The following is a 230,686-nucleotide window of genomic DNA, read 5'->3' as shown; positions in this document are numbered from 1 at the left end:
TCGAATTAATGATATTTAAAGTATATGAATCTTATTAGTGTTATTAAAATAAAACATAAGCTTTTAATTCTTATGTTTTTTTGTTAAGGTGAGGGTGCTTTTTGTCTATGACAAAAAATTAGTTTTGTGTTCAAATATGTATTCTAATGAAATTAATTAGGCTCTTTACCTTAATCATGTTGGTATGATCGTAAGTTTTTTTTTAAAAGTTATATTATCTGGATTAAAATGCATTCAATTTCCTATGCTGCATGGCTTTTGTATAGTAATTAAAGTACTTATCCGCTTTTAGGAACAATAACGCCGGTCGGCTGCTGTCTCAGGAAGGCGCGCAGCCGGGTAATGAGCAGTGGCGCTGGGATGGCGCAGGCAACCCGCTGGATCGCCATGCCGCTTCCCACATCATGCATAACCGCGTCACTGAACTGAACGGTATCCGCTGGCAGTACGACATTCATGGCCGCACCACCGAAAAGGATGACGGCCAGACCCGCTGGCGCGCTACCGTTACGATGGTGAGCACCGCCTGACGGATGTCATTAGCGAACCGCGGGACCGCAATAAGCCACGTACTAAAGTGAGCTTCCGCTACGATCCGCTGGGGCGACGCATCAGTAAAACCCGCCATCAACTGTTACAGGGGAGACCATCTGGCAACGCCGTCACAACGCGCTTTGTGTGGGAAGGCTACCGCCTGCTGCAGGAGATCCACGACGGCATTCCGCTGACCTACGTTTACAGCGACAGCCAGAGCTATGAGCCTCTGGCGCGTATTGATGGCGTGGAAAGCCCGGAGATATTCTGGTTTCACTGCGCCGCGAATGGTACGCCAGAGCTGCTGACCGACGTTGAAGGCCAGAAGACCTGGGAAGGTGTGAACAGCTCATGGGGCAAACTGCTGCGCGAGTCTAACCAGCGAATTCCGGTGGTGGAGCAGAACCTGCGTATGCAGGGCCAGTACCTGGATCGTGAAACCGGGCTGCACTATAATCTGTTTCGCTACTATGACCCGGACAGCGGCCGGTTTACCCAGCATGACCCGATAGGGCTGGCGGGCGGGATTAACCTTTACCAGTATGCGCCGAATGCGCTGGGCTGGGTGGATCCGTTGGGGTTAAAATGCAAAGGTGCTGGAGATGAGCCAGCATTAGGCCCTCATGGTAAATTAAAAAATGATCCTCGCCCTGGGCAATCTCATCACCTAAATCAGGATGCTGCTTACAGGGATTTGATCCCACGTGATAGTGGGGCTGCAATAAAATTACAAGGAAACGCTTTTACTGAGCCAGGAACACCCCATTACGAAGCACATAAGTCTCTTGAAAATTTCTGGAATCGATACAGGAAGGGAGGAGAACTTTACAGAGAGGTGCCTACTAATCTTCAATATACACAAGCTCTGAAGCACTCTTTAGAGTCTACGGGGATGTCTCCTGAACAAGTAAAGGCTGCGGTAAAATATAGTATTCAAAATCGAATTGAACACGGAGCGCTTGGTGGGCAGAATGTGCCAAGAATACCGGGAAGAATAAATCAGGTGAAACCATGAAGATATCCAGATTGGCTGTAAGTCGTTTACAAAAAGTAAAATGGTTCGTGAATGTGGGTAAAGCAACCAATTTGCAGAAGATAAAAAAGGTTACTAATGAATCAGATTTCGTCAAGCACATAACAAGTATTGATTGGGAAAATGCAACGATTGAGGCTGGTAATGAGATTACAGGTTATTTAGCAAAAAAACATAATAGAGAGTATCAGGAATGGAATTCCCTTGTGAGAGAAGCAAAAGATATCATTAATAAAGAAATCATTCCTCTTATAAAAATCGTTGATGGCATTGACGAAAATATTATTTTAGATAATGTTAAGTGGGATTTAGTTAACTATCTAATGGAAGATGCTTATAAAGAATATCTGAAAGGTGTTCTGTTTTTTGAATTTCTGCTTGAGGTTTATGAAGACGGTCACATTCCCTGTGGATGGGAAGGCAAATGGCCTTCAGGAAAACTTGTTATTTTTTAACTGAAAACGTTTATACATGAAATAAAACTAAATTGTGCATCACTCTATATGATGCTTTAAATTCTAGTGCTATACCAGTGATGAAGTGTTTAAATGGTTAATTACATTTTACTGTTATTTTTTATAATGAGCGTCTAATCATGGAGTGGTTAGATGATTATCTACATTTGAAAGATAATGTATTATGAAAGTTAGTAATGTTGATTGAAATTAGATCCTATAATCAGTGAAATGATATTCAAACAAAACTATAAGTTATGTTAAAAAATATTCATTTATGAAAGATGCTGCAACATTATCAATTTTTTATTTAGCCTCTCTGAAACACAGAATCGATGATAATGCAGGCTGGTGGAGTATTGATGAAGGTGGAATTAATAAATGTAATTTTTTTAAACATTTGTGAAGGTAGAAATTATAATATAGAAGTTTATCAGGTGATTCTGAGAATTTGTTACACATTCGCGTTGAATGTACCATCTGGAAAAGTATACATAGGTGCAGGAGAAGATACTAGAGGTGTTGTTTTTTTGCCTGACGATTCTGATTATATTTCAAGGGGTTTTTTAGATTTTAATTCCGAATATTATGATATCAATTGCGAAGAAGAGAGTGATGTAATAAAATGTATTTTTAATCTGCGTTAATAGTAAGAGTGATATAAAGGAGTTCATAAGGGCATAAGTTTGAGGTCATCAAAATTAAATTATTAATTATAATAGTGCGATTGGGGGCTAAGTTGCATTTTTCATGGATGTTCAACTAATGCGTAACCTACTATTTTATAGATACGAATAATGCGACCCGATTTTCTAAATGGCTGCGAGTTGGTGGTTAGATAAATGATTTGATGCTGCAATAATATATCATTACCTAGGGGTATTTAGAATTTAAGCTTTTTGTGTTTGATTCATCACGCTCTGATTAAGACTTTAATAAATCAAATTAAGCTATGTTTCATCGTTACTATAGATGCTGTTTAACACCAAAGTACCTTTTGACTTTTTAATATTTATGTTCGCCTTAATAACTTCTGTTTTTTCTTCACCGCCCACTTAGCATCATCGGAGCAAACGCTGATTATTTACACAAGCAATTTTTTTATTATAGGGATGCGTATGACTGTTTACAATTAATTTTCAGTTTTTTTGTCGAAACTTGAGCCCTGTTCACCATTGATTGTAAGACATTACGCCTCCTGAATGCTGCTCTGAAGTTGTGAATGAAATAATCGATACTGATCTGAGAACTTCATGTTTGCAGAACAATCAATCTTGTCATCCCGTTTTCCACCACCTCTATAATCCTAAGTTAAATAATAAATCCCCTGTTAAATAGTATCCACTTTCCTGAATCCTCCCTCACATACCCAAAAAATCACCTTTCAAACATTCCCAATCCATTCCCGCGTTACAAACACCTCTAAAACCTCTCCTTATTCCTCCACGTGATCCATATCTCAAAGAAAGTTATTATTTAGACCTGCCTCCCATTTCTGGCCCGCTCTGCCGCAGACATCTTCCGCCCCTTACCGGAAACCACTTGTGTTTACATACCTTAGGTTTCCGTTAGGATTTTCATCAAGGTACGGAACAATCCGGCAAGAGGGAAAACATGCTTATTGATCGCGAAAGCATATTCTTAAATAAAGCATTTACCAGCAAAGACGAGGTCTTTGATTTTATTGCTTCGCACGCGGTTGCACAGGGATGGGCGCTGAGTGCAGATGACATTAAAACGGATCTCTGGCAGCGCGAGCATGAATATTCCACGGGTTTTGAAAGTCAAATCGCCATGCCTCATGCCAAAACGGACAACGTAATAAAAGCCGGCGTGATTTTTATTCGGCTGAATGACGCAATTGAATGGCAAAGTCTGGATGGCGAACCCATCAAAATAATCTTCGCACTTTTGGTACCAAAATCTGGCGCCAGTCTTCTGCATTTAAAAATCATTAACGCGCTGGCAAGCCAGATTGTTGATGATGACTTCAGGCGAGCCTTATTTACGCTCGAAAACAGGGATGCCCTGTTCCAGTTTATGGTGCAACGAATCCAGTTTAAGGAGGAAGCATGAATATCGTAGGCGTCACGTCCTGTATTGCGGGCTTAGCCCATACGCCAATGGCAGCCAAATCGCTTGAGAAAGAGGGAAGAAAGCTGGGCCATCAGGTGCATATCGAACAGCAAGGGGCGATGGGGATGATCGATAAATTAACCCCGCAACATATTGCTGAAGCGGACTTTGTGCTGATTGCCGCCGATCGCTCGATTGAAGAAGAAGAGCGCTTTGCCGGTAAGACCGTCATTAGGGTGAAAATTAGTCAGTGCGTCGGACATGCAGCCGAGGTCATTGCAAAATGCGTGGCGGCTGTCGAGGCGCGCCGTAACCCGTGATATTGGTGACACTATGAAAAAAACTATGGTCAATATCAAAAACCATTTAATGACAGGGATCTCTTTTGCGCTGCCCGTCATTATTGCCGGCTCGTTAGTCGTCGCCGTGGCTAAGATTATCGGCATCATCTTGGGTGAACCCAATCTGGACAGCTTTGCCCACAGTAGCGGGCTGGAAAAATGGCTGTATCTTGCCCAGAATATCGGCTTCAAAATCATTGGATTAATGAATTACGTATTAGGTGCTTACGTTGCCTATTCAATAGCCGGGAAAAAAGGGCTGGCGCCAGGTTTTGCGGCGGGGCTGATTGCCTCTGTTACCGGATCCGGTTTTCTGGGAGCGATACTGGGCGGCTTACTGGCGGGTTATTCTGCGGAATGGGTATCACGAAAAATCCGCATCACCGGTTCTGCCGCTTCGTCCGTGCCCCTAATCATCCTGCCGTTTATTACCGTTGGGCTGCAGGTTGTCGTGATGCTGTTGCTGCTGGGCGATGTCCTGCACTGGCTCAACAGTTCGCTGATGGCCTGGGTGCAGCGCATGACCGAAGACGGCACCAATACCGTTGTGCTGGCTGCGGTACTGGGCGGCATGATCTGTTTTGACCTTGGTGGGCCGGTTAATAAAGCGGCATGGGGCACGGGAAATGTGTTGTTTATGAGTGGCGTTTATTTACCGGCTATTTTGGTCAATGTCGCGATTATTATTCCGCCATTAGGCTATGCCGCTGCCCGCTTTATCCGGCCAAGTAACTTCAGTGAAACCCTAAAAGAAGCCGGTAATGGCTCGGTGATTATGGGCATTCTGGGAATATCCGAAGGGGCAATACCGTTTACGTTAAAAAATCCCGCGCGATTAATTCCGTTAAACATACTGGCGGGCGCCATGGGTTCAATGACGGTGGCGCTGTTTAAAGCCTATCCCATTATGCCGCCGTTGGGGGGCTTGTACGGTGGTTTTACCGTCGGGAATCCGTGGGCCTATTTTCTTGGCGCGCTGGTGGGCACATTAGTGATCGCAATAGGCGCTAACGTTTTAGTGAATTTTAATGAGACGGATGCGAACAGCGAGAGCATCAATACTTCCCCGGACGATATTGAAATTAAATTCGACTAAAGCGGTTTTTAGTAAGGTTAATACTATGAAAAAGCGGACAGTTCATCTCTATACGCACACGCACTGGGATCAGGAGTGGTATTTTACGTCTTCACGCTCGCGGATTTACCTGTACAACCATATTAAAAATCTTATTCAGGTACTGGAAACCCATCCTGAGTTTCCCTGCTATTTATTAGACGCACAAAGCTCACTTATCGAAAGCTATCTTCAGTGGGCTCCTGAGGATCGAGCCAGACTCACGAAACTGATCGCCGATGAACGTTTGCTGACGGGGCCGTGGTTTACACAAACAGATCAGTTGGTGATTCATCAGGAGTCTGTTGTCAGGAATTTGTTTTACGGTATGGAAGTGGCTCAACGCCATGGCAACGTAATGAAGCTAGGCTATGTTCCGGACTGTTTTGGCCAGGGCGGCAATATGCCGCAACTCTATCGCCAGTTCGGTATCCATCACGCCTTATTCTGGCGCGGCATCGCCGACAATACGCTGCACGAAACAGAATTTTTCTGGCAGGGTGATAACGGTGACCGGGTTTTTGCCCTGCAGATGCCGTGGGGTTATCACTACGGCGGCTTGCTGGATGAAACGCCTGAAACCATGAAAGCCTTTCTTGATGAGAAGATGGCTGCAATAGAAGCGCGCAGTCATCGCCAGCACCTGCTGTTTCCTCATGGCTTCGACCAGGCTCCCGTGCGCCGCAATTTGCCAGAATTAGTCGAGCAGTTTAATGCCCGTGATGATAGTCGCGAGTACCTCATCAGCAATCCGCTGGCTGTCGTTAAGATGCTGGAACAGGAAGCCGGTACAGAGGCTCGAACGCTAAAGGGTGAACTGACCGAAGCTAAGCATTCGCGCGTGCACAAAACGATCTTCTCCTGTCGTGCCGACCTGAAACTGTTAAACAATGAAATTGAATCGCTGCTGGTGAATACGCTTGAGCCTGTGCTGGCGATAAGTCAGAGCCTGGGCAATGCCTATCCCAAACATATTGTCGCAACGATATGGAAACTGATGTTTTACAACGCCGCCCATGACAGCATCGGCGGGTGTAACAGCGATGATACCAATCAGGATGTCTTCTTCCGCTATAAAGAAGCCAAAGGGCTGGCGCAGAATTTACTGGAGTTACATACCCGACTGATCACACAGCGCATTCCGCGCCAGCATGATTTTACCTTCACCGCTTTTAATCCACTGCCGTGGAGTATTGCTCCAGACATAACCTTTGAGGCCTGGCTGCCGGGGCTGCCGTTTACCTTGCGTGACGGCAACGGCAAAGCAATCCCCTGTGTTATCGAGTCTGAAGAAGATCTGACGCAATACGTACTTAATCAGACGATTCGCCTCGATCCGGGTAAAGCCTGGCATAAACCTGAAAAAGTCTGCCGTACGCGTCTGACCGTTAAAAGCCCGGTATTACCGGCACTGGGCTACGACCGCTGGTACATTGATTTCAGCGAGGATAACGCCGCGAGGCCAGCGCTGAGCCAGGAGACAACGGCTGAAAATGACGTTTACCATATTCAGGCGGAAGCCGATGGCCTGTTAACCATTACCGATAAACGGAGCGGTAAACGCTATCCGCGGCAAATGCTGTTTGTGGAAAACGGTGATGATGGGGATTCATACAATTATTCGCCGCCTCGGGCCGACTGGATGATTACGTCTGAGGGCGCCATGACGACCGTTCAGAAACAAAAGAGTACCGTCAGTCAGGGCCTGATACTTCGCTACGCGCTCAAGGTCCCGGCTGATTTAGCCGAAAGGGCGGCAGGCACTGCCACGACAACCCTGAACCTCAAGGTAAAAGTCGTTCTGCAGAATGACGATCTTATTCGCTTTAATGTGGAAGTGGATAACAACGTTCTGAGTCATCGTCTTTGTGTGCACTTTGCCACTGATATTGCGGCCCGGGTTTCCTGTGCCGATCAGCTGTTTGGCGCGGTCACCCGACCGGTGCAACTTGGCAAGGCGCTGCAGTGCTGGGAAGAAGAGCGCTGGCAGGAAAAACCGATCTCGATTGAACCGATGCAAAGCTACGTCAATCTCCACGATGAGCAGCACGGCTTTACGCTGCACACCAATGGTGTGCGTGAATACGAAATCGTCGGGGATGATTTCAATACGCTCTCGCTGACGCTGTTCCGCACATTTGGCTTTATGGGTAAAGAAAATCTGCTTTATCGGCCGGGCCGCGCGTCAGGTGAAAGTATCGTAGAAACGCCCGATGCCCAGCTGTTGAAAACTATGACCTTCTCATTTGGCTGGCGAACTTACCTCGGCACATTCGATGAGGCCCAACATGCGCGCGTGTCGAAAACCTGGCTGACCGAGTTTCCCGTTTATCAGGACAGCGACTTCCTGAACGGACGACTGCGTTTTTGTCTGAATGACGAGGTGCGGGATTATCCCGAAACTTATAGCGCGCTAAGCCTGCCAGCAACACACCGCGATGCCCTGGTCAGTGCGGTGAAATGTGCGGAAGACCACAGCGGAATCATCGTCAGATTTTATAATCCCCATCTGGAAACCGATGTCGTGATTCCGCCTCTGCAGGACGCGCGCTGCGTAATGCTCGATGAGATGACGCCCATGCAGGCACGGCAGACGCTCAAGCCTAACGACGTGCAGACGGTGCTGATTAAACGGATATAACCATGAGACTGTTCACCAGCAAACGGGTCAGGGACATCTTCATGACACTCGCGCAGGGCGATATCACGCAGGCCGCCCTGGCAAAAGAGATGAAGGTGTCAACAAGAACCATCCGTACTGACCTCAAAGAAGTGGGTGACATCGTCAGCCAGTCTGGTAACCGTCTTATCTATTCGCGAAAAAACGGCTTCTCATTACAGATTAGCGAGCCTGAGGCTCTGCAGGTTTTACTGGATCAGTGCCAACGGCCATGGAATGAAACACGTTCGGGGGCACAACGTCGCGCTGCCATGCTGGAGGCACTGCTGTTTGATGAGCAGGGCGTGAGGCTTGCTGAGCGGGAAGCCGAGTGGTTTATCAGTATCTACAGCTTAAGAAATGATATTACGTTGCTGAAGCGTCACGTCTCTCTCTATCAATTGCGTATTGTGTCGGAGGGTGAGGACATCTTTACGCTTAAAGGTAGCGAAATTGCCTTTCGGCGTTGCATCTACGACCACCGACTGCGCCTGACTCAGGCCACTGACGAGGACAGTTATGTCGGCCCGGTTACGGCATACCCGGACTGTAAAAACGCATTGAGCCACTGCCTTGCAGAGAAAAGGGTCGCGATAAGTGACGCGAATCTTCGCTTTTTAAGCCTGATCACAGGGATTGCGCAAGAGAGGATGGCGCGAGGCAAATGGCTACGGGATTTTGAATTTTGCGATGCGGAACCTGGCTGGAAAACGCTGGCTGAAGCCGTACTCCAGTCTTTGTGCGCTAACCCGGCGATGCTGTTTTCGCAAAGTGAAATTGACTTCATGGCCATGAATCTTGTCGCCTTTTGTACCACAACCTCCAGCCACAATCTGGTCTCTGAACAATACTCTGTTGAACGCACGATAATGAATCACTTCCTGAGCTACGTGAGTACATCGTGGTTTATTCATGTCAATTATGACGCGCTGTCCCAGGCGACGCTGCTAAGCCATATCAGAGCCATGCGCATTCGCGTCAACAACGCGATTACCATTGTTAATCCCTTACTGGAACAAATAAAACGCCACTATCCGTTAATGTATGAATTAACGCTTAGTGCGCTCAGCGAACTGGATCAGTTCTTCAAGGCGACCGTCAGTGCCGATGAAATCGGTTATCTGGTCATGCATATTGGCGCCATTCTGGAAGACAGTATCAGCCATCAGAGTGGTCAGGGGATGCGGGCGCTGGTGGTTAGCGATCAGGGGATGGCCTCGACGCGAGTCGTCTGTCAAAAAATCCTTAGCATGTACCCGGGGTTAGATATCGTCAGGCAGATCTCCGTTGAGCAATATAGTCTGCTGCCTGAGGTTGACGAAGATATTGTCATCAGCCTGGTCAATATCGTTGAGAAGAATAAACGTATTATTTTATTGCCCCCGTTTCCAGAGAGAGTGCAGCTCGAAAATATAAAATATTATTTGGTGTCTGAAACACAGCCTGTCAACGCGATGCTAACGTATTTTTCTGCTGATAATTTTTTTGTATTAAATGCGGGAGATTATACCCGTTCATCATTAATTACGTTTCTTTGCGACAGGTTAACCGCGCAAGGGCGGGTTAACGATCATTTCTTATCGTCGGTATTAGATCGTGAAGCGCGGGCGTCAACGCTGCTGGATGATAAAATCGCCATCCCGCATCCGTTAGGGCCTGTTGCGGTACGCACCGCAGTCTCTGTCGCCATCTTTCCCGAGGGCATTGAGTGGGATAGCGGTAAACAGGTAAAACTTGTTTTTATGTTGGCCATCAGTGAGGACCAGTTCATTGACAGTATGCTGATATATGACTTCCTCACCAATATTCTGGATGACGATATTATAGAAAAAATAAGTCAGTGTAAAAATTATAACGAATTTATTACAGCCTCAAAAAAGTACTTCCTTTAAGAAATTTATTCACTCAGGGTTATTTAGCATAAGGAGTTGGTTATGAAATACCGGCATTATGTCTGGGGACTGGTTTTTATCTCTTCCGCTTCATTTTCCTCGATAACGTTTGATACAGAACAAGGCGCGCTGAAACTCTATGGTGATGTTGAGTTCAATCTCGATGGTGCAAGCAGAACGGGCCAAATTACCTCATTAAAAACCCGTGCTGATAAAAACTGGAAGGCAGGAGAAGCGGAACGCTGGGACGTCAATGGCCGAATTTTAATCGGGCTGGACGGTTACCGAAGCATGGCGGATCAATCCTTTGCTGGCTTTACCGTGCAACCGCTGGCCGATCTCTCTGGCGGACTTGAATTAGACGACGCGGCTTTCTTCTTTGGTCAGGAAAAAGACTGGAAAGTGCAAGTAGGCCGCTATGAAGCCTTCGATATGTTTCCGCTCAATCAGGACACGCTTATCGAATATTCCGGCAACACGGCCAACGATCTTCTACGAAGATGGCTATGGCTATATCTACATGATGAAAGAGGCGCGCGGACGGGGATCGGCGGGGGCTATTCAGCTAAGTAAAACATGGCAACGTTTTTATTTTGAATTAAATGCCATGGCGAATGACGGCACGAGGTTGTTCCAGAATGGGGAATACCATGGGAATACACTGGAGCATAAAAAGAATGTTATTTATTTGCGCCCGGTTATCGCCTGGCGCCATAGCGACGTCACGGCGGCTGTCGGCATGGAAAGCAACGTGGTGAACAATGCCTATGGTTATACCGATAACCGGGGGCAGTTTAAGGATCAGTCTAAGCGCAATGGATATGGCGCCACGCTGAGCTGGGACGGGCAACGTGCGAATCCAGATTCAGGGGCGGTCATCAATCTCAGCACGGCCTATATGGATGCGACGGAAGAACAAAACTTCAGTGCTGGGCTGAATGGACTATGGCGCGACTTTCAGCTTGGCTATATCTACGCGCGTAACGATGTGAAAGCCTTTACGATGCAGTATATCAGCGGGGCCAGCCTGAGTGACTTCATCTTAGGCAAGTATGATATCCATACCATCCACTCCTCTTACCGTTTTCGCAATGTCATGAAGATGCAAAATTTCGATATTTACCTTGGCGCTTACTGGTCGCAGATTAATGCCGAACGGCACAGTGGCGATAACGAACGTTACGGGGCACGCGTCCGGTTTAAATACCATTTCTGATAGGCAATAAGCCGCTCCCGGTTGAGATGACATGGCATCTTTACAGGGCGCGGCGCGTCACTCAACATCGTCAAAAAGGCACCAGGTTCTGGCCCGCCAGCAGCTAAAAAAATTTCATGTTCATCCCTTGAAATCATCCAAAAAGATCCTATAAATTTTTGTGAGCAACGGGGAGGGTCCCCACTCAGATGAGCTTTTGAATGAACGATTAATTCAGGAGGTTATCACCATGGCATTACGTAATTTTCCACTGTTTCCTTCTGTTGCAGATTCTGCATTCTCAGACCGGTTCAACCGTATCGATCGGCTTTTCAGCCAGTTGACCGGTGATGCGCCCGTGTCGGTTTCACCCTCTTATGACCTCAGACAAACGGATAATGAGCACTATGAGCTCACCGTCAGTGTCCCCGGCTGGCAAGAACACGAGCTGGAGATCGAGGTGGCGGGCGGTCGCCTGACGGTTACCGGCCAGAAAGAGGTGGTTACAGATAAAGAGGCGGACAAAGAAGGCCAGAACAGCGGCTGGCTGCATCGGGGCATCAGTCGTTCAGACTTCCGTCTGAGCTACAGCGTGCCTGAACATATGAAAGTCACCACCGCACGGCTTCAGGATGGACTGCTGCGTGTCGGTTTGCATCATGAGGTGCCAGAAAGCGAGAAACCTCGCCGCATTCCGATTGAACACCGCACCTCAGAGGCGATTGAACATCAGGCTTAATGGCAGTTTGACCCGACAGCGGGGAGCGTGAACAGCGCTCTCCGCACTATGTTATCAAGCGGAGAATCAGGAGGCTGTTATGAGAGTCATCAGCGTGCCCGAAGATCGTAGCCTGTATCCTAAACTGGTCGGCGAGACCGTCATGGCTGCCAAACTGCAGCTAGGCAGGACCCGCTTGTCGGTGAATTACAATAAAGTGCCAGGCGGAATTCTGCCTGTGCTGGTGGTGGATTTTTACAACGAGAAGGGCAAGCTCTACACCCTGCGCTACAACCTGCCACCGGATACCCCAGAGCGTACCGATCGCCGGGTATCGTTGCTGATGCGCTTGATTGAGAAAGAGGCCAACGAGGAAAAGTTGGCTGAGGCAGTGTGACCGCTCAGGACAGCGGTAAACGCGAGGAAGTCGTTATGTTGAATACATTGATGCTGCATAGCGCTCTGGGGGCAGGCATGTTAGCGATGACGGCCAGCCTGTTGCATAACCGATTTAAATAGCCTGTTCCGTCATTCGTTATCCCTGTCTTTAAGTGCCGCGTCGTCGGCACTTTTTTTATGTCACCTGAGCGCTTGTTATTCTACCTTGCCATTGTTATGTTATAACGTAACAAAAACAGGTGGGGTGATATGATGCAGCCAGAGACATTACATGCCAGTGAATCGATATTGCGGGTGAACATTGGGGCGCTGCACAAATCCGATGGCGGCTGCCTGCTCAATGACATCACATTCGGCATCGGGACAGGGGAGCGCCTGGCGATCATTGGGCCGAACGGCAGCGGCAAAACCTCATTGCTGCGGGCGATGAGCCGTGAGCTGGCGGTACAGAAGGATGAGATAACGCTAAACGGTCGCTGCATCAAAACTTACACACGGCAGGAGTTAGCCACATGTATCGCCGTCATGGCGCAAAACGACGTGCCTGACCTGAGGCTGTCGGTTGAGGATTACGTTGCACTGGGTCGTCTTCCTCATGTGCGCGCCTGTCCACATTCTGTCAATCAGCGCGTTGTGAGTGAGGTGCTAGAGGAAACAGGGCTGGCGGCGTTACGGCGACGTTCACTAGATGCGTTATCAGGCGGTGAACGGCAAAGAGCGGCCCTGGCGCGCGTTCTGGCCCAAAAGCCACAGCTGATTCTGCTGGATGAACCGACCAATCATCTTGATCCCCTTGGACGACATGCGCTGCTGACGTTAATCAAAAACAAAGGCATCACGGCCGTGGCGGTCTTGCACGATTTATCACTTATAGATACGTTTGCCGACCGCGTGCTGATTCTGTCACAGGGGGAGCAGGTAGTATGTGATGCGCCCGCTCGCGCCCTGTCATCCCGCTATCTCCGGCCGGTATTCGGTTTAAACAGTTTTACCGTATCGCATCCCGCGAACGGGAGTCATTTACGCATTTTCGAGGTGCCAGACTGTGCCTGATTCGTTGTTAAGGCTCTGCTGCGCGGCATGGCTGGCGAGCATTCCTGTTGGACAAACCCTCGCGGCCGATTTCCCGGTCACCATTGAAAGCTGCGGTCAGCCGGTTACCTTTAATGCACCGCCTGAGCGGGCGGTCATTAACGACCTCAATATGTCAGAAATGGCCTTTGCGCTTCATTTGCAGGATCGCATCGTCGGGCTGACGGGCATTAGTGGCTGGTACAAGATGACACCGGAATTTAAGCAGGCGATGGGGGCCATTCCTGAGCTGGCGCCTAAGTATCCCTCTCTGGAAACGCTGGTGGCGGTGAATCCTGACTTCTTTTTTGCCGGCTGGAATTATGGCATGAAGGTGGGCGGCGACGTGACGCCAGCCTCGTTAAGTCAGTACGGCATCAAGACGCTGGTGCTGAGTGAAAGCTGCGTTTTTACCCAAAAGGACAAGCATAAAGCCAGCATGGATCTGCTTTATCACGATGAGCTGACGTTAGGTAAAATCTTTGGCAAACAGGCTGAGGCGCAGGCTTTAGTTAATCACTGGAAGGAGCGCCTGAGAATGATTCCTCAACGGCCCAGCGCGGTCCGGCCGTTAAAGGTCTTTGTCTACGACTCCGGGGAAGATAAGCCGTTTACTAGCGGAAAATATGCCATGCCAACCGCCATCATTGAAGCCGCCGGCGCAACCAATGCGCTGGAGGGGCTGGATATCAGTTGGGGCACCACGTCATGGGAAAGTGTGGCGGCAACCGAACCTGATTTCATTATCTTGCTGGATTATCAAACCGGCGGCGGGGCGGATGCCCTTCGGCATTTCCTGGAAAGTCATCCGCTGATGAAACTCACGCCAGCCGTCAAACATCATCGTTATCTGAAGCTGCAGTATGCTGAGCTGACGCCAGGCCCGGCTAATATTGCCGCGGTGGAGAAACTGGCGCGCGCCCTGTATTCAGGAACCGCGCCGTGAATGCTACACCTTACCGTTTTTTTTGCATCTTGTGCTTTTGCGTCCTTCTGCTGGCAGTGCTGATGTTAATCAGCGTTGCCAAAGGTACGGTCGCATTATCCCTGACGCAGGTGTTGGGCGCACTGGAACTGATCGCCATGCCTCAGTCTGAAATGATCAGCCGGATTGTGATCGATCTCCGCCTGCCGCGCACGTTGCTTGCAGCCTTGACCGGTGCCGGGCTGGCGATGGTGGGAGCGCTGCTGCAAACCACCACCCGCAACGATCTGGCCGATCCTTTTCTTTTTGGTCTATCTTCCGGTGCTTCGGCAGGTGCGGTGCTGGTCATCACCCGTTTTGGTAACGGGTTAGGTGAGCTGACCTTGCCGGTTGCCGCCTTTGCGGGCGGGCTCTGTTCTGCCGCTGCGGTCATGTTGCTTTTCTACTTCAAAAAACTGCGCAGCCCAGCACACCTGATCATCTGTGGGCTGGCTGTGTCTTTTCTGTTTGGCGCGCTCACCAGCTATTTTATTTTCTCTGGCGATCAGCGAGCGGCCAGTTCGGTGATGTTCTGGTCGCTGGGTGGCCTGGGACTGGCCAGTTGGCAGAATCTGCCTGTTGCGCTTGCCGGTGTTGTCCTGCTGAGTGGCTTTGCTCTGATACGTCATCGCTCGCTGGACGGTCTGCTGGCGGGCGAACAAACGGCGCTGTCGCTGGGGATTAACGTCAGTCGTTTGCGGATTGAAGTCTTTCTTTGTTGCGCGCTGACGACCTCAATGCTGGTCGCCCTCACCGGGGTGATTGGTTTTGTCGGCCTGATGGTACCGCACCTGTGTCGACCGGTCACAGGGGTAAAGCACCGTCTGCTGTTACCGCTGTGTGGCCTGGGCGGCGCGGTTTTGCTCTGTGGCGGGGATATCATCAGCCGAACGCTGCTGGCACCGCAGGAGCTGCCGATCGGGATTATCACGGCAGGCATCGGGGGGATTTTTGTGATTCTGCTGCTGACCCGTGCATCGAACACCTGAAGCAAAACGAGGCCAGTTCAGCCCGGAATATACGGATGCTCACCGCCTGTCACTAAGTAGCAAAATTTCACTCTTCTCTCAGGCGTGACAATTGGCCTCTTTACGCTATTAAATGAATTAAAGGCTGTGAACCTCTTCGAATCAAAGATAACGAATACTGATATGTCTTATTCGAAAGTATCAGGAAGTATTAATAATAGTATTCTGACAAATGTAGACTTTGAAAACGCGTGTTTAGATAGCGCTCTTTTATGCAAAGCAGAAATAAAAAGATGCGATTTTCAAAAAGTAAACCAGTAATCAATGTGGATGATGCAGTGTGTGAAGCAAGTCATTTTGTCAAAGCAAAGCTTGTGGCTGGATCCTCCGGAATTGAGTACGGTGGTCGTCGCGTAAGATTTGTAGATTGTGATTTTACCGGCACTGTTTTTGATCGCGTTGAGTTTAGAGCAACGAAATATATTAATTGCACCTTTACTGATGCGAAATTAAAAAAATGTGACTTTCGTGGAGTTAAGTTTGAGGGTGGTATTTTACCAATAACAACCCAGTTTGAAAATATGTATATACCTTCTCAGTTTATTTTATTTCGCAAATAAAGCCGAGAAAGAGAACTCAGCCTTACTCGGTTTTATTATTTAGTGTGGTTGGATCCTTTGAATATACCTGCACTTAATCTACTTAATCATCTGCTTAGTAAAATTAAAATACTCGCGCACTTCGTTGTTATCTGTCACTACACAGTGTATCTGCTAATATTTTAGCCCTACTTGCGGTTGGGCTATAGCGATAAAGCCTGCAGCATTCAATGTTGCAGCCAGGCTTTGCCAGTCAATAAGCGCATTTCTCAGTGCTGCAGCCTTCAACATCGCAATCACCCCACCGTTTCATTCTCAAGCTTCTGCCTTTTGCGCAGATTCGGAAACAGCGTCATCCAGAGCCCGACCACTACCAGCGTCCCGACGCCGCCAATCACCGCGGCAGGCACCGCGCCCATCCATGCTGCTAACAGCCCCGACTCAAACTCACCCAACTGGTTTGAAGTATTGATAAAGATGGCGTTAACCGCATTGACGCGGCCGCGCATCGTATCCGGTGTATCCAACTGAACCAGAGCGCCGCGAATCACCATGCTCACCATATCGAAACCGCCCAGCGCCGCCAGCGCCAGCAGTGAAAGCCACAGTTTGGTGGAAAGGGCAAACAGCAGCGTCGCCAGGCCAAAACCCGCAACGGAGCCAAACATAATCATGCCGACGTGCTTTTCCAGCTTGTTGCGGCTCAGCCAGACGCCGACCAACAGCGCCCCTACCGACGGCGCACCCCGCAACAGGCCAAGGCCCCATGGCCCGGTGTGCAGAATATCCTGGGCGAAGATAGGGAGCAGTGCAGTAGCACCGCCCAGTAGCACGGCAAACAGGTCGAGCGATATCACGCCGAGCACGTCTTTGCGTTCGCGAATAAAGCGCACGCCCATAAACATGTTCGACAGGGTCATCGGCATACGTTCCTGAGGAGGACGTTCGTAACGTAGGCGACTGACTAAGATTAGCGACAGCAAATAAAAGAGCGCTGAAACCCCGTAAACAACCTCGGGACCGGCCACGTAAAGCAGTCCGCCTAACGTCGGCCCGACAATCACCGCGGCCTGACCGCCGACGGAACTGGCCGCCATGGCGCGCGCCAGAATCGATGGCGGGACCAGCGCAGGTAGCATTGAGGTAATAGCAGGCCACTCAAGTGCTTTAGCCAGGGCGATCAGGAAGACCAACCCCCAAATTTCAATCTTATCTGCCCAGTGCAGTAGCGTCAGCGCCACCAGGGCGAGCAGGGCGGCCCATTCAATGAGTTGCCCAATCACCACGATACGACGACGGTCGAATTGATCTGCCAGATGCCCTGCGGGCAAGGCTAACAGCACCGAAGGCAGAAACTGCATCAGGCCAATCATGCCCAGTGCCATGGCGCTGTGGGTAATCGCATAGATTTGCCAGCTGACGGCCACGGAAAACATCTGAAAGCCAAACGAAGAACAGGTACGGGCCAGCCAGAAGGCCACAAATGACCTGTGTTGCAGCAACGCATCTTCGCCTGTAGAAACCCCTTTATGCATAATGATTCCTGTCCCGAACCGCCTGTTGGCGAAAGTGGTTGCATCAGTCTGATTCATGACCGTATTCGGTCTTATTTTGTCCTGGCTGAAGCACAGTGAATGTGCTGCATGATCCGACTCGCTCGCCAGACCTTTCTGAACTTAAGCGGAATCGGGCAGCACGAGCATAGACGTCTAAATATTAGCATGCTCAATATTCACTTTGATAAATCGAAATATCGACAAGATGTGATAGTTCCCCCCTGAATAGTCAGGGGATTACCCGATCGTTTTGTCATCAGTTATGGCGATAAAAAGCACGAACCGGCCTGGAGGGCGACAGGACTTATCAGAGCTATTGGTCGTTTGCCAGCAGGGCGATGGTAAGATACGACCCACTGTTTTTGACTCCTCAGGCAACGCAGAGTTAAAAACTAAAAAAGGCGGTGTCGCTGCGCGTGGTGGTATTCACTGCCTGAAAATGTATTGAAGCGCGGCGAGCCAGATTTACTTTTTTGCAAACTGTCAGGTGCGCTTGCGTGTTTTCATTGATGGCCTGTACCGACAGCCCGGGGCATATGGCCGTGTCGGAGACAGCAAAGGGCGTTGAACGTTGACTCAGCGGTCGGTGCCGATCCGAAGGGTGAGTTAAGCTGGTTTTCGTTTCGCCTCCGCGCACGCCAGCGGCCAGGACGGAGGTGATGATGTCCTTGAGTGTGCTACAGTGTTCAGGCACTTTTTTTCCATGGGTTTTCAGAGGTCCCAGCTAATGACGAATAAACAGGGTGTTTTAATTGTTAACCTTGGAACACCAAAAGAACCCACAACTGCTGCGGTTAAAACGTTTTTATCTAAATTTTTGCACGACTACAGAGTGGTCGATTTACCCAGGATCCTGTGGTGCCCAATCCTGCATGGCGTGATTATTCCGCTGCGCGCCAAACGCGTGGCCAAACTGTACTCCTCTATCTGGATGGACGAAGGTTCACCGTTGATGGTTTACAGCGTTCGCCAGGCTCGCGCACTCGAAGCGCTGACGGGCATGCCTGTCGAGTTAGGAATGAGCTATGGCGAGCCCAGCATTGGCGGCGCCATTGACAAACTGCTGGCCAAAGGTGTCGATAAAATTATCGTCATCCCGTTGTATCCGCAGTTTTCCTCGTCCACCGTCTCTTCCGTCTGGGACAGCGTCAGCCGTCACCTGCAGACGATGAAAAACCGTTACACGCCGGCGATCAACTTCATAAACGATTATGCCGATCATCCTGCCTACATCGAGGCGTTAAAAGCCTCTGTGCTGGAATCATTCGAGGCCAATGGCGTGCCGGATACGCTACTGGTCTCCTACCATGGCATACCGGTCAGGTTTTCTAACGAAGGGGATAAGTACCAGGATCGCTGTGCGTTAACCACCAAATTGCTCACCGAAGCCCTTAACATGCCATCGTTGAAGATTGTGATGACCTTCCAGTCACGATTTGGCAGAGAGCCCTGGCTAACGCCGTACACCGATGAAACCATCAAAAATCTTCCTGCGGAAGGGGTAAAAAACCTGCAGGTGATTAGCCCGGGTTTTGCGGCAGACTGCCTGGAAACGCTGGAAGAACTGGATGAGCAGAACAGAGAAATCTTCATGCATGCAGGGGGAACGTCCTTTACCTATATCCCTGCGCTTAACGATAAGCCTGTTCACATTGAGATGCTGCGACAGCTGGCAGAGGGCGCGAAATAGCCTCCGGCGCGTGCTGACATCAGCCCTCCGGCTCATAACGCCAGCCGTGACGGGGCCAGAATGTGTGCATTCTGGCCCCGGCTTTTTAGACGCGCAATGCCAGGCGGATACAGTCCGCCGATTCGCGTCGGAAATGCAGTGCTGGACGGTTCGTAACAAACCAGAACTTGAGTTTAGTGCGTAACGTTTCTACCGGTATTTTTTGTATAAGTGTTTTATAACGCGTGGCAAAACCTTCGATGGTTTTTTGTAACTGGTTGAAAGCCTTACCGTTGACACTCTCCCTGCGACCACTCCCCGTTTCGAGCCTGAATGTACGGAGCTTTGTCGTTACTGCCTTGCTATCACGCAAACTCTGTCGGGGCTGGGATTTGCCTCTGAAACGGAGAAGCACCTTAGCTGCCTGCTGTATGAACTGATCAACTATTTCGCTGCCGAAATGGAAGCCCCGCGCTGGCTCCGCACAGCCGACGGCGTGAAGTTTATCGGCGAGGTGACGGCATGACACAACAGGACTGGCATCCCGCCGACATTATTGCGGCCCTGAAAAACGGGAAACGTCGCTGGCGGCGGTTTCCCGTCAGGCAGGGCTAGCGTCCTCCACACTGGCTAATGCGCTTACCCGCCGCTGGCCCAAAGGCGAAAGATTGATTGCTGAAACGTTAGACGTTGAGCCTGAAAAAATCTGGCCTTCGCGCTATCGCTGATGTTCCTCCGGCGCAGCCCGGATACGGAAGCTGCGCCGCATTTCGTTTTTCTGATCCGTCATAATCCTTTGAACCGCAAAAACAGTTTTCTATTATCGGCCTTCTTACCATGAACTAAGTTCCTGACTGCACGAAGTGCTTCATGATCTGAAAGAAGCACCTGATGTATCAGGATGGTCGCCGTTTTACCGGCAATGCCGCCTTTGAAAACTGCCGGATCTGTCCTCTGATGGATTAAGACTTTCTTCACGCTTTATTACGTTAAGGAAATCACAATGAATCTGATGAATAATTGTGCATCGCCTGCCGCAGATGTTATATTAAAATATAATATTCGGAGGTGCTCTATGTATACCACTCGTCTGAAAAAGGTTGGCGGATCTGTCATGCTGGCGGTCCCTCCCGCCGTGCTGAAAACGCTGGGGCTGTCGATGGACAGCGAAGTGGGCATGACCATTGATAGTGGCTGCCTCATAATTGAACCTCAAAAACGTCCCCGCTATTCACTCGAAGAACTACTGGCGCAGTGCGATCCGCACGCTGAAATTAGCGAAGAGGGTCGGGAATGGATTGATGCGCCTGCGGTGGGCAAGGAGCTCCTGTAGATGGAAAGAGGGGAAATCTGGCTCGTTTCACTAGATCCGAATGCCGGGCATGAACAAAGCGGAAGGCGTCCAGTACTGATTGTTTCTCCGGCGTCCTTTAATCAGTTTACGCGGCTACCTGTGGTTGTTCCCGTGACCAACGGCGGAAACTTTGCCCGCGCAGCGGGGTTTACTGTTTCACTGGATGGCGCAGGAACGAAAACAACGGGGGTAATTCGTTGTGACCAGCCCAGAACCATTGATATGGAAGCCCGGAACGGCAAATATCTTGAACGAATACCTGAAGTTATTGTGAATGAAGTGGTGGCCAGACTGGAGGCCATTCTGAGCTGAGATTTTAGATGTAAAAGGTAAACGCAGAAAAGCAAAAAACCTGCTCAGTTTCCTAAGCAGGCTTCTTAAATCTGGCTCCTCTGACTGGACTCGAACCAGTGACATACGGATTAACAGTCCGCCGTTCTACCGACTGAACTACAGAGGAATCGTGTGAACGAGGCGAATAGTAACGAGGTCGCCTCAAGGTGTCAACTGTAAAAAAGCGTTTAGCATTCAACTGGCTAGCTTTAATGCAAAGCGTTCGCGAAGTAAACAAATCACCGATCAGTCATCTGGATTCTGCTTAACGGATCCTGCTGGTAAAATTGCTGGAGATGCCCATACATCGCGGGAAAGCGTTCAGCTAACAGAACCGGCGCGGTAAAAAAATACTCGGATAACACCGCGAAGCATTCCGCAGGATCGCTGGCGGCATAAGGATCGATACTGGCGGCCTGTTCCCCGACCAGCTCAACCTCATTTTCAACCTCAGCCATGGCCTCACGCAGGTCTTTTTCCCACTGGGCGACGCCACGCAGAGGAATCAGTGGAACGCCGCTGGTGTAGCCGCTACCGCGGGCATCCAGCTTGTGTGCCACTTCATGAATGACCAGGTTATACCCTGACAGATCGAAGGAATCCTGAATATCCAGCCAGTTAAGGATCACCGGGCCCTGCGTCCAGCTCTGGCCCGCATGAACGGCAGGCGCGTGATGCACAAGGCCGTTTTCATCCTGCCACTCATCCGCCACATTAAAGGGCTCAGGATAGATGAGCACTTCATGAAAGCCATCCAGCCAGTCGAGACCCAGTTTCAACACGGGTAAGCAGAACAGCAGGGCAATACGCACGCTACGCAGCGCATCAAGTTGGCAGCCTTCAAGCGGAACCAGCTTTTTTTGCTGCAGAAAGCGCTGGGCCAGTTCTGTCAGCGACTGCTGTTCATCCTGTGTGAGAAGGGTAAAGATGGGCTGTGCCAGACCGGCCTGCCAGGGCAATTCGGTGACGGCGGTATCGCTATGCGTTTTCCATGGCCATTTTAACATCGTAAGTTCCGCACTGAATGCTGCTGTCGCAGAATCCTGAGAGACCAGACAGGAAAATGCCAGCATCGAAACGTCATGCTGGCATTGTCGGGCTTCAGGGATGAAGACGGTATATTCAACCCGTTAGCGAGGAGATTGTCTGTGATTTAGCCCGCAAAGCGCAGGCTAAATTTACTCACGCCCGGCGCGCTCAAACTCAATGACCCACACCCACGGGTTTACCTGCCAGCTGGTTGCACCGTACTGTTTCTGCCATGCCTTGCGATAGGCTTCTTTTGGCATTTCTGAATTCACATTCATGGTGAAAAAGTTATTCAGAAAGTGCGAGTCGGTTTGGACCCCTTCAGCCATGATGTCATCTTCACTGATATCCTGAATCTGCTCCACACGCACATCGGTAATGAGCAGATTGATACGGCTGGCCCAGCGCGGCATATGAATGGCCGTCTGCCAGCCAAACTGCTCGTCATCCGGGCCGCTCAGCGTATGCTGACCCAGTTCATTGCTGTCAGCACGGTACTGGCAAAATTCCGGCGTGCGGAACGGTACGGGATCGCGCTCGTAATCCGCCAGGGCATCCTGCGGCACAATCGGCCCACGCCAGGTTTCGCGCACCCAAAGCACGTCGCCCGGCATACCGTACGGGCAGTGATAGCGAATGTCATTCATCGACATCATTTTATCGCCATGCAGGTGGTTAGCCTGAACGTCAAAAGCATGAACCCCTTCGTGGTGATCCTGCCCCGGGCCAAAAGCCTGCGTTTTCATTATGCGCCGGGTTTGCGTTTGTTGGCCAACTAACAGGGCACGAACCCGCTGTTCGGAAAAAAGAATCGGCCGCTCTTTCATGGATTACCTCTTTTTATTAGTAGAACCCGGTTACTGCTAAAACAACAAGGGCATCTAAATGGTGGCAATATCATAAAAACTATAAATCATTACCCTTAACAATTTGCCGTCTCATAGTCATCTGAGCATTGGTGATTTTTGTCCCGAAAAACGGGGGCGGATAAAAAATCAACAATGCTGTTGTCAATGCGCGTTCCGGGACATCTGATAGTGAGAATACAGTACGTTATATCGGCAAAAATAGGAACCTTTTCAGATTTATCTGTGTGTAACTTTTGCCGATTTTAATGATAAGTGCGAACAGGTTATGTCATGTTTTTTGTTACTCCCCGAGAAAATGCCTATCATTAATCATTACATTTATTAAACTAATTAACCTGCCCGCAATTAAATCAGTCAAGGCTGAAAAAGCAGCAAACTGACGTTTTAATTACGGCAAAATGCTATAAAAATGATCAGCGTCGCATTTTTTTTCGAAATTATCCTGGGGCAAGGGCGATATTCCTCTGCTGTGTAAAGAAAATGTCATTAGCCATTCGCTATGATGGTCGGGCCTGAGCGCGTAATTCATCGTCAGTCAGGACGGACGTCAACCCAACAGGAAAGAGAATATGTCACTTACGGTTTGGCAGGCTCGCTATGAGACCTGGTTTGAAAACAACTGGATTCATGATGATGGCGCGCACGATATCGCACATTTACGCCGCGTATGGATGAGCGCTCAACGCATTATGGCCGGCACCCAAGCCGATCCGCTGGTGGTCCTGACCGCGTGTTATTTTCACGATGTGGTGAATTTACCGAAAAACCACCCTGAGCGTCACAAGGCATCCACCTATGCCGCCAGTGAAACGCAGCGCATTTTACAACAGGATTTCATCGATTTTCCTGAGGAATTGATGGAGCAGGTCATGCATGCGGTTCAGGCGCACAGCTTCAGTGCCGCCATTACGCCAAAAACGCTGGAGGCAAAAATTGTGCAGGATGCCGACAGGCTGGAATCGCTCGGTGCTATCGGTCTGGCGCGGGTGTTTTATACGGCAGGTTCCATGAATCGCCCCTTATTTAACAGCGAGGATCCGCTCGGTAAAGATCGGGAACTCAATGATGTTAAGTGGACGCTGGATCACTTTCAGACCAAGCTACTGCGGTTGCCAGAAACCATGCAAACCGAAGCAGGGCGCAGGCTGGCAGAACACAATGCTGACTTTCTGGTGCACTACATGGCCAAGCTGTGTGCCGAACTGCAAGGCAACTTAGTCAGTCTGGATGAGTCAGTACTCCACGACTTTAGCCCTATACACGCTGAATATTAAATTTTTATGACAGTATAGGAATCGATACAGTCATCCGGTAGCGTGGCAGTAATAACAATAAAGGAGTGATGAAATGACCGAAACTGTTAATTTAACGATTAAAATTGATCCTGCACTGAAAGAACACATCAAACAGTTGGCGCTGGAAAATCAGGTGTCGATGAGTCAGGAAATCGTGCAACGGCTTCAGTCCAGCCTCAATGCGCCTGCTCAGCCTGTCATTGACAGCCAGAATACAGAGGAAGACACATCGGATGCATTAAGCTCCAGCGAAATCAAGCAGCTGCGCACGCTGCTGAAGAAGCAGAGCAAGAAAAAGAAATCGTAAAATTCGGTGTTTGTCCCCGCAAAACGATTAAAAGCCGCCTTTAACACTGGCGGCTTTTTTACATCCCAAGCTTAACGGCTACAGGGTGATACGGAACTGCTGCACGCTTTCGGCCAGGCGCGCGGCCTGCTGCTGTAGCGTATCGACCGTGCGGCCCTGGCGGGCGGTGAGGCTTTCGTTCATCTGAAGCTGTTTATCCAGCGCCACCACTTCTGCAGCAATGCCCGTCACGCGGCGGCTTTGTGCGGTGGCGTTTTCCTGCAGCTCTTGCAACTGTGTCACAACGGCGCTGACCGACTGGCTTATCTGGTTAAACAGCGCCTCAAGCGATTTCACCTTATTGAAGCCCTCTGAAATGTGCAGTTGCGTATGATTAACGAGACCGTTGATCTGCTGCGCCGATTCGCCACTCTTGTTTGACAGGTTGCCCATCTCTTTCGCGACCACGCCAAAACTTCGTCCATACACGCCCGCATGAGCGGATTCGATGGCGGCATTGAGCGCCAGCAAACGCGTTTGCAGTGACAGGCCGTCCAGCATCTCAACGATACCCGCGATTTCGCCGGAGGAGGCGACGATATGGCGCATCTGAACCTCCATCTCATCCACCTGAAGCGTACATTGCTGCATCAGATCGTCGGCGAAATGCGCCTGTTCAGAGGCCTGCTGAGAAAACAGGGTGCTGTTTTCGACTTCTTCAGACACGCGATGCAGGCGCTGGGAAATATGGCTAAAGCTGCTGTTTTGCGCTTGATACTGTTCGCTGACCTGCTCATTAGTATGCTGCATTTCACGCGTACCTTCGGCCACGCTTGCCGCAATCGTGTTAATTTCAGCCACGATGGTGCGCAGCCCCTGGCGCATCTCCGCCACTGCGTTGAAGAGTCTGGACGTTTCCAGCGATTGCAAACGCGGTGGAACCGGGCAGTTGATTAAATCACCGGTTGCGATGTCCTGTAACTGTCGACTGGCCAGACGTAAGGGGACGATCACACCACGCAGCAGCAATATGCCGCCGGTCAGCAGCAGGACAAACAGCAGTCCTGTCACCATTAGCGCCAGGTTGCGGCTTTCCATGAGTGTCTGAAGGGTCAGGCTGTTAACCGCAGTGAGCTGTTTATTGGTCTGCGTAATCTCGTTAAACCAGGCGCTATTGAACTGCTGCTGGTAAGCCTGCATCGGTACCATAAAGAAGGCGTCAATGTTATTCCCCTCCAGACCTTTTAGCTGCTCCTCCAGTCCCTGTTTCAGCAACGTAAAGCCCTGCTGCAGTTCGCCGCCGGGTGCGGCGTGATAGCGAGCAAAAAGCTGTTCAGCATGAAGCAAAGACGATTTGGCTGTTTCTGCCAGACTTTTCCAGCTGTCAACCGATCCACTTTTCTGATCTTCCATTAAATACAGCCCGGCGCGGTGGCTGTTATCACTGGCCGTAAGCAGCTCGACGCGTGCGCGGTCCAGCAAGGCCAGCCGGTCACGCATGGCGCTGGCCTGGGTGAGGTTGACTTTGTTCTGGCTCACCTGAGCGGTCAGCAGAACAATCCCGATGGACTGCAGCAAACAAAACAGCACCACGAACAAAATAAAGTTCCCGCGCAGGCTGGTTAGCCAGGTGGGGATCGCCGGAAACCTAAAGCGGGAACGTCTTTTCAGCACGTGCCGCGACAACAAAGTGAGAGGTGACATCATTCTACCCATCCATTGAAAAAGCAGCAGTATTCTGGGCTTGCATGACGGCGTTGTGACAATCCCGCCGGACGGCAGGAAAAGAGAGGAATTGTTGCGCCTAAGCGCAACTTTTAGCGGGAATTATGCGTTCAACTGGCGGATATAGGGCGAAAGCAACTGCGCCACGGCGGCAAACACTGGTACCACCACCGAATTGCCAAACTGTTTATAGGCCTGCGTATCGGATACCGGGATGCGGAAGGGATGGCTGTCTGCACTATCAAATCCCATCAGTCGCGCGCATTCTCGCGGCGTTAACCGACGGGGGCGCCGCGCCATATTGGCGGCATCAAGAAAATCGGCTTCCCCTTTTTCCCGATCCCAACCGCGATCGATTAAAATTTCTGAGCCATCTTTATAGTATCGGGCTGACAGGGTGCGCACGCAGCAATGCACATTGTGTGGATCATTCAGGCCAAAGCCGAACCCGTTACCCCGTGCTTTATGCTTCTTAGCGTACTGGTAGAGGTAACGCCACAATACGGGCGACAGGATGTATTTGTCGTCGGGCTGCGGCTCCAGCAGGCTCTGTAGGCTGGGCACCTGGGCGGGGAAAAATTGGCGAATGTCGCGCAGGCTAAACTGCGCTGAGCCAGCAATATCCCGCCGGATGCCGACCAGAACGATACGTTCACGATGCTGCGGCAAAAAAAAGCGTGCATCAATCACCTTCGGATCGGGCGCGCCAGCCTGGGCATCCGCCACGTCATAGCCCAGCTCGTCCAGGGTTTCCATAATCACCGCAAACGTCCGGCCTTTATCATGGCTCTTGAGATTCTTCACGTTTTCCAGGACGAAGAATGGCGGTTTCTTTGCCGCCAGAATGCGGGCGACGTCAAAAAACAGTGTGCCCTGCGCCTGACATTCAAAGCCATGAGCCCGGCCCAGCGCATTTTTTTTACTGACGCCCGCCAGAGAAAAGGGCTGGCAGGGAAAGCCCGCCAGCAGCACCTGATGGTCGGGAATGGCCGCATCAATCGACTGATAGATCGCCTGTTCGTCAGTAAGGCCGGCTGGCTGCGTGACCTGGCGAATATCCGTATTAAAGTGGTGCTCTGCCGGATCGCTGTAGTGATTCGCCCGATAGGTGCGAATTGCCTCTTTATTCCACTCACTGGTAAATACACATTTACCGCCGATGCGCTCGAAGCCACGTCGAATACCGCCGATGCCGGCAAACAGATCGATAAAGCGGAAATCGGGAGAATCATAATGGGCAGGACGTTCAGGCAACAAATTCTGCAACAGCGACAGTTCTGCGGCGGCCAGCGAGGGTAACGCGCGCTTGCCCTGACGAATAGTGTTCAGCAGTGGCGGCGTCCAGTGCGGAAAGCCTGCCTGATGCAAACGTGCGACAACGTCCTTAACGGAATAGATCGACAGCACCTGTTGTAACATGTTCAGTTCATCGGAATGCAGAGCAGCAGGGAGAAGAGGTTCAGCGATTGCGACAGCGTGCATGCAAATATCCTTAACAGTGAAGCGCGTATGCTAACACTCCTTGCCCGAGGAGGAAATCTGCAGGCGCAGGTCAGGATGGTGTTTCAGTGTGCGCCAGCGTCAAAAAGGCACAATTGCCCGGGTCAGATCTAAACGGCGCGGTCTGGCGGTGAAAATATTTTCTCTGCTTTTATCTGGCCGACTTTCACTTTTCAGGGCGACGACTAAAGTTGAATAAGTCGCTATTAAGGAGGTGCTATGGCCGACGTTCACTCCAGCGAAACGCGCAGTAAAAATATGCGCGCAATTCGTCAACAGGACACTGCCATAGAGCAGCGAATCGCCTTGCTGCTCAAAGATCGTGGATTCAGCTATCGGGTACAGGACAAAAACCTGCCAGGCCGCCCTGACTTTGTCGTGACCTCGCATCAGGCGATTATCTTTGTGCATGGCTGCTTCTGGCACCGCCACCACTGTTATTTGTTTAAGATCCCCGCCACGCGCACCGAGTTCTGGACGGGCAAAATAAACAGTAATGTAGAACGGGATCGGCGTTATGTCCGGCAGCTGCGGGAGAATGGCTGGAAGGTGCTGATTATCTGGGAATGCGCGCTACGCGGTAAACTCAAACTGGACGATGAAGCCCTGCTTGAACGTCTCGAAGAGTGGCTGCTGGCGATGAATGACAGCGCTGAAATCGATCATCAGGGAATTCATCATTACCGAGAGGATGAATGATCCCACCTTGCTAATCAGTAACATAAAATGTTAGATAGACGCTTTTCCGTGACCGGGAGCCCGCAATGAGCAGCATAAAACTGACGGTTAAACGCCTGTATCAGATTCGTGATGAGCGCATGGTGAATACCAAAGCGACCGCCAGAATCTATGCTGGGGAAACGATGGTGGCCACGGAAGAGATAACCGGCATGACGGAAAGCCCGGTCAGTAAATATCTGCACATGGATGGACTTGCAGGACAAGCGGTGCGCGTCGAATGGGATTGTGAGGGCATCGCTGATATGACCGTGACAGAAATTGAACGATGCCCATGTTGTCAACATAACGAACCGGAATAGGCACGACGGGCTGCACTGTCACGCGCTTCGTCGAGGATGACGCGTTGCGGCTGATGCAGACATAACCCGTTGCTGATGACCGAATAAGGGAAATACTTTGGCAGGAACCAGTTTATTAACGTTGCTCGATGATATCGCCACGCTGCTGGACGATATCTCGGTAATGGGAAAAGTCGCCGCGAAGAAGACGGCAGGCGTGCTGGGTGACGATTTGTCACTGAATGCGCAGCAGGTGAGTGGCGTGAAAGCCAATCGCGAACTGCCGGTCGTATGGGGCGTAGCCAAAGGCTCGTTCCTCAACAAACTGATACTCGTGCCGCTGGCATTGATTATCTCTACGTTTGCCCCCTGGCTGATCATGCCACTGTTAATGATTGGCGGTGCGTACCTCTGTTATGAAGGGGTGGAAAAGGTCCTGCACAGTCTGCAGCATGATAAACAGCAGAACTCGCCAGAGGCGCGTCAGCAACGCCTGGATAAGCTGTCAAAACAGGACCCGCGCGATTTCGAAAAGAAAAAGATCAAAGGCGCAGTGCGCACCGATTTTATTCTGTCGGCTGAAATCGTGGCCATTACCCTCGGTATCGTCTCCGAAGCGCCCTTGCTGAATCAGGTGCTGATCCTGTCAGGTATTGCGATTCTGGTCACGATTGGCGTATACGGCATTGTCGCCGGCATCGTTAAAATCGATGATTTAGGGTTCTGGCTACGTGATAAATCGTCACGCGTGGCCCAGGCGCTGGGCGCAGTATTACTGGCCGCTGCTCCCGTATTGATGAAAGTGTTGACCGTTGTCGGTACGCTGGCCATGTTCCTGGTCGGGGGCGGCATTATCGTCCACGGCCTGACGCCGTTGCATCATCTGATTGAAAATGCGATCGCACCCTTCAGCGGCCTGGTTGCTGGCCTGCTGAGCAACGGCGCAAACCTGGTGATTGGTTTTATCATTGGGTCGATCGTGCTGTTAGTGGTTAACCTTATTGCCAAACTGCGTGAGTAATCGGTATAAAAGCGCATTCTTTAACGCGTTCAGGGGAGAAAACGATGAGCGATGACATGTTTGAATTTGATATTGATGCTCAGTTAGAGCAGGCCGAAGCGAAGGCAGAAAAAAAGGCGGGCGAAGTGCCAGAAGACCTGATTGATGATGCCGATTGTGAAGGCTGCAAAATCTAATCCACTCAGCGCCCCAGGCGGATAATTCTTATCCGCCTGATTTGTTTTCGACATATCTCTCTACGTTATTCTGAATTCGCCATTTTTATGCGCGTCTTAACAGCAGCAACTCTTTTACCATGCTATAAAGAAATGGTTTCAATGACAGTCATTTCTCAAAGAGGGCGCAACATGGTTTTTGCAATCAGTGATGAAGTACAGCATAAGGAAGGCGGGCAAACGATGGTGGTGACCGGACATGCCAGCGGCATGGTTGAATGTCGATGGTACGATGGTTATGCGGTCCGGAATGAGGCTTTTCGCACCGATGAGCTCAGCCATTCCAGCGAATCGCAGCCCCAGTTTACTTCCTGATTTCTGTCAGTCAGGCCGTTAACGACGGCGGCCTGACTGGATTTATCACACTCTCCATCCTCACTGGCGCGATGCCTGCAGCGTTAGACGTTGCCGTCGTTGTCCTCTTCTACCGCTTTATAAATACGCTGCAGGATATCCGGAAAAGCCGACTGAACCCGACTCCAGCTGGGAATAAACGGCTTGTCGTTCGGGCGCTCGATAAAGGACTGACCGGCATCCAGAATCGACTGGGTGAACATTTCGACGGCCGCTTCTTCAACATGCTGGTCGAATTTCAGGCCGTTCATTGCCGCCTCATGGTTATAGATTTCCATCATATCCAGCGCATTACGGTAATAGGTCGCTTTCAATACCCGGAATGAGTCACTGGTCAGCGGCACGCCCATGGTTGCCAGCTTACGCAGCAGCGACTGGACAATATCGTTGCTCATGCGCTTAAGGCCACCGGTGCCATCATCTTCTGCCAGCGGCTGATGCTTGTGATCATAGTGATCTGCAATCTCCACCTGACACGACTGGCGCGTGGTGTAGTTACGGTAAATTTCAGAGAGCACGCCAATTTCCAGTCCCCAGTCGCCGGGGATTTTAATGCCGTTGAGCACGTGCGTGCGCATCGCAAACTCGCCCGAGAGCGGGTAACGGAAGCTGGACAGGTAATCGAGGTATTCGGAGTGGCCATAGACTTTTTGTAACGAGCGCAGCAGCGGGCCTACCAGCAGGCGGCCCACGCGGCCATTGAGTTTACCGTCAGCGACGCGTGCGTAAAACCCTTTGCAGAATTCATACTGAAAAGCGGGGTTAGCCAGCGGATAAAGCAAGCGTGCCAGCATGCCGCGTTCGTAGGTAACAATATCGCAGTCGTGCAGTGCAACACAGCTGGTGCGATCCGAGGCCAGCGTATAACCGGTACAAAACCACACGTTGCGTCCTTTGCCCGGATGGGTGGGCGACAACCCCTCTTTATCCAGTTCCGCGTCAATGGCTTTGAGTCTGGGGCCGTCATTCCACAGGATGCGGTGCCGTTGCGGCAGTCGGGAAAAAAACTCGCGGGCATGCAGAAACTGGTCACGGTCAGCCCGATCTAACCCGATAACGATTTCATCCAGATAGGGGACCTTAGCCAGTTCATCAACAATTTTTGTCAACGCCGGACCTTCCAGCTCGGAAAAGAGGGAAGGCAGGATCAATCCCATTTTGCGCTTACGGGCAAAACGCACCATTTCTTTTTCCAGCGACTCAACGCTGCGGTGCGTAAGATTATGAAAGTTGGTAATTACGCCATTCTGAAAGAAATCACTCATTGCATCATCCTTATGGTTTTGCGAGAGGAACAACAGCCTTTCATGGCTGAGTCAAAAAATGGTCCAGCCCTTCACGCCAGCCTTCAGGGCCGTGATGTGTCGTGCGGAATACGTTGGCATCCTCCGCGCGCTGTAAGGTCACCGGTGTTTTACTGAAGCCTTTGATCACCACGGCATAGTCAACTGCATCCAGCATCGGGGCATCGTTCGGGCCATCGCCCAGGCCAAGGGTGGTAACGCCTTCCCGGTCGGTGTGAGACAGTAGCCAGCGCAAGGCTTCTCCTTTGCCGCTTCTGGCAGGCATGACATGCCAGAAGCGGCCGCCCTGTGTCAGGGAAAGATGATAGTCGGCCAGCGCCGTGCGAAAGCGGCCAAAGGCCTCATCGGTATCCCGCCAGACAATCACCTCTGAGGCATCACGCTGACGGGCGAGGGCGGCATCCGCTTCACTCAGGCCGGTCATGGCGGAAACATCGACATCGCTGAAGTCATGGAAGCCGGTAAAGCGAAACTGCTGTTGTAACGCTGCCAGCACCCGGCAGATTGCGGCATAGTTCATCTTGTCGTCCGGAATGCGCACGCTTTTACTGTCGTTGAGGTACAGCACGGCGCCGTTTTCAGCAATAAAGGCGGTGCCGGCAATACCGAGCTTACGCTGCAGTGGCAGAATCTCAGCGGCTGTTTTGCTGGAGCAAATAATTAAGGGAACGGCGTGCGCGTTGAGTGTATCAAGCCAGTCTGCTGCGGCATCCCAGTTATAGTCGTGGTGGTCAAGCAGCGATCCATCGAGGTCGGTCACTATCATTAGCGATTCATTCAGATTCGGCATCCTGATCTCCTTCACTCCAGTTCGACATTAGTTTTAGTGTAGTTGAGTCTACAGCAGGCTTAGCATTGCGCACCGTAACCCCTATAACCAGGAGGATTCCTAAAACCCGAAGGATAAAATCGGCGATGCCGTCATTTCGTGCAGCGAATATCGCTGAAATAACAAGGCTCAGGGTGAAAGTGGCCAGTTTGAGATAGGGCGAAATGAGTGAAACGCGCACGGGAAAGGCTTGTTTTGGCGAACGGGAAGCGTACTCTGAACGAGCAATATGAATTCCCTGGTGTAACGAATTGACTGCTTACCTGGCTCGCGCCGGGTATTTTTTTGCGCCGAATTCAGTGCGGCTGCGCTGCCTATCGGTTTATCTCTGTATAACGACAATCATGAATATCCATTTCACACTGCTCCGCAGGTTCACGGCACAGCCCTGGCCGAGAGGCATCCGCCCCCGTCACTGACTGCGAGTGTGGGGAAAAGTAGTCCTGCAGTTCACCGGTGCTACCGGGTTCAATAGCCTGCAGCAGGGCGTCCATTTCTTTATCCCGCTCATGCTTTTCGGCTGGGTGGGGAAGCGACATCGCAAACCTCCATCGGCTGGATTGGGTAATAAATATACAATTTAGCGGAAAATGAGAGGGCGGGACAGAAAAAAAAAGCCCGCGCTGCGCGGGCAAATGATCCTTGTTACTTTGGGTGTGTTGTATTTCCTGGGGAGGAAAGCAACGAAAAAAAGTTTACCTGTTGTTCCTGTTAAACGTCTCGCAGTGAAGTGTCAGGAAACTGAAAATGCGTATTACTCAGATTTACCTGACTTTCTCAGTAATCTGCTAAAAAGGGACTATATTTGATAACAAAACGGTTTTTTATCAATACCTAAAGGAATGGTTATGGACTTACTTCGAATTCTAATCGCAATCTTACTCCCCCCGCTTGGTGTTTTTATGCAGGTAGGTTTTGGGGGAGCATTCTGGCTTAACATCCTGCTGACCCTGTGTGGATACATTCCAGGCATCATTCACGCCGTGTGGGTCATCGCGCGTCGCTAACGCCTGCATTACCCAGGCTCTTCGATTAAACTGTTAACAGGAATGTATCGGGAGAGTGGTAAATGAAGGTAGACGATCGCGTCAGTGTGAAAACGGATGGTGGGCCCCGTCGTACAGGCACCATCCTGGCTGTTGAGCCATTTAGTGAAGGCACCATGTTTCTGGTGGCCCTGGAAGATTACCCGCAGGGCATCTGGTTCTTTAACGAGAGCGGTCATCAGGACGGTGTGTTTGTCGAGGCTTATCCTGCCGACTGACCTTCATATTTAACTGCCAGACCATCACAAAATCGCCCTCTGGCCTGTTTGGCTCAGAGGGCGAGTGTTATTGACAGCGCCGTCAGGCAATGCGCTTCAGCGACGTCGCTGGCTCACCGGTCTGCTTTGGCTAAAACGTTTCCCAGTTCTCATTGCCGCTTGTGGCGGCAGCGGGGCGCAAGACAGGCGCAGGCGCCTTAGGTGCGCTATCGGACTGATGAACAGGTTTTGCTGCTGGCGTATCCTGCAAACGGAAAGCCGCAACCGCCTTGGTCAACTTACCAGCCTGATCTTCCAGAGAGGCAGCCGCAGCCGAGGCTTCCTCAACCAGTGAGGCGTTTTGCTGCGTCACGTTATCCATCTCTGTAACGGCCTGGCTGACCTGCTGGATACCGCGGCTTTGTTCGTCGGACGCGGCGGCAATTTCCGACATGATATCGGTCACGCGACGCACGGCCTCAACAATTTCGCTCATGGTCGTCCCGGCTTCACCTACCTGATGTGAACCGCTGCTGACTAACTTCACTGATTCAGCAATCAGCGATTCAATTTCTTTTGCCGCCTGCGCACTGCGCTGAGCCAGGTTACGGACTTCGCTGGCGACCACGGCAAAACCGCGGCCCTGTTCGCCCGCGCGGGCAGCCTCGACGGCGGCATTCAGCGCCAGAATGTTCGTCTGGAAGGCAATACTGTTGATCACGTTAGTGATCTCAGCAATTTTCTTCGAACTACCGGAAATATCGTTCATGGTTTTCACCACGCCGCTTACCATATCGCCGCCGCTGCGCGCCTTGCCGGACGCATCTGCTGCCAGTTGGCTGGCGTGATGGGCGTTATCCGCGTTCTGTTTCACCGTCGCGGTGAGCTGTTCCATGCTGGCCGCCGTCTGCTCAAGCGCGGCTGCCTGTTGCTCGGTACGCGATGACAGGTCGGTGTTACCCGCAGAAATCTCACTTGATCCCTGGTAAATGGCGATAGCCCCTTCGCGGACGGTACCTACCGTTTTGATTAGCGACTGCTGCATACGTTGCAGGTTGTCGAGCAACAGACCTATTTCGTTACGGCCGTGCGGGACAGTGGGTGCCGTTAAATCCCCTTGAGCAATACGTTCTATGTGCGCCACTGAATTGCGCAGTGGGTTAATGACGACACGACGTAAAAACACAAAGGTGAGCAGCACCAGCACAAGAGCGGCAACAAACGCGGAGCCCATTGCGATAAATCCAATCCGTGACTGCTCTGCCGCCTGATCGTTGATCTGAGCGGAGCGAACATCACGAAGCTTAATCGCCTCCATCAGAACGGCTTTATAGGCGTTGTCCAGTTTGCGTGTCGTATCGGTTTCCTGAGCAATAATGCTTTCGAAGCTGCCCTGTTTACCCGATTCGATCATCGGCATCAAACCCTTCGTCACATACTCTTTGAAACGCGCCTGTAACTGCTCATCCAGCTTGATGCCTTCTGGTGTTTTGCTTTTACGATTCAGATAGATTTTAAGGCCGGCTTCAGCCTGCTTGATACGATCGGCCGTAGCCGCAAGATTGGCGTTGAATTCATCCATCTCACCGATACGCGCGGCGGCGCCTGCCTGAATGATATTCAAACGGGCAGAGCGCATGTGCGATGAGCTGTCGATAAGCCCGTTTCTAACCTGGATCTCATCGGTAGCATCTTTAAGAGACTGATTACTGAGAATAAGAAAGTAGCTTGAGATAGCAATACAGAGTGCGAACAGAAACAATATCCCGCCGAATATTAAACTAAACAGAGGAACGAGGCGGATGTTTTGCCAAAGACTAAGTTTGGAATGCCCTTCATTAACCAGCGTTGTGTTCATTTCCTTGCTCTCTTAGGAGGTTATTCTGTTGAACAAAACATCGGCAAAAGAAGAGAAAGGTTTACACCCGAAAGTGAGATCTGGATCGCTAATCCATAAAAAAACCGGCCTTTTGGGCCAGTTCTTAGAGGGGAGGAGGTTACCTTACGTTGACATAGATACCGGACGTCACGTTATCGGTTAAACGCACCACATGATAGATCACTTGCTTGTTATGCGTTTTAATTTTTCGCTTTATATTGCCTTTATGCGAAGAAACGGTTTTCGCTTTGATTTGCATTTTATCTGATATCTGGATGGTATCATGGCCTGACATCCACATTTTCAGCATATTTGACTCTGTCTGGCTTAGCGTAAGAGGGTGGACATCAAGACCCGAAGAAATACGCGGCGACATATTGAGTTTTTTCTGCAAATAAGTACTTAACAATGAATCCAGCGTCGAAGGCTTAATTGCTTTGGATGTAATAATCAAATTTTTCCGAACATACAAATATTCTTCAAAATGAATATTACTAATGGCCATAAAAATAAAAAACAATGTTTCGGGATGCTGGTTAATAACGCTGCGAATGCGCTCGCTGGAGTCGGTTTCATGAATGAAACAGTCTTCGTTAATAAAGACGACGCCAGGTTTTAACTGCTCACATCTTTGCTGTAATTGCTCAATGTCAGATACAGAAGTAATATTTTTCTTCTTAACTCCCTTAGAAGACATATAATCTGATAATCCCAGGCGTGTGTAGTTGCAGGAATCCATAATAATCGTTGGCATGTTAGCGACCCTCACCAATTTGTTATCCGTTTAAATCAACGATGAATTACGCGTTGCGGTACGAGAAGATTTCCAAAGCGCTTTTTTTTATTCTGCTGATGCAGCGTGGCAATGGGCAATAGCCCATAAAAGTCCTCTTCCCTGACCCGGTCTGCAAAAAATTTGTGTTGCTCTGACCTCACACCTGACCTGATATCAACATGATAAGTCGATACAAAGTCGGACTGAGCGAAATGCAGTTTTTTGGGAGCGCTGTCACTATCGCTGAAAACCCAGAGTTTTCTGATAGGACAAATCTTAAAAACATTTATTTCACGAAAGTGTGAAGTCGGTTAGCGAGTTGACAATGCCGGAAAAAACATTTTCTGACAAGAAAAATCACATAAAAATTTTTCTTTAGTAATTTCAACGCATTGCCGATTTTGTCACCAAAACAATCTTGTTGATGACTCGGTTAACCGCCTGACTAAAATACGCGAAGCGCGGTTTAATAAGAATAATTTTAAGACTTTCCGCACGTTTATCAGAATATCCTTAGTTGATTTCTGGGAAATGTGGTTTGAAAAATGTGCGGATAGTTATGCGTTTCTTAAGTATCAAATCAGGATAATAGTTAGATACTTAATGTTCAGACAGGGGACAGTTCTGTCAGGAACTGGGCCAGAAGATCGAATATTTCGCCGAACAGGTGCTCGCAGAAGGGGGCAAGGAGAGGCATCAGCAGGCTGATGGTCAGAATGCCTACTGATAAGGTAATCGGGAAGCCGATCGCGAAGATTGATAACTGTGGTGAAAGACGGTTTAACAAACCCAGGACCATATTTATCGTGAGTAGCAAAACGATCAACGGCAGCGCTAACATCATGCCATTAAGGAAAATCATGCTGCCGGATTTCACCAAAGCCATAAAGGCATTTGCCTGAAGAGGCTCGCCGCCGATAGGCAACGTATGAAAACTGTCCGACAGCAGGGAAATAAGCCACAGGTGACCGTTGAAAGTCAAAAATAAAAGCATCGCCAGCATGTCGAGAAAGCGCGCAAGAACGGGCATATTCAGTCGACTGGCGGGATCGAAAAAGGTGGCGAAAGACAGACCCATCTGCAATCCAATCAGTTCACCGGCGGTACGAACCGCGGCAAAGGCGAACTGCATGGTAAAACCAATGGCAATCCCAATCAGCATCTGCTGAATCAGCAGCATAAAGCCGGCAGGTGAAAACAGCGTCACGTTCACCGGGGGTAAATTTGGGATCAGTATCCAGGTGATCATGGCGGCAAGACCAATCTTCACGCGTTTACTCACCGCTTTTTCACTCAGTACCGGCGCGGTAGCAAGCAGTGCCAGAATACGCACCAGTGGCCAGAAAAACTGACTGACCCAGTGTACGAGTTGGCTACTGTCGAGAGTGATCATCAGCCGATGATATAAGGCAGATTAGAAAAGACGGTGCGGATGTAATCCAACAGCACGTTCAGCATCCAGGGGCCGGCAATGATACCCGTGGTGGCCACTGCAATAATTTTTGGAATGAAAGACAGCGTTTGTTCGTTAATCTGGGTCGCTGCTTGCAGCAAACTCACCAGTAAACCGCTGACCAGCGCGGCCAGAAGCATAGGGGCAGCCAGCAGCAGGGCAACGCGCATGGCTTCCTGTCCCATTACCATTACCGATTCAGGTGTCATGAATTTCTCCTGTGCAATAGAGAGGTCAGGAATAGAAACTTTGCGCCAGCGAGCCAACCAGCAATTGCCAGCCGTCCACCAGAACAAACAACATTAATTTGAACGGCAGCGCAATTGTTGCCGGGGGAACCATCATCATCCCGAGTGCCATTAACACGCTGGCAACCACCAGGTCGATAATTAAAAAAGGAATAAATACGGTAAAGCCAATCTGGAATGCGGTTTTTAATTCACTGGTCACGTAAGCCGGCAACAGAATACGCATAGGTACGGCTTCCGGACCCGCAATCGGCGCTGTATTTGCCAGGCGGGCAAATAACGCTAAGTCAGCCTCACGGGTTTGCCGCAGCATAAACTCCCGCAGCGGCTGTGCGCCTTTATCGATCGCCACATCCATGCTGATTTTATCCTGGCTAAATGGCAGGTAGGCATCCTGATAAATTTTATCGAAGGTCGGTGCCATAATAAAAAACGTTAAAAATAAGGTCAGGCCAAGTAATACCTGGTTAGGCGGCGCGGAAGGCGTGCCCAGCGCATTACGTAGCAGGCCGAAAACAATAATGATGCGGGTAAAGCTGGTCATCATTAACAGAATGGCTGGCAGGAATGTTAACGAAGTAATAAAGACCAGCGTTTGTACCGGCAGTGACCAGCTTTGGCCACCGTTAGCTAATGGCTGACTAACCAGGCCCGGCAACTGGGCATGGGCAACCGGTGCCAGCAACAGCAGCGGCAGAAGAGGGAGCAGTCGACGCATCATGGATTTTTTCCGGGACGTTTAACCAGATTTTGTAATAGCTGACGAAAATCCTGCGGCGCAGCTTTTACCGGTGCGGTTTCATCAGGTGCACCTGGCGGCAACGTATGCAGGTGAGTAATTTGTTGAGCTGTCACGCCCAGCACCAAACGCGCATCCGGCGTATCAACAATCACAACGCGTTCGCGCTGGCCGACCTGCACACTGGCCGTGAGTGTCAGCTCACGGCTGCCCACTTTCTTAGGGGCAAAACCCATGCGGCGTGCCAGCCAGGCACATGCCAGAATCAACAGAATAATGACGACCAATACGCCACTGACCTGGGTCAATACTGAACCTGCCGAAATGGGCGGTGCCTGAGGTGTGGCAGGTTGCAGCGTATGATTCTGGTTATTCATCTTAACGGCTCAGACGACGCATACGCTCTGACGGCGTAATGATATCGGTGATGCGAACGCCATATTTATCGTTGACCACGACGACTTCACCCTGTGCGATCAAATAACCGTTGATCAGGATGTCCAGCGGTTCACCCGCCAGCCCATCCAGGGAAACCACGGAGCCCTGCGTCAGACGCAGCAGTTCTTTAATGGTCATTTTGGTGCGGCCAAGCTCGACGGTGAGCTTCACCGGGATATCCATAATCAGGTCGATATCCTGCAACGAACCTGACGCATTACTCGTTTCAAAGCTTTTAAAAACGTCATCACTCTGTGAGGCAGTCGTAGCGGAGCCAACCTGCTCATTCATTGCTTCAGCCCACAGATCGTCCGCAGAGATAGTATCATCGGACGGTTTCTTGCTGTCAGTCATGGGGCTGTTCCTCGTTAAGCGAATTCAAAATCGGGTTAATCAAATGTTCAACACGCAGGGCATACTGGCCGTTAAGCGTGCCATACTGACTGGTTAAAACGGGCACACCGTCCACATGGGCAATAATGCGCTCTGGCTTTTCAATCGGCAGGACATCACCGGGTTTCAGCTGTAAAACGCGCGACAGGCGCAGCGACGTTTCGGCGAAATGGGCAATCAGTTCCAGCTCAGAGTGCTGAACCTGCTTCACCAGATTGTCGCGCCAGTGTGTATCTTCTGACCGCGAGTTTTCCAGCGGTGGATTCACCAGCATTTCACGCAGCGGTTCAATCATCGAAAACGGAATACAGATGTTGAACTCACCCACAAGGTTACCGATTTCAACCTGGAAAGGCGTATTCACAACAATATCGTTAGGTGATGTGGTGATGTTGGTGAATTTCACCTGCATTTCCGAACGCACATACTCCACATCCAACGGATAAATGGCTTTCCACGCATCGCTGTATCCGTCAAGCGCCAGCTTCAGCATGCGGCGAATGACACGTTGCTCGGTATGGGTAAACTCCCGTCCTTCAACTTTAGTCGGAAAGCGGCCATCACCGCCAAAAAGGTTATCGACCGCAATAAACACCAGGCTTGGCGAAAACACGACTAATGCCGTACCGCGCAGGGGCTTCAGGTGGATCAGGTTCAGGTTGGTTGGCACCGGCAGATTGCGTGCAAACTCATGGTAAGGCTGAATCTTGATCGCGCCTACGCTGATATCCGGGCTACGACGCAGCAGGTTAAACAGCGCCATACGGAAACTACGGGCAAAACGCTCGTTAATAATTTCCAGCGCCTGCAGACGCTCGCGCACCACGCGACGCTGGGTATTCGGATCATAAGGGCGAATATCGCCCTCAGGTCCGTTTTGTTTCTTTTCTTCTTCCGCGCTGCCGCTGTCGCCGTTAAGTAGCGCGTCAATTTCAGCCTGGGAGAGAATGCTGTCGCCCATTGATTCACCTCAAAATGAAGGCAGTAAACAGTACGTCGTCTACGACCTGCGGAGGTTGACCTTTTACCAGTGGTGGTGCCAGCGCCTGTTTGATTTGATCAACAAGCGCTTGCTTTCCTTGCTCCGTCGCCAGTGCAGCTGCGTTCTGACGAGACAGCAGCAGTAACAGACGACTGCGAACCTCAGGCAGGTAGTCACTCATCCGACGACGCGTTTCTTCATCCGGCAGACGTAGCGTAAAGCCTACGTACAGTACGCGGTCTGGGTCGTTGTCGGGATTGACCAGGTTAACCGTAAATGTATCAAGTGCAAAAAAGACCGGGGCGGGAGGCGGTTCAACTTTCGCGACCTCCGGCTTATCACCCTCATGTTTATTCATCATTCGCCAGACTGCATAGCCTGCCACGCTGCAAGCGGCCAGCGCGACAATCAGTAACACTGGTATTAAAAGTTTTCGTTTGCGGCCTTTGGCTTTCGCGTTATCAGACATTTTTGCAGTAACTTCCTGTGAATTATGGGCAAGCCTCTCGGCTTGCCTGAACAGATTATCGCGTGTCTTAAGTCAAACAATGGCAAGAAAAGACACGGGTTTTACGCTTACCTTCAGCGTTTGTCGCTGTCAGGCAAATGTGTCGACTGCGCCTTTGCCGGTTAACCGGGCCTGAAGAGACTGCGGTACGGCAATGGGTGTAATGTCGCTATCACTGTCCTGGGTGAGGGAGAAGCTGCCGTGCTGTCCTTCGCGACGCGCCTCCTGTTGCTGCTGGAAGCTCTGTCCCTGCGAGAAACTCTCACTGCTTACCTGACTCTCACCCAGGTTAATCCCGCTTTCCGCCAGGGCATGACGCAACTGGGGAAGCGCAGCTTCCAGCGCGGCCCTGACATGGCTATGGCTGGAAACCATATTTAACTGTGCCTGATCGTTATTCAGTTTCAGGCTGATCTGAATCGCTCCCAGGTCTTCAGGATGCAATCGCAGTTCTGCATTCTGCTGGCCATTACGGCTGAACATTACAATTTGCTGCCCCAGTGCCTGCTGCCATTCGTTGCTGCCCAGGTGGGCATTCAGCGTCGGCGTTGACGGTGAGTTCATCGTCGCTGAGGCGCCAGATGACTGCAGCAAGCTACTGGTACTGCTCACCGGCGCGCTGAGAATGGCCTGGTTATCGCTGGCTGCCGCTAACGGACGATCGTCCTGCTTACTGACGCTGCTCAGTATCTGCTGAAAACTGCCGTCGGTGGTCAGAGCCGCAGGCGTCACCGCGGTGTTATGACTTGTCGCGGCGGTTGGGCCGGTCACGCTCTGGCTAACCAGACTGGCTTTATTGGCCAGGTTGCCGTCCTGCACCTTCGTGTTTTGGCTCTCTTTGCCATCACCTGTTAGTGCCGTAGTGACCGCCTGCGTCAGCGCTGACAGTGCTGAACGGGGCGCATCCCCTTGCAAATCCGCACCACGGTTCGCTGCGTTGTCTTTCACCGCCTGCTGCAGTCCCGTCGCGGGTAGCATGGCAAAGAGCGCCTGTATATTCTGCATGTCGCTATTGTTAAGGACGGTGGCTGTCAGCTCATCTTTATCATCGGCTGATTTTGTGCCGGCTTTAATCTTTTCCGGTGTAAACAACGCACTAAGCGCAGTCGGCGTTTCCAGCGAAGAGAGTAATGCATTCAACGAGGTGGCCGTTTTATGCTCCGTCTCTGTCGTGACATTTTTATCTGTAGCCGCAGGGTTTTTACCGTGCAGCTTCGCCAGGGAAAGCAGCTGATTTCCCAGGGCGGTGATAAAGTCCTGTGGCAGCGTCTCACCACTGCCTGGCAGGTCTGTGGTGCCTGCTGTGTCAGCAGTGCCGATGGCTTTCGTCGTCAACGCGGTGTTTGGCAGCGTAATCATTCGCCTTTCCTCAGTGCGGCCCGTTGGGCAAATTCATCCATCCGTTTCTGGTCGAGACGGTTTTCTTGTCGTAATGCATTTTCCTCTGCCCGGGTGATCAGAGTTTGATAGGCGTTCAGGCGCTGCTGTTTCTCACGCCAGTTGACCAGCGCCTGTTCCAGCCGTTGGTTCCATTGCTGTAGCTGACTGCGGTGTTGCTCAATCGCCTTCTCCAGCGTCTGGATAAACTGGTGATAGTTGGTCCAGCGATTGCTGGCAATTCCGCTGGACATGTCACTGTTCAGCTTATTGCGGTACTCGTCCTGGTAATCGAGCAACATGGAGAGCTGCTCGTTAGCCGCCTGCTGACCCCGGCGCATATCGCCCAACAACACGGCGGCGCGCTCCAGGTCCTGCTCCGCTAAATCGCGAAGCGTGTCAATAGCATTGGCTGTTTTCATTACGATGTCCTCGTATCAAACGCGCTGACTAGCCAAACAAGGCGTGCAAATGCAGGCAGGCGTCGTCGTACTCACTGCGTTCAAAAATGCCTTGTTGCAGGAAGGCTTCCATCTGCGGGTAAAGCTGAATAGCTTTGTCCAGCATGGGATCGCTGCCTGCGGCATAGGCGCCGACGCTGACCAGGTCACGGTTGCGCTGAAAACTTGAAAGCAACTGCTTGAACTGGCGTACGCGTGCATAGTGATTTTCATCAATCAGTGATGTCATGGCACGACTGATTGACGCTTCAATATCAATAGCCGGATAGTGTCCGGCCTCCGCGAGGCGACGTGACAACACGATGTGTCCGTCGAGGATTGCGCGGGCAGAGTCTGCAATCGGATCCTGCTGGTCGTCGCCTTCGGTCAGAACGGTATAAAAAGCCGTAATGGAGCCGCCGCCATCGATACCGTTACCGGCGCGCTCAACCAGGGCCGGGAGCTTAGCGAAAACAGACGGTGGATAACCTTTAGTGGCCGGTGGCTCACCGATTGCCAGGGCAATCTCACGCTGGGCCATGGCGTAACGCGTCAGGGAGTCCATGATTAACAGGACGTGCTTACCGCGATCGCGGAAGTCTTCTGCAATACGTGTGGCATAGGCTGCGCCCTGAAGACGCAACAGCGGGGAGACATCGGCCGGCGCCGCAATCACCACGGAACGGGCACGGCCTTCCGCGCCTAAAATGTTTTCAATAAAGTCTTTAACTTCACGACCACGCTCACCGATTAACCCGACAACGATCACATCGGCCTGGGTGTAACGCGCCATCATGCCGAGCAGCACGCTTTTACCCACGCCTGAACCAGCAAACAGGCCCATACGTTGACCACGGCCAACGGTGAGCAGGGCGTTGATAGCCCGAACGCCCGTATCCAGGACATCAGTGATGGGCGTGCGCTGTAAGGGGTTAAACGGCGGAGTATTTAGCGCCGCACGGTAGCCAGTTTCCGGTGACGGTAAGCCATCGAGCGGCCGTCCGCTGCCGTCAAGGACACGGCCCAGCAGCTGCGGACCGAGTAAAAGCTGCTTTCCGGCCTGCGGGTTTTCACCGGTAGCCCGGGCATAAACGCGCGCCCCCGGCAGAATGCCGTCCACTTCTTCCAGCGGCATCATCAGCAGTTTCTGACCGTTGAAACCGACGACTTCACTTTCGATTTCGCTGATGCTCTTACCGTCGTTGCGCTCAATCACACAGGTTGAACCCAGGGGCAGCTGCAGGCCGGTCGCCTCCAGTACCAGGCCGGTGGCACGGGTCAAACGCCCATAACGACGAATCGGTTGTACCTGAGAAATACGACTCTCAAAGGCATCAAGCGAGCCAAGCCAGCGGTTCAGACGTGTGGTCATTAAAATTCTCCCGGCGCCGCCAGGCGACACAGTTCCTGCCAGCGAGTGGCGACGCTGGCGTCGAGATCGCCATCTTCGGCGCTGAGCTTGCAGCCGCCAGGGTGCAACGTGTTATCTGCCAGTAAACGCCAGCCGTGAAGATCGAGCGTCGGACCTAAGGTTTGTTCGATTCTCAGCAGATCGTCCGGATGAACGCGCAGTTGAGGTTTACCGCTAAACATCGGCTCCTGCTGAAGCAGGCCCTGGATCTGCCGAAGCAGGGCGCTGCCATCCACCGTTGTTGCCTGCCCAATGACTGAGCGTGCGGCTTCCAGCGCCAGCTGCATCAGACGGGCGGCGATCACGCTGTCCAAAGATTCCAGCGTGTTCTGGAATTCGGTGACCAACTGCTGCATGCGTGCCTGTAAAGGCGCCTGCTGCTGCTGTGCATCGGCCAGACCTTGCTGAAAGCCCGCGTCGTAACCGGCCTTCTGGCCTTCAGCAAACCCCTGCAGATGACCTTCGCTATAGCCTTGCCCGTGCGCCTCTTTACGCAACTGCTGCTGCATATGTTCAAACTGCTGCTGTTGCTCATCTTCTTCAGATTCAAAGATGGTAACCTCAGCTGGCTCTGCTGACATGGCAACGGGCTCTTCTGGACGCCCCAGCTCAACCGGCTGCCACAGCTGCCATGGACGGGCAGAAAATGCATCAGACATAGGTTTCCTCGCCACCACCGATTACCATCTCGCCGGACTCTGCCAGGCGACGAACCACCAGCAGGATCGCTTTCTGTTCGTTCTCGACCGCAGACATACGCACCGGGCCACGGTTGGCAAGATCGTCGCGCAGAATATCTGCTGCACGTGCCGACATGTTTTTGAGGAACTTCTCGCGCAGAGGCTGCTCTGCACCTTTCAGGGCGATCAGCAACTGCTCGGACTCCACTTCCTGCAACAGACGCTGGATACTGCGATCGTCCACTTCCACCAGATTTTCGAACAGGAACATCTCGTCGATGATTTTCTGTGCCAGCTCGCCGTCGAAGTCGCGAACCGCTTCGATGACCGCTTCTTCCTGCTGCGTTTTCATCAGGTTGATGATTTCTGCCGCCGTTCTTACGCCGCCCATCTTCGCGCGCTTGAGGTTGGTGCCGTCGAGCAGGCTGTTCAGCACTTCGGTCAGCTCTGCCAGTGCGGCAGGCTGTACGCCACCAAAGGTCGCAATACGCAGCATGACGTCATGACGCAGGCGTTCATCAAACAGCGCCAGGATATCTGCAGCCTGACCGCGTTTGAGGTGTACCAGAATGGTCGCGATAATCTGGGGATGCTCGTCGCGAATAAGGTCGGCAGCCGCCTGCGGCTCCATGAAGTTGAGCGTTTCCATCCCGCTGGTGGTATCACGGGTTTCAAGGATATCTTCCAGCAGGCTTGAAGCACGTTCTTCACCCAGCGCACGGGTCAACACGGAGCGCAGGTAGTCGTTGGAGTTCAGGCTCAGCGCCGCGAACTGCTCGGCATCGGCTTCGAACTCTCGCAGCACTTCAGTCAGCTGCTTATGGGATACCTGACGCATGCTGGCCATTGCCGAGCTCAGATGCTGCACTTCGCGTTGGTTCAGATGCTTAAACACTTCCGCCGCGCGTTCTTCGCCAATGGTCATCATCAGAATGGCGCTTTTTTCAGTACCGGTCAGACTCATAGTTCGTTACCCATCCATTCACGAATAACCAGCGCCACGACGCGCGGATCGTTTTCAGACATGTCGCGGATACGCTGGCTCATGACTTCAGCGCTCATGCGGTTATTAGTTTTGCGTTCCTGCTCCATCTCATCTTTGCTGAGCTGGACGCTGTAAGCTTCCTGATCGTTTTGCTGTGCAGCACGGGCAGCCATCGCTTCTGCAGCCGCTTTCTCAGCTTCTTTCTTACGCAGTACGTGTGGACGAACCGTTTTGCGGTACAGGATGAAGGCAACCAGTGCCACCAGCAGCCACTTACCTGCACTTATCAGCTGGTCAAAGAAGGACTGCTGTTGCCAGAAGGGCAGTTCGCTGACAGTAGGTTCGGTGGTATTGAACTGCGAGTTCACCACGTTGACGCTGTCACCACGTTGTTGTGAATAGCCCATGGCTTCACGCGTCAGGTCTTCAATCTGCTTCAACTGCTGCTCGTTAAGTGCAAGCGCTTTGCCTTTATCATCTTCGCGATAGTTCACCACCACGGCGACGGACAGACGCTGCACATCTCCCACATTCATTTTGGTATGGCGAATGGTGCGATCCAGCTCATAGTTCACCGTGTCATCGCGGCGAGAGTTGGTTGGCACGCTGCTGGCCGAGGCGGTACTGGTACGCTGTCCATTCGCGGCATTATTCTGGCCATTCGCATTCTGCCCGTTGGCCGCGTTGGTGTTCGGCGCATTGACCGGCGCAGTATTCGCGGGCGCTGGCTGATTAGACAGCGCGCCAGGCACGCCGCCAGGATAAGGGCTGCCAGACTGCTCGCTGGTGCTTGTCTGCTGTGAGCGGATTGACGCATTTTTGGGGTCGCCATTTGGCTGATACTTCTCGTCTGTCTGCTCGCTGGTATCAAAGTTAATCTGCGCGGTAACCTGTGCATGCACGTTGCCCTGGCCCAGAATCGGATTCAGGATAGCTTCAATGCGTTGCTGATAACGGGCTTCCACTTCGGCAGCATATTTAAGTTGTGCGTCATTCAGGTCACGACCCACCGCATCAGAACGCGTTAACAGATGACCGCTCTGATCCACGACGGTGACGTTGCCCGGAGGTAAACCCGCCACGCTGCTGGAAACCATGTGGGTAATCGCCTGAATCTGACCTTCGTCCAGTGCGCGACCCGGTTGCAGCGTTAAGGTTACGGACGCAGAAGGGGCCTTTTGCTCACGCACAAACAGGGTCGGTTTAGGCATGGCCAGATGCACGCGCGCGGTTTTAACCGGCCCCAGTGATTCGATGGTACGTGCCAGCTCGCCTTCGAGTGCGCGCTGGTAGTTAACCTGCTCACTGAACTGGCTGATACCGAACTTCTCTTTATCCAGCAGCTCAAAGCCGACGTTGCCACCCTTAGGCAGGCCCTGTTCAGCCAGACGCAGACGCAGTTCATGCACTTTGTCTTCAGGGACCATCAATGCGCCACCGTTATCGGCAAAACGATAAGGTACATTCATCTGCGTCAACTGCGTGACAATGGCGCCGCCATCCTCGTTTGAGAGATTGCTGAACAGCACGCTGTAGTTAGGTGTCTTGGCCCAGAGGACCAATGCAAACACCACTGCAATAGCAGCGGCGGCGGCGACGATTAAAGGTATGCGTGGATTAGCACGCAGGCGAGCGAGAAGGTCACCGAAGCCTTTCTTGTCTTGATCTTGTGTGGCGGCTGCACTCGCATTCATGACCGATTCCTGCCTGACGTAATTGACCGGGTTAGTTGTGATGGCAAAACAGACTCCCTGACCTGCATAAATAAAATTTCCACTTCAATGCCTGGCATTATTTGATGAAACGCAAAATTCGATGGGTGAATAAGCCACGGTTTTTAGCGCCATTTAGGGGCTTTGTCTTATTGACAATGTGTTAACTTCTCCGCACATCAAAAATCTTCATCTCTTTTCAGTGAGGTAACAGCCATGTCAGTGCAGGCAATCGAGGGTGTTTTACAGCAGTTACAAATGACGTCGCTCCAGGCCAACAACAAGAGTAACGACGTCACCAGCCATATCGACTTCGGTGCGACCATGAAGGCCGCGCTGGATAAAATCAGCGAAACGCAGACTTCTGCACGCACCCAGGCGCAGGATTTCGAAATGGGTAAGCCCGGGATCGCGCTGAATGATGTTATGGTCGATCTGCAGAAATCATCCATCTCAATGCAGATGGGGATTCAGGTCAGGAACAAGCTGGTTTCGGCTTATACCGACATCATGAATATGCAGGTGTAGTCACGTCACTGACGGGGGAATATCAGGTTCGTGCAAGGTGGACTTCGGGTTGTGGTAGAGCCAGGGCAGAGTGCGTGTCTGTGATAGGGCATCCAGCGCTGCTTTTTCTTATCCTTATTCCTTATCCACGCCGTCATACACCTGATAACCCCTCAGTGAAGGAGTTTGCCGCGGCTGACTGGCGAACAAATTCAAAAGTGTAAATCGATAAAAACAGACTGACCGACCCCTATACTGGCCACTAAGCCGGTTAACTCACGTCTGACAACCCGCCAAACGTACGCCTTAAAATTTATTGCCTCCGTAAGAGATAACCTTTATTTACATCACCCGTGTTATCGCAAAAAAAGAATTTTTATCCTGACTGGAATTAACGCGCCTGAGTGAAAATAATTATCCTTCACAGGGTTTTGTTTAATTTTCATTTAAGTTACAAGCTATTTTTCAAGAGTGTTTCCGCGGTGTCTCGAACAGCAATATAAGGTTTGCTTCAGTTTCAATCCGATGGCATCGCTGAGAACAGAAAGATATTTTTCGATAATAAATAAGAAGGGTCGCGGCGGTACGAATGAAAGATGGGCTTGGTTTATTTAAACTCCTTTCGATAAAAACGCCGTGTTAATGTGGGTGGCGCTATAGAGGTAAAGCTGTGAACATGTTGCCTCATCCCGCTGTGAAGGCAGCTCTGGCAGGGCGTGAGCAGTAAGCCAGGCACGGCCTGTCAGCATAAAGTGAGAATGAGCAGGTTTATAAGAAATAATATCTGATTAAAAGATTTAACTTTTTAAAAAAAGTGCTCCGCGTTAATGTAATATCCTTGTTCACCCATCCTTTGGTTAAAATGAAATACTTGATTCAAACTCTGCTCGCTAACTCAAATAGCGGGGGGCAGATTAAATATGAGATTTATTCTGACGTTCAAGGCTCTGACTCTTTAAGCAAGATCCCTGAAGGCACATGCAGGGTGATTTCATATAAGCTGGTCAAGGGCTCTATTCAGTTACTGGATGACGATCTGGATTTGCAGGCGTTATTTGATGCTAACCGACCGGCGCAGGGCGTGTTTTATCCAGATGGCCCTCACCGGGTTAATCTTGAAATGCTGGTGGACTACCTTCATAAACAATCCTGAGTGACGGCGAGCCGTATTTACTTAAAAAGGCGTGATGGCATGCTAACGGGATGCAAACACATCGTTGCGCTTTTTTTTGGCTTTGTAATCTAAATTGCATGCCTCACTCTTCATGCATTTCCTGGCGATAAGGATTACGTCAGGCGAAGTTAAAAATGATACAGGTCTGTTACTGCAGGGACGATACGGATGTAAATATAGGGTATTCGATGACGTGCTTTTTAATGATGAGGCATTGATTGAGCAGGTAAAAGCATGCCCCGGCGCGGAACATGCTCGCGATAAAACCACTCAGGACGCTTTAAAAGGGTCTTTTTTATCATCCTGACTGTCATCATTTTTTCTCGGGACTTCCCCGTGATCCTTAGGTGCATCCTTAGCGGGATGATCGTCTTCCTCATAGGCATTGCCTGCATTAGGTGCCGCTTCGGGTAAACCTTTGCTGACATCGCCCTCATGTTTACGCTGTTCGTTACTGTGATGTGTATGCATGCTTCGCTCCTTTTTGAGTCTGTTAAGTCTAGTCCAGCTAAACCAGACCGTCACAATTCCCCTCAATCAGTGGGGCTCGCTCAAAAATGGGCACCCTTAATGATAACGACTAAGCTTACGCATTGACGCTTTGCTTTTATGGTGCTTACTCATCCTACCGTCTTCCGCTCATGTCACTCACGCTAGTGAGTTCCGATTATTCCTAATGCAAAGTCGCTATATTGTTCTACCTTTAAATCTCCAGGCGACATTTTCATTGGATAAACAACCATAAGGAAACACAGCATGACTGATTCAATCGAAACCAAAAGCAAAACAGATTATCTGCGTGACGTGGCATCTCAGCTGAAAGAAATGCGTCACTATGCACAGACGAACACTGAGACGCTTTCTGCACATTGGTTAGCCTTTGACGCCGGCGAGTATAAAGATGAAGGAAACGCAGCCCGCATTGACGCGCTGCTGAACAAACAGGGTACGTTACTGGAAGATCTGGAGACGGCCATTCAGGATATCGAAATCGAAATTAACCACAGCGAGCAGGAGAGTTAAGCGATCCCCCGCTGACTGAGGCGGTGGCGATTAACGGATTAATCAGCCACCAGCCAGAATTCTGCTTCATCAAACATCTCTTCCACGAGGCGCGCTATTGTCGCCTTCTCGTTCTTACTGAGATCGGTCTCTATCGCATTCCGCTCCATAGGCTTGACCTTAACCTCGATGTCAGGGAACACGCGATGCACCCGTTTCTCTAATTCTGCTAAAATCATCTCACGCGCTCCTGGCAGGCCCGCGACATTACGTTTATCGTAAATTAACTCTACAAACATGTTAACAATCCCTTAAGGGCAAAATCGCCTCGCCATTTTACTGTAAATAAAAACAGTATCAAGCTGATGTTTATCTTAATTCGTTTTTTCCGCGTCGCGTAGAAAAGCACCGTCATCTGGTTTACTCTGAGTGCGTTCACAACACTAAGTGCGCTCACTCACCAGGAGAAGTGCAATGCGACAATTGGTTATAGATATTCTGCTCAAACTAGCAAAAATGGATGTCGACGCTAAGGAACTGACTGCGCAGATAGAAGCACAGTCATTGTTGGTGGCAGCTTTATTGGTCCAGGCGAAACAAGATAACGCATTAACCATCTCCGAAACGGTTCAGGATGCGATAGTGACGGCTTCACGTTCATCATCTGAATTCATGCAGTCGGATATTGATTTACTGCTTACTCACATTAACCGGCTGCTGGCCGTCGCTAAGTATGTTGAAGTGAGAGGCAAAATGGCGCAGGAAGAGTAATGGCAAACGCTGGCGATAAGTGTGTTGTCTGTCGCCAGCGACGCCGAAAAAAGGAGAGGCTCAGCGAACCCATCCTGATGGTTAACAGGGCGATGACATCAGCGGTATTTTCATTGTCCCGCTAAGACCTGCTCACTACAGTTCATTTTTAATACAGAATTCTTCCCAGCTCATTCCCAGTGATTCCGCATGCGATCTGAGATAACGTTCTATGGCCTCGGCAGCGACGGCTTTATCCGGCTCAGCCAGCTGGATCGAGAAAATCATACCATCAAGGTTCTTCTGGCGTAAAAAAGCCGCGTAGATGCGTTCAGCATGCCATTCACGTAGTTCACGCAGTGACATATTGGCGGCGCGGGCATCGCTCTCGGTGAGTTCGTCTAATGCTGCCTGGAAATCCGCGTGGGCGGTAAAAAACAGGGCGCGAGCCTCGGCGTAATAAGCTTCTGGAGTTTTCATTGCAGGTTTCCTGATAGGTAGTGCAGGGCGACAGTGTAGCCTGTTGCGTCTGGCTTGTCAGGCTAAGCGGGGCAGGATGAAAAACGGTCAGTTCGCGGTGCTGATATTGATAAATGTTGCCCGTGCGCGATGAAAGCGTCAGAAAATGCAGTTTTACGCTGAGGGCAGCATTCAGATAGCTTGCGCACCTTACCGTAAAAATTATAACGTAGCCGCCATTGACCGGATTTTAGGGATTAAAAAATGAAAAACTGGATGCTGATTGCCACTCTGGCGCTGAGTGGCTGCGCACAAATCAATAGTTATGAGAGTGCGGTGCAAACGCCTGCTCCGGCAAATTTGCAGGGTAACTGGCAGACAGTAGGGCCACAAAGCGATCTGATTAGCGATAAGGCGATTGCCAGTCTGATCGTCAATGCCGATGGCAGCACTCTGGATTGCCGCCAGTGGCAGCGTGTCATTGCAAAACCAGGCAAGCTGACCCAACTCAATGGCGATTATGTCAATGTGACGCGTCAGGTGCGGGTGATGACGCTGGACGTCGATAACGGTGAGCTGGAATACGATGGTCTTACCCTGCGCAAGGTCGAAAAGCCGACCGTTGAATGCCAGAAAGCAGAGCAGGAAGTGGCAAAACAGCCTAATGCCGACGTTATTCAAAATATCGAGCCTGAAATTATGCGGCCGGCATTAGCAAAATAATTGGCTGAATGCGGTCCAGAGACCGCACTCAGCATAGTCACACGGGTGAATCAGTCAATCTGGTGGCGTTGGCAACCTCTGTTTATGCTTCAACAACCCAGACGCTCACGCTGCCACCATTACAGCTAAACAGCGCGCTGCCATTATCATCGGTGGTAATGGTCTCTGACTTATGCCCAAGATAGTCACGCCACACTTTTCCGGCATAGCCTTCACCCATCGCAATATGTTTTTCTCCCGCCTCACCGTTTGACATGATCACCACGCAACCAGGCTTTTCCGCCGTGCCGCTTCGGCTAAAGGCTACACAGTTTGGATGATCGAAATAATCGGTTTGTGCGCCCCAGCCAAATAGCTGGCGGGCTCGGATCAGACCTTCGAGTTCAGGAATAACGGCCATATCGACCTGGTGAACGTCGCCATCACCGCCCTCATCCTGATAGCTGGCACCGAAAAGATCGGGATAGAACACTGTCGGTACACCTTGCTCACGTAACAGAATAAGCGCGTAAGCGAGCGGTTTAAACCAGGCTTCAACAGGGGCTTCCAGCGACTGTAACGGTTGCGTATCGTGGTTTGCGACGATGGTTACGGCATGCCAGGGATCGGCCAGAACCAGTGAGTTATCAAAGATTTTGCTCAAGTCGTAGGCGCTGCCTGCTTTGGAGGCCTGATGAAAGTTCATATGCAGGGGTGCATCAAAGAGCATCGTTTTGCCGTCAACCTGGTGGATATATTCCTGAAGTTTGTCGGTTTCAAAAGACCAGTATTCCGCCACGATAAATAAAGGTTCGTTGGCGACTTCCTGAACGTGGTCGATCCACGCTTTATAAAACCACGCCGGGATATGTTTTACGGCATCCAGTCGGAATCCGGTGCAGGGCACCTGTTCCATCACCCAGCGCGCCCAGTATTTAAGCTCTTCGCTCACAGCATTATTACGGAAGTCAATATTGGCACCCATCAGGTAATCGAAATTACCGAGCTCGCTGTCTACCTGGTCGTTCCAGCCCTCTGCGGTGTAATCGTTGATGATCTTAAAAACGCCATTTTCATCGGGGTTTTCAATATGATCGACACCGCTGAAACATTTATAGTCCCAGATGAATTTAGAATACTGTCCTGCCCGGGCAGGGAAGTTAAATCGTGTCCAGGCTTCACACTCTATAACATCAGGGTATATTTCATCGCGATTATCGGGATTAACCCGATTGACCCGAATCTGCTCTTTTTCGTCAGCGCCCATTTTATGGTTCACCACAACATCCAGCAGTACGCCGATATCGTGACTGCGTAACGCATTTACCGCATCCAGTAATTGCTGTTTATCACCGTATTTTGTGGCTTTACTGCCTTTTTGTTCGAACTCGCCTAAATCGAACAAATCATAGCTGTCATAACCCACCGAATAGCCACCGGATTCACCCTTATAACAGGGGGGGAGCCATACCATGTTGATGCCTATATCATTGAGCAGTGAGGCTTTTTCCGTAACTTCTGGCCACAGTTTGCTGCCATCGGGATAATACCAGTGGAAAAACTGCAATAGGGTTGGGTTGTGCATGACGCGTTTCCAGTCAGAGGAGAGGGAACTGGAAGTATGGGATAAGAGTGGAGAAATTACGCGGGTGAATTAAAAATATAGTTTCCACCCGCTAAAGCCGGGCTTTACTGCTCTTTAGGATAAAGAATATTGCCTGCCATATTACCGTAAGAGGTCATGATGTTCTGTTGCTGCGTCGACGTCGTGACCAGAGAGCGCAGCTCTTGCATGCGCTCACCTAATAAGGTTTTCAGCGTAGTTTCGTTATTGAGAATTTGCTCAAGTACGGGGCGAATCTGTGCCCGTTGTAACGCCGAAAGCACACCGGCATCGTTATCACGAGCCACACGCTCGACGCTGCTAACATAGGTGGATTCACAACTCAGTAATGCCTCCCATTGCCCTTGTCTGGCATTTTCCAGCATAGCATTACTGAGCGTGAGTAATTCCTGATACTCTTTTAGCAGCGCGAGTGGGTGACTCATTAAAACGTATCCTGCTGTGGCTGATAGTTAGGGCCAATCTGTTTCCAGGCATCGGCGATGTTATTCAGCAAGCCTTCGACTTCCGCAATGGCTTCAACGTCATTATTGAGGTTGGCCTGTAACAAACGGCGGGTCATATATTCATACAGGTTATCAAGGTTGGCAGAAATCTCACCGCCTACTTCATGATTCAGGCCTGCACGTAAGCCATTAGTGATGATATTAATGGCTTTAGATAAGGCGTTTCCTTTACCCGGGATATCGCCTTGCTCAATTAAGATAGCTGCTTTTTTCATGGCGCTCAGCGCGCCATCAAACAGCATCACAACCAGCTGGTGCGGGCTGGCGCTTAACACCGCGCTCTCCACGCCGACCTGGGCATAGGCCTGGGTACCGGACTTAGCGTACATGCTTACCACTCCTGTTATAGTTTAGCGAACTGCTGGGTCAGATAGTTGCCGGTCTGCGTCATAGAGCTGACGAGCGTTGACAGGCTGGTGAACTGCGTTTTATAACGCGCCATCGTTGCAGCGATTTGGCTGTTCACATTGTCATATTGATCCGACAGCTTTTTCAGTGACGTATTAATGCCGTTGGTGGCATTTTGTACCTGTCCGTCGCTGGCCAGAATTTGTGTCAGCTTGTTATTGGTTTGGGTTGCAAAACCGGTGGTTTTACCGTCACCCGTCAAAAAGTTCAGAACATCTGTTGGCTGATTGGTCAGGGCGTTGTTCAGCTTAGTGCTGTCTACGGTCAGCTTGCCGTTGACATCCTGCGTGATGCCCAGCTGTGACAGGGTGGTCAGGCTGCCGCCAGACTGTGCGCTGGATAACTGACTGCGCAGGCTGGTCTGAATATTACGCAGCGTGTTATCCCCTAACAAATCCCCATTGCCCGTACTCTGCGTCTCACCCGCTTTAACGGCAGTATATTTCGTTTGGTTACCGATCGTGGTCTGCAGCGAATTGTAAGCATCAACGTAGGCCTGAATCGCCGCGGTCATGGGCTGATTATCCGTGGCCACCGTTAAGGTTTCTGGCGTATTCGCTGCGGTGGTTTTCGTCAGGTTGAGCGTGACGCCTTCGGGGGCATCAGTAATGGTATTGCTGCTGCGTGTGATGGACACGCCATTAATCTTTAACTGTGCATCTTTTGCGGCAACCTGTTCGGTCATCGCGTTACTGCTGCCGCCCTGACTGTAATTAATATATTGCGACAGACTGCCATCATTTGAGCTTACCGTCATGGCATTCGCCGTGCCGCTGTCACGCGCAGTCAGGGACAGATAATAGGTATTATCATCGGCTTTAATGATGCTCGCGTTTACGCTGCCTTGCTGCTTATTAATCGCATCGCGAATATCAGCCAGGCTGGTTTGATCCTTCGTCAGTGTCACGGTTAGCGGTGATTTTTGACCGGACTGCGAGATGGTAATGGTGCGTGAAGCCAGGCTCTGATCGCCCAGATCGGTATCTTTACTGGTGGCAGCTTTAGACAGCAGGGACTGAGAAGAGGCCAACTGGCTCACTTCTACAGAATAGTTACCTGCGGAGGCTTTACTCGCCAGCGTGGCAGTAAACGCGGTGTTTGTGCTGGTCACTTTAGTGGCGGCAATAGTCGATGCATTTTGCAATGCCGCAGCAGCGGTCTGGAATTTTGACAGGCCTGTTTTCACCACGCCCCAGGCGGTAAGCTGGGCATTGTAAGAGGACTGTTGCTTAGTAATTGGCGTCAGCTTAGTCTGTTCAGCTGTTTCCAGACTATTGTACAGAGTATTGAGATCGAGGTTAGTACCAGCACCGAGTGAACTTATACTTGCCATGGGTTAATCCTTTACGGGTTATACGCTAAGTAGATTGGGTATCGGCAGCGAGTGGCAAAAGATTAGCCTGTTTTTGATAAATTTAATGCGCCAATAAAGAACGCTTCTTTAATTGTCTTCGCGGGTTTGCCTGCCAGAAAATTCCTGAAATTTTTCCCTAAAGGTTGCTCAGAGGCTGACGATAATCAGGTTGTCGGTGAGCAAACCGAATTCAGACGCCTTAATCTGGCTCAATTTTTAAAGGAAAAACATCATGGCAGTGATTAACACTAACACCCTGTCTCTGGTTACTCAGAACAACCTGAGCAAATCTCAGTCTTCACTGGGTACTGCGATTGAGCGCCTGTCTTCCGGCCTGCGCATCAACAGCGCGAAAGACGATGCAGCCGGTGAAGCGATCGCTAACCGCTTTACGTCTAACATCAACGGCCTGACCGTTGCTGCCCGCAACGCCAACGACGGTATCTCTCTGTCGCAGACCGCTGAAGGCGCGCTGACCGAAGTCAACAACAACCTGCAGCGCGTACGTGACCTGACCGTTCAGGCGCAGAACAGCTCTAACTCAGCGTCTGACATCGACTCGATTCAGGCTGAAGTTAACCAGCGTATGCAGGAAATCGACCGCGTCACCAAGCAGACCGACTTCAACGGCATCAAAGTGCTGAACACCGGTTCAGGCAGCAGCACCTACAACTTCCAGGTTGGTGCCAAAGACGGTGAAACCATCGGTATCACCATCAGCGCTAGCGACGGTTTTGACCTGGCCGCTGCCGGTCAGTCTGGTACTACTCAGAACACCAGCGTGACGACTGGCCAGACCGTAAACGGTAACGCGCGTACCACTTCAGCGATCGGTTTCGACGTGCTGAAAGGTGCTGTCACCGGTGGTACTGGTGGTACTGCAGCAGGCACCACGCCGCTGGCCGATATCGATAAAGCGATCAAAGCGGTCGACAACCAGCGCAGCCTGCTGGGTGCGTCTCAGAACCGTTTTGAGTCCACCATCAGCAACCTGAACAACACCGTAACCAACCTGACCGCGGCCCGCAGCCGTATCCAGGATGCGGATTACGCAACGGAAGTGTCGAACATGTCCCGCGCGCAGATCCTGCAGCAGGCAGGCTCTTCTGTACTGGCCCAGGCCAACCAGGTTCCACAGACCATGCTGTCTCTGCTGCGTTAATCGCCGCAAAACCTGTATTAATAAAAACGCCCTCAGCAATGAGGGCGTTTTTTTTATTGCCGCGGCAGGCTGATCACAACCTCAACGGATTTAGGCGCGCGGTAAGGTATTGAACAGCGTTTTGAGGCTCTTTTTGTACGAAGTGATGTCCGCTTTAGCAGCAAAGACTTAGGTTTTTACGGCAAAGTAATAAAAAAACGATACGAAGAATTAAAGTTTCAACCAGAGCGGGCGATAACAATATTGAAGGCGATAAAGCCGCAGGCCAAATACCTGACCCTGACTTTCTTATTAAAGGACATTCATCATGGCAGTCATTAATACCAATACCCTGTCTCTGGTTACTCAGAACAACCTGAGCAAATCTCAGTCATCACTGGGCACTGCCATTGAGCGTCTGTCTTCCGGCCTGCGCATCAACAGCGCGAAAGACGATGCAGCCGGTGAAGCGATCGCTAACCGCTTCAGCTCTAACATCAACGGTCTGACCGTTGCTGCCCGTAACGCCAACGACGGTATCTCTCTGTCACAGACCGCTGAAGGCGCGCTGACCGAAGTCAACAACAACCTGCAGCGCGTACGTGACCTGACCGTTCAGGCGCAGAACAGCTCTAACTCAGCGTCTGACATCGACTCGATTCAGGCTGAAGTTAACCAGCGTATGCAGGAAATCGACCGCGTCACCAAGCAGACCGACTTCAACGGCATCAAAGTGCTGAACACCGGTTCAGGCAGCAGCACCTACAACTTCCAGGTTGGCGCCAAAGACGGTGAAACCATCGGTATCACCATCAGCGCAAGCGACGGTTTTGACCTGGCCTCAGCCGGTCAGTCTGGTACCACCCAGAACACCCGCGCAATGACCACGGGCGACACTGTAAACGGCAACGCGCGTACCACTTCAGCAATCGGTTTCGACGTGCTGAAAGGTGCCGTCACCGGTGGCACCGGTGGTGCAGCAGCAGGCACCACGCCGCTGGCCGACATTGATAAAGCGATCAAAGCGGTCGACAACCAGCGCAGCCTGCTGGGTGCGTCTCAGAACCGTTTTGAGTCCACCATCAGCAACCTGAACAACACCGTAACCAACCTGACCGCGGCCCGCAGCCGTATCCAGGATGCGGATTACGCAACGGAAGTGTCGAACATGTCCCGCGCGCAGATCCTGCAGCAGGCCGGCTCTTCTGTACTGGCCCAGGCCAACCAGGTACCACAGACCATGCTGTCTCTGCTGCGTTAATCGCCGCAAAACCTGTATTAACAAAAACGCCTTCAGTTATGAAGGCGTTTTTCATTTGTGTCATATAAATATTCTTCTCAAACGTGTTTGCTCCCGTTTTGCTTTTCCCTCATCCATTGCTTTTTGTGTCGGGCATTCATAGCCCAATGCGAAACAGCGCAATGGCCTTTATGTTGCTGATGAGGTTATTCAGCTACGCCTGAGATTCCATCTCAACAGGTTTTCCAACAGACGATTAAAAAAAACCGTGTCCTGCGTAAAGTTTTGCTCATGACGGGCGATAACAATATTGAAGGTGATGAAGCCGCAGGCCGAATCCAAACCCTGTAATTTTTATATAAAGGATAATTATTATGGCAGTTATTAATACCAATACCCTGTCTCTGGTTACTCAGAACAACCTGAGCAAATCTCAGTCTTCACTGGGTACTGCGATTGAGCGCCTGTCTTCCGGCCTGCGCATCAACAGCGCAAAAGACGATGCAGCCGGCGAAGCGATCGCTAACCGCTTCAGCTCTAACATCAACGGCCTGACCGTTGCTGCCCGCAACGCCAACGACGGTATCTCTCTGTCGCAGACCGCTGAAGGCGCGCTGACCGAAGTCAACAACAACCTGCAGCGCGTACGTGACCTGACCGTTCAGGCGCAGAACAGCTCTAACTCAGCGTCTGACATCGACTCGATTCAGGCTGAAGTTAACCAGCGTATGCAGGAAATCGACCGCGTCACCAAGCAGACCGACTTCAACGGCATCAAAGTGCTGAACACCGGTTCAGGCAGCAGCACCTACAACTTCCAGGTTGGCGCCAAAGACGGTGAAACCATCGGTATCACCATCAGCGCAAGCGACGGTTTTGACCTGGCCTCAGCCGGTCAGTCTGGCACCACCCAGAACACCCGCGCAATGACCTCGGGCGACACTGTAAACGGCAACGCGCGTACCACTTCAGCGATCGGTTTCGACGTGCTGAAAGGTGCTGTCACCGGTGGTACCGGTGGTACTGCAGCAGGCACCACGCCGCTGGCCGATATCGATAAGGCGATCAAAGCGGTCGACAACCAGCGCAGCCTGCTGGGTGCGTCTCAGAACCGTTTTGAGTCCACCATCAGCAACCTGAACAACACCGTAACCAACCTGACCGCGGCCCGCAGCCGTATCCAGGATGCGGATTACGCAACGGAAGTGTCGAACATGTCCCGCGCGCAGATCCTGCAGCAGGCCGGTTCTTCTGTACTGGCCCAGGCCAACCAGGTTCCACAGACCATGCTGTCTCTGCTGCGTTAATCGCCGCAAAACCTGTATTAATAAAAACGCCCTCAGTGATGAGGGCGTTTTTTTATTGCCTGAAAACATGATGTCTTCATGGCTGTGGGTGAAAAAGTGAAACGCTTGCTTGAATGTTACAGGGATTCATACGGCATTTCACGTCGGTGAGTCTCTGGCAGGTCAGCTCACAGCGTTGAGTATCGAACGCTGACGTAAGGGAATAGACAGAAATATGCTGCGTTGAGGGCCTGGGCTAAAACAGGTGCATATCCTGATGCTGATTCGTTCCTGAAAGTGGTTCTGGCAGGCACGGCTATGACATCTTGCGTTATATCAGTTCATGTTCAGGCCGACTGGCTTTTAAAAGGGAAGCGGTTTGACATGAGATGATGAATAGCAATTATTAACGCAATGTTATTATCACGCCTTTCTGGGAGTTGATTATTGAAGATGGAATGCTGAAACAGGTTGCCCGAACAGGCACTGAGATATCACGATGTTTCTTTATTGCAGAAATAACATTTTGTCTCGGTGGTGGCATCATATTAAAGCGGAGACACTTTTCAATAAAACCAGTAAGTGAAAGGTTTTAATACGGAATAAATAGGCGAAAAAATATAACCGCCTATTTAATAACGTTTTTTAATACAGGGGAAAGTGAGCAGGGGAGCGCCTGCTGCCAGGAATACGGTAAGTTTACGCTTCAGTACGTCCCGACCTTGACCTGGGAAGCCTTTTGTAAACAAATTTCAGTTGTCCTCTTTGGTAAAAAAAAAGACTAAAGCATAAAGTTTTAAGCCAGGAGGGCGATAACAATATTGAAGGCGATGAAGCCGCAGGCCAAATCCGAACCCTATAATTCTTTTATGAAGGATAATTATTATGGCAGTTATTAATACCAATACCCTGTCTCTGGTTACGCAGAATAACCTGACCAAATCTCAGTCATCACTGGGTACTGCGATTGAGCGCCTGTCTTCCGGCCTGCGCATCAACAGTGCAAAAGATGACGCAGCGGGTCAGGCGATTGCCAACCGCTTCAGCTCTAACATCAACGGCCTGACCGTTGCTGCCCGTAACGCCAACGACGGTATCTCGCTGTCACAGACCGCTGAAGGCGCGCTGACCGAAGTCAACAACAACCTGCAGCGCGTACGTGACCTGACCGTTCAGGCACAGAACAGCTCTAACTCAGCGTCTGATATCGACTCAATCCAGGCTGAAGTTAACCAGCGTATGGAAGAGATCAACCGCGTTACCAAGCAGACCGACTTCAACGGCATCAAAGTGCTGAACACCGGTTCAGGCAGCAGCACCTACAACTTCCAGGTTGGCGCCAAAGACGGTGAAACCATCGGTATCACCATCAGCGCAAGTAACGGTTTCAACCTGTTCAATACCTCTGGTGCGACGTCTCAGACTACAGGTCAGACTATCAATGGCAACGCCCGTACTACCGCTGCAGAAGGCTTTGACGTACTGAGCGGTACCGTAACAAGCGGTGGCAGCACTGATGGTGCGCCGCTGGCCGATATTGATGCTGCCATTAAAGCAGTCGATAACCAGCGCAGCCTGCTGGGTGCGTCTCAGAACCGTTTTGAGTCCACCATCAGCAACCTGAACAACACCGTAACCAACCTGACCGCGGCCCGCAGCCGTATCCAGGATGCGGATTACGCAACGGAAGTGTCGAACATGTCCCGTGCGCAGATCCTGCAGCAGGCCGGTTCTTCTGTACTGGCCCAGGCCAACCAGGTACCACAGACCATGCTGTCTCTGCTGCGTTAATCGCCGCAAAACCTGTATTAATAAAAACGCCCTCATTTCTGAGGGCGTTTTTTTGCTTAATCGCTTTAATTAGCCCGGTTTACTGTAGCTAATGTCCCGCTAAGTTAGTCGCTTACACTTCTACAATAGTCTGATATGGGTGATCTATGTGCGTGCAGATTTTGCTGATGCACAACCAGAGGATATCAGATGAGCAGGCTTTTAATTAGCATCGACAGATTCGAGCACTTTTCCATTCACGTTAATGAAGCGCTCGATATCATTGATGTTTTTTTGTCCTTAGGATGGCAGGTTGACGTTGTTACCAGTACGTACGGTAAGACGGTGTCATTTGAACTGGAAAGGCTCAGACAGAATCCAGACTTTCGCATCATCAGCGAAAAGCTGGGCACTTTGGCCGATGAGTATGGGCTTATCCTGGTTTACAAAGGTTTTTTTAGCCAGAAACTCCTGTCTTCTGTTGCGTTATTTTCCAGAACCGCGCCCGTTATTTTCCGGCATTTTTACGACTATCACGATGTTTATATGCCATGGGGCGTTGAGCTTGAGAATCAGCTTGCTTCACTCTCTCTCAGCCTGTCGCCGGCGATCTCTGAGCGATTACTCCAGAACGGCCTTCTACCCGGTCAGGTAGAGGTTTTACCCTATACTTTCTCCCCTGCATTCAATGCATTCGGGCAGCGTAGGATTCGCACAGAATTGAAAAAGGTGCTTTATTTTGCGCCTGATATTTCTGCTGAAATGTATGAACTGCAGCAGCAGCTCAAAGCACAAGCAATTAGCCTGGAATGGTTTGATTGCAGCCAGCCTGTTAGCCGTATTGAGCCTGAGTGGCTCAATAATTATGATGCCGTTATCGGTAGTGATGAGATTGTGGCGAAATCACTCATCCTCGGTATTCCTGTGTTTCTCGCCTCTACAAATTATGTTGAAGGCTATTTAGGCGAGCATAATTTTAGTGAGTTCGATAAATCACATTTTACTGTCGTTAACCTGCAGTTTTGTCCTGATGCGGATGAATGGATTGAATTACTCAAACGTGGCTTCAAGGATGCACTGCAGTGGACGCTTGCAAATGAAGACCGCTTCCGGAATCAGTGGGACCTGTCTTGTGCCATCGACAAAATCATTAGCCTGCCACTTGTAGCCAAAAAATGGTCTATGGATGAACGCGCGCATCACGCTTTGCGTTTCCATGGCCAGTCAGTGTTGTCATGGGTAGACAAAAACTATTCTATAGAGCAGTGGCTTAAAGAGAGGCGTATTACGGACGCCCGTCGGTCAGCATTACTCTCGTTTATTGGAGCCGTTCCAGAAAATGGTCACATCGGCGTCGTCATCGTTAATGAAAAAGGCAACGCAGCTGACTGCAAACGTTCTCTGGCTGCGGTCAGGGAGCAAACACTGCCGCCCTCGACAATAAGCTTATTAAGCGATGATGATGTCGTTTTAGATGAAGGAACTTTTGCGCGATGTGAAAAGGGCTGGCTGGCTGAACTTAACCAATTGCTCAAAGACACAAGCGCCCCTTCCGCATTTATTGTTGTCATGGCAGGAGATGAGCTTTTACCGGATGCCTTGTTGCTCATGGCTGAACACCGTTTGCGCTATCCTGATACCGCCTTCTGGTATTGCGATGAGAGCTTTAACGATGAAAACAATGAACCCGGCGTCATACTGCGACCCGCGCCTAATATCGATCTGTTAAGAAGCACGCCTTACGTGGGCCGCACGCTGATGTTTGACAAACATAAGGCGCAGGCAGCAGGGGGGATCACCGATGAAATGAATCCCCTCGGACTTTATCAACTGCTTTGGCAATGCATTGAACAGCAAGGGCCGGGTGCACTTGGTCATCTGTCAGAAGTGGTGGTAAAGAGCAGTCAAGATAACGGCCGCTGGTTCGAGGAAAGCCATTACAGCGCAGCCTATCAGGACGTTGTTAAAGCACATTTACAACGTTTAGGGATCACGGCATCACTTGACGCCGGGATGAATCTGGGCACGATGCGGGTGCGTTATCACTGGGATGCTAAACCGCTGGTTTCAATTATTATTCCCACCCGCGACCACGCCGCCTTATTACGTACCTGTATTGATACGTTGATGGAGAAAACGCGCTATCCCTATTATGAATTGCTGATTGTTGATAACCAGTCAGTGGACGAACAGGCGTGTGCATTTCTTAACGATCTTGAAAAATTAAATATTGAACAAATCAAGGTCCTACGCTACGACGCGCCGTTCAACTTTGCAGCCATAAATAATCGTGCTGCGGAACAGGCACGAGGCGACATACTGCTGTTTCTCAATAACGACTGCCAAATTACCCATCCGGACTGGCTTGATGCACTGCTCGAACATGCCTTGCGTCCGGAAATTGCCTTGGCGGGCGCTCGTCTGGAGTATCAGGATGGCCGGATACAGCATGGCGGCTATCTGCTCGGCGTACAGAATGGTGTAGACAGCCCCTGGGATGGGGTTGATGGTGAAGCCAGAGGCTTCCAGCGTTATCTGCAAACTGAGCACAACCTGGCCGCGGTAAGCGCATCTTGCATGATGGTTCGCAAATCGGTCTTTTTTAGTCTGGGTGGATTTGCTGAACAAGAGTATCCCCTGTATTTCGCGGATGTTGATCTGGGCCTACGCGCTTTACAGCAAGGTTACCTGAACGTCTGGACACCATGGTCGCGCGTTCGTCATATGGGCGGAGCAACCCGACTGATGACGGAAAAATTCCATGTGCAGGAAAGACCTTTTCTTCACGATTACAGCAAGCTTCGCAGCCAATGGCGATCGATGCTCTTGCGGGATCCCAGCAATAATCAACAAATGCAGCGGGCAGGTAAAGCGTTCACGCTTGGCGCAGGAACGGCGCGTTTCCAGCAGCCGTTACCGGGGCGCCCCTTGCCGGTTGTGTTAGCGCATCACGTTGACTGGCAGGGATGTGGCAATCACCGTATCGTCCAGCCATTTAAAGCGCTGGAAAGTAATCTGCTGTTAGAAGGCGGTATGACCCAGCAGATTCCCGGCGTCATGGAAGTGGCGCTTCTGCAACCAGACATCATTTTGCTGGAGTCATTAAGTGGAAGCCGCTTCCCTTCAATTATGAAGCAGTATCGGGACGTCAGCGACGCGAAGATCGTGGTGGAATATGATGATTTCCTGCTGAACGTGCCGTTAAAAAATGGCAACCGCAACCACTTTCCCCAGCAGATCGTCAAAAATCTTCGCAAAGTGATGGAGTCCGCAGACTGGGTTGTCGTTTCCACGGCGCCACTGGCTGAGGCTTACAGCCGCTTTCACGCCGATATACGGATCGCGCAAAACCGACTGGCGGAAGCACAGTGGGGGCACTTATTGAGTCAACGTGGTGTCGGGCGTAAGGTGCGTATCGGCTGGGCAGGCGGCAGCACGCACACGGGCGATCTGCAAATTTTATTGCCAATTATCAAGGAGCTGGAAGATAAGGTTGAATGGGTGTTCATGGGGATGAAGCCCCGGGGCGTTCACTGCGAATTCCATCCAGGCGTGCCTTTTGAGATGTATCCAGAAAAACTCGCCAGCCTCAACCTGGATCTGGCGCTGGTTCCTCTTGAAATCAACCAGTTTAATGAATGCAAAAGTAACCTTAGGCTGCTGGAGATTGGCACCTGCGGCGTGCCCATTATCGCGACCAGTATCGAGCCTTATCGCTGTGGATTGCCTGTGACCCTGGTTGAAAACCGGTTTAAAGACTGGATGGGCGCTATCCGCTCGCACTTAGGCGACATGGAGGCCACTTATCATCTGGGCGATCAACTTCGCGCGGCGGTCCATCAGGACTGGTATCTGCGAGAGCATGGACTGAATGAATGGCAAAAGGGTTGGTTAACGCAGTAGCGTTTTAACATCCGAATAAACAGGCACCGCGTTATCGCCAATGACAGAGTCAGCAAGCGTCATTGTGCTTTAGGTGCCTTCAATATCGTTAACAGTGTTACCGCGCCGTACAGGTTGAAACCAGAATGGATAAATTTACCTACCCTTACTTGTTATTGTCCCCTGATTATCGTGAATCTTCACTGGGTATTCAGGTCATGCATCGACTCTGTCATATGATAAATGAGCAAGGCGGTAAAGCCTGGATGGTGAACTGTGAAGTTAATCCTGAATGGAATACGCCGCGCCTGGACGAAAAACAATGGAATGATATTCAGAATAGTGGCCAACCCTGGATAGCCGTTTATCCAGAAGTTACCTCCGGAAATCCGTTATCTGCCCCAGTTAGTGTTCGTTATATGCTGAACAGGGAAGGGATCATCATGAAAAACAGGCTGGAAGCCGGCCCAGACGATCTTTTTTTCTGGTATCGCAGTGAATTTGCAGAGAAAGCCGTTAATCCTGAAATTCTGTGTCTTGAAGCTTACGATCTTGATGTGTTCCGTGACGATAATCCGCATAAAGATTTGCACGTTCTTTATTTGAATCGCATCCCGAAATCGGCTGTTGATTTCAGCCAGCTTCCAGCAGACATACAGATTTTGTCAATGGAAAATCCGCTCACCCTGTCGGAACTTGCACAGTTACTAAAACGGACCAACGTTCTCTACTCTTATGAGTCGTCTGGAACCTGTGCGCTGGCGATTTTGTGCGGAAGCCCTGTTGTAGCACTGAGGGCTGCAGGCTATGAGCACCTTGCTATCAATACGATCACGATACGTGATAATGATGGTGCTGGTATCACGCTAGAAAACTCAGCGGAAGGGATTGCCCGTGCGCGTCAAACCCTCGGCAAAATGCGGGAAAATATATTGGCGCGCCGGGAGACGGGGCAGCGTCAGTTTGAGCGTTTCGTCGCATTGACGCAACAGCAGGCCGCGCAAAAGGATGCAGAAAAACAGCAACACAGTTTGACCCACTGGTTACAGCATCGCAGCGTGCCGCAAACATTATGGCCGGCAACACCTGAGAACATCCCCCGCTTACTGATTGTTATACAGCAGCATGAGGGCGGTGACATACAGCAAACACTTAATACTTTGCTGCCTCAATTTGAACACGCTATTGGCAGTCAGATAGTGATAGTTTCCTCTGATTCAGCTAATACTAAACCGAACTCGCCCTTAAATTATTGCCCTCCTGAACGTTTACTGTCCGTCGTTAACAGCCTGGCAGAGCAAAACGCATTTGACTGGGTTCAGTTCATTCCCGCGGGATGTGATTACAGTGCTCAGGGTATAAGACTGGCTATTGATGCATTACAGGATATCCATCATCTGGCCCTGGTCTATGCCGACGAAGCGATTAAAGAAGTCAATGGTGTGCTGAGCCCGCACTTTAAACCTGCTTTCAATCTGGATCTTTTTTTAAGCGCCCCACATCTCTATTTGCAACGCGGCTTCTTTCATCGTGAAGCCCTTATGGCCATTGGCGGTCTGGACACCGACTATCAGCGTTGTTTTGAACTTGATGCGATTTTAAAGCTACTCATTCGGTTTGATATTGGCGCTATCGGACATTTATCGGATGTCATAGCGCTGATACCGAAAGAGGTCTGCACTGCTACTGCGTCTCAAGAGCAACAGCAACTGCTTCAGCGTTACCTTTTGCAGAGAGGATTTGATCAGGGAAGTGCTACTGCTCAGCCAGGCAAACCGTGGCAGATACAATATGGTAGGAACATCACGCTCTCACTGTCAGTGATTTTGGTAGCGGGAGATAATTTGCCCGCTCTCCAGCGCTGCTTCACTACACTTTATCAGCAAATGCCAACCCAGGCATTTGAGATGCGCGTTGTCGTTCAACCGCACACGTCTGACGAGATTCGAGCCTGGCTCGACTGGCTGGTAAAAAACAATACGGCCGTAATCCACATTGTTGAAAGCCATGAAAGGTCAGACATGATGGCGATTAACAGGGCGAGTCAGCATGCAACGAGTGAATACCTGCTCTTGCTCAATGCCAATACCGCCTTCGTCAGCAGTACCTGGTTTACGGCACTGGTAAACCACGCTCTTCGTCCAGAAGTCGGTTGCGTGGCGCCACAACTGATCAATTTTGATAATCAGATAGTCTGTGCGGGTTATCTTTTAGGGATAAATGGCCTTGCTTTTCCGATGGGATATGGTGAGAACTGGGGCCGTGCAGGTAACCTTTCCCGGCTGCTCAGCGATTGCGATTATTCGGCACTGAGTAAAGATTGTTTACTGATCCGCAACAGCCTGTGGCAACAAACTGGCGGATTTGACACACAGTTTACTCAGCCCTTGTTAGCCAGTCTTGACTTAGGGCTGCGCATTCGCGAAACCGGGCATCTATCGATCTGTACGCCTTACAGTGTGGTAGCAAAAGATCATGTCATCACAGGCTATCCGTCCGAGTGTTTGCCTCAACCTTCATCAGAACTCACTCTTTTTTACCAACGCTGGTTGGCGGTTATTGCCCAAGATCCCGTTTACAGCCTTGGGTACAGCTTGAGTCAACGGCTCTTTCAGCCAGATACAACGTTGAGTGCCAGCTGGAATCCGTTGCATCACCACGGCGTACCTAATGTGGTCTTGATTGTCGGTGGGCAACAAGATGCTACTGTGCAACGTCTGATTTTAACGCTGGAAATGCTTGCGTCAGCGTGCGTACTTCATTTATTACTGCTTGAACGTGTTCCAACGGCACCTGAGTTGTACAGATTAAAGCCCGATGTGCTGCTGATCGCGGGAGAAGTGAATAACGATCTTTGCCAGTGCGTAAAACAGTTCAAACAGCATAGCGCCTGCCAGATAAGCTATGCCCTCAGTGATGACATCAACAGATTTAATCTCAAAATTCTATTTGAAAATGAACTCATCAGCACCTGGCTGACGTCAAGTAGCGCTTATGTCAATTGGCTCAAAAAGCGGCATAAAATGGCCGTTATTCTGCCTAATATTCTTTCAGAGCAATGTCATGATAGAGAAAACCAGCAACATAGCGCAAAACCGCGTGTGCTTTGTATCACCCATTATCTGGAAGAAAAAGATTGCCAGCTGCTTGATGCTGCGATTGTAAGTTATTCAGACCAACTTGACTGGATAATACTGGGCGACTCGCCCAAGGCGTGGTTGCCCTATATTGCTGAAACACATCGTTATTTTGATGAGCGTCGTCTGGTTAAGCAACTGGCATCGCTTTCAATTGATTTCGCTGTCGTACCGCGAAGTAGCATTGATGAAAACCGTTTTAAAGATAATTTTTGCCTGATGCAGTTAGCCGCGTGCTCAATTCCAGCTGTAAGCAGTGATGTGCCTTCTTTAGCGTGTGCACTACCGGGCTGGAAAGTTAAAAACAATGCAGATGCCTGGAAAAAGGCGATTCATTTGCGATGTGAGGCGCCAGACGAAACCATACAGACTGCAAGCCAGTTACAGGCCTCACTTTCTGCGCTTATCGACAGCGAGGACGCTAAAGCGTGCTGGTTTAAAGCATTAGGGTTGAGCAAAAAATAACGGATAACAAGAACCTGTGCCACAGCGGTAAGTCAGCGAGGCGGGTTCTTTATATGAAGCAAAATTAACAGCGGGTGCTTACAGTATGCAAAATAATGGCCAATCGAAAAATGTACTCGTAACAAGCCCGCTTTTGCCGCCGCTTGAAGAGTTTTTACCCTATCTGGAACAAATTTGGCAGAGCAAACAGCTAACGAATGGGGGGCCTTACCATCAGGAGTTAGAAAAAGCGCTCGCCGAGTATCTGGGTGTTGAACATATTTGCCTGTTTGCTAACGGTACACTTGCGCTGGTCACCGCCTTACAGGCGTTACGTGTGACGGGGGAAGTGATTACGACACCCTATTCGTTTGTTGCGACATCACACTCGCTTTTGTGGAACGGCATTAAGCCCATTTTTGTCGATATTGATCCTGTCACCTGCAACATGGACCCGGCAAAAATTGAGGCCGCCATTACACCTAATACCAGTGCGATTCTTCCCGTTCACTGCTATGGCATTCCTTGCGATGTAGAGGGTATTCAGCGTATCGCGGACAATTATGGCTTGAAGGTGATCTACGATGCTGCTCACTGTTTTGGCGTTAAGCAGGATGGAGTAAGCGTTCTGAATCATGGTGATTTATCTATCCTTAGTTTCCATGCCACTAAAGTATTTAACACATTTGAAGGTGGGGCGATCGTTTGCCCTAATGCAAGTGTTAAACGCCGCATCGATTTTCTTAAAAATTTCGGTTTCGCTGACGAAACTACGGTAGTGGCTCCGGGTATAAACGGCAAAATGAATGAAGTTCAGGCCGCATTTGGGTTGTTACAGCTCAAGCATCTTGATAATGCATTTGCTCGTCGGGCTGATGTTTACGAAAAATATGTCGCGGCATTGGGTTCGGTGGAAGGGCTGTCGTTCAGTCATCTTCCGCAAGGATTAACATGGAACTACTCATACTGTGCCGTGTTTATCGACGAGCAGTATTTTCCAATGAGCCGCGATGCGCTGTATCAATTATTTAAGCAACAAGATATTTATGTTCGTCGCTATTTCTACCCACTCATTTCAGAATTTCCAATGTATAAAAGTTATGCTTCATCACATCCTGGCAATCTGCCTGAGGCAACGCGCCTGTCTCATCAGGTGCTTTGTTTGCCGATACATCCGAGCCTCAGTGTCGACGATCAAAACAAAATTATTGAGATCATCCTGTCTGTTAGCCAGATGAAAACGGTGGCCTGATTCAGCAGCAGTTATGGATGTTAATAAATAAACATGCCAGAGGTGCGCGTATCTGGCATGTTTGTCTCCTTTACCCCAACTGAGCAACAGGGCCGGCTGGAGATTAGATACCTACGTCCAGACTATTTTTAAAGGGGACAGACAGAACGTTGACCCTCTTTCTCACATGCCAGATGCGACAGCACAACACCATTTTCTGAGCAGCACGATCATTCTGTTCAGCATCACAGCACTCTTTCCCCAGCCTTGTCAGCAAAGCCATGCATTGAGTACCTGCTTTTCACTGCCTCCTGAATTATTCAATGTCTTAATTAACGACAGAAAACGTACGGTATTCCCAGCCAGAAACTTGAATCTGGTCTGGTAAATTAGTGCTATTCAGTTTGAGTTAGGTAAAGCAGACAGTGAAATTAGCGATCTATGGTGCGGGTGGACTGGGAAGAGAAGTCTTACTTCTTGCTCAGCAGATTGAAAAACAGGCTCATCGTTGGGATGGTCTGATTTTCATTGATGATATTTCGCCCAATCGTGATGTTAAAGGTATCCCGGTTGTTAGTTTTGACCAGGCGCTGACGCAGCACATTGAAGTGGTTATTGCGGTGGGCGAGCCGTCACTCCGTGCGCAACTCGCTGATAAAACTGCCTCTCATCACCTGGCACTTGCCACGCTTATTCATCCCGATGTTACCGTTACCGAATGTACCCGCGTTGGGCCTGGTTGTGTGCTCGCAAAAGGCGTTTATCTTTCCTGTGATGTGACGCTTGGCAGTAACGTTTATATGCAACCTAACGCCAGCGTGGGGCACGACGCTCAGGTGGGCGATCACGTTGTGATATCTACGTTTGTTACGACTGGTGGCAATGTCGTGATCGGCGATCGCGTATTTATTGGCATGAGTGCGGTCTTACAGCAGAAAATTACTGTAGGCAATGACGCTATTATCGGTATGGGTGCCGTCGTCTTTAACGATATCCGTGAAGAAGGTATTGCGTTGGGGAATCCAGCTCGGGTGATGCGCAATAATGATGAAAAGCGGGTTTTTAAATCACTGTGAACTGCGCTACAGACTCTGAGGTAAGAATGAATTTTTTGTCAGAAATTACAGAACGAGAACACTATTTTTTATCTGCTATCGCGCGGTTCCGCAAAAATGGCCTTCCTGTTGTGCTTTGCGGTAATGGGTATGTCGCCAATGTTTTTAAGAAATTTTTAGATAAGCAGGGTGTGAGTTTATATTGCTCAGCGCTAACGCTTGAGTATATGCCTAACGAAAAACATGAACACATTGAAGTCCGCGCTATTGAAGAGCTGGTTGACCTACCCCAGCGATTTAATTATATAATTGGTTTTCAGACCTGTACTGATTTTTTGATAGAAAAGCTACAAAAAAATGCTGAAGAATTGATAATTTGTGATCCTTCTTCAATCGAAATGTTCAGTGCAGGCATGATTGATTACGATTTTTGTTTTGATAATCGTGACAGCCTTCAGGCTTTATACGACTCGTTCGGTGATGATTTTTCACGGAAAACATTTACAGCTTACCTTAATCAAAGAATTTGCGGTCAGGTTGGTCATCTGCTCCCTTATCATAGCGATAATGCTTACTTTAATGATGAACTCGTGACACTTGGGAACGATGAGATTTTTGTTGACTGCGGTGCTTATGATGGCGATACAGTCCTTTCGTTTGTAAAGAATTTACGCGAACTCAACCTTGCACCAGCGAGAAAAATTTATGCATTTGAACCTGACTCAAAAAACTTTAAGAAATTGGTGAGCAATACTAATCATCTGTCAAATGTTTCGTGTATTCATTCTGGCGTGTGGTCGAAGAATGACGAACTGAGTTTTAATGAAAGTGGTGACCAGAATTCAGGGATTGTTGAAGGGGGCAGTCATCATAAAATTTCAGTCTCGAGTATTGACCGTGTTGTAAATGATGAACCTGTTACATTTATAAAGATGGATATTGAGGGTGCTGAACAGCAAGCGCTTAAAGGTGCCGAGGCCACGATTTTAAAGCATAAACCATTACTTGCACTTAGCTTTTATCATCGGCTGGACGACTTGTTTATTATCCCGTCCTACATTAAAGCTTTGCATGACGACTATCGTTTTTGTTTGCGTTGGCATCACCGTAAATATGCATATGACCTTGTTCTTTACGCCTTGCCATATTAACAAAGTACGCTAAAAAGATAATGAGAGAAATACTATGTCTAATATCGAACGTTACAATGCTATTTTTGTAGAAACCTTTGAAGTCGATGCATCCATCCTGCCGGATTACAAATATCAGGATACACCATCCTGGGATTCCGTTGGGCACATGAGCATGATCGCCGCACTCGAAGATACCTTCGATATCATGCTGGATACCGAAGATATTATTGCCTTCTCTTCCTGGTCTGAAGGCAAAGAAATCCTGAAAAAATACGACGTAGAATTATAGGAGTTATTATGCTTCTTGCTGGAAAATGGGCAGTCATAACGGGATGTCTGCAAGGTATCGGCAAGGCAACGCTTGCGACGTTCGCCGCGTCAGGCGCATCAGTTTTTGCCTGTTGCCAGCATGAAGATCCTGATTTCATGTTTTTCATCAAGCAGTTAATGGATGAAAACGACGTTGAGATTGTCCCTGTTTATTTTGATTTACTGAGTGATGAGTCGGTTAAGGCCGCGGCACAACAGATTCAGAAAGCCAAAAAGCCTGTTGAAATATTAATTAATATTGCCGGTGCTAATTTTGATGCGCTTTTTCCCATGATGACGAACGAGCAACTTCATAAAACATTTAGCATCAATTTGTTTTCTCAGCTTGTGTTTACCCAATACATCACGCGTCTGATGCTGCGTAATAAAAAAGGCAGCATCGTTAATATTTCCAGCATTTCAGCACTTGATGGAAATGTCGGCCAGTTGGCGTATTCCGCTTCAAAAGCGGCGTGGTTAGCAGCAACGAAAACACTCTCGGCGGAGCTTGGTCCACAGGGTATAAGAGTGAATGCCATTGCGCCGGGCGTCATCAGCACGCAAATGACGTCAACATTACCGACAGAGGTCATGGCGCGTCAGATGGCCCGCTGCGAATTAAAACGTCCCGGACTGCCTGACGAAGTTGCCAATACATTGCTATGGCTTGCATCCGATAATGCAAGCTATGTAACAGGACAGGTCATTCGTGTCGACGGCGGAATGGGTTGAGGGCACTAGCATGTTGATGAAAAATAAAACGGTATTAATTACCGGCTGCCGTCGCGGTATGGGACGTGCAATGGTTGAAATTTTTGCGGCCAATGGCGCAGACATTTATGCGCATGCCAGAGCAGAAACGGCTGAGTTTCTGGCTGACATGGCGCAATTAGCCGAGAAGTATCAGGTGAACATATGGCCATTATGTTTTGATATGACAGACCATGTCGCAATGAAGCTAGCTGTAAAGCGGCTGATTGCTGATAAATGCTGCCTGGATGCCGTGATTAACAATGCCGGTATTACCCATAACAGCCTTTTTCAAATGACAACTGAAGCACAGTTACGCCAGCAGTTTGAAGTTAACTTCTTTGCGGTGTATTTGTTCAGCCAGTTTATGGTCAAGCTGATGATGCGCCATAAAAAAGGCAGTCTGGTGAATATCGCGTCTACGGCCGGGGAAGATGGCAACCCAGGCAAGTCAGCCTATGGCGCCTCTAAAGCGGCATTGATCGCGATGACAAAATCTGTGGCCGCCGAATTGGGTGAGCATGGCATTCGCGCGAATGCTATCGCGCCCGGTATCACCGATACCGACATGCTGCTAACCATGCCCGAACATATCGTTGAAGCAGCACGTCAAAGCACCGATTTACGCCGGCAAGGGTTGCCTGCCGAAATCGCTGAAACGGCGTTGTTCCTCGCTTCCGATTTATCCAGCTATATCACCGGGCAAACGCTTCGCGTTGATGGCGGTCTGAAATGAATATGTCCATCCAGCAGCTAAAAAAAACCGCGACGGCTACCCGCATTACTATTCTTAAAGCCGCGTATCAGGCACCAAGTGATGGCGTACATATTTCCCCAGCGCTGTCTATGACGGACGTGCTCACCGTGCTGTTTAGCACTGTTATGCGCTATCAACCCGATCGAATCACAGATAAACAACGCGACACCTTTATTTTGAGTAAAGGCCATGCCGCACTTGGGCTCTATGCCACTTTGCACCATCATAAAATCATTACTGAACAGCAGCTGAATAGCTTTGAAATCAATGGTTCCGTGTTACAGGTCCATCCTACCCGGCATGCAGCCTTTGGTATTGATTTTTCAGCCGGCAGCCTGGCGCAGGGAATGAGTTTTGCTATAGGTTTGGCGTTAAGTCGTCGCTTGCAACAGCAACCGTGGCAGACGTTCGTCGTCGTGGGGGATGGTGAGTGCAATGAAGGGGCGATTTGGGAAGGCGCTTTCATGGCTGCACAGCAAAAGCTGGATAATCTGACGGTCGTTGTTGATCAAAATGGCCTGCAGTCAGATGGATTCACTGCGGATATTATGCGAATGAACCTTCCTGCCTTGTGGTCCGCCTGCGGCTGGCAAACGCTGGAATGTGATGGTCATGATTATCAGGCGCTTATTGATGCTTTTAATGCTCCTCATGAAGGTAAGCCCAAAGTGATTATTGCCCGAACACTGAAGGGTAAGGGCGTTTCATTTATGGAAAATAATAAAGACTTTCATCGCAACCGTTTAAATGAGCAACAAATGCAGCAGGCATTAAGCGAACTTGAACAGGAGGCACCATGCTGAACATTAAACCCGTCTCAGTGCGTTCATGGGCCATGCTAGGTTCCCGCGGTACCTTTGGTCTTGCTCTGCTTGAACTGGCAGCCGACCATCCTAAAATCGTCGCATTATCAGGCGATCTCTGCAAATCGTCTGGGCTTGATCGTTTTGCAAATACCTATCCTGACCGTTTCTTTAATGCCGGCATCGCTGAGCAAAATATGGTTGGTGTGGCGGGTGGACTTGCTGCGGGTGGATACGTACCTTTTGTCACCTCATTTGCGAACTTCCTGACTTTTCGTGCCGCTGAACAAGTGCGACTGAATCTTGGCTACATGGAAGAGAATGTCAAACTGGTCGGACTGGCCTCAGGCCTGGCGACAGGTATGTTCGGAGCCACGCATCATGGTATAGAAGATCTGGCGGCTCTACGCGCTGTCTCAAATATCACCATTCTGTCACCTGCTGACTGTACTGCAACCGCGAAAATGACGGAAGCCGCTTTGCACCATCCGGGCCCTGTCTATCTCCGACTGACCGGCAATATGCGTGCACCTATTGTTTATAAAGAAAATTTTGACCTGAAGATTGGGCGCGCCATTACCTTAAAAATGGGTGATGAGGTAGCGCTGGTTGCCACGGGCACGATGGTGAGTGTTGCCTTGCAGGTTGCAGATGAACTGCAAGCGAAAGGGATTAATACGGCCGTTATTGACATGCATACCATCAAGCCGTTGGATACTGAAACACTTGATCATTTATTGAATAACAAGCTTGTTGTTACCCTTGAAGAGCACAGTGAAATTGGCGGTTTAGGCAGTGCCGTTGCTGAATATTTCGCACCTAAAAGCACGAAACCCGCTCAACTTATTATCGGTATACCGCAGGGTTATCCACATGCAGGGGATTACAACTGGATGCTTGAGCAGGCCGGACTGACGGCAGCACAGATCACTGACCGTATTCAGACGGAACTGAGGTAAGCCAATGTCTTTCTGGCGTATTGAACAACATGATCCCCGGCAACTCGCTGTGATTGACGATAGCGGTTTACGCTGGCGTTACGCTGAGCTGTTAACGGAAGTGACGCAAATGGAAGGCAGACTTAAGTCTGGACTGCTGATATTCATTCTGTGTCGGAATACCACTGCAACGCTTATTGGCTATCTGGCTTGTCTGCGATGTGGGGCGGTTCCTTTACTGCTTGATGCGGACCTGGATAGCACGCATCTTGCTGAGTTGATTACCACTTACCGGCCGGCGTTTCTTTGGGCTCCCACTGGTCAAGTTCAGGGTGAAAGCCATTATCAAACGCTGGATTATCAGCTCACTGCGACAGGTAAGGCCCCTCAGCAATTACATCCTCAACTCGCCCTGTTGGTTACGACCTCAGGCTCAACAGGAAGCCCTAAACTGGTTCGTCTGAGTCAGCAAAACCTGCAAAGCAACGCCACCAGTATCAGTGAATACCTGGCACTGGATGAAACTGAAAAGCCTCTGGTCCATTTGCCGCTCAATTACGTATTTGGTTTATCTGTTGTTAATAGTCATTTACTGGTGGGAGCGACGCTGATACTGACGCGCTATGGTCTTATGCAGCGTGAGTTTTGGCAGCAGATGGCGTCTGAAAACGTGACTTCTTTGTCAGGGGTTCCCTATACGTTTGAAATGCTGCATCGCTTGCGCTTTTCGCGTATGTCGTTTCCTGCCTTACGCACGCTGACTCAGGCAGGTGGTAAGCTTTCAACTGCGATGCATCAATTTTTTGCCGATTATGCACAGCAGCACAGTAAAAAGTTTGTCGTGATGTATGGCGCGGCAGAAGCGACAGCGCGTATGGCATGGTTGCCTGCTGAGCTTGCACAGTCAAAATGTGGCTCAATTGGTCTTGCCATCCCGGGAGGGAAATTAACACTTCATCGCGAAGATGGGAGTCTGATTACCACTATGGGTGAACAAGGTGAGCTTTATTACCATGGCGATAATGTGATGATGGGATATGCTTCGGACGGAGACGACCTTCACCGAGGTGATGATCTCAACGGGCTGTTAATCACAGGTGATATTGCCACCCAGCACGCGGATGGTTGCTTTTATATTGTGGGGCGAAAAAAACGGTTCCTGAAAATATTTGGTAATCGCGTTGGCTTAGATGAGATGGAGCAGCTCCTCAAAACGCATTTTATTGGACTTGATTGCGCCTGCGTGGGACGTGACGATCAACTTACCGTTTTCATTACCCAACCCGATTTGGCAGATGAAGTAAAACGTTTTGCCTCACAGGTGACAAAACTTCATACCTCTGCCTTCAAAATCAATGTCGTCGACACCCTGGTAAAAACATCCTCAGGTAAAACCCATTACGAGAGGCTCATGGCTGATGAAACCGGGATTTGAAGAGGGATTTATCCCTGCGCCGTTTTCATTACCCAAAGCGGAGAAAAAGGCGTTACTCTTTAAGCGACTGCATGAACTAAGCGTCCATCATCAACGAGATTGTCTGGCCTATCAGCGCATCCTGGCCGCGCAGCAGTGCGATCTCGCATCATTATCTGAACCCGATGCTTTGCCTTTTTTACCCGTTTCACTCTTCAAACAACTTACTCTGAGTAGCGTGCCAGAGGACCATATCGTTAAAACGATGACCTCTTCTGGAACCAGTGGCCAGCAAGTATCACGCATCTATCTCGATAAAAGCACGGCGGCACTTCAACAGAAGGTGTTGATAAAGATTGTCAGTGATTTCATTGGCGCCGCCCGTTTACCGATGCTGATAATTGACTCACCTGCTGTGATGAAAGATCGCGCCATGTTCTCTGCTCGAGGGGCCGGCATTCTGGGGTTTTCCATGTTTGGAGCAGACAGGGCCTACGCGCTGGATGAAGAGATGAATCTCAATCACGATGTGCTGGCTACCTTTCTGCAGAAGCATGCCGGTAAGCCGTTGTTGCTGTTTGGCTTCACGTTTATGATCTGGCAGCATTTTTATAAAGCGCTTGAGGCCTGCGCTGGCCGTTATGATTTATCTCAGGCCACACTTATACACGGTGGGGGATGGAAAAAGCTACAGGCCCAGGCCATTTCTGCGTCCGCGTTTGCGCAGCGCTTAAATTCAGTGTGCGGCATTACCCGCGTTAGTGACTATTACGGCATGGTTGAGCAAACAGGCTGTATCTATATGCAGTGTGAATACGGTCATCTTCATGCCAGCCTTTTTTCCGACGTTATTATTCGCGATCCGCAGGATTTTTCAGTGTGTCCTGTTGGGCAGGCAGGCATTATTCAGGTTCTGTCTGCGCTGCCCGAGTCCTACCCGGGACACTCTTTGCTTACGGAAGATGAAGGCATTTTGCTGGGAGAGGATGATTGTTCCTGTGGTCGTATGGGGAAATATTTTCAGGTATTAGGGCGTCTTAAAAATGCTGAGATCAGAGGATGCAGTGATACCTATGGCGGATAAATTCGAACAGGTCACATTCCTGATTGGCGATGCCCAGCGGTTGGCAATGCTTAATAAAGTGTCGGCCTATAAGCCATTTGCGCCAGAAATTATGGGGTTTATTGACGCCTTCTCTCAATATCTTTTTCAGTTACCGGACGTTAAGCAATGGAGTGATGTCGCAAGCCTGGCATTCTGGTGTCGACCGGCCTCGCTACGTCAAATGCAATCCCGCTATGCCGGCCTTGAGCACCGGTTAGGCAGAGGGGCGGCATTTCACATCGCGCCGGCGAATGTTGCAGTGAATTTTGCTTATTCACTGCTTGTGGGCTTACTGGCGGGAAACGCCAATGTCGTTCGTCTTCCAGGTAAAGATTTTGTCCAGATTTCGATGATCTGCACGGCCCTCAGGCAGGCGCTAAATGACCATCCCCATATTGCACCCTATATCGTGCTGGTGCGCTACGATAAACAGAAAGACGTGAATGATGCGCTTTCACTGCTCTGTCAGACAAGGTTAATTTGGGGAGGGGATAATACGATAGCGATGCTGCGTCAGTCCCCTTTGGGCCCAAGAGCGCTGGACATCACTTTCGCCAATCGACACTCGTTTTGTGTTATTGGAGCTCAGGGGTATCTTGATGCTGTCAATAAAGAACGCATTGCTAGTGATTTTTACAATGACACATTACACAGCGATCAAAATGCCTGCTCTTCACCTGGATTAGTCGTCTGGCTGGGTGAGAATGCAGAGATTCGCGAGCAAGCTCAACGTATATTCTGGAAACATTTTGACCGAATAGTACAAGAGCGATACACATTGCAAGCGGCGAGTGCAGTTCAGAAGTTGACGCAATTCTGCCTGCTCAGCGCGCAAGTTGACGGGGTAAAACGCTACCCGTTGAGCCATAATCGGTTGATGCGTGTTGAGCTTCCTGCGTTGTCTTCAGAAAGTTTATCTCACAGCGGGACGTGCGGCTATTTTCTTGAATATCAAATTAACACGTTGTGCGAGATTTTACCGTTGTGTAGCGGGACCTGCCAGACGCTGTCATATTATGGAATGGAATCTGCAGCACTGGCTGAATTTATCATGGCGTACAGGCCAGCAGGCGTAGATCGCCTTGTCGAAATAGGTCAGGCTCTTCAATTCACCTTGCAGTGGGATGGCTTTGATTTAATCTATATGCTTACACGCATTGTTAATGTTTGAATCTTTTATATTGTGGGTTCATTCATAACGTACGTAACCAGCTGACAAGACTGCGCGGGTTGTATGGTAAAAAGGTGCTAATAAAGCACCTTTTATATTATTAACAATGGCGTGTTGTAGTTACCCATATTTTTTGAATCTGTTGTTACTCAGAGGGCGATTATTTGATTCGCCTCAGGGCAGATATTCTTATGCAATGGCCTGTAGTGTGCAACACGCGAAATACGCTAAAACATTATCGAATCAGGATAAGCCGTAATTAAACATTCTGGAATTCAGCCTGTAATCCCTGATAATAGGCCGACTTTAGCAAAGATTTTTTCAATATCTCATCGTTTTGGGAAGAGAAAAATGAGTAGTTGATTTTACCCGCCAGAGAAAGTCCTGTGTCGCGCATCATCAGATAACTCTGGTCACCACTTCCAATCTCAGGGGCATAATAATTATTGAGTAAATCGTTACCATTGAGATCAAAGTTTTTATTTTCTTTGAAAAGATCATAAAAGATAGCACTCAAAAAAACGCTCAGATGCTTATTGTTTGGATGACTAACGGTACTATAGCACTGCTTATTTTTAAGCAGTGATTCCTGATAAAAGTGGGAATAGTCAAATGCGACTTTCTCTTCCTGAAAAAGTTTGTGATAACGCTTTGCGTCTTCAATGACCATATTATGCTGCTTCTGATTATCATAACTCACTTTATGATATTGAGAAACTGCATCCCCGTGCTGATGGCCTGTTAAATAAAGATGCAGGAAGCGATAATCTACATAGACCATTAACTCCGGGACAGGCGCAGGAAAATAACCTAGTTGAGGGGTGGATACACGGGACTCCATCGTCGGCAGAATACGGATGTCGAAATACGCTGCCAGCTTATCAGTTGAAAGCATCCCCCAGCGTTCTGAGTGATACTGCATATAGATATGATCACAACTTTCAAGTTCATGCATAAGATTGATAACATCCCGTTGCGCATCAAGCTTATAAATGGGCGTATTTACCACCTGCTTAATGGCACCGCGATGAAGATCAGAATAATTACTTAGCAACTGGCCGACAATTTCAAGTTGGCAGTTGCCAATGGTGGCGACTTTCATTGGCTTTAATCCTTACAAAATGCTGGCATATGAAAAAGGAGTTGACTGAGGTTTTAAACAGGTTATCAGTTGCTCCTGCCAGTCGGATGCAGTTATTCCTGCAGAGGTAATATGTTCTGTGTTCAATATACTCCGTGCGGGCCGCGTTGCTGCGGAAGGATATTGTGAACTGGTTATTCCGCGTACGTTAACCTCTTTTTCTGCCGCAACAAAGATGGCTTGAGCAAATTCACACCAGCTCACCGCAATATCGCCACAGTAATGATAAATACCCATATTTTCTGGCGAACCAGCAAGGTGAATCATCGCCTCCGCTAAATCACCCGCGTAGGTCGGACAGCCATACTGATCGTTCACCACATGTAACTCGGAACGCGTCTGCGCCAGACGAAGCATGGTACTGACGAAGTTATTGCCATACTCGCTGAACATCCATGAGGTTCTAATCACAATGGCTTCTGGCAATGCCTCAAATACACGCTTTTCACCTTCCCACTTGCTTAAGCCATAGAAATTAATCGGGCAGGGCGGATCATTTTCGCTATAAGACGTTTTCTTTAACCCATCAAAAACATAGTCAGTCGATATATGAATCAGGCGTGCGTTGACCAGTTTTGCTGCTTGTGCCAGATTTTCAGGACCAATCGCATTCACCTTCAGCGCGCGGGTACGATCGGTTTCTGCTTTATCGACGGCCGTGTAGGCCGCAGCATTCATGATGACATCAGGTTTGAATTTTTTGACGACGCGCATAACCGCACAGCGGTCAGTAATATCCAGTTCTGCCGAACCACACGCCAGCGTGATCCAGTCAGCGGGAAAACGATCCAGCAAGCAACGCCCTAATTGGCCATAAGCCCCTGTAAGTAAAACGCGCATTACACCAACTCCTGCAGTGATAGTCCTTGTTGATCTTTTACCGACAATATCGGCTGTTCTACAGGCCATTGAATTGCAACATCAGGGTCATTCCACATCAGGCAGGCTTCATCCTTAGGGTTGTAATATTGAGTACATTTGTATTCAAAGTCAGCGACGTCCGAAAGGACGACAAAACCGTGCGCGAGTCCGGGGGGAATCCACAGCTGCGTTTTATTTTCTTCAGAAAGCAGAATACTCTCCCACTGACCAAAGGTCGGAGAACCGGGACGGATGTCGACTGCAACATCGAATACTTCGCCCCGCACGACGCGCACCAGCTTGCCCTGGGGCTCTGTTTTCTGAAAATGTAAGCCGCGTAATACATGTCGGCCTGAGCGCGAATAGTTGTCTTGCACAAATTCGAGGTGGGTTTCAAGTAACTCCTGATAGCGACGTTTTTCAAACGTTTCCAGGAAAAAACCACGATCGTCACCATAAACCGCTGGCTGGATGATTTTAACATCGGCAATTTTAGTGGCTTTGACCTTCACGCTATTCCTCCACCAACATTTTTAAATACTGGCCATACTGCGTTTTCCCAAGATATTGGGCGCGTTTTAACAGGGCTTTGTGATCTGTCCAGCCTTTACGCCAGGCAATTTCCTCAAGACAGGCAATTTTAAAGCCCTGACGCTTTTCAATGGTGTGGATGAAGTGTGACGCTTCAAGCAAGCTTTCATGCGTGCCGGTATCCAGCCAGGCAAAACCACGGCCCAGTATTTCGACGTTTAATAATCCATCGTCGAGGTACATTTGGTTTAGCGTAGTGATTTCCAGTTCGCCGCGTTCAGAAGGGCGAACCTGTCGGGCCATGGCGCTCACATTGCTGTCGTAAAAATACAGGCCCGTCACCGCATAGTTTGATTTTGGCGTTGTGGGCTTTTCTTCAATAGAAAGTGCACGGAATTGTTTGTCAAATTCGACAACACCAAAACGCTCAGGGTCCATTACCTGATAACCAAATACGGTGGCACCGAGCTCACGAGTAACAACATCTTCTAGCTTTTTACCGAAGCTTTGACCAAAGAAAATGTTATCGCCTAACACGAGTGCGCAGCGTTCTCCAGCGATAAACGACTCACCAATAATAAAGGCCTGCGCCAGACCGTCTGGCGATGGCTGCACAGCATACTGAAGATTGACGCCAAAATGTGAGCCATCACCGAGTAAGCGTTGAAACCCTGCGAGGTCTTCTGGAGTGGTAATGACCAGGATATCTCTAATCCCTGCGAGCATAAGCACCGAGAGCGGGTAATAGATCATGGGCTTATCGTAGACGGGGAGTAACTGTTTGGAGACGCCGCAGGTTACAGGATGTAATCGAGAACCTGTTCCACCAGCCAGCACTATGCCTTTCATCATTCACTTCCTCTATACCCGATCTGCATCTGCAGAGTGATGGTGAAAGAATACGAGTGTGCAAGTGAAATTAATGGCAAGAATAACCGATAAAAAAGCAGGTAAAGTAAAGGATAAGAACGCCGCGCGCCCCTGAACAGAGAGGGAGATAAAACAAACAGGCGTGTTTTGTGTTGCACTAATGCAAATGTAGCAGGGCAAAACGAACGGATTTTGGTCTGGGCCGTAAACAATAAAAAAGTGAACTCAGCGTTACAGTTCATCTCCGCTATGCCGATAATTCCCTTCAGAATGGCTCTAATTTTGATATTACTTTTCATGTTCTGGGGTGGTTATGCGCTTTAACTATGACCTGCTACCGGGCGAACGTCTCTCATTTGAAGAGATCGCCCTACGTTATGCACAACAATACCCTGATGAGAAAGAACTGACCGCGCGTGCGTTGCTGAGTCCTTCAACCAGCTATCGGACGTTAAAAATTCGCGCTGTCTTTGCTCAGGAAGAGAGTAACAGTCCGCTGGAAGACCTGTTGTTCATCGCCAACGATAACGAACGAAAAAATTATCTGCGCCGTTTTGAGCACTATCTGAAACAGCAGCAGCCTTTTCACTATTTTCGTCGGGGACACGAGGATAAAGAGAACAACCGGTGGAAAGTGATTGGGCAGAGCTACGTCTATGCGATGGTCGATCCGCACTCCGCTCAGGCGCAAAACCTGATCAACAGCCGGGGCTATAAGCTGGTTCTGATGCGCGAGGACGAAGAGGATGCCTGGTGGCAGCTGTTCAACGTTCAGTCTAATCCTTGCTTTCCACAGTCACGCCGTATCCAGTTTATTGTGGTACTAAGCACGCCTGAGCACAGAACGCCCGCTGCAGTCATGCCTGGTACGGAAGTCGGGCGGCGGGTGAAAGCCAAAGTGTTGCAGAAGGCCAGCCAGTCAGAGTTTATGGCGGCGGTTAAGGCGCGCTATGGGGCCTGTATCATTACCGGAACCAGCCTTCTCGATCAGCATCAATGGCCTTGGGTCGAAGCCTGCCATATCGATACGCGCGAAAACGAAGAGGGATTTCTCGCAGACAATAGCGTGGATAATGGGCTGTTCCTGCGCAGCGACTTACAGCGGCTTTTCATCAACAGAATGATTAGTATTGATGGTGATTCCGGGCAGGTCCGTTTTCACACGGATGATAAAACACGTGAAAGCATTAGCCCGTTTTATCAGGAGATGGAAGGGCGGGTTTGCGCGCTATGGGAAAACGTTCCCGTAGCCACACGGCAGCGTTTGCTGACATTACGTTAGCCTTCCTGTACAGAGCGGAGACTTCCGCTCTGAAACATCACAAATTTGAAATAACCTCGGTTTATCCCGCCTATTCTGCCAATCAAAAGCCCTACAGAATTGCATAATCATGCCGATAACTTCATTAACGCAGGGTAGTCAACGTGAACGATCTCTATACCGCCGAAGGCGTGATGGACAAACATTCGCTCTGGCAGCGCTACGTACCACTGGTACGTCATGAAGCACTGCGCTTGCAGGTCCGCCTGCCAGCCAGTGTTGAACTTGACGATCTGCTTCAAGCCGGGGGCATTGGTCTGTTGAATGCGGTGGAGCGCTATGACGCACTCCAGGGTACCGCCTTTACCACGTATGCAGTACAGCGCATCCGTGGAGCCATGCTTGATGAGCTTCGCAGCAGGGACTGGGCACCACGTAGCGTCAGACGAAATGCTCGCGAGGTTGCGGGAGCCATGCATCAGGTTGAACAGATGCTGGGCCGCGCTGCCTCTGAGCAGGAAGTCGCGCAACAGTTGAATGTTTCGATAGAAGAGTACCGGCAGATTCTGTTGGATACCAACAACAGCCAACTCTTTTCGTACGACGAGTATCGGGAAGAACACGGTGACAGTGCGGAACTGGTGACGGAAGGGCACGAAGAGGCCAATCCACTTCATCAGTTGATGGAAGGGAGTCTGCGTGAACGCGTCATTGAAGCGATCGAGGCCTTGCCCGAACGCGAAAAGATGGTGCTGACACTGTACTACCAGGAAGAACTGAATCTGAAAGAGATTGGCGCGGTTCTTGACGTGGGGGAATCCCGAGTCAGCCAACTGCACAGTCAGGCGATAAAACGCTTGCGTGCCCGACTTACGGGAGCGCGCTAGAAGGCTCAGTTCCTGGCGATCTATAAATAATAAGAAATCGGGGACTCAACAGTGGGAGCCAAAACCAAAGCCAGACCTTTAAGTCGTTATCTTAAAGACTACAAACACAGCCAAACCAATTGTTCACACTGTGGCAAAGTTTTAGATCGTATGGCGCTGGTCTTCCGAGGTCAGATCATCAATAAAGAGGCCATCGCACGCATGGACCAAATGATTGATGAGCCGCTTTGGCTAAAACTTCAGCCTGAATTAACGGCGCTTTGCCGTTTTTGCAGCGATATTTTTTGTAATACACATCCTAACTACTTTGACATTATGGCGTTTAAACAATATCTGTTCGAACAGACGGAAATGAGCCCGAGCACGATTCGTGAATACGTGGTTCGCTTACGTCGGCTTGACGATATGCTGAAAGCCAGAAACTTTCCGGCTGAAAAACTGACAGGCAATAGCTGGCATCAATGCCTGGAAGAAGACTTACCTGATGCTGGCAATAATAATTATCGTATTGCGCTGCGAAAGTACGACCAGTTTTTAGGCTGGCAGCAACGTTAAGGGACACAGTGAAATGTCAGAGAGCGTTGCCACTGACATGATGTCTCCCACCCCCATTTTTCCCACTTCGCGGGGGAAAATGGGGATGTTGCGCTGCAGCAGGCTGCCCTCTCTTTTCCCCCGCATTTGAATTCAGGATGATCCTTTCCGCATCTTCTGTAACACTGTAAAGATCACTGCCTTGTGCCCAACGGGAGGCCGCATTGTCCTTACATCTTATCCATCAGTTTCCTCGTATCGAACTTCTGGGCGCGCCCACGCCGCTGGAATATCTGCCGCGTTTATCTGACTATCTTGGTCGTGACATCTTTATCAAACGTGATGACGTGACACCGCTGGCTATGGGCGGTAACAAGCTGCGCAAGCTGGAGTTTTTAGCCGCGGATGCCCTTCGTGAAGGCGCTGACGTGCTGCTGACCGCTGGCGCCATTCAGTCTAACCATGTGCGTCAAACGGCGGCCGTTGCAGCCAAACTCGGCCTGAAATGTGTGGCCTTGCTGGAGAACCCGATAGCAACGCACAGTGAAAACTACCTGACCAATGGCAACCGCCTGATGCTGGATCTCATGGATGTCGAGGTGGTGATGGTCGATGCGCTGACCCAACCTGCCGCGCAATTGGCGGAACAGGCGGAGCGGCTTGAAGCGCAGGGCTTCCGGCCTTACATTCTGCCGGTGGGCGGTTCGAATGCGCTGGGGGCGCTGGGCTATGTGGAATGTGCCCAGGAGATTGCTCATCAGAGCGAAGGGGTGGTGGATTTTGCGGCAGTCCTGGTCGCATCAGGCAGTGCCGGAACGCATGCCGGTCTGGCGGTTGGGCTGGAACAGCTGCTGCCAGAAACTGAGCTGGTTGGCGTAACCGTATCGCGTAACGTCGCTGAGCAACGGCCTAAGGTTGACGCACTACGCCAGGCCCTGGCAACGCAGTTAGCCCTAGAGGCGAAGGCACCGGTCACGCTATGGGATGACTATTTTGCTCCGCGCTACGGCGAGCCGAATGAAGAAGGCATGGAAGCGATCAAACTGCTGGCGCGTCTCGAAGGGATTTTTCTCGATCCTGTTTATACCGGTAAAGCCATGGCGGGCCTGATCGATGGTATCAACCAGAATCGTTTTCGCCGGGAAGGGCCGCTGTTGTTTGTGCATACAGGCGGCGCGCCCGCGTTATTTGCTTATCACCCTTCGGTCTGAGACGCAGCGCAAAAAAGGGTTATAATTCAGCCGTTATTTTAACGCCTTAGGTAAAATAACGCCCATAATGACAGAGCGGCAGGCCGTGATGCGCCGCTCAACAGCTCACTTACAAATAATAAACGGGGTAAACATGGCTTTCTCACAGATTCGTCGCCAGGTGGTGACGGGAATGATGGCGGTTGCGCTGGTGGCAGGCTTCAGCGTTAAAACGTTTGCGGCAGACGATTTACTGGCGCAGGTTAAAAGCAAAGGCGAGCTGCGCGTCGGTCTGGAAGGCACCTATCCTCCTTTCAGTTTTCAGGATGAAAAGGGCAAGCTGACGGGCTTTGAAGTGGAGTTTGCTCAGGATCTGGCCAAACATATGGGGGTTAAAGCCGTCCTGAAGCCAACCAAGTGGGATGGCATGTTAGCGGCGCTGGATTCGAAACGCATCGATGTGGTCATCAATCAGGTGACGATCTCCGATGAGCGTAAAAAGAAATATGATTTCTCTACGCCGTATACGATTTCTGGCGTGCAGGCGCTGACGCTGAAGAAAAACGCGGGCAGCATCACTAAGCCAGAAGACCTCGCAGGGAAGAAAGTCGGTGTGGGCCTGGGGACCAACTACGAGCAGTGGCTGCGCGCGAACGTAAAAGGTGTGGATATCCGCACTTATGATGATGACCCAACCAAATATCAGGATCTGCGTTCTGGTCGCGTTGATGCGATTCTGGTGGATCGCCTGGCTGCTCTGGATCTGGTGAAGAAAACGGGCGATACCATGGCGGTAGCCGGTCCGGCATTCTCGCGTCTGGAAGCGGGCGTTGCGCTGCGTAAGGGCAACGAAGATTTACTGAAGGCGATCGATCAGGCCATTGCGGAAATGCAGAAAGACGGCACCCTTAAAAAGCTGTCAGAAAAATGGTTTGGCGCGGACGTTACTAAATAATGCAGGAAAGTTTACAACTGGTGCTGGACTCAGCACCCTTTCTTCTTAAGGGCGCGCTGTTCACGCTGCAGCTCAGTATTGGCGGTATGTTTTTCGGGCTGATACTGGGCTTTTTGCTGGCGCTGATGCGCCTGTCCCGCTTCTGGCCCGTGAACTGGCTGGCGCGTATCTACGTGTCCATCTTTCGTGGCACGCCGCTTATCGCCCAGCTGTTTATGATCTACTACGGTCTGCCGCAGTTTGGCATTGAGCTGGATCCCATTCCCTCGGCGATGATTGGGCTGTCGCTTAACATGGCGGCCTATGCCTCAGAATCGCTGCGCGGCGCGATTGCGGCCATCGAGCGCGGCCAGTGGGAAGCGGCGGCCAGTATCGGCATGACGCCGTGGCAAACGCTGCGTCGGGTTGTTTTACCGCAGGCCGCCCGTACCGCACTCCCGCCTTTGGGTAACAGCTTTATCAGTCTGGTAAAAGATACTTCGCTGGCTGCCACGATCCAGGTTCCGGAACTGTTTCGTCAGGCGCAGCTGATTACCTCACGCACGTTGGAGGTGTTCACCATGTATCTGGCGGCTTCGCTGATCTATTGGGTGATGGCAACCGTACTGTCAGCATTGCAGAACCGACTGGAAGCGCACGTTAATCGTCAGGATCAGGAGGCGAAATGAGTGCTATTGAAGTTCGCCAGTTGGTGAAAAAGTTTAACGGACAAACGGTACTGCACGGCATCGATCTTGATGTCGCCCCGGGCGAAATCGTCGCGATAATCGGCCCCAGTGGCTCAGGTAAAACCACGCTGTTGCGCAGCATCAACCTCCTTGAGGTCCCGGATGCTGGCCGCATTAAAGTGGGTGATATCACCATTGACGCCAGCCTGGGCATGAACAGACAGAAAGAGCGGGTGCGGCTGTTGCGTCAGCAGGTGGGTTTTGTCTTTCAAAACTTCAATTTATTTCCGCATCGTTCGGTGCTGGAAAATATTATTGAAGGTCCGGTGATTGTGAAGCGGGAAGCGAAAGCGGACGCGGTTGCCCGCGCGCGCAGCCTGCTTGAAAAAGTTGGACTCAATGGCAAGGAAGACAGCTACCCACGGCGCCTGTCCGGTGGTCAGCAGCAGCGTGTCGCCATTGCCCGCGCGTTGGCGATGCAGCCAGAAGTCATTTTGTTTGATGAACCGACCTCTGCGCTGGATCCGGAACTGGTGGGTGAAGTACTGAACACCATTCGCGCACTGGCTCAGGAAAAACGCACCATGGTTATCGTGACGCACGAAATGAGCTTTGCCCGCGACGTCGCCGACCGCGCCATTTTTATGGATCAGGGCCGTGTTGTTGAACAGGGCCCTGCTAAGGCACTCTTCAGCGATCCTCAGGAGCCGCGTACCCGGCAGTTTCTGAATAAATTTCTTAATCAATAAACCCGGTGCCGCCAGAAGTTGGCGGCGCTTATTGCGCTGTCTCCCACCTTTATTCTTCTCAGTTTCTTCCGAAAATTTACATTTTGCATAGATTTAATTAACTGATTTTAAAGGTTATTTGTCATCATCTCGCGTCCTGAGGTAACAGATTGTAACTTTTAAGAGCCGCCTGATTGAGACTTCCCGCTAAATATTAATAATTCTTCACAAATTCATTGCACGATCGGGAAGACATAATGAACCAACCCAGGAAGGAAATCCTCTGGATCAATACCCTAAAAGGGGGATGCATTTTACTTGTGGTACTGCATCACTCCATCATTACAACCTTCGCGCCAGCGCTTCATCATTTGACAGCCGGTATCGTACCGGCTCATGCGTGGGTGGCGTTTAATACCTGGCTTTCCCCCTTACGGATGCCGGCATTTTTCTTTGTATCCGGCCTGCTGGCCAGTAACTCGGTGATCAATAAACGCTGGAAAGCGGTCTTCACTAAAAAGTTCAGCAACATCGTTTACCTGTATCTGCTGTGGGGCGTAATCCAGTGGCTGAGTATCCACTACATTTCAACCCACTTGGGCGAGCGGCTGTCCAGCAGCAAAAACGCCGCCTATGCGGATTCGCCAATGGAGTTTATTAAACTGCTGATGCTGTCGATGACCAGCCTGTGGTACCTGTATGCTCTGGCGGGGTTTTTTCTGGTCACTAAACTTTTCCATCGGCAGAAGATGCTGCTGGTGGCTGCGGCAATAGCGGCAAACTACGCCGCGCAGTTTAGCCTGATCCCCGGATGGGGCCCGGCCAGCGTGGCACAGAACTATCTCTATTTCTTACTGGGCGTATTTTTTAGCGCAACGTTAATCGAACTGAGCGGTTTAAAAGGTCGTCACTGGCTCTGGTTGGGCGCAATCGCGGCGATCGGCATTGCCCATCATCTGGGCGGCATATATAAAAACCCGTTCTACAGCCTGCTGACCATCGTCTTTGGTATTGTGCTGTGCCGTTTTCTTAATGCGCATTTCAATATGGCGTGGCTGAACTATATAGGGCGTAACACGCTGCAGATTTATGTTTTGCACCGTATCTTTATCGAACTGGTGGGGCTGAGCGCCATCTCACTGGCGCTGCACTACGGCTGGTTTGGCAACGCGGGTTTTAGCTGGGCATGGGCGTTGCTGATGCCGTTAACCGGCGTGGCAGTCTGCACGCTCCTGTCTTTGATGGTCTGGTCGCTGCTGAACCGGGGGCCGGGACGGATGCTGTTTATTCATCCACGTTTAATCAGTAAACGGCAGCCAGAAACCCAAGCCTCATCATCCTGACGTACCGGGCCAGCATGCTGGCCCGGTACGTATCCTTTCTCTGGCGGGCACCGCAGGGAGTAAGCATTTCTCCCCCGTTAGCCTGTTCCTGTCGCGTCAGCTGACAGGGCGAGAAGCCTCAGTCGCCTCTGGTCGGGGAAGGGACACTTCATGTTGAGGCTGCTCTTTGCGTGCCGTGTTATGCCGGGAGACAAATGCCTTTGATGACCAGGTGCTGAATCAGAATAATGGTTTTCGCGTCAATGATGATGCCGGCATCAATCATCGCAAGCGCCTCTTGAATCGGCACCTCAATGACTTTGATATCTTCACCTTCAGCAGCAAGGCCTCCGCCCTCGTTAATCCGCATTTCGCGGGTAAAAGGGGCGATGAAAAAGTGCAGACGCTCAGTAACGGAACCCGGGCTCATGAATATCTCGCCAATCTTAGTGACCTCATTCAGCTTATATCCGGTCTCTTCTTCGGCTTCGCTTCTTATTGCCTGGATCGGGTCCCGCTCATCAAGCAAACCGGCGCAGGCTTCAATCAGTTCATAGTGATGACCGATCAAAAACGCAGGCAGCCGGAACTGGCTGGTAAGGATGACCGTTCTGTCATCGCGGTTGTAGAGCAGAATAGTCGCACCGTGGCCGCGATCGTAAGCTTCACGCGTGAAACGCTGTTCTGTGCCATCGGAACGGACATAGGTCATATCGTATTTGGTCAGGGTGCCCCAGTCGTTTGCCAGTATCTGCTGGTTGTTAACGGTAGCGGTGGTGGAAACGGGCGTATAATGCGCATGCTTCATATTGAGATTCCATTGGTAAGTAAGTCTGGAAGAGCCATTCAGACACAGCGTGCCGAGTGGACATTGAAAAAATCACCCCTAAACCTAAACCTAAACCTAAACCTAAACCTAAACCTAAACCTAAACCTAAACCTAAATGTAAAAATGCACTTTTCACCTGTCAGCGATATTTCCGAAAGGAACACCTAAGCGAATAACGTTTAGCGGTGTTTTATCCACGCCCTGTCTTTTTTAAGGTGATATTCGAACCTGAAATAAAGATACAGGCAATAATGCAGGGAAAAATTTAGCCGAAAAGGGCATAAACGAACGATTTTACCTGGCTGAATAAGCCACTCGCGCTAATCAAATACACACAGTAACGTTACCTGTACTTAAGATGAGTCACCTGAGCTAACATAAAGCCAGAAATAAGGTTAAGCAAGCGTTGAGTGTGAAAATTCGCCGGGACGTCATCGTGCGGTGTGGCATCGCGCGATCAAACGTTTATCTGTTGCCGCAACGATAAAGTCATCGCACTGCTGGGGCAGGATGCACGGGGCCTTGGGGCCTTTGCGGCAGGATGCCTGCATAGCGCGGCACGGCTTTTGCAGCGCGCGTTCACGCAACAGCGTAGGGCCAGGGAATAAAATACCTCGCCTGTGCTGCGCGACCCAGGCCAACTGATTTAATAAGTGACCTGATGCTTAACGGGCACCAACACCTGGATATTTCTTATTTATTCAGATAAGAACACCTTATTTATTCCGTCGTCTGACAACAATTCCCTGCGTTGAAATTAAATCCGGGATAAATGTCAGAAAACATCCTGTATTGTAAAGTACGGTTTTAAACCCTTCCGGGAGGGGGACTTTAAGACTTTCGCTACATTCAGGAGTGCGAGCATAGGGAATACTTTTCGTATAACGATAACGTCGGCAGTTCGAATAACTTGTTTGTACATGACACAGCGACGGAAAAAGCCTGATGACGAAAAATGAAGAAAAAGATATTGCATGGATTAATACCCTAAAGGGAATCTGTATCCTGCTGGTCGTCCTGTATCACACGGTGTTACCCGGTTTTGAAAGTCGGGTGAAAGATCTGGCCGCAGGTGAATGGGTGGCAGAGATGTGGGTGCAGTTTAATACGTTATTATCGCCGCTGCGCATGCCCGCGTTTTTCTTTGTGTCGGGTTTACTGGCCAGAAATGCCATCATTGATCGCCCCTGGAAACGTATCGCGACCAGCCGGATGACAAATCTGTTTTATCTCTATCTGCTGTGGGGAGCCATTCAGTGGGGGGCCATTACGGGCATTTCAACGGAAATTACCGGGCAGCGTATTTCACAAAATATCAATGCGGCCTATGCGGGAACCTTTTCTGAGTTCCTGACGCTGACGTTTCTGGCGATGAGCACCTCATGGTATTTATATGCCTTGGGGATCTACTTTCTTCTTGCCAAACTTTTTCAACGTTACAGCCTGCCTTTATTGCTTATGGCCGCAGTGCTTAATTATCTGGCGGTTGAAAAAATCATTCCCTACTGGGGCCCGCAGAGTCTGGCGCAATATTTTGTTTTCTTCATGCTCGGCACGTTCTGGTGTTCGCAGATACTGCGTTTAAGCGAGTGGCGAAGGCAAAACGGACTGCCGTGGTTATTACTGCTGCTGCTGGCGGGCCTGCCCGCTCTGTTCGATTTTGACAGAAGCCTCTTCTTATCTGTTCTTGCCATCCTCATCAGCGTGGCGGCCTGTCGCGGGTTAAATCAGGTCAGTGGCATGGCGTGGCTCAACTGGATTGGCCGTCACACCTTGCCTGTTTACGTCCTGCATCGCATCTTTATTGAGTATTTCGGCATGACGGCCATTTTGTTTGCGCAGCGCCACCAGCTCTTTGCGCTGACATGGTTTTCGTGGCTGTGGGCCTGCCTCTATCCGCTGGTCATTGTCGCCCTCTGCTCACTGGCGTCCGTAGCCGTCTGGTCGCTGACAAATCGAGGCATAGGGCGCGCGTTGTTTCGCTTCCCGACGCTGATAAAACGGCCTGTGTACCCGGCGGCGTAACCGGGGCAGGTGGCGCAGGATGCGGGAACAGAAAAAGGCGTGGTGTAAAAAGCGCAATGAAGCCGGCCGCTGATAGCGGGACGGGTTGCGGTCAGGCTTAGTTACGCGCGTACCACCTGATAGCGTCGCGTGAAATACTCGACCGGCGCGCTCCAGATGTGCATAAGCCGGGTAAACGGAAACACCAGAAAAATCGTCACTCCCAGAATCAGGTGAATACGATCAATCCCTTCCACCCCGTCAAGCCCGCGTGAGGCGTTGCCCCGCAACATGATCACCTCCTGTGCCCAGCCGACCCGTTTCATCATGCCAGGGCCGTCCATGCATCGCCCAATGCTCAGCGCAAAAAAAAGGTTCATGCCCGGGCATGAACCTTTAACGTAAGCGATCGGTCTGAAGGACGTTACCCGATTGTCATCAGGCTGGCATTGCCGCCCGCGGCTGCGGTGTTAACGCTGAGCGAACGTTCAATCAGCAGACGCTCCAGCAGCAGATTGGTTTCGCCACGCGCAAAACCCTGCACCGACACGATGGCACCTTCGCGCGCCGCGACCTGTTCGCACAGGTTGCGGAGCTGGTCGGCATCACCGTGATAGATAACGGCGTCAAAATGCGCAGACAGGGGATCGTTGGAGAGCGTAATGCGTTTTTTCACCGCCGCCGGTAAGGTGCCCAGCAGTGCGCGGTGCAGCTCATCGTCCTGCCACAGTGCCTGGCTGCCTACGCTGGTGACCGCCGCCAGTTGAATCAGAGCATCCTCCTTGTTATCCGCCAGACAGAGTACCTGCTCACGCGGCAGCAACAGGAAGGTATTGCGTTCGCCTGTTGGACCGGGCAGCAGGCGTACCGTGCCTGCCTGAGCCAGCTCGGCATAATGCTGGCACAGTGAAGACAGCTGAGGCTTATCTTTTGCCCACTCGCTCAATGCCTGATGCGCTGCCAGCAGCAGCTGACGCTGGGCATGGTCGGCCGGGCGCTCAGCATCCTGACGGGCGAGGGTGGTGCTGAGTGCGTTGTCCGGGCGATTCGCCAGCAGGCGATACAGATAAAGCGGGCCACCCGCTTTCGGACCGGTACCGGATAACCCCTCGCCGCCGAATGGTTGCACGCCCACCACCGCGCCAACCATGTTGCGGTTAACGTACAGATTGCCCACTTTGGCCGCTGCGGTGACCTGCATGATGGTTTCGTCAATGCGGGTATGGACGCCTAACGTCAGCCCATAGCCCGAGGCGTTAATCTGTTCGATCAACTGCGGCAGGCCACTGCGGGTGAAGCGCACAACGTGCAACACCGGACCAAATACCTCTTGCGTCAGATCGCTGACCTTATCAAGTTCAATCAGCGTCGGTTTCACAAAGGTTCCGGTTGCCCACTCTTTGCTGTCCTGTGGATGATCCTGCGCCGTTTGGAACACCTTAAAGCCTTTATTGCGCATGGCCTGAATATGGCGCTCAATGTTGGCTTTGGCCTCTTTATCTATCACCGGGCCGATATCGGTGGACAGGCGCTCCGGATTGCCCATACGGCACTCCGCCATCGCGCCACGCAGCATTTTCAACGTATGTTCCGCGACGTCCTCCTGAACGCACAGCAGACGCAGCGCAGAGCAGCGTTGACCCGCGCTGTCAAAGGCCGAGGCGACGATATCGATCACCACCTGTTCTGTCAGGGCGGATGAATCGACAATCATGGCATTCATGCCGCCGGTTTCAGCAATCAGCGGAGTGGGGCGGCCTTGGGGATCCAGCCGGCCTGCCAGATTACGTTGTAACAGGGTGGCGACCGCCGTGGAGCCGGTGAACATCACGCCACGAATGCGTTCGTCTCCGGTGAGCTGTGCGCCCACGGTTTCACCGAGGCCCGGCAGCAGTTGCACGACGCCAGCCGGGACACCGGCACTCAGTAAGATCTCAACGGCCTGCGCGGCAATCAGCGGCGTCTGCTCGGCAGGCTTCGCCAGCACGCTGTTTCCGGCCGCCAGCGCGGCTGCGACCTGACCGGTAAAAATGGCCAGCGGAAAGTTCCACGGGCTGATACAGACCACAGGTCCCAGTGGGCGGTGCGTTTCGTTGTCAAAATCAAGGCGGACGATGCCAGCGTAGTAATAGAGGAAGTCCACGGCCTCACGCACTTCGGCAATGGCGTTGCTGTAGGTTTTACCGGCTTCGCGCACCAGAATGCCCAGCAACTGCTGTAGCTGACCTTCCATTAACTGTGCTGCACGCTCAAGGATGGCCGCGCGCTCCTGAGGCGGAGTGGCAAACCAGATAGGACCGGCATTGACCGCCGCCTCAATGGCCTGGGAAACCTCCTGTTCTGAGGCATGGCGAACGGTACCGACGACGTCCGACGGCGCGGCCGGATTCACCACATTCTGGCTTTCTCCGCTACCAGCAGGGCCGTCAATAAGCGGTTGTGCCAGATAAGGCTCACTCGCGCCGCTCAGCAGAGCACTGGACAGGGAAGCAAGGCGGTGCTCGTTAGCCATATCCAGACCCGCAGAGTTAACCCGGTCGCTGCCATATAAGTCTCGCGGCAGCGGGATCTTTGGATGTGGCAGGCCCAGGGTGCCTTCGCTGGCACCCAGTTTTTCAATTTCACTCACCGGATCGGCGACCAGCTCGTCTATCGGCATGGACGTGTCGGCAATACGGTTAACAAAGGAGGTATTCGCACCGTTTTCCAGTAGGCGACGCACCAGGTAAGCCAGCAGGGTTTCATGTGTACCTACGGGGGCATAGATACGGCAGGGACGATTGAGTTTGCCGTCTGCCACTTTGCCTACCACCTGATCGTAGAGCGGTTCACCCATGCCATGCAGGCACTGGAACTCATACTGTCCGGGATAATAGTTATTGCCCGCCAGTTGATAGATCGCGGCCAGCGTGTGCGCGTTATGTGTGGCAAACTGCGGATAGATCAGATTGGGTACTGCCAGCAGTTTACGGGCGCAGGCCAGATAAGAAATGTCGGTGTACACCTTACGGGTATAAACCGGATAGCCTTCCAGCCCTTCCACCTGGGCGCGTTTGATCTCGCTGTCCCAGTAAGCGCCTTTCACCAGGCGAATCATGAGACGACGACGGCTGCGTTGGGCCAGATCTGTCAGCTCATCAATCACAAACGGGCAACGCTTCATATAAGCCTGAATCACGAAACCTATGCCGTTCCAGCCTTCAAGCTCGGGTTCAAAACACAACCGCTCCAGCATATCGAGAGACAGCTCTAAACGATCGGCCTCTTCCGCATCAATGTTAATGCCGATGTCGTAAGAGCGGGCCAACAGGGTCAGCGACTTCAGAATCGGATACAGCTCATCCATCACCCGATCATACTGCGCGCGGCTGTAGCGCGGATGGAGTGCGGACAGCTTGATAGAAATGCCCGGGCCTTCATAGATGCCCCGACCGTTTGAGGCTTTACCAATGGCGTGAATCGCCTGCTGATAAGAAACCAGATAGGCTTTGGCATCGCTGGCCGTCAGGGCGGCTTCACCCAGCATATCGTAGGAGTAACGAAAGCCTTTTTCTTCAAGCTTGCGGGCGTTGGCCAGGGCTTCGGCAATGGTTTCACCGGTCACGAACTGTTCGCCCATCAGGCGCATCGCCATATCCACGCCTTTCCGGATGAGCGGCTCGCCGCTCTTGCCAATAATTCGGTTGAGCGAGCGCGACAGGTTGACTTCATTGTGCGTTGAGACCAGACGGCCCGTAAACAGTAATCCCCACGTCGCGGCGTTCACAAACAGTGACGGGCTGCGGCCAAGATGTGACTGCCAGTTACCGTTGCTGATCTTGTCGCGGATCAGCGCATCGCGGGTGGGCTTATCCGGGATACGCAACAAAGCCTCGGCCAGGCACATTAATGCCACACCTTCCTGAGAGGAGAGTGAAAACTCCTGCAGCAGGCTTTGCACCATGCCGGCACGGCCGGTCGCCCCTTTTTGGTGCCTCAGCTTGTCGGCCAGCTGGTGCGCCAGCTGCTGCGTTTTTTCTGCCAGTGCGGCGGGAAGGCGCGCTTGCTCAAGCAACATGGGAACCGCATCAGTTTCAGGACGGCGCCAGGCGGCTGTCACCGCAGAGCGGGCGACCGACTGCGGCAAAATGTTTTCGGCGAATTCAAGGAAGGGCTGAACCATCTCTTCCGGGGCAAGCTCATCGGACGCTGAGTCGTTAAGCTGCAGGGGGATCTCATCCACCGTTTCACCCGCATCTAACTGGGTCAGATAATTAAAGATCGCCTGTTTAATCAGCCAGTGAGGCGTGCGATCGAGTTTCTGCGCCGCCAGTTTAATACGGTTGCGGGTGGCTTCATCCAGCTTCACCCCCATGGTTGTTGTTCCCATGATTTTCTCTTCCTTAAAACGGTTTTGACCAGAGCATGGGCTGCACTATTACCCATGTTGCAACTTTGTGCAACCAGGTTAAATGTGACCTCGGTTGCACACTTTGAAACCCCTTTTTTAATTAACATTTAAAAGCGGCACAAATCTTGCTGCAAAAAACTCGCCAAAGTTGCAACCCCATTCAATTTAAAGGGTGAAATCATTGCAAAGGTGCAACTTTATTGTGAGCGGGCGCAACCTGTGAGCATTAAAAAGGGATTGAGAGGTGAAACTGATGTGACGGATGTGTTAAATGCATTGTGTGCGCCGTGCCTTTACGGCAGGATACCGCGCCTTAAGGGAAATCGCTTTCTCTTGATGCGGTAACAGCCTGACGCCTTCACGTTCCGAGGGGGGCAGGAAAAAGATTTCTCTCAAGAGATCGGATAATAACGGAGAAACAAATGACAGTAAGTACGCCAATGTTGGTGACCTTTTTAATTTATATCCTTGGGATGGTGCTGATCGGTTTTATTGCCTGGCGCTCAACGAAAAACTTCGACGACTATATTCTGGGCGGACGCAGCCTGGGCAGTGTCGTGACTGCGCTGTCCGCTGGAGCCTCCGATATGAGTGGATGGTTGCTAATGGGATTGCCGGGTGCCATTTTTCTCTCCGGTATCTCTGAAAGCTGGATCGCCATTGGCCTGATTATTGGTGCATGGTTTAACTGGAAGATTGTCGCGGGGCGCTTACGGGTTCAGACGGAACATCATGATAACGCCCTGACGCTGCCTGACTTCTTTACCAGCCGCTTTGAAGATCGCAGCAAAATCTTGCGGGTCATTTCTGCCGTGGTGATTCTGGTGTTTTTCACTATCTACTGCGCATCAGGCGTGGTAGCGGGCGCGCGTCTGTTTGAAAGCACCTTTGGTATGGATTACTCCACCGCCCTCTGGGCCGGTGCCGCCGCCACCATTCTGTATACCCTGGTGGGCGGATTCCTGGCGGTGAGCTGGACGGATACCGTTCAGGCCAGCCTGATGATCTTCGCGCTGATCCTGACGCCAGTCATCGTGGTCATCGCCGTGGGTGGCTGGAGCGATTCGATGGCGGTGATTGAGGCCAAAAACGCTGAAAACGTGGATATGTTCAAAGGCCTGAATTTCGTGGCCGTGCTGTCACTGCTGGGCTGGGGACTGGGCTATTTCGGTCAGCCTCATATCCTGGCACGTTTTATGGCGGCGGATTCACATCGTTCCATTCGTACCGCGCGCCGTATCGGCATGGCGTGGATGATTCTCTGTCTGGCGGGCGCGGTGGCCGTGGGCTTCTTTGGGATCGCCTATTTCCACAATAATCCTTCTCTGGCTGCGGGCGTTTCACAGAATGGAGAGCGCGTCTTTATTGAGCTGGCACGTATTCTGTTTAATCCGTGGATTGCCGGTATTTTACTGTCTGCCATTCTGGCGGCGGTCATGTCCACGCTCAGCTGCCAGCTGCTGGTCTGCTCCAGTGCGCTGACGGAAGATTTGTACAAAGGCTTTTTACGCAAGAATGCCAGCCAGAAAGAACTGGTTTGGGTAGGGCGCCTCATGGTGCTGCTGGTAGCGTTAGTGGCCATCGCGCTGGCGTCGAATCCCGAAAATCGGGTGTTAGGCCTGGTCAGCTACGCATGGGCCGGTTTTGGCGCGGCATTTGGACCGGTAGTCCTGTTTGGCGTGTGCTGGAAACGCATGAACCGCAACGGTGCGCTGGCGGGAATGATTGTCGGTGCGGTCACGGTACTGGTATGGAAACAGTATGGCTGGCTCGGCCTGTATGAAATCATTCCGGGCTTTATTTTTGCCAGTATCGCCATTGTGGTCTTCAGCCTGGCAGGCCGGGAACCTTCTGCAGCGGCCATTGAACGCTTCGATGCTGCCGAGGCAGAATTCCAGACTAAATAAGGCGTGAACGTGTTGAAAAGCCTGCCCTGTAAAGGGCGGGCTTTTTTTTGGCCTGCGTCTGGCACAGACAGTTACGAAATTATTTCACGGAGGAACTTGTTTTTTTCTGAGTGGTAATGATAATCGGTATCGTTCGTTTTTACGTAAATTTACGTCCCATTTACGCTGCTTAACATTCAAGAGGTCGGCGATGTTTGTTCCCTTTCTCATCATGCTGCGTGAAGGCCTGGAGGCAGCGCTCATCGTGAGCCTTATTGCCAGCTACCTGAAAAGGACGCAGCGCACACAATGGTTCCCTGCAATGTGGGCGGGCGTGTTTATTGCCGCTGCGCTTTGCCTTGCGCTGGGCATCGTCATCAACCAAACCACAGGGGAGTTTCCTCAGAAGCAGCAAGAGCTTTTTGAAGGCATTGTTGCGGTGGTCGCGGTCGTCATCCTGACCTCAATGGTGTTCTGGATGCGCCGGGTGGCGCGCAATATCAAGCTGGAACTGGAGCAGGCGGTCGATCAGGCTTTACAGAAATCAGCCGGGGGCGGCCTGGCCCTGGTCCTGATGGTGTTTCTTGCCGTCGCCCGGGAAGGGCTGGAGTCAGTGTTCTTTTTACTGGCCGCCTTCACTCAGGACGTCGGTTATGCACCGCCGCTGGGGGCCGTGCTTGGCCTGGCGACGGCCGTTGTGCTGGGCATGTTGATCTACTGGGGCGGGGTTCGTCTGAATATGGCGCACTTTTTCCGCTGGACCAGCCTTTTTATTCTTCTGGTGGCCGCGGGGCTGGCAGCTGGCGCTATCCGTGCCTTTCATGAAGCCGGGCTGTGGAACCATTTTCAGCAGGTGGCCTTCGATATGAGTAACACCTTATCGACCCATTCACTGTTTGGCACGCTGCTTGAAGGCATTCTGGGTTATCAGGAAGCCCCCAGCGTAAGTGAAGTGGCCGTCTGGCTGCTTTATTTGATTCCGGCATTATTACTGTTTGTTATGCCTGCACGTGCTGGAACCTCAGCCGCTGCGCGCTAACGCGTTTACCAGGCGCGTCAGGCGCGCCTCTGACTGAATAGGGAAAAATATGAAGAAGCGTTTTCGTCGTCACGCGGTGCTGGCTTCGCTGCTGGCGGTTTCCGGCTCCACACTGGCTGCAGCCATTCCACAGGTTAGCGTGAGTGTCACGGACAAGCAGTGTGAACCGATGTCACTGACGGTCCAGGCGGGCAAGACTCAGTTTCTGATCAAAAACAACAGCCAAAAGGCGCTGGAATGGGAAATCCTGAAAGGGGTGATGGTGGTTGAGGAGCGCGAAAATATTGCGCCCGGCTTCAGTCAAAAACTGACCGCCAACCTTGAAGCGGGCGAATATGAAATGACCTGCGGCCTGCTGACGAACCCGAAAGGCAAGCTGATTGTCCAGGGCGGCGCGGGCAAAAACGTGCAGAAAGGTAAAACAGAACTGATGCAGCTGGCGGGGCCAATCAACGCCTACAAAGCCTACGTGACGGACGAAGTCAACCAGTTGGTGGCGGGAACCCAGGCCTTTACGGATGCGGTGAAAGCCGGAGATATCGAAAAAGCCAAAGCGCTGTTTGCCCCCACGCGCCAGCATTACGAACGTATAGAGCCGATAGCTGAGCTGTTCTCCGATCTGGATGGTCGCATTGACGCCCGTGAAGATGATTATGAGAAAAAGGCTGAAGACCCGAAATTCACCGGTTTTCACCGGCTTGAGAAAGCGTTGTTTGCCGATAATAGCACCAAAGATATGGCGGGCTATGCCGAGCAGTTAAACAACGACGTGCGCGATTTGCAGAAACGCGTTAGCGAGCTGGCGTTCCCACCGGCCAAGGTTGTGGGCGGCGCCGCAGGGCTGATCGAAGAAGTGGCTTCCAGTAAAATCTCCGGCGAAGAAGATCGTTACAGCCGTACCGACCTGTGGGATTTCCGGGCGAACGTGGATGGCGCGCAAAAAATTGTCGAGCTGTTGCGCCCAGTCCTGAAGCAGGCAAATCCAGCGCTTCTGGCAAAAGTGGATGCCAATTTCGCGAAAGTTGACGCGATTCTGGATAAATACCGCAGCGGTCAGGGTTATGAATCGTATGAAAAACTGACGCCAGCCGATCGAACCGCGCTGAAAGGGCCGATTACTGCCCTGGCGGAAGATCTTTCTCTGCTGCGTGGCACCTTAGGCCTGGATTGATGATGGATAAGGATAAGGCGTTAAGCCAGCCATCGCGCCGCCGTTTATTGAAAGGACTGGGGATGCTGGGCGGCGCGGCGGCCGTCAGCGGTGGTTGTCCGTTTCATGCCGCGGCCGCCGAAAACCCGGACAGCTTTTCGCCCGGCACGGTAACGCCGAACGCGCGTCAGCAAGTGCAGCCCTTTTATGGCGTGCATCAATCCGGCATTACGACGCCACAGCAGGCGTCAATGATGCTGGTCGCGTTCGATGTGCTGACCCGCGATAAGCAGGAACTGCAGCGTTTGTTCAAACTGCTTACGCAGCGCATCGCGTTTCTGACCCGGGGCGGGATGGCGCCCGCGGTGACCAACCCACAGCTGCCGCCGCTGGATTCAGGCATTCTGGGCGCCGAGATTGCCCCGGACAACCTGACGATGACGGTTTCCGTCGGTCATTCCCTGTTTGATTCGCGCTTTGGTCTGGCGGCGCTTAAGCCGGCTAAACTGCAGGCCATGAGCCGTTTCCCTAACGACTCTCTGGATGCAAATCAGTGCCACGGCGATCTGCTGTTGCAAATCTGTGCTAACACGCAGGACACGGTGATTCATGCACTCCGTGATGTGGTGAAACATACGCCCGATTTGCTCGGCATTCGCTGGCGACGGGAAGGTTTTATTTCCGATCATGCCGCGCGCAGCGCGGGAAAAGAAACGCCTATTAATCTGCTGGGTTTTAAAGACGGCACGGCCAATCCCGATACGCATAACATGGCGTTGATGGATAAGCTGCTGTGGGTAACGGAAGAGCAGGCGGAACCCGCGTGGGCCCGTCACGGCAGTTATCAGGCAGTAAGGTTGATCCGTTTTCATGTGGAAATGTGGGATCGCACGCCATTGGGTGAGCAACAAACGATCTTTGGTCGCGAGAAATTAAGCGGCGCACCACTGGGCATGAAAAACGAGCACGACGTGCCAAATTATCGCCAGGATCCTGATGGCGATGTCATTGCGTTGGATGCGCATATTCGGCTGGCGAACCCGCGCACGCCTGCGACCGAAAGCAGCCTGATGCTGCGCCGGGGCTACAGTTATTCGGCGGGTATTTCAGCGTCAGGCCAGTTGGAAATGGGCTTGCTGTTTGTTTGTTATCAACATGATTTAGAATTGGGTTTTCTGACCGTACAAAACCGTCTGAATGGTGAAGCGCTGGAAGAGTATATACGTCCCTTTGGCGGCGGATACTTTTTTGTATTACCCGGCGTTATCAATGAAAATCATTATTTGGGCCAGTCCTTACTTGAAAGCTGATTAAATTTTAATCACGGCATTCTGTGCCTGACCGCCCAGCGTGCCGTATTTCTGTCTCAGGTTTTTTATCCCCCGCCTGTGTTTTCGCGCTCCGTTTTAAACCGTTGATGCCGCATTGAAAAATAAACTAACTCTCTGTAATACTTGCGTAATTTAATTTAAGTAAGGTTGGCGTTAACGCAGGGTTGAATATTTATTTTTCAATAAAGTGAAAATACTGTTGCAAAATACCAATAAGATGGTTCACTTTACTATGAAAGCGTAATCGGGCGTGTTGATGTCTCACACTGGAGTTCGCGCATGGATAGATGTTTTTACAGCCGTTCAGCAGTAAAAAATATCGCATTTACCCGTGAGGAGGTTTCTTCCTCAACCGCTTTTACACCGCAATGTGTTTTCTCTTTTCAACCTCACTCCTTTTTTACCGGTATACGGCCTGGCTGTTTTGCTGCCGGATATCAATCGTCATGGCCTGTCACGGCTCTAAAGGAAGCCAACTGAAACCTCTAAAGCGTTCACGTAATCGCATCGGGCTTGTTGCCTGAGCGGGAAATGAAACCAACTGTAAGGTGCCACTATGGGAAGACAGAAAGCAGTGATCAAAGCGCGTCGAGAAGCAAGACGAGTGCTTCGCAATGACTCCCGCAGTCATCGTCAGCGTGAAGAAGAATCGGTCACTTCGCTGGTGCAAATGGGTGGGCTGGACTCGATTGGCATGGCGCGCGATGTGCGCGATCGTGCTCCGATTGAAGCCCGCAATGAAGCTCAGGCGCACTATCTCAACGCCATAGAATCAAAACAGCTTATCTTCGCTACCGGCGAGGCAGGCTGCGGCAAAACCTGGATTAGTGCTGCGAAAGCGGCAGAGGCCCTGATTCATAAGGATATCGACAGGATTATCGTTACGCGCCCGGTGCTGCAGGCGGATGAAGATCTGGGATTCCTTCCCGGGGATATCTCAGAAAAATTCGCCCCGTATTTCCGCCCGGTTTACGACATTCTGGTTAAACGTCTTGGCGCATCCTTTATGCAATATTGTCTGCGTCCCGAAATTGGCAAAGTTGAAATCGCGCCCTTTGCTTATATGCGCGGTCGTACCTTTGAAAATGCAGTGGTGATTCTCGATGAAGCGCAGAACGTTACCGCTGCGCAAATGAAAATGTTTCTGACCCGCCTTGGCGAAAACGTCACGGTGATTGTTAACGGCGATATAACCCAGTGCGATTTGCCCGCTGGGGTGCCTTCTGGTCTCGCGGACGCGCTGGCGCGTTTTGAAGAGGACGAGATGGTGGGCATTGTCCGTTTTGGCAAAGAGGATTGCGTGCGTTCCGCGCTGTGTCAGCGCACTTTGCATGCTTACAGCTAGCGTTCGATTGAGTCATGTAGCGACCAAAACCCGGCTTCGGCCGGGTTTTTTATCTCCGTTATGGGGCGCTATTCGCCGCTGCCGATTTGCCAGATAAAGGTAGGATCGCGCCCGTTGACTTCCCAGTCGCCCACGTTACGGCTTTTATAGATCACCGGATTGTGCGAGCCAATCGTTCGGGCATTGCGCCAGTGACGGTCCAGCGCTTTACTCACTCGCGTATCTGACGCGCCAAGCGCGTTAAACAGCTCACTGGCCGCACGCGTCACCCAATCCACGGCCACGACCTGCGCCTTCGCAGCCTCCACTTCTGCCTGGACGTTGGCGGCATGAATCTGCGTTTCATCTTGTCCCTGAATGTGCGTATCAAAAGCCTGTTGCAGCGCGTGCGTGGCCCGCTGCACGGCGGCATCTGTTGCCCATATCCAACTGCTGATCTGTCCCACCACCTGTAAGACCTGCACGTCCTGGCTGACGTGACGGGCATTACCGTGGCTGTAGATTCGTTTTCGGTTTGCTACGCCCTGTGACACGTCCCGCACGATAGCCCGGCCGATCCCGGCCAGCGTCGCCAGTAAGACATGCTGATAGAAGGCGGTTTGATATCGGAAGCGCTCGCTGAAATCATAGACATGGGCAGGTTCCACAACGGCCTGATGAAAACGCGTGGTTCCGCTACCGGTAAGACGTTGACCAAATCCGTCCCAGTCATCCTCCCGTACTACCGCATCCTGATGTGTACTGACCACCGCAATGACATCGCGCTGGTTGTCCGTACGCTTAGCGTAGACATCAATCCAGTCGGCATACAGCGTGCCGGTGCTGTAAAATTTTTCGCCCTCAAGCCGCCAGCCGTTGGCGGCGGGCGACACCTGCGTATTCACGTCTCCTAATCGAACGCTGCCTGTTTCACTCCAGCCGCTCCCGACAATATCACCGTCGATAAACCGATTAAACCAGCGCTGGCGCGCCTCACTGTCGGGCTGGTTAAGACGATCCTCGACAAAGGCCATGTGCGCGCGCAGCGCCTGAGGCAGGTTAGAATCCGCTTCTGCCAGCTCGGTCAGTAAGCGGAACAGTTGTGGCAGCGAGGCACCCAATCCGCCGTTTGCTTGTGGAATACGCAGCGTGCCAAAACCCGCCGCCTTCAGCCAGCGAACCGGCTCGTGAAGCAGGGTACGATTCCGTTCGCGATCGGCAGCGCCTTCGGCGATGCGGGCAAAGATGGGGCGGAAACGCGCCGCCAGTGAGGTGTAATCGGGCTCAGACATGGTGTTCTCCGTGTGTTGACTGGTCATCGATATCGTGACGAGTGGGTTCAAACCGGACGACTAACAGGAAAATGATGGGAATGAGGGCGGCTAGTGACACGATCCAGAACATATTGGTGCCATAAGCCGCCTGCAATATGGGCAGAATGAACAGCGCCAGCGCGCTCCCGATGCCCGAGACGGAACGACTAAAACCGACGCCGGTGGCCCGAATGTGCGTGGGATAGGAGAGGGCGGGATAGATCATTAACTGCGCTCCTGGCCCAAAGCCCTCAGCAAACAACCACAGCCCCAGCAGTAAAATGGCAAATACGACGCCGTAGGTTGCAACAGGATGGCCAATCAGAGCCAGTGAGATCAGCGCAATAAACTGCAGGGCAAATCCGGCAATCGCAACATGGCGTGACGGAAATCGCCAGGCCAGACGCATGCCAAGCAGGCCACCGGTAAAGGCGAACAGCGCGTTAAGTCCTAGCGAGGCGGAGATCGTTTCAAAGACGCCCGCCCCCAGAAACTGCGCCAGGATAGAGGGCAGGAAAAAGGCGATCGCCGTATATTCGAATGAAATACAGGCGTTCATCACCGCCGCCACAACGGTGCGCTCCCGGTAAGGTTTTTGAAACAAGACGCGAAAACTGACCGCCTGGGCGACGGGTTTGGCCGCCGGCTCAGCGCGCTTATCTTCGTGCGCGTGAATGCCGTACGAATCGCGCAGGATTCGCGCTGCGCCGCTTAAATCCCCCTGGTTTGCGGCCCACAGCGGAGACTCATTCATAAACCTGCTGCGCACAGCAATGATGAGCAGGGCAGGCATTGCGCCAAACAGCAATGAAGCGCGCCACAGCCAGTCGAGGTGCTCTGCAGGCAGCAGAAAGTAAAGGCCAAAAATAATCAGAAAGCACACCGAAGACGCGGCATACCACATGGGGCACCAGGCGGCGAGCCGCGACGCTTTATTCCCCTTTCCGGAGAATTTCGAAAATTCGGCCAGATAGGCCATCGCGACAGGCAAATCGATGCCCACACCAACGCCCATCAAAAAGCGCGCGCCAATCAGTACCCAGACGTTCGGCGCCAGGCCGGCCGCAATAGCGGACACCACAAAAAAAAGCATGTCCGCCATAAAGACGGAATAGCGGCCATATTTATCCGTCAGCCAGCCCCCGACCAGATTACCGACAATGGTGCCAATCATAATGGATGAGGTGACCAGTCCGGTTAATGTGGGCGTTAAGCTGAATGTTTTCACGACATCATCAATGCCGTAAGACAGGGTGGTCAGGTCGTAGGCATCCAGAAATACGCCGCCTAACGCCAGAAACACGATCCAGCGTGCGTAGCTGTTTTTCTCACTTTGCGTATTAATCAACTTTGCAACGTCGCTGACGGAGCGAATGGGCGTTGAGTGAGGTAAGGGGATCGCGGCATCGTCATCGATATTTAATGTGCTCATTTTATCCTCGTTATTGTCTGTACAGGTGACGCCTTTATATGCAGGAATCGCGATGTAAACAAACAACAAAAAGTGATAACTATTACTTTAATTTCAATAAGTTAATTTGATTTTTGTAGATAAGGGAAATACCGGGTGCGCTGTGACGCATCCGGTAAAATTAGCGGGCAAGGGGACGTGATGTCAGTCTGCTCAGCGGCAGACGGGCTATCCGAACAGATCGTTAAATCCCCTCATGATGCCTCCGCAGGCACAACCCGGCCTGATACCGAGGTTGTGCGTCGATATCCTGCGCCGGGATGAGGATGCTCAAGGCGGGCGCCCTTAGCAAACAGCTTCTCTCTCAGCGTACCGGGTTGGTAATCCTGTTTATAAACGCCACGTTTTTGCAGTTCCGGCACCAGCAGATCGACGACATCAGCAAAGGTTTCATGCGTGAGGGCATAGGCCAGATTAAAGCCATCCACGTCCGTCTCCTCCACCCAGCTTTGCAGTTCATCGGCAACGGTTTCTGTGCTGCCCACCAGCAGGGGGCCAAAGCCGCCAATGCCCACCCAGTCGGCCATGTTTTGCACCGTCCATTCACGCTGCGGATCGGCTGTGGAGAAGCTCTCTACAACAGACTGAATGGCATCGGTATGCAGATGCTTAAAAACCTGATCGGGTTGGTACTGACTGAAATCGATGCCGGTCCAGCCGGAGATCAGCGCCAGTGCGCCTTCATGGCTGACATAGCGTTTGTAATCCTGCCACTTGGCCTGGGCCGCTTTATCGGTTTCCCCCACAATGACCGTTTGCATATTGAAAATCAGAATACTGCGCGGATCGCGACCGGCCTCCTCTGCACGACGACGTATATCAGCCACGGTTTTCTTCAACAGCACTTTAGACGGCGCGGCAACAAATACGCACTCGGCGTGTTGTGCGGCGAAGGCTTTACCGCGGCTGGATGCGCCTGCCTGATACAGCACAGGCGTGCGCTGGGGCGAAGGCTCACACAGATGAATGCCCGGTACCTGGAAAAACGTTCCCTGATGATTAATGGGATGCACCTTATTGGGATCGCTGAAAATATGACGCTGGCGATCGCGTATCACGGCATCATCCTCCCAACTGCCTTCCAGCAGCTTGTATACCACCTGCAGATATTCGTCGGCGTAGTCATAACGCGCATCGTGGCTGGTTTGGCTGACCTGTCCCAGATTGCGGGCTCCGCTTTCCAGATAGGAGGTAACGATATTCCAGCCGATCCGACCTTTGGTCAGATGATCCAGCGTCGACATGCGCCGGGCAAACGGATAGGGATGCTCAAAAGAGAGTGATGCGGTCAGGCCAAAACCGAGGTGCTTTGTCACCATCGCCATCGGCGTAATCAGAGCCAGCGGGTCATTGACCGGTACCTGGGCGGCACTGCGAAGAGCAGCATCATTATTCCCGTTGAAAACATCGTAAATCCCCAAGACGTCGGCGATAAACAGGCCGTCGAACTTACCGCGTTCCAACAGGACCGCCAAATCTGTCCAGTATTCCAGATCTTTGTATTGCCACGAGCGGTCGCGAGGGTGCGCCCACAGGCCAGGTGACTGGTGACCCACACAGTTCATATCAAACGCATTAAGGCGGATTTCACGTTGTTTAGGCATAGCAAACTCCTGAGCGGATGCGGCACTGTCGGGCCGCCCACTTCGTTGGGATGAAAAAGGGGGGTAAATTAATTAGTCAGAGAAAGGGGACATCGCTCATGACGCGTGTCATCAGTGAGGTTGAGCAACTGGCGTGCGACGGCCTCAGCATGTGTGGCAACCTGCGGCAGGCCCATTAATTCACCAAAACGTCCGCGCGCCGCAGGCCCGACCACATACAGATGAGGATTCGCCTGGCCCTTGGGGTTTAGCGTCTGTGACCGGGCATTGACATGAATTCCCAGCGCCAGCGGATCGGACTGAATAACGCCATCCTGAGCCAGCTGGTTGAGTAACGCATCGCGCTCAATCAACGCGCCATGCGCAGGACCGGTGGTGACGATGATCTTGTCCACCTCCAGCGCCTGTACGCCGCCGAAACGCGGTTGCAGGCTGAGCCTGACGGCAGAGGGCAACGCCGCCGCCGCGGTCAGTCGTGCGGCGAGCACGCGGAGTGTGCCGCTGCGTTGGTGGTGCTTTAACACCTGCCCAACCTGGGGGGCAATCCGATAACGGTGAACGTCCCACCATGGCCGCAGATGCCGCAGGAAACGCCGTTGTTCATCCAGCGACAGGCTTTGCCAAATCGCCTGACCGTTGTGACGGACCTCATCGAACACCACCTGCCACGGGATGTGCCTGGCCGCCGCCTGGTGAATTTCCTGTCTGATCCGGCGTAGCCAGGCGCGAACGCCCAGAGGTTTGCTGAAATCAATACCAAGATGCCAGCTGAAATTGTCCTCAGTGAGGCTGGAACGCGGAAGCTGACCGCGTCGGGAAAAGACGGTGACTGGCCCGCGATGTCCCTGACGGTCCAGGGTCGCAACCATGTCTGACATGGTTAAGCCGGTACCCACAATGGCAACCCGGTCGTCAGGCGCAATCTGTGACAGGGCACCTTCCCGCCAGGGATCGGCAATCAGTGCCGGGTGAGGTGCCAGCGAGGCCAGGGCTGAGGGAAGTTGAGGCGCGGGATGGCTGATGGCCAGTACCACGATATCAGCATCGAGATGTGCGCCGGATGCGGTGCTGACCGTACCTTGTCGCAGCGCAACGGCGCGGTCCTGCACATGCAACAGCTCAACAGGGGAATGCTGTTTTACTGCACTAAACTGTTCACTGACCCACTGGCCAAACTGCCTGCGCTGCGGAAAAACCGTGCCGTCGTGCCATTCAGCCGCCGCATCCCTGGCAAATGCGGCAGAGGCACGGAACCAGCGCTCAAAGCTGCCTTCCTCGTCGCCGGCGAGTTGCATACGCGAGGCGGGGACGTTGGTGCGATGCGCCGGATCGGTGGTCGAGTAAGCTACGCCCTGGGCCAGCTGCGCGCGGGGTTCGATGACCGTGACGCGCAGGCCCGGGCCGCCCAGACGACCAAGATGAACGGCCAGCGCCGTTCCGCTGAATCCTCCACCCACAATGACAATATGCTGCTCGGACATACACTGCCTCTCTGATTAGCTTGCACTGGCCTGTTTTTCGGGACGACGGTCGCCTCCGATGGTTTCGCCAAAAGGACCGGTATTAACCGTGCGCTGTTTATTTCCCGCAGGGGTTGAAAGCGGCAACAGCGGCATCAGCAAATCGGCAACCCGGTGTGCTTCTTCGAGATGCGGATAACCGGACAGAATAAAGTTATCAATGCCCAGCGCCTGGTATTCCCGAATCCGTTCCGCGACCTGCTGCGGATTTCCCACCAACGCGGTACCCGCGCCGCCGCGTACCAGACCGACGCCAGCCCATAAGTTGGGACCGATGCGCAGTCCATCACGCGAGCCACCGTGGAGTGCGCTCATGCGAGCCTGTCCGGTCGAATCCATCCTGGCAAAGATTTTCTGGGCGGCGGCGATGGTGTCTTCATCCAGATGTGCGATCAGCTTATCCGCCGCGGCCCAGGCTTCTTCCTCGGTTTCCCGCACGATGACGTGCAGACGAATACCGTAGGAAAGCGTCCTGCCGCGTTCCTCTGCGCGCTTCCGCACCCCTTCAAGTTTAGCGGCAACCTGCGCTAAGGGTTCGCCCCAGGTCAGATAGGTATCAACCTGACGGGCTGCAACGTCAACCGCTTCATCGGATGAGCCACCGAAATAAAGCGGTGGACCTTCGGCCTGTACCGGTGGAAAGAGAATTTCAGCCCCTTCCACGTGAATATGTTCCCCGTGATAGTCCACTTTCTCTCCTTTAAGCAGGCGGGAATAGACATCAAGAAACTCACGGGTGACCTGATAACGTTCTGCGTGGCTGAGAAAAATGCCGTCGCCCTTGTTTTCAACCGGATCGCCGCCGGTCACCACATTGATCAGCAAACGTCCTTCAGACAGACGATCCAGCGTAGCCGCCATGCGCGCCGCCAGGCTGGGTGGCTGCAATCCCGGCCGGACGGCTACCAGATAACGCAGCTGTTTGGTAATCGGCACCAGCGCAGAGGCTACCAGCCAGGCATCTTCGCAGCTTTTTCCAGTGGGAATTAAAACGCCATAGAAACCCAGATTATCGGCGGCAAGGGCTACCTGTTGCAGATAGGGCAGGTCTACCGCTCTGCCGCCTTGGGTGGTTCCCAAATAACGCCCGTCACCATGTGTCGGTAAGAACCAAAAAAGATTGATGTTTTTTTCAGCGGTATCAGGCATTAGTAGATTCCTTTATAACGATATTTGAAATTGGCAATTAGAAAGTTAATTTTCAGTTATATAGCTTTAAGCAGGATACGTGCCAACAGGTTAAGTGTTTTTTATTTTTTAATATCAATAAGATAGATTTTTATTGCGGCGGCGGCGACTGCTGCAAATGCAGCAATGTGTGACGGATGCTGCTGTATTTGCAGCAATTCACGCTGGGCAGCGGCTCGTTTCTGGCCGCAACAAGGGATATCTTTAGCGCTCTCTCACTCACTCAGCAGGAACGCGCTATGCAGCACGCTGGCCCCGATTTAATTGACCCTGCTTCCCTGGCGTTCAGGCATATTCTGGATCAGCTGGCGCCCACGGACGCGACCGTATTAATCATTGGTGAAACCGGCACGGGCAAAGAGGTGATGGCGCGCTATCTGCATCATCACAGCCCGCGCCGCCATGCGCCCTTTATGGCAGTGAACTGCGGTGCGCTAACGGAGAGCCTGGCAGAATCAGAACTCTTTGGTCATGAGAAGGGGGCATTTACCGGCGCGACCGACCGTCATCGTGGCTGGTTTGAGGCCGCGCAGGGCGGGACGTTACTGCTGGATGAAATCGGCGAGCTGAGCCTGCCGCTTCAGGTCAAACTGCTTCGCGTACTGCAGGAAAGGGAAATTACCCGCGTGGGGTCTTCTCGCGCAGTAAAGGTTGACGTCCGGGTGATTGCTGCGACGAACCGCGATCTGACGACTGCGATAGCCGAGCGGCGGTTTCGCGAGGATCTCTACTACCGGTTAAACGTCGCCAGCGTTGCCTTGCCGCCGCTGCGCCAGCGGTGTGAGGATATCCCGGTTCTGGCTAACTATTTTCTGCAAAGCTATGCGCGCCGACTGGGGCGACCGCAGCTGCGCCTGAGCGACGAGGCAATGGAAACGCTCAAGGCCCATTCCTGGCCAGGGAATATACGGGAACTGGAAAATACATTACACAACGCGGTGCTGCTCTGTGAAACACCGCAGGTAGAACCACAACAGCTGCGGCTGGGCACGGTGACGGGCACGGGGCGGGTACAAAAGCAGGATGCGCTTGATGATTTTATTCGCCAGCAGATCCAGTGCAGTGACACGCCACTTTATCCCCGCGTCATTGAGGCACTGGTGAGAAATGCCTATGAACTAAGCCAGGGCAACCAGTTACAGGCCGCGGCGTTGCTGGGGATTAGCCGTAACAGCCTGCGTACGCATCTTGGCCATTACGGCATCATCAAGCCGCGTCGCAGCCTGACGTCAACCCTTCGCACCGCGTCAACAACGGGCGCGCAGGAGCGCGAGTTGCGCATTGGTTATCAAAAGTTTGGCAACCTTGGCATCCTCAAAGCGCGCCAGCAGCTTGAACAGCAGCTGGCCGGGCAAAACGTCAGCATCCTGTGGAGCGAATTTCCCGCCGGGCCTCAGCTGCTGCACGCGCTGAGCAATCGGGAAATTGATTTTGGCACCACCGGCGAAGTGCCGCCGTTATTTGCCCAGGCCAGTCACTGTTCTCTGGTGTACGTTGCCTGGGAGCCGCCCGCGCCACAAAGCGTGGCGCTGCTGGTGGCTAAGCACAGTCAGATAAACCAGATGGCAGACTTAAGAGGCAAACGTATTGCCGTAAATAAAGGTTCCAACGTGCATTTTCTGCTGCTGCAAATCCTTGATGAGGCGGGGATGACGCCAGAGGACGTGCGGATTGTGTACGCGCCGCCTAAATACCCGCTCACGCCCAGCGATCTGAATGCCGTTGATGCATGGATGATGTGGGATCCTCTGCTGAGCGAGGCAGAAAAAGGGGAACAGCTCCGGGTCATTGCCGACGGCGTAGGGCGGGTGAATAACCATCAGTTCTATCTTGCCGATCGCCACTTCGCGAACCAGTCTCCAGACCTATTAGAAATACTGGTAACTGCGCTGGAGCAGACGGGGCGCTACATTGATGCCCATCCTAAAGAGGCCGCCGGGCTGCTGGCCGGGGAGCTGGGGATGTCTGATCGCGCGCTGCGCCTGGCGCTGGCCCGGCGGAGCCACCAGACGCAACCAATGAATCTGGCGATCATTCGTGAGCAGCAAAGAATCGCGGATCGTTTCTACGCGCTGGGCCTGTTTCCCCGCGCGATTAACGTACGTGACGCGGTGTGGTCGCAATGACGTTTTATGACTAAAGATAGAAGTTTTACGCATTAAGGCGTTGAGGCCTGATTTGCTATGTTGCGCTGACGACAACACCACTCAGGAAAGAGACATGAAAAAAATCATATTCAGCGCACTGCTTGCGGTCGCGCACATTAGCAGCATCGTGACGGCACACGCAGAAGAGAAACCCAGGGTAGTGAATATCGGTTTTCAGAAAGCCAACATTTTTGCCTTACTGAAATACCGGGGCACGCTCGACAGTGAATTCAAAAAGCAGGGGATTGCCGTGCACTGGGTGGAATTTCCGGCGGGACCGCAAATGCTGGAAGGGCTCAACATAGGCAGCATCGATCTGGCCGCAACGGGTGATGCGCCGCCAACTTTTGCGCAAGCCGCGCAGGCTGACCTGGTTTATCTGGGCCATTCACCGGCAAATCCACAAACCGAAGCCATAGTGGTGCCTGCGGATTCGACGATAAAAAGTGTCAAGGATTTAAAAGGCAAGCGCGTCGCCCTGAACAAGGGATCGGATGTGAATTATCTTCTGGTATCAGCCCTTGAGCAGGCGGGGCTAAAATACAAGGATATCACGCCGGTTTATCTTCCTCCTGCTGATGCGCGAGCGGCTTTCCAGCGAGGCGCTGTAGATGCATGGGTCATCTGGGACCCTTACCTGGCGGAAGTAGAAACCACCGCCGGCGCGCGGCTGCTTAAAAATGCCGAGGGGCTGGTACCGCACTACACCTTTTATCTGGCCAGCCGCAAATTTGCGGAAGGTCATCCAGACGAGGCCAAAGAGGTTCTTTCAGAGCTGCAAAAGCTGAGCAGCTGGGCCAATAAAAACCAGGGCGAAGCCGCGAAAATTCTGTCTGGCTCGACTGGCCTGCCCGAACCTATCTGGCAGCGCGCGCTGGCAAGAATGCCCTTAGGGGCCGAGCGCATGACGCCGGATGTTTTCAAAGAGCAGCAGGCACTGGCAGATAAATTTACACAAATCGGTTTATTGCCGGTGAAGGTCGATGTCCGCAGCGCGACATGGTCGCTGGATAAAAAGTAACGGGTGAATGTGTTAAAGGGCCTGCCGGGTACACCGGCCGGCCCTTTGTATTGGTAGGGGATACATTTCGTAGCGCGTAATTTTTTGGGGAGCGGCTCGCACTTCGCGTACGCAAGGCGTGAACAGGTGAGTGGGGAATCTGAATCGCTGATAGTGTGGGCGGGTGTTATTCATGGCCAGCGGTAATGGCGATGCGCACCGATTGGATTTCTTGCTTTTTTACAAATAGCTTCAGATCCATTTGGACGTAAGACCAGGGGCCTTTGGCTTGTGAAGTGTAGTAATCATTACTATAATTCTCGCCATAACGAAAAGGGACTTTTCATGGTTTTTACGCTTTATGTTCATAAACGTTTTGACAGAGTGTTTAAAAAAACGTGTCTGACAGACAGCGTCCTGTGTTACGCAGCAGGTGACGTTTTTACTGGCGTGTTTGAGGCTGACTTAGGCGGTGGCGTTATTAAAAAGCGTCTTGCTCTTCACCAAGGCAAGCGTGGCGGCGCGCGAACGGTCATCTTCTTCAGACAAGGCACCAACCTGGTTTATTACGATGGATGGGTCAAAAACTTGTCGAGGAAATACGCCAGGGAAATCGATGAAGATCAGCTGGATACCTACAGGGATGTGGCAAGAATGTTTTTCCGTGCAAATAGTGAAGTGATGAGCCTGCTCGTCAGAAGCGGAATGGTCAGAGAGGTTAAATGTAATGAAAACTGAACCCGCCGAATTGAGTGAACTACTTGAAGATGCGAAAGCGTTTCACGCGTTAGGACTGGCAACAGATGAAGAAGTGGAGTCCATAGCAAAGCGCGCAAAAAATCGTGAACTCCGTGCCCGTATTGCATCAGTAAAGCCCATGACAGCAACTGAAATCAAAGACGTGCGCATGCGTTGGGGAATGTCGCAATCGCTTGTGGCGCTCTCATTTGGCATGACGGTCGATAGCGTATCGAAATGGGAGCGAGGTGAAATCACACCGAGCCCACCGGTGATGCGGATGCTACAACTCCTTCGCGATAACGGCCCTGAACTCTTTACCTCTAAGCATCAAGGTATCTAGACGCCGAACCCCGGTCGGGGCTTCTTATCCCCCTCGGCGGAGAATATGTAAAAAAAAGCCTGAACGTGAGTTCAGGCTCTTCTTTGAAGATGGCGGTGAGAGGGGGATTCACTCGCTGCGCTCGCCCTTCGGGTGGCCTTGCGGCCATGCAAAACGGCGGGCCGTTTTGTCGAACCCCGGTCGGGGCTTCTCATCCCCCTCGGCGGAGAATATATAAAAAAAAGCCTGAACGTGAGTTCAGGCTCTTCTTTGAATATGGCGGTGAGAGGGGGATTCACTCGCTGCGCTCGCCCTGCGGGTGGCCTGACGGCCATGCAAAACGGCGGGCCGTTTTGTCGAACCCCGGTCGGGGCTTCTCATCCCCCTCGGCGCAGAATATGCAAAAAAAAAAGTCCAGAGGTTAGTCTGGACTCTTCTTTGAAGATGGCGGTGAGAGGGGGATTCGAACCCCCGATACGTTGCCGTATACACACTTTCCAGGCGTGCTCCTTCAGCCACTCGGACACCTCACCGCAAATTGTTGCTGACCGCGCTGGGTCAACGGGGCGCTACTATAAGGAGTCGGCCTGAAACGGTCAAGCACTATTTTTCTCTTTTTTTCTATTCGCTTAAGCTCTGAACGAATCGCGTTAAGGCTGCGCAAATCGCGGTTTTTTGGCGCCAAAAACGCGATATTGCACAGCGTAACAGAAGGGGAGATTCGCTGAGTTGCCTGAGCTTACTGCGCGGTTTTTACGCGGTTGGCAAAACTCTTGCGCAGCTTTTGCAGTTTGGGGGGAATCACCGCCATGCAGTAACCGTTGCGCTGACCGGCGCCTTCCCAGTAATCCTGATGATAACCTTCAGCGGGATACCAGGCTTTTAACGGTTCAATGGTGGTCACAACAGGCTCAGCATGATCCTGTTGGGCACGCGCGATGGCCGCTTTGGCTTCGGCTTCCTGCTCCTGCGTCTCAACAAAAATCGCGGAACGATACTGTGTACCGATGTCATTGCCCTGACGATTGAGCTGGGTCGGATCGTGGGTCGCAAAGCTGATGTCCAGCAAATCGCCATAGCTGATCTTTTCAGCATTAAAACCAATACGAATGGCTTCGGCATGACCGGTTGCGCCGCTGCACACCTGCTCGTAGGTGGGATTAGGGCGCGCACCGCCGGTATAACCACTTTCCACTGACTCAACGCCGATCACATCTTTAAAGACCGCTTCTGTACACCAGAAACAGCCGCCTGCGATCACTGCATATTGGATAGCCATAAAATTACTCCTGTCTGGTCTGAAGGAAAGAGGTGGGGATGAGATCGATCGTTTTCAACGTCACACAAGGCATTTCAGGCCGTTGCCAGGTTTTAGCGGGGTGATGGCATGGCGTGAGACGAATGATTTAGCGTAGCAGGGATCGATCGCCTGCGCCTGGCGGGCAGCCTGAAAGCGCGGCAGGTTAATGTTTCCTTAATATAAGGAAGCGATACTGCATAAAACATCACTGGAGAGATCGATGAAAACCCCCACCGTATCCGTCAGTTCTGTTCCGTCTCGCAGCCTCAGCGAATATCTTGCCGTGCTTATTGCCGCCGGCACAGTGATTGCGTTTCTGGTCTGCTGGTTCAACGGCTAAATCACGCAGTAGCAAAGTTTACCCTGGCGCGGCAGCCTGAACGATCTGGGCGATTTTCCAGCAGGAATTGTCCGCCATGGAGCTGGACAATCCGGCTGACAATGCTCAACCCCAGGCCAATGCCGCCGTAGCCGGTATCCATGCGTACAAAGGCTTTACTCAGTTCACCGCGCATACTTTCATCAATGCCGTTCCCTTCATCCTCAATGATGAGCGACAGCCCGGCTGTTGCCTCACTGCGCACCGTAATGTTTCCCCCCGATGGACTGTAGCGATGAGCATTCTCTACCAGGTTACGCAGTAGCATTCTCAGCAAGATGGCATCGCCCTTCACCCGGAACATGTCCTCGACCTCCAGGGTCAGAGTCTGCTCGCGCGTCTCCAGCATTGCACTCAACTCAGCCTCCATCGGCAGGATGACTTCCTCTACTATCTCAACATTCTGATAACTGCCAGAGGTGAACTGCTGACCTGCACGCGTGAGTTGCAACAGTTGAGAGACATTGCCAGACATCTGATCAAGCCGCTGTAATAACGGTTGTGTATCGACGGCCTGGTTGCGCTGTAACAGTTCAAGATGTAAACGCAGCCCAGCGAGCGGCGTACGCAGTTCATGAGCAACATCGGCAGTAAAGAGGCGTTCGCGTTCAAGACTGGCGGTCAACCGCGCAACAAGTCGGTTAATGGACTGCGTGACGGCATCAATCTCCTGAACGGAGCCTTCAAAGATAATCGGCTCGAGGTTCACCTCACTCCGGCTTTCCAGCTCATGCTGCAGTTGATAAAGCGGGCGCGTGATCCATCTTACCGCCTGATAGCACAGCAGTAGCGTCAGGCTAATCATGACCAGGCTGGGCAGCGCCAGGCTCAGGATGGCTTCACGGACCTCTTTATCCACGTGCTTATCCATGTTGCGGTTAAGCAGGTTGGCTTCCACCAAAAACTGCACCTGCTCTTTACTCTCATGCCAGAGCCAGGCCACGCTGATCAACTGAAAAAACAGCATGATCATGCCAATCGTGAGCATCAGCCGGAAACGCATGGTATTGCCAGAACGGTAGGGATTCATTCGGGTGATGACTCGTTTTCTGCGCGCGGCTGAGATAAGGCATAGCCAAAACCGCGAACCGTTCGGATCGTGGCTTTGCCCACCTTGTCGCGCAGGTTATGAATATGGACTTCCAGCGTATTGGTGGAGGGCTCATTATCAAAGTTGTAGATGTCCTGATACAGCAACTCACGGTGAACCGGATGGCCTGCTTTCAACATCAACCGGGACAGAATGGAAAACTCTTTGGGCGTCAGGTCGAGCAGCACGTCATCCAGATGAATCTGGCGGTGGGTCATATCCAGTGACAGATTACCCACTTCGAGGCGGGAATCGCCCTGGTTAACGTGACGCCTGATCAGCGCGCGAATCCGTGCCAGCAACTCATCCAGCGCAAAAGGCTTAATCAAATAGTCATCAGCGCCGGCATCGAGTCCGGCTATGCGCTCTTCAATGGTATCGCGTGCGGTCAGGATTAAAACGGGCTGCATCTGCTTTTGACGACGCAGGCGTTGCAGTAAATGCAGGCCGTCTTCGTCCGGCAGGCCGATATCCAGCACCACCAAGCTGTAAAGTCCGCTGGCAAGGTGGGCTTCGGCAGAGCGGACCGTTGAAACACCATCGCACACGTAGCCTGCACCTTCCAGTGCCAGTACCAGCCCCTGAAGTAGCAGGGCATCGTCTTCAACAATCAATATTTTCATAAGTTCTGAAACCCTTTACGAATCGGCGCTGGCAGTGAGAAAGGCAGATAAAGCGTGTTTGAGTCCCCATCGCGGGGGTGAACAGGACAAGCGCCCCGGCTATTGTGACCGAAAGCAACGTAAACGCCTATTGCGTCAGGGAATCTCACCCTATTAATCGATGGCAAACGACGCGTAACCTTTACCGAATGCCGTGATAACGCTGAGAGACTGCCTGACGCAATGCCACATTCAGACGAATGGCAACGCCGTATGACGAAAACCTTGCCAGGGCAATAAAGCTGTCGCGATATAGCAAAACATAAAATGCCACATTGCCAAAAGGACGTAATCAGTAATAGGGGAAAGCGACGCCCAAAAAATGATTTCATACGGAAAGGAATTATTAATCCAGGACGGATGGAAAGTCATTAATTACTATTATCACCGATTAAAAAGCGTTCATGAAACCAACAAAAGACCGTCCATCCGTGTACGCGCGAATGAGTTGACAATAATTTTAAACAGTCTGCTGATTAAAGATTAAGAAAACCTTAAACAGGGCCATTTATTACACTTTTATTTCATTGTTGAGCGCTTGATAAAAACACGGTAAGCGCTCAGGGATCGGTCCGGGCCAGTCCAGGGCATTGGAAAGCGAGACGGCTGGCACAGGAAATGCATATTCCTGGCAGAACGAAATTTAGCGACTACACTTTATGGGGCGACAATAGCAGCCAGCGGATTTATCAGCATCAAAACACATTTGTTTTTTGAAAAAGGGTTGTTGAATTGCAGGGTTTTACCACGCAGTATCCTTACTTCACATGGCCTTGAGCCAACCTCTTGCTGAAACGTCCTCTGCTGTGATGTCCTGATGATGAACCTATTTACAGGAGAAGACACGTGACCCAGATGGCAGATAGTGATGCCTCATTTCCGTCATTGAGCGGCGGTCTGTATGCCTTCTTTTTTGATGTCGATGGCACGCTGGCAGCGATTCAGTCCCAGCCCGATGCTGTATTCATTCCAGAAAATGTCGTCGCAGAACTGCAACGGCTCTCATCGTTATGCCATGGCGCACTGGCGCTGGTTTCTGGCCGACCTGTCGAACAACTGGATGCGCTGGCGGCGCCTATGCGGGCACCGGCAGCAGGCGTGCATGGTGCTGAACGGCGCGATGCGACAGGCGAACTGCATCGGGTGACTTTGCCAGATGATGTTGAACGTCCGCTCAAACGCCTGCTTGAGGAGGCGATGGAGCAGTGGCCGGGTACGCAGTTGGAAGCCAAAGGCATGGCTTTCGCGCTTCATTACCGTCGCGCGCCGCAGCACGAACAGGATGTCATGCAACTGGCTCAGGCTGCGGTGGCGCGTTTTAACGGCCTTGCGCTGCAACCCGGCAAATGCGTTGTAGAAATCAAACCCTCCGGGATTGATAAAGGCGCAGCCGTCCATAAATTTATGCAGGAAGCCCCATTCTCAGGCCGTATCCCGGTGTTTATCGGGGATGACCTGACCGATGAAAAAGGATTCGCTGCGGTGAATGCCCTGCAGGGAATCTCTATAAAAGTGGGGGAAGGCCCCAGTCAGGCGCATTATCGTTTACATGACGTTACGGATGTCTATGCCTGGCTTGAAACAACACGATTACAATTAGAGCAAGACAACATTGGTAAGGAGTGTAGGTTATGAGTCGTTTAGTGGTTGTATCTAACCGTATCGCCATGCCAAATGGGAACAAAACCGGTGCTGGCGGCCTGGCCGTCGGCATTCTGGACGCGCTGAAGAGCACGGGCGGACTCTGGTTTGGCTGGAACGGTGAGATCAGTGAGTTTTCAGGTGAAGAAGAAAATCCGGTATCGGTAATGGAACATGACGGTATTGAATATGCCTCTTTCCCTCTGAGCCAGAACGAATACGATCTTTACTACTGCCAGTTTTCAAACACCGTTATCTGGCCCGCCTTTCACTACCGGTTAGACTTAGTTCAGTTCCAGCGCGAAGCCTGGGAAGGCTACTGTGAGGTCAATGATGCGGTCGCGCAGCGATTAAAGCCGCTGATTAAGCCGGATGACATTCTGTGGATCCACGATTACCACTTTTTACCTTTTGCCGCTGCATTGCGTCGGGCTGGCATTAACAACCGTATCGGCTTCTTCCTGCATATTCCTTTCCCTACGCCGGAAATTTTCAACGCGCTGCCTCCTCATAAGGAACTGCTGGAGATGCTGTGCGAATACGATCTGCTGGGCTTCCAGACAGAATCAGATCGTGTGGCTTTCCTCGACAGTGTCAGCCAGTTGACCCAGTTGCAGAATAAGGGTGACAAGAAACACCGCGCCTATGGCAATACCTTTATGACAGAGGTCTACCCGATAGGGATTGAACCCGACAGCATTAAAGAGATGGCTGAAGGGCCGTTGCCACCGAAGATGGCCGCGATGAAAAAAGAGCTGGGCGATGCCCGCAACATCATCGCCTGTGAGCGTCTGGACTACTCCAAGGGGTTACCAGAACGTTTCCTGGCTTACGAGGCGCTGCTGGAAAACTTCCCTCAGCATCACGGCAAAATTCGCTATTCTCAGATTGCGCCCACGTCACGCGGTGATGTGCAGGCTTACCAGGATATTCGTCATCAGCTTGAAACCGAAGCAGGGCGCATTAACGGTAAATATGGGACGCTGGGCTGGACGCCGCTGTACTACCTTAACCAGCACTTTGACCGTCGTCTGTTGATGAAAATCTTCCGTCTTACCGACGTGGGGCTGGTGACGCCGTTACGTGATGGGATGAACCTGGTTGCGAAAGAGTATGTTGCGGCACAGGACCCGGATGACCCGGGCGTACTGGTACTGTCCCGCTTTGCCGGTGCGGCGAATGAGCTGACCTCGGCATTGATCGTGAATCCCTATGACCGGGATGAGGTGGCCGCTGCGCTGGACAAAGCCATTACTATGCCGCGCACGGAAAGAATTTCTCGCTATAACGATATGATGGCGGTTCTGCGTAAGAACGACATCACCGCATGGCGCGAAAGCTTCCTACGCGATCTCGAAAAGATTGCGCCACGTAGCGCCGATCATGGAATGGCGAATAAAGTGGCCACATTTCCAAAACTCGCCTGATGCCGCAGCAAGCCAGGGATGGCTTGCTGTTTGTCGTATTTGACCCTCGCTTGCCGTCTGCAAACGCTCCTTATGTTTTAATCAGTTACCCTTAACTCAAAGGCGGTCCCGTACCGCGGCAGGACACTATTCCGGCACTTTTGCTGTCAAAATGACCCATTAAAATGTCAAAACACTATTTTTACCTGGTTAAGCTAAAGTTTTGAAGATCTGGGCCGATACTCTTAGTGCATAAAACTATCTTGCCTGCAATTCATTCACGTTATTAATGTAACTCCTTGTTACATCGACGATCACCCTCTAAACACCTTGCTGTCACCCTTTACAACGGATTGCCAGAACGCGCCTAATCCCCATCGCCTGCCGGACATGGCTGTTGCCCCTTACTCTGCAGTAAAACGCTAACTGACTAATTTAAAAACAAATAATTGTTTCTGCTGGCAGCACATTCCACTGCTTTTATGGTTTTGAATGGTTCTAAATAGGGTACAAATTGGATTCGTGAACATAAACCTGACCTCAACGGTCTGATTTGGCTTTTGCGGCCGTTTTGTTGCTAATTAAGTCCTGGTTAGGACAAATCCATACAAAAAAAACGTAATTTAGCTCAAAAAACACACAGTCAAAATGTGATCATAAAGTATTTCTGAAGAAAAAAGGCTCAAAAGTGTGACCTGTGTCACACTTTATCCAAAATTTCACTGAACTGTCGTTGTATGTGAGGATCAGACGATATAGATTTGCCTTGTTTTCGGATTAGTCTTAAAAAATGTATGAAGGCCTCACGGAAGAAGGTTGAAGACTTAAGAATAAGGTGGACTGAAAAAATTGACTTCTGACCCAAAACACAGGGTCGTAAAAAGAAGCAGCACTCAGAACCATTTGCCTTTTATGTTTAATTATTTTTGCCATCTTTAGATTTACCAACCAGCAGCTCGATACGCAGAGATGTTATCTGCGGTAAGTTACGTCGCGTCTCTCAGGATGGAAAAATGGGTACATCTGAATTACTAAAACATATTTACGATATCAACTTGTCATATTTACTGCTCGCGCAGCGATTAATTAACCAGGAAAAAGCTTCGGCAATGTTTCGCCTCGGGATCGATGAAAAGATGGCAGATGCGTTGTCAGAATTAACCTTACCTGAAATGGTAAAATTAGCTGAGACCAATCAACTTGTGTGTCAGTTTCGTTTTACCGATAGCACCGTTATTAATCGCCTGACGCAGGAATCTCGCGTGGATGATTTGCAACAGATCCACACCGGGATTTTGTTATCCAGCCGTTTATTACGCAGCGCGTCTAAAGACGCCGCGCCTACTAAAAAGAGGGCGGTATAATGGGTGAAAAAAGTATTGTTCAGGAAGCGCGCGATATTCAGCTCGCCATGGAGCTGATTACCCTGGGTGCGCGGTTACAAATGCTGGAAAGCGAAACGCAGCTGAGCCGCGGTCGCTTGATTAAACTGTATAAAGAGTTGCGTGGTAGTCCACCACCTAAAGGCATGTTGCCTTTCTCTACTGACTGGTTCATGACGTGGGAACAAAATATTCATGCTTCCATGTTCTGTAACGCCTGGACTTTCTTACTGAAAACCGGTTTGAGCAAAGGTATTGATGCGGTAATCAAAGCCTACCGCCTCTATCTTGAGCAGTGCCCGCAATCGGACGAGGGCCCGCTGTTGGCGCTGACACGCGCCTGGACCCTGGTGCGATTCGTCGAAAGCGGTATGCTGGAATTATCGGATTGTAAAAGCTGCAACGGCAGCTTTATTAATCATGCACATCAGCCTGTTGGCAGCTTTGTCTGCAGCCTGTGCCAGCCACCATCACGTGCCGTAAAAAGACGTAAACTTTCTGCAGATACTGCCGATATCTTTCCACAACTGCTGGATGAACAGGTTAAACACGCCGTTTAAATTTGTTCGCAATGTGGAAGTCATCCAGCAGCGGTTAATCCCGCTGCTTTTTTTTTGCCTCCACGTGGTGAACATCACCTGGGTTTCTGGCTTAACGTCGACCAACACGTTACGGACGTAAGGATTTTTTGTGCTGATAATTTTAGGTTACATCGTTGTATTAGGTTCCGTGTTGGGCGGATACGCTTTAGTGGGCGGCCATCTTGGCGCGCTTTACCAGCCTGCAGAACTGCTGATGATCGCCGGGGCGGGCGTCGGTGCGTTTCTGGTGGGCAACAACGGTAAATCGATCAAGAAGACCCTGAAGGCCCTGCCGCTCCTGTTTCGTGGCTCGAAATACAACAAAGCGGTCTATATGGATTTGATGGCGCTGCTGTATCGCCTGATGGCGAAATCACGCCAGCAAGGCATGTTGTCACTGGAGCGCGATATTGAAGATCCCGCTCAGAGCGAAATTTTTGCTAATTATCCCCGCATCTTAGCCGATAAACAGTTAGTAGATTTCATCACTGACTATTTACGCCTTATGGTCAGTGGCAACATGAATGCCTTCGAAATCGAAGCATTGATGGATGAAGAGATTGAAACCTACGAACACGAGTGTGAAGTTCCTGCGCAAAGTATCGCAGCAGTGGGCGATGGTCTGCCGGCTTTCGGTATCGTCGCCGCGGTGATGGGCGTAGTGCATGCCCTGGCGTCAGCCGACCGCCCAGCCGCAGAGTTAGGTGCGCTGGTTGCCCATGCAATGGTGGGAACCTTCCTCGGGATTTTACTGGCATACGGTTTTATTTCGCCGCTGGCGTCAGTGTTACGTCAGAAATGTGCAGAAACAACCAAGATGATGCAGTGCGTAAAAGTGACGCTGCTTTCAAGCCTGAACGGCTATGCGCCACAAATCGCCGTCGAGTTTGGCCGTAAAACGCTTTACTCCGCCGAGCGTCCTTCGTTCAGTGAACTGGAAGAGCACGTACGCAACGCGAAGAACCCGGCTAAACAGACTTCGGATCAGACCTCATGAAACATGGCAATCGCCCAATTGTGCTGATTAGAAAGCGCAAACATAAGAAACATGAAGGAGGGCATGGTTCATGGAAAATCGCTTATGCCGACTTCATGACGGCGATGATGGCATTTTTTATGGTGATGTGGCTGCTGTCGATCGCCAGCCCACAGCAGTTGATTCAGATAGCGGAATATTTTCAGACGCCCTTAAAAGTGGCGCTGACGGGTGGACAACGCAGCAGCGACAGCAGCAGCCCTATCCCGGGTGGCGGTGACGACCCAACGAAGAAAGAGGGTGAAGTTAAGAAGGTTGTGGATATGGATGCGCAGAAACGCAAGCTGGATGAGATTCGCCTCAACCGGTTACGTGAAAAGCTCGACCAGCTGATTGAAGCCGACCCGCGCCTGAAAGCACTGCGTCCGCATTTGATCATCAACATGGTGGAAGAGGGGCTGCGTATTCAGATTATCGACAGTCAGAATCGCCCAATGTTTAAAACCGGCAGCGCAGAAGTTGAACCTTATATGCGCGACATTTTGCGCGCGATTGCCCCGGTTCTGAACGACATCCCAAACCGAATCAGTATCGCGGGGCATACGGATGATATTCAGTACGCCGGTGGTGATAAAGGCTACAGCAACTGGGAGCTCTCTGCTGACCGCGCCAATGCGTCACGTCGGGAACTGGTGATTGGCGGGCTGGATGGTGGAAAGATTCTTCGTATTGTCGGCATGGCTGACACGATGAAACTGAAAAACCGCGGGGGGGATGATGCCGTGAACCGCCGTATTAGTTTGCTGGTGTTGAACCACGATACCGAAGCCGCCATTGAAAAAGAGAATGCTGAAAGTGATGCCGTGCAGGTTAGCGATCCGGCTGCGTTTGAGAAAATTACCGAACCTTCAGCCTCCATCGGTACAGCAGCAGATAAAGCGGGTGCAGTGAAAACCGCAACCTCAGCACGGTCCGCCTCGGCAGGCGGTGCGATGAAAACGACAGCGTCTTCGCCGTCCGCCCCGGCGAACGGCACAGTGAAAACAGGCACTTCCACGCAGCCCGCGTCTTCAGCGGGTGCGGTGAAAACAGCAACGTCCGCACAACCAGCGTCTTCGACTGGTGCGGTAACAACCGTATCTCCCGCGCCGTCAGCCTTATCGACGGGTACGGTGATAACAGTAACCTCTGCACCGCCAGCGTCATCGGCTGGTGCGGTTAAAACAACCTCCGCGCCGTCAGCTTCGTCGGCTGGTGCGGTCACTACAGCAGCCCCCTCACAGCAGAGGTGATTCCCGTGAGCATGGACATCAGCGATTTTTACCAGACGTTTTTTGATGAAGCCGATGAGCTGTTAGCGGATATGGAGCAACACCTGTTGGGACTCGATCCCCAGGAACCTGACTCTGAACAGCTTAACGCCATCTTCCGCGCCGCCCACTCCATTAAAGGCGGGGCAGGAACCTTTGGTTTTACGGTTTTACAGGAAACAACCCATATCCTGGAAAACATTCTGGATGGTGCTCGTCGCGGCGAAATGCAGCTCAGCACCGACATCATCAATCTGTTTTTGGAAACTAAAGATATTATGCAGGAACAGCTCGATGCTTATAAAACCGCGCAAGAGCCTAACGCGGAAAGCTTCAAGTATATCTGTGAAGCATTACGCCAGCTGGCGTTAGAGGCTAAAGGTCTGCCGGTTGAAGCGCCGGTGGTGGTTGCCCTTGATGCACCGGTCAGTCAGGCAGAGTCCGCGCAAGCAGGCGCCGATGGCGTTCATCTGCAACTGGTCGATCTGAAAGAAAAAGACATTGATTTGATGCTGGAAGAGCTGGGTAACCTCGGCACAATCAGCGATGTCAAGAAAGGCAGCAACTCGCTTGAGTGCCACATTACGGGCGTTGGCAAAGACGATATCGTCGCCGTGCTCTGTTTTGTGATTGATGAATCCCAGATTCGCTTCCCGGAGGCGGGCGACGCAGCCCCAGCCGCGACAGCGCGCGCCGCTGAGCCTGAGGTGGCCGAAGTACAGACCGCGACCGTTACCGAATTGCCCGTTGCCGCAGCCAAACGCGAAAGCAAGCGCGTTGCCGCACCGGCGAAGACCAGCGAATCCAGCAGCATCCGTGTTGCCGTTGAGAAGGTCGATCAGCTGATTAACCTGGTGGGTGAGCTGGTGATCACGCAGTCAATGCTGGCACAGCGCTCTGGCGAACTGGATCCGGTGGCGCACGGCGAGCTGCTGAACAGCATGGGCCAGCTGGAGCGTAATGCGCGTGACCTGCAAGAGTCGGTGATGTCGATTCGTATGATGCCGATGGAATACGTATTCAGCCGCTTCCCGCGTCTGGTTCGCGATCTGGCCAGTAAACTGGGCAAAGAAGTCGAACTGACCTTACTCGGCAGCTCGACCGAACTGGATAAGAGCCTGATTGAACGCATTATCGATCCGTTAACGCACCTGGTGCGTAACAGCCTGGACCACGGCATTGAATCGCCTGATAAGCGTATTGCCGCAGGAAAAGTCGCGACGGGCAACCTGACGCTGTCCGCAGAACATCAGGGCGGCAACATCTGTATCGAAGTCTCCGATGACGGTGCGGGCCTCAACCGTGAGCGTATTCTTGCTAAAGCACTGTCATCCGGTCTACCGGTTCATGAAAACATGAGCGACGAAGAAGTCGGCATGTTGATTTTCGCGCCAGGCTTCTCCACCGCAGAACAGGTCACGGACGTGTCCGGCCGCGGCGTGGGCATGGACGTTGTGAAACGGAATATCCAGGAAATGGGTGGTCATGTCGAAATTGCCTCTAAACAGGGCAAAGGCACCACAATCCGTATCCTGCTGCCGCTGACGCTGGCCATCCTTGATGGCATGTCTGTACGCGTCGCGGATGAAGTCTTTATTCTGCCGCTGAATGCGGTGATGGAATCATTGCAGCCTCGCGCAGAAGAGTTGAAACCGCTGGCGGGTGGCGAATGTGTTCTGGAAGTCCGTGGCGAATATCTGCCGCTGGTTGAACTGTGGAACGTCTTTGATGTGAAAGATGCCAAAACAGAAGCGACACAGGGCATCGTGGTCATTTTGCAAAGCGCGGGCAAACGCTACGCCCTGTTGGTAGACCAGTTAATTGGTCAGCATCAGGTTGTTGTTAAAAACCTGGAAAGCAACTATCGCAAAGTACCAGGGATTTCAGCCGCCACCATCCTCGGCGATGGCAGCGTGGCGCTGATTGTTGACGTTTCGGCGTTGCAGTCACTTAACCGTGAAAAACGTGTGGCCGGCGCTGCCGCCTGATTGATAACGAAAGGGTAAATAACATGAGTGGAATGGCAACCGTGACAAAAATTGCTGGCGAAACCGTGGGCCAGGAGTTCCTGGTGTTCACGCTGGGTGATGAAGAGTACGGCATCGATATTCTTAAGGTTCAGGAAATTCGTGGTTACGATCAGGTAACCCGCATTGCCAACACGCCGGATTTTATTCGCGGCGTAACGAACCTGCGTGGCGTGATTGTGCCTATCATCGATTTGCGTGTGAAATTTGCACAGGCAGACGTTGAGTACAATGAGAATACGGTCGTAATCGTTCTTAATCTGGAAAACCGCGTCGTCGGTATCGTGGTTGATGGCGTGTCTGACGTGCTGTCGTTGACGCAGGAACAGATCCGTCCTTCACCTGAGTTTGCCGTGACAATGTCCACCGAGTACCTCACCGGTCTGGGTGCGCTCGGCGACCGCATGTTGATTCTGGTTGACATCGAGAAGCTGCTGAGCAGCGAAGAGATGGCGCTGGTCGATAACCTGCGTACGGCATAATCCTTCTTCACGGGTCAGTCCAGGCTGGCCCGTGAGGTTCTGTGTCTTGTGTACAGCCTGAATTAGTGTGATCCGCTTAACCCACGCATCGCTTCCACCTCTCATTTTTCCCCTGTTGTCTGTGACCTGGGCCACTAAAAAACACCCTCAGCTGATATCAATAATTACAAAAGCCCTAATTGCCGCTTTTTCACTGAAGTTGACTAAACCCTCTCTCTTTCCCGCCGATACAGCCCCTGCACTTTACTTTTTATGCTCGGGGAAAAAGATGTTAAAACGAATAAAAGTCGTGACCAGTCTTATCGCGGTACTGATGCTTTTCGGTGCCATGCAGCTGCTGTCAGGCAGCCTGTTCTGGTCAGCGCTGAATAATGATAAAGAGGCCTTTGCACTGTCACAAATTTCCACCCGGAACGTTGCGGCGATGACCGATGCCTATATGGCGCTGAACCAGTCTCGTACCACCCTCAACCGCGCAATGTTGCGCCTGCAAACCAGCCTGGCGTCTCAAATGAACGGCGGCCAGCTGGACAGCCTGACAGAGAAAGCCGTTAACGAGGCGAATAAAGGTGAGCAGTACCTGGCAGAATTTAACGCGATTCCGGAAACACCGGGCGCAGATACGGAAATGCGCGATCGACTGCAAAACGATTTTAAGGCCTATCTGACCGGTCTGCGCGGCATGATCGCCAGCCTGAAAGCGAAAGATCTGGAAGGCATGTTTAAACAAAATATTGAACAGAAGCAGCAGGCGATGCAGGCCACCTATTCCGCATGGCGCCTGAAGCAAAGCGAACTGTCCGCACACGGCGCAGAGCAGAATCAACAGGCCTTCACGCAGATGATGTGGATGCTCGGCATGGTGGGCGTGCTGGTGATTGTGGTTATTCTGGGCTGCTGGTTTGGACTGCGTCAGCTCTTGATTCAACCGCTTCAACGTCTGCTGGTGGATATTCGCACCATTGCTTCTGGCGACCTGACGCAACCCATTCTGGTGGAAGGCCGCAATGAGATGAGCCAACTGGCCGCCGGCATCCATGAGATGCAGCATTCGTTGGTATCGACCGTGGGTGAGGTTCGCAGTGGGTGTGATGCCATTTTCACCGGCGCCAGTGAAATCGCGGCCGGGAATAACGATCTGTCTGCGCGTACGGAAGAGCAGGCAGCTTCGCTTGAACAAACGGCAGCCAGCATGGAGCAGTTAACGGCGACGGTAAAACAGAACGCAGATAACGCACGTCAGGCTTCTCAACTGGCACAAACCGCATCCGAAACCGCGCTGCAGGGCGGTAAAGTGGTGGATGGCGTGGTGACCACCATGCAGGAAATTGCCGGCAGTTCGAAGAAAATCGCAGACATTATCAGCGTTATCGACGGCATTGCTTTCCAGACCAATATTCTGGCGCTTAACGCTGCCGTAGAAGCGGCGCGTGCCGGTGAGCAGGGCCGTGGCTTTGCCGTGGTGGCGGGTGAAGTCCGCAGTCTGGCACAGCGCAGTGCTCAGGCAGCAAAAGAGATCAAAGGGTTAATCGAAGATTCAGTGGCACGCGTTAACAGCGGCTCGCTTCAGGTTGAAAGCGCGGGCAGCACTATGAATAACATCGTGGGCGCGGTAACACGCGTGACCGATATCATGGGCGAAATCGCTTCTGCATCTGACGAGCAAAGTCGCGGCATCGATCAGGTGGGCCAGGCCGTAACAGAAATGGATCGTGTGACACAGCAGAACGCCTCGCTGGTCGAAGAGTCAGCCGCCGCGGCCGCCGCGCTGGAGCAACAGGCCAGCGCCCTGTCCCAGGCCGTATCCGTCTTTAAAATCTCGCGCGTTTAAGTTTTCCCAACCTCTTTTTACGGCCAGCGTGAACCTGTCTTCACGCTGGCCGTAAAGTTCCGCACGTCCGGGCCGATAAACAGAATCGAATTGCTAATGAATGAGGTTTCTATGTTTAGTCGAGTACGTGTTGTCTCCGGTCTTCTCTGTGTATTGGCACTGTTCGCGCTACTGCAAATTTTTTCGGGTGGCGTGTTCTATAAGACGGTGACAGAAGATAAAGAAAATTTTGCCTATAACCAACGTCTGAGTACGCTTCAACGCGCCATGGGCACCTCTTGGGTCGCACTGGTACAGGCGCGAAATACCTTAAACCGCGCCGGGATCCGTTATTTGCAGGATGGGCAAATGGCCGGCTCAGGTGCCACCGTTAAAGAGCTGGTGGCGCTGGCAGATAGTGAATTAAAGCGTGCGGAAGAAGGCTATGCCATGTTCAATGCCAATCTTTCTGAGAAAGGCAAAACTGCAGAAAACGTACTGACGCTGCAGGCAAACTATAAGCAATTCCATGACGGACTCGCGGAACTGATCGTATTTCTTGGCAACGGTAACTTTAAAGGGTTTGTAGACCAGCCGACGCAGAGCTATCAGGACAAATTCCAGAAAGACTACGATGCCTGGCTAAACTACAACCTTCAACTCAGTCAGCAGGGCGTGGATGCCAACAATGCCGCCTATCAACGCATGATTATGCTGGTTGTAGGGACGCTGTTGGTCACGCTGTTGGTGATTGTGCTGGTCTGGAACCTGATGCGCAGCCTGCTTATTCGACCGCTCAAAGAGAGCATTGAACATATTCAGCACATCGCAGGCGGCGATCTCACGCAGCCCATCAACATTAGCGTACGTAATGAAATTGGCGATCTGCTGACCTCGCTGCAGGACATGCAACGTTCTCTGGTGCGCACCGTCAGCACCGTGCGAGACGGCGCAGATGCAATTTATACCGGGGCCAGCGAAATCGCCGTCGGTAATAACGATCTTTCTTCCCGAACCGAACAGCAGGCGGCATCGCTGGAGCAAACGGCGGCCAGCATGGAAGAACTTACCGCGACCGTAAAACAAAATGCGGAAAATGCCCGTCAGGCTTCAAAGCTGGCGCTTAATGCCTCTGAAACCGCGCAGCAGGGTGGCAAAGTCGTTGATGGCGTGGTCACGACCATGAAAGAAATTGCCGGCAGCTCACGGAAAATTGCGGACATTATCAGCGTCATTGATGGTATCGCTTTCCAGACCAACATCCTGGCGTTGAACGCAGCGGTTGAAGCCGCGCGAGCTGGCGAACAGGGACGAGGCTTTGCCGTGGTAGCCGGTGAGGTTCGTAACCTGGCCCAGCGCAGCGCACAGGCGGCAAAAGAGATTAAAGGCCTGATTGAAGACTCCGTTGGTCGCGTTAACACCGGCTCAGTGCTGGTTGAGAGCGCGGGCGATACCATGAATGAGATCGTCAGTGCGGTGACGCGCGTGACCGACATCATGGGTGAAATTGCCTCTGCATCCGACGAACAGAGCCGTGGTATTGACCAGGTCGGTCAGGCAGTGACGGAGATGGATCGCGTAACACAACAGAACGCCTCGCTGGTGGAAGAGTCTGCTGCAGCCGCTGCGGCGCTGGAAGATCAGGCCAGTAACTTAAAACAAGCGGTTTCTGCCTTCAATATTGGTAAAGAAATTGTCACGCAGGCCGTTAACAAGACTACGGCGGCAAAAAATTTACGTTTAGAAAGTCCGTCAGAAGGCATTCGCCAGCCATCACCGCGCGGTGATGAGAACTGGGAAACCTTTTAATTGCCTGGATGGCCCAGCCGCTGAGACGCGGTTGGGCGTAGCAGCAGATGTTCAACAGGTTTAGTTCAGGCCAGGTGCAAAGATGAAGAAATCGACGTTATTAGATCAACCGGAAGCGACGACGCTGCTGTCACAAATGGTGCAGCGTCTGCCCCTGTCCGATACCCATTTTCGCCGTATCAGCCAGCTCATCTATCAGCGTGCGGGTATCGTGCTGGCCGATCACAAGCGCGAGATGGTTTACAACCGTCTGGTTCGTCGTCTGCGCACGCTGAATATCGATGATTTTGGTCGCTATCTGGCCCTGCTGGAAAATGATCCAAACAGTGCTGAGTGGCAGGCGTTTATTAATGCGTTAACCACTAACCTGACAGCGTTTTTCCGCGAGGCGCATCATTTTCCAATCCTTGCGGAGCATGCACGTAAACGTCAGGGAAATTTTAGCGTCTGGAGTACGGCAGCGTCCACCGGCGAAGAACCTTACTCTATCGCGATTACGTTGGCTGAAACCTTAGGCATGGGACCGGGTAAATTCCAGGTACATGCCAGCGATATCGATACCCAGGTTTTGGAGAAAGCCGTGGCGGGCGTTTACCGCCAGGAAGAGCTGCGTACGCTGTCGCCCGCGCAGTTACAGCGTTTCTTTTTACGCGGTACAGGTCCACATGCTGGCATGGTTCGTGTCCGTTCCGAACTGGCGAACATGGTGAACTATACCCAGCTTAACCTGCTGGCAAATGACTGGGCCTTACCGGGACCGTTCGATGCGATCTTCTGCCGCAACGTAATGATCTATTTCGATAAAGAAACACAAGAAAAAATTCTACGTCGTTTTGTTCCTCTGCTTAAGCCCGGCGGCATTCTCTTTGCCGGACACTCAGAGAACTTCAGCCAGATTAGTAAAGAGTTTTGGCTGCGTGGGCAAACCGTGTATGGACTGACGAAGGAAAGATGATGAGCAAAATTACCGTGATGTGCGTAGACGACTCTGCGCTGATGCGGCAACTGATGACCGAAATCATCAACAGTCATCCTGATATGGAAATGGTGGCTACGGCCCCGGATCCGTTAGTGGCACGCGATCTGATTAAACAGTTTAATCCGCAGGTGTTAACGCTGGATGTTGAAATGCCGCGCATGGACGGCCTGGACTTTCTTGAAAAACTGATGCGTTTACGGCCCATGCCCGTGGTCATGGTGTCATCCCTGACCGGACAGGGCTCAGAAATCACGCTGCGCGCGCTGGAGTTAGGTGCGATCGATTTCGTGACGAAGCCGCAGCTAGGCATTCGTGAAGGCATGCTGGCCTACAGCCAGATGATTGGCGACAAAATTCGCGCGGCGGCCCGGGCGCGCCTGCATGTTCGTAACGTTATGCCCGCGCCGGTCACGCTGAAAGCCGGCCCGTTGCTGAGTAGTGAAAAGTTGATTGCCATTGGTTCATCAACCGGTGGCACAGAGGCGATTCGCCACGTTTTACAGCCGTTACCGGCCACCAGTCCGGCACTGCTGATTACGCAACATATGCCACCGGGCTTTACCCGATCTTTTGCCGAGCGGCTGAACAAGCTGTGTCAGATCACGGTGAAAGAAGCGGAAGATGGCGAGCGTATTCTTCCCGGCCATGCCTACATTGCGCCTGGCGCAATGCACATGGAACTGGGGCGCAGCGGAGCGAACTACGTGGTGAAGCTGAATGAAGGCCCCCCGGTTAACCGGCATAAACCTTCAGTGGATGTCTTGTTTAAATCGGTTGCGATTAACGCCGGGCGTAATGCCGTCGGCGTCATCCTGACCGGTATGGGTAACGATGGGGCAGCAGGCATGCTGGAAATGCATCGTGCCGGCGCCTGGACCATCGCGCAAAATGAAGCAAGTTGTGTCGTTTTTGGCATGCCACGCGAGGCGATAGCCAGCGGCGGCGTGAGCGAAGTAGTAGATTTAAGCAACATCAGCCAGCACATGCTGGCGAAAATTAGCGCCGGACAGGCATTGCGTATATAACCAGGCCCGTCCTGCCGGGCGAGATAACACAGGAGTAGATATGGCTGATAAAAACATGCGCTTTTTGGTAGTGGACGACTTCAATACGATGCGTCGTATTGTACGTAACCTGCTGAAAGAGCTTGGTTTCAATAACGTAGAAGAAGCGGAAGACGGCGTTGATGCGCTAGGCAAACTGAAAGCAGGTGGTTTCGATTTCGTTATCTCTGACTGGAATATGCCAAATATGGATGGCCTGCAACTGCTGCAGACTATTCGTGCCGATGCTGCCATGGCGAGCCTGCCAGTTTTAATGGTGACGGCAGAAGCGAAGAAAGAAAACATTATTGCTGCCGCTCAGGCGGGTGCAAGCGGCTATGTAGTCAAGCCGTTTACTGCAGCCACGCTTGAAGAAAAGCTGGGCAAAATTTTCGAAAAACTGGGTATGTAAGGAGATGTGATGAGCGACCTTCCGAAATCAGCTGAGCAAGCCGCGGCACACGATATCATTTCCCGCATCGGTTCACTGACCCGCATGCTGCGTGACAGTCTGCGTGAGCTGGGGCTGGATCAGGCCATTGCAGAAGCTGCTGAAGCCATTCCTGACGCCCGCGACCGTCTGGACTATGTAGTGCAAAAGACCGCTCAGGCGGCCGACAGGGCGCTGAACAGCGTCGAAGCAGCGCAACCGCACCAGGACAAAATGGAAGCGGGCGCGATTGCGCTGAAAGGACGCTGGGATGCGTGGTTTGAAAATCCAATTGAACTTGCCGACGCGCGGGAGCTGGTGACGGATACGCGTGAGTATTTAGGGGAAGTGCCTACGCACACCTCTTTTACTAACAAGCAGTTGCTCGACATCATGATGGCGCAGGATTTCCAGGACCTTACTGGTCAGGTCATCAAGCGCATGATGGATGTGATCCAGGAAATCGAGCGCCAGCTGTTGATGGTGCTGCTGGAAAACATGCCAGAAGTGAGCGCCGAGAAACGTCAGGTTGGCACCACGCTGCTTAACGGACCTCAGGTCAATGCCGCTGCGCCAGGCGTCGTAGCGAATCAGGACCAGGTTGATGACCTGCTGGACAGCCTGGGTTTCTAACCGCGAGTCTGTCTGGTCATCGCCGATCCGTTAACGGTTGGCGATTGCCGCCCCTTCTAAGATGGCCTGTTTCTGACAGGCCACTTCTCTTTTCTCTTTTGCCATCCGTGAAAGAGCGCGCATTTTTCACGTTTTATCCACGCTTTAACCAAACCCAAATTTGGCATTCTATGCTCAGAATTCCTGCCAACCGAGGTTTGTGGTGTCAGAAAATAGCGACGAAGAAAAAACAGAATCGCCCACGGCCCACCGACTTGAGAAAGCACGTGAAGAAGGCCAGATTCCGCGTTCGCGCGAGTTGACCTCATTACTGATGCTGTTAGCCGGCATCATGATTTTATGGGTCGGCGGTGCCATGATGGCCCACCGGCTGGCCGCGATGGTGTCAACCGGATTACGATTTGACCATGCCATGGTGACCGATGACAAAATCATCATTGCGCATGTGGGCAATCTGATTATGCAGGCCATTGCGGCGCTGCTCCCGCTGCTGGGCGGGCTGGTTCTGGTCGCGATTGCCTCGCCAATGCTGCTGGGCGGCGTGGTGATCAGTGGAAAATCCATTAAGGTCGATTTTGGCAAACTGAACCCGCTGTCTGGTTTAAAGCGTATGTTTGCCGCTCAGGCCTGGACCGAACTGTTTAAAGGCATCCTGAAGACTATTCTGGTCGGTTGTGTTGCAGGCTGGTACGTCTGGAGCCACTGGCCCGATATGCTGCGTCTGATTGCCGAATCACCGACAACGGCACTGATTCACGGCATGGATATGATTGCCATCTGCTGCTCGCTGGTCATGCTCGGGTTGATCCCCATGGTGGGCTATGACGTTTTCTGGCAACTGTACAGCCATTTTAAAAAGCTGCGCATGTCGCGTCAGGAAATTCGTGATGAACATAAACAGCAAGAGGGTGATCCGCACGTGAAAGGGCGCATCCGCCAGCAGATGCGCGCAGCCGCCCGACGTCGCATGATGGCCGATGTTCCCAAAGCCGATGTTATCGTCACCAACCCAACGCACTACTCGGTTGCCTTGCAATATAACGAGAAAAAGATGAGCGCGCCGAAGGTCATCGCCAAGGGCGCAGGGGATATTGCCTTACGCATTCGTGAACTGGGCGCGGAACACCGTATTCCGGTTCTGGAAGCGCCGCCACTGGCGCGTGCGCTGTACCGACATACTGAAATTGGACAACACATTCCGGGTGCGCTCTATGGCGCCGTCGCGGAAGTGCTGGCCTGGGTCTGGCAGCTACGTCGCTGGAAGCGCGAAGGTGGCCTGATCCCGGTAAAACCTAAAGACCTGCCGGTCCCGGCAGAGATGGACTTTGCAGGAGAGAACACAAACGATGGCTAATCTGGCCGCTAAATTACGCCTACCGGGCAACTTCAAAGATATGCAGTGGCAGGTGCTTGCTGGCCCGGTACTGATCATCATGATTTTATCGATGATGGTTCTGCCGTTACCGCCATTCATCCTTGATCTGTTGTTCACCTTCAACATCGCCTTGTCGATCATGGTGCTGCTGGTGGCGATGTTTACCCAGCGCACGCTGGAGTTTGCGGCGTTTCCAACCATCCTGCTGTTTTCGACCTTGCTGCGCCTGGCGCTTAACGTTGCCTCAACCCGTATCATTTTACTGGACGGCCACACCGGGGCCGCCGCCGCCGGACGGGTGGTGGAAGCCTTTGGCCACTTCCTGGTCGGGGGCAACTTTGCCATCGGTATTGTGGTGTTTATCATCCTGGTGATTATCAACTTTATGGTTATCACCAAAGGTGCCGGCCGTATCGCTGAAGTGGGCGCGCGCTTTGTTCTTGACGGGATGCCCGGTAAGCAGATGGCCATCGACGCCGACCTGAATGCCGGTCTGATCGGTGAAGATGAAGCGAAACGCCGCCGTGCTGAAGTCACCCAGGAAGCCGACTTCTACGGTTCAATGGACGGTGCCAGTAAGTTCGTACGTGGTGATGCCATCGCCGGCATTTTGATCATGGTAATCAACGTGATTGGCGGGCTGTTGGTCGGTATCGTGCAGCACGGCATGGATGCAGGACATGCGGCAGAAACCTATACGTTGCTGACTATCGGTGATGGTCTGGTTGCTCAGATCCCGGCGCTGGTTATCTCGACTGCGGCGGGTGTTATTGTGACGCGCGTGGCAACCGATCAGGACGTCGGCGAGCAGATGGTTGGCCAGCTGTTTAAAGATCCTCGCGTACTGATGCTGAGCGGCGGCGTAATCGGTTTGCTGGGCCTGGTGCCGGGCATGCCGAACTTCGTTTTCCTGCTGTTTACGGCGGCCTTACTGGGGCTGGCATGGTGGTTACGTGGCCGCGAAATGCAGCCGAAAAAGAGTGTCGAATCACCCAGCAGCCTCACCAAATCTATGGAAACACCCGCATCGGCCGAAGCGTCCTGGACCGATGTTCAGCTGGAAGATACCCTGGGAATGGAAGTGGGCTATCGCCTGATTCCGATGGTCGATCATAATCAAAACGGTGAACTGCTGGGGCGTATCCGCAGTATCCGTAAGAAGGTGGCGCAGGACGTCGGCTTCCTGCCACCGGTGGTGCATATCCGTGACAATATGGAATTACCGCCGGCCCGCTATCGCATTTTGATGAAGGGCGTAGAAATTGGCAGTGGTGACGCGTATCCGGGGCGCTGGATGGCGATTAACCCCGGCACCGCAGCGGGCACCTTGCCGGGTGAAGCCACCGTCGATCCGGCGTTTGGCCTGGCGGCCGTGTGGATTGATGGCGCGCTGAAAGAGCAGGCCCAGATCCAGGGCTTTACCGTGGTCGAAGCCAGTACGGTGGTGGCAACCCATCTTAATCATCTGATTGGTCAGTATGCCAGCGAGCTGTTTGGTCGCCAGGAGGCGCAACAGCTGCTGGATCGCGTCTCGTCTGAAATGCCTAAACTGACTGAAGATCTGGTGCCGGGCGTCATTACCCTGACAACCCTGCATAAAGTGCTGCAAAACCTGCTGGTGGAGCGCGTCTCTATTCGCGACATGCGCACCATCATTGAAACGCTGGCAGAGCACGCGCCGGTTCAAAGCGATCCGCAGGAGTTGACCAGCGTGGTGCGTGTCGCGTTGGGTCGTGCAATCACCCAACAATGGTTCCCGGGCAACGGTGAAGTTCAGGTTATTGGCCTGGATGCTACGCTGGAACGCCTGTTACTGCAGGCTCTGCAGGGCGGTGGTGGACTGGAGCCGGGGCTTGCCGATCGTCTGCTGGCCCAGACGCAGGAAGCCTTACAGCGTCAGGAGATGATGGGCGCGCCGCCGGTCTTACTGGTAAACCATCCATTACGTGCGTTACTGGCGCGCTTCCTGCGTCGCAACATGCCGCAGCTGGTGGTGCTGTCCAACATGGAATTAAGCGACAATCGTCAGATTCGCATGACCGCCACCATCGGAGGCAAACAATGAGATCGATGATGCTGTTTGCACTGCTCCTGCCGCTGTCTGCCCAGGCCGCTGACGGCGCCTGGAGCGCCAGCGCGGCGGGCCCGCTGATGGCCAATCGCGGTAGCTGGCAATCCTCACAGCCCTTAACGCCGCCGGGCGACGTAAAAGGGGCAATGACCGTGGTGAACTGGCGCTATCAGCTCACCCGGCCTGCGCCATCGGGCCTGCAGGTCCGGCTTTGTGCGGCGCAGCGCTGTACCGAACTGGACGGTGCCAACGGCGCGACGCGGGGTCTGACCGGCGTGACCGCGGATGAAACATTGCATATGGTGTTTGGTTTCGCTGGAAGCGGCAGCTTACCGCCCGGGCTGAAAGTGGTCAGTACAGACGTGACGGTTAATTACCAGTAAGCCTGATTATTTCATTGTTAAGACAGACCGGCAGCGATCGTGCAGGCGTGCACGATCGCTGCCGGTCTGCATAATGAAGTCATTTTCGCATTAAATCAGTCTGTGCTTCGCAGCAAAAAACGAGAGATCAACCCGCCAGCCACACCGCCCACCATCGGCACCAGCCAGAACACCCACAGCTGCTGCAAGGCCCAGGTTCCCTGGAACAGCGCCATCGCCGTACTGCGCGCCGGGTTTACCGACGTATTGGTCACGGGGATGCTAATTAAATGAATGAGCGTTAAGGCCAGGCCAATGGCGATGGGCGCGAAACCCGCAGGCGCGCGTTTATCGGTCGCCCCCTGAATAATGATCAGGAAAAAGGCGCTGAGTACCAGTTCAGTGACCACTGCGGCACAAAGGCTGTAGCCCCCGGGGGAGTGTTCGCCAAAGCCGTTAGCCGCGAACCCGCTGGTGGTGGCATCAAAATCAGACTGACCACTTGCAATCACATACAGCACGGCCGCCGCCGCGATACCGCCCGCGACCTGCATAATGATATAGGGCAAAATGGCCTGATATCCGATACGGCCGCCCGCCCATAAACCCAGCGTGACGGCAGGATTAAAATGGCCGCCCGAAAGATGACCCACAGCAAAAGCCATCGTCAGCACGGCAAGGCCGAAAGCCAGAGCCACTCCGGCAAAGCCAATCCCGGTTTGCGGAAAGGTTGCCGCCAGCAGGGCGCTTCCACAACCCGCCAAGACTAACCAGAATGTGCCGATGAATTCGGCAAACGCTTTTTTAATCATCAACTTTGTTTCCTTTCTCGTTAACAGGTCAAGACCTGATGAAATGCGGGCTTATAGTAGAGCGCGCGCATAAGAAAGGAATAACCCCATGATCTTACGCAGATAAACAGGACATTATGGCTGCATGGGCCAGTTTGTCCGTTGCTATGCATCATGATGTCTGGTTTTCAGGCGATAGCGGGCCGATTCATATCGTGGGCAGAGCAGGCGGCGAAAACAACGGTCGCGGAAATCATGACGCGGCGGCGGGGAAGGCAGCGAAGGCAGGCGCCGGGCCACGGTGGGCACTCAGCGCCTGAAGAGGTTACATGCGATCGACGGTTTTGATACCCAGCGTGTCCAGCCCCAGTTTCAGGGTTTTGGCGGTCAGGGCAGCAATCTGTAACCGGCTCTGACGGGTCGCTTCATCTTCGGCCGCCAGAATCGGGCAATGCTCGTAGAAGCCGGAGAACAGGCCAGCCACGTCATAGAGGTACGCACACATCACATGCGGCGTGCCGTCACGGGCAACCTGAGTAATGACTTCTTCAAACTGCAGTAGGCGTGTAGCCAGCAGGGCTTCACGATCGTCCGTCAGGGTGATGTCGGCCTGAATCGCGTCGGCTTCAATACCGGCCTTACGGAATACCGACAGGACACGCGTGTAAGCGTACTGCATATAAGGCGCGGTGTTACCTTCAAACGCCAGCATGTTGTCCCAGTCAAAGATATAATCCGTGGTGCGGCTCTTTGACAGATCGGCATATTTTACAGCGCTGACGCCGACGACTTCCGCAAGTGCACGCCGCTCTTCTTCGCTCATCTCCGGGTTTTTTTCGCTGACCAGCGAGTAAGCACGATCGTAAGCTTCATCCAGTAGATCCGAAAGTTTGATGGTGCCGCCGCTGCGGGTCTTAAACGGACGACCGTCTTTACCCAGCATCATGCCAAATGCATGGTGCTCAAGCGGCACAGATTCAGGCACATAACCGGCTTTACGCACGATGGTCCACGCCTGCTGTAAATGCTGATGCTGGCGCGAGTCGATGTAATAAATCACCCGATCGGCATGCAGCGTTTCGTAGCGGTATTTGGCGCAGGCAATATCGGTAGTGGTGTAAAGATAGCCGCCGTCTTTCTTCTGAATGATGACGCCCATAGGCTCACCTTCTTTATTCTGGTATTCATCCAGAAAGACCACGGTCGCACCTTCGCTCTCAACGGCTAACCCTTTCGCTTTGAGGTCGGCAACAATACCCGGCAGCATGTCGTTGTAAAGGCTCTCGCCCATGACATCTTTGCGGGTCAGCGTGACGTTAAGGCGGTCATAGATATGCTGGTTCTGGCTCATGGTGATATCAACCAGCTTTTTCCACATCTGACGGCAGTAGTCATCGCCGCCTTGTAACTTCACCACGTAGCGACGTGCGCGCTCAGCAAATTCCGGATCTTCATCGTAGGTGCGCTTGGCTTCACGGTAAAACCCTTCTAAGTCAGCCAGCGCCATTTCGGCATGGTTTTCGTTCTGCTGTTTCTCAAGGAAAGCTATCAGCATACCGAACTGCGTTCCCCAGTCGCCAACGTGGTTGGCACGGATGACGTTATGGCCCAGAAACGCCAGAGTGCGGACAGCGGCATCACCAATAATGGTGGAGCGGACGTGGCCGACGTGCATTTCTTTCGCGACGTTCGGGGCAGAGTAATCCACGACGATAGTCTGAGGTTCAACGCAGGCAACGCCGAGTCGCGGATGCTGAAGGGCATTCCTGGCATGTTCTGCCAGCCAGCCACGATCGAGAAAGATGTTAATAAACCCGGGTCCGGCAATCTCAACCTTGCTGGCAATACCGGTAAGATCCAGATGTTGAATAACAGTTTCAGCTAATTGTCGCGGCGCCTGGCCCAGTTTTTTAGCCACGGCCATGATGCCGTTTGCCTGATAATCACCAAACTGAACTTTGGCCGACTGGCGAACCTGAGGTTCGCAATCGGAGGGAGCACCAGCCAGCACCATAGCCTGACTGACTTTTGCGGAAAGAAGCGCCTGAATATTCACCGGGTTACCTTACATATGCTAAGAAAAGCACGCTGACAGCGCAGCGCGCTTCATCCTCATTCTGCCGGAGGCGATAACCAGAGTAATCACCAGGCAGAACGGAAAAAAATGAGGGGAAAAGTATACGTGAATTGTCAGCTTGAGTCAGTAACTGGATAAACGCGGAGAAACAGAGCTGAGAATGTTTCCCAAAGGATTAGCGGCGGCGCGCGCGGCGCGCATTTTTAACGCTTTTGTCATCTCGCACCTTCCAGTGGCGCGCAAGGGCAAATCCCATCAGTGCGATCAATGTTGCCACTACGATGAGCATAGTCATAAAAACTTTCCTTATAATGGTATTGATGCAAATTTATAAGAAAGGTGACGCGGCTGCAATCGTGTTGGCGGTAAATGGGAATTGTCTTATGGCATTAATTAACGTCAATTTAAACAGATGGTTAGGTGGTTTTTGTCAACTTAAGGGTGGATCTAAAAAGAAGATAAGTCTGAATTGAAAGCGTAATTTATCTGCTTTAATGGAAAAGAATCACGTAAATAAGATGAATCTCACCATTATGTCGTTTAGGATTTAATGCTAACAATGAGTTACGATATTTAAGTCTGTAAATTTTAGAGGGGCAGAGGCAACCGTGAGCACCACCTTTCCATCAGAACTGGACGATTTACGCGAAGATTTGGCCGCTTTCGAACAACGGTTACAAAGTTTTTCACAGCGACTCGGATTAGATAATGCCGGACTCGATGTCGATCATGTCGCGGTTCGCTGTCACCAAAACACCACCGCCGAACGTTGGCAGCAGGGTCTGGCGAAAATGGGCCAGCAATTTTCGGCAGCGATGATCAATGGTCGTCCTGTCTGCCTGTTCAAACTGCATCAGCCGCTCCAGATTGCCGGCTGGCATATCGACGTGGTGGAGTTACCCTGGCCCGGCGAGAAACGCTATCGCCATGAAGGCTGGGAGCATGTGGAAGTGGTATTAAGGGGCGAGCCAGAAACGCTTGGGATGCGGGCAATGGCGTTGCTGTCCGACCATGCACTGTCCCAACCCGGTATTTCGTTCAAGACCAGCTCGCCAAAAGGGGAAAATGAACGTTTGCCTAATCCTACCCTCGCAGTAACCGACGGGGAAACCACGATAAAGTTTCACCCGTGGAGCCTGGAAGAGATCGTGGCCAGTGAGCAGTCTTAACCCAGGGCGTCAACCGCGCGTTTAAGCCGCTTTGCCGCTTCTTCCAGCAGCGCGCGTGGGCAACCGAAGTTGATACGCACGAAACGATCATCGCCAAAATCGCGACCCGGTGAGAAACCCAGCCCGTACTTTTCAAAATAGAGTGCCGGGCTGGCAACCGGCAATGCGCTGGCATCAATCCAGCCGAGATAGCTGCCTTCTGGTGACACCATCGAGAGTCCGGGGAGCGCATTGACCTGTTCAACCAGCCAGTCACGATTACCGCGCAGATAGTCCAGCTGTGCATCAAGCCAGTCATCATTGTCGCGCCAGGCAACCTCTGCGGCCACCAGTGCCAGAATATCAACCGAGGGAACGATGCCCTGGCGGACGGCGTTGAAACGTTCACGCAGTGCCGGGTCAGGGATGATGGCGACGGATGCGCCCAGGCCTGCGATGTTAAAGGTTTTCGAGGGCGAAAGCAGCGTGACGCTGCGCCGCGCGGCATCGTCGCTCAGGGAGGCGAACGGGATGTGCTGCAGGCCCTGTGTTAACAGCAGGTCGCAATGGATTTCGTCAGAACAGACAATCAGGTCGTGCTGCTGAGCAAACGCCAGCTGGGCCTCCAGCTCTTCCCGGCGATAAACCGTACCGCCAGGATTCTGGGGATTACACAGCATCAACAGCTTTTTGTCCTGCATTTTCCCTTCGGCCGCGCTCAGGTCCATGACCCAGCGCCCGTCCTGTAATATTAATGGCAGACTCAGTTGGTCGCGTTCCGCCAGTTTAGCGGCAGAGCGAAAAGGGGGATAAATCGGTAAGGGTGCCACGGTACCTTGCGGTGGCTGAGTAAAGGCGCGGACCGACAGATTTAAGCCGCAGACAACGCCGGGCAAGACAACAACCCATTCAGGATCGACCTGCCAGTGATAACGTGATGCACAGCGGGCGATAAGGGCCGCAATCAACCCCTGGGGCTTATCGCCATAGCCGAAAACGCCGTGGTCAACGCGGGCTTTAATGGCTTCAATGATACGCTCAGGCGATCGGAAATCCGTATCGGCGACCCACAGTGGCAGAATATCCTGACCCGCATATTTGTGCCATTTAAGACTATCACTGTGACGGCGGTCTATCCGTTGGTCAAAATTGAATGTCATAGTTAGTTTTCCACGTAAACTGTTCTAAGGGATAAGCGTACCTGACGAATTTGGCGTGAACAGGAAGCCATGTAAAGGAGAAGACAATGACGACACTGGAAATTTGTTGCTATGGGGTGGATTGTGCATTAACCGCCCAGCAGGCGGGAGCCGATCGCATAGAGCTTTGCGCCGCGCCGCGTGAAGGCGGGCTGACGCCTTCTGCAGGCATGCTGGAGGTCGCCCGTCGTGACATTTCAGTTCCGGTGCATCCTATTGTTCGCCCTCGCGGTGGCGACTTTTGCTATTCCAGCCGTGAATTTGAAACGATGAAGTCAGACGTGGCGCGTATCCGTGAGCTGGGTTTTCCCGGCATCGTTCTGGGCATGCTGGATGAAGATGCCAATATCCATGCCAGTCAGATGCGACAAATCATGGCCCTGTGCGACGGGATGGCGGTGACTTTTCACCGCGCCTTCGATCTGTGCCATCGGCCCAAGCGTTCGCTTGATGTGCTGACGGATTTTGGCGTCAGGCGCATCCTGACATCTGGCCAGCAACAAAGCGCGGAAAACGGAATTGCATTATTGAGGGAACTTAATGAATACAGCGCAGGTCCAATCATTATGGCCGGTGCTGGCGTTCGCCTCAGCAACCTGCAAAAGTTTCTGGATGCGGATATTCGCGAGGTACACAGCTCGGCCAGCCACCTTGTGGCATCCCCGATGCGCTACCGTAAAGTGGGTGTTTCCATGTGTTCCGAAGCCGAAATTGATGAGTTCAGCCGCAACTGCGTCGATGGCGATGTCGTTGAGGCAATGAAAAGTGTGATGCAAATGAATACCGCCCGGGTGGCTTGACTTATGACCAGTTTTGCCGCGCAGCACGCCGATTGATGACGTGATGTTTGCAAGTACCAAACCCCAGTAAATTTGCTGGGGTATTTTTTGCCCAAAATTCCTTCAGCGCCCTTTATCGTCGTGCCCGCGAGGCTGAATTCAGTCGCTGCTGGCGCTGAGAGAAGAATTCCGCTTTCCATCATCCGTCGGTTCCTGCTATTTAGGGTAAACCGTTTACGACATTGACGTCCGAGGTGCACACCATGCGATGCGTTCTGCTGTCCGCTGTGATTACGTTATTCTCCTTTCCCACCGCCTGGGCCGCAGCCTCATGTCAGCCATACAGTAAAGCGGTGACCAACAGCAATAACTGGATCCTGCTGGGCGGCAGTGCCAAAGGTCAGGTGCGTCAGGTGATCGCCGGCGAGTTTGGTAAAGACGTCAACTCACAGAAACGGGTACTGGGGCAGTTTGATCGCTGTGGCGATCTGCTGGTGGCGGACATCAGCTATGACAAAAATGAGCGTAACGTCATCCTGAGCATGGAACAGCACCTGGTTCGGGTTCAGGACGGCTGGGTTGCGGAATATGCCTATCTGGTTAAAGTCATCAAGCAGGGCAGTGAAGTGGTGGTCGATAACCGTCAGGGCACCATTCAGTGGCAGAAGGGCAAAAACGGCAACATCATCAGCGCATCGGATAAATTTATCAGCATGGGTAAAGACGGGTTTACGGATACGACTTACCGTTATGATAAACGTTTCCACTTACTAAAAAGTATTGCGCGAGGTACCGATCCCGTCAGCAACGGGGAATACCGTTATGAGTGGAATCCACAAGGTCTGGTCACCCGTTCGACCTCTGCCCGCCGCAAAGATACCTACACCTATGATAACCAGTGGCGGGAACGGCGCCTGAATGGCACCGCAACGACAGACGTCAGCACATTGCGCACCGTGGATGAATGCCAGTTCTGGGATGAGAAGGGCAACTGCACGCTGAGTTATCTGAATGAAACGGAAGTGTTCGAGAAAGGGACGATTCAACGCCACCTCAGCGCAGTCTATAAATACCAGTACTGGGATAAACCCGCTGAGGTGACGGAATAGCCGTTATTTTACCGTTTGACTGAACGCATCCAGCCCCAGCAGCGCATGGGCAATTTGCTCCGGTGCCAGGTTGGGGTTAAGGTTTTTCAGCGTATCGCCTTCACTGTTTGCCAGTGCGCCTATTTTCACCAGATTTTCCCAGCTTTCGCCCTCCAGATGCATCTCTTTCAGGGTGGTGGGCATCTTGATCGAGCGATAGAAACGGATGTAGCGTGCGATCTCCTCGTCCGGACGCTGCTCCAGCACCATCTGGGTTAAGGTACCGTAGGCCACTTTCTCGCCGTGGGTGAGATGATGGATATCGCCTTCAATAGCAGTAAAACCATTGTGAATGGCGTGCGCAGCTGCCAGGCCGGCATTTTCGAATCCCAGGCCCGACAGCAAGGTATTCGCTTCCACCACCGCTTCCACCGCCGGCGTCACGCGTTTTTCCGAAACGGCAACATAGGCACTGTAACCCCAGGTCAGCAGGGTTTCCTCACAGGCACGGGCGATGGCTAGCCCGGCAATGGTCGGATCGCCATTGACCATCGATTTGGCATGGCTGCGGGCTACCGCCTGGGCTTCCACCCAGGTTGCGAGGCCATCCGCAATGCCCGAGGCAAACAGGCGGGCAGGCGCAGCGGCACAGACGGCGGTATCCACCAGCACCAGATCGGGGTTCTTATTGTAGAAGCGATAGCTCTCAAACACGCCGCTGTCAGAATAGATAACGGAGAGTGCGCTACAGGGCGCATCGGTAGAGGCAATCGTGGGAACGATCACCACCGGTTGTTGGATCTCATCAGCCACTGCCTTAACGGTATCCAGCGTTTTACCGCCGCCCAGCCCGATGACCACGTTGCAGTTCTGCTGTTGCGCCTGCTGGCTCAACCGGGTGATTTCATTACTGGACGCCTCGCCATTGAACTGCTGGCGCACCACGTTCACGCCCGCCTTTGTGAGCGTGGCCTGAGCCCGTTCACCGATCAGTCCCCAGACGACATCGTCCGCGACCACAAAAGCCTGAGTACCCAGTTCGGTGACGTAGCTCCCCAGTTCATCGAGTACGCCTGCACCTTGCACATATTTGCGCGGTGACGAGAAAATAAATTTCATAAACGTTGCTCCTGGTTGCATAAATCATGGCCGTGATCGGCCCGTTGATAAAGCCCTTAAAAGGGTAGCAGCTAATGGGGGTTTGCTGGCTGTACAGACAAAAAACCGCTTGTTATTGTGAGCGGATGTTTACCGGGGATACGCTTATGACGGCTTCGTTGCTCTCTTTCCTGCTGGCTATTATTATTTTGACCCTGACGCCGGGCTTTGATACGGCGTTGATCCTGCGATCGGCCGCCGCACAGGGCTGGCAGCGTGCCAGTGCCACGGCGCTGGGCGTGGCAACCGGCTGTTTGCTCTGGGGCATTGCGGTAGGGCTGGGATTAGGCGCGCTGCTGCTGGCGTCGGAGATGGCTTATAACCTGCTGAAGTGGGCTGGCGCCGCTTACCTCCTCTATCTGGGCATTAAGCTGCTGTGGCATCCGCGCGCCCAAAGCGTGTCAATGCATGCCGAGGCCGCGGCTCAGCAACGTCATCTTGCCTGCTTCACGCGTGGATTATTGGGGAATCTGCTGAATCCCAAGGTGGGCGTTTTCTATGTGACTTTTTTGCCCCAGTTCATTCCGCAGGGCGCCTCTGTCCCGATCTGGTGCAGCCTGATGGCATTGACGCACATGCTGGTGGGGTTGGCATGGAGCACGGTGCTGATCGGCAGCAGCCACTATTTTGCTGAGCAGTTAAAACGGCCACGAATAGTCAAAATCATGGACCGTTTAACGGGCTGCGTCTTTATTGGTTTTGCGGCGAAACTGGCGCTGTCTCGCCGCTGAGGGTCAGGGTTTGGTGGCAACCAGAACGGCGCGCAGCGGTGCGGGATAACCTTCAATGGTTTTGCTGCTGTCGTCGGGATCCAGAAACTCGGCCAGTGATTCACTGGTCATCCAGCTGGTACGACGTTGCTCTTCCGTCGAGGTCAGGGCAAAGTCGACAATGCGCACGTTAACAAAGCCACACTTCTCCAGCCAGCTTTTCAGCGCCTCGGCAGAGGGAATAAAATAGACGTTGCGCATCTGCGCATAGCGTTCGCCCGGCACCAGCACCTGGTTCACATCGCCTTCGATCACCAGCGTTTCCAGTACCAGCTCGCCGCCGCTGACCAGCTGATTTTTTAGCTGAAGGAGGTGGTCAAGGGGGGAACGGCGATGATACAGCACGCCCATCGAAAAGACCGTGTCGAACGCCTGGAGCGCCGGCAGTTGTTCAATGCCCAGCGGCAGTAAATGGGCGCGACGGTCATCATTCAACAGCTTACGCACGGCTTCGAACTGGCATAAAAACAGCTGCATGGGATCGATACCCACAACCAGATGCGCACCCGCACCGATCATCCGCCACATGTGATAGCCGCTGCCGCAGCCGACATCCAGCACGGTTCGTCCGGCCAGCGAGGAAATATGAGGCAGCACGCGCTCCCATTTCCAGTCAGAACGCCATTCGGTGTTAATCTCCGTTCCGTACAGGGAATAAGGGCCTTTGCGCCACGGCATCAAATTGCGTAGTAGTTTCTCAATGCCCTGACGATGACGATCGCTGATGTCATCCCGATCGGCGCTTACGCTGTTCAGCAGGTCCAGCCGCTGGGGTTCCAGCAGCGGTAAGTATTCCAGCGACTTGTACCAGTCACGGAAGTGCCCGTGCAGATTCTCCCGCTGCCAGTCGCTAATCTGTGCAGGCAGCACGTCAAGCCATTTTGCCAGGGGGCCAACGGCGATTTGCTGATAAAAACGGCCAAAGTCGATCATTTTAATGCCACCAACGAACCAAAATTAAAGCACTGAAACCATAATTCAGCGTGCGAAAAGCCCGCCTGCTTAAGACGAGCCTTATGCGCTTCCACACTGTCGGTCAGCATGACGTTTTCCAGCATGCTGCGCTTCTGGCTAATCTCCAGTTCGCTGTAGCCGTTGGCGCGCTTAAAGTCATGATGCATGTTAAACAGCAGTTCGCCGACATCACGATCTTCAAAGCTGAACTTCTCCGAGAGAACGAGGGCTCCGCCGGGATTCAGCCCCTGCCAGATTTTACTGAGCAGCGTAAGACGGGCAGGCGGCTCAAGAAACTGCAGGGTGAAATTGAGCACCACCAGAGAGGCATTTTCAATCTCAATGTCACAGATGTCCGCTTCCACCACGGTAACCGGCGTGTCGGCGCGAAAGGCATCGATATGGCGGCGGCAACGTTCGACCATGGCCGGAGAGTTGTCTACGGCGATAATCTGGCAGCCTGGCACGTGAATATTACGACGCACCGAAAGTGTGGCGGCACCGAGTGAGCAGCCCAGGTCAAACACCTGGCTGTTGGGCTGGACGAAGCGTTCTGCCAGCATGCCAATCATCGAAATGATATTGGAATAGCCGGGCACCGAGCGCTGAATCATGTCGGGAAACACTTCAGCGACACGTTCGTCAAAGGTCCAGTCGCCCAGTTTTTCAATGGGCGCAGAAAAGAGTTGATCGCGATCAGACATATCGAAAATCCGAAGAGACGGCGGAAAGGGCGCTATTCTGGCAGAAACTGCCGCGGCCTGCACCCTTTAAGCCGCAACATTAATGCAGGCTGAGCACCAGTTGCCAGGGGAGATAGATGAGGTTAAAAATCACCATTCCACTCAGGCCAAACAGGGTCAGCATCATGCCGTATTTGCGTCCACTCATCACGTCATTACGCAGGCCATAAGCATGCAAAAAACGGCCAACAAAAAACACGATGCCCGTCAGGTGAACCATCCAGACATCCGCCCCGTTCATCTCAAGCGTTATCAGCAGCAGCAGCGCCAGGGGAATGGTTTCAACGGCATTGCCATGAATGCGGATGGCCCTGTTCAGGTCGTGATGACCGCCATCCCCAAAAGCAACGTGATGTTGACGCCGAAAGCGGACGACATTGAGGGTGAACTTCATTATCAGTAATGCACCGATAACCACATATAACGCGCTAATCATCATGGATTCCTTTTTTATTCATATCACCAGAGGGGGCGAGGCTGCCCATCGCTATCAGAATAGCGAATCCTGTTGCGGCCAGTCAGGTCCGGGACCGATGCTGGCATCAATTTTTTGTAATGCCGGCCAGAGCGCCTGCACCAGCGGAAACACCTGTCCCATATCGGGCGTGTGGATAAACACCAGAGGGTCACTTTGCGTGTGCCATTCGGCCAGCTTGGCCAGCCAGATTTGAAACAGTGGCAGGCTTTCTTCCAGGTTGTCGCTGCCGACAAAACGGATCATGGGGCGCGACCCGGTCAACAGTGCATGGGGCGGAACGCGAGGCTTTTGCTGGCGGGCGTGAAGTGCCGCCGGGCTTTGCGAGGTTGAGGCATGAACCGGACGGCTGTCCAGCACCACACGATTGACGCCGCGCTGCAGCAGGCCGCGATTCAGCGCGCGCTCAGCCTCGCCTTTGGCAAAAAAGGCGGCATGGCGGACTTCGACGCCGTAAGAGAAATGGGTGGGCAGGCTGTCCAGAAAGCGCCAGAGATCGTTCAGTTGCGCAGGGGAAAAGCTGGCGGGCAGCTGTAGCCAGTACTGACCCATGCGGTCGGCGAGCGGTGCCATCAGGCGAAAAAAATCCGTTACTAAGTCGTCGGTATTTTGCAGGGCGGCCTGATGGCTGATGCTGCTGGGAAATTTAAAACAGAAACGAAACTGGTCATGCGTCATATCCCGCCAGCGCAGGACCGTTTCCGCATCAGGCAGCGCATACAATGTGGTATTGCCTTCCACCGTGCCGAAATAACGCGCATAGTCAGCCAGGGTTTCGATTCCCCATCGCTTCCAGTGCGCGTGATGCCATTGTGGCAAACCAATACGAAGTGTCACGCCTGATTCCCGCCTTTGAGTGTGATGGTAATTATCCTGTAAGGCAGTATATTGACGCAAACAGGTGAAAAGCGAACAGGAAATGCCGCGCTTTAACGTGGCTCCACTTATCCTGTTTGCCTTTTTCCATTATAATAGCGGCCTTTTTTGCGACAGCACCCCACAAGGTGACGCGGCCTGGTGCTGTCAGCTGCAGCGGCGAAGTTAAAAGGATAGTGTTATGCGTACAGAGTATTGTGGACAGCTCAATCTGTCTCATGTAGGTCAGCAAGTCACGCTTTGCGGCTGGGTCAACCGTCGTCGCGATCTGGGAAGCCTGATTTTTATCGATATGCGTGACCGTGAAGGCATCGCACAGGTTTTTTTCGATGCCGATCATCAAGACGCTTTCCAACTGGCATCTGAACTGCGTAACGAATTCTGTATCCAGATTACCGGCACCGTGCGTGCCCGTGACGAAAAAAACAGAAACAGCGACATGGCCACGGGTGACGTAGAAGTCTTTGCCCACGCGCTGAACATCATCAATCGTGCTGAACCGCTGCCTCTGGATTCTAACCAGACCAACAGCGAAGAAGCACGTCTGAAGTACCGTTATCTGGATCTGCGTCGTCCTGAAATGGTTGAGCGCTTAAAGACTCGCGCTAAGATCACCAGTTTTGTCCGTCGTTTTATGGATGACGCTGGCTTCCTGGATATCGAAACGCCGATGCTGACGAAAGCCACCCCGGAAGGCGCGCGCGATTACCTGGTGCCGAGCCGCGTGCACAAAGGCAAATTTTATGCGCTGCCTCAGTCACCGCAGCTGTTTAAACAGTTGCTCATGATGTCGGGTTTCGATCGCTATTATCAGATTGTTAAATGTTTCCGTGATGAAGACCTACGCGCAGACCGTCAGCCCGAATTTACGCAGATCGATGTGGAAACTTCCTTCCTGACCGCACCTCAGGTGCGTGAAATTATGGAGCGCATGATTCGCGAACTCTGGCAGAGCGTGAAGGGCGTGGATCTGGGTGAGTTTCCGCAGATGACCTTTGCCGAAGCCATGCATCGCTACGGTTCAGACAAACCCGACCTGCGTAATCCCATGGAGCTGGTGGACGTGGGCGACCTGCTGAAAACCGTTGAGTTTCAGGTGTTTTCTGGCCCGGCTAACGACGAGAAAGGCCGTGTTGCCGCGCTGCGTGTTCCCGGCGGCGCGCAGCTGAGCCGTAAGCAGATTGATGAATACGGCAAATTTGTTGAGATTTACGGTGCCAAAGGCCTGGCGTGGATGAAGGTAAACGAACGTGCGAAGGGCCTGGAGGGCGTACAGAGCCCGGTAGCGAAATTCCTTAATGCCGATATCGTTGAAACCCTCCTCAGCCGCACGAGCGCGCAGGATGGGGATATCATCTTCTTTGGTGCCGACCGTGCCAAAGTGGTGGCCGATGCGCTGGGCGCACTGCGCCTGAAAGTGGGACGTGACCTGCAAATCACCGACGACAAAGCCTGGGCGCCGCTGTGGGTTGTCGACTTCCCGATGTTTGAAGAAGATGACGAAGGTGGGCTGGCTGCCATGCACCATCCGTTTACGGCACCGAAAGAGATGAGTGCGGAACAGCTGGCAGCCGATCCGACCCAGGCCGTAGCGAATGCTTACGACATGGTGATCAACGGTTATGAAGTCGGCGGCGGATCTGTGCGTATCCACAACGGTAACATGCAGCAGACCGTGTTTAGCATTCTGGGCATTGAAGAGCATGAACAGCGTGAGAAGTTCGGCTTCCTGCTGGATGCACTGAAGTACGGCACGCCGCCGCATGCAGGCCTGGCATTTGGTCTGGATCGCCTGACGATGCTGTTAACCGGTACCGACAATATTCGTGACGTTATTGCGTTCCCGAAAACCACGGCAGCGGCCTGCATGATGACGGAAGCACCAAGCGAAGCGAATCCGGCGTCACTGCTTGAGTTAGGCATTCAGGTCGTCAAGAAAGACAAGCCTGAGACGAAGTAATGCCGTATAAACATCCGGTTTCTGTGTTAGTGGTGATTGTGGCGCAGGACAGTGGCCGGGTGTTAATGCTGCAGCGCCGTGACGACCCGGATTTCTGGCAATCGGTCACCGGCAGCCTGGAAGCGGATGAGTGTCCGCTGCAGGCGGCCGAGCGAGAAGTCGGTGAGGAGCTGGGGATTGATGTAAAGGCCGAGCAGCTAACGATTGAAGACTGTCAGCGTGAAATCGACTTTGAGATTTTCCCGCACTATCGTCATCGTTATGCGCCGGGCACGACGCACAACCGTGAACACTGGTTCAGGCTGGCCTTGCCTACAGAGCGTGATCTGCTGCTCACCGAGCATCTTGCCGCGCGCTGGCTCGATCCCGCCGCCGCCGCTGCCCTCACGAAATCCTGGAGTAATCGCCAGGCGATTGAAGAATTTATCTGAATGCTCGCCGCTGCGCGTTTTTCCCGTGGCGAAGGCATTAGGTTTTATGAATCGGGTGGGTTTTCAATGAACGCACCGAACAATATCGACAGTCAGGCGTAATCGGCGCCGCGAGGGTGTCCACCGCCAGCGCACCGCAACGGATCGTACTTCTGTATGTGGGAATTGCGGGCACGGCCTGGGGACACGTTCGCACGTAAGATAGCCTGCACCCAGTAAAAGATCGGAGAAAATGCAACATGGCTGGACACAGTAAATGGGCGAATACCAAGCACCGTAAGGCCGCTCAGGACGCCAAGCGCGGTAAAATCTTTACGAAGATCATTCGTGAGCTGGTCACGGCTGCCAAACTGGGCGGCGGCGATCCGGGCTCCAACCCGCGCCTGCGTGCGGCAATGGATAAAGCGCTGTCTAATAACATGACGCGCGATACCATGAACCGTGCCATTGCACGCGGCGTAGGTGGCGAAGATGACTCCAACATGGAAACCATCATTTATGAAGGTTACGGTCCGGGCGGATCGGCCATTATGATTGAGTGCCTGAGCGACAACCGTAACCGTACCGTGGGCGAAGTGCGTCACGCCTTCACCAAAACGGGTGGCAACCTGGGTACCGATGGCTCCGTCGCCTATCTGTTCAGCAAAAAAGGCGTAATCTCCTTCGCACCCGGTCATGACGAAGATGCGGTGATGGAAGCGGCGCTGGAAGCGGGCGCAGAAGACGTGGTCGGTTACGATGACGGCGCGATTGACGTGTTTACCGCATGGGAAGAGATGGGCACGGTGCGCGATGCGCTGGAAGCGGCGGGCTTTAAAGCCGACTCCGCGGAAGTGGCCATGATCCCCTCGACCAAAGCCGAAATGGATGCGGAAACCGCGCCTAAACTGCTGCGCCTGATCGATATGCTGGAAGACTGTGACGACGTGCAGGAGGTTTACCATAACGGCGAAATCTCCGACGAGGTGGCGGAAACGCTTTAATGCTGTACCGCTACACGCTCAGGCTGGAGACGCGTCATGTCGATTATTTTAGGGATTGACCCTGGCTCACGCGTGACCGGTTATGGGGTGATTCGTCAGACTGGCCGCCAGCTCACTTATCTGGGCAGCGGCTGTATTCGTACCAACACAACAGAGTTACCTGCGCGTCTGAAGCTGATCTATGCCGGAGTATGCGAAATCATTACGCAGTTCTCGCCGGATTTTTTTGCTATCGAGCAGGTGTTTATGGCGAAGAATGCCGATTCTGCCCTGAAGTTGGGGCAGGCGCGGGGGGCCGCGATTGTGGCGGCGGTTAACCATGATCTGCCGGTGTTTGAATATGCCGCGCGCCAGGTCAAGCAAACGGTCGTTGGCACCGGTGGCGCAGAAAAAAGTCAGGTGCAACACATGGTGAAATCGCTGCTGAAACTGGCGGCGAATCCCCAGGCCGATGCCGCCGATGCGCTGGCTATCGCCATCACGCACTGTCACGTGGCCCAAAACGCGGCGCGCATGAGTGACAGCAAGCTGGTGCTGACCCGCGGCCGGTTGCGTCAGAGTTAACAACCCTTACGTCGTCATCGCTATCAGGCTGGATATTCATCCAGCCTTTTTTATGGTATAAATTCCGCCACATACTTTGGATAAGGAAGGCTTCAGGTGATTGGTCGTTTACGGGGCATTATTCTGGAAAAGCAGCCACCGCTGGTGCTGCTGGAGGCGCACGGTGTCGGCTATGAAGTCCATATGCCAATGACCTGTTTTTATGAGCTGCCCGATCTTAATCACGAGGCGGTGATCTTTACTCAGTTTGTGGTGCGCGAAGATGCACAGTTGCTGTTTGGCTTTAACAGCAAGCAGGAACGTGCACTGTTCCGTGAGTTGATTAAAGTCAATGGCGTTGGGCCTAAGCTGGCGCTGGCCATTCTGTCGGGCATGTCGGCACAGCAGTTTGTGACGGCGGTTGAAAAGGAAGAGATTGCCGCGCTGGTTAAACTGCCGGGCGTGGGCAAGAAAACCGCTGAACGTCTGGTGGTGGAAATGAAAGACCGCTTTAAAGGCATGCATGGCGATCTGTTTGGCGGCGATTCGGCCTTTACGCTGACCACGCCGGGCCCGGAGCCAGAGACCAACGATGCAGAATCGGAAGCGGTTGCAGCGCTGGTGTCGCTGGGGTATAAACCGCAGGAAGCGAGCCGCATGATCAGCAAAGTTGGCCGTCCTGACGCGGATTGCGAAACGTTGATCCGTGAAGCGCTCCGCGCCGCTATTTGAGGTAATTCATGATTGAAGCCGATCGCCTGATCTCCGCTGCCAGCATTAACGAAGAAGAGGGCCTCGACCGCGCCATTCGTCCTAAGATGCTGACCGAATATGTGGGCCAGCCGCAGGTGCGTGAGCAGATGGAAATTTTCATCAAGGCAGCACAACTGCGTGGTGATGCGCTGGATCATTTATTGATTTTTGGCCCTCCCGGGCTGGGCAAAACGACGCTGGCCAACATTGTGGCCAACGAGATGGGCGTTAATCTGCGCACGACCTCCGGCCCGGTGCTGGAAAAAGCGGGCGACCTGGCCGCGATGCTGACCAACCTCGAACCTCACGATGTGCTGTTCATTGATGAAATCCATCGTCTTTCACCGGTCGTGGAAGAGGTACTTTATCCGGCTATGGAAGACTATCAGCTGGATATTATGATTGGTGAAGGCCCGGCTGCGCGTTCCATCAAACTGGATCTGCCGCCCTTTACGCTGATTGGCGCCACCACGCGGGCAGGCTCGCTGACGTCACCCCTGCGCGATCGCTTCGGCATCGTGCAGCGTCTGGAGTTTTATCAGGTAAAAGATTTACAGCACATTGTGGGACGCAGCGCCGCCTGCCTTGGTCTGGCACTCAGTGAAGAAGCCGCCCTGGAAATCGCCCGCCGGTCACGCGGAACGCCACGTATTGCCAATCGCCTGTTACGTCGGGTAAGGGATTTTGCTGAGGTGCGCGCGAACGGTGTACTGAGCGGTGATGTCTCGGTGACGGCGCTGGATATGCTGAACGTGGACAGCGAAGGCTTCGATTATATGGATCGAAAACTGTTGCTGGCCATTATCGATAAATTCACCGGTGGGCCGGTCGGGCTGGACAACCTGGCGGCAGCGATTGGCGAAGAGCGGGAAACCATCGAAGACGTGATTGAGCCGTTTTTAATTCAGCAGGGCTTTATTCAGCGCACGCCGCGCGGCCGGATGGCCACGCAGCATGCCTATCGCCACTTTGGTATCACCAAAGAAGCCTGATCACAGCGCCGGTTTGCGCACCATGCTGAAGAGAAAAAGGATGGCGGCGCACAGCACGACGGAAGGGCCGGCGGGCGTGTCATAAAACGCCGAGAAGGTTAAGCCGCCGGTCACGGCAATCACGCCAATCAGTACGGCCACTGCCGCCATCATTTCGGGTGAACGCGCAAAGCGCCTGGCGGTGGCAGCCGGAATGATCAGCAGCGATGTGATGATCAGCGCACCAACAAACTTCATCGCCACACCAATCGTCAATGCGGTTACCAGCATCAGCATCAGCCGGGTGCGTTGAATATTCACGCCGTCAACCTGTGCCAGTTCAGGGCTGATTGTCATCGACAGCAGTGCGCGCCACTGCCAGGCCATAACGGCCAGCACGAATATCACACCTGCAGCCATGGCCCAGAGATCGCTGGGCGTTACCGCCAGCAAATCGCCAAACAGGTAGGCCATCAAATCCACCCGCACGTTCGACATCAGGCTCACCACGACCAGTCCGAGCGAAAGCGCACTGTGCGCCATGATGCCTAGCAGTGTATCTATCGCCAGATGCGGGCGACGCTCAAGCCAGACCAGACCCAGTGCCAGACAGACCGTGACCAGGATCACGGCATAGTAAGGGTTGACGTTGAGCAGCAAACCAAAGGCGACGCCGAGCAGTGAGGCATGCGCCAGCGTGTCGCCGAAATACGACATCTTGCGCCAGACGACAAAAGAGCCCAGGGGGCCCGCCGCCAGCGCCAGCATCACGCCGCCCAGCCAGCCCGGAAGCAGTAATTCAATCATGATGGACCCGGTCCTTTGCGTAATACGATACGTCCCTGAAGGTCGTGACGGTGATTATGGTGATGACGATAGATAGCCAGTTCCTGCGCACCGCGCGGGCCGAACATGGCAATGAATTCGGGATGCTGCGACACCGCCTCAGGCGTACCTGAACAGCAAATGTGATGGTTAAGGCACAGGACCTCATCCGTTTTCGCCATGACTAAATGCAAATCATGGGAAACCATGAGCACGGCGCAGTTCAGCTCGTGTCGCAGTTGATTGATCAAATCGTAAAGCGCGACCTGCCCGTTGACATCCACACCCTGCGTCGGTTCATCAAGCACCAGCAACTGAGGCTGATTGAGCAAGGCGCGAGCCAGTAACACGCGCTGCGTTTCGCCGCCCGACAGTTTCTGCAACGGCGAGGTCAACAGGTGACCCGCCTGAACGCGTTTCAGGGCAGGCAAAATATCCTGATTGCGCGCACCGCGCGACAGGCGCATAAAACGTTCAACCGTGACCGGCAGCGTGGGATCGATATGCAGCTTCTGTGGCACGTAGCCGATGCGTAAGCCCGCACTGCGACTGACCCGACCGGAGGAGGGCGCAAGGAGGCCAAGCACCACCCGAACCAGCGTCGATTTGCCCGCGCCGTTAGGACCGAGCAGGGTTAAAATTTTACCAGGATGAAGTTCCAGACTCACGCCAGATAAGACCTGACGTTGATCAAAACTGATGGATACGTTTTCAAGTGTGACAAGTGATGGCATAAGATTTACAGGTTGCACAGAATTTCGAATGTTATAATATCACATCCAATCTGTTGATGACGAAGGAATGACGCATTATGTTACATAATAAAAAAGGGGGCTTTTTGACCCTGACGGCGATGGCTTTCGCCACCTCTGCTGCCTTACCCGCTCACGCCGATATTGTGGCCTCCATTAAGCCCGTTGGGTTTATTGCCTCGGCCATTGCTGACGGCGTCACACCCGTGGAGGTTTTGCTGCCGGATGGCGCATCCGAACACGATTATGCCCTGCGCCCCTCTGATGTAAAACGCTTACAAAACGCGGACTTAGTTGTTTGGGTTGGCCCTGAAATGGAAGCCTTCATGACAAAATCTGCGGCGTCTCTGCCGGAAAAAAAGAATCTTGAGATCGTGCAAATTTCCGGCGTAAAACCCTTGCTACTGCGTGGAGGTGAAGACGATGATCATCACGACCATGATGACGCAGAGCACGATCATGATGAAGCGCATCATCACCATCATGGTGAGTTTAATATGCACTTGTGGATGTCACCAGAGATAGCGAAAAAAACCGCGGTTGCAATCCACGGAAAATTATTGGAACTTATGCCGCAGGATAAAGCCAAACTTGACGCCAACCTGCAGCATTTTGAGGCAGAATTAGCGGACACAGATAAGCGCATTATCTCACAGCTTGCCCCCGTTAAAGATAAAGGGTATTTCGTTTTTCACGACGCTTACACGTACTTTGAAAAACACTACGGTCTCTCGCCCACCGGGCATTTTACCGTTAACCCTGAGATTCAGCCGGGTGCACAGCGCTTACATCAAATTCGAACACAGTTGGTTGAGAAAAAGGCCGTTTGCGTCTTTGCTGAGCCACAATTCAGGCCGGCGGTCATCGATGCTGTTGCCCGTGGAACCCAGGTGCGTAAAGGCACGCTTGATCCGCTGGGTACAGACATCAGCTTAGGAAAAGACAGCTATGTGAAATTCCTCTCACAGCTGTCGAGCCAGTATGAGACCTGCCTGAAAGGAGCATAGAGGAATAGTTCAACGTGCAGCAGATAGCCCGCTCTGTCGCCCTCGCATTTAATAATTTGCCGCGCCCCCACCGCGTTATGCTGGGATCGTTAACCGTAGTGACTCTGGCCGTCGCCGTCTGGCGGCCTTACGTCTACCATCCCAGTAATGATGTGACGCCCATCGTCAAAACCATCGAACTGGACAAAAACGAATTTCGTACACTGCTTCCCGAAGCCAGTGAACCCATCGACCAAAGTACTCCAGAGCCGGATGAAGAACTCCCTGCAGATGATGTCGATCAGGACGTCGCCGACAGTGCCGGCACGCATGAATACACGGTTTCTTCTGGCGATACCCTGAGCAGTGCACTTAATCAGTACGGCATCGATATGGGGGACATTAACGCCCTGGTCTCCAGCGATCGCGATCTGCGTAATTTGCAGGTCGGGCAGCAGCTCAGCTGGACATTAAACGATGACGGCGCGCTGAACACCTTTAGCTGGGAAATTTCGCGTCGTGAAACCCGCACCTATACGCGCACGGATAGCGGCGGCTTCAAAATGCAGTCGCAGATGCAGCAGGGCGAATGGCGCAACAGCGTGATGCAGGGTGAGATACATGGCAGCTTTGCCGCCAGTGCCCGTCGGGCCGGTTTAACCAGTGGCGAAGCCAGCAGCGTGATCAAAGCGATGCAGTGGCAGATGGATTTCCGTAAGCTGCGGGCAGGCGATAAGTTTAGCGTGCTGATGTCGCGTGAAATGATGGACGGCAAGAGCGCACAAAGCCAGTTGCTGGGGGTGCGTTTGCGCAGTGGCGGTAAAGATTATTACGCCTTCCGTGCTGATGACGGCAAGTTCTATGACCGCAGCGGCGCAGGACTGGCGCGCGGCTTTATGCGCTTCCCCACCGTCAAACAGTATCGGGTGTCCTCTAACTTTAATCCCCGCCGCCTTAATCCTGTGACGGGTCGCATTGCGCCGCACAAAGGCGTTGATTTCGCCTTACCGATCGGTACGCCTGTGCTGGCGGTCGGTGATGGTGAGGTCGTGGTGGCGAAAAACGGCGGCGCCGCCGGAAACTATGTGGCTATCCGGCATGGTCGTCAGTACATGACGCGCTACATGCACCTCAAGAAAGTGTTGGTGAAGCCCGGTGAAAAAGTAAAGCGTGGCGACCGCATTGCGCTGTCAGGCAACACAGGCCGTTCTACTGGCCCGCACCTGCACTTTGAGATCTGGATTAATAACCAGGCGGTTAATCCCTTAACGGCTAAGCTACCGCGTATGGAAGGCCTGACCGGTAAAGAACGGACGCAGTACCTTACCCAGGTGAAAGGCTGGTTACCTCAGCTGGGGCTAAAGTAAGTTTTTCGCTAAAATCGACGGCATTGCCGTCGATTTTTTTATCTCTGGCGCAGGATGATTGCAAATTTACTCGTCGCCACTATCATTAGCCCGTCATTGATTGAGGCGAGTGCATGGAAACCCGTAAAAAAAATAACAGCGAATTTATTCCCGTTTTTGAACGATCTTTTTTAAAGCCTAAATACTGGGGCAGCTGGTTGGGTATTGGTGCACTGGCAGGCATCGCCCTGATGCCTGCCACCGTGCGCGATCCGCTTCTGGGGCGGCTGGGCAAAATGGCCGGAAAACTGGCGAAAGGCGCGCGTCGTCGTGCGCTGATTAATCTCTATTATTGCCTGCCTGAATTAAGCGAATCTCAACGCGATGCGATCGTTGATCAGATGTTTGCCACTGCGCCACAGGCGATGGCCATGATGGCTGAGTTAGGGATGCGCGATCCGGCACAAATTCGTCAGCGCGTTGAGTGGCACGGTCGGGAAATTATTGACCAGTTGCAGGCCGACAAGCAGAACGTTATTTTTCTGGTACCACATGGCTGGGCTGTCGATATTCCTGCTATGCTGCTGGCCTCAGAGGGCCAAAAGATGGCAGCCATGTTCCACAATCAGAGCGATCCGCTGGTGGACTATGTCTGGAACCGTGTCCGTCGCCGCTTTGGTGGCCGTATGCATGCGCGCAATGATGGCATCAAGCCGTTTATCAGTTCGGTTCGTCAGGGCTACTGGGGCTATTATCTGCCTGACCAGGATCACGGTCCGGAGCAAAGCGAGTTTGTCGATTTCTTTGCGACTTATAAAGCCACTTTGCCCGCGGTGGGGCGACTAATGAAAGTCTGCCGTGCCCGCGTTGTACCACTGTTTCCGGTCTATAACGGTGAAAGTCACAAACTGGAAATTTATGTTCGCCCTCCCATGGACGACTTACTTGACGCGGATGACCGCCAACTGGCGCGCAGGATGAATGAGGAGGTGGAGGTGTTTGTGCGTCCGCATCCGGAACAATATACCTGGATACTCAAGCTGCTGAAAACTCGCAAAGAAGGTGATATCGAACCTTACTCGCGCGACGAGCTTTATCCACGTAAATAATCATCAGGCCGCATTGCGGCCTGAAAGCTTCAGAGAGGCGTTACTTTTGCGTGACGTTTACGTTCACGCAGGAACATCAGCACCAGCCCAAACCACATCACGCCGCTGATAAAGTTGATTAGGCTAAACCAGATGACCCCGCCGTTGAAATAGAAGTGCTTCGCTAACTCAATGCCGATAGCCAGGGTCAGAATACTGACCATGCCCAGCATGGCCGCCACGCTGCCTTTTCCTTCATCACTGGCATACAGTGTCAGACGATAAAGTCCTGCATTGACCATGCCGCCGCCAAAGGCATACAAACTTAGTCCCGCCGTGATAAAGAGATAGCTGTGCGCGTCAATCAGGGTAGCTGACAGGGCAAGGCTCAGGCCCAGCAGTATCGGCCATGCCGCAAACTTTACTGGCTGCTCTATCGGCATGCGGCCTACCACCTTACTCAGCGTCACATTGCCCGCAATCATCGCCAGAAAAACCGGAAGCTGGAGCAGGGCATACTGCATGCGGGAAAGGCCCTCATCGCGCATTAAAATCACGGGTGACAAGGCAACCCAGGTCAGAATGGGAATGAATACCAGCCCGATAGCAAAGGAGCCATACATCACCTGGCGATCTTTCAAAAGACGGCCGTAATTACGTGCGAGCACGGGCAGCGCAACAGACTGAGTGCGATCGCCTGCGGTTTCAGGCATCACCCGCCATAAAACGAGAAAAGCCACGGCGCTACAGGCGGCAAACAGCCAAAACATACTGCGCCAGCTGCCTACCGTTAGCCAGGCTGCACCCGCCAGCGGTCCGGCGAGCGGGGCGAGCAGGGCCACATTCGCCATGAGTGCCATGATCCGCACCGCTAAGGCTTCTTCAAACGCTTCCTGAATGGCGGCATAGCCCACCGCGCCGATGAAGCACAGACTGATGCCCTGCACAAAACGCAGGCTGACAAACTGCTGAATATCACTTACCCAGGTTGTGAGAATGCAGGCGGACGCAAAAAAGAGAATGCCGAATAGCAACACGGGCCTGCGGCCATATTTATCCGATAGCGGGCCGAGTAACCACTGGAGCACGACGCCGCCCAGTAAGTAGGCCGTCAGAGAGGTTGATACCCATTCTGCGCCAACGTTGAATTCGGCGGTGACCAGTAACATGCCGGGTTGGATCATGTCGTGCGCAATATAGGTTGCAAACTCGTAGAGCACCATAGCCAGTGGGAACAGCATTATGCGCCCCGTAAGCTGGCTGATGGGTTGGTAACGGGCCATCTGGCCTCCTTGTGAAAAAACAAAAACGCGACTGCAGGGCAGTCGCGTTTCCAATGGTAATACAGGTGATGAGAAAAAGGCGGAATTAATCGACGCGCAGCACACGACCTGTGTTGGTTGTTCCGGTTGCGCCCATCACGTCACCCTGGGTGACCACGACAAGGTCACCCGACAGCAGAAAGCCTTTATCACGCAGCAGATTAACCGCGTCGTGCGCGTTTGCTACGCCCTCATTATTGCTGTCAAAGAATACCGGCGTCACGCCACGGAACAGCGCCGTGATGTTCAGCGTGCGCTCGTGGCGCGACATGGCGAAAATCGGCAGGCCAGAGGTGATGCGCGAGGTCATCAACGGCGTACGGCCTGATTCCGTCATCGTAATAATGGCGGTCACGCCCTGCAGATGGTTGGCCGTGTACATGGCTGACATCGCGATGGCTTCTTCGATGTTGTCAAACTGCACGTCAAGGCGATGTTTAGAGACGTTCACGCTGGGGATTTTTTCTGCACCCAGACACACTTTTGCCATCGCCGCGACCGTTTCAGCCGGGTACTGGCCTGCGGCGGTTTCAGCAGAGAGCATCACGGCATCGGTGCCGTCCAGCACGGCGTTGGCAACGTCCATGACTTCAGCGCGGGTGGGCATTGGATTGGTAATCATGGATTCCATCATCTGGGTTGCCGTGATGATGGTACGGTTAAGCTGACGGGCGCGGCGGATAAGCGCCTTCTGAATACCCACCAGTTCCGGATCGCCGATTTCAACGCCAAGATCGCCACGGGCCACCATGACCACGTCTGAGGCCAGAATGATGTCGTCCATCGCCTCCTGCGAGGCAACGGCTTCAGCACGTTCTACCTTCGCCACCATCAGCGCATCACAGCCTGCGTCGCGCGCCAGACGGCGCGCATAGTGCATGTCTTCACCACAGCGCGGGAAAGAAACGGCCAGGTAATCCACATTGATTTTGGCTGCGGTGATGATGTCTGCTTTGTCTTTTTCGGTCAGGGCTTCGGCTGATAACCCGCCGCCCAGTTTGTTGATCCCTTTATTGTTGGAGAGCGGGCCGCCTACCGTAACTTCAGTAAAGACTTTTACGCCCTGAACTTCCAGCACCTTTAACTGTACGCGACCATCATCCAGCAACAGAATATCGCCAGGCACCACGTCTTCAGGCAGACCTTTATAATCGATGCCCACGCGCTCTTTGTCGCCTTCGCCTTTACCCATCGCCGCGTCCAGCAGGAAACGATCGCCGACGTTCAGGAACACTTTGCCTTCTTTGAAGGTCGAGACACGGATCTTAGGGCCTTGCAAATCGCCCAGAATGGCAACATGACGTCCCAGTTTTGCGGCAATCTGACGGACTTTATCAGCACGCAACTGATGATCTTCAGCCGTGCCGTGAGAAAAGTTAAGACGCACGACGTTGGCGCCAGCTGCAATGATTTTTTCGAGGTTGTTGTCGCGGTCAGTGGCTGGGCCGAGGGTAGTTACGATTTTGGTTCTTCTTAAACGTCGAGACATAGGGATTCCTTTGGAGTTTGGAACTGAGCTGAATCGTTACATTTTAAGGTGTTAGCCCATCAGGTACTGCTTACCACACAGAGGTATTATTATACATTCGAGTGTGTCAGAACTGTGGCACTGCGCCATAACCCTGTCGAGAAAGGGCGATTTTGTTAGATACAATACTGAGACTCATCAAGGAAGTCATCCCCCTCACGGCATTAGCGAAAGCTTAATTGACCAGGCGCATATGATGTCACTTTTCCGATCGCTTTTACGCGGTATCGGGAAAATGAACTCAGGGCACAGAGATCAGACGCTATCGTTATCGGCAATGGCGGGTTTGTCGTAACGAGATGACTTTAGCGCCTCTTTTACCCGCTTCAGGTTCTGCCTGAAAGCGGGCCCCCGTTCCAGGGTAAAACCGGTCGCCAGCAGGTCGATCACGGTGAGTTGAGCCAGCCTGGACACCATCGGCAGATAGATATCGGTATCTTCGGGCACATCGACGAGCAGCGCCAGCGAGGCTTCATGGGCAAGTGGCGATCCGGCTGAGGTAATGGCGATAACGGTCGAGCCGTTGGCCTTTGCCATCTGCGCTAGCTCAACCATGTTGCGGGTACGGCCGGTATGAGAGATCAAAACAAACACCTCTTTGTCGCGGCTGTTGATACAGCTCATTCGCTGCATCACCACATCATCTGACCAGATAACCGGCAGGTTGAAGCGTAAAAACTTGTTGAAGGCGTCGTGTGCCACCACAGCGGAGGCACCTAAACCAAAAAAAGTGATTTTATCGGTATGCGTCAGATGGCTCACGGCCTGCTGCAGCGCGGCAAGATCGAGATGCTCCCGCACCCGCTGAAGCCCGGCCAGGGCAGAATCGAATATTTTCTCACTGTAACGCTCAACGCTGTCATCTTCCTGTACGTCCCGACTGAGCCAGTTAGGGGACTTGACCAGCGCCTGAGCAAGTTGAAGCTTGAAGTCGGGAAAACCCGCCGTGCCAAGATGGCGGCAAAACCGGTTGACGGTGGGCTCACTCACTTCCGCCGCCCGTGCCAGCGTAGCAATACTGGAATGTATCGCCTGCTCCGGAGAAGCAAGGATATGTTGTGCCACTTTACGCTCTGACTTACTGAGCGCACTCATCTGCACCCGAATTTTATCCAACATAGTCCTGACCTGATAAGCGTGGAATATCTGTTAATATGAATAATTACTGTTGTTACAGGAAATTCACGGAGAATATACCCCGCCTGACCGAGGTGGGCGCAAGGTCTGATAAGTTTGCGGCCCTTTTTTTTGCGATAATCAGGCCCGTACTGGATTTTAGCCAGACAATATTTGACACAGAAAAATAACTGAAAGCGCACGTGTCAACATACCCCAGACGCTAATTGGGTGCAGAGTTAGCGTCGTGACGCCGCAGGCTGGTTTACCTGGCCTGGGGAAAAAAGTACATTGTGCTGAAAGAAAATGACAACTTGGACCCGGTGCTCAGGACGCAACGCCACCGGGACAATCCTGCAACGAGGAGAGGAAAATGGCGGTAACACAAATAGCCCAGGCATGCGATCTGGTAATTTTCGGCGCCAAAGGCGATCTCGCCCGTCGTAAACTGTTGCCCTCGCTGTATCAGTTAGAGAAAGCGGGCCAGATTCATGAAGAAACCCGCATTATCGGCGTAGGCCGTGCCGAGTGGGATAAAGCCGAATACACCAAAGTGGTGCGTGAGGCGTTAGAAACCTTCATGAAGGAAAAAATCGATGAAGCACTCTGGGACAAGCTCAGCAACCGTCTCGATTTCTGTAACCTTGATGTAAACGATACGTCGCACTTCCCACGCCTGGGTAAGATGCTGGACCAGAAAAGCCGTACCACCATTAACTATTTTGCCATGCCGCCCAGCACCTTCGGTGCGATCTGTCAGGGATTGGGCACGGCAAAGCTGAACGCTAAACCCGCGCGTGTTGTCATGGAAAAACCGCTCGGTACCTCGCTGGAAACCTCAAAAGAAATTAACGACAGCGTGGGTGAGTACTTTGATGAGAGTCAGGTTTTCCGTATTGACCACTATCTGGGCAAAGAAACGGTTCTTAACCTGTTAGCGCTGCGCTTTGCTAATGCCATTTTTGTTAATAACTGGGATAACCGCACGATCGATCACGTGCAGATTACCGTGGCGGAAGAAGTGGGTATTGAAGGACGCTGGGGCTACTTTGATAAAGCGGGCCAGATGCGCGATATGATTCAGAACCATCTGTTACAGGTTCTGACGATGATCGCCATGTCACCGCCTTCCGATCTCAGCGCCGACAGTATTCGTGATGAAAAAGTGAAAGTGCTGCGCTCGCTGCGTCCTATCGATCAAACCAACGTCCGCGAGAAAACGGTACGTGGTCAGTACACCTCTGGCTTCGTTCAGGGCAAGAAAGTGCCTGGCTATCTTGAAGAAGAGGGTGCCAATAAGACCAGCGCCACCGAAACCTTTGTGGCTATTCGCGTGGACATCGATAACTGGCGTTGGGCAGGCGTGCCGTTCTACCTGCGTACCGGTAAACGTCTTCCGACCAAATGCTCAGAAGTCGTGGTGTATTTCAAAAACCCGGAGATGAACCTGTTTAAGGATTCCTACTCCCAGTTGCCGCAGAACAAACTCACTATTCGTCTGCAGCCTGATGAAGGCGTGGATATTGAGATCCTGAACAAAGTGCCGGGTCTTGATCACAAACACAAACTGCAAACCACCAAGCTGGATCTGAGCTACTCAGAAACCTTCAATCAGTCTCATCTGGCCGATGCCTATGAGCGCTTATTGCTGGAGTCCATGCGCGGTATCCAGGCGCTGTTTGTGCGTCGCGATGAAGTGGAAGCGGCATGGACCTATGTGGATTCCATCATCGATGCCTGGGCAGCCGACGGCGACTCATCCAAGCCTTATCAGGCGGGAACATGGGGGCCGGTGGCCTCTGTGGCAATGATTACCCGTGATGGCCGCTCCTGGAACGAATTTGAATAACCACCCAGCCCGCCGCGAGCGGGCTTTTTTTGCACCAACTCTCAAAAATGAACTGCCGTTTTAAAAATCTTTCCCGGTCATAGACGGGCAAACGGCGGATCCTGTATGGTAGTAGCGCTGTTAACCGGGCTGGCCTGGCGATGTCTTCGCCGTGCTGCTCCCAATGTTATCCATCAGGGGACGTGATGAAAAACTGGAAAACGAGTGCCGAACAGATTCTGAAAACCGGACCGGTCGTACCGGTGATTGTGGTTAACAAGCTGGAACATGCCGTTCCCATGGCTCAGGCCCTGGTCGCCGGTGGCGTCAAGGTACTGGAGGTCACGTTGCGCACCCCTGTGGCGATGGATGCCCTGCGCGCCATCATTAAAAACGTACCTGACGCCATTGTGGGAGCCGGCACCGTGCTTAACACCCAACAGCTGCAGGAAGTCACGCAGGCGGGTGCCCAGTTCGTCATTAGCCCGGGGATTACCGAGTCTCTGCTTAAGGCCGCCGTTGAAGGCCCGATTCCGCTGATTCCCGGCATTAGCACCGTGTCAGAATTGATGACCGGCATGGACTATGGTTTGCGGGAATTCAAGTTTTTCCCTGCGGAAGCGAACGGTGGAGTAAAAGCGTTGCAGGCCATCGGCGGGCCTTTCCCTCAGGTACGCTTCTGCCCGACGGGCGGTATCTCACCGGCAAATTACCGTGACTATCTGGCTCTCAAAAGCGTGCTCTGTATCGGCGGTTCCTGGCTGGTGCCAAACGATGCACTGGAAGCGGGCGACTGGCAGCGAATCACGCAACTGGCGCGCGACGCTGTCGCTGGCGCGGAGTAATCTCCGGCGGGAAGTCAAACGCGAGCGGTGAGTCACTGACTCACCGCAATGGCACTATCCCTGAACACTGACAGCCGCCGCGCTGGCAACGGCACGCGCAACGGCTTCTTCAGTTGTATCCGCACAGGCCAGGGCAACACCTAAACGGCGCTGACCGTCGATTTCAGGTTTGCCAAACAGGCGCAGCTGCAAACCTGAACCCAATGCCGCCTCCACATTGACGAACTGCACGTTCTGACTGGTCAACTGCGGCAGGATAACGGCTGACGCGGAAGGACCATACTGGCGAACGGCGCCAATCGGCAGGCCAAGGAACGCACGCACATGAAGCGCGAATTCAGACAGATCTTGTGAAATCAGCGTCACCATGCCGGTATCGTGCGGGCGAGGGGAGACTTCGCTGAACACCACTTCGTCGCCGCAGACAAACAGCTCTACGCCAAACAGCCCATAGCCACCCAGCGCTTTCACCACGGTTTCCGCAATGTGCTGCGCACGCTGCAGCGCCAGCTCACTCATCTGCTGAGGTTGCCATGATTCACGGTAATCCCCGTCTTCCTGGCGATGACCAATGGGGGCACAGAAATGAATGCCGTCAACAGCACTGATCGTTAACAGGGTGATTTCAAAATCAAACTTCACCACGCCTTCCACGATAACGCGCCCGGCACCCGCACGGCCGCCCTGCTGCGCATAGTCCCAGGCTTTTTCCAGCTGGCTGGCATCCCGGATAAAGCTCTGACCTTTACCTGAAGAGCTCATCACTGGCTTCACGATGCATGGAAAACCAATTTCGGCGGCGGCAGACACGAAATTATCTTTGCTGTCGGCAAAAAGGTAGTGGGAAGTGGGAAGCGCGAGCTCTTCTGCTGCCAGACGGCGAATGCCCTCGCGGTTCATGGTCAGGCGCGCCGCGCGGGCGGTCGGCACGACGTGCTGGCCTTGCTGCTCCAGCTCCAGGAGTTTTTCAGTCGCAATAGCTTCAATTTCGGGTACGACGAAGTGAGGCTTTTCCTGCGCAATAACCGCGGCCAGCGCGTCACCATCCAGCATATTAATCACGTGGCTGCGATGAGCAACATGCATGGCAGGTGCATCAGCGTAGCGGTCAACGGCAATCACTTCCACACCCAGGCGCTGACATTCCAGCGCAACTTCTTTCCCCAGTTCACCGGAGCCCAACAGCATTACACGCGTTGCACCAGGGCGCAGCGCAGTTCCAAGAGTCGTCATAAATTCCCCTAAAATCGAAGCAGTCAAAATGCGCGCGCAGTATATACGAAAACGTTTGCGTTCTCACCCTTCAGCTTGTTTGCCTGGGTTTGCGCTACTTTTCCTGCTCTGACGTTTCCTGACATCTTTTTGGTAATGATGTTGTTTCTGAATGGTAAAGGGAGATGATGATGAATAACTGGCTGCAACAGATTCAATCGGTACTGGCTAAAAAAAGCAGCGAGGGTAAATCCAGCGGAGCATTAAGCGATATGCTGGCGCCGGGGGCTTTAGGCGGGCTGGCAGCCATGCTGGTGGCCAGTAAGTCATCCCGAAAGTTGTTAACGAAATATGGCGGTCAGGCTTTGATTATCGGCGGTGGGGCCGCGGCGGGTGCCGTGCTGTGGAACAAATATAAGCAGCGGGTACGCGAAACGCATCAAAACGATCCCGGCTTTGGTGAGTTGCAAACGCCAGTGGATCAGCGGGCGGAGCGGCTGGTGACCGCGCTGGTTTTTGCTGCTAAAAGCGATGGCCATATTGACGATCGGGAACGCGCGGCGATTGAACATAATATTCACGAGGCTGGCTATGGTCAGGATGCCGAAAAACTCATCCAGCAAGCCATGCAGCGACCGCTGGACCCCGAGTGGCTCGCGGCGGACGTCAAAAATGAAGAAGAGGCGCTTGAACTCTATTTTCTGAGCTGCGCCGCCATTGATGTGGACCACTTCATGGAGCGCAGCTATCTTTCCGCCCTGGGCGATGCGCTAAAAATCCCGCAGGATGTGCGTGACGGCATTCAGCAGGATATCCTGCAGCAGAAAGCGGGCTAACCCGCACAGGGCCAGCGATATGGCCCTGCACAACCTCACATTACCTTCACTTTACTTGGCATCTCTTTACATTAGTGCCACGCTTAGTGTTCATTACATTCAGCGGGACGGATGACATGAAAGCACCGAGCGCAAAAAAAATCCCTTACGAATTATCGCTGCATGGCGAAACGCGCATCGACAATTATTACTGGCTACGTGACGACAGGCGTGAAAACAGCGAGGTGCTGGACTATTTACGCGCTGAGAACAATTACGGCCAGAAAATCATGGGCTCACAACAGCCCTTACAGAATCGCATTCTGCGTGAGATTATCGATCGCCTGCCGCCGCAGGACCACTCAGTACCCTATGTGAAAAATGGTTATCGCTATCAAAGCCGGTATGAAAGCGGCAATGAATATGCCGCCTATTACCGACAGCCCGCTGACAGCGATGAGAGCGACCCGTGGACACTGCTGCTGGATGCGAATCAGCGCGCATCACACAGTGATTTTTATACTATGGGCGCACTGCACATCAGCCCGGATAACCGGGTGCTGGCAGTGGCAGAGGACTTCCTTTCCCGGCGGCAGTACGGCATTCGTTTTCGCAATCTGGACAGTGGGAGTTGGTATCCGGAAGTGCTTAACGATGCCTCGTCTAGCTTTGCGTGGGCGAATGATTCACGCACCCTCTATTACGTTCGTAAACATCCGCAAACCCTGTTGCCTTATCAGCTATGGCGGCATGAGTTGGGTACGCCCCAGCACGACGATCGGCTCGTGTACGAAGAAAAAGACGATACCTATCACCTCAGCATTCATAAAACCACGTCGAAACAGTTCATCCTGATCGTGCTATACAGCACCAGCAGCAGCGAGATTCAGCTGATCGATGCGGATTTCCCGGACGCCCTTCCGCAGGTTTTTTTGCCCCGGCGGCGCGATCATGAATACAGTCTTGATCATTATGATCACACGTTCTTCATCCGCTCGAATCGCGAGGGTAAAAATTTCGGACTCTACCGTAGCCATTATCTGGATGAAGCGCGCTGGCAAACCGTGATCCCCGCGCGCGACCATATCGTAATGGAGGATTTCCAGCTTTTTCGTGACTGGCTGGTGGTAGAGGAGCGCCAGCGTGGGCTGACCAGCCTGCGGCAAATCAACTGGGAGACGGGAGAAACCAGCGGCATTGCGTTTGACGATCCCACTTACGTTACCTGGCTGGCTTACAATCCTACGCCGCGCACCAGTAAGCTGCGCTATGGCTATTCGTCCATGACCACGCCCGCCACGCTGTTTGAACTGGATATGGATACGGGGGAACGTCGGATCTTAAAACAAAGTGCGGTCAAAGACTTCAATCCGGATGAGTACAAAAGCGAGCACCATTGGATCACCGTTTCTGACGGCACAGAAGTGCCGGTCTCGCTGGTGTACCACCGCACCCATTTTCAGAAAGGGCAGAACCCCATGCTGGTGTATGGCTATGGCGCCTATGGCAGTAGCATGGACGCTGACTTTAGCGTCAGTCGGCTCAGCCTGCTGGACCGCGGGTTCATCTATGCGCTGGTGCATGTGCGAGGCGGCGGGGAGATGGGGCAGCAGTGGTATGACGGTGGCCGCCTGCTCAATAAGATGAACAGCTTCACCGATTTTATCGACGTGACAAACGGGCTCGTGGCGCGTGGATTCGGGCACCCGGACCGGCTCTATGCGATGGGAGGAAGTGCAGGGGGATTGCTGATGGGCGCAGTCATGAATCTGGCGCCCACGCGCTATCACGGTGTGGTTGCGCAGGTGCCTTTTGTTGATGTGCTCACCACGATGCTTGATGAGTCTATTCCACTGACGACCGGGGAATATGACGAGTGGGGTAATCCGAATGACGCGGAGTACTATCGCTATATCCGGCAATACAGCCCATATGACAACGTTGCGGCGAAAACCTGCCCCCACCTGCTGGTGACAACCGGCCTGCATGATTCACAGGTACAATACTGGGAACCGGCAAAATGGGTGGCTAAGCTGCGTGAATATAAAACCGATGATAACCTGCTGCTGCTCTGCACCGATATGGACTCGGGGCATGGCGGTAAGTCTGGGCGCTACAAGGCCTATGAAGGCGTTGCCCTGGAGCTCACCTTCATCATCGCCCTTGCTCAGGGCAGTTTGCCTCCGGCCGCGCTTACGGAAGCTGACTAAGACACTTGCGCAGCGCCTGCCGTAACGGTGGGCGCAAATCTTTCACGTTATCCAGCATCCATTTCAGGTAACCCGGATCTTTTCGGGCCACCACGGCCAGCGCCTGACCACGATATTTACCAAACGGCAGCACATCATCACGCTGCGCGGCAGGCTGCGAGCGCAGACTCATTTCGTCCGCACGCCAGCCGGACAGTTCCATAATTCGAATGAGCAGCGCGGCCGTCACGTAGCAGTCGTACAGCGCCCGGTGAGCATGCAAATCCGCTGGCGGCGTCACATCCAGCTTGAGGCTGTGCCGGAGCGCCTGATTACCGTATTTAATGCCGGGCCATAGCTGACGAGCCAGCGTCATGGTACAGATCCACTCGCCGTGCATTTCCGGCAACATCCGGCGGTCAAAGCTGGCGTTGTGGGCCACGTAAAAGGGACTGCCGTGGTAGCGCAGGATGGCCTCTTCAATGGGCGGTTTGCCCATCACCATGGCTTCAGTAATGCGGTGTACGGCCATGGCCTGACGACTGATGGGGCGATCGGGTGAGACAAGATCGCTCATTGGATTGACGATTTGGCCGTCGATCACATCTACCGATGCAACCTCAACCACGCCGCCCTGCAGTCCGCAGGTTTCCGTATCGATAACGCGTAGCATCATTATTTCTGTTTAGGCTCGTAGGGCAGGCGTGACAGGTTGAGAGAGGCCTGGCGGTAATGCATTAAACGCTGACGAAACCAGTCCCGCAGGGCTTCAGGTTGTTCGTTGGCGACCATTTCTGCCACGACAGGCATGTTGTAACGCTCTTTAAAAGCAACGCCTGCTGCAGCCAGATCGACATTGACTTTGTCTTTCTCTTCCTGCGACAGCAAGGCAAGGTTGTGACTCATGATATTCTCCCGATAAGCGTGACCAAAAGTAATGTTTTCCTCCTCCTGGCGCAAGGGACAGGATAGCATTGCTGGCCTCGACAGTTAAATTTCAGCGGCGTATTCTTGCGCCACGTTCGTGGCCTTTGCCGCCGTTAACAGGATGAAGAGATGAAAAAAACCGCGATTTCACGTGGGGTGCTGGCTCTGATCGCCACCGGCACAATGGTGTTTAGTCAGCTTGCACTGGCGCACGCCCACTTAGCGTCGTCGGTGCCGGCAGCCAACGCGGCGGTAACGCCTGCGCCGCAACACATTACGCTGAGCTTCACCGAAGACGTTGAAGCCGCATTCAGTGGCGTTGACGTCATGAATGCACAGCATAAAGCCGTGGGTGAAAAGGCCCGGCTGGATGGCAAGCAGCACGACCGCCTGCGGGTTGATTTTGCCCAGCCGCTGGCGCAGGGCGCTTATCAGGTAAACTGGCACGTGCTGTCCGTTGACGGGCACAAAACGCACGGAAGCTATATCTTCACCGTGAAATAAAACCGTGACCCTGTTGTGGCTGGTGCTGCGCGCACTGCATTTCACGGCATTAATGTTGCTGGTTGGCAGTGCCTTTTACAGCAGGTTGCTGGCACCGGTTGCCTTTCGAACCTCGCTGGCCGCGCGATTATTTCCGCTAATGAAGTGGAGTACATGGCTGGCCCTGCTGTCGGCACTGGCGATGCTGGCCACACAAAATGTGTTGATGAGTGGTGACTGGCACAATTTGTCAGAGACGGCTGTGTGGCTGGCGGTATTTTCAACCCGCTGGGGCTCCGTGTGGCAATGGCAGCTCCTCTTTTCGCTGTGTAGCGTGGCTGCGATTGTCATGCGTGACCGCCCCCGTCAGCAGGTTTGGCTGTTAACTGGCCTGCTACAGACAGGCTGTCTGGCGCTAACGGGCCATGCCGCCATGCGCGAGGGTATCGCCGGGCTCCTGCAACAAAGTAACCAGGCCTTACATCTTCTCTCCGCCGCCTTTTGGGCGGGCGGGTTAGTGCCTGTGTTGGTGTTGATGCGCATGGCGCGTAACATCGAATACCGGACAGCCGCAATCCGCACCATGATGCGTTTTTCCCGTTATGGTCACGTTGCCGTCGCCTTAACGATAATTACCGGTGTCGTTAACAGCCTGCTGATTGCCGGGGCGCCAGCAAACTGGCATCTCAACGATTATGTTGTACTGTTGTTGTGCAAAGCAGGGCTGGTCATGCTTATGGTACTGATTGCGCTCTGGAATCGTTACTGGCTGGTGCCGCGCTTTCATATTGCGGGCCTTGCCGCACAACGACTGTTTATTCGCATGACCCAGCTGGAAATTGTGCTGGCATGCGGCGTAGTGGGGTTGGTCAGCGTGTTTGCTACGTTGTCACCAACCTGAATGATGAAAACCCCATAAAGGTAAGTTATGTTGCTGAAGAAAGCGATCCCCACACTGCTGTTATTAACGCTGGCTGGTCAGGCAGCAGCGGCACAAATCATCACCGTCAGCCGTTTCGAAATTGGTAAAGACAAGTGGCCGTTTAATCGTGAAGAGGTGATGCTGACCTGTGAGAAAGATGGATCGCTGTTTGCCATCAATCCCAGCACGCTGATGCAGTACCCGCTTAATGAGAAGGCGGAGGCTCAGGTCAACGCTAAGCGGGTGAAGGCACAGCCCATCAGCGTGATTCAGGCGCCGGATAAAGCGCATCCGGATCGGATGATGAGTCTGCAACCTGTCGTGGATCGTGCACAGGCGCTGTGCACAAAATAAGACGATGCAGGCAAGAGTGCGCAAATTTGTCTTACGGGTCACAAACCTGTCGGGTTTATGGTCTGAGCCGCGGCGCTGGCTGGAAAATCTGGCGCGTTGTCCTACGCTTTAGAAGCAAGGCGAAAGCCTCTATTAATGCCAACTTTTAGCGCACGGCTCCTTGAGAGCCATTTCCCTGGACCGAATACAGGAATCGTGTTCGGTCTTTTTTTGCCTTTCAACGCTCACCATGACGGCCCAGACAGCGGGGATGGTGTTCACCGGGCCGCACGCTACTGGCCCGGCTCACGCAACAGGATGGCAGAAACGAAACCGGCGCGATCGCGTTTCTTCTTCCTGTGCGAAAGGGCGTTTACACCCGGAACGCTTCTACCATATCGCGCAGCGCGTGTGCCTGCTCAGAAAGGGATTGTGAAGCGGACGATGATTCCTCAACCAGTGCGGCGTTGTTCTGAGTAACGCTGTCCATCTGGCCCACGGCGACGCTCACCTGAGAAATCCCCTGCATCTGTTCGGAAGAGGCCAGCGAGATCTCATCCATAGCCGTTGCCAGTTCACCCACCATGTTAACAATTTTCAGGATACTTTGACCGGTTCCACTCGCGACGGTTACGCCGGTTTCAACCTGCTGCACGGCCTGTTCAATCAAGGTTTTAATTTCCTTCGCGGCGGTAGCACTCCGCTGGGCCAGATTTCTGACTTCGCCAGCCACCACGGCAAACCCGCGCCCTTGCTCACCGGCACGCGCGGCCTCAACGGCAGCATTGAGCGCCAGAATGTTGGTCTGAAAAGCAATGCCTTCAATCACGCCGGTTATATCACGAATCTTCGCAGCACTGTCTGAAATGTCTTTCATGGTTGCCGACATCCGTTGCATATCTGCTTCGCCGCGTTGAGCCAGATTGGCCGTTTCGCGGGCTGATGTGGCTGTATGCTGTGCCACGGAGGCATTACTCTTCACCGTCGCGGTTAATTGTTCCATGCTGGCAGCGGTTTCCTGAAGCGCGGCAGCCTGCTCTTCGGTACGGGACGATAATTCGGTATTTCCTTGCGCGATTTCATCGGCGGCAAGCGCAACGTTAGCTGAAGAATCTTTGATTTCGACAACCAGGCCGCGAAGTTTAGCCTGCATTCCGTCAAGGGATGCCAGCAGACTTGACGTATCCTTAGGACGTAGGTGCACCGCCGAGGTCAGATCGCCGTTAGCAATGGCCGCCGCAATGAGTTGGGCCTGAGCAGGCTCGCCCCCTAACTGGCGCATCAGTAAACGGGTAATCATCCATCCGGTGGCGACAGAAAAAACGATGGAAAGCAGGCCCAGGATAACCAAAACGAGTGTTGAGGTTCGGGTTGAACGATTATTCTCTTCCACCGCGTTGCGACTGTTATTCAACTGAACGTTGGTCATTTCACCAAGTGAACTGAGTAACGCACGCTGAGCAGGACGCACCGTCACCATCAGATAATTTGTGGCTTCCTGAGGACGGTTATCCAGGCCAAACTGACCGGCCTTTTCCAGACCGGAAATCACCTGCGCTTCATTGGCCTGAAGTTTTTCCAGCGCAGCACGTCCGGCGGGCGTGGAATCCTCACGCATGATTGTTTCAAGCGCTTCACGATTTTTTAAGTAAGCTGCTTTTTGCAGTTTCAGCCTCTCCCACTCTGGCTGCATGGCTTTCGCATCGCTGAGAAGCGCGAGGTTTCTCGCGGCAATCGCCATGTCTCTCAGTTCATCTCGCATATCAACGGCGAGCTGATATTTTCGCATCTTAACATTGACCGCATCATCCATACCGGTGCTGGCGGAATGCAGTGCTTTAAAAGAAATAGTAATACAGATAATAAAAAGCAGAATTAACAGGCCAAAACCGATTGCCAGACGCGTGGAGATTTTCATCTTAGAATTCCTGAAAGTTAAGTTCAGCGTTCTTATCGGCAAAAGACGTGTAAAAAATTAATAAAATAGACATATTTCTGAAACAGTAAATTCCGCAAGCAGGGTGGAAGTTTCCAGAGTAATGGTCCTTTAAAAGGACTTATAAGTTCAATTAATCAATTGAGTGCAGGTAATCAGGAGAGGGTAATTGATATTTAAAATGCTTTTAGTAAACACAGCAGCGCGCTGGGCGCGATATATGAACGGCGAGGGCAGCACTGCGCTGACCTTAATTTGAAATAAGTCTTGTCATTTTCCTAATGTGTGGCGTTTTTCGTAAATGCACAGATAAGACGACACGTTCACCCGTCCCCAATAAATATAGCGTCCTGCTGCAGGGTGTTAGCCAGATTCACTCTCACGCAAGGCACCTGTGATTCGAACGGGCGATTATATTACACCTGAGAAGCGCTCTGGCGCATTGATGAAGCGTACTGACATCTCTGATCACTCAACCCGTGCGTCGTAGATGGTAGTTAACCTGATAATCGTGGGTGTTTCTGTACATCACGGCGTAGTTGATAAAAGAGCCCGTATTGCTGTATGAAAGCGAGTCGACTCTGAGTAGGAGGGTTTTTTCAGCGATATCCATCAGGTGCGACAGGCGCTTATCGGATAAAACCGGTCTTAATGACTCATAATTGCCCTCTAAAACAATGCCACACTCCTGCTCGATATAGTCAAATTTAGATTTTTCCAAATGGGCCAGGCTAAGGTCAGGGAATATTTTCACTGGCATATAACTTTCTTCGAGCATCAGCAGCTTTTCATCAACATAACGTAACCGACGTGAGAAAAAGAGGCGTTCACCACTGTTTATGCGTAACTGATCGGCTATGGCGCGAGGGGCGGCGATTAACTCGAACGCCAGTACCTTACTGATCACCTCTTTTCCCTGCAGACGTAAGACTTCTGCCAGCCCGGTGAGCGAACTGGTTTCATGACTGATATCCTTTGCGGACACGTAGGTTCCGCTGCCATGCCGTCGCTCCAGCAACCCCTCTCTGACCAGTAAATCTATTGCCTTACGCAAGGTCATTCTCGCCACGCCAAACTCTGTGGCGAGCACTTTTTCAGCCGGAATAGCACTCCCTACCGCGACAAAGGGCGAATTTAGCCGGAGACGCAGTTTGTCAGCGATAAATTTATAGATCACTTTTGTACCTCCTGAGAGGGAGACATAACCGTCAACAGGCCTGGCATAAAGTTAATGCGTGCAGGGGGATAAATAAATAAATTTTTTATTTCCTTTAGCCGCGCTGTGAGATGTCTAGTTATTGCCATGAAAATAGACGTCATGATGAAAATTAAAACCATGAGGGCGCTCACGAAGTCGTTAATGTCCCACTCTGCCAGAGGCGTGACTGCCTTATTTTGGCTGCGTTTACATTGACTTTAACGATATATCCTTAGAATCGTTACGTGAGGAACTTAAATGCTCAGTCAAATACAGCGCTTTGGCGGCGCCATGTTTACGCCGGTATTATTATTTCCCTTCGCCGGCATTATCGTTGGTCTTTCCATTATGTTAAGCAACCCTTTATTTTTAGGGGAAGCATTAACGCATCCAGAGAGTTTATTTAATCAAATTGTCTTCATTATTGAAGAGGGCGGATGGACGGTTTTTAGAAACATGCCGTTAATATTCGCGGTTGGCCTCCCGGTGGGGTTGGCAAAACAGGCTCAGGGGCGAGCATGTCTGGCCGTTGTCGTCAGTTTTTTAACCTGGAATTATTTAATTAATGCCATGGGCAGCACCTGGGGCGATTTTTTTGCCGTCGATTTTTCCAAAGGAACAGAAGCCGGAAGCGGACTGGCCATAATCGCGGGGATAAAAACACTGGATACCAGCATCATCGGTGCCATCGTCATTGCCGGTCTGGTGACGGCTCTGCACAATCGTTTTTTTGAAAAACCGCTTCCGGTTTTTCTGGGTATTTTTCAGGGCTCATCTTTTGTCGTCATTGTTGCCTTCTTAGCGATGATCCCCTGTGCCTGGTTAACGCTGTTTGGCTGGCCCAAAATTCAAATGGGCATCGAGTCGCTTCAACAGTTTTTACGCGATGCGGGCGCGGTTGGCGTGTGGGTTTATACCTTTCTGGAACGTATCCTGATCCCGACAGGACTGCACCACTTTATTTATGGGCCTTTTATCTTTGGCCCGGCAGTGGTTGAAGGCGGCATCCAGGTTTACTGGGCAGAGCATCTGCAGGCCTTCAGCCAGAGTACGCAACCACTCAAACAACTGTTTCCTGAGGGCGGTTTCGCGCTTCATGGCAACGCAAAAGTCTTCGGCGCAGTGGGGATTGCGTTGGCGCTCTATTCGACAGCCTCAGCGCGTCACCGGGTCAAAGTCGCAGGGTTGTTAATTCCGGCCACGTTGACAGCCGTTCTGGTCGGCATCACTGAACCCCTGGAGTTTACCTTCCTGTTTATTTCGCCTCTGCTGTTTGCGGTGCACGCTGTGCTGGCCGCCAGCATGGCGACAGCAATGTATATGTGCGGTGTGGTGGGGAACTACGGTGGCGGCTTACTGGACCAGTTTCTGCCGCAAAACTGGATCCCAATGTTCCCTAACCATGCCGGCATGATCTTTACCCAAATCGGTATAGGCCTGGTTTTCACGGGGCTCTACTTCGTGGTTTTTCACCAACTCATCCTGCGGCTGAACCTGAAAACACCCGGTCGGGAGGACAGTGACGTCAGGCTTTACAACAAGGCCGACTATCGGGCAGCGCGAGCAGCGCCAGCTTCCCCGGGCGGGCATAACCCGCAACGCGATCAGGCTTGGGGTTTTCTGAATGCGCTGGGTGGGGCCAGCAATATAGCCAGCATCAACAACTGCGCCACGCGCCTGCGCATAACACTGCTCGATGAGGCCAAAACGCAGAACGATGCCGCGTTTATGGCGCTGGGCGCCCACGGTGTCGTCCGGCGTGGCAACAGTATTCAGGTCATTGTGGGCTTACAGGTCCCCCAGGTGCGCGAGCAACTTGAAAGCCAAATGAAAGACCCGGCCCGGTCTGAAGCAACACTTACCATGGAGAAACCTTTATGAAGACATTCTCAGTTTTAATTGCGGGCGGCGGTAGCACCTTTACGCCGGGTATTGTGCTAATGCTCCTGGCGAACCGGCACCGCTTTCCTTTACGCCAGCTGAAGTTTTACGACAATGACGCGGCCCGTCAGGAAACCATTGCCCGGGCCTGTAAGATTATCTTGCAGGAACAGGCAGCTGACATTGTGTTCAGCTATACCACCGATCCGCAGGAAGCATTCAGTGACGTCGATTTTGTCATGGCGCATATTCGGGTGGGTAAATATCCCATGCGTGAGCAAGATGAAAAAATCCCCTTGCGTCATGGTGTTCTGGGCCAGGAAACCTGTGGGCCGGGTGGTATTGCCTATGGCATGCGCTCAATCGGCGGCGTCCTTGAGCTTGTCGATTATATGCAACAGTACTCACCCGACGCCTGGATGCTGAATTATTCCAACCCGGCCGCCATCGTGGCTGAGGCAACGCGACGCCTGCGACCTGAGGCTAAAATCCTGAATATTTGTGACATGCCGATTGGTATTGAAAGTCGGATGGCAAAAATTGTCGGTCTGCAAGACCGCAAGCAAATGCGGGTGCGCTACTACGGGCTCAATCATTTTGGCTGGTGGACCGCTGTTGAAGATTTGAAGGGGAATGATTTAATGCCACAGCTGCGTGAGTACGTGGCAAAGTACGGCTATGTTCCGCCCTCTGGATCGTCATCAGTGGAGTCCAGCTGGAAGGATACTTTCCTGAAGGCGCGCGATGTGCAAGCGCTGGATCCCCAGACGTTGCCCAATACCTATCTGAAATATTATTTGTTCCCAGATTATGTGGTCGCGCATTCCAACCCTGAACGCACCCGCGCTAATGAGGTCATGGAGCATCGTGAAAAGCAGGTGTTCAGCGCCTGCAGGGCAATCACCGATGCCGGGCATTCATCCGCCGGAGAGTTGGAAATAGACGAACATGCTTCCTATATTGTCGATCTGGCGACCGCGATCGCCTTCAATACCCAAGAGCGTATGCTGCTCATTGTGCCTAATCAGGGCGCTATCCCCAACTTTGATGCGGACGCTATGGTGGAAATTCCCTGTCTGGTTGGGCGCAACGGTGCGGAACCCCTTCAGGTTGGCGACATTCCGACTTTCCAGAAGGGGTTAATGAGTCAGCAGGTTGCGGTCGAAAAGCTCGTGGTGGAGGCATGGGACCAGCGCTCCCGGCATAAGTTATGGCAGGCCATTACCTTATCTAAAACGGTACCAAGTGCCACCGTTGCAAAAGCGATTCTCGACGATCTTATCGAGGCAAATAAAGCCTTCTGGCCGCCGTTGAGCTAGAGCGCCCGTCAGCCAGCCTGGGTTCGCGTTCAGGCTGGCTGTCTTTAGCGCAGACAGGGCAAACCAGGAGAATCGAATGCCGTGAGGGATAACCCTGTGGATCGCGCGAGAGAGTCGTCAATATTCCAGTGTGCATTGCGCGGCAGTGCAGTCCTGAGCTCGGCGTGCCGGGACTGCACTGCCGCGTCATGCCTCTCCACCGTTGCGCGTGCTTGATTTTCAGCACGCATCCCGCCACATTAGCGCCTCGTATCCTGCCGCTTGCAAAGGAGATGATCGTGTCGACTGTACCCCCACTGACCTTACTGAAGCGTATTGATGAACGCTACCGATCGCTCACCGGACATGGGCTTTACTGTCCTCATGATATTGATGACCGTTATCAGTGGCTGCATGAACAGGCGCCGTACAGCATTCTTGCCCACAGTACCGCAGCCGATCCCGTGTTTGTCTATGCCAATCGTTGTGCTCTGAACTGCTTCAAATACAGTGCGGAAGAGATACGGCAACTGCCGTCACGACTCAGTGCCGGGCCTTTCGACAGGGAAGCACGACAGCGCCTGCTGGATATTGTCAGACGCGATGGCATTGCCACCGGCTACAGCGGACCGCGTGTCGATAAGCAGGGCAAAAGCTTCATTATCTACGATGGCGAAGTCTGGCAGTCAGACGGACGCGATGAGGCGGGATGGGGCCAGGCCGCACTGTTCTGGCCCAGCCCCCGTCACGCGTTGGCAGCGTTCTGATCGGCGCGACGACGCCTTTCTGCCGTGTGCTGACAGGCTTATACCCGGAACGCTTCTACCATGCCGCGTAATGCGTGGGCCTGTTCAGAAAGGGACTGAGAAGCAGAGGATGACTCTTCAACCAGCGCCGCGTTGTTCTGGGTGACGCTGTCCATCTGGCTGACGGCGACGCTCACCTGAGAAATGCCCTGCATTTGTTCGGAGGAGGCCAGTGAGATCTCATCCATCGCGCTGGCCAGGTCGCCGACCATGCTGACGATTTTGAGGATGCTTTCACCTGTACCGTTGGCGACTTTGACGCCGCTGCCAACCTGTTCAACCGCTTGCTCAATCAGCGACTTAATCTCTTTTGCTGCGGTCGCGCTGCGCTGGGCCAGGGTGCGGACTTCACCTGCGACAACGGCAAAACCCCGGCCCTGTTCGCCAGCACGCGCGGCCTCTACCGCGGCATTGAGGGCCAGGATATTGGTCTGGAAGGCGATGCCCTCAATAACGCCGGTGATATCGCGAATTTTAGACGCGCTCAGCGAAATGTCGTTCATGGTTTCCGACATCCGGTGTACGTCGCTTTCGCCACTGCGCGCCAGCACGGCGGTCTCACGGGCAGTTGACGCAGTGCTTTGCGCACCGGCGGCGTTACTTTTCACCGTGGCGGTGAGCTGTTCCATGCTGGCTGCGGTTTCCTGCAGGGCGGCGGCCTGCTGTTCGGTCCGGGAGGACAGCTCCGTGTTCCCCTGGGCGATCTCTTCCGCTGCCAGCGCAACGTTACCCGAGGTCTGTTTGATCTCTGACACCAGAGCACGCAGTTTAGCCTGCATACCATCCAGTGAAGCCAGCAGGCTGGTGGAATCATTACGGCGGAGCGTGACGCTGGCGGTCAAATCGCCCGAGGCAATCGCGGCCGCCAGTTCCTGGGCCTGGGCAGGCTCACCGCCCAACTGGCGCATTAACACCCGGGTGATGACATAGCCGGTGGCGATGGAGAACAGCACGGAAAGCACGGATAAAAACACCAGCGTCAAGGACGCCCGGCTGGTTGCCACGCTGTTAACTTCCACCGCGTTGCGGCTGTTATGCATGAGAATTTCTGTGGTTTTGTTTAGCGCATCCAGCATATTGCGTTGCAAGGGGCGCAAGGTCTCCATGAGATAACGCGTCGCTTCATCTCGCTCATTCTTCAGCCCCAGTTGCCCGGCAGCTTCGAAAGCGCTCATCACCGTGCCTTCCAGTTCTTTAATGTGGTTTAAGGCAGCCTGTTCTTCAGCCGTGGACTGGCTCTGCATGATCACCTCGAGCGTTTCACGGTTTTCCGCGAACAGTTTTTTTTGCGCTTCAAGACGCTCCCATTCAGGCTGCATTTCCTTAACGTCGCTCAACAAGGCCAGATTTCGCACGGCTATCGCCAAATCCCTGAGTTCGCCGCGCATATCAAGAATCAACTGGTACTTCCGCATTTTGACATTCACGACCTCATCCATTCCGGTTTTAGCGTTATGCAGCGAGTTAAGTGAGACAGAGGTGCAGATAATGGAAAGCAAAATTAACAAACCGAAACCGGTTGCAAGACGAGTGGAGATTTTCATAAATATGTTCCCGATGGATTGCTGTTTTGTTCACTATCGGCACGCGTCAGGAAAATGATTAACAAAAAGGCCAAAATTTACATAAGTATCGTTAATATTATTATTTTGAATTTAAAAAATGATCTTAATCAATAGATGACGATATTTTTGTTATGTCTTGAATATCGTAAGGTAATGGCCGAAAAATATGCAATGGGTTGATGTATTGAGTCAGGTTGAGGGGGCGTTTTTTATTAAATCATAAATTTAAATGGTGGTTGCCACTAGCCCGGATCGACGGGCAGCGAAGGGCAGACATGACCTCGTAGCGGGCCTGGATCTGCGCTCGCCACTCTGTTGCTCATCAGTTATCCCGTCACGCTACCCAACAGATCAAACCCTGAAGTGACGGCGTTGGGTAAGGTGTGCCTGTGCGACGAACACAGCGCGTATACGTCCGATAAATATGTGATCGGGGTAACAATCTTGACATGAATTTTAAGTTTATCAGACAGTTCATTACGCCAGTTTCTTCACTATAGCGACTCCATTCACAGCATGGGAAAGCACAATGAGGAAACCGTTAGCAGTGGCCTGGTTGTTTTTGATCATTTCATTCGGCGCAACGGCGCAAAGTCTGACGCACAGCAGGGCCGATCCCGCCCATTATGCGGGATTAAAGACGCACAGCAGCATCGCAGATACGCCGGAATCACCGGATGAGCATGTAAGGGAGAGGCAGCACGACGTGGGTAAAGCATTGTGAAGTAAAAAAATGGCTCGCCAGTGCGAGCCATCTTTTCATCAGCGTGCAGGCCTGGGCGCCAGAAACTTCTTGCCCAGTTTTATTCCCGGTTTTTCCACACAGTTAAACAGTAATGATGCCAGCGCGTAGGTCACCGGAATCGATACGGCACAAACAATCAAAAAACGCGTCAGATCATTTTGATACTCAATGTCCGTTTGATTGAGCAACAGCGCAATGGCCGGGATCACGATCAGCAGATGCAGCAAGTAGACCGAAAACGACACATCGCCCAGCCATGTACTCAGACGGTTGTTTAACACCTTACGCGGAATGCGGATCAGTTTTGCCATCAGGCTGCTTTCCTGATACTGCCAGAGCACGGCCGCCATACCGATAATCATAAAGGCTTCCAGCATCACCTGCAGCTTAATGGCACCCAGCCCAATCAGCACGCTTACGGCCGGTCCGGCAAGGGCAAACAGCACGTACAGCAGGGATTTACGGCGTACCGCTTCAGCCAGCAGCATGCCTGAAATAAACATATTCAGTTTAATCAGAATCATTGACGGCATTTCAAAGGCTTCATAGTAGTCGGGCAGCAGGTAACGGCCTGCGCAACTCAGCGCCATCATGCTTAGCAGGGCGGTCGCGTAACCGAAGCGCATCACCGCCAGCATCATAAACGGAAACAGCAGATAGAACTGCATTTCCAGCCCAATGCTCCAGTCAGGCAGCGTGGTATTGAATCCATAGGCGGGCAGCACGCCAAACAGGAATGACAGATGCGTCAGCACGTTCATGAACGACTGATCCGCATAGCGTGAAGATTCTGTTGCGGTCCCGGAATAAAACTGGGCAATGGTATCGCGCATCTCACCAAACCAGGGGCCATAGATCAGGGCAACCGCCAGCAGCAGATAATAAAGCGGGGCAATGCGGAAAAAACGGCGTAACCAGAATTTTTTAATGGTTTCCGCGCGTTGCCAGGGCTCCTTGTGCTGGCGTTCCACATAGTTTTTTGCCATCAGATAGCCCGAAAGCAGGATAAAGAGATCCACGCCAATGCCGGGTGAGGAGATCAAGGTAATATGGCAATGGATAAGCAGACTTATGTGTCCCAGCAGTACCCAAAGAGAAGCGATGCCGCGTAACCCCTCCAGTTCCGTGGACCAACCTCGTGTCGCAGACATGGTAAAACCCCGTTAATCAGTTAGTTATACTTGCACTAAGGCGGTAACTAAGCCCTAACGTGGTGGTTAAGTCCACCCGTTGAGAAAAAAGTGAGAGGATTCTGACGCTGTGGTTAATAATTAATCGGCGAGATAATGCGCTCGCTGATTATTTATGGCGGTTTAAACGGGAGCACGCAAGATGAATAAGCACGGCAATACATTGTTGATCACCGGTGGGGGAACGGGCATTGGGCGCGCACTGGCGCATCGCTGGCATGACGCCGGGAACAAGGTGATTATTACCGGGCGTCGTCAGGACGCGCTGGACGAAGCGGCGGCCGGACGAGAAGGCATATCGACCTGGGTTTTAGATGTCACCGATGCGGATGACGTCAGTCACGCCATTCCTCTGCTGCTCCAGACGTATCCGCACCTGAATGTTTTAGTCAACAATGCTGGCGTCTTTAGCCCTGAGGACATCACTTCACGCCGCGACCTGAGCGATGTTGTGAGAATGACCGAAACCAATTTTATTGCGCCCGTCAGGCTCACTGATGCGCTAATCGATCACCTGAGCGCTCAGCCCGCTGCGGCTATTATTAACGTGTCGTCCGGGCTGGCATTTGTCCCTTTCCCTGCGTCGCCGACCTACAGCGCCACTAAAGCGGCACTTCACTCCTATACCGCAGCCCTTCGGCCGCTGTTAAAAGGGAAGGTTGAGGTGATTGAGATTATCCCGCCACAGGTGCAAACCGAGTTAGCGCCCGGGCAGTCTCAGGATCCTGACAGCATGCCGCTTGATGCCTTCGCCGATGAGGTTATGACGTTATTGCATAGCGGCACAACGCCCACCGAAGTCTGTGTGGAACGCGTGCGCTACTTTCGCGAGGCCGAAGCGAAAGGGCAGTTTGATGAGGCATTGCAGATGCTGGTGCAATACAGCTAAGCCCCGGCCAGGCGCGAGGCGACAACGCGAGCGACGATTACGCTGTTCCACTGATTTCGTGCAGCCAGTCTGTGAGGTCGCGCTCAAGCGTTCCTGCCTTTGCGACCTCAGGCGAGAACAGGCAATACTCTGAGCCATCTTCCACAAACCCCATTGGTGCGGCCAGTATGCCGCTTTGAATATCATCTTTAACGAGCGGCCAGGGTCCAATGGCTACGCCGATCCCGGCTACCGCCGCCTGCAGGCTAAAATAAAAATGTTCGAAACACTGCTGCACGTTAACGGGAGCCGGTATCTGCATCGCCGTCGCCCAGACCTGCCACGCCTCCGGGCGGCTTCTGGAGAGCAGTAAAGGCGCGTCCGGATTCAAACCCGGACGCTCGCTGTCGAACCAGGCCGTGACGCGATCGGGGCGGCAGACCGGCCCCACCTTTTCCCTGAACAAGTGTTCGATATGGCAGGGCGATACGTGAGTAAAATCATTGCGGCGCAGCGCAAAATCAATCCCCTGATCAAACGAGAATGCGCCACTGGCCGCGACCAGATGGATCTCATTTTTACCGAAGCGCGCCTCAAAATCGCCCCAGCGTGGAATCAGCCAGCGCATTAATAACGTGGGCTCACATGACAGCACGCGCTGGCGCGTTCCCGCGCGTAAGCGGTTTACGCTGCGGGAGATCATGGCGAAGCCGTGACTGACCGCGTCAGCCAGCTGTTCGCCTGCTTCTGTCAGACAGACTTTCCGGTTACGACGCGCAAACAGCGCAACACCTAAATCCTCTTCAAGTACGCGCACCGCCCGGCTGACAGCACCGGGCGTAAGATGCAGTTCGTCTGCTGCACGGGCAAAGCTTTCGAAACGCGCCGCCGCTTCAAAACAGCGCAGCGCCATTAACGAGGGCAGGCGGTTGCCTGGTACAGGTGAGTTTAACTCACCGTTTGGCGCAGAAATCATCGTTATATCTCGCGTTTTTTCACCATTAATATCAATCAAACCGAGAAGGGTTGGCCGTTTATATTACCAGGGGGTCAGTAACGTGTACTATATCATTCGGGAAGAAATACCGTCTGTAGAAACCTATCGCCACATCAGAGTGAGCGCAGGATTAAGTGACAAAACGGAACAGGCCGCAAAGACGGGGTTAAGAAACGGTTTGTACAGCGTGGTGGTTTGCCATCAGGACGCGCCGGTTGGCATGGGAAGAGTGATTGGCGACGGAGGCTGCTTTTTTGTCATTACCGATATTGCTGTGCTGCCACAACATCATAAAAAGGGGGTGGGCGATCGTATTATGACGGCGTTAATGGCCTGGATAGCGCGCCATGCGCCGCCCTCCGCCTACATCAGTTTGATTGCCAGTCATGGCTCGCCGGGTTTTTATGCCCGTTATGGTTTCGAACCTGCATTGCTGCCAGAACGTGCGGGCATGTTTTTGCGAATCCAGGGATAAAGATGAAAAAGGGGACGTCAGCGTCCCCCTGTTATCAGGCCAGTTTCAGAATGATCATGCCCAGCAATAACAGCACAAGCCCTACCCAGCCCTTGAGGTTGAGCCGCTGACCAAACAGTATCCATCCTGCTGCCACGGTCGCGACGATACCAAAGCCGCCCCACAGGGCGTAAGCAACCGACAGATCGATGCCTTTAACCGCCTGAGACAGCGCGCTAAACGCCAGCAGCACGCAGGCCAGAGACAGCATTCCCGGGAGGATTTTTTTAAAGCCGTTGCTGTACTTAAGCAAAATATTTGCGGCTATCTCCAGCAGGACCGCCAGTGCCAGCCAGGCAAAATGGATCACATCAGGCAGGATCATGTTCTGCCTCCTTCACCTCACCGCTGCCGACTTTAATGAGCAGAATGCCCGTCATCAGCGTGATCAAACCGCAGATTTTCATTAACGACAGGGTTTCATCAAAAAGCTGCACGCTAAATAAGGTGATCAGCAGAATGCCAATGCCCTCCCAGAGCGCGTAAGCCACACCCAGCGCAATGCGCTTGATGGCGAAACTCAAAAAAAAATAAGAACAGGCAATCATCCCCAGCATGACCACATAACCCAGCTGATTCTGATTCAGGCTGGACCATTTCATGGTCAGGGTACCTATAATTTCCGTAACAATAGCGAGTACTAATAATCCCCAGGCGCGCATGGGTTTTCTCCATCAATCGACGTCATGATTTACCGTGATGCGTAACGCAACGGCAGAAAAGAAGTTGGCTGGCAGAAAGGGGACTAAAGGGCGCTGCGCCAGTGCTGATCGACGGCGTTAACGCTGACAGGTGCGAGGGTAAAAAGGGGGTTAAAAAGAGTAATGAACATCCTGCTCATAATTAAACAATGCATCCACGTTGTTGCTTCTCTTCAGTGGACGGGGAAAGCCTCCGGTAATGAACACAGTAGCGTTATATCATTAAAACCGCCCCAGGCACAGCCTGTTTGTTCGGGTTTTTGACAAATATCAGGTCAATATTGCTGGGGTTTAGGCACAGTTGCGTTTCGGCAAAAAAAAAGCCGGACAGCAGTCCGGCTTTGATGTCGTAGAAAACCTTACGCTGGGCGCGCGGGTTCCGTACGAACGGGCGCTTCGCCCGCCACATAGTAGTCAGCCGTGCTGCGTGGCAGAGCATCAAGTCCACGAATGCAGTCGGCAATTTTTTCACCGATCATAATGGTGGTCGCATTCAGGTTACCGGTGATGATCAGCGGCATAATTGAGGCATCGACAACGCGTAATCCCTGGAGTCCGTGAACGCGGCCTTCACCGTCAACGACCGACATCTCGTCATTGCCCATTTTACAGGTGCCGCAGGGATGATAGGCGGTTTCGCCATGATTACGGACAAACTCATCCAGTTCTTCATCGGTCTGGCATTCAATGCCCGGACTGATTTCACGTCCGCGGTATTTATCCAGGGCCGGCTGATTAATGATCTCACGCGTAATGCGGATGGCATCGCGAAATTCGTGCCAGTCCTGCTCATGCGACATATAGTTGAACAGGATCGCAGGATGGCGACGTGGATCGCGCGATTTCAGGCGCACATGACCCCGGCTCGGCGACCGCATAGAGCCAACGTGACACTGGAAACCGTGCGCATCTACCGCATTTGACCCGTTATAGTTAATCGCGACCGGCAGAAAATGGTACTGAATATTCGGCCAGCTAAACTCTTCGCGGCTGCGAATAAATCCGCCTGCCTCAAACTGGTTGCTTGCCCCGACGCCGGTGCCGTTAAACAGCCATTCCGCGCCAATCTTAGGCTGGTTCCACCATTTCAACGCCGGATAGAGCGAGACCGGCTCTTTGCACTCGTACTGCAGGTACATTTCCAGGTGATCCTGCAGATTTTCACCCACGCCTGGCAGGTCATGTACCACCGGAATATCGAACTGGTTCAGCAACTCGGCTGAACCCACGCCGGAACGCTGCAGGATCTGAGGGGAGGCAATGGCTCCTGCACACAGCAAGACTTCGCGGCGGGCGTGAACCGTATGCAGCGTATTGCTGTCGCCGATCAGGTACTCGACACCTATTGCACGCTTGCCTTCAAACAAAATGCGATCGGTCGTGGCATGCGTAACGATTTTCAGGTTGGCACGATTTTTCGCCCTGTCCAGATAGCCGCGCGCGGTGCTTGAACGACGACCTTCAGGCGTGACAAAGCGGTCCATTGGACCAAAGCCTTCCTGCTGATAGCCGTTAAGGTCATCGGTACGCGGATAGCCGGCCTGAACGCCTGCCTGAATCATCGCCTCAAACAGAACGTTATTGCCTTTCTTCGGCGTGGTCACGCTGACCGGACCCTCTCCGCCGTGGTAATCGTTGGCGCCCGTATCACGGGTTTCTGATTTACGGTAGTAGGGCAGACAGTCCAGATAGCTCCAGTTTTCCAGACCGGGCATGGTCGCCCAGTTGTCCAGATCCATGGCGTTACCGCGGATGTAACACATGCCGTTGATCAGTGATGAACCGCCCAGGCCTTTGCCTCGGCCACACTCCATCCGGCGGTTGTTCATGTAAGGCTCAGGTTCCGTTTCGTAGGCCCAGTTGTAACGTTTTCCCTGCAAAGGGTAAGCCAGTGCCGCAGGCATCTGGGTTCGGAAATCAAAACGATAGTCGGGGCCGCCCGCTTCCAGCAGTAAGACATTCACATTGCTGTCTTCGGTCAGTCGGGTAGCCAGGACATTCCCTGCGGATCCGGCTCCAATGATAATGTAATCAAATTCCATTCGTCGCTCCTCAGGTAGGGGGATTAAAATACAGACTGAAAACGCGTCAGTTCTACCTGAACCGACTTCACCTGGGTGTAATTTTGCAGCGTCATCAGGCCGTTTTCACGTCCCACGCCAGAGTGCTTATAGCCACCAACCGGCATTTCGGCGGCAGATTCACCCCAGGTGTTAATCCAGCAAATACCGGCTTCAATCTGATGGATCACGCGGTGCGCGCGGGTAAGGTCTTGCGTGACCAGGCCGGCAGCCAGACCGAATTCGGTGTCATTGGCCCGACGTATCACTTCGTCTTCAGAGGTGTAGCTCAGAATTGACATCACAGGACCAAAGATCTCCTCACGGACAATCTTCATCTCGTCACGGCAGTCGCTGAATACGGTGGGTTCAACCCAAGCGCCCTGATCAAAGCCTTCGCCCGTTAAGCGTTTTCCGCCACACAGCAGACGTGCGCCTTCTTCAACGCCAGAGGCGATAAAGCGCATGACGTTGTCGCGGTGGCTAAAGCTGACCAACGGACCAAAGTTAGTCTCAGGATCGCGCAGGTCGCCCGCTTTGATGCGCGCAACGCGCTCAAGAATTTTGGCTTCAAACGCCGACTGCAGCCCGGCGGGAATAAACACGCGCGTGCCGTTAGTACACACCTGGCCTGAACTGTAAAAGTTAGCCATCATGGCGATATCCGCGGCGAGATCGAGATCGGCATCATCAAAGATGATCAGCGGTGACTTACCGCCCAGCTCCATCGTAACGTCTTTCAGCGTAGAACCGGCCGCGTTCGCCATTACCTTCTTACCGCTGACGACACCGCCGGTGAACGAGACTTTATCAATGCCGGGATGTTCGGTCAGCAGCTGACCGGTCACCGCGCCGGTTCCCGGCAGCACGTTGAACACGCCATCCGGCACGCCCGCTTCGGTGTAGATTTCAGCCAGTTTCAGGGCCGTCAGTGGCGTGACTTCACTGGGCTTGAAGATCATGGCGTTGCCGGCGGCCAGAGCAGGCGCTGACTTCCACAGCGCGATCTGGATTGGATAGTTCCAGGCACCGATGCCCGCAACAACGCCCAGCGGTTCGCGGCGGGTATAAACAAACGAGGTATCACGCAGCGGAATTTGCTGGCCTTCCAGCGCAGGGATCAGCCCAGCGTAATATTCCAGTACGTCGGCACCGGTCACGATGTCCACGCTGGAGGTTTCACTGAACGGCTTACCGGTATCAAGCATTTCCAGCTCAGCCAGCTCATCATTGCGCTCGCGCAGGATATCAACCGCACGACGCAGAATGCGTGAGCGTTCCATTGCGGTCATCGCTGCCCAGATCTTTTGTCCTTTTCTGGCAGCGGCGACGGCACGATCGACATCCTCGCGTCCGGCGATCTGAACATCAGCCAGAACCTCACCGTTGACCGGATTGATGCTCTGGAAGGTTTCTCCAGAGGTGGCGGCAACGTAGGTACCATTGATGTAGAGTTGTTGCTCGTTGAATCGGGACATAATTTCTCCTGGTTCCGTTACTCGTGTTCGCCAGCTAACTGCTGACGAATGAATTGGGTGGTCAGTGTACGGGCGGTGGCGGCGTCAAACGGCTTGCCACTCAACGCGGCGCGTAACCACAGACCGTCGATCATCGCCGCCAGCCCGTACGCGGCAAGACGGGCCTTTTCCTTTGGTAACTGGCGGCGAAATTCAACCGCTAAAGAGGAAAACAACCGCCGATGGCTGACCCGTTCCAGACGTTTGAGCTGCGGCTGATGCATGCTGCTCGACCAGAAATCAAGCCAGGCTTTCATTACCGCACGTTCGATCTGACTTTCGTCGAAGTTGCCGTCAACGATAGCGCGTAGCCGGACCTCTGCGGAGGCCTCTGTCAGGGACGCCAGTCGACTCGCGACCGCCTCACGTAGCTGACGCGTCACATCGCGCATGGTGGCTTCCAGCAGGCCGTTCTTATCCTTGAAGTAATGACTGATGATGCCCGTTGAAACCCCTGCGCGCCGTGCAATCTGGGCAATGGTGGCATCATTAATACCCACCTCATTAATTGTTCCCAGCGTTGCATCGATCAGCTGCCGACGTCGTATTGGCTGCATCCCTACCTTTGGCATGACTCTCACTCCAGCCTGAAACCGAACCCCTATTTAAACTTTTTTTGATTGGATGTTCAATATAAATAGAATCCTTGTTAGGATGATGTGTCCTAAAAGTTGAGTAAGTGAAGCGGTAAGTGTGGCAGATTTGCTAGTTTTGACCAGAATGTAACAGCAGGAAACGAAGCGTAAAAACACACGACGCCGGGACGCCGGATTATCCAAACAGGATGATCCCTTGCAAAATTTACACGCCAACAACCAGAGGTAAACGATGACGAGTCCACCTAGTAGTGAAAAAGACAGAATCAATCCTGTAGTGTTTTATACATCGGCGGGATTGATTCTGACCTTTTCACTCATCACCATTTTGTACAGTAACGAAGCCGCAGGCTGGATCCTCAAGGCAGTCAACTGGGTATCTTCCGCGTTCGGCTGGTATTATATGCTGGCGGCCACGCTCTACATTGTGTTTGTGATTTACATGGCCTGTTCCCGTTTCGGCTCAATCAAGCTGGGGCCGGAGCAGTCAAAGCCAGAGTTTAGTGTGCTGAGCTGGTCGGCGATGCTGTTTGCTGCCGGTATCGGTATCGACCTGATGTTTTTCTCGGTAGCCGAACCTGTTTCGCAATATATGCAGCCGCCGGAAGGTGCAGGGCAGACCATGGAGGCGGCCCGCCAGGCGATGGTCTGGACGCTGTTCCATTACGGCTTAACCGGGTGGTCAATGTATGCCCTGATGGGGATTGCGCTTGGCTACTTCAGCTACCGGTATAATCTGCCGCTCACCATTCGTTCGGCGCTGTATCCCATTTTTGGCAAGCGCATCAACGGGCCGATTGGGCACACGGTTGATATCGCCGCCGTTATCGGCACGATTTTCGGTATCGCCACCACGCTTGGCATCGGTGTTGTGCAGCTCAATTACGGGCTGAAAGTGTTGTTTGATATTCCGGAAGGGTTAACTGCCCAGACCGCGCTGATCATTTTATCGGTGGTTATCGCCACCATTTCAGTGACCTCCGGTGTGGACAAAGGTATCCGTATTCTGTCGGAACTGAATGTCGCCCTGGCGCTCTGCCTGATTCTGTTTGTTCTGTTTGCAGGCAACACCAGTTTCCTGCTGAATGCGCTGGTGCTTAACGTGGGAGACTACATCAACCGCTTTATGGGCATGACGCTGAACACCTTTGCCTTTGACCGGCCAACGCAGTGGATGAACAGCTGGACGCTGTTTTTCTGGGCCTGGTGGGTTGCCTGGTCTCCGTTCGTCGGCCTGTTCCTGGCGCGTATCTCTCGCGGCCGTACCATCCGTGAATTCGTTCTGGGTACGCTGGTGATTCCTTTTACCTTTACGCTGCTGTGGCTGTCCGTATTCGGTAACGCGGCCCTGTATGAAATTATTCACGGCGACGCCGGTTTTGCACAGGAAGTCATGACGCACGCCGAACGTGGCTTCTACAGCCTGCTGGCGCAGTATCCGGCGTTTAAGCTGAGCGCATCGGTCGCCACCATTACCGGCATGTTGTTCTACGTCACCTCAGCGGATTCCGGATCGCTGGTGTTAGGTAACTTCACCTCAAAGTTGAAAGACATTAACAGTGATGCCCCCAACTGGCTGCGTATTTTCTGGTCGGTAGCCATCGGCGTCCTGACGTTAAGTATGCTGATGACCAACGGCATTACCGCGCTGCAAAACACGACGGTTATCATGGGGCTGCCATTTAGCTTCGTGATCTTCTTTGTGATGGCGGGGTTGTATAAATCACTTAAGGTTGAAGATTACCGCCGCGCCAGTGCTTCACGGGAAACTGCACCCTATCTGGCCCATGCGACCGATCGTCTGACCTGGAAAAAACGCCTGTCGCGCCTGATGAACTATCCTGGCTCGCGTTACACGCTGAAGATGATGGAAGAAACTCTCTTCCCCGCCATGCAGGAAGTGGCGAAAGAGCTGGAGCTGCGCGGAGCTAAGGTTACGCTGGACAGGGTTGCGGCCAATGACGAACATCCCCTGGGTTATCTGGACCTGCGGGTGCAGTTGGGCGAGGAGCAGGATTTCCTCTATCAGGTCTGGCCTCAGCAGTACTCTATACCGGGCTTTACCTACCGCGCGCGTAGCGGAAAATCGACCTATTACCGGCTGGAAACCTTCCTGCTGGAAGGCAGTCAGGGCAATGACCTGATGGACTACAGCAAAGAACAGGTGATTATTGATATCCTCGATCAATACGAACGCCATCTTAACTTTATCCATCTTCATCGTGAGGCACCGGGAAACAGTATTACCTTCCCCAACGCCTGAGTCAGCAGCCCGTAAGCCATGTGGTTTACGGGCTTTTTTTAGAGTCGGAATTGTCCCGACCTAAACCGTGACAAAATCAACTATGGTTAACTCTGACAGGACACCGACCAACGGGGTAGACAGGGAGTCGTATGCGAAAAATACTCAGAACATTTCTGCCGCTTTATACCACGACGCTGTTAATGCTGCTGGGTTCGGGCTTGCTGACCACCTATGTGTCACTTCGCCTGGCGCATGAAGCGGTAAACGGTGCCTTAATCGGCGCGATTATTGCCGCCTATTACATTGGCCTGGTGATTGGTGGAAAAGTGGGACACAACCTGATTGCCCGCGTCGGCCATATTCGCGCTTACGTCGCCTGCGCCGGGATTATCACCGCCTCGGTAATAGGGCACGGGCTGACGGACTTTATACCGCTGTGGGTTTTCCTGCGTCTGATTATCGGCCTGTGCATGATGTGTCAGTACATGGTGCTGGAGAGCTGGCTCAATGACCAGGCGGAATCTTCCCAGCGCGGCCTGATTTTTGGCTTCTATATGGTGGCGACCTACCTTGGCTTAAGCAGCGGTCAGGTGGTGCTGACGCTGCAAAGCGGGTTCGGTATTAACACGCTCCTGATCGTGGCGCTCTGCTTTGCGCTTTGTCTGGTGCCCATTGCGCTGACGACGCGCACGCACGTCCGGCCCATGTCGCCTGCACCGATGGAGCTGGGCTATTTTATTCGCACCATTCCTAAGTTGCTCAGTACCACCCTGTTAACCGGCATGGTGGTCGGCGCGTTCTATGGTCTGGCGCCGGTCTATGCCAGCAGCAAAGGGTTCAGCGACGCGCAGACCGGTATCTTTATGAGCCTGACCATCTTCGCCGGACTCGTCTCGCAGTTTCCGCTCAGCTGGCTGTCCGATCGCTATGACCGTCAGCGGCTGCTGTTTTATATCTCACTGGTTTTGATGCTGGCCTGTTTGCCGCTGGTCTTGCTGCCAAATCTTCCCTTTAACTGGGTACTGGGTATCGCGTTTGTCGCCAGCATGGTGCAGTTTGCGCTTTATCCTCTACAGGTTGCCCTGGCTAACGATCAGGTGGCTGCCGAGCAGCGCGTTTCCCTGACGGCCTGTCTGCTGATGGCATTTGGCATCGGGGCCAGCATCGGTCCCTTGTTGGTGGGTACATTGATGCAGCCCTTCGGCAGCAATCTGCTCTATCTGTTCTTCACCCTGTGTACGCTGCTGATTGCCGCACTGAGCTTCATGAAAACGCCGCAGCCGTTACCCACCACCGAAGTACCCCTGCCGCACGTGGTGTTGCCAGACAGCCTGGCGACATCGCCCTTAGGCGCGGCGCTTAATCCGGTGCTGGAAGACGAGGCGATTCAGGCGGCGATGGTCAACAGTGATGAGATAAACGAGGACGAGGAAGGCGGCGAAGATGATGGCGGGGACGAGAATGATGACGACCCTGCCACGAATAAGACGCTGACTCAGTCATCTCCGCCCCGATGAACAACGGCCCTGAACGTGCCGCTGGCACGATGAAAATCCTCGACAAGGTGCGCGGGTTTTGTCACGCTGAAAGCCGAAATCGCCGAGGAAGATGCCATGCTGGAACTGCGCCCTAACTGTGAACGCTGTGATATTGATTTGCCTGCGGCATCCCACGATGCGCGCATCTGTTCGTTCGAGTGCACGTTTTGCGCCGCCTGCGCTGAGCAGCACCTTAAAGGGCGGTGTCCGAACTGTGGCGGTGAACTGGTCCGGCGTCCTGTCCGGCCTGCCGCTAAGCTGCTGACGCACCCGGCCAAAACGCGTCCCGCCTGAGGTCGTGACATCACAACGCCGGCTTCTGCCGGCGTTCTTCCGTTCTCATTACCGGCTGTCTTGCCCGCTAACCTCCCCGAATCACCCCCTTTGCAAGGTGAAAATGGGATCATTTGGTGACAGTGTCACAAAAGGCGAGTGGGGCGATTACCGGAACAGCCTGCCGTCGCGTACCAGCTCGCGGGGATAGCTGTTTTTAATACGGCTGCCAACACGTTTAGCCAGCCCGAGCGGCTGATCCTGATAGGTCACTATCATTTCATCCCGCGTGGGGGCGCTTTCAGGATAAATATCGCGACCGCGATACCACTCTTCGGCTTCAGCTTCGTTTAGCGCAAACGTCTGATCGGGGCGCGGGGAGGCAAGGGCAATGACGGCCTCGTGTTGCCAGCGATAGCCTTTCGCAAAGGTTTCGGCCAGCTTCAGGCCAATCCGCGAGAAACGGACCTTACCTAACAGCGGTGTCACACCGGCCGGGAACAGCCAGATCTCCTTATCGCGCTGCCAGAGCTGAAGGTTGTCATCCCACTGAATCGCCACCTGCGCCGCCGACTGTACAATCTCGCTTTCCAGTTTGCGACTGACGTGGCTGAACGGCAGCTTACCCACTTTATAGGTCGGTTCAGGTAGCCGTGTGACAGAGGCGGTTTTACGCAAGCAGGCGACAAAGAACCCTTCGCTGTCGAACAGGTGCGGGAAAACGTGAAGATAACCTTCAGGCGTCGCTGCCCGCTCCGCCCCGGCAAATAACCCATTCAATGGGGCGATTTCAACGGCGTCCGGATAGCGCGCCAGCAGCCAGGCGACAACCTGTTGGTTCTCAATCTGATTAAGCGTACAGGTAGAGTAAACCAGCGTACCGCCGGGCTTGAGTGCGTGGAACGCGCTTTCGATAAGGTCGCGCTGAGTCTGCGCGATAGTCTGCGTGCTGGTCAGCGACCAGTTTTTCAGGGCATCAGCATCTTTACGCATGACGCCTTCACCCGAGCAGGGCGCGTCCAGCAAAATGGCATCAAACTGTTCCGGCAGCGCAGGCCCAAAGACGCGGGCATCAAAGTGGGTCAGGGCGCTGTTGGTTACGCCGCAACGGGTTATGTTGGCATGAAGCACTTTGACCCGGCTGGCGGAAAACTCGTTGGCCAGAATAACGCCCCGGTTGTGAATGCAGGCGGCAATCTGGGTGGTCTTGGAGCCGGGGGCAGCAGCCATATCCATGACGCTCATGGCATCGGGCTGGGCCGCAAACAGTGCTGTCACCGGCAGCATTGAGCTGGCTTCCTGGATATAAAACAGGCCGCTCAGATGCTCCGCAACGCTCCCCAGCGGCAGGCTTTCGTCCTCGCGATTTATCCAGAATCCTTCCGCACACCAGGGAACCGGCGTCAACTGCCAGCCGTAATGCGCGGTTTGTGTCAGAAAGTCACTAACGCCGATCTTTAAGGTGTTAACGCGCAGGCTGCGACGTAGTGGCTGCAGGCTGATGTCAATAAACTGCTGCAGGTCAGTATCATCGGGCAAGCTCTGGCGTATCAGATCGAGGAATTCGGCAGGGAAGCGTGAGGCGGAGTCGGACACGGATAAGTTCTCTTTGAGGCAAAGGCGGCAGTGTAGCACGCCAAAAGAAAACGGGCAGCCTGGGCTGCCCGTATGGCTTAAGGTTGATTCGGGTCGGGGATCGCCGTTCCCCAGTTACGCCAGTCTTTAGGCGGTTCATCCTGCAGCAGGAAGTGTTTGTTTGACGTTGCCTGAGGTGCCAGCGGCACGGTCGGCGGCGTAGCAAACTGAATACCGCCACGGATAAACTGCTGGAAGGTGCCGGTTTTCACCACGCCGCCAATCAGGCCAAAGTCCAGGTTATAGCCCGAGGCCAGCCAGAACACCGAATTGTTGCGGACCAGGTGCTGATATTTCTTACTGATACGCAGCGCGATTTGTACGCGGTCTGCCATATTCCCCAGCGATGTACCGGTCACCGTGCCCACTTCTACCCCGCGGAACAGCACCGGCGTACCCAGCGACAGGGAACCCGCTTCGGTCGCATCCACATAGATGTTCAGGCCGTTAAGGTAACGTGAATCCGTGATGGTGCTTTCCTGCAGCTCAAAGGTGCGCGCGCCACGGCCTTTACCCGGATCGACGTTGACATAAGGCTGGAGGATCGTTTCCAGATGATTTACACCTGCGGCAGAAATTTCTGGCGATACCACCGAGAAACGGCTGTCGACGCGGGCAAAACTCTGCACATATTCAGGGTAAAGTACGGCCTTCGCCACCACCTGATTGTTGTCATCGCTCAGCGACAGCGACTCGATTTGTCCCACGTTGATACCGAGGTAACGAATGGGCATTCCGGCGGACAGCTTGCTGGCGTCATAGGTATGTAACGTAATCTGGCTGCCCACGGCCCGTGCAGCCGTTTCAGACGGATAAAGCACGCGCTTCGCGCCTTTATCAATTTTCGCGCCCGTCAGGTTGTCGAAGCTAATGGCGCCTTTCAACGCCCGGTTTAGCGGCGAGGCCTGCACGGTTAACCCACTGCCGTTAAGCTGAACGCGTGCGCCGCCTTCTGCCCAGAACACACTTTCAGCAGAGAGCAGTTTGCGGTATTCCGGTTTGATGTGGACCGCGATATCAAACGCATCAGCACGCGGGGTGACTTGAGTAATTTCACCGACCTGGAATTTACGATAGAGCACAATCGAGCCGGCCTGAACGTCTGGCAGGCTTTTCGCCGTCAGCATCAGCGTGGTGGATGGGCCATCGCCGGTAATGCCTTCTTCCGCGCGTTCAGCATCGGCAAAGAGGGGATAGGCCGTCTTAGGTGCGCCTTGTTTACCCGGCTCCAGACGAATACCGCCATCGACCCACTCGCGGGCGCTGGCGCCCAGCACCTGCATGCCATCCAGGCCGAATTTCACGTCAAGGCGACTGTTCACAATGAATTTACTGTCGCCGTGGACCAGTTGGCGCTGGTCAGGATTGACCGCGACAACAAAATTAACGCCGTTTGCATCCAGATCCCGGGAAATCACCTGACCAATTTTTAGCCCATGCAACATCAGGGGTTGGCCGGCATCGATGCCGTAGCTTTCGGGGGCGCTCAGTTTCACGGTGAGAACATTGGGTTGCTGCAGCAGCGTTTTATTGGGTGCGACCACCGTAAAATGCTGCTGCGGTGCACCATCGCCAGGCACCAGCTCAAAGGTGTTACCGGTCAGCAGGCTGCTCAGGCTGGTATCCGTGAGGCTGAGTTTGGGGCTGCGCATCTCAATACGCGTGCCTTCACGCATCAGTCCCACGACAGAGGGATCGATCGTCATCTCACCGGTCACTTTACCGCCATCCTGTAGATTCAGTTTGGTCAGGGTGCCGACTTCTAAGCCCTGATACATCAGGGGCGTACGGTTGGCTGAGAGATTATCCCCGCTGGGCAGATCCAGCGATATCAGCACGCCCCTCTGGCTGTGAGCCAGGTCGGGATAGAGCTGATAGTTCTGATCGGTTTTGGCGGCTTCCGCGCCCTCAGGCGAGTCAAAGGCGATAGCGCCGTTGACTAAGGCTGACAGGCTTTCAAGCTGTACTCTGGCCCCGCTCAGGCTGACGTCTGCATTCATTCCTGACACATTCCAGAAGCGGCTGCTGGTTTTCACCAGGTTCACGAAGCGCCGCTCAATCAGGACGTCAATCGACACGCCGTTGTTCTGATTGTTAATGCTGTAATCGTAGACCCGGCCCACCGGGATTTTGCGGTAATACACTAAAGAGCCGGTGTTCAACGAGCCGAGGTCGGATGAATGCAGGTGAATCATGAGCTCACCGGTATTCACGCGGTATTTCGGTTGGGTATCCAGCGCGGTAAAGGTGTCACTTTCTTTACCATCGCCTGGCATCATGCCGATGTAGTTCCCCCCCACCAGCGCATCCAGACCGGAAACCCCCGCCAGTGAGGCTTTTGGCGTGACCAGCCAGAACTGCGTATTTTCACGCAGCGCATCGCGCATGTCGCTCTTAATGCTGGCCTTGATCTGAATCTTTTTGTAGTCGTCGCTAAGATTGATGCCCTGCACAGTACCGACTTCCACGCCCTGATAGCGGATAGGCGTGCGGCCGGGCACGATGCCATCGGCCGTCTGGAAATTGATGGTGATGGTCGTGCCGCGCTCTTGAAAATTGGTCCAAAGCAGCCAGCCCGCAATCAGCATTGCGATAATGGGCAGAAGCCAAAAAGGTGAAATTTTACGCTTGTTGCGCAGCGTAGCATTAGTCGGTGTAGTCGGCGTTTCCTGTTGCATGTGCATCCCAGAGCAGGCGGCTATCCAGCCACTCAACGGCCATAATGGTCAGGATCACTGCCGCGCCAAAATAAAACGCAGCGGGTCCCATGGTAAAAGCCAGTAGTTGATCGCGATTGACCAACGACATGGTTAGTGAAATGACAAACAGATCCAGCATAGACCAGCGTCCAACCCAGGTCACAAAACGTAGCAGACGAATGCGGGTTTTCAGGCCTTGTTCGCAGCGGAAATGGATACTGAGCAGGAGCGCCAGCATCACCAGCACTTTGGTGAAGGGAACCAGAATACTGGCGATAAACACCACGGCTGCGACGGGCACGTTACCGGATGCCAGAGACAGGATGCCGGAGAAGATCGTGTCTTCACGGCGCGATCCGTTCAGGTACACCACCGAAATCGGCAACAGATTGGCGGGAATCAGCAGCACAATTGACGCGATAAGGGCGGCCCAGGACTTTTGTAAGCTGTGGCGGCGCCGAAAATCAAGCGGCGTATGACAGCGCGCGCAGCGGCCGCGGGCGTCAGGAATATCGGTGTAGTGGCAGTTAAGGCAGACCTGAAGATCGTCACGCCGCGTCACCTGGTGCGACTGGGGATAAAAGTGCTCCCAAAGCTGCTCCATGTTCAGATGAATCAACGTAATGACGCTCAGCACGGTTAGCGCCACATAGGCGACCAGCCCATAGCCTAATTCGAGGTCGGCGTAATCCTGGACTTTTATGGAGGCGACGGCGATGCCAATCAAAAAAATATCCAGCATCACCCACTCTTTGAGCTTATCGAGCATCAGCAGCACCGGGCGCAGATTCATCCCTAAACGCTCACCCAGGGCCAGATAGCCAATGCCTGCCACCAGCGTCACCGGCGCGCCGATAGTACAGAACGCCACCATCGAGGCGGTCAGGACATTGCCCTGTAGCGTCATCTGAACGATACCTTCCAGTACGCTGGCGTCAATGCGCATGCCCAGCAGGCGAATGTCGATAAGCGGCATGCTAAAAGCAAAAGGCATCAGCACCAGCATCGTGGCCGCCATCGCCAGCAGACGTGTCATTGACCAGTCGCGGCCGCTCACAATTTGCGCGTTGCAGCGGGGACAGTGGGCTGACTGATACGATTTCACATCTGGTAAGGAAAAAAGGGTATCGCATTGCGGACAACGCTGATAACGTGCCTGAGGCAATGTCTGGCTGATAGCGTGAATTTTCATAAATTAGTGCATGTTTCGCTTATTGTGATTAACGCAAAGGGTCAGTAAGACATCGCCTGGGTACCTGTCTCGGGTATCACGCTTCGATCCACAGAATGTTAAGGTTATAGTAACTAACGCTATGATTCACCTTATGGCTATGGATTTTTAGTGCTTATTTTTAACAAGCGGAGTGGTTAGCCGCTCGGATGTCACTGGTAACGGTTGAATAATGAACAAAACTGCCTTTTACGCCGATTTAGATCGCGATATGCGCGCCTTACTGGCGGGAGAAACGGCGTTCCTCGCTGCAATGGGTAATTTTAGCGCGCTGTTGTATGAACGTCTCGAAGGCGTGAACTGGGCAGGTTTCTACCTGCTAACGGAAGCCGATACGCTGGTTCTGGGCCCGTTCCAGGGGAAAATCGCCTGCGTGCGCATTCCCTTGGGCAAAGGGGTTTGCGGCACCGCACTGGCGCAACAACAGGTGCAGCGTGTTGATGATGTCCATGCTTTCCCTGGCCATATCGCCTGCGATGCCGCCAGTAATGCAGAAATTGTGATTCCTCTGAAAATAAACGGTCAGGTTGTCGGCGTACTGGATATCGACAGTGTGGAATACAATCGCTTTGATAGTGAAGATGAAAAAGGGCTGGTCGCCTTGACTAACGGGCTTTGCGACGTGCTCGCGAACAGTGACTTAGAAAAATATTTGCAGCTGACGCGTAGCTAATCGACTGGATTGCATGGCATTTGGCGATGTTGTCATTATAATGTCGCCTGTTCATGCCTGCTCTGGTCGGCAAACCCGTAGTAATCAGGAAATTTCATGGAAAATCAACCTAAGTTGAATAGCAGTAAAGAAGTCATTAGCTTTCTGGCGGAGCGCTTTCCGCACTGCTTTAGCGCTGAAGGCGAAGCGCGTCCGCTCAAAATCGGTATCTTTCAGGATCTGGTAGAGCGCGTTCAGGGCGAAATGAACCTGAGCAAGACGCAGTTGCGTTCGGCCTTGCGTCTTTATACCTCTAGCTGGCGCTATCTGTACGGTATCAAAGCGGGTGCCACCCGTGTGGATCTCGATGGAAACCCCTGTGGTGTTCTTGATGAGCAGCACGTGGAGCATGCCCGTAAGCAACTCGAAGATGCCAAAGCGCGTGTTCAGGCACAGCGCGACCAGCAGCGAGCCGCTCGTCGCGAAGCCGGTGAAGGCGAAGAGGGTGCCAGCGCACCACGTCGCCCACGCAAGCCTGCTCCGCGTAAACCGGCAGAAGGTGAGGCCGCGCGTAAGCCGCGTCCACAGTCTGCTGAGCGTCCTACTGCATCGCAGAATCGCAAACCGGCACCACGCCCGGAGCAGCAGGCTAAACCCATCACTGATACCTCAACTTTGCAACCCGGCCAGAGTATTAAAGTTAAAGCAGGCAAAAGTGCGATGGACGCAACCGTTCTGGAAGTGTCGAAAGACGGCGTCCGGGTACAGCTCGCTTCCGGCATGGCAATGATTGTGCGCGCAGAACATTTGCAGTTCTGAAACGGAGGCTGACCCCGGCATGAACACCCTTTTAAAAGTTGGATTGATTGCGGGCCTGCTGTTGTCAGGCCCTTCCTTTGCGGCCGAGAACATTACACGTGCCGATCAAATTCCACAGCTGCATGAAGATCCGCAGGATGCGACGGTAAGCGAGCGCGTGACGTCGCGTTTTACCCGTTCTCACTATCGTCAGTTCGATCTTGACGGCGCCTTCTCGGCCAAGATTTTTGACCGCTATCTCAATATGCTCGACTACAGCCACAACGTGTTGCTGGCGTCGGACGTTGCACAGTTTGCCAGCAAGAAGACCCAACTGGGTGATGAGCTGCGTAGCGGTAAGCTGGATATTTTTTACGATCTTTATAATCTGGCGCAAAAACGCCGCTTTGAGCGCTATCAGTATGCGCTTACGGTGCTGGCGCGTCCGATGAACTTTACCGGCAATGACACCATCGATATTGACCGTTCTAAAGCGCCCTGGCCGAAAGACCAGAGTGAGTTGAATGCGCTGTGGGACGCCAAGGTCAAATACGATGAGCTGAGCCTTAAACTCGCCGGTAAAGACGAAAAAGAAATCCGTGAAGTGCTGACCAAACGTTATAACTTTGCCATCCGTCGTCTGGCGCAAAGCAACAGTGAAGATGTATTCCAGCTGGCAATGAACGCTTTTGCCCACGAAATCGATCCGCACACCAACTACCTTTCACCGCGTAATACGGAGCAGTTCAACACCGAAATGAGCCTGTCGCTCGAAGGGATTGGTGCCGTGTTGCAGATGGATGATGACTATACCGTTATCAACTCTATGGTGGCCGGTGGTCCGGCGGCGAAAAGTAAAGCGATCACCGTTGGCGACCGCATCGTCGGCGTCGGTGAGCCTGGCAAGCCAATGGAAGACGTTATCGGCTGGCGCCTGGATGATGTGGTCGCCAAAATCAAAGGGCCGAAAGGCAGCAAGGTTCGCCTTGAGATTCTGCCTGCTGGCAAAGGCACTAAGACCCGTATTGTGACCTTAACGCGTGAGAAAATCCGTCTGGAAGATCGCGCGGTTAAAATGAGCATTCACACTGTCGGTAAAGAAAAAGTCGGCGTGCTCGATATTCCTGGCTTCTACGTTGGCCTGACCGATGATGTCAAAGTGCAGTTGCAGAAGCTGCAAAAGCAGAACGTTGACAGCATCGTCATCGATCTGCGCACCAACGGCGGCGGCGCACTGACCGAGGCGGTTTCGCTTTCTGGCTTGTTTATTCCAAGTGGCCCGGTTGTTCAGGTCCGTGATAACAATGGCCACGTGCGTCAGGATAGCGACAACGACGGCATTGTTTATTACAAAGGCCCGCTGGTGGTGCTGGTTGACCGCTTCAGTGCTTCTGCATCAGAAATTTTTGCAGCGGCAATGCAGGATTATGGTCGTGCGCTGATCGTCGGCGAGCCCACCTTTGGTAAAGGCACCGTTCAACAGTACCGGTCACTGAACCGCATTTACGATCAGATGCTGCGTCCGGAATGGCCTGCGCTGGGTTCGGTGCAGTATACGATTCAGAAGTTTTATCGTATCAATGGCGGCAGTACGCAGCGCAAAGGCGTGACGCCGGACCTGTTGATGCCAACCGGTGTTGAAGCGGCGGAAACGGGCGAGAAGTTCGAGGACAATGCGTTACCGTGGGACAGCATTACGGCCGCGACCTACACCCGCACAGGTGATGTCAAGGCGCTGGCGCCACAGTTGACCAAAGAGCACGATGAGCGCATCGCTAAGGATCGCGAGTTCCAGTACATCATGAAGGACATCGCCCGCTTTAACGCCATGAAAGACAAGCGCAACATTGTGTCGCTCAATCTTGCCCAGCGCGAGAAAGAGAACCACGAGGAAGATGCGCTACGTCTGGAACGCATTAACGCGCGCTATCAGGCTGAAGGTAAAAAGCCGCTGAAGAGCCTTGATGATTTGCCGAAAGACTATAAAGAGCCCGATCCTTATCTGGATGAAACGGTAAAAATTGCCAATGACCTGGCGCAGCTGGAGAAATCCTCACCTGAGGCACCGGCAGCCAAAACCAACTAACGGCATAACCCGGGTTATCCAAAGCACCGCCCAGCGCGGTGCTTTTTTTTATCATTAATTTGGCAGTGATAAGCGTCGTTAATGTGTTCGTCTGAGCGGTTTCCGACAGGTTGCGCGAAAGGTTGTGTCATATTGTAAAGTTATGTCTTTTTAGACACTTAAACGTTAAGGTCGCTTGAAAACCCGCACAATGCTCATAGGATATGTATCCGCGCATGAGCGCATGAACTACTGAGGAAGATTAACCGTTATGATGCGTATTGCTCTTTTCCTGCTGACCAACCTGGCTGTGATGTTGGTATTCGGGCTGATTCTCAGCCTGACAGGAATCCAGTCAAGCAGTGTTCAGGGCCTGATGATAATGGCAGGCTTGTTTGGCTTCGGCGGTGCGTTTGTCTCACTGTTGATGTCGAAGTGGATGGCGCTACGTTCAGTTGGCGGTGAAGTGATTGAGCAACCGCGCAACGAAACCGAGCGCTGGTTAATTGACACGATTGGCCGACAGGCACAGCAGGTCGGTATTGCTATGCCCCAGGTCGCTATCTATCACGCGCCGGATATCAACGCGTTTGCAACCGGTGCGCGACGTAATGCCTCGCTGGTGGCGGTTTCTACTGGCCTGCTACAAAACATGAGTCGTGATGAAGCGGAGGCGGTGCTGGCGCACGAGGTGGCGCACATTGCGAATGGCGACATGATCACCATGACGCTGATTCAGGGTGTGGTGAACACCTTTGTTATCTTTGTGTCGCGTATCCTGGCACAGATTGCGGCGGGCTTTATGTCCGGCAACCGTGATGGCGAGGAGAGCAGCAACGGAAATCCGCTGGTCTACTTTGCTGTCTCGATGGTGCTTGAACTGGTATTCGGTATTCTGGCCAGCATCATCACGATGTGGTTTTCACGTCATCGTGAATTCCATGCCGATGCCGGCTCGGCCAAACTGGTGGGCCGCGAAAAAATGATTGCGGCTTTGCAGCGTCTGAAAACCAGCTATGAGCCGCAGGAACCCAGCAGCATGATGGCGTTTTGTATTAACGGAAAAGGAAAATCATTTAGCGAACTCTTTATGTCGCATCCACCGTTAGATAAACGTATCGAAGCGCTGCGCAGCGGTGAATACCTGAAGTAACCCTCACGAAAAAGGCGACGGCAACGTCGCCTTTTTTTATCGCTGAACTCAGGCTTTCATTCGTGACAGGCTGAGAAGGGCAGCGACGGTAGAGAATCCTCCCGCTAATAACAGCGAGGCATGGGTTCCACCATTTCCCATCAGATTGAACATCAGCGCGACCAGCGCCGCGCCGCTGCTCTGGCCCAGTAATCGCGCCGTGCCTAACATACCGCTGGCACCGCCGCTGCGGTTGCGCGGCGCAGCAGTGACGATTGTATGGTTGTTTGGCGACTGAAACAGGCCAAAACCGGCTCCGCACAGCATCATGCGCCAGATAATATCCATGTCGTCAGGTTGGGCAGGCAGCCGGGCCAGCAGGAACAGCCCGCTGGCAAACAGTGCCAGACCAATGCCGCCGAGCAGACCGGCATGGACTCGCTCAATCAAACGGCCCGCAATGGGTGAAAGCAGCATGGTAGCAAGAGGCCAGGGCGTCAGCAGCAGGCCTGTTGCGACTTCATCGCGACCCAGTACGCTTTGCAGATAAAAAGGCAGAGAGACCATCGCCAGCATTTGTGCACAGAAAGAGCAGACGGAAGTGCAGATCGACAGCGCGAAAATGGGAATACGCAGCAAGTCAACCGGCAGCAGCGGCACCTCCATCCTTAACTGACGACGGATAAAGAAATAACCGACCAGGATGATCACCACAATTTCGCTGGCGATCAGCCAGTGGGGCTGTCCCTGCGCAAATCCCCCCAGAGCCGAAATCAACAGCCCGAAAAAAAGCGCATTCATCACCGCACTGGTGATATCGAACTTCTGGGTTTTTGCCCGTTGTGGGTTATCGGGCAGATAACGCAACGCCAACCAGAGTGTCACTGCACCCAGCGGCAGGTTAATCAGAAATAACCAACGCCAGCTGGCAACAGAAAGAATGGCTGCCGCGACGGTGGGACCGGCAGCGGTTGAGATCGCCACCAGCAGTGCATTGATGGCAATGCCCCGACCCAGATAGCGAGGAGGATAGATAATGCGTATCAGCGCTGTATTAACGCTCATGACCGCAGCACCGCCAAGCCCCTGCAAGACACGCGCAACGGTCAGCATTGTCAGCGTGGATGACAGCGCGCAGAACACCGATGTCGCGGCAAAGACCACCAGGCCGAACTGATAAACGCGGCGGTATCCAACGATATCGCCCAAAAAGGACAGCGACAGCAGTGAAGCCACAATCGCGATCTGATAGGCGTTAATGACCCAGACCGACTGGGCCGGGCTGGCCTGCAGCTCACGTGAAATGGTTGGGAGAGCCACATTGGCAATTGAGCCGTCTAACACCGCCATGATGAGGCCAATGGCGATTGTCAGAATAGCCCAGTACCGTTGTGGCACAGGAAGTCCGCCGTCAGAAGAAGAGAGTGACATAGAGGCTAATATTAAAGAGTGTGAATATCATCATGCTAATCAATTGGCGGACAAAATGCACCGCGCCGGAATGAAAAATATATTTTACAGATGTTACAGACCTTGAAAGTTTGCCGGAGCGAGGCGCCGCAATCTATACTGCAACCCCGTTCCGTTTTTTTTGAAACACGTATTCAAGGTGAGCAATGGTTCCTGATTCAAAGGACAAACAACCTGATTCTGTCTCTTCGGTGCAAAAGGTGTTTGGCATTTTGCAGGCCTTAAGCGAAGAGCGCGATCACGGTATTACCGAACTGGCTCAGCGGCTGATGATGTCTAAAAGCACCGTTTACCGTTTCCTGCAAACCATGAAATCACTGGGCTATGTCGCCCAGGAAGGGGAAAGCGAAAAATACTCACTGACGTTAAAACTGTTTGAGGTGGGATCGAAAGCGCTGCAGAACATTGACCTGATCCGCAGTGCCGATGTGCAGATGCGTGAACTGTCCCGGTTAACCAAAGAAACGATCCATCTGGGCGCGCTGGACGAGGACAGTATTGTCTATGTCCATAAGATCGATTCGCTGTATAACCTGCGCATGTCGTCACGTATTGGCCGCCGCAATCCGCTGCACTCAACCGCGCTGGGTAAAGTGTTACTGGCGTGGCGCAGTCGGGAAGACATTAACGACATTTTGCAGCGGATAACCTTTACCATTAATACCGCGAATACGCTTTCTGACGCCGGCGCGCTTATTGACGTCCTGAGTCAGGTCAGGAAGCAGGGTTATGGTGAGGATAATGAAGAGCAGGAAGAGGGCGTTTGCTGCATCGCCGTGCCTATTTTCGATCGTTTCGGCGTGGCCGTCGCGGGGCTGAGTATCTCTTTTCCTACGCTGCGCTTCCCGGCATCGAACAAGCACACTTACGTGGCAATGCTGCATGAGGCGGGACGCCGTCTTTCCGCTGAGCTTGGTTACCACGATTACCCTTTAAACTGAAAAAGCGGGCCGTGGCCCGCTTCAGTGCGATCAGTTATCAATCACGTCGCCACTCTTTTTCAACAGCGGGCAGTCGGTAACGCCCACGACGCCGCTGTCGGTGTGCAGATATTGTGCCGTGATCATGCCCCGTGCGGTCAGGTAGTTACACTTCAGGCCCAGACCTGCGGCATTCTTGTTACTTCCGGCCAGCACGCCATATCCGGTAAACAGCATGGCCAGCCAGATGATTCCCACAACAACAATTGCCCGAATGAACAGTTTCATTGTATCTCCTTATGATACCCAACGCAGTGTTCCAGTGACTGCTGCTTAACATGATGTACAGGGGCAGCATGCCTCGCTTTTAAAAGGGATGCGATCAGAGATAACTGAAAGAAGCAGATTGATACACATCATTTACGTCACCATTATCTTTTACTGCGCCACAGGGTAGAATGGCGGGTCGTCCCCTTTATTGTGATTTCACCTGGTATCTTGAGGCAGTTATGAATGAGTTAGCCGCTAATGCGGGTCCTGTGGTCAGCTTTGGCGTGATGGGAATCGTGCTGATTGTGGCATTGATGCTATGGTTCTATGTTAACCGCGCCAGCGTTCGGGCAAATGAACAGATTGCGTTGCTGGCGTCACTGTTAGAAGAGCAAAAGAAACAAAACGCGCTGCTTAAGCGGCTGATCGAGAGGCAAACGGGTGCCGCCGAGCAAAAAGCGGAAGAGCAGGCGGAAAGCAATGATTTTATTCGCCTGATCCCGGAACGTTAAATCCTGCATGGAGGCCGGATGGCCTGGAAAAATCCCTGGTATGACAGCAGTAAACCCCATCATACGCCGGAGGGGTTTCGCAACCCTGAACCTGATATGCGCCAACAGGGTGACCTGAAGCGCTGGCGTAAGGAACGTAAAGCGCAGGGATTACCGCATCCGCCTCAGCAGGGCTATGATGGTTTTAGGGCGCAGTGGTGGCAACCCGCCGACCTGAGCGGTGACGACGATCGCATCTGGTGGCTGGGCCATGCTGCGCTGCTGTTGCGGCTGAATCAACGCTATATTCTGATTGACCCCGCACTTTCCCGGCGGGCATCGCCATTGCCGTTTCTGGGGCCGGAACGCAAAACCCCTTCGCCGCTGACGATCGACCAGTTGCCACATCTGGATTACGTGCTGATCTCCCACAGCCATTACGATCATCTGGATAAGCCGACCATCAAGCAGATCGTACGCCACTTTCCAGAGGCGGTTTTTGTGGTTCCGCTTGGTCTGGCTTACTGGTGTCAACGCCGTGGCGTGAAGCAGGTACATCAGCTTGACTGGTGGCAGCAGAAAGCCTTCGAGGGTATTCAGTTTCATGCGGTTCCGGCCCGCCACTGGAGTATGCGCACGTTAACTGACCGCAACCGGTCATTGTGGTGCGGCTGGGTCATCCACACCGCGTCGCTGCGCTTTTGGTTCTCTGGGGACAGTGGCTACACTGAAAACCTTCATGCAATCGCCGCGCGTCTCGGGCCGTTTAATCTTGCCGCGCTGCCCGTCGGTGCCTATGAACCCCGCTGGTTTATGGCGGGGCAACATATGGATCCTCAACAGGCGGTGTCGCTCTGGCATGCAATAGGGCAGCCTCTCACGATCCCTGTTCACTGGGGCGTCTTTGAACTTGCTGATGAATCGCTGGATGCGCCCCCCGCAGAATTGCTGCGGGTCTTACAACAACGTGGGGAAGCAAGCAGGCATTTTACGCCCTGGCAGATAGGCGAGAGCCGCAGCCTGAGCTATATCGACTAGGCGTAGTCAGAGGTAATAACCTTTTCTTCTGACGCCACGGGATTCTGATTGAAATCAATATTCCTTCACGGCCCCCGGCAGGCGTAATTCAAAAAACGCCTGCATGCAAGCTGTAAGTGATTGCGTTAACGCTCAACTTATGATTTTACTGGAAATAAAATGTATATTTGTACGAAATAGAATTTATTGTACAAGCCTGCTGCAATAGTTTACCCGCGCTTCACTTATCGGCTCCTTTATTTGGTGCAACTTTGCCATATTAGTGCAATGTTATTTTTTTAATGTTATCCCTCTGGCTGGACGGCCGAGACGGCGTCAGATATCACCCTGTCTGGGCAGAAAAGCATTATATTATAGGGTTGTTGTGACTATTAGTGGCGTTCAGTACACAGGCTTATGTACCAGAAAGTACATTCTCTGGGAGCTGTCTTGCAAATATGTGAAAAGCGCCGACCGTGTTTATAAAAATGGCTTGCCATTATTTAGCGGATATGTGATAACAATTCGTGGGTTAAACGAGGTACAGTTCTGTTTATGTATGGCATCTTCAGTAAAGAAGTTACGAGTAAAGACGTTGACGTTGAATACCGCTTCCTTGCCGAACTTTAATCAGTGCCTCATTCAGTAATGTCTCTGTTTTATCTGTAGGTTAGCCTCCGGGCAAAATAAACACTTTAAGGAATTAGTAAAATGGCAAAGATTAAAGGTCAGGTTAAGTGGTTCAACGAGTCTAAAGGCTTCGGTTTTATCACTCCAGCTGACGGTAGCAAAGATGTATTCGTACACTTCTCTGCTATTCAGGGCAACGGCTTCAAAACGCTGGCCGAAGGCCAAAACGTTGAGTTCGAAATCCAGGACGGCCAGAAAGGCCCAGCAGCGGTTAACGTTACTGCTATCTGATTTCGCCTCAGACGGGTGCCATGCACCACAGTCTCAGATATTAAAGCCTTGGCCAACTGGCCGAGGCTTTTTTTACGCTTTCGCTATTGTTTCCCGTCAAGTACACTTCCGCGCGTTAATCTTTGCCGGAGCGCCTGATGTCTTTGAACTGCCCACTTTGTCACTTCCCCCTGACCCTGACTGACCGCAGCTGGCGCTGTGAAAATCGCCATCAGTTCGATCAGGCGAAAGAGGGCTACGTCAATTTGCTGCCCGTTCAACATAAAGGTTCACGTGAACCGGGCGACAGTGCAGACATGATGCAGGCGCGACGTGCGTTTCTGCAGGCCGGTCACTACCAGCCTTTGCGGGACAACGTGGTTGCCGTCCTTAACCAGCATCTGAACCAACCGGCTGCGCAGATTCTGGATATCGGCTGTGGAGAAGGCTACTACACGGGCGCACTGGCCAGCGAGCTCGCGCCTGAGGGCCAGGTTTATGGTCTGGATGTGGCGAAGATGGCCGTCAGGCTGGCGGCAAAGCGTTACGCCCAGGTTTTATTTTGCGTGGCATCAAGCCACCGCCTGCCGTTTGGTGATGCTTCGCTGGATGCGGTGGTCCGCATTTATGCGCCCTGTAACGAGACTGAGCTCAGCCGGGTCATTAAACCGGGAGGCTTTTTACTCACGGTCACGCCCGGGCCTCATCATCTTCAGCAGCTTAAGGCGCTGATATACCGCGACGTTCAACTCCACGCCTCGGAAGAGAAAAGCTACCAGGGATTTCGTCAACTCGCCCAGCATCGTTTAACGTATCCAATGACGTTGAGCGGGCAGTCTGCCACCACCTTGTTGCAGATGACGCCCTTTGCCTGGCGCGCGCGACCTGATGTGTGGCAGAGCTTAGCGGAAAGTACGCAGTTTCCCTGCGACGCAGACTTTATGATCACCCTGTGGCAACGCGATTAGCGTGCCTCCACCAGGGTCTGGTAAATGCGTTCCAGATCGTCAAGCTGTTGCACGGCGATAAGCAACCGCCGCTGCTCAAGCTGCATCACCAAAATACCGTCCTCGGAAAGATTGATGCTCTGTATCTGTGGATACGTTGTCCATCTGCCGGCATAAAACAGCCCCTGACTTTTCATCAGCAATTTGGGGCGGCGCACCCAGAAAAGCCAGAACGATAAAAAGCACAGCACCATCAAAAGCGTGGTCGTGAGTTTCGGCCCCTGATGGGTCAGATTGTTCCACAACAGAATGAGCAGTAAGCCAATAAAAATCAGGCTGTCTGCTTTGTGTTGGCGTTGGAGCGGGACACGTAAAAGCGCAGGGCCATGACGACGTGGTAGCACGGCTTCAACGTAAATAGCCAATAACAGAAGGGCAGCGATGCAGAGGGCGATGACGATGTCGGTCAATGACATTCTTCTTCCTTTACTGATTAAAGCCGGGCGTGAGTCACGCGACCACAATCTGAAAACATCGGGAGCCGCAGCTCCCGATGTGATGCCGGTTAGAGCCCGAGCAAACCAATCCAGTAGCCAAAAATACCGATAGCAAAAAAGCCCACAATGATCCACAGGGCATTGACCTTACGGCGCAGCAGCCACATACAGGCGAAGGTCAGCAGGAGCGGTACGATCCCCGGCATCAGCTGATCCAGAATCGACTGCACGGTTGTCACCGTGGTTTTTCCGGTTTGATCGGTGATGCGTGAAACCACCAACGGAATGTTGACGTGCGTCCACTTATTGACCAGCGCCCCCATGACAAACAGGCCGAGTATGGATGCCCCCTCGGTCAGTTTTTGCAGGAAGCCACCGCCCATATCGCTGACGATATCAATCCCCTTACGGTAACCATAAGCGACGCCGTAATAACGGGTTAACAGACGCGCCAGGTTAAACAGGATAAAGAACAGCAGCGGACCGAGCAGACTGCCGCTCATTGCAATCCCCGCGCCTAATGCCGCAAATACGGGACGAACGGTTCCCCAGAAAATCGGGTCACCTACGCCAGCCAGCGGGCCCATCAGGCCCACTTTGATGCCGTTGATGGCACCGTCATCAATCGCGGCACCGTTGGCGCGCTGCTCTTCCATTGCCATCGTCACGCCCAGCACAGGCGCGGCGACGTAAGGATGTGTATTAAAAAACTCCAGATGGCGTTTGATCGCCTGCTTACGATCGTCATTGTTTTCAGGATAAAGACGGCGAATGACCGGCACCATTGAGAAACAGAACCCCAGCGCCTGCATACGTTCAAAGTTCCAGGAGCCCTGAAACAGGTTTGAGCGTAAAAACACAGCGCGTACGTCACCCGGCGTCAGTTTCTTTTCGACTTTTGTTATATCAACCATGTTGTCACCTGTTCCTTAATCGAGTTCGTTGTCGAGGTCGTTAGCTGACGGTGATGCCGCAGGCGCACCGGCTGCGCGGTTATATTTCGGGCTGAGCTGGATATAGAGCACCGCCATCACCACGCCAATCACGCCCAGTGCCACCAGGTTAAAGCTGGTAAACGCGGCAGTAACGAAACCCAGATAGAAGAACGGCATCAGGTAGCCTGCGCGCATCATGTTAATAACCATGGCATAACCCACCACCACGATCATGCCACCCGCGATGTTCAGGCCGTTGGTGACCACCTCCGGAATAGAGCTGAGCAGGGAGTGAACCGCATCCGTTCCTACCGAGATAGCCACAATCAGCGCCGGAATCGCGATGCGCATGGCCTGAAGCAGTAAGGCGGAAACGTGGATCCATGAGATGGCCGTGAGGTTGCCTTTCTCCGCCGCTTTGTCAGCGGCATGCTGGAAGGCTACGGTCAGCGTACGCACGATGATAGTCAGCACCTGACCGGCTGCCGCCAGCGGAATAGCCAGGGCGATACCGGCACCGACGCTCTGTCCACCGGCAATAACCAGAATGGTGGAGATAATCGAGGCCAGCGCAGCGTCCGGGGCAACCGCAGCACCGATGTTCATCCAGCCCAGCGCAATCATCTCCAGCGTACCGCCGATGATGATGCCCGTTTTCATATCACCCAGCACAATGCCAATCAGCGTACAGGCGACTAACGGACGGTGAAACTGGAACTCATCCAGGATCGAACCCATCCCGGCAATACAGGCAATGATAAAGATTAATACAATTTGAAGTGTGGTTATTTCCATCATACTGCTTGTCCTCTACAGGATAGAAAAAGACGGCTGGCGCGTTATGCGCTCACCTTTGCCACCAGATCCATCATTTTTAGTTTTGGATCGCCCGAAACTTTACGCACCTCAAGTTCGATGTTGCGCGCGTTAAGTTGGCGAAATGCGGCGATATCTTTTTCATCGACCGAGACGGCATTGTTGACCTGGGTTTTACCCTGGCGAAAAGCCATGCCGCCAATGTTAACGCTCTTGATATCAACCCCTTGCTCAACAATCCGCAGGACATCCGTCGGGTTGGTAAACAGCAGCATGACCCGATCCCGGGCATATTTGGGGTTATTCCAGACGCGCACCATCTTATCGACGCCCACCACATGCGCGGTGACGCCCGGCGGTGCCACCTGGGTTAACAGCGTTTTGCGCACGTTGTCGTTGGCCACTTCGTCGCTGACAACGATGATGCGGCTGACGTTGGTTTCCTTGGTCCAGCGTGTAGCGACCTGCCCATGAATCAGGCGGTCGTCGATGCGCGCCAGGCAAATATTCATATGGTCGTCGGGGGTGAGAGGGCGACTGGCATGCGGGGCGCTGGCCGGGGCGGAGGGCGAGGCGGCAACCGCTGCGGGTTTTTCTTCAGGTTGTGCTTTTAAGGCTCTGACGCCTTCGCGACCGGTTTCTACCGCAATGGCCACCAGTTCGTCAAAAGAGGGGTTATCATCCCGCGCCATCAGGGTTTCCACCAACATGGGAATGTTTACCCCGGCGACCACCTCATAATGTGTTTTATCAACGACCAGCCGGCTGGCTGCATTGAAAGGGCTGCCGCCCCAGGTATCAACCAGAAAAAGCACGCCCTGTGAGGTGTCCAGTTCTGTCAGTCTTGCCTGATATTTCTCAATCAGCGTGTCCGCGTTTTCTCCCGGGACAAAATCAATCCATCCCACATTTTCCTGTTCGCCTAAAAGCATCTCTGCCGTTTTTAGCAGCTGCTCCGCTGCCCAGCCGTGTGTACCAATTACAAGAGCAATGGTCACGTGCTACCTCCGTTCGCTTGTTAGTTCCTCAGAACCTGAGGAACCGTTAAGAATTATCGCGTTAACAATATCCAAATCTTGTTAATGTGATTTAACCTGACTTCAACATTGCAGGGATAACTAACTCACTACGTGATGCCGGATTTATTTTAGTGTCCGAAAAAATAAATTTTGTGACATTGGTTGGTTATTTGCAGCATGAAAGAGGGAAGTTGAGTTTTTATGTCACTCAATGCCGTCTGGCGAAAATGTAAAAACAGGAAAATTTTTTGACCTCGTGGTACGAACTGATACATTAGCGATCTGTTTATTATTCAGGAGTAGCGGGCAGCAGCCCACCCTTATGGATCGTCACCGACGTTGCTTAACCTTGTCTTTGCGCTCTTCAGCGCGCCAATTTACGCCAGACCGCGTTTTCTCTGCTTTTCCGGGCTTCTCTCTGTCACGTCCTTCGACGCGGGCATGCGTTAGCGTAATCACATCCTTTTTCTGGAGTCACTAATGGAATTTCTGTTCGACCCCTCAATTTGGGCGGGATTGCTCACGCTCATCGTGCTGGAAATCGTACTCGGCATTGATAACCTGGTCTTTATTGCCATTCTTGCGGATAAGTTGCCTCCTAAGCAGCGTGATAAAGCGCGATTAATTGGTCTTTCTCTGGCACTGGTGATGCGCCTGGGGCTGTTGTCACTTATCTCCTGGATGGTAACCCTGACGCGCCCTCTGTTCAGCGTGGGGGATTTTAGCTTTGCCGGACGCGATCTGATTTTGCTGGCGGGCGGGATATTCCTGTTGTTTAAGGCCACCATGGAACTGCATGAGCGGCTGGAAAACCGTCAGCTGGAAAACAGCGGTAACCGTAGCTACGCCAGCTTTTGGGCGGTGGTGACCCAGATTGTCATACTGGATGCGGTCTTCTCACTGGATGCCGTGATAACTGCGGTAGGGATGGTGAATAACCTGCCGGTCATGATGACTGCGGTCGTGATTGCGATGGTGGTGATGCTGCTGGCTTCCAAGCCGCTAACCAAATTCGTTAACGCGCATCCTACTGTTGTGGTGCTGTGTCTGAGTTTCCTGTTGATGATCGGCCTGTCACTGGTGGCTGAAGGCTTTGGCTTTCATATTCCGAAAGGCTATCTGTATGCGGCGATTGGTTTCTCGATTCTTATCGAGTTGTTCAATCAGATTGCCCGTCGCAACTTCATTCGTCATCAGTCCCATCGTCCGATGCGTGAGCGCACCGCCGAGGCCATTCTGCGGTTGATGGGGGGACGTAACCGGGTGCAGAGCGCACCTGCGAGCACTGAAGAGCAGGCGATTGCCGTCGCGATGCCGCAGGAAGCGTTTAAAGATGAAGAGCGCTACATGATTAACGGCGTACTGACGCTGGCGTCACGTTCCATCCGCAGCATTATGACACCGCGCGGCGATATCTCGTGGGTGGATGCCAACCGTCCTGTGGATGAAATTCGTATTCAACTTCTGGATACGCCGCACAGCCTGTTCCCGGTGTGTCGGGGGGAACTGGATGAGATCATCGGCGTGGTCAGGGCCAAAGAGCTGCTGGTGGCGCTGGGTCACGGCGTTGACGTCGCGACCTTTGCCGCCAGCACACCGACGATTATTGTGCCGGAAACGCTTGACCCAATTAACCTGCTCGGCGTGCTGCGTCGTGCCAAAGGTAGCTTCGTGATCGTGACTAACGAGTTTGGTGTGGTGCAGGGCTTAATTACGCCGCTGGACGTGCTGGAAGCGATTGCCGGTGAATTCCCGGATGAAGATGAAACGCCGGATATCATCATGGATGGCGACGGCTGGTTAGTAAAAGGCGGCACTGACCTGCATTCTCTGCAGCAGCTTCTGGACTTCCATGAGCTGGTGAAGCCGGAGGAAGATCATGCTTCGCTGGCTGGCTTGTTGATTGCGCAAAAAGGGCAGTTACCTAAGCCCGGCGACGTGATCGATATCGAACCGCTGCACTTCCAGATTATTGACGCGACGGAGTACCGCATTGATCTGGTCCGGGTAACCAAAGATCAGCGTGACGACGACGAAGAAGAAGGTTAAGGCCACACCTGAAGATAAAACGCATCACGGAGTGATGCGTTTTTTTTGCGCGGAATAACGCGATGGCACACTTTTATCGCATTACAGGCCGAGGGTAAGCTGGTGCTGACGCAACCATTCCGGGAAGTCCTCCAGCGGCATGGGGCGGGCAAAGTAATAGCCCTGTAAATGTTCCACGCCCCGATCCCTCAGATAGTGGGCCTGTTCCTCGGTTTCAACGCCTTCCGCAACCAGACTGATGTTCAGGCGCTGTGCCAGAGAAATCACCATATCCGTCACGATGGCGTTGATGGCATCTGTGCCAATTGACGCGGTAAAAATTTTATCCAGCTTTAACACGTCCGGCTGCAAATCTTTCAGGTAGGACAACGAGCTGTGCCCGGTGCCGAAATCATCAATCGCCAGACGCACCCCAATGTCGTGCAGTTGAGAAATTACGGCCTGATCGACGACGGGCAGCGCATCACGTTCGGTTAATTCAACAACCAGCGTGGGAACGGGCTCGGCGGGCCACCAAAGCGTTTGCAGGTCTTCCAGAATGGCGCGGTCGCGGAAGTGGCTGGCAGCCACGTTAATGGCAATGTGAAAATGAGGGCTATGCGGAAGGTCGGGTAAGGCTTCGACAACGCGGTTCAGTACAAAGCGGGTTAACGGCTTAATCAGGTTCTGACGCTCAACAAGAGGGATAAAGACGTCAGGCGGAATCCAGCCCTGCCGAGGATTGTGCCAACGCAACAGTAGCTCAATGCCTTCACACTCAGACGTACGAGCATTGATCAACGGCTGGCAGTAAACCATAAACTCCCTGGCCGTAATGCCGTAACTAATCTGCCAGCTCAGACTCATACGATTGGCGGTCGCCAGCCAGACCACGTAGCCAATCAGTAAACTCAGCATCAGCGCCAGCGGCAACTGCGAGGGTAAAGATTCCAGCGCCAGGCGGGAAGGTGACGGACCATAGAGCGTCACGGTGTAAGGATAACGCAGTGAAGCCTCGGTATAGGTGACTTCATCCTCAGAAGGCTGCGTGGACTCAATCAACGGATTACCGTATTCCAGGCTTTTACCGTTGACGTTGAAAATGGCCCGTTCAACCCAGGGTGCCTGCGGCTCCAGCAGGTAGCTGCTCATTAATTCAATATTAATGGCCTGAAGAATGCCAGAACGATTATCCAGCGTCGTTGGCGTCCACAGTAATAAAACGGGTGAACCTTTAAGCAGATACTCATCCGTGGATAACACCATGCGCCGATCGTTAAGGGCCAGTTCGGGGTAGGTCTGACTAAATGAGATGTCCCGGGTGCCAAAAATACTGGAACAGTAGAGCGTGTCCCCATCGACCAACAGAACAGCGCGCACCGTTTGTAGTGACGAAATCTTTTCAATTAATGGAAAACGGGCATCCTGGCAGGGCATACCCACCAGGCCCAGCATGTTGTTCGCTGAGACGTCGAGAGGTGAAAACATGCGATCGAAACGCGTGATCGCCGTGTCGGCAAAGCTGATTGCTCGCTTTTGAATACGTGATTTTTCTTCAAAATAGCGAAAAGCCAGCGTTAATGTAAGAACAATCGAAGCAATCACCAGCGCAATAAGCAATCGCTTACGTCTGTATTGTCCAACATATTGCTGGGCCATGAACATCAAGAATCACCTTCCCAAAACCAGAAAATAGATATAGCTGGGTTGTTATCGGCACGGCCCGAAGCAAATTTAGGACCTGAGCGTAAAATGAAAGGTCATAAAAAAAGGAGAGCGACCCGAAGGTCGCTTTAACATTGTTAATATTTATAGCAGGCAGGGCTGACTAATGCACTGGTTAAAAAGCAGAAAGTTAGAAACAAATCTCAAAAAATATTAGTCACACTGAACTTTTATCGCCAGTCCGCCGCGGGAGGTCTCGCGATATTTGGCATTCATGTCTTTTCCTGTCTCGTACATGGTTTCAATGACCTTATCCAGCGAAACGCGCGGCTCGCTGGTGCGGCGCATGGCCATACGTGCAGCGTTGATGGCCTTCACGGAGGCAATGGCATTGCGTTCAATGCAGGGCACCTGGACCTGACCCGCCACGGGATCGCAGGTCAGACCCAGATTGTGCTCCATGCCGATCTCCGCAGCGACACAGACCTGCTCTGGACTGGCACCTAACAGTTCCGCCAGACCGGCTGCAGCCATAGAACAGGCAACGCCCACTTCGCCCTGACAGCCCACTTCGGCACCGGAGATAGAGGCATTCATTTTATAAAGAATGCCGATCGCGCCGGAGGCGAGAAAATAGCGAATAAAGATATCGGGCGTGACCGGTTCGATAAAGTGGTCGTAGTAGGCCAGCACGGCTGGCACGATGCCGCAGGCACCGTTGGTTGGTGCGGTGACCACGCGCCCCCCGGCGGCATTCTCTTCATTTACCGCCAGAGCAAACATGTTAATCCAGTCAATAACGACCATGGGATCGTTAGAGTGCTTGGCAGAGGAGATCAGCAGGCGGCGCAGTGACGCGGCGCGGCGCGGCACGCGCAAGGGACCGGGCAGCACGCCTTCGGTATTCAGGCCGCGATCGATACAGGCCTGCATGGTTTGCCAGATTGTTGCGAAATAGGCGTTAATGTCGTCACGCGAATGCAGTGCCAGTTCATTTTTCATCACCAGCCCTGACAGGGAAAGCCCGGTTTCACGGCAGTGCGACAACAACTCTTTTGCCGAGTGGAAAGGCCAGGGAACCGAAACTTCATCCAGCGCAGACTGACCAAAATGCTCTTCATCGACAATGAAGCCGCCGCCAACGGAGTAATAGGTCTTTGACAACACCAGCAGATCGCCCGAAAACGCCAGCAGGCGCAGGCCATTTTCATGCAGAGAAAGGTTCTCGCTGCGGAAGACCATGCCGCCTTCGCGAGGAAAATCGACTTCATGCGCGCCTTTCGCAACCAGCAGACGTTCCCGCTGCTGCACGTCTTTGATAAAGGCAGGAATGGAATCAATGTCTACGCTGTCAGGTGACTCACCCGCCAGGCCCATGATGATAGCGATATCGGTATGGTGACCTTTACCGGTCAATGACAGGGAACCATAGACATCGACGGCGATGCGTGTCACCTCATGCAGTTTGCCCTGTTCAGACAACAGATCCACAAACTGCTTACCCGCTTTCATCGGACCGACCGTATGAGAACTGGATGGGCCAATGCCCACTTTAAACATGTCAAAAACCGAAATCATGGGTGACACTCCTCACAAAAAAAACTTACCCTGCCGTGGCAGTTTATGGCGCTAATAGTAAACGGCGAAGCAGGATGAACGCGCTGCTTTTCGCATGAAATAAACTAATTAAAACCACGAAAAAAAATTATAGTGTGAGATCGCGCGGAAGCCCGTAAACAGGGTTAAAAATGAAAGCTGCGTCAACTAAAACGCAATTTGCTGACTCAGTGAACGAATAATGCCTGCTGTCATGCCCCAGACCAGGTAATCCTGATAGCGCGACAGCCACACAGGATGGCGAATACCGGCGCGGTAGTAGTCAAGTTCTGCGTAGCGGCTGAGGCGCAACGCTTCGGTCAGGGGCATTTCAAAAGTACTCACCACTTCATCGGGGTTGATGCGCAGCGCCAGGCGGTCCGGGATGATGCCTAACACAGGCGTGACCTGAAATCCTGTGCTGCTGGTCACCGCAGGCAGGCAGCCCAAAACCTCCACCTGAGCGGGTGAAATGCCCACCTCTTCCTGCGCCTCCCGCAAAGCGGTAGCGACCAGCGAACCATCTTCGGGGTCCTGCATGCCACCGGGAAAGGCCACCTGACCGGCGTGCTTACGCAGCCCGTGTGAACGCTGGGTCAGTAGAAGACCGGGCTGCTGACGTGCAACAATGGGAATTAACACCGCCGCATGGCGCCCAGAAAGCGGCTGCGTAGGTTGCTGAGGGGGCTGCAGCAGAAAGCGGGTGCGGAAATCCGCCAGGGTCAACGCCATTCAGGCCCCTTTTTCCAGCGCGGGCAAAATGCGGCTGACCTTATCCAGGGTTTCCTGATATTCCGATTCCAGCTCGCTGTCGGCCACTAAACCGCCGCCAGCCGAACAGTAGAGGTGATGGTCTTCGGCAATCAACGTACGAATCGTAATACTGGTGTCCATGCGACCACACACACTCAGATATCCGATGCTGCCACACCAGGCGTTACGGCGTTGCGGTTCCAGTTCATCGATAATTTCCATTGCACGAATTTTCGGCGCACCCGTGATCGAACCGCCGGGAAAGCAGGCGCGTAACAGATCGCAGGCCTGCAGATTTTCGGGCAGCGTGGCGCGAACGGTGCTGACCAGATGATGCACTGCCGGAAAGGGCTCCACCACGAACAGTTCGGGTACGCTTACGGAACCGGCCACGGCGACCCGGCCTATATCATTACGCAGCAGATCGACAATCATCAGATTCTCTGCCCGGTCTTTGGCGGACGTCCGCAGACTTTCGGCCTGGGCGGCGTCCTGCACCGGATCGCTGTCACGCGGTCGCGTACCTTTAATCGGGCGGGTCGTAATGACGTGTTGATCCAGCGCCATAAAGCGCTCGGGGGAAAGGCTGAGAATGGCGCTCTCCGGCAGGCGTAAAAAAGCGCTGAAAGGCGCGCGATTAGCCTGATTCAGCAAGCAGAACGCACGCCATTCGTCACCCTGATAACCGGCCTCGAAGCGCTGTGACAGGTTGACCTGATAGCAGTCACCCGCCTGGATATAGGCCTGGACCTTGCGAAAACGTTCCGCGTAGTCATCAACGCTGAGGTTAGCGGACCATTCGCTGGTCAGTGAAAACGGCGCACTTTCGCGTGTGGGCCAGCCTTCCAGCCAACTGAGCCGCTGCGCAACATCCTCTACAGCAACCAGGGTCAATGTCTGACGATGATGATCGGCAATTAATGCCCAGTTGTAGATGCCCACCGCCATATCCGGCGTCTGCAGATCGGCGGTGGCGATCTGAGGTAACTGCTCAAAGCGCCGTCCCAGGTCATAGCCAAACAGCCCCAGCGCGCCGCCCACAAAGGGTAAATCCGGATGGCGTGTTGGGGGGATGCCCAACGCGTTGCAGTAGTGCTGCACGAGAGAGAGAGGATCGTCCTCACTGTTTTCATGGCCATGTGCATGGCGAATTTCTGTTATCCTGCCACGCGTCGTCAGTGTGGTAAGGGGATCGGCGGTCAGGATATCAAAACGGTTATCGCTGTGATCGGCGTGCCCTGACGACAGCAGCATCGCCCATGGCAGATGCGCAATACGGGAAAAATAGTGCGTAAGGGCGTCAGGAGAATAACGTAGGTTATGAGTTTGAACGTTCATTGAGCACAAAATCTGACATCAGAAATGCCGTTAGACTGACATATTTTTTCCTGACTGGCACCTGTTTGTTCCCCATGAAATAATGGCAGCCCTAAAGCAGGAGTGAAACATGATTACAGGATTACCCGCACTTTCACACGACCAGCAGCAACGCGCGGTAGAACGCATTCAAAAGTTAATGGCAGAGGGCATGTCCAGCGGCGAGGCGATAACCCTGGTGGCGCAGGAAATTCGTGAAAGTCACACCGGAGAACTGATTCGGGCGCGCTTCGAAGATGAAGACGACGAAGGCTGACGCCCGGAACCGGGGTTAACGCGCGGCGATAATTTTTATTTCGACTTTATACTTCGGATTCATTAAGGCTGCCTGAACCGTGCAGCGCACTGGGGCATTGCCGGGTGAAACCCAGGCGTCCCAGGCGCGGTTCATTGCCGCAAAATCAGCTTTATCGACCAGAAAAATGGTGGCATCCAGGATTTTGCTTTTGTCACTGCCCACGCGTGTAAGCAGGGCGTCAATCACCGCCAGCGCATTGGCGGTTTGCGCTTCGGCATCCGCATCAAGGTTTTCAGGCACGCTGGTATAATAAATCGTGTCGTTATGAACAACCGCTTCGGACATACGATGTTCGGGATCAATGCGCGTAATGCTCATCATCTTCTCCTTATTTTTTGGACGCCTAGCCTGACATATTCACGATGCCATTGTCATCCATTGCAAACGCCTGCGGGCGTCGGTCGCGCATCGTGGCCGGAAAAATGGTATAAAACGTCGCTTATCAGTTCAGGACTCCTAGGAAGAAGGCATGGTGAATACGCAATATCTGTTTTGGGTGATGTTTGGCGCACTGGCGCTGCTGTCTGTGGTGGTGTCAACTTTTGTGGGCATGTCGCGTACGGCCAGACAGGGGTTTATCACGCTGGCGGTTTTATGGGTGATCCTGGCGGCGGGTGCGCTTTATATCAGTCATTAGCGGCATTCCCTGCATCCAGCTAGCATAATGGAGACGCCCGCGTCAGCAATTTCCTTAAGGCGGGAAAGACTGACATAATATACAGTGTTTTTTGCCGGAATTGAGAGGATACGTGGCAGACGATTTTGCATCAGATGGCGCGCTGGCAAAGCGTATTACGGGGTTCAAACCGCGTGAAGCACAGCGTGAAATGGCCCAGGCTGTCACCGAGGCCGTGCAGAGCAGCGGTGAGCTGGTTGTTGAAGCGGGCACGGGGACGGGCAAGACCTATGCCTACCTGGCACCGGCGTTACGCGCCAATAAAAAAGTGATTGTGTCCACGGGCTCAAAAGCCCTGCAGGATCAGCTTTATGCTCGCGATTTGCCCACCATCGCTAACGCGCTAAAATTTACCGGTAAAACGGCGCTGCTTAAAGGGCGATCTAACTACCTGTGCCTGGAGCGGATGGATCAGCAGTCTGCCACCGGCGGCGATCTGAGCGTTCAGTCGCTTACCGACCTGGTGACGCTGCGCGCCTGGGCCTCACATACCGTCGACGGCGATATCAGCGCCTGTGCAGACGTGACGGAAGACAGTCCGATATGGCCGCTGGTGACCAGTACCAACGACAACTGTCTGGGAAGCGATTGCCCGCAGTATAAAGCGTGTTTTGTCGTCAAAGCGCGCAAGAAGGCTATGGATGCCGATGTCGTCGTCGTCAATCATCATCTTTTTCTTGCCGATCTGGTGGTGAAAGAGGGGGGCTTCGGTGAGCTGATCCCTGAAGCGGACGTCATGATTTTTGATGAAGCCCATCAGTTACCGGATATCGCCAGCCAGTATTTCGGTCAGCAGATCTCCAGCCGTCAGTTAGCCGATCTGGCGAAAGACATCATTATTGCCTATCGCACCGAAGTGCGTGACGTTCAGCAGCTGCAAAAATCGGCCGACAGGCTGGCTCAGTGCGCTCAGGATTTTCGGCTGGCGCTGGGCGAACCCGGCTATCGCGGAAATCTGCGGGACTTACTCAGTGATAACAACATCATGCGCATGTTCACGCTGCTCGATGATGCCCTGGAACTGTGCTATGACGTCATTAAACTCTCTCTCGGGCGTTCTGCGCTGCTTGATGCGGCCTTTGAACGCGCAGCGCTTTACCGTACGCGACTGAAGCGCATACGATCCATCAGCGAACCGGGATTCAGTTACTGGTATGAATGCACATCGCGTCACTTTGTGCTGGCGCTAACGCCGTTATCCGTGGCCGAACGCTTCCGGGAAATGATGGATGACCGCAAAGCGGCATGGATTTTCACCTCAGCGACCCTGGCCGTCGATGAAAAGATGGACCATTTCGCCGAACGGTTAGGCGTGAGCAAGGCGAAGAGTTTGATTCTCAGCAGTCCGTTTGACTACTCACAGCAGGCATTACTATGCGTTCCCCGCAATCTGCCGGAACCGAATCGTCCTGGTGGCGCACGTCAGCTGGCTAAAATGATGAAGCCCTTGATCGATGCAAACCAAGGCCGCTGCTTCTTCTTATGTACCTCACATCTGATGATGCGTGAGCTGGCGGCCGAGTTCCGCGCCTCCATGACGTTGCCGGTGTTGGTGCAGGGCGAAACCAGTAAAGGGCAGCTGCTGAAACAGTTTATCGAAAAGGGCAATGCTCTGCTGGTGGCAACCAGCAGCTTCTGGGAAGGGGTGGACGTACGTGGCGATGTGCTGTCGCTGGTCATCATCGACAAGCTGCCGTTTACCTCACCGGAGGATCCGCTGTTAAAAGCCCGCATGGAAGACTGCCGTTTGCGGGGAGGCGATCCCTTCAGTGACGTGCAACTGCCCGACGCCGTGATTACGTTGAAACAGGGCGTTGGCCGTTTGATTCGCGATACTGACGATCGTGGCGTGCTGGTGATTTGCGACCAGCGTCTGGTATCCCGGCCTTATGGCGCGCTGTTTCTTAACAGCCTGCCGCCCACTCCACGCACGCGGGATATCGCGCAGGCTATTGCCTTTATTCGTCAGCAACCTGACGCGTAATTTTATGCTAAGATGCGCGCCGTTTTTGAATCCTCTGAGGTCGTTATGTCGGTCCGAATTTTAGCGCTGGATACAGCGACAGAAGCCTGTTCTGCAGCCCTGCTCAACGGGCAGCAGATTGATGCGCGCTTTGAGATCGCGCCGCGCGATCACACCCAACGAATTTTACCCTTAGTGGCAGAACTGCTGCAGTCTCAGCAGTTGGAACTAACACAACTTGATGCGCTGGCATTTGGCCGCGGTCCGGGCAGCTTCACCGGCGTGCGTATTGGTATCGGGATCGCTCAGGGGCTGGCACTGGGTGCGGCGTTGCCCATGGCGGGCATCTCTACGCTGGCCACGCTGGCGCAGGGCGCCTGGCGGCTGCACGGCGCCACGCGGGTATTAACCGCGATAGATGCCCGTATGGGCGAAGTCTACTGGGCCGAGTATCAGCGTGATGAGCAGGGTCACTGGCAGGGTGAAGCGAGCGAGAGCGTACTGTCGCCCGCCGCGGCCTTGACGCGGATGCAGGCGCTGGAGGGCGAATGGTTTACTGCCGGAACCGGCTGGCAGGCCTGGCCAGATCTGCAGCAGGGCCATGCCCTTCAGCTGGTTAACAGCCATGTGGAACTGCCTGCGGCAGAAGATATGTTGCCGCTGGCCGTCGCCGCTTTGCAGCAGGGCGCGACGGTATTGCCTGAAAACGCAGAACCCACCTATCTGAGAAACGAGGTGGCCTGGAAAAAACTGCCTGGACGCTGAAACGAGACGCAACTTATTGTTATCGGAGCACTCTAAACAGCAACTTTCAGGAGAATACCCATGTCAATTCGTCGTCACGGTGTTGCCGGTCTGCTACTGGCCTGCGCCCTGGTTTTAAGTGGTTGTGTTTCAGTGCCGGATAATATTAAGGGCAATTCCGCCATGCCCCAGCAGGACTTATTGCGGGTGATGAAAGATCCGGCCATCTATGTCGGTCAGGAATCGCGCTTTGGCGGCAAGGTGGTTAACGTGTTCAACCGTAACGGCAAAACCCGGCTGGAAATAGCGACGCAGCCGCTGGATGAGGGCGCGCGTCCCGTACTGGGCGCCAGCTCTGTGGGTCGCATCTATGCCGACATTCCCGGCTTCGTCGATCCGACGGATGTCAAAGATCAGTACGTTACGGTGCTCGGTACGATTAAGGGCACGGAGCAGGGCAAAATTGGCGAGGCCACCTATCAGTTTGTGGTCATCGACGTTCGTGGCTATCAGCGCTGGCATCTGACGCGCCAGATTGTTGCGCCTCCGCAGCCCATTGACCCGTGGATTTGGTATGGCCCGACGCGCCATCGTGGGGGCTACTGGGGACCTAACCCGTACTGGGGAATGTATAACAGCGGGCCCGCACAGGTTGAAACTATCCTGACACAGTAAGCATTACCTGTTTTATTCAGCCCGGTAGCGGTGCTCGCTGCCGGGCTTTTTATTTGTATTGTCTGCAAAGACGAAATTTAGTGATGGACTTCGCAACCTCAACATGACAAGAAGAGCAAACTGGTACAATCAGTTAAAATATTGTTAACAAATGCGATTGTCGAGGCGGCGATGAGTACACAACAAGATTATCGGGGTGAATCCTTGAATAAGGTTTGGCTAAAACGCTACCCGGCAGACGTCCCTGCCGAAATTAATGCTGATCGTTACCGCTCTCTGGTTGATCTGTTTGAGCAGGCCGTTTCCCGTTACGCCGGGCAACCTGCTTTTTACAACATGGGTCAAAAGATGACCTATCGCCAACTGGACGAAAAAAGTCGGGCCTTTGCCGCCTATCTGCAACATGAGTTGAAACTGAAACAGGGCGACCGAGTTGCCCTGATGATGCCTAATCTGCTGCAATATCCGGTTGCGCTCTTTGGCGTTTTGCGGGCCGGAATGGTCGTGGTCAACGTCAACCCACTCTATACGCCGCGCGAATTAAAACACCAACTTAATGACAGCGGTGCCAGCGCGATCGTTATTGTCTCTAACTTTGCGCATACGTTAGAAAAAGTCGTCAGCGAGACCGCGATCAAACACGTTGTTCTGACCCGCATGGGCGACCAGCTTGCACCGGTCAAAGCCACCCTTGTGAACTTTGTGGTGAAGTATGTGAAGCGACTGGTACCAAAGTACCATTTGCCGGGTGCGATAGCGTTTCGCCACGTACTGGAAGCCGGAGAGAAAATGCCGTATCAGCGCCCGGATGTCAGTAATGAGGATCTGGCGTTTCTGCAATACACGGGCGGCACGACAGGCGTGGCGAAAGGTGCCATGCTGACGCACCGGAATATGCAGGCAAACCTTGAACAGACGAAAGCCACCTACGGCAAGCTGTTACGGGATGGCAAGGAGTGCGTTGTCACAGCGTTACCGCTTTACCATATCTTTGCGCTGACCGTTAACGGCTTGCTGTTTGTTGAGCTGGGTGGGCAGAATCTGCTGATCACCAATCCGCGTGATATTCCCGGTTTTGTTAAAGAGATCGCCAAATATCCGTTTACCGCCATTACCGGCGTAAATACGTTGTTCAACGCGCTGCTTAATGACGATGGCTTTACCAAACTCGATTTTTCTACCCTGCGCCTCTCTGCCGGGGGCGGCATGGCGGTGCAAAAGGCGGTCGCTGAGCGCTGGGAAAAACTCACCGGCCACTATTTACTGGAAGGCTACGGTCTGACCGAGTGCTCTCCGCTGGTCTCCGTCAATCCTTATGACATCAGCTGCCACACGGGCAGTATTGGCTTACCGGTGCCCTCTACGGACGTGATCATTCTGGATGAAAACGGCAATGAAGTGCCAACCGGAGAGCCCGGCGAATTGTGTATCCGGGGTCCGCAGGTGATGCATGGCTACTGGCAGCATCCGGAGGCCACGGCAGAAGTCCTGAAAAATGGCTGGCTCCACAGCGGGGATATTGTTACCGTTGACCACGAAGGATTTATCCGTATCGTGGACCGCAAAAAGGATATGATTCTGGTGTCAGGTTTTAACGTCTATCCGAATGAAATTGAAGACGTTCTGATGC

Annotated in this window: 211 protein-coding genes, 2 tRNA genes, 2 other RNA genes and 7 pseudogenes (1 of these 222 running past the window's edge); 133 read left to right on the top strand and 89 right to left on the bottom strand. The window is 52.7% G+C overall.

The window, feature by feature from the left end; translation table 11 throughout:
- Positions 1-296 precede the first annotated feature (296 nt).
- From ACPXSQ_RS08445 to ACPXSQ_RS08370, 16 genes and pseudogenes are all read left to right on the top strand, one after another.
- Positions 297-1,549, top strand: a pseudogene (locus ACPXSQ_RS08445) (RHS repeat domain-containing protein); the annotation flags it as partial.
- On the top strand, positions 1,546-2,022 hold the full coding sequence (locus ACPXSQ_RS08440) for a hypothetical protein (RefSeq protein ID WP_176017516.1): 477 nt from the start codon (positions 1,546-1,548) through the stop codon (positions 2,020-2,022). The pseudogene ACPXSQ_RS08445 and the gene ACPXSQ_RS08440, both read left to right, overlap by 4 nt.
- Positions 2,023-2,299: 277 nt before the next feature.
- Positions 2,300-2,669 (top strand): annotated as a pseudogene (locus tag ACPXSQ_RS08435) (DUF6386 family protein).
- A 967-nt stretch (positions 2,670-3,636) separates the two neighbouring features.
- Positions 3,637-4,098 (top strand): PTS sugar transporter subunit IIA, encoded by a 462-nt coding sequence (locus ACPXSQ_RS08430; protein WP_013026224.1) that lies wholly within the window; start codon positions 3,637-3,639, stop codon positions 4,096-4,098.
- Positions 4,095-4,418: a PTS fructose transporter subunit IIB gene (locus ACPXSQ_RS08425; protein ID WP_014593971.1), complete on the top strand. Its 324-nt coding sequence runs from the start codon at positions 4,095-4,097 to the stop codon at positions 4,416-4,418. Before ACPXSQ_RS08430 ends, ACPXSQ_RS08425 begins: the two co-directional genes overlap by 4 nt.
- Before the next feature lie 13 nt (positions 4,419-4,431).
- Complete coding sequence (locus tag ACPXSQ_RS08420) at positions 4,432-5,535, top strand: PTS fructose transporter subunit IIC (protein WP_426143402.1); 1,104 nt, start codon at positions 4,432-4,434, stop codon at positions 5,533-5,535.
- A 25-nt stretch (positions 5,536-5,560) separates the two neighbouring features.
- Complete coding sequence (gene mngB, locus ACPXSQ_RS08415) at positions 5,561-8,194, top strand: mannosylglycerate hydrolase (protein ID WP_426143400.1); 2,634 nt, start codon at positions 5,561-5,563, stop codon at positions 8,192-8,194.
- A 41-nt stretch (positions 8,195-8,235) separates the two neighbouring features.
- Positions 8,236-10,104, top strand: a complete 1,869-nt coding sequence (locus ACPXSQ_RS08410; RefSeq protein ID WP_426143398.1) for a BglG family transcription antiterminator — start codon at positions 8,236-8,238, stop codon at positions 10,102-10,104.
- 42 nt (positions 10,105-10,146) lie between these two features.
- Positions 10,147-11,320 (top strand): annotated as a pseudogene (locus ACPXSQ_RS08405) (carbohydrate porin).
- Between the two features lie 229 nt (positions 11,321-11,549).
- On the top strand, positions 11,550-12,038 hold the full coding sequence (locus ACPXSQ_RS08400) for an Hsp20 family protein (RefSeq protein WP_014593966.1): 489 nt from the start codon (positions 11,550-11,552) through the stop codon (positions 12,036-12,038).
- A gap of 79 nt (positions 12,039-12,117) precedes the next feature.
- The gene (locus tag ACPXSQ_RS08395) at positions 12,118-12,414 is read left to right on the top strand and encodes a hypothetical protein (protein ID WP_013026217.1); all 297 of its coding nucleotides are present in this window, start codon (positions 12,118-12,120) and stop codon (positions 12,412-12,414) included.
- Between the two features lie 251 nt (positions 12,415-12,665).
- Entirely contained in the window at positions 12,666-13,469 is an 804-nt protein-coding gene (locus ACPXSQ_RS08390; protein ID WP_426143395.1) for an ABC transporter ATP-binding protein, read from the top strand.
- Positions 13,470-13,500: 31 nt separating this feature from the next.
- Positions 13,501-14,433, top strand: a complete 933-nt coding sequence (locus ACPXSQ_RS08385; RefSeq protein WP_181460469.1) for an ABC transporter substrate-binding protein — start codon at positions 13,501-13,503, stop codon at positions 14,431-14,433.
- Entirely contained in the window at positions 14,430-15,440 is a 1,011-nt protein-coding gene (locus ACPXSQ_RS08380; RefSeq protein WP_426143393.1) for a FecCD family ABC transporter permease, read from the top strand. Before ACPXSQ_RS08385 ends, ACPXSQ_RS08380 begins: the two co-directional genes overlap by 4 nt.
- A 162-nt stretch (positions 15,441-15,602) precedes the next feature.
- A complete protein-coding gene (locus tag ACPXSQ_RS08375) occupies positions 15,603-15,740 on the top strand; it encodes a pentapeptide repeat-containing protein (protein WP_233266588.1) in 138 nt (45 codons plus the stop codon).
- Positions 15,713-16,039 (top strand): pentapeptide repeat-containing protein, encoded by a 327-nt coding sequence (locus ACPXSQ_RS08370; protein WP_426143390.1) that lies wholly within the window; start codon positions 15,713-15,715, stop codon positions 16,037-16,039. Before ACPXSQ_RS08375 ends, ACPXSQ_RS08370 begins: the two co-directional genes overlap by 28 nt.
- 275 nt (positions 16,040-16,314) lie before the next feature.
- On the opposite strand, the gene ACPXSQ_RS08365 is transcribed toward ACPXSQ_RS08370, so the two are convergent.
- Complete coding sequence (locus tag ACPXSQ_RS08365; RefSeq protein ID WP_014605550.1) at positions 16,315-17,553, bottom strand: MFS transporter; 1,239 nt, start codon at positions 17,551-17,553, stop codon at positions 16,315-16,317.
- A gap of 748 nt (positions 17,554-18,301) precedes the next feature.
- Here ACPXSQ_RS08365 and hemH point away from each other — a divergent pair.
- The 5 genes and pseudogenes from hemH (at position 18,302) to ACPXSQ_RS08340 (ending at position 20,909) form a co-directional block, all read left to right on the top strand.
- On the top strand, positions 18,302-19,264 hold the full coding sequence (hemH, locus tag ACPXSQ_RS08360) for a ferrochelatase (RefSeq protein ID WP_014605551.1): 963 nt from the start codon (positions 18,302-18,304) through the stop codon (positions 19,262-19,264).
- A 253-nt stretch (positions 19,265-19,517) separates the two neighbouring features.
- Positions 19,518-19,769: pseudogene (locus ACPXSQ_RS08355) on the top strand (hypothetical protein); the annotation flags it as partial.
- Positions 19,766-19,971 (top strand): annotated as a pseudogene (locus ACPXSQ_RS08350) (helix-turn-helix domain-containing protein). The pseudogenes ACPXSQ_RS08355 and ACPXSQ_RS08350, both read left to right, overlap by 4 nt.
- Positions 19,972-20,318: 347 nt before the next feature.
- On the top strand, positions 20,319-20,576 hold the full coding sequence (locus ACPXSQ_RS08345; RefSeq protein WP_110286587.1) for an AbrB/MazE/SpoVT family DNA-binding domain-containing protein: 258 nt from the start codon (positions 20,319-20,321) through the stop codon (positions 20,574-20,576).
- On the top strand, positions 20,577-20,909 hold the full coding sequence (locus ACPXSQ_RS08340) for a type II toxin-antitoxin system PemK/MazF family toxin (protein WP_015700048.1): 333 nt from the start codon (positions 20,577-20,579) through the stop codon (positions 20,907-20,909). It begins immediately after the preceding gene.
- A 72-nt stretch (positions 20,910-20,981) separates the two neighbouring features.
- Here the strand turns inward: ACPXSQ_RS08340 and ACPXSQ_RS08335 are convergent.
- The 3 genes from ACPXSQ_RS08335 to ACPXSQ_RS08325 form a co-directional block, all read right to left on the bottom strand.
- Positions 20,982-21,057, bottom strand: a tRNA-Asn gene (locus ACPXSQ_RS08335).
- 112 nt (positions 21,058-21,169) lie between these two features.
- Complete coding sequence (gene mtfA / locus ACPXSQ_RS08330) at positions 21,170-21,937, bottom strand: DgsA anti-repressor MtfA (RefSeq protein ID WP_227022858.1); 768 nt, start codon at positions 21,935-21,937, stop codon at positions 21,170-21,172.
- 171 nt (positions 21,938-22,108) lie between these two features.
- Positions 22,109-22,786, bottom strand: a complete 678-nt coding sequence (locus ACPXSQ_RS08325) for a hypothetical protein (RefSeq protein WP_013026204.1) — start codon at positions 22,784-22,786, stop codon at positions 22,109-22,111.
- 611 nt (positions 22,787-23,397) lie between these two features.
- Between ACPXSQ_RS08325 and ACPXSQ_RS08320 the strand changes: the two genes are divergently transcribed.
- Together ACPXSQ_RS08320 and ACPXSQ_RS08315 are read left to right on the top strand one after the other, a co-directional pair.
- A complete protein-coding gene (locus ACPXSQ_RS08320; protein ID WP_426143386.1) occupies positions 23,398-24,102 on the top strand; it encodes a phosphohydrolase in 705 nt (234 codons plus the stop codon).
- 73 nt (positions 24,103-24,175) lie between these two features.
- A complete protein-coding gene (locus ACPXSQ_RS08315) occupies positions 24,176-24,430 on the top strand; it encodes an Arc family DNA-binding protein (RefSeq protein WP_013026202.1) in 255 nt (84 codons plus the stop codon).
- 78 nt (positions 24,431-24,508) lie between these two features.
- Here the strand turns inward: ACPXSQ_RS08315 and ACPXSQ_RS08310 are convergent, their stop codons facing one another.
- Positions 24,509-26,125, bottom strand: a complete 1,617-nt coding sequence (locus ACPXSQ_RS08310) for a methyl-accepting chemotaxis protein (RefSeq protein ID WP_426143383.1) — start codon at positions 26,123-26,125, stop codon at positions 24,509-24,511.
- Positions 26,126-26,236: 111 nt separating this feature from the next.
- A complete protein-coding gene (gene dcm, locus ACPXSQ_RS08305; protein WP_426143381.1) occupies positions 26,237-27,616 on the bottom strand; it encodes a DNA (cytosine-5-)-methyltransferase in 1,380 nt (459 codons plus the stop codon).
- A gap of 237 nt (positions 27,617-27,853) precedes the next feature.
- Between dcm and ACPXSQ_RS08300 the strand changes: the two genes are divergently transcribed.
- The 5 genes from ACPXSQ_RS08300 to ACPXSQ_RS08280 all read left to right on the top strand — a co-directional run bounded on the left by ACPXSQ_RS08300 (position 27,854) and on the right by ACPXSQ_RS08280 (position 30,204).
- Positions 27,854-28,333, top strand: a complete 480-nt coding sequence (locus tag ACPXSQ_RS08300) for a very short patch repair endonuclease (protein ID WP_013026198.1) — start codon at positions 27,854-27,856, stop codon at positions 28,331-28,333.
- A 65-nt stretch (positions 28,334-28,398) separates the two neighbouring features.
- On the top strand, positions 28,399-28,674 hold the full coding sequence (locus ACPXSQ_RS08295; RefSeq protein WP_064352460.1) for a hypothetical protein: 276 nt from the start codon (positions 28,399-28,401) through the stop codon (positions 28,672-28,674).
- Positions 28,675-28,771: 97 nt separating this feature from the next.
- Positions 28,772-29,674 (top strand): DUF808 family protein, encoded by a 903-nt coding sequence (locus ACPXSQ_RS08290; protein ID WP_064352461.1) that lies wholly within the window; start codon positions 28,772-28,774, stop codon positions 29,672-29,674.
- 44 nt (positions 29,675-29,718) lie between these two features.
- The gene (locus tag ACPXSQ_RS08285) at positions 29,719-29,850 is read left to right on the top strand and encodes a hypothetical protein (RefSeq protein WP_014605559.1); all 132 of its coding nucleotides are present in this window, start codon (positions 29,719-29,721) and stop codon (positions 29,848-29,850) included.
- 171 nt (positions 29,851-30,021) lie between these two features.
- Positions 30,022-30,204 carry a YodC family protein gene (locus ACPXSQ_RS08280; protein ID WP_019106597.1) on the top strand — a complete coding sequence of 61 codons (183 nt, stop codon included), beginning with the start codon at positions 30,022-30,024 and terminating at the stop codon, positions 30,202-30,204.
- Positions 30,205-30,287: 83 nt separating this feature from the next.
- Here ACPXSQ_RS08280 and ACPXSQ_RS08275 read toward each other — a convergent pair whose 3' ends face one another.
- The 3 genes from ACPXSQ_RS08275 to ACPXSQ_RS08265 form a co-directional block, all read right to left on the bottom strand.
- Complete coding sequence (locus ACPXSQ_RS08275) at positions 30,288-31,508, bottom strand: glycosyl transferase (RefSeq protein WP_014593955.1); 1,221 nt, start codon at positions 31,506-31,508, stop codon at positions 30,288-30,290.
- Positions 31,509-31,548: 40 nt separating this feature from the next.
- Complete coding sequence (locus ACPXSQ_RS08270) at positions 31,549-32,337, bottom strand: mannosyl-3-phosphoglycerate phosphatase-related protein (RefSeq protein ID WP_064352462.1); 789 nt, start codon at positions 32,335-32,337, stop codon at positions 31,549-31,551.
- 353 nt (positions 32,338-32,690) lie between these two features.
- Complete coding sequence (locus ACPXSQ_RS08265) at positions 32,691-32,915, bottom strand: DUF2525 domain-containing protein (RefSeq protein WP_064352463.1); 225 nt, start codon at positions 32,913-32,915, stop codon at positions 32,691-32,693.
- A gap of 309 nt (positions 32,916-33,224) precedes the next feature.
- Here ACPXSQ_RS08265 and ACPXSQ_RS08260 point away from each other — a divergent pair, with 309 nt between their 5' ends.
- Together ACPXSQ_RS08260 and dsrB are read left to right on the top strand one after the other, a co-directional pair.
- On the top strand, positions 33,225-33,383 hold the full coding sequence (locus tag ACPXSQ_RS08260; protein ID WP_014605562.1) for a YqaE/Pmp3 family membrane protein: 159 nt from the start codon (positions 33,225-33,227) through the stop codon (positions 33,381-33,383).
- A 62-nt stretch (positions 33,384-33,445) separates the two neighbouring features.
- Entirely contained in the window at positions 33,446-33,640 is a 195-nt protein-coding gene (dsrB, locus tag ACPXSQ_RS08255) for a protein DsrB (RefSeq protein ID WP_064352464.1), read from the top strand.
- Positions 33,641-33,770: 130 nt separating this feature from the next.
- On the opposite strand, the gene ACPXSQ_RS08250 is transcribed toward dsrB, so the two are convergent.
- The 15 genes from ACPXSQ_RS08250 to fliF form a co-directional block, all read right to left on the bottom strand.
- Positions 33,771-35,477, bottom strand: a complete 1,707-nt coding sequence (locus tag ACPXSQ_RS08250) for a methyl-accepting chemotaxis protein (RefSeq protein WP_013026188.1) — start codon at positions 35,475-35,477, stop codon at positions 33,771-33,773.
- 139 nt (positions 35,478-35,616) lie between these two features.
- Positions 35,617-36,252 carry a transcriptional regulator RcsA gene (gene rcsA, locus ACPXSQ_RS08245; RefSeq protein WP_014593952.1) on the bottom strand — a complete coding sequence of 212 codons (636 nt, stop codon included), beginning with the start codon at positions 36,250-36,252 and terminating at the stop codon, positions 35,617-35,619.
- Between the two features lie 628 nt (positions 36,253-36,880).
- A complete protein-coding gene (gene fliR, locus ACPXSQ_RS08240) occupies positions 36,881-37,666 on the bottom strand; it encodes a flagellar biosynthetic protein FliR (RefSeq protein WP_014593951.1) in 786 nt (261 codons plus the stop codon).
- Positions 37,666-37,935: a flagellar biosynthesis protein FliQ gene (gene fliQ / locus ACPXSQ_RS08235; protein WP_014605563.1), complete on the bottom strand. Its 270-nt coding sequence runs from the start codon at positions 37,933-37,935 to the stop codon at positions 37,666-37,668. Before fliQ ends, fliR begins: the two co-directional genes overlap by 1 nt.
- A 25-nt stretch (positions 37,936-37,960) precedes the next feature.
- Entirely contained in the window at positions 37,961-38,692 is a 732-nt protein-coding gene (gene fliP / locus ACPXSQ_RS08230; RefSeq protein WP_033765984.1) for a flagellar type III secretion system pore protein FliP, read from the bottom strand.
- Positions 38,692-39,090, bottom strand: a complete 399-nt coding sequence (gene fliO, locus ACPXSQ_RS08225) for a flagellar biosynthetic protein FliO (protein ID WP_014593949.1) — start codon at positions 39,088-39,090, stop codon at positions 38,692-38,694. The genes fliP and fliO overlap by 1 nt, the downstream gene beginning before the upstream one ends.
- Before the next feature lies 1 nt (position 39,091).
- Positions 39,092-39,505, bottom strand: a complete 414-nt coding sequence (fliN, locus tag ACPXSQ_RS08220) for a flagellar motor switch protein FliN (protein ID WP_013026182.1) — start codon at positions 39,503-39,505, stop codon at positions 39,092-39,094.
- A complete protein-coding gene (fliM, locus tag ACPXSQ_RS08215; RefSeq protein WP_013026181.1) occupies positions 39,498-40,505 on the bottom strand; it encodes a flagellar motor switch protein FliM in 1,008 nt (335 codons plus the stop codon). The genes fliN and fliM overlap by 8 nt, the downstream gene beginning before the upstream one ends.
- Positions 40,506-40,509: 4 nt before the next feature.
- On the bottom strand, positions 40,510-40,995 hold the full coding sequence (gene fliL, locus ACPXSQ_RS08210; protein WP_013026180.1) for a flagellar basal body-associated protein FliL: 486 nt from the start codon (positions 40,993-40,995) through the stop codon (positions 40,510-40,512).
- Positions 40,996-41,124: 129 nt separating this feature from the next.
- Positions 41,125-42,393, bottom strand: a complete 1,269-nt coding sequence (locus ACPXSQ_RS08205) for a flagellar hook-length control protein FliK (RefSeq protein ID WP_426143372.1) — start codon at positions 42,391-42,393, stop codon at positions 41,125-41,127.
- Positions 42,390-42,833: a flagellar export protein FliJ gene (fliJ, locus tag ACPXSQ_RS08200; RefSeq protein ID WP_013026178.1), complete on the bottom strand. Its 444-nt coding sequence runs from the start codon at positions 42,831-42,833 to the stop codon at positions 42,390-42,392. Before fliJ ends, ACPXSQ_RS08205 begins: the two co-directional genes overlap by 4 nt.
- A gap of 28 nt (positions 42,834-42,861) precedes the next feature.
- Positions 42,862-44,223 carry a flagellar protein export ATPase FliI gene (gene fliI / locus ACPXSQ_RS08195; RefSeq protein WP_014593947.1) on the bottom strand — a complete coding sequence of 454 codons (1,362 nt, stop codon included), beginning with the start codon at positions 44,221-44,223 and terminating at the stop codon, positions 42,862-42,864.
- Positions 44,223-44,921, bottom strand: coding sequence for a flagellar assembly protein FliH (gene fliH / locus ACPXSQ_RS08190; RefSeq protein ID WP_014593946.1), 699 nt, complete (start codon positions 44,919-44,921; stop codon positions 44,223-44,225). Before fliH ends, fliI begins: the two co-directional genes overlap by 1 nt.
- The gene (fliG, locus tag ACPXSQ_RS08185; RefSeq protein WP_013026175.1) at positions 44,914-45,906 is read right to left on the bottom strand and encodes a flagellar motor switch protein FliG; all 993 of its coding nucleotides are present in this window, start codon (positions 45,904-45,906) and stop codon (positions 44,914-44,916) included. The genes fliH and fliG overlap by 8 nt, the downstream gene beginning before the upstream one ends.
- Positions 45,903-47,621, bottom strand: coding sequence for a flagellar basal-body MS-ring/collar protein FliF (fliF, locus tag ACPXSQ_RS08180; RefSeq protein WP_014593944.1), 1,719 nt, complete (start codon positions 47,619-47,621; stop codon positions 45,903-45,905). The genes fliG and fliF overlap by 4 nt, the downstream gene beginning before the upstream one ends.
- Positions 47,622-47,855: 234 nt before the next feature.
- On the opposite strand from fliF, the gene fliE reads away from it, so the two are divergent.
- Together fliE and ACPXSQ_RS08170 are read left to right on the top strand one after the other, a co-directional pair.
- Complete coding sequence (gene fliE / locus ACPXSQ_RS08175) at positions 47,856-48,167, top strand: flagellar hook-basal body complex protein FliE (protein ID WP_013026173.1); 312 nt, start codon at positions 47,856-47,858, stop codon at positions 48,165-48,167.
- 964 nt (positions 48,168-49,131) lie between these two features.
- Positions 49,132-49,299, top strand: a complete 168-nt coding sequence (locus ACPXSQ_RS08170) for a hypothetical protein (RefSeq protein WP_019106601.1) — start codon at positions 49,132-49,134, stop codon at positions 49,297-49,299.
- Positions 49,300-49,590: 291 nt separating this feature from the next.
- Here the strand turns inward: ACPXSQ_RS08170 and ACPXSQ_RS08165 are convergent, their stop codons facing one another.
- Complete coding sequence (locus ACPXSQ_RS08165) at positions 49,591-49,791, bottom strand: hypothetical protein (RefSeq protein WP_013026171.1); 201 nt, start codon at positions 49,789-49,791, stop codon at positions 49,591-49,593.
- A 285-nt stretch (positions 49,792-50,076) separates the two neighbouring features.
- Between ACPXSQ_RS08165 and ACPXSQ_RS08160 the strand changes: the two genes are divergently transcribed.
- The gene (locus ACPXSQ_RS08160; protein WP_013026170.1) at positions 50,077-50,343 is read left to right on the top strand and encodes a hypothetical protein; all 267 of its coding nucleotides are present in this window, start codon (positions 50,077-50,079) and stop codon (positions 50,341-50,343) included.
- Between the two features lie 38 nt (positions 50,344-50,381).
- Here ACPXSQ_RS08160 and ACPXSQ_RS08155 read toward each other — a convergent pair whose 3' ends face one another.
- Positions 50,382-50,621 carry a DinI-like family protein gene (locus ACPXSQ_RS08155; protein ID WP_013026169.1) on the bottom strand — a complete coding sequence of 80 codons (240 nt, stop codon included), beginning with the start codon at positions 50,619-50,621 and terminating at the stop codon, positions 50,382-50,384.
- A gap of 175 nt (positions 50,622-50,796) precedes the next feature.
- Here ACPXSQ_RS08155 and iraP point away from each other — a divergent pair, with 175 nt between their 5' ends.
- Entirely contained in the window at positions 50,797-51,093 is a 297-nt protein-coding gene (gene iraP, locus ACPXSQ_RS08150; RefSeq protein ID WP_014605567.1) for an anti-adapter protein IraP, read from the top strand.
- Positions 51,094-51,228: 135 nt separating this feature from the next.
- On the opposite strand, the gene ACPXSQ_RS08145 is transcribed toward iraP, so the two are convergent.
- Complete coding sequence (locus ACPXSQ_RS08145) at positions 51,229-51,552, bottom strand: DUF6388 family protein (RefSeq protein ID WP_014605568.1); 324 nt, start codon at positions 51,550-51,552, stop codon at positions 51,229-51,231.
- Positions 51,553-51,795: 243 nt separating this feature from the next.
- Here ACPXSQ_RS08145 and yedD point away from each other — a divergent pair, with 243 nt between their 5' ends.
- Positions 51,796-52,254, top strand: a complete 459-nt coding sequence (yedD, locus tag ACPXSQ_RS08140) for a lipoprotein YedD (protein ID WP_013026165.1) — start codon at positions 51,796-51,798, stop codon at positions 52,252-52,254.
- Between the two features lie 82 nt (positions 52,255-52,336).
- Here the strand turns inward: yedD and amyA are convergent, their stop codons facing one another.
- The 4 genes from amyA to fliD all read right to left on the bottom strand — a co-directional run bounded on the left by amyA (position 52,337) and on the right by fliD (position 56,104).
- A complete protein-coding gene (gene amyA / locus ACPXSQ_RS08135) occupies positions 52,337-53,818 on the bottom strand; it encodes an alpha-amylase (RefSeq protein ID WP_064373939.1) in 1,482 nt (493 codons plus the stop codon).
- 104 nt (positions 53,819-53,922) lie between these two features.
- Positions 53,923-54,282, bottom strand: coding sequence for a flagellar protein FliT (gene fliT / locus ACPXSQ_RS08130; RefSeq protein ID WP_013026163.1), 360 nt, complete (start codon positions 54,280-54,282; stop codon positions 53,923-53,925).
- On the bottom strand, positions 54,282-54,692 hold the full coding sequence (fliS, locus tag ACPXSQ_RS08125) for a flagellar export chaperone FliS (RefSeq protein WP_014605569.1): 411 nt from the start codon (positions 54,690-54,692) through the stop codon (positions 54,282-54,284). Before fliS ends, fliT begins: the two co-directional genes overlap by 1 nt.
- Before the next feature lie 14 nt (positions 54,693-54,706).
- The gene (fliD, locus tag ACPXSQ_RS08120; RefSeq protein ID WP_014605570.1) at positions 54,707-56,104 is read right to left on the bottom strand and encodes a flagellar filament capping protein FliD; all 1,398 of its coding nucleotides are present in this window, start codon (positions 56,102-56,104) and stop codon (positions 54,707-54,709) included.
- A gap of 253 nt (positions 56,105-56,357) precedes the next feature.
- On the opposite strand from fliD, the gene ACPXSQ_RS08115 reads away from it, so the two are divergent.
- The 17 genes from ACPXSQ_RS08115 (at position 56,358) to ACPXSQ_RS08035 (ending at position 79,691) form a co-directional block, all read left to right on the top strand.
- Positions 56,358-57,287, top strand: a complete 930-nt coding sequence (locus tag ACPXSQ_RS08115) for a flagellin (protein ID WP_014593940.1) — start codon at positions 56,358-56,360, stop codon at positions 57,285-57,287.
- Between the two features lie 307 nt (positions 57,288-57,594).
- Entirely contained in the window at positions 57,595-58,527 is a 933-nt protein-coding gene (locus ACPXSQ_RS08110) for a flagellin (RefSeq protein WP_072138847.1), read from the top strand.
- Between the two features lie 353 nt (positions 58,528-58,880).
- Positions 58,881-59,813: a flagellin gene (locus ACPXSQ_RS08105; RefSeq protein ID WP_089517241.1), complete on the top strand. Its 933-nt coding sequence runs from the start codon at positions 58,881-58,883 to the stop codon at positions 59,811-59,813.
- Between the two features lie 864 nt (positions 59,814-60,677).
- Positions 60,678-61,583, top strand: a complete 906-nt coding sequence (locus ACPXSQ_RS08100; protein ID WP_014593938.1) for a flagellin — start codon at positions 60,678-60,680, stop codon at positions 61,581-61,583.
- A gap of 189 nt (positions 61,584-61,772) precedes the next feature.
- Complete coding sequence (locus ACPXSQ_RS08095; protein ID WP_426143363.1) at positions 61,773-65,465, top strand: glycosyltransferase; 3,693 nt, start codon at positions 61,773-61,775, stop codon at positions 65,463-65,465.
- 125 nt (positions 65,466-65,590) lie between these two features.
- Complete coding sequence (locus tag ACPXSQ_RS08090; protein WP_282844733.1) at positions 65,591-69,046, top strand: glycosyltransferase family 2 protein; 3,456 nt, start codon at positions 65,591-65,593, stop codon at positions 69,044-69,046.
- Between the two features lie 85 nt (positions 69,047-69,131).
- Positions 69,132-70,277 (top strand): DegT/DnrJ/EryC1/StrS family aminotransferase, encoded by a 1,146-nt coding sequence (locus tag ACPXSQ_RS08085; RefSeq protein ID WP_013026154.1) that lies wholly within the window; start codon positions 69,132-69,134, stop codon positions 70,275-70,277.
- A gap of 404 nt (positions 70,278-70,681) precedes the next feature.
- On the top strand, positions 70,682-71,332 hold the full coding sequence (locus tag ACPXSQ_RS08080) for an acetyltransferase (protein ID WP_019105013.1): 651 nt from the start codon (positions 70,682-70,684) through the stop codon (positions 71,330-71,332).
- A 26-nt stretch (positions 71,333-71,358) separates the two neighbouring features.
- A complete protein-coding gene (locus ACPXSQ_RS08075; protein WP_014593935.1) occupies positions 71,359-72,462 on the top strand; it encodes an FkbM family methyltransferase in 1,104 nt (367 codons plus the stop codon).
- Between the two features lie 34 nt (positions 72,463-72,496).
- Entirely contained in the window at positions 72,497-72,733 is a 237-nt protein-coding gene (locus ACPXSQ_RS08070; RefSeq protein ID WP_013026151.1) for a hypothetical protein, read from the top strand.
- A gap of 8 nt (positions 72,734-72,741) precedes the next feature.
- Positions 72,742-73,485 carry an SDR family NAD(P)-dependent oxidoreductase gene (locus tag ACPXSQ_RS08065; RefSeq protein ID WP_019105012.1) on the top strand — a complete coding sequence of 248 codons (744 nt, stop codon included), beginning with the start codon at positions 72,742-72,744 and terminating at the stop codon, positions 73,483-73,485.
- A gap of 10 nt (positions 73,486-73,495) precedes the next feature.
- Positions 73,496-74,239 carry an SDR family NAD(P)-dependent oxidoreductase gene (locus ACPXSQ_RS08060; RefSeq protein WP_014593933.1) on the top strand — a complete coding sequence of 248 codons (744 nt, stop codon included), beginning with the start codon at positions 73,496-73,498 and terminating at the stop codon, positions 74,237-74,239.
- Positions 74,236-75,063, top strand: coding sequence for a transketolase (locus ACPXSQ_RS08055; protein ID WP_014593932.1), 828 nt, complete (start codon positions 74,236-74,238; stop codon positions 75,061-75,063). The genes ACPXSQ_RS08060 and ACPXSQ_RS08055 overlap by 4 nt, the downstream gene beginning before the upstream one ends.
- Entirely contained in the window at positions 75,057-76,022 is a 966-nt protein-coding gene (locus ACPXSQ_RS08050) for a transketolase family protein (RefSeq protein ID WP_014593931.1), read from the top strand. Before ACPXSQ_RS08055 ends, ACPXSQ_RS08050 begins: the two co-directional genes overlap by 7 nt.
- Before the next feature lie 4 nt (positions 76,023-76,026).
- Positions 76,027-77,436 (top strand): AMP-binding protein, encoded by a 1,410-nt coding sequence (locus tag ACPXSQ_RS08045; protein ID WP_013026148.1) that lies wholly within the window; start codon positions 76,027-76,029, stop codon positions 77,434-77,436.
- Positions 77,420-78,499, top strand: coding sequence for an acyl-protein synthetase (locus ACPXSQ_RS08040; protein ID WP_013026147.1), 1,080 nt, complete (start codon positions 77,420-77,422; stop codon positions 78,497-78,499). Before ACPXSQ_RS08045 ends, ACPXSQ_RS08040 begins: the two co-directional genes overlap by 17 nt.
- Positions 78,489-79,691 (top strand): acyl-CoA reductase, encoded by a 1,203-nt coding sequence (locus ACPXSQ_RS08035; protein WP_426143358.1) that lies wholly within the window; start codon positions 78,489-78,491, stop codon positions 79,689-79,691. The genes ACPXSQ_RS08040 and ACPXSQ_RS08035 overlap by 11 nt, the downstream gene beginning before the upstream one ends.
- A 259-nt stretch (positions 79,692-79,950) precedes the next feature.
- Here ACPXSQ_RS08035 and ACPXSQ_RS08030 read toward each other — a convergent pair whose 3' ends face one another.
- From ACPXSQ_RS08030 to rfbA, 4 genes are read right to left on the bottom strand one after another with little or no spacing between them, the layout of a single operon-like run.
- Positions 79,951-80,793 carry a WcbI family polysaccharide biosynthesis putative acetyltransferase gene (locus ACPXSQ_RS08030; protein WP_426143356.1) on the bottom strand — a complete coding sequence of 281 codons (843 nt, stop codon included), beginning with the start codon at positions 80,791-80,793 and terminating at the stop codon, positions 79,951-79,953.
- A gap of 12 nt (positions 80,794-80,805) precedes the next feature.
- Positions 80,806-81,672, bottom strand: a complete 867-nt coding sequence (rfbD, locus tag ACPXSQ_RS08025) for a dTDP-4-dehydrorhamnose reductase (protein ID WP_022623283.1) — start codon at positions 81,670-81,672, stop codon at positions 80,806-80,808.
- Positions 81,672-82,205, bottom strand: a complete 534-nt coding sequence (rfbC, locus tag ACPXSQ_RS08020; RefSeq protein WP_014593928.1) for a dTDP-4-dehydrorhamnose 3,5-epimerase — start codon at positions 82,203-82,205, stop codon at positions 81,672-81,674. Before rfbC ends, rfbD begins: the two co-directional genes overlap by 1 nt.
- A gap of 1 nt (position 82,206) precedes the next feature.
- Positions 82,207-83,073: a glucose-1-phosphate thymidylyltransferase RfbA gene (gene rfbA, locus ACPXSQ_RS08015; protein ID WP_022623282.1), complete on the bottom strand. Its 867-nt coding sequence runs from the start codon at positions 83,071-83,073 to the stop codon at positions 82,207-82,209.
- Between the two features lie 334 nt (positions 83,074-83,407).
- On the opposite strand from rfbA, the gene ACPXSQ_RS08010 reads away from it, so the two are divergent.
- The 8 genes from ACPXSQ_RS08010 to ACPXSQ_RS07975 all read left to right on the top strand — a co-directional run bounded on the left by ACPXSQ_RS08010 (position 83,408) and on the right by ACPXSQ_RS07975 (position 90,660).
- Positions 83,408-84,376, top strand: a complete 969-nt coding sequence (locus ACPXSQ_RS08010; RefSeq protein ID WP_014593927.1) for an HNH endonuclease signature motif containing protein — start codon at positions 83,408-83,410, stop codon at positions 84,374-84,376.
- A gap of 143 nt (positions 84,377-84,519) precedes the next feature.
- Complete coding sequence (locus ACPXSQ_RS08005; RefSeq protein ID WP_006118887.1) at positions 84,520-85,242, top strand: RNA polymerase sigma factor FliA; 723 nt, start codon at positions 84,520-84,522, stop codon at positions 85,240-85,242.
- Positions 85,243-85,293: 51 nt separating this feature from the next.
- The gene (gene fliZ / locus ACPXSQ_RS08000) at positions 85,294-85,797 is read left to right on the top strand and encodes a flagella biosynthesis regulatory protein FliZ (protein ID WP_013026139.1); all 504 of its coding nucleotides are present in this window, start codon (positions 85,294-85,296) and stop codon (positions 85,795-85,797) included.
- Between the two features lie 203 nt (positions 85,798-86,000).
- Positions 86,001-86,987, top strand: coding sequence for a D-cysteine desulfhydrase (locus ACPXSQ_RS07995; protein ID WP_013026138.1), 987 nt, complete (start codon positions 86,001-86,003; stop codon positions 86,985-86,987).
- Between the two features lie 133 nt (positions 86,988-87,120).
- On the top strand, positions 87,121-87,921 hold the full coding sequence (tcyJ, locus tag ACPXSQ_RS07990) for a cystine ABC transporter substrate-binding protein (RefSeq protein WP_014605583.1): 801 nt from the start codon (positions 87,121-87,123) through the stop codon (positions 87,919-87,921).
- Positions 87,921-88,589: a cystine ABC transporter permease gene (tcyL, locus tag ACPXSQ_RS07985; RefSeq protein WP_013026136.1), complete on the top strand. Its 669-nt coding sequence runs from the start codon at positions 87,921-87,923 to the stop codon at positions 88,587-88,589. The genes tcyJ and tcyL overlap by 1 nt, the downstream gene beginning before the upstream one ends.
- Complete coding sequence (gene tcyN / locus ACPXSQ_RS07980) at positions 88,586-89,338, top strand: L-cystine ABC transporter ATP-binding protein TcyN (RefSeq protein WP_013026135.1); 753 nt, start codon at positions 88,586-88,588, stop codon at positions 89,336-89,338. Before tcyL ends, tcyN begins: the two co-directional genes overlap by 4 nt.
- A 236-nt stretch (positions 89,339-89,574) precedes the next feature.
- Positions 89,575-90,660, top strand: coding sequence for an acyltransferase family protein (locus ACPXSQ_RS07975; protein ID WP_014605584.1), 1,086 nt, complete (start codon positions 89,575-89,577; stop codon positions 90,658-90,660).
- 178 nt (positions 90,661-90,838) lie between these two features.
- On the opposite strand, the gene ACPXSQ_RS07970 is transcribed toward ACPXSQ_RS07975, so the two are convergent.
- Positions 90,839-91,447: an NUDIX domain-containing protein gene (locus ACPXSQ_RS07970; RefSeq protein WP_013026133.1), complete on the bottom strand. Its 609-nt coding sequence runs from the start codon at positions 91,445-91,447 to the stop codon at positions 90,839-90,841.
- A 966-nt stretch (positions 91,448-92,413) separates the two neighbouring features.
- On the opposite strand from ACPXSQ_RS07970, the gene ACPXSQ_RS07965 reads away from it, so the two are divergent.
- On the top strand, positions 92,414-93,493 hold the full coding sequence (locus ACPXSQ_RS07965) for an acyltransferase family protein (protein WP_426143350.1): 1,080 nt from the start codon (positions 92,414-92,416) through the stop codon (positions 93,491-93,493).
- Positions 93,494-93,594: 101 nt separating this feature from the next.
- On the opposite strand, the pseudogene ACPXSQ_RS07960 reads toward ACPXSQ_RS07965, so the two are convergent.
- Together ACPXSQ_RS07960 and putA are read right to left on the bottom strand one after the other, a co-directional pair.
- Positions 93,595-93,816 (bottom strand): annotated as a pseudogene (locus tag ACPXSQ_RS07960) (respiratory nitrate reductase subunit gamma); the annotation flags it as partial.
- 80 nt (positions 93,817-93,896) lie between these two features.
- Positions 93,897-97,841: a trifunctional transcriptional regulator/proline dehydrogenase/L-glutamate gamma-semialdehyde dehydrogenase gene (gene putA / locus ACPXSQ_RS07955; protein ID WP_426143348.1), complete on the bottom strand. Its 3,945-nt coding sequence runs from the start codon at positions 97,839-97,841 to the stop codon at positions 93,897-93,899.
- Between the two features lie 443 nt (positions 97,842-98,284).
- On the opposite strand from putA, the gene putP reads away from it, so the two are divergent.
- From putP to phoH, 5 genes are all read left to right on the top strand, one after another.
- On the top strand, positions 98,285-99,769 hold the full coding sequence (putP, locus tag ACPXSQ_RS07950; RefSeq protein ID WP_014593920.1) for a sodium/proline symporter PutP: 1,485 nt from the start codon (positions 98,285-98,287) through the stop codon (positions 99,767-99,769).
- A 190-nt stretch (positions 99,770-99,959) separates the two neighbouring features.
- Positions 99,960-100,787 carry an iron uptake transporter permease EfeU gene (efeU, locus tag ACPXSQ_RS07945; RefSeq protein WP_013026128.1) on the top strand — a complete coding sequence of 276 codons (828 nt, stop codon included), beginning with the start codon at positions 99,960-99,962 and terminating at the stop codon, positions 100,785-100,787.
- Positions 100,788-100,836: 49 nt separating this feature from the next.
- Complete coding sequence (gene efeO, locus ACPXSQ_RS07940; protein ID WP_013026127.1) at positions 100,837-101,958, top strand: iron uptake system protein EfeO; 1,122 nt, start codon at positions 100,837-100,839, stop codon at positions 101,956-101,958.
- Positions 101,958-103,247, top strand: a complete 1,290-nt coding sequence (efeB, locus tag ACPXSQ_RS07935) for an iron uptake transporter deferrochelatase/peroxidase subunit (RefSeq protein WP_104933435.1) — start codon at positions 101,958-101,960, stop codon at positions 103,245-103,247. Before efeO ends, efeB begins: the two co-directional genes overlap by 1 nt.
- A 577-nt stretch (positions 103,248-103,824) precedes the next feature.
- A complete protein-coding gene (gene phoH, locus ACPXSQ_RS07930; protein WP_013026125.1) occupies positions 103,825-104,613 on the top strand; it encodes a phosphate starvation-inducible protein PhoH in 789 nt (262 codons plus the stop codon).
- Positions 104,614-104,681: 68 nt separating this feature from the next.
- Here the strand turns inward: phoH and ACPXSQ_RS07925 are convergent, their stop codons facing one another.
- The 5 genes from ACPXSQ_RS07925 to ssuD form a co-directional block, all read right to left on the bottom strand.
- Positions 104,682-105,884: an acyl-CoA dehydrogenase family protein gene (locus tag ACPXSQ_RS07925; protein ID WP_072136866.1), complete on the bottom strand. Its 1,203-nt coding sequence runs from the start codon at positions 105,882-105,884 to the stop codon at positions 104,682-104,684.
- The gene (locus tag ACPXSQ_RS07920) at positions 105,877-107,337 is read right to left on the bottom strand and encodes an MFS transporter (RefSeq protein ID WP_426143343.1); all 1,461 of its coding nucleotides are present in this window, start codon (positions 107,335-107,337) and stop codon (positions 105,877-105,879) included. Before ACPXSQ_RS07920 ends, ACPXSQ_RS07925 begins: the two co-directional genes overlap by 8 nt.
- Positions 107,338-107,570: 233 nt before the next feature.
- Positions 107,571-108,980, bottom strand: a complete 1,410-nt coding sequence (locus tag ACPXSQ_RS07915) for an LLM class flavin-dependent oxidoreductase (RefSeq protein WP_013026122.1) — start codon at positions 108,978-108,980, stop codon at positions 107,571-107,573.
- A gap of 68 nt (positions 108,981-109,048) precedes the next feature.
- Complete coding sequence (locus ACPXSQ_RS07910; RefSeq protein WP_426143341.1) at positions 109,049-110,461, bottom strand: FAD/NAD(P)-binding protein; 1,413 nt, start codon at positions 110,459-110,461, stop codon at positions 109,049-109,051.
- A 15-nt stretch (positions 110,462-110,476) separates the two neighbouring features.
- Complete coding sequence (gene ssuD / locus ACPXSQ_RS07905; RefSeq protein ID WP_013026120.1) at positions 110,477-111,649, bottom strand: FMNH2-dependent alkanesulfonate monooxygenase; 1,173 nt, start codon at positions 111,647-111,649, stop codon at positions 110,477-110,479.
- A 278-nt stretch (positions 111,650-111,927) separates the two neighbouring features.
- Here ssuD and ACPXSQ_RS07900 point away from each other — a divergent pair, with 278 nt between their 5' ends.
- The 4 genes from ACPXSQ_RS07900 (at position 111,928) to ACPXSQ_RS07885 (ending at position 115,916) form a co-directional block, all read left to right on the top strand.
- A complete protein-coding gene (locus ACPXSQ_RS07900) occupies positions 111,928-113,814 on the top strand; it encodes an aliphatic sulfonate ABC transporter substrate-binding protein (RefSeq protein WP_026020924.1) in 1,887 nt (628 codons plus the stop codon).
- Positions 113,815-113,908: 94 nt separating this feature from the next.
- Positions 113,909-114,856: a sulfonate ABC transporter substrate-binding protein gene (locus tag ACPXSQ_RS07895; RefSeq protein ID WP_015700094.1), complete on the top strand. Its 948-nt coding sequence runs from the start codon at positions 113,909-113,911 to the stop codon at positions 114,854-114,856.
- Positions 114,857-115,180: 324 nt separating this feature from the next.
- Positions 115,181-115,573, top strand: coding sequence for a type II toxin-antitoxin system RelE/ParE family toxin (locus tag ACPXSQ_RS07890; RefSeq protein ID WP_426143338.1), 393 nt, complete (start codon positions 115,181-115,183; stop codon positions 115,571-115,573).
- Positions 115,563-115,916 carry a helix-turn-helix domain-containing protein gene (locus tag ACPXSQ_RS07885; RefSeq protein ID WP_014605595.1) on the top strand — a complete coding sequence of 118 codons (354 nt, stop codon included), beginning with the start codon at positions 115,563-115,565 and terminating at the stop codon, positions 115,914-115,916. Before ACPXSQ_RS07890 ends, ACPXSQ_RS07885 begins: the two co-directional genes overlap by 11 nt.
- A 90-nt stretch (positions 115,917-116,006) precedes the next feature.
- Here ACPXSQ_RS07885 and ACPXSQ_RS07880 read toward each other — a convergent pair.
- From ACPXSQ_RS07880 to pmrA, 6 genes are all read right to left on the bottom strand, one after another.
- A non-coding RNA gene (locus ACPXSQ_RS07880) (RtT sRNA) lies at positions 116,007-116,131 on the bottom strand.
- A gap of 41 nt (positions 116,132-116,172) precedes the next feature.
- A non-coding RNA gene (locus tag ACPXSQ_RS07875) (RtT sRNA) lies at positions 116,173-116,297 on the bottom strand.
- A gap of 43 nt (positions 116,298-116,340) precedes the next feature.
- Positions 116,341-116,428: transfer RNA gene (locus ACPXSQ_RS07870), tRNA-Ser, on the bottom strand.
- 206 nt (positions 116,429-116,634) lie between these two features.
- The gene (gene msrA, locus ACPXSQ_RS07865) at positions 116,635-117,174 is read right to left on the bottom strand and encodes a peptide-methionine (S)-S-oxide reductase MsrA (protein ID WP_288494293.1); all 540 of its coding nucleotides are present in this window, start codon (positions 117,172-117,174) and stop codon (positions 116,635-116,637) included.
- Between the two features lie 362 nt (positions 117,175-117,536).
- Positions 117,537-118,604: a two-component system sensor histidine kinase PmrB gene (pmrB, locus tag ACPXSQ_RS07860; protein ID WP_042677317.1), complete on the bottom strand. Its 1,068-nt coding sequence runs from the start codon at positions 118,602-118,604 to the stop codon at positions 117,537-117,539.
- Positions 118,601-119,287 (bottom strand): two-component system response regulator PmrA, encoded by a 687-nt coding sequence (pmrA, locus tag ACPXSQ_RS07855; RefSeq protein ID WP_013026113.1) that lies wholly within the window; start codon positions 119,285-119,287, stop codon positions 118,601-118,603. The genes pmrB and pmrA overlap by 4 nt, the downstream gene beginning before the upstream one ends.
- Before the next feature lie 885 nt (positions 119,288-120,172).
- On the opposite strand from pmrA, the gene otsB reads away from it, so the two are divergent.
- From otsB to flhE, 17 genes are all read left to right on the top strand, one after another.
- Complete coding sequence (gene otsB / locus ACPXSQ_RS07850; protein WP_426143334.1) at positions 120,173-120,961, top strand: trehalose-phosphatase; 789 nt, start codon at positions 120,173-120,175, stop codon at positions 120,959-120,961.
- A complete protein-coding gene (otsA, locus tag ACPXSQ_RS07845) occupies positions 120,958-122,394 on the top strand; it encodes an alpha,alpha-trehalose-phosphate synthase (RefSeq protein WP_013026111.1) in 1,437 nt (478 codons plus the stop codon). Before otsB ends, otsA begins: the two co-directional genes overlap by 4 nt.
- Before the next feature lie 992 nt (positions 122,395-123,386).
- Positions 123,387-123,737: a flagellar transcriptional regulator FlhD gene (gene flhD / locus ACPXSQ_RS07840; RefSeq protein WP_006120236.1), complete on the top strand. Its 351-nt coding sequence runs from the start codon at positions 123,387-123,389 to the stop codon at positions 123,735-123,737.
- Positions 123,737-124,315, top strand: coding sequence for a flagellar transcriptional regulator FlhC (gene flhC, locus ACPXSQ_RS07835; protein WP_013026109.1), 579 nt, complete (start codon positions 123,737-123,739; stop codon positions 124,313-124,315). The genes flhD and flhC overlap by 1 nt, the downstream gene beginning before the upstream one ends.
- Before the next feature lie 130 nt (positions 124,316-124,445).
- Positions 124,446-125,333 (top strand): flagellar motor stator protein MotA, encoded by an 888-nt coding sequence (gene motA, locus ACPXSQ_RS07830; RefSeq protein ID WP_006120238.1) that lies wholly within the window; start codon positions 124,446-124,448, stop codon positions 125,331-125,333.
- A complete protein-coding gene (gene motB / locus ACPXSQ_RS07825; RefSeq protein WP_019105769.1) occupies positions 125,330-126,604 on the top strand; it encodes a flagellar motor protein MotB in 1,275 nt (424 codons plus the stop codon). Before motA ends, motB begins: the two co-directional genes overlap by 4 nt.
- A gap of 11 nt (positions 126,605-126,615) precedes the next feature.
- The gene (cheA, locus tag ACPXSQ_RS07820; RefSeq protein WP_029568857.1) at positions 126,616-128,610 is read left to right on the top strand and encodes a chemotaxis protein CheA; all 1,995 of its coding nucleotides are present in this window, start codon (positions 126,616-126,618) and stop codon (positions 128,608-128,610) included.
- 23 nt (positions 128,611-128,633) lie between these two features.
- On the top strand, positions 128,634-129,131 hold the full coding sequence (gene cheW, locus ACPXSQ_RS07815) for a chemotaxis protein CheW (protein ID WP_013026106.1): 498 nt from the start codon (positions 128,634-128,636) through the stop codon (positions 129,129-129,131).
- A 268-nt stretch (positions 129,132-129,399) separates the two neighbouring features.
- Positions 129,400-130,962: a methyl-accepting chemotaxis protein gene (locus ACPXSQ_RS07810; RefSeq protein WP_014605658.1), complete on the top strand. Its 1,563-nt coding sequence runs from the start codon at positions 129,400-129,402 to the stop codon at positions 130,960-130,962.
- Between the two features lie 111 nt (positions 130,963-131,073).
- Entirely contained in the window at positions 131,074-132,750 is a 1,677-nt protein-coding gene (locus ACPXSQ_RS07805; RefSeq protein WP_041457997.1) for a methyl-accepting chemotaxis protein, read from the top strand.
- 82 nt (positions 132,751-132,832) lie between these two features.
- The gene (gene cheR, locus ACPXSQ_RS07800) at positions 132,833-133,705 is read left to right on the top strand and encodes a protein-glutamate O-methyltransferase CheR (protein ID WP_013026103.1); all 873 of its coding nucleotides are present in this window, start codon (positions 132,833-132,835) and stop codon (positions 133,703-133,705) included.
- A complete protein-coding gene (locus ACPXSQ_RS07795; protein WP_014605660.1) occupies positions 133,705-134,754 on the top strand; it encodes a protein-glutamate methylesterase/protein-glutamine glutaminase in 1,050 nt (349 codons plus the stop codon). Before cheR ends, ACPXSQ_RS07795 begins: the two co-directional genes overlap by 1 nt.
- A gap of 40 nt (positions 134,755-134,794) precedes the next feature.
- Entirely contained in the window at positions 134,795-135,184 is a 390-nt protein-coding gene (gene cheY / locus ACPXSQ_RS07790; protein WP_013026101.1) for a chemotaxis response regulator CheY, read from the top strand.
- A 9-nt stretch (positions 135,185-135,193) separates the two neighbouring features.
- Positions 135,194-135,835 (top strand): protein phosphatase CheZ, encoded by a 642-nt coding sequence (gene cheZ / locus ACPXSQ_RS07785; RefSeq protein ID WP_014593904.1) that lies wholly within the window; start codon positions 135,194-135,196, stop codon positions 135,833-135,835.
- A 202-nt stretch (positions 135,836-136,037) separates the two neighbouring features.
- Positions 136,038-137,189, top strand: coding sequence for a flagellar biosynthesis protein FlhB (flhB, locus tag ACPXSQ_RS07780; RefSeq protein ID WP_014605661.1), 1,152 nt, complete (start codon positions 136,038-136,040; stop codon positions 137,187-137,189).
- Complete coding sequence (flhA, locus tag ACPXSQ_RS07775) at positions 137,182-139,275, top strand: flagellar biosynthesis protein FlhA (RefSeq protein ID WP_014593902.1); 2,094 nt, start codon at positions 137,182-137,184, stop codon at positions 139,273-139,275. Before flhB ends, flhA begins: the two co-directional genes overlap by 8 nt.
- Complete coding sequence (gene flhE / locus ACPXSQ_RS07770) at positions 139,272-139,664, top strand: flagellar protein FlhE (RefSeq protein WP_013026097.1); 393 nt, start codon at positions 139,272-139,274, stop codon at positions 139,662-139,664. The genes flhA and flhE overlap by 4 nt, the downstream gene beginning before the upstream one ends.
- Before the next feature lie 95 nt (positions 139,665-139,759).
- Here the strand turns inward: flhE and aqpZ are convergent, their stop codons facing one another.
- Both aqpZ and argS read right to left on the bottom strand, forming a co-directional pair.
- On the bottom strand, positions 139,760-140,455 hold the full coding sequence (gene aqpZ, locus ACPXSQ_RS07765; protein ID WP_022623264.1) for an aquaporin Z: 696 nt from the start codon (positions 140,453-140,455) through the stop codon (positions 139,760-139,762).
- Positions 140,456-140,759: 304 nt separating this feature from the next.
- Positions 140,760-142,490 (bottom strand): arginine--tRNA ligase, encoded by a 1,731-nt coding sequence (argS, locus tag ACPXSQ_RS07760; RefSeq protein WP_013026095.1) that lies wholly within the window; start codon positions 142,488-142,490, stop codon positions 140,760-140,762.
- 629 nt (positions 142,491-143,119) lie between these two features.
- On the opposite strand from argS, the gene ACPXSQ_RS07755 reads away from it, so the two are divergent.
- On the top strand, positions 143,120-143,680 hold the full coding sequence (locus ACPXSQ_RS07755) for a VOC family protein (protein WP_013026094.1): 561 nt from the start codon (positions 143,120-143,122) through the stop codon (positions 143,678-143,680).
- Here the strand turns inward: ACPXSQ_RS07755 and ACPXSQ_RS07750 are convergent.
- A complete protein-coding gene (locus ACPXSQ_RS07750) occupies positions 143,677-144,819 on the bottom strand; it encodes a MalY/PatB family protein (RefSeq protein ID WP_013026093.1) in 1,143 nt (380 codons plus the stop codon). The two genes, ACPXSQ_RS07755 and ACPXSQ_RS07750, sit on opposite strands and share 4 nt — an antisense overlap.
- A gap of 86 nt (positions 144,820-144,905) precedes the next feature.
- Here ACPXSQ_RS07750 and cutC point away from each other — a divergent pair, with 86 nt between their 5' ends.
- Entirely contained in the window at positions 144,906-145,658 is a 753-nt protein-coding gene (cutC, locus tag ACPXSQ_RS07745) for a copper homeostasis protein CutC (protein WP_013026092.1), read from the top strand.
- A 242-nt stretch (positions 145,659-145,900) separates the two neighbouring features.
- On the top strand, positions 145,901-146,746 hold the full coding sequence (locus ACPXSQ_RS07740; RefSeq protein ID WP_014605666.1) for a hypothetical protein: 846 nt from the start codon (positions 145,901-145,903) through the stop codon (positions 146,744-146,746).
- Between the two features lie 3 nt (positions 146,747-146,749).
- Here the strand turns inward: ACPXSQ_RS07740 and ACPXSQ_RS07735 are convergent, their stop codons facing one another.
- The gene (locus ACPXSQ_RS07735) at positions 146,750-147,844 is read right to left on the bottom strand and encodes a glycerol dehydrogenase (RefSeq protein ID WP_014605667.1); all 1,095 of its coding nucleotides are present in this window, start codon (positions 147,842-147,844) and stop codon (positions 146,750-146,752) included.
- 146 nt (positions 147,845-147,990) lie between these two features.
- On the opposite strand from ACPXSQ_RS07735, the gene ACPXSQ_RS07730 reads away from it, so the two are divergent.
- Positions 147,991-148,614: a LysE family translocator gene (locus ACPXSQ_RS07730; RefSeq protein WP_033770444.1), complete on the top strand. Its 624-nt coding sequence runs from the start codon at positions 147,991-147,993 to the stop codon at positions 148,612-148,614.
- A gap of 3 nt (positions 148,615-148,617) precedes the next feature.
- Here the strand turns inward: ACPXSQ_RS07730 and cmoB are convergent, their stop codons facing one another.
- From cmoB to ACPXSQ_RS07710, 4 genes are all read right to left on the bottom strand, one after another.
- Positions 148,618-149,586: a tRNA 5-methoxyuridine(34)/uridine 5-oxyacetic acid(34) synthase CmoB gene (gene cmoB, locus ACPXSQ_RS07725; protein ID WP_024472103.1), complete on the bottom strand. Its 969-nt coding sequence runs from the start codon at positions 149,584-149,586 to the stop codon at positions 148,618-148,620.
- Entirely contained in the window at positions 149,583-150,311 is a 729-nt protein-coding gene (gene cmoA, locus ACPXSQ_RS07720; protein ID WP_014593893.1) for a carboxy-S-adenosyl-L-methionine synthase CmoA, read from the bottom strand. Before cmoA ends, cmoB begins: the two co-directional genes overlap by 4 nt.
- 79 nt (positions 150,312-150,390) lie before the next feature.
- On the bottom strand, positions 150,391-150,786 hold the full coding sequence (locus tag ACPXSQ_RS07715) for an MAPEG family protein (protein WP_028715237.1): 396 nt from the start codon (positions 150,784-150,786) through the stop codon (positions 150,391-150,393).
- A gap of 54 nt (positions 150,787-150,840) precedes the next feature.
- The gene (locus ACPXSQ_RS07710) at positions 150,841-151,662 is read right to left on the bottom strand and encodes a DUF72 domain-containing protein (protein ID WP_014605671.1); all 822 of its coding nucleotides are present in this window, start codon (positions 151,660-151,662) and stop codon (positions 150,841-150,843) included.
- 220 nt (positions 151,663-151,882) lie between these two features.
- On the opposite strand from ACPXSQ_RS07710, the gene aspS reads away from it, so the two are divergent.
- From aspS to ruvB, 6 genes are all read left to right on the top strand, one after another.
- A complete protein-coding gene (aspS, locus tag ACPXSQ_RS07705; protein WP_024472105.1) occupies positions 151,883-153,661 on the top strand; it encodes an aspartate--tRNA ligase in 1,779 nt (592 codons plus the stop codon).
- Positions 153,661-154,092 (top strand): dihydroneopterin triphosphate diphosphatase, encoded by a 432-nt coding sequence (gene nudB / locus ACPXSQ_RS07700; protein WP_013026082.1) that lies wholly within the window; start codon positions 153,661-153,663, stop codon positions 154,090-154,092. Before aspS ends, nudB begins: the two co-directional genes overlap by 1 nt.
- A gap of 239 nt (positions 154,093-154,331) precedes the next feature.
- Positions 154,332-155,075, top strand: coding sequence for a YebC/PmpR family DNA-binding transcriptional regulator (locus ACPXSQ_RS07695; protein ID WP_013026080.1), 744 nt, complete (start codon positions 154,332-154,334; stop codon positions 155,073-155,075).
- A gap of 36 nt (positions 155,076-155,111) precedes the next feature.
- Complete coding sequence (ruvC, locus tag ACPXSQ_RS07690) at positions 155,112-155,639, top strand: crossover junction endodeoxyribonuclease RuvC (protein ID WP_013026079.1); 528 nt, start codon at positions 155,112-155,114, stop codon at positions 155,637-155,639.
- Positions 155,640-155,735: 96 nt separating this feature from the next.
- On the top strand, positions 155,736-156,350 hold the full coding sequence (gene ruvA / locus ACPXSQ_RS07685) for a Holliday junction branch migration protein RuvA (RefSeq protein WP_013026078.1): 615 nt from the start codon (positions 155,736-155,738) through the stop codon (positions 156,348-156,350).
- Between the two features lie 8 nt (positions 156,351-156,358).
- Positions 156,359-157,363 carry a Holliday junction branch migration DNA helicase RuvB gene (ruvB, locus tag ACPXSQ_RS07680; protein WP_013026077.1) on the top strand — a complete coding sequence of 335 codons (1,005 nt, stop codon included), beginning with the start codon at positions 156,359-156,361 and terminating at the stop codon, positions 157,361-157,363.
- Here the strand turns inward: ruvB and znuB are convergent, their stop codons facing one another.
- Both znuB and znuC read right to left on the bottom strand, forming a co-directional pair.
- Positions 157,364-158,149 (bottom strand): zinc ABC transporter permease subunit ZnuB, encoded by a 786-nt coding sequence (gene znuB / locus ACPXSQ_RS07675; RefSeq protein WP_014593886.1) that lies wholly within the window; start codon positions 158,147-158,149, stop codon positions 157,364-157,366.
- Positions 158,146-158,901 (bottom strand): zinc ABC transporter ATP-binding protein ZnuC, encoded by a 756-nt coding sequence (znuC, locus tag ACPXSQ_RS07670; protein ID WP_014593885.1) that lies wholly within the window; start codon positions 158,899-158,901, stop codon positions 158,146-158,148. Before znuC ends, znuB begins: the two co-directional genes overlap by 4 nt.
- A gap of 77 nt (positions 158,902-158,978) precedes the next feature.
- Between znuC and znuA the strand changes: the two genes are divergently transcribed.
- The 3 genes from znuA (at position 158,979) to lpxM (ending at position 162,360) form a co-directional block, all read left to right on the top strand.
- Entirely contained in the window at positions 158,979-159,926 is a 948-nt protein-coding gene (znuA, locus tag ACPXSQ_RS07665; RefSeq protein ID WP_013026074.1) for a zinc ABC transporter substrate-binding protein ZnuA, read from the top strand.
- 14 nt (positions 159,927-159,940) lie between these two features.
- Positions 159,941-161,272, top strand: a complete 1,332-nt coding sequence (gene mepM / locus ACPXSQ_RS07660; RefSeq protein ID WP_013026073.1) for a murein DD-endopeptidase MepM — start codon at positions 159,941-159,943, stop codon at positions 161,270-161,272.
- A 113-nt stretch (positions 161,273-161,385) separates the two neighbouring features.
- Positions 161,386-162,360, top strand: coding sequence for a lauroyl-Kdo(2)-lipid IV(A) myristoyltransferase (gene lpxM / locus ACPXSQ_RS07655; protein WP_105087570.1), 975 nt, complete (start codon positions 161,386-161,388; stop codon positions 162,358-162,360).
- A 29-nt stretch (positions 162,361-162,389) separates the two neighbouring features.
- Here the strand turns inward: lpxM and ACPXSQ_RS07650 are convergent, their stop codons facing one another.
- The 3 genes from ACPXSQ_RS07650 to ACPXSQ_RS07640 form a co-directional block, all read right to left on the bottom strand.
- Complete coding sequence (locus ACPXSQ_RS07650) at positions 162,390-163,622, bottom strand: MFS transporter (RefSeq protein WP_014593881.1); 1,233 nt, start codon at positions 163,620-163,622, stop codon at positions 162,390-162,392.
- Positions 163,623-163,707: 85 nt separating this feature from the next.
- Positions 163,708-165,150 (bottom strand): pyruvate kinase, encoded by a 1,443-nt coding sequence (gene pyk, locus ACPXSQ_RS07645; protein WP_013026070.1) that lies wholly within the window; start codon positions 165,148-165,150, stop codon positions 163,708-163,710.
- 294 nt (positions 165,151-165,444) lie between these two features.
- Positions 165,445-166,308, bottom strand: a complete 864-nt coding sequence (locus tag ACPXSQ_RS07640) for a MurR/RpiR family transcriptional regulator (RefSeq protein WP_014593880.1) — start codon at positions 166,306-166,308, stop codon at positions 165,445-165,447.
- 370 nt (positions 166,309-166,678) lie between these two features.
- Between ACPXSQ_RS07640 and zwf the strand changes: the two genes are divergently transcribed.
- Both zwf and ACPXSQ_RS07630 read left to right on the top strand, forming a co-directional pair.
- Positions 166,679-168,154: a glucose-6-phosphate dehydrogenase gene (gene zwf / locus ACPXSQ_RS07635; RefSeq protein WP_013026068.1), complete on the top strand. Its 1,476-nt coding sequence runs from the start codon at positions 166,679-166,681 to the stop codon at positions 168,152-168,154.
- Positions 168,155-168,339: 185 nt separating this feature from the next.
- Positions 168,340-168,978, top strand: a complete 639-nt coding sequence (locus ACPXSQ_RS07630; protein ID WP_024472110.1) for a bifunctional 4-hydroxy-2-oxoglutarate aldolase/2-dehydro-3-deoxy-phosphogluconate aldolase — start codon at positions 168,340-168,342, stop codon at positions 168,976-168,978.
- A 54-nt stretch (positions 168,979-169,032) separates the two neighbouring features.
- Here the strand turns inward: ACPXSQ_RS07630 and purT are convergent, their stop codons facing one another.
- On the bottom strand, positions 169,033-170,211 hold the full coding sequence (gene purT, locus ACPXSQ_RS07625) for a formate-dependent phosphoribosylglycinamide formyltransferase (protein WP_072138112.1): 1,179 nt from the start codon (positions 170,209-170,211) through the stop codon (positions 169,033-169,035).
- A 170-nt stretch (positions 170,212-170,381) separates the two neighbouring features.
- On the opposite strand from purT, the gene ACPXSQ_RS07620 reads away from it, so the two are divergent.
- Both ACPXSQ_RS07620 and ACPXSQ_RS07615 read left to right on the top strand, forming a co-directional pair.
- Positions 170,382-171,026, top strand: coding sequence for a tellurite resistance TerB family protein (locus ACPXSQ_RS07620; RefSeq protein ID WP_426143785.1), 645 nt, complete (start codon positions 170,382-170,384; stop codon positions 171,024-171,026).
- Between the two features lie 116 nt (positions 171,027-171,142).
- On the top strand, positions 171,143-173,215 hold the full coding sequence (locus tag ACPXSQ_RS07615) for a prolyl oligopeptidase family serine peptidase (protein WP_072138111.1): 2,073 nt from the start codon (positions 171,143-171,145) through the stop codon (positions 173,213-173,215).
- Here the strand turns inward: ACPXSQ_RS07615 and exoX are convergent.
- A complete protein-coding gene (exoX, locus tag ACPXSQ_RS07610; protein WP_015700171.1) occupies positions 173,199-173,870 on the bottom strand; it encodes an exodeoxyribonuclease X in 672 nt (223 codons plus the stop codon). The genes ACPXSQ_RS07615 and exoX overlap by 17 nt on opposite strands.
- A complete protein-coding gene (locus ACPXSQ_RS07605; protein WP_019105100.1) occupies positions 173,870-174,100 on the bottom strand; it encodes a DNA polymerase III subunit theta in 231 nt (76 codons plus the stop codon). The genes exoX and ACPXSQ_RS07605 overlap by 1 nt, the downstream gene beginning before the upstream one ends.
- 150 nt (positions 174,101-174,250) lie before the next feature.
- Between ACPXSQ_RS07605 and copC the strand changes: the two genes are divergently transcribed.
- From copC to ACPXSQ_RS07590, 3 genes are read left to right on the top strand one after another with little or no spacing between them, the layout of a single operon-like run.
- A complete protein-coding gene (copC, locus tag ACPXSQ_RS07600) occupies positions 174,251-174,625 on the top strand; it encodes a copper homeostasis periplasmic binding protein CopC (protein ID WP_024472112.1) in 375 nt (124 codons plus the stop codon).
- Positions 174,626-174,629: 4 nt separating this feature from the next.
- Positions 174,630-175,505, top strand: a complete 876-nt coding sequence (copD, locus tag ACPXSQ_RS07595; RefSeq protein ID WP_161611149.1) for a copper homeostasis membrane protein CopD — start codon at positions 174,630-174,632, stop codon at positions 175,503-175,505.
- Between the two features lie 27 nt (positions 175,506-175,532).
- Positions 175,533-175,880: a YebY family protein gene (locus ACPXSQ_RS07590; protein ID WP_014593872.1), complete on the top strand. Its 348-nt coding sequence runs from the start codon at positions 175,533-175,535 to the stop codon at positions 175,878-175,880.
- 352 nt (positions 175,881-176,232) lie between these two features.
- On the opposite strand, the gene ACPXSQ_RS07585 is transcribed toward ACPXSQ_RS07590, so the two are convergent.
- Positions 176,233-177,777: a methyl-accepting chemotaxis protein gene (locus ACPXSQ_RS07585; protein ID WP_210523669.1), complete on the bottom strand. Its 1,545-nt coding sequence runs from the start codon at positions 177,775-177,777 to the stop codon at positions 176,233-176,235.
- 490 nt (positions 177,778-178,267) lie between these two features.
- Positions 178,268-178,972 (bottom strand): GntR family transcriptional regulator, encoded by a 705-nt coding sequence (locus ACPXSQ_RS07580; protein ID WP_072138814.1) that lies wholly within the window; start codon positions 178,970-178,972, stop codon positions 178,268-178,270.
- 279 nt (positions 178,973-179,251) lie between these two features.
- Between ACPXSQ_RS07580 and ACPXSQ_RS07575 the strand changes: the two genes are divergently transcribed.
- From ACPXSQ_RS07575 to ACPXSQ_RS07565, 3 genes are all read left to right on the top strand, one after another.
- Positions 179,252-180,874, top strand: coding sequence for an alpha-glucoside-specific PTS transporter subunit IIBC (locus ACPXSQ_RS07575; RefSeq protein WP_426143313.1), 1,623 nt, complete (start codon positions 179,252-179,254; stop codon positions 180,872-180,874).
- A complete protein-coding gene (locus ACPXSQ_RS07570) occupies positions 180,871-182,193 on the top strand; it encodes a 6-phospho-alpha-glucosidase (protein WP_019105104.1) in 1,323 nt (440 codons plus the stop codon). Before ACPXSQ_RS07575 ends, ACPXSQ_RS07570 begins: the two co-directional genes overlap by 4 nt.
- 272 nt (positions 182,194-182,465) lie before the next feature.
- Positions 182,466-182,939, top strand: a complete 474-nt coding sequence (locus ACPXSQ_RS07565) for an MEKHLA domain-containing protein (RefSeq protein WP_029568844.1) — start codon at positions 182,466-182,468, stop codon at positions 182,937-182,939.
- A 38-nt stretch (positions 182,940-182,977) separates the two neighbouring features.
- Here the strand turns inward: ACPXSQ_RS07565 and ACPXSQ_RS07560 are convergent, their stop codons facing one another.
- Complete coding sequence (locus ACPXSQ_RS07560; protein WP_013026053.1) at positions 182,978-184,522, bottom strand: methyl-accepting chemotaxis protein; 1,545 nt, start codon at positions 184,520-184,522, stop codon at positions 182,978-182,980.
- 550 nt (positions 184,523-185,072) lie between these two features.
- Here ACPXSQ_RS07560 and ACPXSQ_RS07555 point away from each other — a divergent pair.
- Positions 185,073-185,267 carry a hypothetical protein gene (locus ACPXSQ_RS07555; RefSeq protein ID WP_014605687.1) on the top strand — a complete coding sequence of 65 codons (195 nt, stop codon included), beginning with the start codon at positions 185,073-185,075 and terminating at the stop codon, positions 185,265-185,267.
- Between the two features lie 38 nt (positions 185,268-185,305).
- Here ACPXSQ_RS07555 and ACPXSQ_RS07550 read toward each other — a convergent pair whose 3' ends face one another.
- Positions 185,306-186,439 (bottom strand): acyltransferase family protein, encoded by a 1,134-nt coding sequence (locus tag ACPXSQ_RS07550; protein ID WP_014605688.1) that lies wholly within the window; start codon positions 186,437-186,439, stop codon positions 185,306-185,308.
- 181 nt (positions 186,440-186,620) lie between these two features.
- On the opposite strand from ACPXSQ_RS07550, the gene ACPXSQ_RS07545 reads away from it, so the two are divergent.
- On the top strand, positions 186,621-187,367 hold the full coding sequence (locus ACPXSQ_RS07545) for an SDR family oxidoreductase (RefSeq protein WP_105082737.1): 747 nt from the start codon (positions 186,621-186,623) through the stop codon (positions 187,365-187,367).
- 37 nt (positions 187,368-187,404) lie between these two features.
- Here ACPXSQ_RS07545 and ACPXSQ_RS07540 read toward each other — a convergent pair whose 3' ends face one another.
- On the bottom strand, positions 187,405-188,322 hold the full coding sequence (locus tag ACPXSQ_RS07540) for a LysR family transcriptional regulator (protein ID WP_112900338.1): 918 nt from the start codon (positions 188,320-188,322) through the stop codon (positions 187,405-187,407).
- Positions 188,323-188,404: 82 nt separating this feature from the next.
- Here ACPXSQ_RS07540 and ACPXSQ_RS07535 point away from each other — a divergent pair, with 82 nt between their 5' ends.
- Positions 188,405-188,818, top strand: coding sequence for a GNAT family N-acetyltransferase (locus ACPXSQ_RS07535; protein WP_426143309.1), 414 nt, complete (start codon positions 188,405-188,407; stop codon positions 188,816-188,818).
- 34 nt (positions 188,819-188,852) lie between these two features.
- Here the strand turns inward: ACPXSQ_RS07535 and mdtI are convergent, their stop codons facing one another.
- The 5 genes from mdtI to betI form a co-directional block, all read right to left on the bottom strand.
- On the bottom strand, positions 188,853-189,182 hold the full coding sequence (gene mdtI, locus ACPXSQ_RS07530) for a multidrug/spermidine efflux SMR transporter subunit MdtI (protein ID WP_013026047.1): 330 nt from the start codon (positions 189,180-189,182) through the stop codon (positions 188,853-188,855).
- Positions 189,169-189,519, bottom strand: coding sequence for a multidrug/spermidine efflux SMR transporter subunit MdtJ (mdtJ, locus tag ACPXSQ_RS07525; RefSeq protein ID WP_128392066.1), 351 nt, complete (start codon positions 189,517-189,519; stop codon positions 189,169-189,171). Before mdtJ ends, mdtI begins: the two co-directional genes overlap by 14 nt.
- 398 nt (positions 189,520-189,917) lie before the next feature.
- Entirely contained in the window at positions 189,918-191,600 is a 1,683-nt protein-coding gene (gene betA / locus ACPXSQ_RS07520) for a choline dehydrogenase (protein ID WP_013026045.1), read from the bottom strand.
- Between the two features lie 23 nt (positions 191,601-191,623).
- Entirely contained in the window at positions 191,624-193,096 is a 1,473-nt protein-coding gene (gene betB, locus ACPXSQ_RS07515; RefSeq protein ID WP_112900339.1) for a betaine-aldehyde dehydrogenase, read from the bottom strand.
- A 17-nt stretch (positions 193,097-193,113) separates the two neighbouring features.
- A complete protein-coding gene (gene betI / locus ACPXSQ_RS07510) occupies positions 193,114-193,707 on the bottom strand; it encodes a transcriptional regulator BetI (RefSeq protein ID WP_014593862.1) in 594 nt (197 codons plus the stop codon).
- 256 nt (positions 193,708-193,963) lie between these two features.
- On the opposite strand from betI, the gene ACPXSQ_RS07505 reads away from it, so the two are divergent.
- The 3 genes from ACPXSQ_RS07505 (at position 193,964) to ACPXSQ_RS07495 (ending at position 197,808) form a co-directional block, all read left to right on the top strand.
- A complete protein-coding gene (locus ACPXSQ_RS07505) occupies positions 193,964-195,994 on the top strand; it encodes a choline transporter (RefSeq protein ID WP_426143305.1) in 2,031 nt (676 codons plus the stop codon).
- Positions 195,995-196,125: 131 nt separating this feature from the next.
- Positions 196,126-197,493: an MFS transporter gene (locus ACPXSQ_RS07500; RefSeq protein WP_013026041.1), complete on the top strand. Its 1,368-nt coding sequence runs from the start codon at positions 196,126-196,128 to the stop codon at positions 197,491-197,493.
- Positions 197,494-197,589: 96 nt separating this feature from the next.
- Positions 197,590-197,808: a DUF1272 domain-containing protein gene (locus ACPXSQ_RS07495; protein ID WP_013026040.1), complete on the top strand. Its 219-nt coding sequence runs from the start codon at positions 197,590-197,592 to the stop codon at positions 197,806-197,808.
- A 147-nt stretch (positions 197,809-197,955) separates the two neighbouring features.
- On the opposite strand, the gene rsmF is transcribed toward ACPXSQ_RS07495, so the two are convergent.
- The 3 genes from rsmF to yebS form a co-directional block, all read right to left on the bottom strand.
- Positions 197,956-199,383 (bottom strand): 16S rRNA (cytosine(1407)-C(5))-methyltransferase RsmF, encoded by a 1,428-nt coding sequence (rsmF, locus tag ACPXSQ_RS07490; RefSeq protein WP_426143302.1) that lies wholly within the window; start codon positions 199,381-199,383, stop codon positions 197,956-197,958.
- A 77-nt stretch (positions 199,384-199,460) separates the two neighbouring features.
- Entirely contained in the window at positions 199,461-202,100 is a 2,640-nt protein-coding gene (locus tag ACPXSQ_RS07485) for a PqiB family protein (protein WP_015700191.1), read from the bottom strand.
- Positions 202,069-203,313, bottom strand: coding sequence for a membrane integrity lipid transport subunit YebS (gene yebS / locus ACPXSQ_RS07480; RefSeq protein WP_013026037.1), 1,245 nt, complete (start codon positions 203,311-203,313; stop codon positions 202,069-202,071). Before yebS ends, ACPXSQ_RS07485 begins: the two co-directional genes overlap by 32 nt.
- 211 nt (positions 203,314-203,524) lie before the next feature.
- Between yebS and ACPXSQ_RS07475 the strand changes: the two genes are divergently transcribed.
- The 4 genes from ACPXSQ_RS07475 (at position 203,525) to htpX (ending at position 208,020) form a co-directional block, all read left to right on the top strand.
- Complete coding sequence (locus tag ACPXSQ_RS07475) at positions 203,525-204,025, top strand: GAF domain-containing protein (RefSeq protein WP_105082734.1); 501 nt, start codon at positions 203,525-203,527, stop codon at positions 204,023-204,025.
- Positions 204,026-204,121: 96 nt separating this feature from the next.
- Positions 204,122-204,823 (top strand): RNA chaperone ProQ, encoded by a 702-nt coding sequence (gene proQ / locus ACPXSQ_RS07470; protein WP_013026035.1) that lies wholly within the window; start codon positions 204,122-204,124, stop codon positions 204,821-204,823.
- Positions 204,824-204,842: 19 nt separating this feature from the next.
- Complete coding sequence (gene prc / locus ACPXSQ_RS07465) at positions 204,843-206,888, top strand: carboxy terminal-processing peptidase (RefSeq protein ID WP_014605697.1); 2,046 nt, start codon at positions 204,843-204,845, stop codon at positions 206,886-206,888.
- 250 nt (positions 206,889-207,138) lie between these two features.
- Entirely contained in the window at positions 207,139-208,020 is an 882-nt protein-coding gene (htpX, locus tag ACPXSQ_RS07460) for a protease HtpX (RefSeq protein WP_013026033.1), read from the top strand.
- A gap of 48 nt (positions 208,021-208,068) precedes the next feature.
- Here the strand turns inward: htpX and ACPXSQ_RS07455 are convergent, their stop codons facing one another.
- The gene (locus ACPXSQ_RS07455) at positions 208,069-209,430 is read right to left on the bottom strand and encodes an MFS transporter (protein WP_013026032.1); all 1,362 of its coding nucleotides are present in this window, start codon (positions 209,428-209,430) and stop codon (positions 208,069-208,071) included.
- Positions 209,431-209,615: 185 nt separating this feature from the next.
- On the opposite strand from ACPXSQ_RS07455, the gene kdgR reads away from it, so the two are divergent.
- Positions 209,616-210,410, top strand: a complete 795-nt coding sequence (kdgR, locus tag ACPXSQ_RS07450; protein WP_013026031.1) for a DNA-binding transcriptional regulator KdgR — start codon at positions 209,616-209,618, stop codon at positions 210,408-210,410.
- A 30-nt stretch (positions 210,411-210,440) separates the two neighbouring features.
- On the opposite strand, the gene ACPXSQ_RS07445 is transcribed toward kdgR, so the two are convergent.
- Positions 210,441-210,677, bottom strand: coding sequence for a YobH family protein (locus tag ACPXSQ_RS07445; RefSeq protein ID WP_013026030.1), 237 nt, complete (start codon positions 210,675-210,677; stop codon positions 210,441-210,443).
- 221 nt (positions 210,678-210,898) lie between these two features.
- Here ACPXSQ_RS07445 and ACPXSQ_RS07440 point away from each other — a divergent pair, with 221 nt between their 5' ends.
- The 5 genes and pseudogenes from ACPXSQ_RS07440 to rlmA all read left to right on the top strand — a co-directional run bounded on the left by ACPXSQ_RS07440 (position 210,899) and on the right by rlmA (position 214,035).
- Entirely contained in the window at positions 210,899-211,171 is a 273-nt protein-coding gene (locus ACPXSQ_RS07440; protein ID WP_044042541.1) for a YebO family protein, read from the top strand.
- Positions 211,172-211,189: 18 nt separating this feature from the next.
- Positions 211,190-212,188: an MBL fold metallo-hydrolase gene (locus tag ACPXSQ_RS07435; RefSeq protein ID WP_426143296.1), complete on the top strand. Its 999-nt coding sequence runs from the start codon at positions 211,190-211,192 to the stop codon at positions 212,186-212,188.
- A 534-nt stretch (positions 212,189-212,722) separates the two neighbouring features.
- Positions 212,723-212,841, top strand: a pseudogene (locus ACPXSQ_RS07430) (DUF2627 domain-containing protein).
- Between the two features lie 37 nt (positions 212,842-212,878).
- Positions 212,879-213,088 carry a transcription antiterminator/RNA stability regulator CspE gene (gene cspE, locus ACPXSQ_RS07425; protein ID WP_001062678.1) on the top strand — a complete coding sequence of 70 codons (210 nt, stop codon included), beginning with the start codon at positions 212,879-212,881 and terminating at the stop codon, positions 213,086-213,088.
- 137 nt (positions 213,089-213,225) lie between these two features.
- Positions 213,226-214,035: a 23S rRNA (guanine(745)-N(1))-methyltransferase gene (gene rlmA / locus ACPXSQ_RS07420; protein ID WP_014593855.1), complete on the top strand. Its 810-nt coding sequence runs from the start codon at positions 213,226-213,228 to the stop codon at positions 214,033-214,035.
- Here rlmA and ACPXSQ_RS07415 read toward each other — a convergent pair.
- The 4 genes from ACPXSQ_RS07415 to manX form a co-directional block, all read right to left on the bottom strand.
- Complete coding sequence (locus ACPXSQ_RS07415) at positions 214,032-214,490, bottom strand: DUF986 family protein (RefSeq protein ID WP_014593854.1); 459 nt, start codon at positions 214,488-214,490, stop codon at positions 214,032-214,034. The two genes, rlmA and ACPXSQ_RS07415, sit on opposite strands and share 4 nt — an antisense overlap.
- 89 nt (positions 214,491-214,579) lie before the next feature.
- Entirely contained in the window at positions 214,580-215,425 is an 846-nt protein-coding gene (locus ACPXSQ_RS07410) for a PTS mannose transporter subunit IID (RefSeq protein ID WP_013026024.1), read from the bottom strand.
- Between the two features lie 15 nt (positions 215,426-215,440).
- A complete protein-coding gene (locus ACPXSQ_RS07405) occupies positions 215,441-216,241 on the bottom strand; it encodes a PTS mannose/fructose/sorbose transporter subunit IIC (protein ID WP_026020938.1) in 801 nt (266 codons plus the stop codon).
- A gap of 44 nt (positions 216,242-216,285) precedes the next feature.
- A complete protein-coding gene (gene manX, locus ACPXSQ_RS07400) occupies positions 216,286-217,260 on the bottom strand; it encodes a PTS mannose transporter subunit IIAB (RefSeq protein ID WP_014605701.1) in 975 nt (324 codons plus the stop codon).
- 501 nt (positions 217,261-217,761) lie between these two features.
- On the opposite strand from manX, the gene ACPXSQ_RS07395 reads away from it, so the two are divergent.
- Positions 217,762-219,330, top strand: a complete 1,569-nt coding sequence (locus ACPXSQ_RS07395; RefSeq protein ID WP_426143271.1) for a TerC family protein — start codon at positions 217,762-217,764, stop codon at positions 219,328-219,330.
- Positions 219,331-219,411: 81 nt separating this feature from the next.
- Here ACPXSQ_RS07395 and ACPXSQ_RS07390 read toward each other — a convergent pair whose 3' ends face one another.
- The 4 genes from ACPXSQ_RS07390 to pabB all read right to left on the bottom strand — a co-directional run bounded on the left by ACPXSQ_RS07390 (position 219,412) and on the right by pabB (position 224,661).
- Positions 219,412-220,974: an EAL domain-containing protein gene (locus ACPXSQ_RS07390; protein ID WP_014593851.1), complete on the bottom strand. Its 1,563-nt coding sequence runs from the start codon at positions 220,972-220,974 to the stop codon at positions 219,412-219,414.
- Between the two features lie 213 nt (positions 220,975-221,187).
- A complete protein-coding gene (locus ACPXSQ_RS07385; protein ID WP_158150758.1) occupies positions 221,188-222,552 on the bottom strand; it encodes an L-serine ammonia-lyase in 1,365 nt (454 codons plus the stop codon).
- Between the two features lie 186 nt (positions 222,553-222,738).
- Positions 222,739-223,302, bottom strand: a complete 564-nt coding sequence (locus ACPXSQ_RS07380; RefSeq protein WP_013026018.1) for a CoA pyrophosphatase — start codon at positions 223,300-223,302, stop codon at positions 222,739-222,741.
- Positions 223,303-224,661 (bottom strand): aminodeoxychorismate synthase component 1, encoded by a 1,359-nt coding sequence (gene pabB / locus ACPXSQ_RS07375; RefSeq protein ID WP_105082148.1) that lies wholly within the window; start codon positions 224,659-224,661, stop codon positions 223,303-223,305.
- Positions 224,662-224,770: 109 nt separating this feature from the next.
- Between pabB and ACPXSQ_RS07370 the strand changes: the two genes are divergently transcribed.
- Positions 224,771-224,956 carry a YoaH family protein gene (locus tag ACPXSQ_RS07370; RefSeq protein ID WP_064373895.1) on the top strand — a complete coding sequence of 62 codons (186 nt, stop codon included), beginning with the start codon at positions 224,771-224,773 and terminating at the stop codon, positions 224,954-224,956.
- A gap of 15 nt (positions 224,957-224,971) precedes the next feature.
- Here the strand turns inward: ACPXSQ_RS07370 and ACPXSQ_RS07365 are convergent, their stop codons facing one another.
- On the bottom strand, positions 224,972-225,316 hold the full coding sequence (locus ACPXSQ_RS07365) for a RidA family protein (protein WP_014605705.1): 345 nt from the start codon (positions 225,314-225,316) through the stop codon (positions 224,972-224,974).
- Positions 225,317-225,467: 151 nt separating this feature from the next.
- Between ACPXSQ_RS07365 and ACPXSQ_RS07360 the strand changes: the two genes are divergently transcribed.
- From ACPXSQ_RS07360 to fadD, 5 genes are all read left to right on the top strand, one after another.
- On the top strand, positions 225,468-225,635 hold the full coding sequence (locus tag ACPXSQ_RS07360; RefSeq protein WP_426143268.1) for a hypothetical protein: 168 nt from the start codon (positions 225,468-225,470) through the stop codon (positions 225,633-225,635).
- 112 nt (positions 225,636-225,747) lie between these two features.
- Entirely contained in the window at positions 225,748-227,658 is a 1,911-nt protein-coding gene (locus ACPXSQ_RS07355) for an ATP-dependent DNA helicase (protein ID WP_158150756.1), read from the top strand.
- A 45-nt stretch (positions 227,659-227,703) separates the two neighbouring features.
- Positions 227,704-228,402, top strand: a complete 699-nt coding sequence (gene tsaB / locus ACPXSQ_RS07350) for a tRNA (adenosine(37)-N6)-threonylcarbamoyltransferase complex dimerization subunit type 1 TsaB (protein ID WP_015700197.1) — start codon at positions 227,704-227,706, stop codon at positions 228,400-228,402.
- A 60-nt stretch (positions 228,403-228,462) separates the two neighbouring features.
- Entirely contained in the window at positions 228,463-229,056 is a 594-nt protein-coding gene (locus ACPXSQ_RS07345) for a Slp family lipoprotein (RefSeq protein ID WP_013026011.1), read from the top strand.
- A gap of 204 nt (positions 229,057-229,260) precedes the next feature.
- Positions 229,261-230,686 carry the 5' portion of a long-chain-fatty-acid--CoA ligase FadD gene (gene fadD, locus ACPXSQ_RS07340; RefSeq protein ID WP_128392486.1) on the top strand. It continues 251 nt past the right edge of the window, so only the first 1,426 of its 1,677 coding nucleotides appear in the window; the start codon lies at positions 229,261-229,263; its stop codon lies beyond the right edge, outside the window.

The sequence above is a fragment of the Pantoea sp. EEL5 genome (assembly GCF_049892805.1).
GTDB classification, from domain to species: domain Bacteria; phylum Pseudomonadota; class Gammaproteobacteria; order Enterobacterales; family Enterobacteriaceae; genus Pantoea; species Pantoea ananatis.
Note: the sequence above shows the minus strand (reverse complement) of the source record. Positions and strands in the feature narration are given on the sequence as shown.

Coding starts and splice junctions, on each gene's coding strand:
- ACPXSQ_RS08440 (WP_176017516.1), top strand. CDS start 1,546: ATGAAGATATCCAGATTGGCTGTAAGTCGTTTACAAAAAGTAAAATGG.
- ACPXSQ_RS08430 (WP_013026224.1), top strand. CDS start 3,637: ATGCTTATTGATCGCGAAAGCATATTCTTAAATAAAGCATTTACCAGC.
- ACPXSQ_RS08425 (WP_014593971.1), top strand. CDS start 4,095: ATGAATATCGTAGGCGTCACGTCCTGTATTGCGGGCTTAGCCCATACG.
- ACPXSQ_RS08420 (WP_426143402.1), top strand. CDS start 4,432: ATGAAAAAAACTATGGTCAATATCAAAAACCATTTAATGACAGGGATC.
- mngB (WP_426143400.1), top strand. CDS start 5,561: ATGAAAAAGCGGACAGTTCATCTCTATACGCACACGCACTGGGATCAG.
- ACPXSQ_RS08410 (WP_426143398.1), top strand. CDS start 8,236: ATGACACTCGCGCAGGGCGATATCACGCAGGCCGCCCTGGCAAAAGAG.
- ACPXSQ_RS08400 (WP_014593966.1), top strand. CDS start 11,550: ATGGCATTACGTAATTTTCCACTGTTTCCTTCTGTTGCAGATTCTGCA.
- ACPXSQ_RS08395 (WP_013026217.1), top strand. CDS start 12,118: ATGAGAGTCATCAGCGTGCCCGAAGATCGTAGCCTGTATCCTAAACTG.
- ACPXSQ_RS08390 (WP_426143395.1), top strand. CDS start 12,666: ATGATGCAGCCAGAGACATTACATGCCAGTGAATCGATATTGCGGGTG.
- ACPXSQ_RS08375 (WP_233266588.1), top strand. CDS start 15,603: ATGTCTTATTCGAAAGTATCAGGAAGTATTAATAATAGTATTCTGACA.
- ACPXSQ_RS08370 (WP_426143390.1), top strand. CDS start 15,713: ATGCGATTTTCAAAAAGTAAACCAGTAATCAATGTGGATGATGCAGTG.
- ACPXSQ_RS08365 (WP_014605550.1), bottom strand. CDS start 17,553: ATGCATAAAGGGGTTTCTACAGGCGAAGATGCGTTGCTGCAACACAGG.
- hemH (WP_014605551.1), top strand. CDS start 18,302: ATGACGAATAAACAGGGTGTTTTAATTGTTAACCTTGGAACACCAAAA.
- ACPXSQ_RS08345 (WP_110286587.1), top strand. CDS start 20,319: ATGTATACCACTCGTCTGAAAAAGGTTGGCGGATCTGTCATGCTGGCG.
- ACPXSQ_RS08340 (WP_015700048.1), top strand. CDS start 20,577: ATGGAAAGAGGGGAAATCTGGCTCGTTTCACTAGATCCGAATGCCGGG.
- mtfA (WP_227022858.1), bottom strand. CDS start 21,937: ATGTTAAAATGGCCATGGAAAACGCATAGCGATACCGCCGTCACCGAA.
- ACPXSQ_RS08325 (WP_013026204.1), bottom strand. CDS start 22,786: ATGAAAGAGCGGCCGATTCTTTTTTCCGAACAGCGGGTTCGTGCCCTG.
- ACPXSQ_RS08320 (WP_426143386.1), top strand. CDS start 23,398: ATGTCACTTACGGTTTGGCAGGCTCGCTATGAGACCTGGTTTGAAAAC.
- ACPXSQ_RS08315 (WP_013026202.1), top strand. CDS start 24,176: ATGACCGAAACTGTTAATTTAACGATTAAAATTGATCCTGCACTGAAA.
- ACPXSQ_RS08310 (WP_426143383.1), bottom strand. CDS start 26,125: ATGGGTAGAATGATGTCACCTCTCACTTTGTTGTCGCGGCACGTGCTG.
- dcm (WP_426143381.1), bottom strand. CDS start 27,616: ATGCACGCTGTCGCAATCGCTGAACCTCTTCTCCCTGCTGCTCTGCAT.
- ACPXSQ_RS08300 (WP_013026198.1), top strand. CDS start 27,854: ATGGCCGACGTTCACTCCAGCGAAACGCGCAGTAAAAATATGCGCGCA.
- ACPXSQ_RS08295 (WP_064352460.1), top strand. CDS start 28,399: ATGAGCAGCATAAAACTGACGGTTAAACGCCTGTATCAGATTCGTGAT.
- ACPXSQ_RS08285 (WP_014605559.1), top strand. CDS start 29,719: ATGAGCGATGACATGTTTGAATTTGATATTGATGCTCAGTTAGAGCAG.
- ACPXSQ_RS08280 (WP_019106597.1), top strand. CDS start 30,022: ATGGTTTTTGCAATCAGTGATGAAGTACAGCATAAGGAAGGCGGGCAA.
- ACPXSQ_RS08275 (WP_014593955.1), bottom strand. CDS start 31,508: ATGAGTGATTTCTTTCAGAATGGCGTAATTACCAACTTTCATAATCTT.
- ACPXSQ_RS08270 (WP_064352462.1), bottom strand. CDS start 32,337: ATGCCGAATCTGAATGAATCGCTAATGATAGTGACCGACCTCGATGGA.
- ACPXSQ_RS08265 (WP_064352463.1), bottom strand. CDS start 32,915: ATGTCGCTTCCCCACCCAGCCGAAAAGCATGAGCGGGATAAAGAAATG.
- ACPXSQ_RS08260 (WP_014605562.1), top strand. CDS start 33,225: ATGGACTTACTTCGAATTCTAATCGCAATCTTACTCCCCCCGCTTGGT.
- dsrB (WP_064352464.1), top strand. CDS start 33,446: ATGAAGGTAGACGATCGCGTCAGTGTGAAAACGGATGGTGGGCCCCGT.
- ACPXSQ_RS08250 (WP_013026188.1), bottom strand. CDS start 35,477: ATGAACACAACGCTGGTTAATGAAGGGCATTCCAAACTTAGTCTTTGG.
- rcsA (WP_014593952.1), bottom strand. CDS start 36,252: ATGCCAACGATTATTATGGATTCCTGCAACTACACACGCCTGGGATTA.
- fliR (WP_014593951.1), bottom strand. CDS start 37,666: ATGATCACTCTCGACAGTAGCCAACTCGTACACTGGGTCAGTCAGTTT.
- fliQ (WP_014605563.1), bottom strand. CDS start 37,935: ATGACACCTGAATCGGTAATGGTAATGGGACAGGAAGCCATGCGCGTT.
- fliP (WP_033765984.1), bottom strand. CDS start 38,692: ATGCGTCGACTGCTCCCTCTTCTGCCGCTGCTGTTGCTGGCACCGGTT.
- fliO (WP_014593949.1), bottom strand. CDS start 39,090: ATGAATAACCAGAATCATACGCTGCAACCTGCCACACCTCAGGCACCG.
- fliN (WP_013026182.1), bottom strand. CDS start 39,505: ATGACTGACAGCAAGAAACCGTCCGATGATACTATCTCTGCGGACGAT.
- fliM (WP_013026181.1), bottom strand. CDS start 40,505: ATGGGCGACAGCATTCTCTCCCAGGCTGAAATTGACGCGCTACTTAAC.
- fliL (WP_013026180.1), bottom strand. CDS start 40,995: ATGTCTGATAACGCGAAAGCCAAAGGCCGCAAACGAAAACTTTTAATA.
- ACPXSQ_RS08205 (WP_426143372.1), bottom strand. CDS start 42,393: ATGATTACGCTGCCAAACACCGCGTTGACGACGAAAGCCATCGGCACT.
- fliJ (WP_013026178.1), bottom strand. CDS start 42,833: ATGAAAACAGCCAATGCTATTGACACGCTTCGCGATTTAGCGGAGCAG.
- fliI (WP_014593947.1), bottom strand. CDS start 44,223: ATGACCACACGTCTGAACCGCTGGCTTGGCTCGCTTGATGCCTTTGAG.
- fliH (WP_014593946.1), bottom strand. CDS start 44,921: ATGTCTGATGCATTTTCTGCCCGTCCATGGCAGCTGTGGCAGCCGGTT.
- fliG (WP_013026175.1), bottom strand. CDS start 45,906: ATGAGTCTGACCGGTACTGAAAAAAGCGCCATTCTGATGATGACCATT.
- fliF (WP_014593944.1), bottom strand. CDS start 47,621: ATGAATGCGAGTGCAGCCGCCACACAAGATCAAGACAAGAAAGGCTTC.
- fliE (WP_013026173.1), top strand. CDS start 47,856: ATGTCAGTGCAGGCAATCGAGGGTGTTTTACAGCAGTTACAAATGACG.
- ACPXSQ_RS08165 (WP_013026171.1), bottom strand. CDS start 49,791: ATGCATACACATCACAGTAACGAACAGCGTAAACATGAGGGCGATGTC.
- ACPXSQ_RS08160 (WP_013026170.1), top strand. CDS start 50,077: ATGACTGATTCAATCGAAACCAAAAGCAAAACAGATTATCTGCGTGAC.
- ACPXSQ_RS08155 (WP_013026169.1), bottom strand. CDS start 50,621: ATGTTTGTAGAGTTAATTTACGATAAACGTAATGTCGCGGGCCTGCCA.
- iraP (WP_014605567.1), top strand. CDS start 50,797: ATGCGACAATTGGTTATAGATATTCTGCTCAAACTAGCAAAAATGGAT.
- ACPXSQ_RS08145 (WP_014605568.1), bottom strand. CDS start 51,552: ATGAAAACTCCAGAAGCTTATTACGCCGAGGCTCGCGCCCTGTTTTTT.
- yedD (WP_013026165.1), top strand. CDS start 51,796: ATGAAAAACTGGATGCTGATTGCCACTCTGGCGCTGAGTGGCTGCGCA.
- amyA (WP_064373939.1), bottom strand. CDS start 53,818: ATGCACAACCCAACCCTATTGCAGTTTTTCCACTGGTATTATCCCGAT.
- fliT (WP_013026163.1), bottom strand. CDS start 54,282: ATGAGTCACCCACTCGCGCTGCTAAAAGAGTATCAGGAATTACTCACG.
- fliS (WP_014605569.1), bottom strand. CDS start 54,692: ATGTACGCTAAGTCCGGTACCCAGGCCTATGCCCAGGTCGGCGTGGAG.
- fliD (WP_014605570.1), bottom strand. CDS start 56,104: ATGGCAAGTATAAGTTCACTCGGTGCTGGTACTAACCTCGATCTCAAT.
- ACPXSQ_RS08115 (WP_014593940.1), top strand. CDS start 56,358: ATGGCAGTGATTAACACTAACACCCTGTCTCTGGTTACTCAGAACAAC.
- ACPXSQ_RS08110 (WP_072138847.1), top strand. CDS start 57,595: ATGGCAGTCATTAATACCAATACCCTGTCTCTGGTTACTCAGAACAAC.
- ACPXSQ_RS08105 (WP_089517241.1), top strand. CDS start 58,881: ATGGCAGTTATTAATACCAATACCCTGTCTCTGGTTACTCAGAACAAC.
- ACPXSQ_RS08100 (WP_014593938.1), top strand. CDS start 60,678: ATGGCAGTTATTAATACCAATACCCTGTCTCTGGTTACGCAGAATAAC.
- ACPXSQ_RS08095 (WP_426143363.1), top strand. CDS start 61,773: ATGAGCAGGCTTTTAATTAGCATCGACAGATTCGAGCACTTTTCCATT.
- ACPXSQ_RS08090 (WP_282844733.1), top strand. CDS start 65,591: ATGGATAAATTTACCTACCCTTACTTGTTATTGTCCCCTGATTATCGT.
- ACPXSQ_RS08085 (WP_013026154.1), top strand. CDS start 69,132: ATGCAAAATAATGGCCAATCGAAAAATGTACTCGTAACAAGCCCGCTT.
- ACPXSQ_RS08075 (WP_014593935.1), top strand. CDS start 71,359: ATGAATTTTTTGTCAGAAATTACAGAACGAGAACACTATTTTTTATCT.
- ACPXSQ_RS08070 (WP_013026151.1), top strand. CDS start 72,497: ATGTCTAATATCGAACGTTACAATGCTATTTTTGTAGAAACCTTTGAA.
- ACPXSQ_RS08065 (WP_019105012.1), top strand. CDS start 72,742: ATGCTTCTTGCTGGAAAATGGGCAGTCATAACGGGATGTCTGCAAGGT.
- ACPXSQ_RS08060 (WP_014593933.1), top strand. CDS start 73,496: ATGTTGATGAAAAATAAAACGGTATTAATTACCGGCTGCCGTCGCGGT.
- ACPXSQ_RS08055 (WP_014593932.1), top strand. CDS start 74,236: ATGAATATGTCCATCCAGCAGCTAAAAAAAACCGCGACGGCTACCCGC.
- ACPXSQ_RS08050 (WP_014593931.1), top strand. CDS start 75,057: ATGCTGAACATTAAACCCGTCTCAGTGCGTTCATGGGCCATGCTAGGT.
- ACPXSQ_RS08045 (WP_013026148.1), top strand. CDS start 76,027: ATGTCTTTCTGGCGTATTGAACAACATGATCCCCGGCAACTCGCTGTG.
- ACPXSQ_RS08040 (WP_013026147.1), top strand. CDS start 77,420: ATGAAACCGGGATTTGAAGAGGGATTTATCCCTGCGCCGTTTTCATTA.
- ACPXSQ_RS08035 (WP_426143358.1), top strand. CDS start 78,489: ATGGCGGATAAATTCGAACAGGTCACATTCCTGATTGGCGATGCCCAG.
- ACPXSQ_RS08030 (WP_426143356.1), bottom strand. CDS start 80,793: ATGAAAGTCGCCACCATTGGCAACTGCCAACTTGAAATTGTCGGCCAG.
- rfbD (WP_022623283.1), bottom strand. CDS start 81,672: ATGCGCGTTTTACTTACAGGGGCTTATGGCCAATTAGGGCGTTGCTTG.
- rfbA (WP_022623282.1), bottom strand. CDS start 83,073: ATGAAAGGCATAGTGCTGGCTGGTGGAACAGGTTCTCGATTACATCCT.
- ACPXSQ_RS08010 (WP_014593927.1), top strand. CDS start 83,408: ATGCGCTTTAACTATGACCTGCTACCGGGCGAACGTCTCTCATTTGAA.
- tcyJ (WP_014605583.1), top strand. CDS start 87,121: ATGGCTTTCTCACAGATTCGTCGCCAGGTGGTGACGGGAATGATGGCG.
- tcyL (WP_013026136.1), top strand. CDS start 87,921: ATGCAGGAAAGTTTACAACTGGTGCTGGACTCAGCACCCTTTCTTCTT.
- tcyN (WP_013026135.1), top strand. CDS start 88,586: ATGAGTGCTATTGAAGTTCGCCAGTTGGTGAAAAAGTTTAACGGACAA.
- ACPXSQ_RS07975 (WP_014605584.1), top strand. CDS start 89,575: ATGAACCAACCCAGGAAGGAAATCCTCTGGATCAATACCCTAAAAGGG.
- ACPXSQ_RS07970 (WP_013026133.1), bottom strand. CDS start 91,447: ATGAAGCATGCGCATTATACGCCCGTTTCCACCACCGCTACCGTTAAC.
- ACPXSQ_RS07965 (WP_426143350.1), top strand. CDS start 92,414: ATGACGAAAAATGAAGAAAAAGATATTGCATGGATTAATACCCTAAAG.
- putA (WP_426143348.1), bottom strand. CDS start 97,841: ATGGGAACAACAACCATGGGGGTGAAGCTGGATGAAGCCACCCGCAAC.
- putP (WP_014593920.1), top strand. CDS start 98,285: ATGACAGTAAGTACGCCAATGTTGGTGACCTTTTTAATTTATATCCTT.
- efeU (WP_013026128.1), top strand. CDS start 99,960: ATGTTTGTTCCCTTTCTCATCATGCTGCGTGAAGGCCTGGAGGCAGCG.
- efeO (WP_013026127.1), top strand. CDS start 100,837: ATGAAGAAGCGTTTTCGTCGTCACGCGGTGCTGGCTTCGCTGCTGGCG.
- efeB (WP_104933435.1), top strand. CDS start 101,958: ATGATGGATAAGGATAAGGCGTTAAGCCAGCCATCGCGCCGCCGTTTA.
- phoH (WP_013026125.1), top strand. CDS start 103,825: ATGGGAAGACAGAAAGCAGTGATCAAAGCGCGTCGAGAAGCAAGACGA.
- ACPXSQ_RS07925 (WP_072136866.1), bottom strand. CDS start 105,884: ATGTCTGAGCCCGATTACACCTCACTGGCGGCGCGTTTCCGCCCCATC.
- ACPXSQ_RS07920 (WP_426143343.1), bottom strand. CDS start 107,337: ATGAGCACATTAAATATCGATGACGATGCCGCGATCCCCTTACCTCAC.
- ACPXSQ_RS07915 (WP_013026122.1), bottom strand. CDS start 108,980: ATGCCTAAACAACGTGAAATCCGCCTTAATGCGTTTGATATGAACTGT.
- ACPXSQ_RS07910 (WP_426143341.1), bottom strand. CDS start 110,461: ATGTCCGAGCAGCATATTGTCATTGTGGGTGGAGGATTCAGCGGAACG.
- ssuD (WP_013026120.1), bottom strand. CDS start 111,649: ATGCCTGATACCGCTGAAAAAAACATCAATCTTTTTTGGTTCTTACCG.
- ACPXSQ_RS07900 (WP_026020924.1), top strand. CDS start 111,928: ATGCAGCACGCTGGCCCCGATTTAATTGACCCTGCTTCCCTGGCGTTC.
- ACPXSQ_RS07895 (WP_015700094.1), top strand. CDS start 113,909: ATGAAAAAAATCATATTCAGCGCACTGCTTGCGGTCGCGCACATTAGC.
- ACPXSQ_RS07890 (WP_426143338.1), top strand. CDS start 115,181: ATGGTTTTTACGCTTTATGTTCATAAACGTTTTGACAGAGTGTTTAAA.
- ACPXSQ_RS07885 (WP_014605595.1), top strand. CDS start 115,563: ATGAAAACTGAACCCGCCGAATTGAGTGAACTACTTGAAGATGCGAAA.
- msrA (WP_288494293.1), bottom strand. CDS start 117,174: ATGGCTATCCAATATGCAGTGATCGCAGGCGGCTGTTTCTGGTGTACA.
- pmrB (WP_042677317.1), bottom strand. CDS start 118,604: ATGAATCCCTACCGTTCTGGCAATACCATGCGTTTCCGGCTGATGCTC.
- pmrA (WP_013026113.1), bottom strand. CDS start 119,287: ATGAAAATATTGATTGTTGAAGACGATGCCCTGCTACTTCAGGGGCTG.
- otsA (WP_013026111.1), top strand. CDS start 120,958: ATGAGTCGTTTAGTGGTTGTATCTAACCGTATCGCCATGCCAAATGGG.
- flhD (WP_006120236.1), top strand. CDS start 123,387: ATGGGTACATCTGAATTACTAAAACATATTTACGATATCAACTTGTCA.
- flhC (WP_013026109.1), top strand. CDS start 123,737: ATGGGTGAAAAAAGTATTGTTCAGGAAGCGCGCGATATTCAGCTCGCC.
- motB (WP_019105769.1), top strand. CDS start 125,330: ATGAAACATGGCAATCGCCCAATTGTGCTGATTAGAAAGCGCAAACAT.
- cheA (WP_029568857.1), top strand. CDS start 126,616: ATGGACATCAGCGATTTTTACCAGACGTTTTTTGATGAAGCCGATGAG.
- cheW (WP_013026106.1), top strand. CDS start 128,634: ATGAGTGGAATGGCAACCGTGACAAAAATTGCTGGCGAAACCGTGGGC.
- ACPXSQ_RS07810 (WP_014605658.1), top strand. CDS start 129,400: ATGTTAAAACGAATAAAAGTCGTGACCAGTCTTATCGCGGTACTGATG.
- ACPXSQ_RS07805 (WP_041457997.1), top strand. CDS start 131,074: ATGTTTAGTCGAGTACGTGTTGTCTCCGGTCTTCTCTGTGTATTGGCA.
- cheR (WP_013026103.1), top strand. CDS start 132,833: ATGAAGAAATCGACGTTATTAGATCAACCGGAAGCGACGACGCTGCTG.
- ACPXSQ_RS07795 (WP_014605660.1), top strand. CDS start 133,705: ATGAGCAAAATTACCGTGATGTGCGTAGACGACTCTGCGCTGATGCGG.
- cheY (WP_013026101.1), top strand. CDS start 134,795: ATGGCTGATAAAAACATGCGCTTTTTGGTAGTGGACGACTTCAATACG.
- cheZ (WP_014593904.1), top strand. CDS start 135,194: ATGAGCGACCTTCCGAAATCAGCTGAGCAAGCCGCGGCACACGATATC.
- flhA (WP_014593902.1), top strand. CDS start 137,182: ATGGCTAATCTGGCCGCTAAATTACGCCTACCGGGCAACTTCAAAGAT.
- flhE (WP_013026097.1), top strand. CDS start 139,272: ATGAGATCGATGATGCTGTTTGCACTGCTCCTGCCGCTGTCTGCCCAG.
- aqpZ (WP_022623264.1), bottom strand. CDS start 140,455: ATGATTAAAAAAGCGTTTGCCGAATTCATCGGCACATTCTGGTTAGTC.
- ACPXSQ_RS07750 (WP_013026093.1), bottom strand. CDS start 144,819: ATGACATTCAATTTTGACCAACGGATAGACCGCCGTCACAGTGATAGT.
- cutC (WP_013026092.1), top strand. CDS start 144,906: ATGACGACACTGGAAATTTGTTGCTATGGGGTGGATTGTGCATTAACC.
- ACPXSQ_RS07740 (WP_014605666.1), top strand. CDS start 145,901: ATGCGATGCGTTCTGCTGTCCGCTGTGATTACGTTATTCTCCTTTCCC.
- ACPXSQ_RS07735 (WP_014605667.1), bottom strand. CDS start 147,844: ATGAAATTTATTTTCTCGTCACCGCGCAAATATGTGCAAGGTGCAGGC.
- ACPXSQ_RS07730 (WP_033770444.1), top strand. CDS start 147,991: ATGACGGCTTCGTTGCTCTCTTTCCTGCTGGCTATTATTATTTTGACC.
- cmoB (WP_024472103.1), bottom strand. CDS start 149,586: ATGATCGACTTTGGCCGTTTTTATCAGCAAATCGCCGTTGGCCCCCTG.
- cmoA (WP_014593893.1), bottom strand. CDS start 150,311: ATGTCTGATCGCGATCAACTCTTTTCTGCGCCCATTGAAAAACTGGGC.
- ACPXSQ_RS07715 (WP_028715237.1), bottom strand. CDS start 150,786: ATGATTAGCGCGTTATATGTGGTTATCGGTGCATTACTGATAATGAAG.
- aspS (WP_024472105.1), top strand. CDS start 151,883: ATGCGTACAGAGTATTGTGGACAGCTCAATCTGTCTCATGTAGGTCAG.
- nudB (WP_013026082.1), top strand. CDS start 153,661: ATGCCGTATAAACATCCGGTTTCTGTGTTAGTGGTGATTGTGGCGCAG.
- ACPXSQ_RS07695 (WP_013026080.1), top strand. CDS start 154,332: ATGGCTGGACACAGTAAATGGGCGAATACCAAGCACCGTAAGGCCGCT.
- ruvC (WP_013026079.1), top strand. CDS start 155,112: ATGTCGATTATTTTAGGGATTGACCCTGGCTCACGCGTGACCGGTTAT.
- ruvB (WP_013026077.1), top strand. CDS start 156,359: ATGATTGAAGCCGATCGCCTGATCTCCGCTGCCAGCATTAACGAAGAA.
- znuB (WP_014593886.1), bottom strand. CDS start 158,149: ATGATTGAATTACTGCTTCCGGGCTGGCTGGGCGGCGTGATGCTGGCG.
- znuC (WP_014593885.1), bottom strand. CDS start 158,901: ATGCCATCACTTGTCACACTTGAAAACGTATCCATCAGTTTTGATCAA.
- znuA (WP_013026074.1), top strand. CDS start 158,979: ATGTTACATAATAAAAAAGGGGGCTTTTTGACCCTGACGGCGATGGCT.
- lpxM (WP_105087570.1), top strand. CDS start 161,386: ATGGAAACCCGTAAAAAAAATAACAGCGAATTTATTCCCGTTTTTGAA.
- ACPXSQ_RS07650 (WP_014593881.1), bottom strand. CDS start 163,622: ATGGCCCGTTACCAACCCATCAGCCAGCTTACGGGGCGCATAATGCTG.
- pyk (WP_013026070.1), bottom strand. CDS start 165,150: ATGTCTCGACGTTTAAGAAGAACCAAAATCGTAACTACCCTCGGCCCA.
- ACPXSQ_RS07640 (WP_014593880.1), bottom strand. CDS start 166,308: ATGTTGGATAAAATTCGGGTGCAGATGAGTGCGCTCAGTAAGTCAGAG.
- zwf (WP_013026068.1), top strand. CDS start 166,679: ATGGCGGTAACACAAATAGCCCAGGCATGCGATCTGGTAATTTTCGGC.
- ACPXSQ_RS07630 (WP_024472110.1), top strand. CDS start 168,340: ATGAAAAACTGGAAAACGAGTGCCGAACAGATTCTGAAAACCGGACCG.
- purT (WP_072138112.1), bottom strand. CDS start 170,211: ATGACGACTCTTGGAACTGCGCTGCGCCCTGGTGCAACGCGTGTAATG.
- ACPXSQ_RS07620 (WP_426143785.1), top strand. CDS start 170,382: ATGAATAACTGGCTGCAACAGATTCAATCGGTACTGGCTAAAAAAAGC.
- ACPXSQ_RS07615 (WP_072138111.1), top strand. CDS start 171,143: ATGAAAGCACCGAGCGCAAAAAAAATCCCTTACGAATTATCGCTGCAT.
- exoX (WP_015700171.1), bottom strand. CDS start 173,870: ATGATGCTACGCGTTATCGATACGGAAACCTGCGGACTGCAGGGCGGC.
- ACPXSQ_RS07605 (WP_019105100.1), bottom strand. CDS start 174,100: ATGAGTCACAACCTTGCCTTGCTGTCGCAGGAAGAGAAAGACAAAGTC.
- copC (WP_024472112.1), top strand. CDS start 174,251: ATGAAAAAAACCGCGATTTCACGTGGGGTGCTGGCTCTGATCGCCACC.
- ACPXSQ_RS07590 (WP_014593872.1), top strand. CDS start 175,533: ATGTTGCTGAAGAAAGCGATCCCCACACTGCTGTTATTAACGCTGGCT.
- ACPXSQ_RS07585 (WP_210523669.1), bottom strand. CDS start 177,777: ATGAAAATCTCCACGCGTCTGGCAATCGGTTTTGGCCTGTTAATTCTG.
- ACPXSQ_RS07575 (WP_426143313.1), top strand. CDS start 179,252: ATGCTCAGTCAAATACAGCGCTTTGGCGGCGCCATGTTTACGCCGGTA.
- ACPXSQ_RS07570 (WP_019105104.1), top strand. CDS start 180,871: ATGAAGACATTCTCAGTTTTAATTGCGGGCGGCGGTAGCACCTTTACG.
- ACPXSQ_RS07565 (WP_029568844.1), top strand. CDS start 182,466: ATGATCGTGTCGACTGTACCCCCACTGACCTTACTGAAGCGTATTGAT.
- ACPXSQ_RS07560 (WP_013026053.1), bottom strand. CDS start 184,522: ATGAAAATCTCCACTCGTCTTGCAACCGGTTTCGGTTTGTTAATTTTG.
- ACPXSQ_RS07555 (WP_014605687.1), top strand. CDS start 185,073: ATGAGGAAACCGTTAGCAGTGGCCTGGTTGTTTTTGATCATTTCATTC.
- ACPXSQ_RS07550 (WP_014605688.1), bottom strand. CDS start 186,439: ATGTCTGCGACACGAGGTTGGTCCACGGAACTGGAGGGGTTACGCGGC.
- ACPXSQ_RS07545 (WP_105082737.1), top strand. CDS start 186,621: ATGAATAAGCACGGCAATACATTGTTGATCACCGGTGGGGGAACGGGC.
- ACPXSQ_RS07540 (WP_112900338.1), bottom strand. CDS start 188,322: ATGATTTCTGCGCCAAACGGTGAGTTAAACTCACCTGTACCAGGCAAC.
- mdtI (WP_013026047.1), bottom strand. CDS start 189,182: ATGATCCTGCCTGATGTGATCCATTTTGCCTGGCTGGCACTGGCGGTC.
- mdtJ (WP_128392066.1), bottom strand. CDS start 189,519: ATGCGCGCCTGGGGATTATTAGTACTCGCTATTGTTACGGAAATTATA.
- betA (WP_013026045.1), bottom strand. CDS start 191,600: ATGGAATTTGATTACATTATCATTGGAGCCGGATCCGCAGGGAATGTC.
- betB (WP_112900339.1), bottom strand. CDS start 193,096: ATGTCCCGATTCAACGAGCAACAACTCTACATCAATGGTACCTACGTT.
- betI (WP_014593862.1), bottom strand. CDS start 193,707: ATGCCAAAGGTAGGGATGCAGCCAATACGACGTCGGCAGCTGATCGAT.
- ACPXSQ_RS07505 (WP_426143305.1), top strand. CDS start 193,964: ATGACGAGTCCACCTAGTAGTGAAAAAGACAGAATCAATCCTGTAGTG.
- ACPXSQ_RS07500 (WP_013026041.1), top strand. CDS start 196,126: ATGCGAAAAATACTCAGAACATTTCTGCCGCTTTATACCACGACGCTG.
- ACPXSQ_RS07495 (WP_013026040.1), top strand. CDS start 197,590: ATGCTGGAACTGCGCCCTAACTGTGAACGCTGTGATATTGATTTGCCT.
- ACPXSQ_RS07485 (WP_015700191.1), bottom strand. CDS start 202,100: ATGCAACAGGAAACGCCGACTACACCGACTAATGCTACGCTGCGCAAC.
- yebS (WP_013026037.1), bottom strand. CDS start 203,313: ATGAAAATTCACGCTATCAGCCAGACATTGCCTCAGGCACGTTATCAG.
- ACPXSQ_RS07475 (WP_105082734.1), top strand. CDS start 203,525: ATGAACAAAACTGCCTTTTACGCCGATTTAGATCGCGATATGCGCGCC.
- proQ (WP_013026035.1), top strand. CDS start 204,122: ATGGAAAATCAACCTAAGTTGAATAGCAGTAAAGAAGTCATTAGCTTT.
- prc (WP_014605697.1), top strand. CDS start 204,843: ATGAACACCCTTTTAAAAGTTGGATTGATTGCGGGCCTGCTGTTGTCA.
- htpX (WP_013026033.1), top strand. CDS start 207,139: ATGATGCGTATTGCTCTTTTCCTGCTGACCAACCTGGCTGTGATGTTG.
- ACPXSQ_RS07455 (WP_013026032.1), bottom strand. CDS start 209,430: ATGTCACTCTCTTCTTCTGACGGCGGACTTCCTGTGCCACAACGGTAC.
- kdgR (WP_013026031.1), top strand. CDS start 209,616: ATGGTTCCTGATTCAAAGGACAAACAACCTGATTCTGTCTCTTCGGTG.
- ACPXSQ_RS07445 (WP_013026030.1), bottom strand. CDS start 210,677: ATGAAACTGTTCATTCGGGCAATTGTTGTTGTGGGAATCATCTGGCTG.
- ACPXSQ_RS07440 (WP_044042541.1), top strand. CDS start 210,899: ATGAATGAGTTAGCCGCTAATGCGGGTCCTGTGGTCAGCTTTGGCGTG.
- ACPXSQ_RS07435 (WP_426143296.1), top strand. CDS start 211,190: ATGGCCTGGAAAAATCCCTGGTATGACAGCAGTAAACCCCATCATACG.
- cspE (WP_001062678.1), top strand. CDS start 212,879: ATGGCAAAGATTAAAGGTCAGGTTAAGTGGTTCAACGAGTCTAAAGGC.
- rlmA (WP_014593855.1), top strand. CDS start 213,226: ATGTCTTTGAACTGCCCACTTTGTCACTTCCCCCTGACCCTGACTGAC.
- ACPXSQ_RS07415 (WP_014593854.1), bottom strand. CDS start 214,490: ATGTCATTGACCGACATCGTCATCGCCCTCTGCATCGCTGCCCTTCTG.
- ACPXSQ_RS07410 (WP_013026024.1), bottom strand. CDS start 215,425: ATGGTTGATATAACAAAAGTCGAAAAGAAACTGACGCCGGGTGACGTA.
- ACPXSQ_RS07405 (WP_026020938.1), bottom strand. CDS start 216,241: ATGGAAATAACCACACTTCAAATTGTATTAATCTTTATCATTGCCTGT.
- ACPXSQ_RS07395 (WP_426143271.1), top strand. CDS start 217,762: ATGGAATTTCTGTTCGACCCCTCAATTTGGGCGGGATTGCTCACGCTC.
- ACPXSQ_RS07390 (WP_014593851.1), bottom strand. CDS start 220,974: ATGTTCATGGCCCAGCAATATGTTGGACAATACAGACGTAAGCGATTG.
- ACPXSQ_RS07385 (WP_158150758.1), bottom strand. CDS start 222,552: ATGATTTCGGTTTTTGACATGTTTAAAGTGGGCATTGGCCCATCCAGT.
- ACPXSQ_RS07380 (WP_013026018.1), bottom strand. CDS start 223,302: ATGGCGTTGACCCTGGCGGATTTCCGCACCCGCTTTCTGCTGCAGCCC.
- pabB (WP_105082148.1), bottom strand. CDS start 224,661: ATGAACGTTCAAACTCATAACCTACGTTATTCTCCTGACGCCCTTACG.
- ACPXSQ_RS07370 (WP_064373895.1), top strand. CDS start 224,771: ATGATTACAGGATTACCCGCACTTTCACACGACCAGCAGCAACGCGCG.
- ACPXSQ_RS07365 (WP_014605705.1), bottom strand. CDS start 225,316: ATGAGCATTACGCGCATTGATCCCGAACATCGTATGTCCGAAGCGGTT.
- ACPXSQ_RS07360 (WP_426143268.1), top strand. CDS start 225,468: ATGGTGAATACGCAATATCTGTTTTGGGTGATGTTTGGCGCACTGGCG.
- tsaB (WP_015700197.1), top strand. CDS start 227,704: ATGTCGGTCCGAATTTTAGCGCTGGATACAGCGACAGAAGCCTGTTCT.
- ACPXSQ_RS07345 (WP_013026011.1), top strand. CDS start 228,463: ATGTCAATTCGTCGTCACGGTGTTGCCGGTCTGCTACTGGCCTGCGCC.